Below are 227,844 nucleotides of genomic sequence, written 5' to 3'. Positions count from 1 at the left end.
AGCCCGCGGTCATCTGCCCGTACATGGTCAGGCCGAGCTGTTCGAGGCGGCGGAACTCCGGCCAGGTCGCCCAGTCACCGACCAGGTTCGAGTTGGCCAGCAGCACCCGGGGCGCCCACTCGTGGGTGCGCATGACTCCGACCGGGCGGCCCGACTGCACCAGCATCGTCTCGTCCTCGCGCAGGTCGGTCAGCGTACGGACCAACGCGTGGTACGACGGCCAGTCCCGCGCCGCCTTGCCGGTGCCGCCGTAGACGACCAGGTCGTCGGGGCGTTCGGCCACCTCCGGGTCGAGGTTGTTCATCAGCATCCGCAGGGCGGCCTCCTGCTGCCACCCGCGGGTGGTGAGCTGGCTGCCCCGTGCGGCACGGATGGGCTGGGTCATCTGCGGTCTCCTCCGGTCAACCGAGGAACAACTGTCGGCGGGCCGCGGAGGCTTCGAACGCCTCCAGACGGCGTTGGGTGTCGGCCGGCGCGGCGTCGCAGATCGCCTGCAACAGCACCATGGCCAGGGTCATCGGGGCGGTGTGCAGGTCGAAGACGAGTTGGGCGCCGACGGCGGCCGGCAGCAGCACGTCGGCGTGTTCGGCGGCGGGGCTGACCGGCGAGTCGGTGATCGCCACGACGGTCAGCCCGGCGGCACGCGCGTCGCGCAGCGCGTCCAGGGTCTCCCGGGGGTAGCGGGGCAGCACGAAGGCGAGCACCGCGGACGCCCCGGCCTCGGCGGCCTGCTCCAGGCGGTCGGTGAGCAGGCTGCCGCCGTCGTCGAGCACCCGTACGTCCGGGTGCACCTTGGCGGCGAAGTAGGCGAAGTACGCGGCCAGTGGCGCGGCGGCGCGCAGGCCGAGCACCGGTAGCGGGCGGCTGGTCGCGAGCAGCCGGCCGGTCTCGGCGATCCGGTCGGTGTCGGCGAGCTGACCGGCCAGCCGGTCGAGGTTGCCCATCTCGGCGCGTACCGCTTGCTGGAGCTCGTTGCCGGCGTCCGTCGGCCCGCCGGGTGTCGTGCTGGTGAGGTCGCGCAGCCGGCGGCGCAGCGCCGGATAGCCGTCATGGCCGAGCGCGACGGCGAACCGGGTGACCGAGGGCTGGCTGACCCCGGCCAGTTCGGCGACCTCCGCCGCGGAGAGGTACGCCACGGCCGGCGCGTGTTGCACGAGACAGTGCGCGATCCGACGCTGGGTCGGGGTGAGCCGCACGCCGTCGAACAGGTGGAACACCTGTTCGGCCGACGCCTCGACAGCTCCGTCATTCATTCCGCGACTCTATGCATGAAAACTTTCAGAGGGCAACCGTCCGGCGTCTTTCCCTTCACACCGGAAGTGAGCCGACTGGCGCGCTCTCGGTAGTATCCGCACGGCGGTTGAGCGGAGGAGTGCGGATGCAGCCGGATGGCCCGTACAGGTTCACCCACGTGCTGGGCGGATGCCAGGTGGGGAAGGCGTGGGCGGCCATCGACGGGCAGGGCCGGCTGGTGACCGTGGCCGTCCTGGACGCCGCCGTGGCGGCCACGCCCGCCTGGCGGGAGGCGTTCTCCGCCACCGCCAACGCGCTGGCGCAGACGCAGGGCGGCCAACAGTTCGTCTACGCCGACTTCGCCGCCGCCGCGCCGTGGGTCGCCTACCCGGCCGAGGTGGGACCGGGCGCGGAGAAACTCTTCCGTGCGTTGGGCATGGACTACCAACCGCTTCCGGGCGACGCCGCGCCGCCCGTCGCCGGCGTGCCGTCGACCTCCGGCCCCGTGAGCCCGGCCGCCACGGTGCCTCAGCAGGTCTCCGGACCACCCCAGCAGGTCTCCGCAGTGCCCCAGCAGGTCTCCGCGCCGCCGCAGCAGGTCTCTGGGCCGCCCCAGTCCGTCTCGGGTGTGCCGCAGGTGTCCGCGCCGCCGCACGCGCCGTGGGCGATGCACGGCGGCCCGATTCCCGTACAGCCGATCTCGGCCGCGCCACAACCGGTCTCTGGTGCCGGCGCGGAGGCGCCCACGGTGGACCCGGTGCTCCCGGATGCCGACCGGCCGTCCTCCGACGACCCGTTCGCCGGTCCGGTCCGGCGGATCAGGCCGTCGGCGCCACCGCCGCGCCGCACCGGCCTCTGGGTCGGAGTCGCCGCCGCGGCCCTGGCTGTGGCTGTGGGTGCCGGAGCCACCGTCTGGGCGCTCACCGGCGACGAGAAGCCGACCGTCCCACAGACCCTGCCGACGACGTCCGGCACCGCTGCCTTCCCCAGCGCCCCGGCGATCAACCCCGGGCTGAAGCCCTGGGCGCAGGCCGCGCCGTACAGCGTCGAGGAACGCTCCCTCGCCATCGCCGCGCCGTCCATGGTGTTCGTCGAGGCCGTCTTCACCGGCACCCTGCGGGAGGCGAAGTCCAACGTCCCGCTGAGCGTGACGCCGGTCACCTTCAAGCGGCGGTGCAGCGGCTTCGTGGTGAACGGGGACGGCCACATCATCACCAACGGTCAGTGCGTTCACCCGGCGGCGCAGGCGGCCAGGGAGCGCGCCCTCTACACGCTCGGTCGGATCCTGATCGAGCAGAAGAAACTGACCGCACCCCAGCTGGACGAGTACGTCCGAAGCAAGCTGAACAGCAGCGTGTTCACCGGGGCCGAGCCCGGCTCGGAACCCACCAGCCAGGTCTTCGCCCAGCTCAACGTGGCCCGGGGCGACCTCACCGCCAGCCCAGCCATCCCCGGCCAGATCGTCCGGGTCCTCGAGCCCGATGCCGGCAACCTCGCCCTGGTCAAGTTGACCCAACCCGGCCTCCCGGCGGTGCAGTTGGCCGACGGCGGTGTGCCCGGCCCGGGCGCCGCGCTGCTCGTGATGGGCTACCGCACCACCGACGCGGACTTCCGGGCCGCGACCTACACCGTGGAAAGCAAGCCGGCCCAGGTCGCTGGCACGGCCAACCAGGGCTCGGTCAGCATCTCCCGGCTCAACGACGACGTCGGGATCTACTCCGCCGGTGGCGTCGCACTGGACACCACCGGCCGGGTGGTCGGCGTTCTGGACACCGACCGAGCGGCCAGTGGTACGCCCAACCGCGCGCTGGTGCCGGTCTCGGTGGTCACCGGGCTGCTCGGCGCGGGTGGCACCAGTAGCAGCCTCGCCGACACCGACCGGGTGTACCGGGACGGGTTGGACGCGTTCTTCGCCGGCCGGAACGACGATGCCATCGCCAGCTTCGACCGCGTCGCGCAGGCGTCGCCGGTCAACCTCCTGGCGCAGGCGTACCGGCAGAACGCCGTGGACCGCGCCCGGCTCGCCGGCGAGTCGGACGGCCCACCCCGGCTCCTGCTGGCGTTGCTCGCCGGTCTCGGTGGTGTGCTGGTGGTCGGGCTGATCGTGCTCGTGGTGGTGTTCCTCCGCCGTCGCCCCCGGTACTGACCGGCCCCGGACCAACCGGCACTTCAGGCGGTCAGCGGGTGGAGTGGTCCCGCCCCCACCCGTCGCGCGGGTGTCGGCGGGCCCGCAGCGCGGCGGCGACCGTGATCGCCACGTAGACCGTGGCTGCCGGGACGAGCCACGGCCGGGGCAGGACCACGTCGCGCAGCCAGGAGGACGGGACCGACGGGCGGACCCCGTCGTGGCTGGCCCGCAGCATCGTGTTGCCGGCCCGCACCCGCGCCAGGGTGCGCAGCAGATCGCGGGTGCGGCGGGGTGCCTGCACATAGGACGTCGCGTCGCCGACCTCCCGCTTCTCCTCAGCCGAGAACTGCGAATCCAGGAAAAGGTCGTCGGCGATCTGCTCCGGGAATTGGTCGAAGCGCCGGCGGCCGGCCTCCGAGATGCCGATGGCACCACGACCGAACAACGCGTCCGCGAAAATCGGCAGCCTGGTGTTGATGGCGTAGTACGCGTGCACCGCCACCGGCCGGCCGCTGGTCACCATCTGCCGTCGGGGCATGACCGCCAGCGGCGGGGAGTCGTCCTCGGTCAGCGTCGCGGCCATCCGGCGCAGCGCTCCCGGGCTCAGGACGACGTCCGCGTCGAGGTAGATCCGGGGAAAGCCGCGGGCGGCAGCGTCACCCACGTTGAGCGCGTTGGCCTTTCCCGCCTCGGCCAGCTCGATGACCCGTATCTCCGGGCGCTGGGCGGCGACCACCGCCGTGTCGTCCGTGCAGCCGTTGGCCACGACCACGATGTCCAGGTCGTCCGGGCCGGCGTCGGCGAGCAGCGCGTCGAGGCAACCACCGATGACCCGCGCCTCGTTGTGGGCGGCGATCACCACAGAGATCATCGAAAGGTCCCACCATCCGCGGGTCGAGGAATCTGGTCGGGTCGTGCCGGTGGCCGGGCAGGTCGCACCTCGTGCCGCGCCGACCGGGTTGACGCACGGCGGTCCAGCTTGCCGGAGACGGCCTCGCCCTCGCAAGACGGCCGGGAAAACTGTCGAATTGGTGAATCGGAAATGTCCGCCCAACCCGGCTGAATCGCAGTTCGGCAGGTGCGTCAGACGATGGCCGGGGGGCCCTGGAATGTCGCCGGACACTGGTATCGTCCTCGTGATTCTGAGGCCGGGCGACGGTTGAGCACTGTGGATGTCCCTTTGCGACATTCAGCTCAATCGCCGCCTATCGGCAGCTGCCCTCGGCCACGGATCGACGGTCGGCGGCATCGGCCGGAGCGACGGCGCGCCCACGACGCCGCCGACGCCCACGGCGGAAACTGATGAGGAGACACACCCGCGATGGGAACCTTGACCACTCCGGCCCCAGGACCACGGCCGGAGGTGGGGCACCGGGACGGGCGGACGTCCCGCCACGAGCAGATCGCCGGCTACCTGGCCATCGGCGCCCTGGCTCTCATCGCGGTGAAGCCGCTGCTCGACATCGGTGAGAAGAAGTCCAGCGGTGGGATCGACCTGGGCGTGGTGCTCACCGCCGTCGGCGCGATGCTGATGATCGCCGCGTACGGGCTCGTCGCCCTGGGCGCCCGTCGGCTGCCGCCCAGGCCGCTGCTGCTGGTGGCGGGCGCGCTGGTGCTGCTCCTGGTCAGCTCGGCGGTCAGCTTCCTCCTCGTGGGCGCCCGCGGTGACCTGCTCGACCTCTTCGACGTGCGGCGCTACCCGATCTACGGCGCGCACCTGGAGCCCCGCTCGGCCATTCCCGCCGAAGCGCTGCGACTGGTCGTCGGCTTCGCCCCGATCGCGCTGCTCGGCCTGCTGCTGATGCGGCGGTCCCTCATCTCCTCGCGGCGACTCGTCCTGGTCACCGGGGTCGTCCTGTTGGGTGCGGTCGTCCACTGTGTATTGGCCTGGCTCCAGGTCGCCGGGGTCATTCCGTACTCGTTCTACTTCGAGCTGGCCAACTGGCAGAAGATCGGACGCGCCTCGGGTGGCTACTACCACCCGATGTCGCTCGGCCGGCTGCTCATCTTCTCGGTCTTCCTGATCTACGTCCTGGGCGATCGGCTCCGGGTGCCGGCCGCCGTGCGGTACTCGTTGATCGGCCTCTTCGTGGCCACCGGCGCCGTGTCCCTGCACCGCTTCACGATCCTCTGCCTGATCGTCATCGTGGCCGCCTTCGAGGCGCGGCGGGTCCGTGAGCTGATCGCGTCCCGGCGGGCCGGTGGCCGGGTCGACCGGCGGTCGGCGCTGCTGGTGGGCGGCGGGGTCGTGGCGGTCGCCGCCGTTGCCGGCGGACTCTGGGGCGGGGCCATCTGGGAGCGGGTCCGGGTCGCCCTCACCGAGGTGGGGTCGCTCGACGTCCGCTCCGACACCTTCATGCACGGACGGGGCGCGATCTGGAACGATGTGGCCGACATCCTCGGTCGCTCGTCCGCCGACGTGTGGTTGTTCGGTTTCGGCTACGAGCCGTGGGACATGCACAACGACCTGATCCGAATCATGGTGATCTGGGGAATCACCGGCGTCGTCCTGGTCGGTGCGATCATCGTCGGGCTGTACCGCTTCGTCCGCGCGCAGCTCGGCCCGTCCGGTCGACTGCCGATGCTGGTGCTCTTCGCCACGCTCATCATCTTCGGGCTCACCCAGAAGCCCTTGGCGTACCCGTACTTCCTCTGGCTCTTCTTCCTCGGCATGTTGGCGGTGCTCGCCGTCTACGCGGAGTCCGACGACGACACGCGGCCGGGGCCGTCGCTGTGGTCCGACGACCGCGGGTCGGTGGCGTCGGGCGGGCCGACATGACGAACCCCTCGATCCCCGCGCCCGTTCGTGCGGAGCACCCCCACCCGCCCCGACAGGCCGACCGGGCCGAGGTGGACGCGGCCACCACACCTGTCGTCCGGCCGACCTTCACGGTCTGCATCGTCGTACGGGACCGGGCCGCCCTGCTCGTCAACGCGGTCCGCAGCGTGCTGGCCAACACTTACCAGGACTTCGAACTCGTCATCGTCGACGACGGTTCCCAGGTGCCGGTCGGGCAGGTGATCGATGAGGCCGGGCTCACCACCGACCGTCGAATCAGGGTGGTGAGCCAACCTCCCACCGGCATCGCGGAAGCCCGCAACCGGGGCCTGCGTGCCGCGGTCGGCCGGTACCTGACGGTGCTCGACTCCGACGACGAACTCACCGAGGACGCGTTGGCCCGGCTGCACCAGCTGCTCACCAGCACCGGGCAGAGCTGGGTGTACGCCGACTACACCGAGATCACCCAGGGTGTGGACCGCCCGATCCGGCTGCCCGAGTACGCCTCGGCGGACCGGATGCTGCTTGGCGTCCTGACCCGTCCGCGCCTGCCGTTCAAGCACTCCGGCACCACGATCGACCGGCAGGTGCTCGACCGGATCGGCGGGTACGACGAGACCTTCCGGCTCTTCGAGGACATCGAGCTGGTGCTGCGCGCGCTGCGTTCCGGTGTGCACCCCTGCCATCTGGCCCACCCCATCGTGCGGTTCCAGCGTCATGACGGCAACGTCACCCGGGGTCGTCTCGGGGGCCTGGTCTTCTGGTTCCGACTGATCGACATGTACCGGCCGTGGCGGTTTCCCGGTGTGGGCCTGAGCTTGAAGGCCCTGCGGGCGCTGAGCGAGACGGGCAAGTGGCTTGTCACCCGCATCCGTTGACCTCCACCCCGGCAGCCCGGTGCGCCCGGCGGCGTCGCGCGGGCGGGTGAGGAGGGTCCTGGTCCATCTGGGCATGCTGGGCCTGAGCCAGGTCGGCGTCACCGTCGCGGCCTTCGCCACCCAGATCCTGCTGGCCCGCAGCCTCCCCCAGGCCGCGTTCGGGACGTTCACCGCCGCCCTCGCCGTGGTGTCGCTGACCGCGCCGTTGGCGGTCTTCGGCGTCTCCGAGCTCTGGTTGCAGCGGTTCGGGCAGGAGGGGGAGCGGGCCTATCGCTGGGTGCGCCCGTCGCTGCGTCTGGTGCTGATCGCGTGTGTGGTGCTCGTTGCCGGCACGCTGGCCTGGAGCGGCGTCGAGATGCACGATCCCGCCGAGGGTGGGGTGCGTGCGCTGCTGGCCACTGTGGTTGTCGCGCAGGCGGGGCTCGCGCTCGTGGCATCAGTGCAGCAACTGCGCGGCGCGTACGCCGGGCTGTCCGCCCTGCAGGCCGCTCCGCACCTGGGCCGTGTGCTGGTGGTGCTGACCGTGTGGCTGTTCGGGCTCTCGGTGGTGGCGGCGGCGGCCGGCTACGCAGTGGTCGCCCTGCTGACCGTGGTGGCCTGTGCCGTCGTCATGCGGCCCTTCGTCCGTGGCGACATGCCGCTGGAGGGGCACGCGGGTGCCATGGGGCCGCCCGGCCCGGCGGTGCCGGTGACCGGGGTCGCCCGGGCCGCCACCCCGTTCGTGCTGGGCAACGTGTTCTACCTGCTCGGCATGTATCTCGGCACGGTGACGGTGGCCGAGGTACGCGGTCCCGAGGCGGCCGCCGTGCTGTCCGTGCCGATGTCCGTGCTGACCGCCGTGTACCTCGTACCCCGGGTGGTCTTTCAGCAGTACTTCCTGGCCAAGCTGCACCGTTGGTCGCAGACCGACCGGGGCGCGATCCTGATGGCGTACCGCTACGGCGGCACCGGGATGTTCGCGCTGGGTGTGGTCATTGCGATGCTGGTGGCGCTCGGCGGGATGCCGGGGCTGCCGTTCCTGCTCGGTCCGGAGTATCGGGAGTCCGCCGCCGTCCTGGCGGTGCTCGCCCTGGCCATTCCGTTCCGGTTCGCCGGTGCGGCGGTGGCCTCGCTTCTCACCAGCGGTGGCCTGCTTCGGCGCAAGGTTGCCTACCAGGGGGTGGGTGCCCTCGTGTTCCTGGTGGCCCTGGCCGTCGCCACGCCGTTCTGGGGCATCATGGGTGCGGCGGCGGCTACCGTCGCGGCGGAGATCGTCCTTTGTGTTCTGCTGTGGACCGCGGTCCGCCGACGGGTCGTCGGGGACGCCGATCTGCCGTCGTGGCACGATCTGCGCCAGCGACTGACGAGGGGGGCCACGCGTGCGTCCTGAACCGAGTGCCGCCGCTCGGCGTCCCCTCGTGGTTGGGTACTACGGCATGGAGAACGTCGGGGACAACGCCTTCTGCGTCGTCCTGGACTGGGCGACCCGCACCTACTGGGGCGCCACGCACCCGGTCTTCGCCGCTCCGCCGATGGTCGACCTGCCCGAAGCCAGCGTGGGCATGAGCCCCCGGTGGTACGGCGGCCGGGGGGCCAGCGACCGGGCCGGCGCGCTGCTGAGCAAGGCGGCACTCCTGAGTCGCTCCTCGATGCTGGTCTTCGGTGGCGGCTCGGTCTTTCGAGACATGGGCCCGTTGAGCGAGAAGAAGCTGTTCAGCCTGTTCAGCCGATTCTCCGGGCACCCGATGGCGGCGGTCGGCGTCTCGATCGGGCCGTTCCTGTCCACCGCCGCGGAGCGCCGCCTGGTCGAGGTGCTGAAGCGGATCGACGTCATCGGGGTCCGCGACGCCGCGTCTGCGGAGGTCCTGCGCCGCGCCGGCTATCCCGGCCTGCTCATCCCGGCGGGTGACCTCGCCGGCCTCCTGCCCGAGGCGCTGGGAGAGCCGATCCCACCCCGCCGGCCCCGCCCGGCGCCGGGCGCGCGGGCCCGCCTCGGCGTGACCCTGCTCGGCGTGGACTACGAGGCTGCCGCGCCGGACGTGCGGCGGCGCGAGGCCGCACTGATCGAGGGTGTGCGGGCGCTGGTGCTCAAGGAGCCGGTGGACGTCACCGTTCTCGTCTTCAACACCCATGCCGAGCACGGCGACGAGCAGGTCAGCGAGCGGCTCCGCGCGGCGGTGGCCGACACCTGTGACGTGCGCGTGGTGACCGCGCGCGACGGCGTACGGGCCTGCTGGGACGAGATGAAGCGGTGCGACCTGGGGCTGCACATGCGGCTGCATGGCGCCGTCTTCGCCTACCTGGCCGGTGTGCCCTTCGCGCTGGTGCCGTACCAGCAGAAGTGCGACGACTTTCTCGACGACATCGACCAGCCGCCGTCCCTGCGGCTCGGGCGGGTCCCCGAGGATCCGGCCGAGGTGACACGGGTGCTGACCGGCATGCTCACCGACGACGCGGTGCCCGGCCTCACCCGCGAGGAGTTCGCCGAACGGGCACGGTGGAACTTCACCCGGGCGCCGTGGGCGCTCGGCGTCGCAGCGGATCCGTCCGCGGGGTGACCGGCCGGGTGTCCATGCAGGAGCGCGAGCCGACCCATCCGGCATCGGTCGCGCCCCTGCCGCCTGGCGTGGCGTCGGCGACGGCCGAGGCGAGGCGACCGCGCCGAGCGGTGCTGGGTGTGGCACTCGTACTCGTGGTCGTCGCCCTTCTGGCGACCGGGCTGGCGGTGGCGTACGGAATCGAGCGCACGTCCGGGGACCGCGCCCTCCCCGCCGTCCCGACCGTGCCGGCGCCGACGGTGTCCCGGCCGCCGGCCCTGCGCGACCTGATGCCGCCGACGGTCCGGGTCGGCTCGGCCGCGGACGGCCGGTGGATGAGCCTGGACGCCGAGTACGGCGAGCTGCTCGGCTCGGAGTTCGACGCGATCACCCCCGAGAACGCCATGAAGTGGGCCAACCTTGAGCCGTCGCCGGACGTGTACACGTGGGCCGGCGCGGATCAGCTGGTGGGCTTCGCCGAGCAACACGACCAGTCGGTCTACGGCCACACCCTGCTGGGTCGGACCGACGTGCCGCGCTGGGTGGATCCGCAGTGGTCGGCGGATCAGCTCCGGGCGGTGCTGCGGGACCACGTGACCGCTGTGGTGTCCCGCTACCGCGGTCGGGTCTGGGCGTGGGACGTGATCAACGAGGCGCTGGACGAGGACGGCTCGCTGCGCGACACGCTGTGGCTGCGCAAGCTGGGCCCCGGCTACATAGCCGAGGTGTTCCGGTGGGCGCACGCCGCCGACCCCGGCGCGCGCCTGTTCATCAACGACTATGGCGTCGAGGGCCGGACCCGCAAGGCCGACGCGCTCCTGGAGTTGGTGCGCGAGCTGCGCCGCGCCGGCGTACCGGTGGACGGGGTCGGGTTCCAGAGCCACCTGCGCTGGGACGAGCAGCCCCGGGACATGGTGGGCAATCTGCGGCGCTTCGCGCAGTTGGGTGTCTCGGTGGCGATCACCGAACTCGACGTGCGCATCGCGCTGCCGGAGACCGCCGCGAAGCGGGAACGCCAGGCGGCGCTCTACCGCCAGGTGCTTCAGGCCTGCCTCGCCGTGCCGGCTTGCGTCTCATTCACCGTCTGGGGCTTCACCGACGCCCGCAGCTGGATACCGGGGTACCACGCGGGTTACGGTGCGGCCTGCATCTTCGACGCGGCCCTGGTCCCCAAACCGGCCCACGCCGCCCTCATGGACCAACTCCGCCGGATCCCGTCCCCCACCGGAGCCGGCCCAGGCCCGGGCTGAGCCCACCCCTCGGTGGCCGCAGGCGCCGCGCCACCGACCCCCCGAGCGTTGACGACATGCGTCGGTGAAAGGAAGATCGTGTCCGCGCACACCCAGTTCCTCACGGCTGTCACCCCACCGCAAGCACCGAGGTTCGACCCCGATCTGGGGGTGATCACACCCCCCTCCAACGGCATGGCCCGGTCCGTGTTCGCGCGTCCCGCGCCGCGGGCCAACTGGCGTCGACGGTACGTGGCCTGGCTGGTGCTGCTCGACGTGCTCGCCGCCCTGGCCGCCAGCCGGACGGTGGTCGCCCTGCTCGACGAGGCCGATGCCGGATTCTGGGACCAGCGGGTCCTGGGCGACATCAGCTCCTTCACCCTGGTGGCGAACGTCGGGGTGCCCGCGGGGTGGTTGGTCCTGCTCGTCGCGGCCGGGGCGTACGACCGGCGGGCGCTCGGGCTGGGCACCGAGGAGCTGAAGCGGGTGGCCCGGGCCAACCTCGCGATGGCCGCCACGGTGTCCTTCCTGGCGCTCGGTTTCAAGAAGGACCTGTCCCGGGCGACGGTCGCCGCCATCATCATCTGCCTGCTGGTGTACACGCTGGTGGCGCGGTTCGCCGCCCGGGTGGTGCTGCGCCGGGTCCGGCGTACCGGGCGGGCGGCGCAGAAGGTGCTGTTGGTCGGTCGGCTCTCCGACGCGCTCGCCCTGCACGAGGTCGTGACCCGCAACTACGGTGCCGGGCTGCATCCGATCGCGATCCACCTGCCCCGTCACCCGAGCCCGGGTGCGCGGGTGACGGCCCCGGTGCCGGTGTACGTGGGCTGGGATCTGGTTCCGTTGGTCCAGCAGCTCGGGGCGGACACCATCGTGGTCTGCGGCCCCGCCAGCCTGGAGTCGTACGAGCTGCGCAAGCTGGCCTGGCAGCTGGAGGGCACCGGCCTCAACCTCGTCGTGGTTCCGCAGGTCACCGACGTCACCGGCCCACGTATCCACGTCCGGCCAATTGAGGGTCTGCCGCTGCTCAACGTGGACGAGCCGACCATCTCGGGCCTGTCGCTGCTGGCCAAGAACGTGCTCGACCGGGTCACCGCTGGAGTGGGACTGGTCATCCTGAGCCCGGTGCTGATCGCCATCGCGGTGGCCATCAAGGCCAGCGGCCCGGGGCCGGTGATGTTCCGCCAGACTCGGATCGGCCACGAGGGCCGGGCGTTCAAGGTCTGGAAGTTCCGGACCATGTACATCGACGCGGAGGAGCGGCTGGCGGCCCTGCGGGACCGGAACGAGAGCGACGGGCTGCTCTTCAAGATCAAGGATGATCCTCGGGTCACCCCGATCGGCCGACACCTGCGGGCGCTCTCACTGGATGAGCTGCCCCAGCTGATCAATGTGCTGCGGGGGCAGATGTCGCTGGTGGGACCGCGTCCGCTGCCCACCGAGGACGACGACTACCGCGGTGACGTACGACGGCGGCTGCTGGTGCGACCCGGCATCACCGGCCTCTGGCAGATCTCCGGTCGCTCCGACCTGACCTGGGACGACGCGGTCCGGCTGGACCTGCACTACGTGGACAACTGGTCGCTGCTGTACGACCTGGCCATCCTCTGGAAGACCGTCAGCGTCGTGCTGGCCCGCAGGGGCGCGTACTGATCCGTCGCTCCCACCTGCCCCTACGGCGACGGGCGGCGGCCTTGTGGCCACCGCCCGTCGTCCAGGCCATCAGGCCGGCGCTTACTTCTTGCTGCCGAGGCTGACGATCTCGCCGACCGAGTCCCGCCGGACCGCGTCGTAGAACGTCTTCACCCGCGCCTTGTCGGCGAACACGACGCTCTCCGAGCCGACCTGCCCGGTGCCCTTGGTGGGGCTGGTCAGGAACGTCATGTTGCCGCCCCGGACCCCGCGCAGTTGCGTGGCCATGTCCAGCAGGGACAGATCCCTGTCCACCGAGACCGAGTTCGAGGTGGCCTTGAGGAAGTCGTTGAGCTTGACGGGGTTGGTGATGATGCCACCGGACGACGCCTTGTCGATGATCGCGCGGATCACCTGCTGCTGGTGACGGATCCGGGCGAAGTCGCCGTCGGCGAACTGCTTGCGCTGACGTGAGTAGTCCAGGGCCGTCTCACCGTCCATCCGCTGCACACCCTGCTTGAACGTGCGGAACGGCTCGTGGATCGAGGTGAAGCTCTTCTCGGAGTCGATCTCGATGCCGCCCAGCGCGTCGATGATCTCCTTGAAGCCGCCAAAGTCGATCAGGGCCACATGGTCCACCCGGACCCCGGTGAACGACTCCACGGTCTGCACCATGAGCGGAATCCCACCCCAGGCGTAGGCCGCGTTGACCTTCGCGTCCCGTCCGCCGTGGTTGCCGTCCTTCGACTTGGGCACCGGCACCCAGGTGTCCCGGGGAATCGAGATCAGTTGCGCGCTCGACCGGTCCTTGGGCAGGTGGGCCAGGATGATCGTGTCGGTGCGCGACCCGGTCGTCCGCTCCGGGTCACGGGAGTCACTGCCCAGGATCATGATGTTCGTGGCCCCGGTGACGGCCGGCTGGGGGCGGGACTCCTCCGGCACCCCGCCGAAGGCGTCGACCCGCTCGATGTCCGACTCGACCGACCGCAGGTAGAGCCCGCCGGCCACCGCACCACCGGCACCCAGCACCACCAGCACCAGCAGGCTGATCAGGAGGACGCGCCGCCACCGGCGCCGCGGCCGCGGACCGCCCGGCGTTGATCCCTCGGTCGGCTCCGGAGACCCGACGGCACCGGTGGACAGTTCCGTCCCGTACTCCGAGGTCTGTTCACGATGTGGCATGGGCGCGATGCTACTGAAACCGGTTCCGCGCCGCGTACCCTCGTACAGCCGGCACCTCCTGTCATGTGGACGGTTTCTCGCCCCACCGGCAGTGCAACGCCAACCACCGGTACCCCGGCGACGGCATCGGCGTGTCATGGTGGCCGGGTGCGGCTGACCTCGATCCACACGTACCCCGTCAAGGGTTGTCACCGCCTCGACCACGACGGCGCGTTCGTGCAGCCGTGGGGCCTGGCCGGCGACCGACGCTGGATGGTGGTGGACGCCGACGGCGTCGGCGTCACCCAGCGGGAGACCACGCGGCTGGTCGGTCTGCGCGCCATCGTGCGCCCGGGCGGCCTGGTGCTGCGCGCGGACGGGCAGCCCGACCTCGACGTGCCGGAGCCGGCCGGCGGCGACCCGGTGGCGGTACGAACCTTCCGCAGCCGGACGATCCGGGTCGGGGCGGTGCCCGCCGGCGCGGCGGCCGACGCCTGGCTCGGCGCGCTGCTCGGCCGGCCCGTTCGGCTGGTCTGGTTGGCCAACCCGGCCCGGCACGTGGCCGCCGGCACGCGCGAACACGACACCGGCGACCAGGTCAGCTTCGCCGACGCCTACCCGCTGCTGCTGACGAACGCCGCCTCCCTCGACGCCCTCAACGGCTGGCTCGCCGACGCGGGAAAGGAGCCGGTGCCGATGACCCGGTTCCGGCCCAACCTGGTCGTCGACGGTGCGCCGGCCTGGGCCGAGGACGGCTGGGCCGGCCGGTCACTGCGCATCGGCGACCTGCGGCTGCGCGCCGCCGGGCCGTGCGACCGCTGCGTGGTCACCACGACCGACCAGGAGACCGGGGTACGCGCGAAGGAACCGTTGCGCACACTCGGCCGCCACCGAAACGTCCACCAGAAGCTCCTCTTCGGCCTGAACGTGGTGCCCGTCGACAGTGGCCCGTTGCGGATCGGCGACCCGGTCGTCGTCGCACCCTGACCCGCCAGCGGCCCGGCCGTCACCGTCCGTCGATGCTGTCTTAGCTTTCGCTTAGCCGGCTTGTCCCGCCGCCCGCCGGTCCGGCAGCATCGCCGACGTGACGGACGGAAGCGCTCCCGGCGGCGCCGACAGCAGGGGCATCGACGGTTCCGCCATCGGCGTCAAGGACGTCGACATCGAACTCGACCTGGACCGTGCTCCGGACGACCGGCCGGCGTCCCGGTCCGGCCCGGTGCCCTGGCTGGTCGCCACCGGCGTCACCGTGCTCGCGGCGGTGCTCGGGCTCACCCTGGCTCTGCGGTCCGGCTCCGCCCCGGCCTGTGCGGCCGGCCGCGCGCTCGCCGCCGCGCCACCCACCGGCACCGCCACCCACAGCGGCAAGGCGACCTTCTACGACTCGAAAGGCGCCGGCGGCAACTGCTCGAACCCGGCGGCGCCAGCCAACCGGCTCTACGTCGCGCTCGGCCCCAGCGAGTACGCCGCGGGCGCCGCCTGCGGCGGTTTCCTCGACGTCACCGGCCCGAAGGGCACCGTGCGCGTCCTGATCATGGACCAATGCCCGGAGTGCGAGCCGGGGCACCTCGACCTGTCCCGGGAAGCGTTCGCCCGGATCGCCGACCCGGTGCAGGGCCTCGTCCAGGTCACCTACCGCGCGGTGGTCAACCCGCCCCTGCCCGGCCCGCTGAGCTTCCGGATCAAGGAGGGCGCGTCGCAGTTCTGGTTCGCCGTCCGGGTCGGCAACCACGGCAATCCGCTGCGCGCCGTCGAGGTGCGCCAGGGTGACGACGGCCCGTGGCGCGCGACCGTCCGGCAGGACTACAACTACTGGCTGCTGGCCTCCGGCGCGGGCCCCGGCCCGTACAGCGTGCGGGTCAGTGACGTGTACGGACACCGGGTCACCGTGTCGGGCATCCGGATGGCGCCCGGTCAGGTGCAGTCCAGTGTGGTGCGGATGTACGAGCGTGGCGTCGTGGCCAGGACCTCGCGCCCGTCCGCGACGGCCCGCCCGCCCGCCGCCCGACCCAGCGGTACGCCGACATCGGCGCGCCCGCCGGCCGAGGTGGCGAAGGCGAACGCCCCGACCACCCCGGTCGCCGACCGGCCCTCCACCCGACCGGCCGGGGCAACCGCCCGCTGGTGCGGCTGAACGGCCTTGTCGGTGCCGGCCTCCGTGGTGCCGGCCTCCGTGGTGCCGGCCTTCGTGGTGCCGGCCGGCGTGGTGCGGTTGGCTGCTCAGCCGGTTGGTGTCAGGTCGAGCCACATGAGGATCTCGTCGCGGTCGTCGCCCGGCGCCACCCGCAGCGCGCCCGGCAGCCGACCGATCTCCCGGTACCCGAGGCGGCGGTAGAACGCGTCCAGCCCCAACCCGTCGCGCACCGTCACGTGCAGCGCCTCGTGGCCCAACTCCTGACCCAGCCGGGCGGCCTCGCGCATCAGCGCCGACCCGTGGCCCGCACCCTGGGTGTCCGGGTGGACCATCACCCGCTTCAGCACACACCAGTGCGCCTTGAGCCCGAACCGGTTGTCGCTGAAGACCAGCACCGCAACCAGCCGGTCGTCGTCGTACCCGACCAGCAGCCGGTCCGGCCCGTCCGCGATGCCCGCGAACGTCGGGTCGGCGATCGTACGGACATCAGTGGCGGTGACCGGCGGTACGAAGCCCACCGCGCCACCGGCGTTGCTGACGTCCACCCACAGGGCGACGATGTCGGCGCGCAGCCGTGGGGTCAGCTCGGGATCAAGGACGAAGCGCAGACTCACGGCGCCCATCCTGACCCGGCGGCCAGGCTCCCGGCCCGTGATCGTGACGCGGCCGACAATCAGTTCCCGCGCACGCCGTGTTCGTTGACTGGTGCGGGAGAGGGGATTCGAACCCCCACGCCCTTTCGGACAATAGGACCTAAACCTATCGCGGCTGCCGTTACGCCACTCCCGCCAACTCGCTGAGTCTAGAGCGTCTGGCTTCGACGGTGTTGAGCCCGGCCTCCCTCAGGATGGTGGAGATCGTGCCGTGACTCACCTTGCACTTCCCGTCGGGCAGGTTGCGCAGGATCTCCGACAGCCGCTTCGGCCTCCGGCGTGTATTTGTACCGAACCATTGACGCACGGTAACGGGACCGTGCGACAGGTTCAGTCCAGGCCGAGGTCGCGGCGGAGTTTGGCGACGTGCCCGGTGGCCTTGACGTTGTAGAGCGCCCGTTCGATCTTGCCGTCGGCATCGATGACGAAGGTCGAGCGGATCACGCCGGTGACGGTCTTGCCGTACAGCTGCTTCTCGCCGTACGCGCCGTACGCGGTGAGCACCGACCTGTCCACGTCCGACACCAGCGGGAAGGTGATGGCGTCGCGGTCGCGGAACTTCGCCAGCTTCTCCGGCTTGTCCGGGGAGATGCCGACCACCTCGTAGCCGGCCGCCTGGAGCGACGCTAGCGAGTCGCGGAAGTCGCACGCCTGCTTGGTGCAGCCGGGGGTCATCGCCGCCGGGTAGGCGTACAGGACCACCTTGCGGCCTCGCAGGTCGGTCAGGGAGAGCTGGTCGCCGGTGTCGGTGGGGAGGGTGAACTCGGGCGCGGGGTCACCGGGGGAGAGGCGGTCGGGCGCGGTCATGACCCGACCCTACCGCCGGGCGTGCCGGTGCCGGCGTCGGCGGCGCGCGCCGGCCCGTTGATCGACTCGCCTTCCGATAGTCCGGGGTGTCTTCGAGCCGTGGACACCCCGACATCAAGGAACGCGAGTCGATCAACGCCGGCCAAAGCGAACGGGAAGCGGCCGGTCCCCGACATCGGGGGCCGCCAAAGGTGATCAAGGCCATCCGTTGTTGCCAGAGTCTGGCAACAACAACTCCTACGAAATAGGCTGACCCCGCCGGTCCCGGATGGGTCCGCTGACGCGTGGGAGGTCGCGTGGAAACACTGGCGATGCACATCTCGAACGGGATCATCGACGGCCCCGTCGCGGCGGTCTTCGCGGCCCTGGCGCTCGCCGCGCTCACCGGTTGCGTCCTGCGTGGCCGGCGGGACCTGGACGATCGGCTCGCCCCGATGGCCGGCCTGGTCGCGGCGTTCATCTTCGCCGTCCAGATGCTCAACTTTCCGATCTTCACGGCCGGTGTGAGTGGTCACCTGCTCGGTGGCGCGCTCGCCGCGATGCTGGTCGGGCCGTGGGTCGGCGCGCTCTGCGTAGCCGTGGTGCTCGTCGTGCAGGCGCTGATCTTCGGCGACGGCGGTGTGGCGATGCTCGGTCTGAACATCACCAACATGGCGCTGCTCGGCACCGCCGCGGCGTACCTGCTGATCGCCGTGCTGTTGCGGGTGCTGCCCCGCACGCGGGCCGGCCTGGCCGTCACCGCGTTCGTCGCGGCGCTGGTCAGCGTGGTGGTCGCGTCCCAGGGATTCGTCGTCGAGTACTGGCTGGGCGGCACCACCGACCTGGGCGGCAACCTCGCCGGTCTGGCCGGCACGATGGCCGGCGTGCACCTGCTGATCGGCATCGGCGAGGGCCTGATCACCGCGACCACCGTGCTCACCGTCGCGAAGGTACGCCCCGACCTGGTGTACGCGCTGCGCGCGCTGCCCGCCCCCGCCACCCCCGCCACCCCCGCCGTCGGAGTCTCCGGAGGTGTCCGATGAAGAACCGTTCCTGGGCGTTCCTGGCCGGCGGTCTGCTGGTCGCCCTGCTGCTCGCCGGTGTCGTGAGCAACTACGCGTCGTCACACCCGGACGGGCTGGATTCCTCCCTGCTCAAGGGCTGCACCGTCGACGCCGACGACAACATCGTCGGTGGCAGTTGCCCGGCGCAGCAGGCCCGCGAGCACGAGCTGGGGGACAGCCCGCTCGCCGACTACGGCGTGCGGGGCATCCAGAACAGCTTCGTCTCGACCGGCCTCTCCGGGGTGCTCGGGGTGCTGGTGACCTTCGCGATCGGCGGCGGTGGCTTCTGGCTGCTGCGGCGACGAGGCGCGACGCCCAGCACGGGCGAGGGCCCGGCCACCGTGTCGACCGCCCGCGACGCGACGGCCACCGGGTCGACCACGACCGACGCGACGGGCGACGCGGTCACCGCCAGCGACGCCGGGCGTCGCGCCGGCCCGACCGGCTGAACAGCAGGTACGCGGATGGGTGCCGGTCACGGGCACGTGCTGTACCGCGAGTCGACCTCGCCGGTGCACCGGCTCCCGCCCGAGGTCAAGATCGTGGCGATGGTGGTCTTCACGATCGCCGTGGTGGCCACCCCGCGCGAGGCGTTCTGGGCCTTCGGCGCGTACGCCCTGCTGGTGGCCGGGGTGGCGGCGCTGGCCCGGGTGGGGCCGCGCTGGTTGCTCAGTCGCGCCCTGATCGAGCTGCCGTTCGTGCTGTTCGCGGTGGCGCTGCCGTTTCTGGGCACCGGCGAGCGGGTCGAGGTGCTGGGGCTGCGGCTGTCCGAGGACGGCCTGCACGGGGCGTGGAACATCCTGGCCAAGGGAACCCTCGGTGTCCTCGCCTCGCTGCTGCTCGCGGCGACCACCACCACCCGGGACCTGATCGTCGGGTTGGACCGGCTGCACTGCCCGCAGGTGCTCACCCAGATCGCCACGTTCATGCTGCGCTACCTCGACGTGCTGGTCGGCGAGGCGCGACGGATGCGGGTGGCGCGGATCTCGCGGGGTGACGACCCCCGCTTCCTGTGGCAGCTGCGCGGCTTCGCCGCCGGCATCGGTGCGCTGTTCCTGCGCGCCTTCGAGCGCGGCGAGCGGGTCTACCTGGCGATGCTGTCGCGGGGCTACACGGGGCGGATGCCCGCGGTGTGGCAGGGCGACGGCGCGGCGACCGCAGGTCAGTGGCTGGTCGCGGCGACCGTGCCGGTGGTGGCGGCCTCCATCGCCGCGACCGCCGTCGTGCTGACATGATCGGTGTCGTGCAGACCGCCCTCTCGCTGGACGTTCGTGGCGTCCGGTACGCGTACCCGGACGGGCACGTGGCCCTGCACGGGGTGGACCTGACGGTGCCGCGCGGTGACCGGGTGGCGCTGCTCGGGCCCAACGGCGCCGGCAAGACGACACTGGTGCTGCACCTCAACGGCATCCTCACCCCGACCGAGGGCAGCGTGAGCGTCGGCGGGTTGACGGTCACGCCGGACCGGGCGACCCTGGCCGAGGTGCGTCGCCGGGTGGGCATCGTCTTCCAGGACCCGGACGACCAGCTCTTCCTGCCCACGGTTGCGGAGGACGTGGCGTTCGGGCCGGCCAACCTGGGCCTGCGCGGCGCGGAGCTGGCCGCCCGGGTGGACGAGGCGCTGGCCGCCGTCGGGATGAGCGAGCATCGGGCTCGGGCGCCGCAGCACCTCTCGTTCGGGCAGCGCCGACGGGTGGCGGTGGCCACCGTGCTGGCCATGCACCCGGAGATCCTGGTGCTGGACGAGCCGTCGTCGAACCTGGACCCGGCCGCCCGCCGTGAGCTGGCCGAGATCCTGCGCGACCTGCCGGTGACCCTGCTGATGGTCACCCACGACCTGCCGTACGCGGCGGAGCTGTGCGAACGCTCGGTGATCCTGGACGCCGGCCGGATCGTCGCCGACGCCCCCACCCCCGACCTCCTGAGCAACGAACCCCTCCTGGCGAGCCACCGCCTGGAACTCCCCTACGGCTTCACCCCACGCCCGTAAGCCCTCGGGCCCGCCGCCCCGCTCTCGGCGATCTTGCACTTTCTGTCCCGACCTTTGTCGCGAAAGCCGCAAAGCTCCGACACAAAGTGCAAGATCGCGGGAGGTCAGGGGGTGGGGACCGCGGCGCGGGAGGTGGCGTGCAGGCGGAGGACTCCGGCTGCTGTCGCGCCGACGCCGGTGATCAGGACTGCGGCCACCATGGCGCGGGCGACCTCGGGCGACCACGGCACCGGGGCGACCGACCGGGTGAACACCGCGGCGTTCGCCACGCCCGCGAAGAGGGCCAGGCAGGCGCCGGCCAGCGCCACCACGAAGTCGGCCGCCGGGCGGCGGGCCAGCGCGTAACCACCGGCGGCGAGCGCGCCCAGACCGGTGAGCAGTGCCCAGACCTGACCGCCCAGCAGCCCGGCGAGCACCCCGCCGACGCCCTGGGCGCCAGCGTCCAGCTCCCGCCCCACGGGGTAGAGCACGGCGACCGCGCCGCCGACGACCAGCAGCGCGCCCACCGCCGACAGCGCCCGGGCGCCGGCCGTGGAGGCGGCGGCGAGCAGGCCGAGCGCGCCCACCGCGAGCAGGCCGACGATGGTCACCGCCCACCAGGTGTACGCGTCCGGCGGTGGCACCCAGTCCAGCGTGCCGGCTATCTGCGCGGAGTCGGCGCCGTCGCGCAGCGGAATCGTCCAGTTCCGGACCCGGTGCTCACGCTCCGGCGCGGCGCGTGCCGCGTCGGGTGGTGCCGACTCCTGCCACAGGGCCCGCTGGTCGTGCCAGCGCACGGTGGTCCCGTCGTCGACGCGCCGCCAGGACGGCGGGGCGACCGGGTCGGCGTCGGCCGGCAGCGCCGTGTCGCCGGCGAGGGTGCGGTTGAGGTAGGTGGCGGGGGACCGGGTGTTCTCGTACACGCCGTCCGGACCGACCCGCAGGTACGGCTCGCCGGAGTAGCCGATCACCTCGATCGCCCGGCCGGTGCGGTTGGTCAGTTCCAGCCGGGCGCCCGCCTCGATCACCCGTACCGTCAGGCCGGGCCGGGCCGGCGTGACGCCGGTGACGCGGGTGCGGTAGTCGGAGCCGTTCGGGGCGTCCGCGCCGTGCGCGGCGGCGGGCGCCGCAGTGAGCAGGGTCGCCGCGCAGGCGGTGGCGGCGATCAGGGTGGCGCGCGCCAGCAGGGTACGGATCACTTGCCGGCCGCCGCCACGGCCGCGGTGAGGCCCTGCGGGCTGCGGTCGGCGAGTGGCTGGCCGTTGATCAGGATGGTGGGCGTGCCGGTGACGTCGCTGCGGCTGGCCTTCTCGGTGACGTGCTCGGTCCACGTCTTGTACGTGCCCTCGGAGACGCAGCCCCCGAACGAGCCCCGGTCCAGCCCCGCGCCGACGCCGATGTCGATCAGCTCGTCGTCGCTGAGCCCGGCACTGCCCTCGGGCGGCTGCTTGGCGAAGAGCGCCTTGGCGTACTCGCGGAACTTGCCGCCGGCCGCGGCGCAGCCGGAGGCGGCCGAGGAGCGCGTGGAGTACTGGGTCGTGGAGAAGCGGTTGAGGTACGCGACCGGGTGGTAGACCACCTTCGCCTTGTTCTCGGACACCAGTTGCTCCAGCGCCGCGCCGCTGCTCTGCTCGAACTGTCTGCAGGCCGGGCAGAGGAAGTCCTCGTAGACGTCGACGGTGACCGGCCCGGCGCCGGTGACGATGCCGGTGCCGGCCTCGTTGGCGCCGGGCGGGGTGGTGAAGTTGTCCGAGCGCTGGCTGGACCAGACGCTCCAGCCGATCAGGCCGGCGATGACCAGCACGGCGACGGCGGCGGCGGAGACCCAGAGCGTGCGGCGGCGGCGTCGTTCGCGGGCCAGTTGCTCGCGGACGACCCGGGCCGCGTCCCGCTGCCTCTTGCGACTACTCATCCTCATCCTCCACGGCCGGTTCGGCGGACAACCACCCGTCCACCGAGACGGGCGTACGCGGCCAGATCACCAGAAATCCGGCCAGCACCAAGAATCCCAGGTCCCGCAGGATCTCCGGTAGGTAACTCGGGGCCTGTCCCTCGGCGAGCTGCCCGCCGCTGCCGAAGCAGCCGCAGTCGATGGCCAGGCCACGCGTCCAGGCCGAGGAGATTCCCGCGATGAAGACCAGCAGCAGCGCGACGGAGATGCCCGCGCTGAGCCGGGTGGCCAGACCGAGCAGCAGCAGCACGCCCAGGGCCAGCTCGACGAACGGCAGCGCGGCGCCGACCACTGTCGCCACGTCGTACGGCAGCACCTGGTAGGCGTTCACGGCCCGGCCGGAGGCGGCCAGGTCACCGACCTTCGACGCTCCGGCGAGCAACCACACGGCGGCGAGGCCGAGACGGGCCGCCGTGCTGAGCCAGGGGCGGACGGCCGCCCAACGGCCGGCCCGGATGGGAGGTGCTGTCACGTTCATTTGTCGTCCCGTCCGCGCAGGAAGTTCCGCGCTCAACCGGTGAGGGCGTCGCCGACGGCCTCGACCAGCTCGTCGCGCGCCCGGGCGACCCGGGAGCGGATGGTGCCCACCGGCACCCCCTCGACGTCGGCGGCCTCGGCGTACGACAGGCCGAGCAGTTGGGTGAGCACGAACGCCGCACGTCGCTCGGGGCTCAGCCGGCGCACGAGGTCGGCGGCGCCGAGCTGCCCGGCCGGGTCGGGATGCGGACGGTCGGTGTACGCGTTCGCGGCCAGCCGATCGTCGAGACGGCGACGCCGGATCACCGTCCGCAGGTGGTCGGCGCAGGCCCGCCGGGCGATGCCGAGCAGCCAGGTGCGGACACTGGATCGGCCCTCGAACGCCGGCAGGGCCCGAAACGCCCGCAGGTACGTCTCCTGGGTGAGGTCGTCGGCGTTGTCCGGGCCCACCAGGGCGGCCGCGAAGCGCCACACCTCGGCCTGGGTCAGCCGGACGAACCCGGCCTGGGCTGCGGGGTCACCGTCCCGCGCGCTCAGGGCAGACTCGGTCGCCGGGTCCCGGGCGACGTCATCTGTCGCACCGGCGGCACCGGAGTCATGCGGGACGGGGATCACGACAAACCAGGTTACGCGTCGCCGGGTGTGCCGTCAGGGTCCTTCGGCCCTTGGATGGTCTGCGCCACGTCGGGAACTTTTCTCCGCCGCCAGCCGACTACCTGCTCATGACACGCGACCTCTCGTGCGCGGCGCTGGCGGCTGGCCGCAGGTGAGCCGATCCTCCGCCTCGGGTCGCCGACATTCAGGTCCGTCGGCGACCATGGCCGGCATGACTGTCGCACCCCGCAGCTGGATCGCCCGGCTGACCGCCGCCGCCGGCCTCCTGGTCACCGTCGTCGCCCTGTTGATCGCGCCAGCCACCCCGGCCAGCGCCCACGCGGTGCTGTCGAGCAGCAGCCCGGCCGCCTCGTCGGTGGTGTCGAGCGGGCCGGCCGAGGTGGTGCTCACGTTCAGCGAGTCGGTCCGCAAGGTGCCCGACAAGATCCGGGTCATCGCGCCGGACGGCTCCCGGGCCGATCGGGGCGAGCCGTCCTTCGAGGGCGGCGTCGTCACCATTCCGGTGGACCCGGGCGGTCAGCGCGGCACCTACCTGGTGACCTTCCGGGTGATCTCCGCCGACAGCCACCCAGTCTCCGGCGCGTTCACCTACTCGGTGGGCGCCCCCTCCACGCCGCCGGTCGATTCCGGCAACGACAGCCGTGCCGACCCGGTGGTGGAGAACGCCGTGAAGGTGGCCCGTTTCCTCGGCTACGCCGGTCTGGTGCTGCTGGTCGGGCCGGCGCTGGTGCTCGCCGCGCTGTGGCCGCGCCGGCTCTCCCGGCGGGGTCCCACCCGGCTGGCCTGGGTCGGTCTCTCTCTGGTGGCCGTGGCGACCCTCGCCGACCTGTGGTTGCAGGTGCCCTACACCGCCGGTGGCGGCCTCTTCGAGGTGACCGGCGAGGGGTTCGGCAGCGTCTTGGGCAGCGCCTTCGGCGCCGCCCACCTGGTCCGGCTCGGCCTGCTGGCGGCCTCGGCGTTCCTGCTGCGGCCGCTGCTGGCCCGCCCGGCCGGCCGGGCCGACGCGATCATCCTGACCGTGCTCGGTGGGGCGGCCCTGCTGACCTGGCCGCTGGCCGGGCACCCGGCGGCCTCCCCGGCACCGGCGGTCTCCGTGGTGGTTGACGCGGTGCACCTGGGCAGCATGGCGGTCTGGCTGGGCGGCCTGCTGATGCTCGCCGTCTTCCTGCTGCGCCAGGCCGACGAGCGGGAGTTGGGCGCGATCCTGCCGATCTGGTCGCGCTGGGCGGCGCTCGCCGTCTCGGCCCTGCTGCTGGCCGGCACCGTCCAGGCGCTGATCGAGGTGGCCACCCCGGACGCTCTGTTCAACACCACGTACGGGCGTCTGCTGCTCGCCAAGATCGGGCTGTTCGCGATCGTGATCGCCGTGGCCGCGTACTCCCGGCAGTTGGTCCGTCGACGCACGGCGGCCCAGCGACCGACGCCGGTGCGGCGGGCGGTCCTGGTGGAGTTGGCCGTCACCGTGGTGGTGCTGGGGCTGTCGGCGACGCTGGTGCAGACCACGCCCGCCCGCACCGCGGTGGCCGGGCCGTCCGGCACCCAGGCCGGCTTCTTCTCTACCACCCTGACCAGCTCGCTGTTCACCCTTCAGGTCGAGCTGGACCCGGCCGAGCGGGGCAACAACTCGGTGCACCTGTACGCGTACACCAAGGACAACCAGCCGCAGCCGGTGGCGGAGTGGCGGGCGACCGCCGCGCTGCCCTCGGCCGGGATCGAGCCGATCGAGCTGCCGCTGCTGCCGCTGACCGACTACCACTCCTACGGCGACGTCAGCCTGCCGGCCGCCGGCGACTGGCAGTTGAAGATCACCGTCCGCACGTCCGACATCGACCAGGCCACGGTGACCGCCACCGTGCCCATCCGTTAGAAAGGTTCCCCAAACCCATGACCCGTCTCCGGCGTACCGCAACCGCCGCTGCCGCCCTGGCGTTCACCGCCGTCGCCACCGCCGTGCTCGGCTTCGCCGGTCCGGCGTCCGCCCACGTCACGGTGAACCCGAAGGAAGCTACCCAGGGCGGCTACGCCCGGGTGGCGTTCCGGGTGCCCAACGAGAGCGACACCGCGTCGACCACCAAGCTGGAGGTCGTGCTGCCCGAGAACGCGCCGATCGGCTCGGTGTCGACCATCCCGGTGCCCGGCTGGACGGTGGCGACGGAGAAGCGCAAGGTGGACCCGCCGATCGACGTGCACGGCAGCCAGCTCACCGAGGCCGTCTCCAAGATCACCTGGACGGCGACCGGTGACGCGGCGGTCAAGCCGGGCCAGTTCCAGGAGTTCGGCGTCTCCATGGGGCCGCTGCCGAAGGTCGAGTCGATGGTCTTCAAGACCCTCCAGACGTACTCCGACGGCAACGTCGTGCGCTGGATCGACGAGCCGCAGCCGGGCGGCGGGGAGCCGGAGAAGCCCGCGCCGGTGCTCACCCTCACCGCCGCGGGGCCGTCGGCGTCGGCGACCCCGGCCGCTACTGCCGTCGCCGCGGCCGGCGATGACGACGACGAAAGCGAGGGCACCGCGATCGGCCTCGGCATCGCCGGCCTGGTCGCCGGCCTGGCCGGCCTGGTGCTCGGCGGTCTCGCGTTCGCCCGGACCCGCCGAGGCCCGGTCGTCAAGTCCTGACCCGTCGCTCACCCGCTGGCCCGCCGGAGTTTCCGGCGGGCCAGCGTGCTTTCACCAGACCGAAGCCAGCCGTGCCGTCGATATCCCCTGATCAGCCGGTGTACGTCGGTAAGGTCGGCCGGGTATCTGGCTACGGAGGGGGACGCTGCGAATGCGGTTCGTGCGGGTGATCACCGGAATGCTGCTGTTGGTCATCGGGATTCCGGCGCTGTTCGCCGGCGGCGGGCTGTGGCTCGTCACCCGGCACGCCGACCCCGGTGGGACCTTCACCGCCCGGTTCGAGACGGTCCGCACACCCGGGCACGCGGTCGTGGTCACCGATCTCGACCGGCTGCTGCGCCGGGAGGCGCCCTTCGCGCGTGGCGCGCAGACCCGCCTCCGGCTCGACGCCCGTACGCCCGACGGCGCGGCCTTCGTGGGGCTGGCGCCCACCGCCGAGGTGCGTCGGTGGCTGGAGTCCGTGCCGTACGCCTCGGTCCGCCGGGTGGCGTTGGCCCGAGGTCCGCTGCCGGTCCGCACGGACCCGGCGGTCCCGGCGGCGGCCCCGCCTGCCGGTGCGGCCCTCACCCCGCTCGGTCGCCCGTTCTGGGTACGCGAGGGCATCGGCACCCTGAAGTGGAGCGCCGACGAGCTCAGTGGCGAGTCGATGAGCCTGGTGGTGATGCGCCCGGACGGCCGCGCCGACCTGAGCCTGGATCTGCGTGCCGAACTGAGCGCGGGTTGGGTCGGTCCGGTCACCTGGGGCCTGCTGGCGGTGGGGGTGCTGCTGGTGGCGTGCGCGGTGCTGCTCCTGCTGCGCCCGCCGCGTCCGCGCGAGGTGGTCTTCGTGGTCGAACCGGACCAGGTGCCGGTGCTCGCCGGCCGGCTCGGGGTCACGTCGCTCAGTGGCCTGAGCGCCCGGGATCCCGGTGCGGCCCCGCCGCTGCCGGCGGCGCGACAGCTCGCCCCGGTCGGCTCCGGCGCGGCCGAGTGGTCCCGGTCGGCGACCGGCGCCGAACCGATCCGACCGGTCACCCTCGCCGACCTGGACGCGCCGGCCCGGCTGCCCCGCCCGCCGGAGGTGGCGTTGAGCCTGGCGTGGCCGCCCACCGGCGGCGAACCCACGGCACGGCCGGTGCCGACGGACTGAAGCGGCGAGTGGCCCTCCGCGCTGCCGACGCGGAGGGCCACTCTCACCGGGGGATCGGTGCTACCCGAGCGACGCTTGAGGTAGATGAGTCCAGATTAGCGCCGATGGTAGCTACTGGGGGGTTGTGTCCATTTGGTGTGACTTTTCCGTCGTCCGGATCGGGCCGGCCACGCGGACCGGCAGGACCACCAGCAGCAGCAGGCTGAGCAGCACATAGCCGTTGCGCAGCACGAAGTCCACCGGGTCATCGGTGCGGACCGGCGCCACCCCCCAGTCGTGGAACGACACCACGCCGTAGATGATCAACGCGGCGGTGCCGACGGCGAGCCCGGCGAGCCACCGCCGTCGGCGGAACTCCTCCGGCCGGTTCGCGCTCAACGCCGCATCGGCGAGCAGCACCACCGCCGGCACGAACCAGTAGATGTGGTGGGTCCAGGTGATCGGGCTGACCAGAGCGCCGACCAGGCCGGTCAAGGTCAGGCCGGTCAGCGCGTCACCGGCACGCGCGGCGCGCACCGCCCGCCACAGGCCGTAACCGGCCACCACGGCGACCACCAGCAACCACAGCAGCCGGTCCGGCTTCTCCGGTGCGGTGAACCGGCTGAGCAGCCCGAAGAGCGACTGGTTGCCGGTGTAGTCGGTACGACCCACCCGGTCGCTGTCCCACAGCTCCTGCGTCCAGAACCGCCACGAGTCCCCGGGCGCGACCGCCGCCGCGAGCAGGGTCGCCGCCGCCGCCGTCGCGCTCGCCACCGCGGCGGCCCGCCACCGTCGGGTGGCCAGCAGGTACACGATGAAGATGCCCGGGAAGAGCTTGAGCGCCGTCGCCAGCCCCACGCCGACTCCGGCCCAGCGCCGCGCCTGCGGTACGGCGAACAGCAGGTCGGCCAGGATCAGCACGACCAGCAGCATGTTGATCTGCCCGAACGTGATCGTCTCGCGGGTGCTCTCCACCGCCAGCACCAGCAGGACGGCCACGGTCAGGGTGAACGTTCGTGGCAGGTGGTGCCGGGCGATCACCGGCGTCACCAGCCACCGGGTCGTCACCACCACGGCCACCACCGTGAGCACCGTGAAGATCACCACGGTGGCGCCGAGCCGGATCAGCCCGAACGGCCACAGCAGCAGCGCGCTGAACGGTGGGTACGTGAAGTACAGCTCACCCTGCACCCGGTCCGGCTGGACGTAGTCGTAGAGCGGGTGGCCCGCCGTCCACCAGTCCATCGCCGACATGTAGATCTTCAGGTCGAAGAAGTTGTGCACCAGGCCGGGCAGGTAGAGCGCCGGCAGCACGGCGGTCAGCGCCACGATCGTGACCAGCCGACGGACCGTACGGCCGCCGGGATCGTCGTCGGTGACGGCGGGCGGTGCGACGGGTTCGGCTGGCACTTGAGAAACCCTAGCGGTCCGTCCGGCCGAGAGCGCGCAGCCGTGGGGCGTGGGCTGCGCGTAGTCTGTCCCGGTGGCTGATCTCCTCGTCTGGATCGACTGTGAGATGACCGGGTTGGACCTTGGCAGTGACAAGCTGATCGAGGTCGCGGCACTGGTCACCGACCCCGACCTCAACGTGCTGGGTGATGGTGTCGACGTGGTGATCCACGCCGACGAGGCGGCGCTGGAGGCGATGCCGGAGATCGTCCAGACCATGCACGCCAAGTCCGGCCTCACCGAGGAGGTCCGCCGCTCGGCGGTCACCCTGGCCGAGGCCGAGGACCGGGTGCTGGAGTACGTCAGCACCTTCGTCAAGGACCCGCGCACCGCGCCACTGTGCGGCAACTCGATCGCCACCGACCGGGGCTTCATCGCCCGGGACATGCCCCGCCTCGACGCGCACCTGCACTACCGCATGATCGACGTCTCGTCGATCAAGGAACTCTGCCGCCGCTGGTACCCCCGGGTGTACTTTGGTCAGCCGCAGAAGGGCCTGGCGCACCGGGCGCTCGCCGACATCCGGGAGAGCATCCGGGAGCTGGAGTACTACCGGCGCACCATCTTCGTCCCGCTGCCCGGCCCCGACGTCGACACGGCGAAGGCGATCGCCGCCGACCTCTAACCCGCAACGAAGGAAGGGCACCTTATTAACGCCTGGTGTATAGGAAGGGGCCCTCCCTAACACCGGAGGTGTCTGGGGCTCTCCCTTGGCGGAGCGGGCAACCCGGTGGACGTGGGTGGTCGGGGTGTGGCTATTATTGGTCCGCACCCCGCCCGGGGCGATCGACCGGGCGTCGGAGGCGTGGTGGCTGTAGCTCAGTTGGCAGAGCACCGGGTTGTGGTCCCGGTTGTCGTGGGTTCAATTCCCATCAGTCACCCCAGTTCCAACTCAAGCCCCCTCCACGAGGGGGCTTGAGTTGTTTTCGGGTGTCGCTCAAGCCCTCCCTGTGGACGGTCGCTAACCAGCTGTCACACGTCTGGGTGATCCACTCCAGGTCGCCGATCTGGGGGTATTCGGCCGCCCGGACACCCCAACCTCGCCGACCTGGAGTGGATCAACCGCTCGGCCGCCTCGGCCGGGTCGCACGCGAAAGCCCCCTCCGTGGAGGGGGCTTTCGTCGTTCTGGCAGCTCAGCTGGTCGGCGTGGCGGACGGGGTGACGGCGCCGTCCGGGGTCGACGTGGCGTCCGGGTCGGCCGGCGGCTCGTACGGCAGGGCGCTGCCCTTGACGTACTCGTCCCAGCTCATGTTCCAGTCGGTCCAGCCGTTGCCGTTCTGGAGCTTGCGCTCGGTGCCCTTGACCGTGATCGGGTCGCCGATCTGGGTGTTCTTGAACAGCCAGTCGCCGTTGGTCATCGACACGTTCACGCAGCCGTGCGAGACGTTGACGCTGCCCTGCTGTCCCTCGGACCAGGGGGCCGCGTGGATGAACTCGCCACCCCAGGTGAGCCGCTGCGCGAAGTCAATCTTGGTGCGGTAGCCCTCCTCGGGGCCCAGCTCCTCCATCGTGTCGAACACGGTCTTGCGCAGTTTCTCGATCACGACCATCGTCCCGCTGGACGAGGGGGTGCTCTTCTTGCCCAGGCTGACCGGGATGGTCTTGATCACCGAGCCGTTGCGGGCCACCGTCATCCGCTTGGTCTTGCTGTCCACGGTCATGATCAGCGATGAGCCGATCTTGATGTCCACGGAGAGGTCCGAGCGGCCGTAGTAGCCGGCACCCATCGGCAGGCCGCCGGCCTGAACGCGGTAGGAGACCTTGCTGTTCGCCTTCCAGAACTCCTTCGGCCGGTACCGGATCTCGGTGGGGCTGACCCAGTGCCAGATGCCCTCCTGGGCCGGCGTCGAGGTCACCGTCATCCTGCGCTGCACGTCGTCGCGGTAGTCCTCCGGCACGGCACGGCTGAACTTCACGATCAGCGGCATCCCGACGCCGACCACCTGGTTGTCGCCGAGGAAGCTGCTCACCCGTACCTGCTTGTCGGGCTTGGCCATCGTGGTGAAGGTGCTGGTCGCGGTCGCCGGCCGGCCGTCGTCGCCGGTGGCGGTGACCGTGGCGGTGTAGCTGGTGCCGTACTCCAGCGCCCCGTTCGGAAGCCACGTCTTGCCATCCTTGGCAAGGGTGCCCTCGACCGCCTTGCCGGCCGCGTCCTTGAGGTCGACAGTGGTCTCCTCGGCGTCCTTTGTGCTGAAGGTGATGCCGGTGGACGCCGGCACGTCCTTGGCGTCCGCCGCCGGCTCGCTGATGGTCGCCGCCGCCTTGGGCGCCGGGCTCTCGTCGCCGCCCTGCCACGAGGACGGCTTGCCGCCGTCGCCGTCGGTGCAGGCGGAGGTGAAGGCCAGCGCCACGGCGAGCAGCCCCGCCGCGAGCACGCGGCGTCGCCCACGGGGCCGGATCAGCTGGTCCTGGCTAGCTCGCATGATGTCCTCACAGTCGTGGTCCCTGACCCATCGTCTCCTAATGACGCGCCAGAACCGGTCCGGGTTGCCGAGGGTGAACCGGAACACGCCGATCAGATGCCGGAATTTTGGTACTATCCGGCGTTTCGTGATTCAGGCTCGTCTTTGCGCGGGACTGAGGGTCGCCGCCGCCGTCGTCGCGGCGCGGGCAGTGCAAGGGTACGCGCCGGCCCGTGCCATCGGCAGGGGCCGGCGCGAAGGAGTCGAACCCTCAGAGCATCGGGCCGGAGCCACCCGTGGGCACCGGCAGAGCGCTGCCCTTCACGAACTCCGACCAGCTCAGGCTCCACGCCGTCCAGCCGTTGCCGGAGACGATCTTGCGTTCGGTGCCCTTGATCGTGATCGGATCACCGATCCGCGTCTTGTCGAACAGCCACCTGGCGTTCGCCGTCGACACGTTCACGCAGCCGTGCGAGACGTTGGACCGCCCCTGCACATGCTCCGACCAGGGCGCGGCGTGGATGTACTCGCCACCCCAGGTGAGCCGCTGAGCGAAGTCGATCTCGGTGACGTAGCGGTTGGCCGGGTCCGGGTCGTCGCGGGTGTCGAAGACCGTGGACTCCTTCTTCTCCATCACGACCATCGTCCCGCTCGACGACGGGGTGCTCTTCTTGCCCAGGCTCACCGGGATGGTCCGCGACAGCGCACCGTTCTCGTACACCGACATCTTCTTCGTGGCGTTGTCGACCTTCATCACTAACGACCGACCGATCTTGGCGGTGGCCTTGCGGTCGACATCGCCGTACCTGCCGTTGCTCAGCGGCACGCCGGCCAGCGCGATCCGCACGGTGATGGTGGTGCCCGGCTGCCAGTACTCCGGTGCGCGGTAGTAGGCCTGGGTGCCGTTGTCGACCCAGTGCCAGGCGCCCGGCTGCGGCGGGTCGGTCTTGACGAACATCCGCTTCTGGACCGCGGCCCGGTCCTTTTTCGGGATGCCCGGGTGGAACTCGGTGACCACCGGCATGGCGACCCCGTAGCTCTTGTCGTCGAAGAGGTACAGGCCGGACCCGATGGTCGACTTCGGCTTGGCCATCGTGGTGAAGGTGCTGGTGCCCTGGCTCGTCGTGCCGTCGGACCCGGTGGCCGTCACCGTCGCGGTGTAGTTGGTGCCGTACTTCAGGGGAGCGGACGGCACCCAGGCGGAGCCGTCGGTGCGCAGCTTGCCCTCCACCGAGCCCCCGCCGGCCGCGGTCAGGGTGACCGAGGCCACCTTGCCGCCGTCCGGGAGCTTGGCGCTGATCTCCGTGCTCACGGGCTTGTTCTTCGTGCCGTTGGCCGGGCTCAGCGTCAGTGCCGGCCCACTGGGCGCGCTCGACGCGCCCGATGTCGACGGCGCAGCCGATTCGGGTACGGCACTTGCATCTGTCGACGTACCGCCGACGAATTCCGGCTTCTTCTGCTCGTCGCCGCACCCGGTCAGTGCCAGCGACGCCGCCAGGGTCAGAGCGCCCACCACCGCCCCGGCTCGCGTGAACCGTGCCATCCCCACCTCTGTTCTCGCGTACCTGGCGGACATCGTGCCGTATCAGTGCCGAGACCACGCCCCTGCCCCGAAGCTGACGGCCGGTTTATGGCGGTACGCCCGTTAAGCTCGACCGAAGGGGGGAGCCGGGTAACCGGATTGGAGCCCCGGTTGGCGGGGTGCTAATGTTCTCTCCGTTGCCGACGAGCGCCGCTAGCTCAACTGGCAGAGCAGCGGACTCTTAATCCGCGGGTTCGGGGTTCGAGTCCCTGGCGGCGCACCACAACGAGCAAGGCCCCGATCTGGTGATCAATACCAGTCCGGGGCCTTTTTCGTGCGTCACTCAGGTCTGGGCCGTGGCTCGCAGCCGTGGCCACCGCTGCTCGGTCCAGGCCCGCAACAGCCACTCCACCGGTCCGTACTGGAACCGGGCCATCCACGCCGTGCTGGCGGCGAGCTGCACGCCGTAGATCGCGACCGCGATGAGAAGGACGGCCGCAGGTGCGACGGCACCGGCGAGACCCAACCCGACGCCGGTGAAGACCAGTACGCAGAGCAGTGACTGGCCCAGGTAGTTCGACAGGGACATCCGTCCGGCCGGCGCGAGTACGGCGACCACCCGCCGTCCCCGGTCGGTCTGGAAGAACTCAAGGAGGGTGGCGGCGTACGCGGCCGCGAGCAGCGGCGCGGTGAGTACGCCCACCGTCAGCCCGGTCAGGTTGGCGGTGCCCCCACCTGAGGCGAAGACCACCGCACCGGCCAGGCCGATCGGGTAGCCCAGCTGCTGCGCCCGGCGCAGGAGCCGCCGGTTCCCGACGACGTCGGTGAGGAGCCGGCGACGCCCCGCCGCGTAACCGAAGAGGAAGGCCGAGAGGGCGAGCGGGCCCTGCACGATGAGTGTGCCGACCATCGCCGGCAGTTGGCGTACGTGCTCGGCGATCACCGACCCGATCCCGCCCTGTAGTGCCTCGGTGGAGCGCTGACCTGCCGCGAGCGCCTCCGCCGGATCGGTGACCAGTTGGACCCCGCCGACGGCGGCGAGCGCGAGGACGAAACCGATTCCGCCGGTCAGCAGCACGGCGGCGTGCAGAGCGGTCCCGACGGCGACTCTTCGCATGGCGAGCAGGACCAGGCCGAGCAGTGCGTACGTGGCCAGGATGTCGCCCTGGAACAACAGCACGGCGTGCAGGATCCCGAGCACGAAGAGCCCGGCCAGCCGTCGTCGGAACCGGGGAGCGAAGTCGACGCCCCGCCGAGCGGCGGAGTCGAGCTGGAGCGTGAAGCTGTAGCCGAACAGGAAGGAGAAGAGCAGGTACGCCTTCATCGCGAGGAGCGCCTCGACCACCCACCGGACCGCCTGGTCGCCCCACGAGTCGTGGGCGGGATCGGGGACCAGATGGAAGGAATAGCCGGAGGCGAAGAAGGCGACGTTGACAACCAGGATGAGGAGCAGCGCCACGGCGCGCAGCGCGTCGACGTCGGCGATCCGGGAGAACGTCCCGGGCGACCCTTCACTCACGACTGTCGGGTCTTTGCTGGAGAACTTCACGCGACCACCCCCGGTGACGAACAGGAAATCGTTTTATGGCTCCTCTGCGACGCTACGAAGCGGCCTGTCCAGGTGACAGCCGGCGAGCGGGAATGTCGCCGGTGGGGCAGGCCCTACCGCCGGGGTGAAAGCTGGGACGAACGCTGGCGAACCGACCGGCCGGGGTGGCTACTGCCGCTTCGGGAGCAGCAGCTCCTCGTGGTCGAGTTCCCGCTCCAGGATCCGCAGCTCCTCGTCCGGCAGCCGCCCGGCGTCACGCCAGCGCAGGAGTTCCTCGCGCTGCGCGTCGAGGGCCGTGCGGCGGACCCGCAGCGCCGTCTCGTACTGCGGTGAGGTGGGCATCTCTTCTGACCCGCTCTGTTCGAGCAGGTCGAGTCGCCCGCGGTAGCGCGCCAGGCGGGCCAGCAACTGGGTCCGGGTGGTGTTGACGGCCACCGTGCTGTCCGGCTCGGCGGCGGCGACCTCGTCGAGGCGGGCCAGAGCGGCCTCCACCGCAGCCGAGCGGGCCTCGTTGCGTACGCGGGCCTGGTCTGTTTCGTTGGCGCGCAGGCCGAGCATCCGCACGAGCGGTGCGAACGTCAGGCCCTGCCCGACGAGCGTCACGAGCACGACCACGAAGGTGCAGAACAACAGGAGGTCGCGGTCGGGAAAGGGTGACCCGTCGTCGGTGGTCAGCGGCAGCGTGAAGATCGCGGCCAGGCTGATGACGCCGCGCGTGCCGGACCAGCTCAGCGCCACCACCTCCCGCGAGGTGAGGCGGCGGGCGTTGCGGTCGGCACGGGCGATCTGCCGTGCGGTGCTCGGCTCGTCGGTGTCGTCCTGCTCGGAGATGCCACCCAGGCGGGTGTGTAGGGAGCGGGGGAGCGACTGGGTCATCACCAGCCAGGCGGGGCGCAGGAGCAGCACCACGCCCACGGACACCGCGACGGCGATGATGATGGTCGACATGTCGTACTGACGCAGGCCCTTCACGACCGCGGGAAACTGCTGGCCGATCAGCAGGAAGACGAAGCCTTCGAGGAAGAAGTCGACCAGCCGCCACACCGCGTTGGTCTGCAACCGGGCGGCCCCGGACCCGACCTGCGGCGTCTGGTGACCGACGATCAGCCCGGCGATCACGACGGCGAGCACCCCGGAGACGTGCAGCGCCTCGGCCAGCAGGTACGCCACGAACGGTGTCGCCAGCGAGATCGCGTTGGACAGCAACGGGTCCGCGGTGAGGGGCCGGGTCAGCCGTTTCGCCCAGGCGACCGCCGCCCCCACGGCGACGCCACCGGCCGCCGCCAGCACGAACTGCGCGACGGCGGCGGGGAACGAGAACGTCCCGCCGACGGCGGCGGCCACCGCCACGCTGAGCATCGTCAGCGCGGTCGCGTCGTTCAGCAGCCCCTCGCCCTGGATGATCGTGACCATCTTCGGGGGCAGGTTGACGCGCCGGCCCACCGCCAGGGCGGCCACCGGGTCGGGCGGGGCGATCGCGGCGCCGACGGCGATTCCGGCGGCGAGCGTCGCCCCGGCGACGAACAGGTGGAACCCGATGCCGACGAGCACTCCGGTGAAAAGCACCAGCACGACGGACAGGCTGACCACGATGCGCAGGTTCCGCCGGATGTCCAGCAGCGAGGAGTCCAGTGCGGCGCTGTAGAGCAGCGGCGGCAGCACGACCATGAGCACCAGCTCGGGGTCGAGGCCGACGTTGGGGCCGGGGAGCAGCGCGTACACGATGCCGATGAGCGGCAGGAGCGCGGCGGCCGGCAGGCCGGTGCGCGACGCCACCCACCGCACGGCGACGATGACCGCGACGGCGGCGAGCACGAACAACACCATCGAATGGGCGCTCACCTGGTGACGTCCCCCTGGATCGGCGCGCGGGTCTCGGGTCGACCGCCGGTCGTGCCCGATCGGTGGCCGGCGCAGCGGGCGTCAAGGAGCAGCGCAGGCCGCGACAGCAGGCACGAGCCTACCCGCTGGCAACGCAACCGCTCGTCGACGACCGGGCGAGCGCGGGTCAGTCCCGTTGGCGAGAGGGTGGGCCCCGGTCGCCTCACCGGTCCACGCTGGTGAGGCGTCCGTCCCGCATCTGGACGGCGCGGTCGCAGCGGGCGGCGATACCGGCGTCGTGGGTGGCCATGACGAGGGTCGTACCCTGCTCGTCGCGCAGCTTCAGCAGGAGGTCGACGATCGCGGCGCTGTTCTGGCTGTCGAGATTGCCGGTGGGCTCGTCGGCCAGTAACAGGGCCGGTTGATTGATCAGCGCGCGGGCGATGGCGACCCGTTGCTGCTGGCCGCCGGAGAGCCGGGACGGCAGGGCGGCCGCCCGGTCGGCGAGCCCGACCAGCGCCAGCAGCTCGCGAGCACGAGCGACCTTGTCGAAATCGGTGCGGAACGGGATCAGCGGTGCCACGACGTTGTCCAGGGCGGTGAGCGTGGGCAGGAGGTGGAACCGTTGGAACACGAATCCCACCGACCGCCGGTACGCCGACAGAGCCCGGCCGGACAGGCCGGTCACCTCCTGGCCGCCGACGTCGATGGTGCCACCGTCACTGCGTTCGATGGCGCCGATCAGGTGTAGCAGTGTGGACTTGCCGGAGCCGCTCGGCCCGGTCAGTGCGACAGCGGCGCCAGCGGCGATCGAGAGGCTGACGTCGTTGACCGCGACCAGTGGCGGGCCGTCGGGCAGCGGGAAAGACTTCCGCACATCGGTGAGACGAACCAGCGCCGTGGTGGCTGGGGCCTCGGCTGACGTCCGTTCCAAGGGACCTACTCCTTTGCCGCTCACCCGTCGGCGAGCAGTTGGGCAGTGGGCAGTCGGCGGAGTATTGCGATCGGCACCACGACCGAGACGGCGGAGACGGCGACGCCGAACGCCAGCGCGGCCACGGAGCACCAGACGATGGGGGCGGTGACACCCCCGGCGAAGGCCGTCGCGGCGCCGAGGCCGGCGGCGGCGCCGAGCGTACCGCCGAGGACACCCATGCCGACGGCTTCGACGACGACCAGCCGGTTCAGCATGGCGTCGGTCCAGCCGACGGCGCCGAACAGGGCGAACTCGGCGGCGCGCTCGGAGATGTTGAGATAGAGCACGTCGGCGACGGACACGATGCCCAGCACGATGGTGACCGCTACGGCGATGTGATCGACCGCGCGGGCCTGGAGGGTGACGGCATCACCGAGCAGGGTGCCGGTGAGCGCCCCGCGGAACGCGAACGTGATCGCCAGCAGCATGGTCAGGGCGGCCACCCCGATCATGAGACTCATCGCGCCGAGCGCGGTCCGACCGGGTGTGCGGGCAAGGTTCGCCAGGGCGAGGGTCGTCAGTCGGCGCGGGGCCTGCCGGTGTACGGCGATACCGAGGACGGCAGGACGGATGATCTCGGCGGGATCGGGTCGCGCGGCTCGCCAGGCCGGCCAGCCGCCGGCGAGCAGAGCGAGGGCCACCGCCGCGGGAATCGCCAGCAGTGTGTGGCTCCAAGCGATGTTCAGCCCGAGACCGAGCGCGATCCCGAGCGCGAGCACGGTGCCCGCGATGCCGGCGGCGAGGCCGATGCCGACGATCTCGATGAACATCAGCCGGAGCAGATGCCGTCGACCCCATCCGAGGCAGGTGAGAATGCCGAACTCGGTGCGTCTGGCGCGGATCGCCGCGGTGTTGGCGTTGAGCACCGCCAGCGCGCACACCGCGAGCACCAGAACGGACAACAGCACACTCTTGCGGTCGGCCGCGCGGACGAGCACCGCGGCGACGCCCTTCTGCACCCATGGCTCGGCGACGGCAAGGTCGGGCCGGCCGTAGTTCCCCGCCGGGTAGTGCACCGTCATCGCGGTGGGTGACGACCCCAGCGTGATGTCGACCTGAAGGCCGGTGCGTTGCGCGATCTCCTCCGCGATCACGCGGACCCGCTCCCGGGAGAGGGCGTCGATGCCCACCTCCCCGGCCAGTCGGACCCGCACCACACTGATCGGCGCCCCGGTGTTGAGCTGGTATTCCGGGTAGCTGGGTTCGGTGCTGTAAGCGCCGGGGTCGAAGATGGCCGGCAGGGCCGACATGGTGGTGAGCATCAGCGGCGGCTGGCTGAGCAGGCCGGTGACGTTCGAATTGGGGGTCAGGCGGCGGCCGCCCAACGCTTGCCGTGACGCCTCGTCGGCGCCGTCGGCGCCCGGGTTGAAGTACGTGTCCATGGGTACCGCCGACAACGCGCTGCCCAGCGAGATCCTGGCGGGGTCGAAGGTGCCCACCGCGCCCAGTGCGGCATCGGGCATCTGCACGTCCCCGGGTTGCGCCTCGTATCCGTGCGACAGGTTCCGGTGGACCGCGACGCCGCTCCGTACGCTGGTGTCGGCGAACTCCATCGGCACGTGCCGCGACGACCCGCCGTCGTCGGCCCCCTGGCCCCAGATCTTCAGGTCGTACGGATCTGGCTGGGCACGCAAGCCGTCCCCGTCCCGTACCCTCCCCGGCGGTCCGACGGTCCAGAACTGGTCCAGCCACATGGTGTTCGCCGTCGCCAGGTCGTACTCGACGCCCAGTTCGCCGGGGCGGAGCATCCGGTCGACCATGTCCTGGTACGGCTTCTCAAGCGACGTCGATCTCTGCGCGATCGGGGTGCCGGGCGCGTTGCCGAGAGCCGCGCGTAGCCGCTGGTCGTCGCCGGATGTCCGGACCAGCTCGGCCGCGTCCGGATTCAGACGGTGCACGGCGACGTTCAGCGTCGTGTCGACCTGGGGCTGGTCGGCGATCAGGATCGGTAGTACCGAGTAGGGGTACGGCATTTTGTCGAGTCGCCGTGACGTCGGCGCCTCCGCCGGGGTGAAGTATCGGCCCGAGGTGACGGCGTCATCCAGCCCCGCCAACGCCGCCTCCGAGTCGGGGTCGACCGCGGCCATCAGGAACGGCACCGTCCACACCAGCGTGACGACCGGCCGCGTCGCCCTGCCCTCGCGGTCCTTCGATCCTGGGCCACCGACGCACGTCAGCGACGACCGGGCGCGCGGGTCCGTCGGTGACAGCCAGTCCTGCGCGGTGACAGCCGCTGCCGCGGGGCAGATCTTCACCCGCCGGCCCTCGGCGTCGATCTCCTCCGGCGGCGGCAGGCCCCCGCCGCTCTTCAGGTCGCTGTTCGGCATCACGTCCAGCCGGTTCCGCGTCACGTAGAGGAACGCCGGCCCGTCCGGGATCTGGCTCAGCCCCGCGTCCGTCTCCCACGTCGGCTGCACCCGCAACACCTGACGTTCGGCGGTCGGGTCGAGGTGCTCGGAGAGATCGATCGTCATGGGTACGGTGCGCATCACGTACCCGATCATCGCCACCGGCGCCGCCACCGACACCCCGCGCACCGCCTGGATGTCGTGCCACTGGTCAACGGTGATTCCACCGCGCATGCCCGCCAACTGACCCGACTGGACCAGATTGCGCTCCCGCTCCAGGGGCAGCACCGCGTCCTTCGGCCGTACCAGAAGGTCGTAGACGGGACGGTAATTGGCGGTCACCGTCCCCACAGCGTCCAGGCGTGAGGTCATCGCGGCCCCGGTGAGCAGGGTGAATCCCGCTACGGCGATGGCGATCATCGACAGCAGCGCAACCGATCGGCGCAGTCGTACCCGCCATTGCGACGCGGCTATCGCCAGCATTGACGCTCCGGGTCCCGCATCATTGCTCCTCCAACGTGCGGCCGCCGGCCGGATGGCGATTCCCGGCCGGCGGCAGCGCTTCGACGATCAGCAGCAGCCCACGGTGTAGCTCACGGAGGGCGCGTTGCAGTCTCTGCCCGTGTTGGCGTAGCAGCGAACCTGGCCCGCGACCACCTTGTTGTAGTAGTAGTAACAGAAGGGCCCACCACACCCGACATAGGCGAGAGAGCAGACGTTGCACGCGGATGCCGTGGCCTTCGGCAGCAGCGCGGCCAGTAGCTTGTCGCTCAACCTGTTGATAATCATACGATCTCTCTCCTTCTCCCGTGGTACGGCGCTTGCCGACGAGGCCACGATGTCATCGACGACTTACGATCTGCTAACGGTGTGCTAATGCCACGACGGGCTGCTGCGAGGCGACGTACTCGCTGGCCATCGCCCGTTTTCCGGCCGCCATCGACGACCCGGACGCCCTCTCGAAGGGGCCGCTGCCAGAAGAGGTGAGCGGCGCTGTTACCGCTGACTGGCCGCGCGAATGATGCCGATCAGCCGACTGATTCGTTGACCGGGTTTGACGCCGAGGTCCCCGGCCAGGATCTGGCACAGCTGGTCGTGGGTGGACAGGGCGGACGCGATGTCGCCACGCCTCATGTGTTACTCGATGAGATGCTCCCAGGCCCGTTCCCGGTACGGCCACTGCCGGACGAGAGGCTCCATCGCGTCGATGACGGAGTTGTGATCGCCGAGGACGAGTTGGGCCTGCGCCAGATCCTCCATCGCCCGCCACCGTCGCTCGTCCAACGACGCGGCCAGGACCGCCACGCCGGCGGTCCGCGCGTCGACGCAGGTGTCTCCCCGCCACAGTCGCAGCGCCGCCGAGAGGGCTGCGACCCGGCCCGCTGCCTCTTCGGGGAGTCGCGCGCCGGCAGCACGTTGGGTCAGCTCGTCGAAGCGGGCGAGGTCGGTCGACGTGCGATCGGCGCACAACACGTAGCCCGGTGGGCGGGTCTGGAGCACGTTCACGGCATCCGGGCCGCCGAGCCGCACGAGGCTCCGCCGCAGTGCCCAGACGTGGCCCTGTAGCTTCGTCGTCGCCGTCGCCGGCGGATGGTCGTCCCAGATGACTTCGACGAGACGGTTGACGCCGACCACGGTGTCCAGGTTGAAGGCGAGTGCTGCCAGCAACGCCCGTCTTCCCAGGCCGCCGATGGCCATTGGCTGGCCCCCGACAGTCGCCTCAAGGGGACCCAACAGCGACACTCGGAGCAGGGTGTTAGCGTTCACAACAAGGCCCGCGTGCTGGTCGCGTTGTCATAGCCGGACGCCTGGAGCTGGAACAGTTCGGCATAGCGTCCCTCCGCTGCCATCAGCTCATCGTGACTGCCCTGTTCGAGGATGCGGCCGTTGGACAGCACGGCGATGCTGTCCGCCTCCCGAACGGTGTTGAGGCGGTGAGAGATGAGCAGGCTGGTATGGGTGCGGCGCAGTGCCATCAGCCGTCGGTTGATCTCGTGCTCGGTCGCTACGTCGAGACCTGACGACGGCTCATCGAGGATCAACATGTCAGCGCCCTCCCTGAGCGCGGCTCGGGCGAGGGCCAGTCTCTGCCACTGTCCCCCCGAGAGCACGACACCCACTCCGGGCACGTCCCCGTCGCTGTAGGCCCGCGTCAGCATGGTGTCGTACCCGTTCGGAAGCGCGTCCAGTGTGGCGTCCATGTCGGCCGTGGCGGCTGCCGCCCGTACGCGCGTGCGGTCATCCAGTGCGCTGATGTCTCCGACCGCAATGTTGTCGTGTGCCGAGAACTCGTAGGTCATGAAGTCCTGGAACGTCGCCCCGAGACGTGCGCGCAGCGACGCCGGGTCCATGGTGGTGATGTCGATGCCGTCCCAACGGATGACGCCTCGATCCGGGACGTGAAAGCCGCAGAGGAGCTTGACCACTGTCGACTTGCCGGCGCCGTTGTCGCCCACCAGCGCGAGGGAGGAGCCGCGGGGAATGTGCAGCGTGAGGCCGCGCAGGACCCAGTCGTGGTCGGGGGCGTAGCGGAACCAGACATCGTCGAACTCCAAGCCTCGCTCCAGCGGCGGCGCGGAGGGCAGCGCGACCGCACGGCGGGCCTGGCCGATCACCGCGGTGATGTCGACGTAGTGGCCAAACACGATCAACGTCTCGCCGAGCATTGCGATCTGCCGGACCAGGCTGGATGCGGACGTCTGCAACGCGGCCAGCGCCGCGATCACGACCACGAGGTCGCCGACGGTGCCGTGTCCGTCGGCCACCCGCGCGACGAACACGGCGAGCGCGACCAGAGACACCAGGCCGGTCAGCGTCGCGAGTGCGCTGTCGACCCACAGGGCCAGACGGTCCTGGTGACGCTCCTGCGCCTGGGCCGCCCGCAACTCGCGCAGCAGGCGGCCCTGAAAGAACTCGCCCAGCCCGAACAGCCGGATCTCCTTGGCGGCACGCATGTCCAGCAGGAGTGCCGCGTAGAACGTCTGCCGGCGAAACATCGGCACGGTGCGCTCCAGCATCGCCCCCCGCATCCGGGAAAGTCGGATCTGGGCCACCAGGGTGGGCAGTACGGCCAGCATGACCAGCGCGCTCACCAGCGGAGACCAGCGCACCAGGGTCACGCCGAAGGCGACGATGGTGATCAGCTCCTGCCCGATTCCCAGGACCATGCTGTTGAGCTGGGTCGGCGCGAAGCGGCTCGCCTCGTGAGCGAGCCGAAGGCGATCATGAAACTTGCTGTCCTACAGCTCCGTCAGACGGGGGTGCGCCGACACCGCGGTGAACAGTTCCTGCTGCGTCCGTATCGTCACCCGGCGTTCGGCGTCGCGCTGCGCGTACTGCGAGACGTGCAGGATGACCGGCGACACGATGGCCAGTACGCCGAACCCGACGACACCGAGCCAGATGGTCGACTTCTCGTCGGCGGAGAGGCCATCGATGATCCCTCGGGTGAACCATGCGGTGGCCACCGCGGTCAGACCGCCCACCACCATGATCACGATGCTCACCGCCGCTGCCCAGGGCGCCGCGCCGAAGTAGATCCCGAACGCGCGACGCATCAGCGTTGACGACCGCCTCATCGGCTACCCAATACCTCGCCCAGATCATGACTGCGTGCCGCCAGCCGGCCGTCCGCGCCGAACATCACGAACGACGGGGTGCCCTGCACCTGGAAGGTCGCCATCACCGCGCTCGGGCTGTCGTCCATGACCAGGAGGCCGGCCTTTCGCAGCGTCGGACCAAGCTCGTCGGTCATGCCCTCGGCCACGGTGAGGAAGCTGATCACCTGCACGCCGTTGCTTGCGATCTCTTCCGCGCGGTCAGCCAACTTCTCCGCCTGGCCCGGACAGTGTCGGCAGCCGGCGGAGAAGAACCCGATCAAGGTCGGGCTGCCCGCGATGTCGGCAGTGGAGACCTGGCCGTCCGGCGACACGAACTCCGGCATGGCGGCGCCGAGCGGCAGCCCCGAGGCGGGGGGTGATGTCATGTCGATGAGTTTCGCCTCGGTCTCGCGCAGCCGCCTGATGACTGCGGCGCTCAACGCGAGATCGGCGAGGACGAGTGCCGCGAGTATGGCGACGGCGGTGGACAGAAACAGCACAGAGGGCTCCTTTAATCGGGTGCGCCAAAAGCGCAGCGCGCAGGGGTGCGCGTTCGATTGTGAGAGTTTCAGCGTGCGTGTGGAACTCCGCGAATGAGCCAGGTCAGGTCGTCGAGTCTGACCAGCGCCGTGGCGACGAAAACCGCTATGGCGACGGCCACCAGAAACTGCGACGGCTCCAGAATGGCGGGCGACACGGTGGGCAGGCTGATCGCGCCGGGAAGTGCGCCGGCGGCCGCGCCGGCGAGGAAGGCGCTGCGAATGACGTGCCGCCACGCGACGGGCGTGTTCGTCGGGCCGAAACAGTGACACCCCGCCGTCGACCCTCGTCGGACGGCGCGCGCCAGCACGATGGCGAACGCGGCGAAGAGCAGCACAGCAGCGGTCAGGCCCACGGTCGCGCTCGCGGGCCAGAGAACGAGAGTGAGGACGCCGATCTCGGCCGCGATCGACGCGGCCGCCACCGGGCGGGACCAGCGCGCCGAGGCGGCCTGCAGTTCCGTAATAGCCTCGGCGAACGCGTTGAAGCTCTCGCGGTTACGCACCTTGCCGATGACTGATATTGCCAGAACGCCAGACAGCGTCAATATTGTCGCGATAACAGCGACACCCACAACTTCCCCCGTTCCCCGTGGCACCCGTGTGTCCAGGGCGCGAATCACTCGGGCCCCAAGAACCTCCGATGGGAATCCCGAGGATATCGGCGAGCTCCGATGTTGTCAACGGCTTGATTCGGTGCCGGGAAGATGAGATTAATACTCGGATGGGGTGCGTATGACCGACGAATCACAATTCCTGCTCGCCGCCCTGGGCGGGTTTGCCGCGCTTGTGGTGGCCGTTGCGGGCGCCCTTGTGGCGCGTCGACGCTTTTTGGTCGTCAATGTCGCGGGTGACAGTATGGTTCCCAGTCTTGTCCACGGCGACCGCCTCCTGGTGCGCCGAACGCATCGGCTCCGAGCAGGCGACATCGTCGTCGCGCACCACCAGGAGGGTGGGCAGCGGGTCGTCGCCGCCGGCTCCCCGGCGTCCGCCTGGCTCGTCAAGCGCATCGCGGCGCTGCCGGGTGACACGGTCCCGCAGGCGGTCGTCCCGGCCGTCGGCGATCTGGTGCGACACGTGCCGGCCGGCATGGCCGTGCTGCTCGGCGATCATCCCGACAGCGTCGACTCGCGCCGGTGGGGCTTCGTTCCGTTGCGCGACATCGAGGGCGTGATGGTCAGGCGGCTGGGGCCCGGCGGCCGCTAGGGCGGGCCGGTATTGCCACGTCATTGGCGCGCATCTATAGTTGCGGATCACCACAATCATGGCCGTGGTCAACGCGGCCGGATCGTCGAAACGCTTCGACGATTCGTCGTTCAGGCCCGTCAGCCGGGTGTCGAGCCTGGCCACGCCGGTCTCGGCGCCCCCTGGCGCCTGTCGTACGACATGAGGAGAACCGCATGCGGAACAGGCGCCTTCGGCGCGGAATCACCGCGCTCGCGCTCGCACTGCTCGTCCTACCGGCAGTTCCCGGCACGGCGCACGCCGAACCCACCTACCCGTTCCGAGATCCACACCTGCCCGTGCAGGCCCGGGTCGACGACCTGCTCGGCCGGCTCACCCTGGATGAGAAGATCTCGTGGCTGCACCAGTACCAGCCGGCCGTGCCCCGGCTGGGTATCGGCCTGTTCAAGACCGGCACCGAGGCGCTGCACGGGGTCGCCTGGTCGACCGACATCGACAACAACGGCGCCGTCGTGAAGGCTCGCGGCACGTCCTTCCCGCAGCCGGTGGGCATGGCGAGCACCTGGGACACCGACCTGATCCAACGGGTCGGCTCGGCCGTGGGCGACGAGGCGCGCGGCTACCACGCGCAGAACCCCCGGGTGTGGGGTCTCAACCTCTGGGCGCCGGTGGTCAATTTGCTCCGCGACCCTCGGTGGGGCCGTAACGAGGAGGGCTACTCCGAGGACCCGCTGCTCACCGCGAAGATCTCCACCGCGTACGGCTCGGGGATGACCGGCGGGGACCCGGACCATCTGAAGAGCGCACCGACCCTCAAGCACTACCTGGCCTACAACAACGAGGTCCGGCGCGACGTCACCTCGTCGAACGTGCCCCCACGGGTGCTCAACGAGTACGACCGCGCGGCCTTCCGGCCGGCCATCGCCGCCGACGCGGCGACCGGGGTGATGGCCTCGTACAACCTGGTGAACGGCCGTCCCGCCACGGTTGACCCGGATCTGGCCACGGTGGTGCGCGGCTGGACCGACCAGCCGCTGATGAACGTCACCGATGCCTGGGCGCCGAACAACCTGGTCGCCTCGCAGGGTTACTACGCGACCCAGCCCGAGGCGAACGCCGCGATCGTCAAGGCCGGCCTCAACAGCTTCATCACCGACGACACCAACGCCCAGCCGACCGTCACCGCGATCAAGCAGGCCCTCGCCTCCGGCCTGCTCACCGAGGCGGACATCGACGCCCGGATCTCCGAGACCCTGAACGTCCGGTTCCGCCTCGGTGAGTTCGACCCGGGAGGCGGCCGCTACGGCGGCATCACCCCGGACGTCATCAACAGCCCCGAGCACCAGCGGCTGGCGCGTCAAGCCGCCGGTGAGGCGATGGTGCTGTTGAAGAACTCCCGACAGGCACTTCCGCTCAACCCGTCCCGAACCCGCAAGGTGGCCGTCCTCGGCCCGCTGGCCGACACCCTCTACTCCGACTGGTACGGCGCCGACCTGCCGTACGAGGTGACCGCGCTGGACGGCATCCGCGAGCGGCTGGGCAGCTCCGCCAGCGTCAGCGGGCTCGACGGCGCGGACCGGATCGCCCTGAAGGACCCGGCGACCGGCCGGTACGTCACGGCCACCGGCACCACCGACGCCGACCCGGTCGCCGCGACCGGCGCCACCGCCTCGCTCGCCGCCCAGTTCGACGCGGTGGACTGGGGCCAGGGTGTGGTGACGCTGCGCAACGCCGCCAACGGCCGCTACCTCGGCTACAACTGGGGGCCCTTCATCACCCGCGACGAGCAGCCGAACGGCTGGTACGTCCAGCAGCAGTTCACGCTGGAGCCGCAGGCCGACGGTACGATCGCGCTGCGCTACACCGGCTACGAGACCCAGGAGAGCTGGTTCGGCGCCAACACGTACGTCACGGTGGGTAGCGACGGGGCTCTCACGCTCGGCGCGTCCACCGCGGCGACCGCGACCCACTTCGCCCGTGAGGTGCTCAGCAGCGGAGTCGACCGGGCCGTCGCGGCGGCCAAGGCGGCCGACACCGCCGTGCTGGTCGTCGGCAGCAACCCGTTCATCAACGGGCGCGAGGCGCACGACCGAACCTCGACGGCGTTGAGCGCCGGCCAGGAAGCGCTGGTCAAGGCCGTGACCAAGGCCAACCCGCACACCGTGCTGGTGCTCCAGACCAGCTACCCGGTCACCATCGGTTGGGAGCAGGAGCACGTCCCGGCGATCGTCTGGAGCACCCACGCGGGCGCCGAGACCGGGCACGCCGTCGCCGACGTCCTGTTCGGCGACCGCAACCCGTCCGGCAAGCTCACCCAGACGTGGTACCGCTCGGACCGGCAACTACCGCCGGACCTGCTGGAGTACGACATCATCTCGTCCGGGCAGACCTACCTCTACAGCACCGCGAAGCCGCTCTATCCGTTCGGCCACGGGCTGTCGTACACCCGGTTCCGCTACGGCCAACCCCGCACCGACGCCCGCTCGGTCGCGGCCGACGGCACCATCTCGGTCAGCGTCGACGTGACCAACACCGGCAGCCGAGCCGGGTCCGAGGTCGTCCAGCTCTACACCCACCAGCGCACCTCCCGGGTGAAGACCCCGATCCGGGCGCTCAAGGCGTTCCAGCGGGTGCAGCTCGCACCCGGGCAGACCCGGGCCGTGACGCTCCGGCTGCCCGTCGCCGACCTGGCGAACTGGGACGTCACCCGCAGTCGCTGGGTGGTCGAGTCGTCCACGTACGACCTGCTGGTCGGCGCGAACGCGGAGGACATCCGGGCCCGGACGGCGGTCGCGGTGCGCGGTGCGACGATCCCGGCCCGGGACCTCTCCCGGACCACCCGAGCCGAGAACTTCGACCGGTACGCGGGGGTCCGGCTCGTCGACGAGACGAAGGCACGGGGTACGGCCGTCGGCGCCACCGCCGCCGGCCAGTGGATCTCCTTCACCGCTTCGGCGCTGCGTCCCGGCGCCCACACGTTCACGGCGAAGGTCGCCAGGGCGGCGGCGGGCGCCGGCACGATCCAGGTCCGGCTGGGCTCGCCCACCGGCCGGCTGCTCGGCACGGCCACCGTGCCCAGCACCGGCGACGACTACCGGTACGTGAGCGTCAGCGCCGAGGTGGCCCGGACCGCCGGCACCCACGACGTGTACCTGGTGTTCGACTCCGCGCTGCGGCTGGCGGACTTCTCCCTCAGGTGACGAGTCGGCTCGGACCGGGGTGCGGTTCGCCCCGGTCCGAGCCGCGTCCCTGACCGTGCTGCCCCCGCTGGAAGTGAATTCATCGGATGATCCGGTGTGGGGGCATGGGTGAGCTGGTTACCTTGCCCCATTTGGATGGTATTTGCGCATAGACGGGTTACGATCTCGTATTGCAGTCGTCACACGTGTGACTTACGCTCCCGGAGAGAGTTCGTAGCGATTGGCAAAAGAGTGCGGCCGGGCGGCAGGTGCCCCCGCCGGTCCTAAGTGGCGTCGCTGTTCCCTGCTCGTCGCTCGATACACGCCTCAGGCACCACATCGACGACCAGGAAGGACAGCACGTGAGAACAGCCGCATCCACCACCCGAACGGCATTGATCGCGGCGGCGATGCTCATCGTCGCCACGGTGCCGGCCGTGATGTCACAGCAGCGCCCGGCCGCGGCCGCTGTTCAGGAGACCTATTACGTCGCCCCGGACGGGAACGACAGCAACGCGGGGACCCTCCAATCACCGTTCAAGACGGTGCAACGCGCACGGGACGCCGTCCGCACGGTGAACGCGAACATGACCGGCGACATCAACGTGTACCTGCGCGGCGGCAGATATCCGGTCACCAGCACCGTCGAGTTCGGCGCCAGCGACTCCGGCACCAACGGGTACCGGATCAGTTACGCCGCCTATCCCGGCGAGACCCCGGTCCTCGACGGCGGCGTCCAGGTGACCGGCTGGACCCAGCACAGCGGCAACATCTGGAAGGCGCCGCTGGACCGCTCCACCAAGCTGCGCACGCTCTACGTCAACGACAAGCGGGCGTACATGGCGTCGAAGACGATCAGCTCGGGCGGGTGCTACGGCACCTACAACGTCACGGCCGGCCAGGCCGCCTGGGCGTGGGAGTCCGGCTCGCAGTGCGACGGCGCCAAGTACAACCTGAACGACTTCCCGGCCGTCGCCCGCAACCAGGACGACCTGGAGATCGAGACGGGCACGACCTGGACCACGGCCATCGTGGGAGTCCGCCAGGTGACCACGAGCTCCGATGGCGCGAACCGGGTGGCCCTGTTCCAGCAACCGGGGGCGGCCATCGCGCAGGGCGCGTTCAACGGCAACGCCCAGGTGGGTGGCAGCCACAAGGTCATGAACGCGTACGAGTTCCTGGACACGCCCGGCGAGTTCTACTTCGACAAGGGCAGCAAGACGGTCTACTACTACAAGGCCAGCGCCGAGAACATGTCGACCGCCGCGGTCTACGCGCCGAACAACGTCACCACCCTGCTGCGGGTCGCTGGCACCTCGACGAGCAGCCACGCACGCAACATCACGTTCTCCGGCCTGACCGTGCAGCACTCCGACTGGAACCTGTTCAACGTCGCCGGCTCGTCCTTCAAGCAGGCGCAGCAGGGCAACCTCGGCGCCCAGGTGTACGCCAAGGGCAACTTCCACGTCTACTACTACCGCAACGTCGACGTCACTCCCGGCATCGTCCAGGTGCAGAACGCCGACGGGATCCTCCTGCAACGCAACCGGATCCAGCACACCGGCGCCGACGGCATCAGCATGGTCAACGACGTGCAGGGCACGCAGTTGATCGGGAACTACACCAATGACATCGCGGGGTCGGCCGTCAATGTCGGCCATCCCCAGCACGTCTACATCGGAGACGGCACGTCGACCAACCGGGAGAAGTACTCTCCGCAGGTCGAGGGGCTGCCGAAGAACATCGACATCAAGAACAACTACATCTACGACAGCGCCGTCCTGTTCAACGGGCACAGCCCCATCTCGGCGTACTTCGTCGACACCCTCACTATCTCGCGCAACCGGATCGAGAAGGCCCCCTGGTCGGGCATCACGATGGGCTGGGGCTGGTGGAACTTCGACGGGTCATCGGGCTCGATCGTGCCCAACCGGCCGACCACGACGGCGCGGAACAACACCATCACGTACAACCACATCATCGACACGGTCCAGCGCCTCAGCGACACGGCGCCGATCTACACGCTGGGCAGCCAGCCCGGGACCACGATCACCAACAACTACCTCCAGGGCGTGCCCTCGGGCCACAAGTACGGCCTGCACCCGGATGAGGGATCCGCGTACATCACCTTCCGGGACAACGTTCTGAGCATCGACAAGAACGTCACCTGGATGATCAACTCGGACGACTTCGGGCGGAAGCACGATCTGAGCATCACCCAGATCTACGGCCCGATCAACAAGGTCTCGAACAAGAACCTGCCGAACAGCACGGTCGCCGACATCCTCGTCTCCTCCGACTACGTCTGGCCGGCGGCGGCCTACAGCATCGCGGCCAACTCCGGCCTGGAGGACGCCTACCGGGACATCATCCCGGCGAGCAACTTCTCCGCACCGAACTACGTGCTGCCGGCCAGCACGTTCGTCACCACTGCCACGGCGTCGATCCCGATCCGGAGCACCGGTGACGCCACCAAGTCGGTCTGGCTGGCTCCGAACGGCACGACCACCTTCACCGCCGGGCCGACGATGACCAGGGCTTCCGGCACCGCCACGTCCATCGCCGTGCCGACGAGTCAGGGCGAGTACCGGCTCTACGTCGTCGACGCACAGGGCAACCGGTCGGCCGAATCGACCTCGATCGTCCGGCAGCAGAGCGGCGGCAGCAGTCAGCAGGGCGGGCAGCTCGTGGGCGGCCAGTCCGGCCGCTGCGTCGAGGTCCCCAACTCCTCCACCACCAACGGCACCCAGGTGCAGCTGTGGGACTGCGGCGGGGGCACGAACCAGCGGTGGACCTCCACCGCCAGCAAGCAACTGATGGTGTACGGCAACAAGTGCCTGGACGCTTCCGGGGCCGGCACGGCCAACGGCACCCAGGTCATCATCTGGGACTGCCACGGCGGGCTCAACCAGCAGTGGAACGTCAACGCCAACGGCACCATCACGAACGGCCAGTCCGGGCTCTGCCTCGATGCCAACGGCGCCGCCAGCGCCAACGGCACGAAGATCATCCTTTGGTCGTGCAACGGTGGCCCGAACCAGCAGTGGAGCCTGCGGAGCTGACCGACCGACCGACCGACCGCACCGGGGCCGGGCCGATGACGGCCCGGCCCCGGGGTTCTCCGCGTCGCCGCCCACACCTCGTCCGGACCGCATGTGCTACCGGACAACAAGTGGGTAATGGTGGGTGATGAAGACAACCTGGAAGCCTCACGAGAAGCACGGCGGCCTGTCGGAGAAGGACAAGCGTGAGCTGCCGGAGAGCGTTTTCGCGTTCCCCGACAAGCGCAAGGAGCCGATGACCGACGCGAGCCACGTCCGTAATGCCGTCGCTCGCTTCGATCAGGTGCAGGGCGTCACCGACAAGGACCGCGACCTGGCGTTCCAGAACATCCTCGCCGCCGCGAAGCACTACGGCGTCGACGTCGCGGAGACGAACTGGCGCCAACTCGGCAAGCTGCCGCACACGCCGAACCCCGCGCACTGAACGCACCCTGTCCGGCCCCGGGCAGGTCCGAGGGCCGGATCGAAGGCGTGTTAGCGCGCTCGTCGTTGTCAGCGAGCGCCGCTAGCTCAACTGGCAGAGCAGCGGACTCTTAATCCGCGGGTTCGGGGTTCGAGTCCCTGGCGGCGCACCAACGAGCAAGGCCCTGACCTGGTGGTTCCCACCGGGTCGGGGCCCTTCTTCGTGTCCGCTGGCCGGTGGCGGTGGCTCGGTGGGTGCTCGGGAGCCGATGGACCGAAGCGGCGTCGGTGGGACGTGGCGGGATGATCTGGGACGCCCCTCGGGTGGCTACCGGTGGAGGATAGCCGGGCGGCCCGGGTTACGGATGCCGGTGGTCGCGCATCGGCTCACGGTGGCTATTGAGCCGGCTGCGGTGGTTTCCCCAGGCTTGCGATGTAGGGCGATGGGCAGATCTTGACGGAGTGCGGTATGCCGGTTCTACGGCTTCCGTCATCGACTCTTCGGCTGATTTGGTGAACAGTGATCATGGAAAACGTCTCGAAGGCAGCCGGACCGCAGTAAGCGAATGCTTGGAAGCCGTCATGGGTCCGGCGTCCCGAGGAGCGAGCATCGACCGTATGCAGCATCCGCTTCTGCCGATGACCGGTCGTCACTCCCACCTGTTCTTGTCGGTCCACCGGACCTCGGGATACGACGGCTTGGGGATGGTGCTGAACCCCACGGCCTTCATGAAGCGGCGCAGCGCGAGGATGCTCCCGGAGGCTGACCACTCCGCAGCGCCTTTAGACGGCGACTGGGTGCCGCCGTACAGGCAGATGCCTACGTTGTGCTGCTCAGCCAGGGAGTAGACCTCTGCGATCTCCGCGTTGGAGAGCGCGTTCGGGCTCTGCAGGTACGTCTTCATTAGCCGAGACTAGCGTCGCAACGTTCGGATCTGAGCGTGTATACGTCGCTGGTCAGGGGCGGATGCACGCGAGGTAAATCGCTCCGTGCGAGCCCGTTGACGAACGCACCAATCTGCCGCAGACTGCGCGGCTTGGTACGGCGATCTGCGAGGCCGGCGAGATGGCGTTGTGGGTTCAGGTACGCGAGCTGGCGCCGGCGGAGGGAGCGGCTGCCGATGGCGCTGATGGTGTCGGCGCTGCCTGAGTGTCCCCCGGTGGACAGAGGAGCTGTGCTGATCTGGATCGTTCGGCCTGCCCTACGCTGACGCCATGAGGGAACGGGGCATGAATCAGACTCCAGCACTTGCTCCACCTGGCGGGCGCTGATGGATCGGCAGGCTGCGGTACCGACTCGCGTGGTTCCAGACGAGATCCGGGCTGACGTGGAGATGTTGTGGAGATACCACGACATGCACCACGAGCTGCGCCCATGCGACGTCGGCATTGGGTTGGGCAGCCATGACCTCGGCGTTGCCGTGGTCGCAACGCGGCTGTTTCAGGCAGGACTGTTCCCATGGATCGTGTTCACCGGCGCGAACGCCCCGACGACCGTCGAGCGGTTCCCGCAGGGAGAGGCGGTGCACTACCGCGAGTACGCCGTCGAGCAGGGTGTGCCCCCGGAAGCGATTCTTGTGGAGCCGCGTGCCACGAACACCGCCGAGAACCTCGAATTCTCCCGTGCGCTCCTGGCCGAGCGACAGATCCCGGTGAAGTCGGTGCTGATCATGTCGCGGCCCTACCAACAGCGTCGGGCCTACGCCACCTGCAGGCTGATGTGGCCAGAGGTCGATGTGGTCTGCGCGTCGAACCCACTCGAACTGGACGACTACGTGGCCAGCATCGGTGACCCGCAGCGGGTGGTGGACATGCTGGTGGGCGACACGCAGCGGATCGAGGTGTACGCCGAGCGCGGGTTCGCGATCCCGCAGGAGATACCGGACGAGGTACGGGCGGCATTCGAGCGCCTGGTGGCGGCTGGCTACACGAGCCGGCTGATCTGAGCCCAGCTACCAGCGCGGCTCTCCCGACCGGACGCCCATCCGGTCGCTGAGTTCGACGGCCAGTCGTGGTGGCCGAGGACGGGTCAGGATGTCCCGGACAAGGTCGCGGGAGAGCTGGTGGTAGCGCACCTGGTCGGGGCCGATGACCTCGGCATCCAGAAGCGCGGCGAGCGCGTCGTCGATGCGGTTCCACCGGGCAAGGGCTCGGGCGGTTTCAATGGCGTGCCGAACCTGCCGCTCGACGGGCACGGCGCTGGTGTCGAGTGGGGCGCCGATGGCGATGGCGCGTTGCACGTCGCCGAGTTCTATCGCCACGGTCGTCTTGTGGATTGACACGTTGGTCGGCCCGAACGCGGTCCACACGTGGTTGCCGTCGGCGCCGAGTCGCTGTGCGGCGGCATCGGCCTCGGTGATGTGGGTGTCGGCGGAGGCGCGGTCGTCGTCTCGAGCTGCGGCCAGCGCGCAGACGAGGTGCAAGCTGCCGTAGACCGACAGCAGCTGCGGAGTGGGTTTGGCGAGCCGTGGTTCCAGGAACTGCGCCGCCGTGGCTGCGAGGCCACGAGCCTGCGCGTATTCGCCGATGGACGCCAGCGAGTGCGCGGCGGAGCGGCTAAGCGAGCCAATGACGACGTGGTCGTGGCTGGCGTTGGCGGCGGCCAGCCCACGGCTGGCGGCGGTCCACGCGAGGTCACCTTCGCCGAGCTTGGTGAGGAACAACGCGGCGAGCTGGTGGGCGTAGGCGGTCATCGCATGCGCGCGCTGGCCGTCGTCTCCGTCGTACGCCTCGGTGGCGGTGAGGCAGTCGTGGATGAGGTAGGGCAGCCGGCGGGCGAGGGTGCCGTAGCGGGAGTGCTGGTAGGCGGTCCAGATCTCGGCGACGTCGTTCTCGATCTGGCGCAGGGCGGGGGCCTCGACGTCCCCTGTGCTGGCCAGCGTCGGCGCGAGGTGACGATAGTCGTGAAGCGCGGCCCGTAAGGCCGGGATGGTCTCGCGCCCGGAGTCGTCCGACCACTCGAACAGGCTCGGTGCACCGATCAGGTCGCCGAGGGACACGTCGAGGGCTTTGGCGATCGCGCGTATGACTGACAGCCGGTCGAGGTCGGCCCGGTTCGTCTCGACCTTGCGTAACCACTCCTGCGTCTTGCCAACCAGACCGGCCAGCACCTCCTGGGAGAGCCCTCGTCGACGCCGGTAGAAGGCGACGCGCTGGCCGATCGTCATGTCGTCCGTCATCCCTCGCACACCATCACCCTGCCCGCTGAAGCCCGCCGGACCCGGTACGGATTTTCCCGGTCCTCCGTACGTACCGCCCCTACGTTCAGTTCACCCCAGATCACCGGCGTGTGTCGATGCCGGTTTCGGGGATGACTAACAGGGAGCTGCAGATGGAGGGATCGATGGGCGGCGCACCACACCACGGCTTGGGCCGCTGGCTCGGCCCGTCCTGGCACGAACTGTCTCGGTGTTCTCCCCGCCTGCGTACCGCCATGAGGGCTGCGTGGGTGGGTGATCGGCGGCCTGCTCCCAGCCGCTGTGATGCGGCGGCGGGCTCGCCATTCCCCCGGCGAGCCCGCCGCTCATCGATCCTGGTGGGGGTGGAGGCATGACGGTGTACGTCTCGCGTAACGCGATGGCCAGCCAGTCCCGGCGCCCCGAGCCCAGGTGGACGTCCTCACAGGGTCAGGTGCGGCGCGCTGATCCTCCGCTGCTGACCTTCGTGTGGCGTCGGCTGTTCGAGCAGCAGGCCCGCGAGGGCGGTCGCCGGTGACCGGGCAGCAGCGCCGTCTCGCGGCGAACCGGCTCGCGCCAGCCGAGGTGGAACATCTGCCGATGCGCCCGCTGTGGCTGTGCCGCCGGTGCGGGCAGCCGTGGCCCTGCGGCGCGGCGAAGCTCGCGCTCCTCGCCGAGTACCGGGAAGAGCCGGTGAGCCTGTTCCTCTACCTGGCCGGCTGCCTGCACGACGCGATCGACGACCTGCATCGGCTCAACCCGAGCGTCACGGGCAGCGCCGCCGACATGTTCGACCGGTTCCTCGGCTGGCCCGCACGCCACACCCACGCCTACCGCGTCAGTACCACCACGGCCGGCAGCATCGAAGAGGCCTCCTCGTGAACGGCATCGGCTTCATCAACGTCACCGGCCAGCCGGCGGTCGCCGGCAGCTTCCACACCCTGGTCGTGCAGCCGACGAGCTTTTGCAACCTCGACTGCACCTACTGCTACCTGCCCGACCGGAGATCCCTCCGCCTGATGAGCGGCGCGGTCGCGCAGGCTTGCGCCGAGTCGATCGCCCAGCAGAACAGCGGTCATCCGGTGAGCGTCGTGTGGCACGGGGGCGAACCCATCGCCACTCCCATCGGGTTGTTCCGTGGTTTATTGGCCCCGTTCGAGGAGCTTCGGCGCGCGGGGATGGTGCGTCACGAGATCCAAACGAACGCGACGTTGATCAACCGGCAATGGTGCGAGCTCTTCATCGCTTATGGGTTCGAGATCGGGGTCAGCCTCGACGGACCGGGCGCGTTGAACCGGAACCGCCTCGACCGGGCCGGCACGTCAACAGACGCCCGCACTCTGCGCGGCATACAGACCCTGGCCGAGGCAGGGCTGAGGTATTCGGTGATCTGTGTAGTCACCCCGGAAACCATCGACCACGCGGAAGCCCTCATCGACTTCTTCACCGGCCTGCCCGGCTGCGAGTCGGTGGGCTTCAACATCGAAGAGCAGGAGGGCGCCGACCGGGCACCGGTGTCGGAGGACGCCGCGTACCGGTTCTGGCAGCGCCTCATCGCACGTCGCGTTGGCGGCAGCCCGCTGCGGATCCGCGACGTGGACCGGTTGGCCGACTATCTCGCCGCCACCCGCGCTGGCCGCGTCGACCACGCGCCGTATGAGCCGATCCCGACCGTCTCTTGGGATGGGCAGGTGGTGCTGCTGTCACCGGAACTGCTCGGCATCACCGAGCCGCGATACGGCGACTTCATCGCCGGCAACGTCCTCCATCAGCCGATCACCGCCATGCTCGCCCGCGCCGGCGACCTGGACTACGTCGCCGAGTTCATTGCGGCTCTCAACGACTGCGCCGATCGCTGCGCCTTCTACGACTTCTGCCGCGGCGCCCAGGCCGGCAACCGCTACTTCGAGCACGCGACGTTCACCGCCCATGAAACCGCCTACTGCCGGACCACCCGACAGGCCCTCGTCCGCGCCGCCGCGGATCACCTCGCCCCTCAAGGAGAAGCACCATGACCAACGCTCTCGCGGTCCTCGTCAACGCCGCACCCGAGCAACTCGCTCGCCTCGGCGTCGACCCGGAGCGGTCGGTGGCGTCGATCGACGCGGCGAAGTTCGACAACCGCCCCGCCTGGGACAATAAGGGTAAGTTCGACAGTCGACCCGGCTGGGACAACTGGAACAAGAAGAAGTAGCCCCACCACGGGACGCGCGGGGTGGCGTGCCCACCCCGCGCCCACACAGGTTGAGGACACATGCGCACCACCACGATCGGCGACGTGAAGGTTCTGCTGCCGGACCTCGAACCGGACGACCTCGACACCACGACGGACCTGGCCGGCGACCTCACCGAGGCCCTCGTCGAGGGCGCCGCGTGGCAAGGCTCGCACCTTCAGGACGCCCACATCCGCAGCAGCCTGATCACCGGCGTGGACCTGAGCGAGAGCACCTGGGAAGCCGGCAGTCTCTACGGTTGCGAGATAACTCGCACTGACTTCTCCGGCGTGACCCTGACCGGCGTCACCATCGAACGGTGCGCGATCAGCGGCTCCCGGTTCACCGGCACCAGACTCACCGATGTCCGCCTCAAGGACGTCCTGTTCGACAGCTGCCGCTTCGACTACGCCACCTTCCACCGCGTCACCGCCGCCGGCTCGGTCGCGTTCACCGACTGCACTCTCACCAACGGCGCGTGGTCTTCCTGCCGCCTACCTCGCATCGCGCTGCGGTCATGTGACCTCGCCGGTCTGGAGTTGGACTCCTGCCACCTCGACGGCACCGACCTGCGCGGCAGCCGGCTCCAGGGCCTCAAGACGCCGCTGGACAACCTGCGCGGCGTCACCCTTGGCGAGGACCAACTTCCTGACCTCGCCCAGCTGGCCGTCGCCGCGCTCGGCCTCACCGTCCGCAACGACTGAAGCCGAGGAGGCATGGTGCTCGCTGAGCCCACTGGCAGCCCGGACACGATCCTCGTCTGCGTCCGGGGCAATTCCGGTTCGGGCAAGAGCAGCATCGCCCGCGAGCTACGACGCCGGCACGGTCGGGGCTGCGCCCTGGTGGAGCAGGACTACCTGCGCCGTATCGTGCTGCGCGAGCGGGACAAACCCGGCGGTGCGGCACCCGCGCTGATCGGGCAGACCGTTCGGTTCGCACTGGACCACGGCTACCACGTAGTGCTGGAGGGCATCATGTACGCCAGCCGCTATCGGAGCATGCTGACCGCACTGCGGGACGACCACCGGGGCCGGTCGCTGTTCTGCTATCTCGACGTGTCCCTGGCCGAGACCCTGCGCCGGCACCCCACCCGTCCGCAGGTCAGTGAGTTCACCGCCGAGCACATGAGCGGCTGGTACGCCGCCCACGACGTCCTGGGCTGGCCCGACGAACTCGTCCTCCCCGAGACCACGGTGCTGGACGAGGCCGTCGAGGTCATCGCGGCTGCTGCCGGACTGCCCCAGACCGGGCGCGACGATGACCTGCCGCCGAACGTCGCGTACCCGTAGAGCACCCGACGGTCGCGGCCACCGGGACGAATAAAACCTCACCTATCGATCTCTATCGATTGACTTAATATAGACGGGTAGTAATATGTCTGCGAGTTCAGTCCGTCCCGGGCTGATCGGCGGCGGGAGTTTCTGATGGGTGTGCAACGACGGCGCAAGCCGCGCCCGGCCACGGTGATCGGTGTGGCCGGATCTCTCGTGGCGGGGCTGCTGACCACCCAGGTCGCCGCCGGCCCGGCGGCGGCCGCCACCGGGCTCGCCCTGACCGTGGACGTGTCCGCCGCCCGGCACGCGATCAGCCCCGACATCTACGGCATGAACGGCGGCGACCCCTCGCTCGTCGCTGAACTCGGCACGCCGGTGGCGCGCTGGGGCGGTAACGCGACCAGCCGCTACAACTTCAAGAACCACACGTACAACACGGGCAGCGACTGGTACTTCGAGAACATCGTGGCCGGGCCCGACAACACCGTCGAGGCGTTCGTTAAGCGAAACCGGGACCACGGGACCAAGCAGGTGGTCGCCGTGCCGTTGATCGGGTGGGTGGCAAAGGACTCGCCCTCGTCGCACCCGTTCGCCTGCGGCTTTCCGGCCACCCGATTTCCGGAGCAGGACTCGTTCGACCAGTGGGACCCCAACTGTGGCAACGGCCGGCACGCCGACGCGAACCTGACCGGTGCGGTACCCACGGACACCTCGATCCCGGCCGACGCGTCATTCGCCGGCGAGATGGTGTCCCATCTGGTGAACCAGTTCGGCCCGGCGTCGCGTGGCGGCGTGTCAATCTACGAACTCGACAACGAGCCGGTGCTGTGGAACTCCACCCACCGCGACGTGCATCCCGACCCGGTGAGCTACGACGAGCTGGGCGGCAAGGGCACGGCGACCGCCGCGGCCATCAAGGCCGCCGACCCGCGCGCCGCGGTGCTCGGCCCGTCCGGCTGGGGCTACTGCGAATGGGTGGCGTCCGGCGTGGACGGATGTGCCCCGGGTGCCGACGCGGCGGCGCACGGAGGGCTCAACCTGTCCCAGTGGTATCTGAAGAACATGAAGGACTTCGGCGATGCCCACGGCGGGAAGCGCTTCCTCGACTACTTCGATCAGCACTACTACCCGCAGATCAGCGGTGGGAAGGACGCGGAGGCCAACGCGCTGCGGCTGCGGTCCACCCGGTCGCTGTGGGATCCGACGTACGTCGACGAGTCGTGGATCGGCCCCGGTGGGGTGAACGCGCCGCCGTTGCAGTTCATCCGCCAGATGAAGGCATGGGTCGCGCAGTACTACCCCGGCACCAAGGTCGCCATCACCGAATACAACTGGGGCGCGCTGGACGACATCAACGGCGCGCTCGCGCAGGCCGACGTCCTCGGCATCTTCGGGCGCGAGGGGCTGGACCTGGCCACCATCTGGGGCGAACCCAAACCGACCGATCCCGGCGCGTACGCGTTCCGGATGTACCGGAACTACGACGGAGCCGGCAGCAGGTTCGGCGACGTGAGCGTGTCGGCGGTCAGCAGCGACCAGGGGCAGCTCGCGGTCTACGCCGCGCAACGCTCGTCCGACAAGGCCCTCACCCTGATGGTGGTCAACAAGACGGGTGGCGATCTGACCTCACGGTTGGCGCTCGCCGGATTCCACGGCGGGGACAAGGCGCAGCGGTTCACCTACGGCCCGACCGACCTCACCTCGATCGTCCGCGGTACGGATCTCCGGGTGGCCCGGGGCGGCGTCAGCGCGACGTACCCGGCGAACTCCGTGACGCTGCTCGTCGTGCCGCAGCGCCGACGCTGAGCGTCCACCGCCCGGTCGGGATGGGTGTCGTCACTGGCAGCCCGGATACGATCCTCGTCTGCATCCGGGGAAACTCCGGCTCGGGCAAGAGCAGCATCGCCCGCGAGCTACGACGTCGGCACGGCCGGGGCTGTGCCCTGGTCGAGCAGGACTACCTGCGCCGCGTCGTCCTGCGCGAACGGGACAGGCCCGGCGGTGCGGCACCGGCGTTGATCGGGCAGACCGTTCGGTTCGCCCTCGACCACGGCTATCACGTCGTGTTGGAGGGCATCATGCACAGCAGCCGCTATCGCAGCATGCTGACCTCGCTGCGGAACGGCCACCCAGGGCGATCGCTGTTCTGCTATCTCGACGTGTCCCTGGCCGAGACCCTGCGCCGGCATCTCACCCGGCCGCAGGCCACGGAGTTCACCGCCGAGCAGATGAGCGGCTGGTATGCCGCCCGTGACGTGCTGGGCTGGCCCGACGAACTCGTCCTTCCCGAGACCACCGGACTGGACGAGGCCGTCGAGGCCATCGCGGCTGCTGCCGGGCTACCCCAGATCGGCGGTGACGACGACCTGCTCCCGAAGCTTCCGCACCCGTAGCGCAGCCCCAGCCGGCCGCTGCAGGCGAGCCGATCGGGATCATCGACGCTGAGCGGCGGGGTACGGGGGAAGTCGGGCACGTTCAGGTCAGGCCGGCCTGCGGGACGCGAGAATGTCGAGGTAGTGCGGGTTGGTCATGACGCCCAGCACGTTGCCGAAGGGGTCCACCACCGCCGCGGTGACGAACCCCGCGTCCCCGTGGGGCGTGATCGGCTGGTATTCCGTGGCACCCATGGCGAGGAGCCGTTCCACGGTGGCGTCGAGGTCGTCCACGTGCCAGTGCATGACAGCGCCACCGGGCCCGGTCGCCGCGCCGGGTGGCGCGTACCTGCGGTCGATGATGCCCAGCTCCGCCTGGTAGTCGCCGAGGCGGAATTCCGTGTAGGCGGGACGCCCGTCCGGGCCGGGCCGCGAGAAGTACGCCTCCTGGCCCAGGAATCGGGCGTACCAGTCCGTGGCCGCCGCCACGTCGTCGGCCCAGATGTTCAAGGTGGCGAATCCGCGCAGGCTCACCGGGTGTCCTCTCGTCGATGTCGTCTGGTGGTCACGCTATCGGCGAGCACCGACAGTTTCGTCTCCCGCCCGGAGACGGCCAGCCGTGTAGCGCGCGGTATCCCGGGTAGTCGCCGCCCACCGGTGAGCAGATCGGCAACTTCCCGCAGGCGTTCAGTCACCTCTCGCTGATCAGCACGGCCCATCACCTCAATGCCCTGCTCGACCGGGAGCGGTGACCGCGGGCGTACGCGTCAGAAGAGGGTCAGCGGTTCGACCGGTATCGGTTCGGGCAGTGCGTCGAGCCCCGGCACGCGCGCCCGTACCTCGTCGTGGAAGCGGCGGGCGAGTGTGAGCGCGTCGGCGTTGTCCGGCGTGTGGACGAACACGGTGGGGGAGCGGCCCTCGCGCAGCCAGTCGGCGGCGACCTCGACCCAGCGCTGCCACCCCTGCACCGTCCGGGCGCTGTCGTCGCGGCCCAGGTAACGGACGATCGGGCGGTCGGTCAGCGCGACCGACCGCAGCGGCACCCGTGGCTTCTTGGTCCAGGCGTCGCGTTCCGCGTCGCTGGTCGGCGCACTGGCGAAGAACGCGGTGGTGTCGAAGGGGATCCACTCGGCCGAGGCCGCGGTGAGGGTCTCCTCGAGCCGCCGGATCGCCTGCGGGTCGGTGAAGAACGCGGGATGGCGAACCTCCACGGCGTACCGGTGGGAGCGCGGGAGCTGGCCGAGGAACCGATCGAGGGCTGGCACGTCGGCGGGCGAGAACGACCCCGGCAGCTGGATCCAGAGAGCGTGGGCGCGGGGACCGAGGGGCTCGATCGCGTCCAGGAAGGCGCGCAGCGGGTCGCCGACGTCGGTGAGCCGGCGCTCGTGCGTGACGACCTTGGGGAGTTTGAGGACGAACCGGAAGCGGGGATCCGTCTGCGCCGCCCAGGACGCGACGGTGTCCCGGGCCGGCGTCGCGTAGAACGTGGTGTTGCCCTCGACGGCGTCGCACCAGCTCGCGTAGTGCCGCAGGCGCTCCTGGGACGTACGCGGCTGCGGCCACGACCGGTGGGTCCACATCGCGCATCCCACGTGCAGACGCATGACCGCCTCCTTGAACCGGGCCCGTGCCAGGCCGGAGCCCACCGTATACGGGTCGGTGCGTCGAGCCGGGTCGCCGTGCGGCCGGTAGCGTGCGGCGCCATGCGTGTGCTGTTCGCCAGTCTTGCCTCTGTCGGTCACACCTATCCGCTGATCCCGTTGGCCATCGCCGCCCGCGAGGCTGGCCACGAGGTCCATTTCGCCGCAGGCGAGGCGGTGCACGCGCCGCTCGCCGCGAACGGCCTACGGCCATTCCGCCCTGGCGACGTCTTCTACGAGGCGTACGCCGAGGATCTGGAACCGGAGCTGGCGCGTCTTCGACCCGACCTGGTGGTGCACGAGTGGGGGATGCCGGGAGCCGCCGTCGCCGCCCATCGGGCGGGCATTCCGGGCCTGTGGCACGGGTTCGGTCGCCTGTTTCCCGACGGCATCGGCCTCGAACTGCCCACCAGGAACGCCGAGGTCGTCGGCCGGCCGCACCTCGACATCTGGCCGCCCTCCCTGCAGGACGAGACGTTCCTCGCCACCGAGCGTCGGATCGAGCTGCGGCCGGTCGCCTTCTCGATGGCGGCCCCGCTGCCCCCGGCGGTGCGACACCGGGCCTCCCAGCCATTGATCTATCTGTCCCTCGGCACCGCGTTCGGCACGCCGGAACTGCTCCGGACGGCCATCGCCGGTCTGGCGACGCTGAATGTGCAGGTGGTGGTCGCGGCGGGCCGTGTGCCCCCGGAGGAGCTTGGCGACATTCCCGACCGGGTCACCGTGCACCGCTGGGTGCCGCAGGCGGAGTTGCTGCCGCTCGTCGACGCGGTGGTGCACCACGGCGGCAGTGGCACCACCCTCGGCGCGCTCGCGGCCGGTGTGCCGCAGGTGCTCATTCCGCAGGGCGCCAACCAGTTCGCCGATGCCGCCGCGCTCAGCGCCGTCGGTGTCGCCCTGCGGCTCCTGCCCGGTGAGGTGGACGCGGACGCGGTCGCCGAGCAGACCCGGCGCGTGCTCGCGCCGCACGGTGCGCACCGTGACGCGGTCCGTGACATCGCTGAGGAGATCGCCCGGATGCCCTCGCCAGCGTCCGTCGCCCAGCGCCTGCCGGAGTTCGTCGGGTGAACACTGAGAGATCGTCAACCCAGGGTTGACGAAGGGGGGTCGTCAACTTATGGTTGACGCATGACCGAGCCTTTCCAGATGAAGAACCACGTCAAGCTCGACGACCTGATCCAGGCGATCAAGAAGGCGCACACCGACGCGCTCGACCAGCTCACCGACGCGGTGATCGCCGCCGATCACCTCGGCGAGGTCGCCGACCATCTGATCGGGCACTTCGTCGATCAGGCCCGGCGCTCCGGCGCCTCCTGGACCGACATCGGCCGCAGCATGGGGGTCAGCAAGCAGGCCGCGCAGAAGCGCTTCGTGGCGAAGGGCTCCACCGAGGCCGCGGCGCTCGACCCCAGCGCCGGCTTCGCCCGGTTCACCCCCCGGGCCCGCAACGTGGTGATGGCCTCGCAGGAGGAGGCTCGCGCCGCCGGGAACGCCGAGATCGGCCCCGAGCACCTGGTGCTGGGCCTGCTGGCCGAGTCGGAGGGTCTTGCCGCCAGGGTGATGGCTGGTCGGGGCGCCACCTCCGAGGCGGTGCGGGAGGCGGTCGGTGCCGTCCTCCCGCCGCGGGCGGAGCAGGTTCCGGAGCTCATCCCTTACGACGCGCGCGGCAAGAAGGCGTTGGAGCTGACCTTCCGGGAGGCGCTGCGCCTCGGGCACAACTACGTCGGCACCGAGCACATCCTGCTCGCCCTGCTGGAGCAGGAGGACGGCGCCGGCGTGCTCACCAACCTCGGCCTGGACAAGGCGGCGGTCGAGGCCGACCTGTCCGCCGCCCTCGCCGCCGCCGTCGGAAAGAAGTGAGAACCCGGGGTCAGGACGCCTCGGGGAAGCCGTAGCGCAGGGCGTGCTCCGGATCGGTCGGGTCGATCTGGCGTACGCCCGCGTCGGCGAGTCGCTTGTTGACCTCGTCGAGTTGCTCGCGGACCAGTCGGGCCTCCTCCTCGGTGACCCGGCCCCGGTGCGGCCTGCCGGCGTGCTCCAGCGTGCCGTAGTCGATCTTTTCGGCGCTCTTGCGGGCCTTGGGTGGACGGACCCGCTCGGCCGTCTTCAGCAACTGCGCCATCGGGACGTCGGTGGCCATCGCGTCGAACTCGCTGGCGGTGAGGACCACCCGTCGCGGCTCGCCGCCGCCGTGCCGGTCGTGGATCTCCACCACCGCCACGTCCAGCGCGGCGTCATCGATGCTCTCCACCTCGCCCGGGGTGGCGTCGAGCTGCACGGGCCCGGCGACCAGGTCCGGGTGCTCCAGGACGACGACACGAACCACCTCGTCGTCCTGCTGCAGAACGGTGCCGGTGAAGTCGGAGACGTGGATCGTCTTCTTGCCCATGCGCGGAGCTTCTCCTGTCGTAGGCCGGGGTGCCGGACCTGGAAGAAATTACCCGACAGGTGTGCGAATGCCGCCGCTGGTCCTCCTACGGTGTGTCGTCCCCAACCACCGTCAGAGGCTCTCCCGGGCCTGGCCGGCGCGTCAGCGCGTGTTGAGGCCGTGCCGGCTGGAGCTGCCGGCCGGCAGCTTGTTCAGCTTGGCCCAGGGCAGGGCGCCCGTCATGCGGGTCACCCGGTAGCGCGGTTGAGCCGGAAGAGGTCCGGCGGCCTCCGCTGCTCGCCAGAGTCGCGTGGGGTCCTGGTGAGAGCGGTCGTTCGGCTGAATCGGCATGACCATACCGTCCCAAAGAAAGGTGTCCATGTATGGAAAAACCTATGACGGTCGATCTCGCCACCCGGTTCCCGCATCTCGGGCAGCACGGCGCCCGGCGCATTCCTGAGCCCGGGCCGCCCGGCCCCGGCGGGAAGGCCCGCCCGGTCGGGCCGCTGCGCGTACGGTGATCCACGACGTGTCCGGTGACGGGAGGTACGCATGCTCGACCGGCTGCTGCAACTGCACCTGGCCTCCTGGCTCGGCCAGTGGCCGGCCGGCCCGGGGCTGCACGTGGTCACCTCGCATCGTCGGCTCCGGCCGGCCTGGGACGGCCGGCTGCGTCCGGCCCTCGCTGTCGACACCGGTCGGAGCGCGGTGCTCTCCGTCGCGCCGGACCGGGTGGCGGCCATCCGGGCGTTGGTCGAGCGCGCTCCGGAGCGCATGCTCGCGGCGCTGCCGGAAGCCGTCGGCCTGCCCACCTTCTGCGTGCACGACGGTCCGTTCCGGTGGAGTCTGTCTCCGGCGCCGCTGCCCGACGTGGGGGAGTGGACCGAGCCGACCGCCCCCGGCCTGCCGCCCTGGCTGCGGCTGTTCGACCGGCCGGTGCTCGTGGTCCGCGACATGGACGGCGCCTACCTCGCCGGAGCCGGGATAAAACGCCACGACGCGTACGGGCACGAACTGGCCATCGGCACCGCGCCGGCGGCTCGGGGTCGGGGCCTCGCGCGTCGGCTGGTGGCGCAGGCGGCACGGCGGGTCCTGGACGAGGGGGCGGTGCCGACCTACCTGCACGAGAAGGACAATCACGCCTCCGCCCGGGTGGCGGAGGCGGCGGGCTTCCCGGACCGGGGTTGGCGGGCGTACGGGGTCTATCCGCGGTGAGACGGGACAGCCGTCGGGCACCGGTCTCAGTGCGCGGACCGTGGATCCCGGGCCGGATCCACGGTCCGCAACCTGCCCCCAGGCCCCGGTTCTCGGGCGATCGGCCGCGTCGCTGACGAGTCGATCCGATATCGATCACGCTACGTATCGAATCTGCCCGGTGCAAGGTGCCAGCTGTCGGGTCGGAGTGTCGAATAACGGACTTGACCTGCGGTGGAGCCGCGCGTTGGGTGCGAACCGGTCAGTGACGCAGCGTGCGGATGAGGTCGAGCACCTGTCGGGTCACCGGGCGGAGCACCCGCAGCCGCGACAACGCGACCAGCCGGTCGATCAGCGGCACCACGCCGTCGATCAACTGCCGGGTCTTGACCTGACCGGGCGACCGGTCGTGCACCCAGTAGAGGACGACGCCCATGTACGCCAGCCAGAGCAGCTCGGGCAGCTGAGGGCGCAATTCCGCGTCGACCTTGGCGGTCGAGCCGGTCAGCACCTCGGCGAACAGCTCGATCGCCGCCTGCCGGGGGCCGGACGACTCGGCCGAGAAGGGACTGAGCGGAGAGGTCGGCTCGGCCGCGGTCTTGAAGAAGGTCGCCGCGAACGCGTGCGACGGGGTCAGCACGTCGATGCCGGCGTGCAGCACCCCGGCCAGCCGGTCGCCGAACGCCACCTCCCGGTCGAGCACCGGTTGGGCCTTCGCCCGGTGCTCGACCTGGGACTGGGCGTAGAACTCCTGGATCAGGTGGTCCTTCGAGCCGAAGTAGTAGTAGGCATTGCCCACCGCGACGCCGGCCTCCTGCGCGATCGCCCGCATCGTGGTCTGGGCGTAGCCGCGCTCACGGAACAGCCGCATCGCGGTGTCCCGGATCAGCTGCCGGGTCTGCTCGCCCCGGGCGGTCGCAGGTTCACCCGCAGTGGTCGTCGGCGCAGGTTGCTCGGTCATCGGGGTCACGGTATCCCGCCGGTTCGTCGCTCGGCTCGGCCCACGGATCGCGAACCCGCTCCCGGATCGCGGAGGCGGTCGCCACCACCTGCCGGGCCAGCGGCAGCAGATGCGGCCGGGACAGCCGCTCGGCCGCCGACCGGTGGTCGGCCAAGGCCCAGAGGCAGGCGAACCAGGCGCCGTCGCCCGCGTACACCTCGCCGGTGTCGGCCACGACGGTCAGGTCACGCAGCGTCGCGTCGTGGTCCAGGCCGGGAAAGCGCCGCCGGGCCTCGGTCGAGCCGGCCGGCACGAACTCCAGGGGTGCGAGCTGGGCGCGGGACGCGAGCCACCGGCGGGCGGCCCGGCAGAGCGGGCAGTTCGCGTCGAACAGGACGGTGAACCCCCGGACCCCACCGCCGGAGAACGCGGTGGGATCCGGAGTCTCGGCGGGCCCGCCGACCGGTGCGGCGGTCATCGGGTCACGGGGTTGGTTCCCGGCCCGTCGGCGCCGGGCTGTGCCGCGCGGGGCTGTGCGGGGCCCGGCTGGGGTCCCGCCGGCTGTTGTCCCGCCGGCTGTGGTCCCGTCGGGTAGGGCCCGACCGGCTGTGCTCCGACCGGGTAGGGCCCGGCCGGGTGTGCCCCGTGCGGTGCGGGCGGCATGGGGAGCCGGCCGATCGGTGCGATGGGCGGGTGCGTGGCGAGCTGGCGGAGGCGGTTGCGGCGGTAGCGGCCCAGTGCGAAGACGTTGAAGAAGTGCAGCGCGCCGAGCACCAGCAGCACCAGGCCGATCTTGAGGGACAGCTCCTCCATGGCCTGACTGGTGGTGAGCACCGGGTCGGGGTGCTTCATGGCCACCGTGACGTAGCCGAGGTTGAGCAGGTAGAAGCCGACCACCAGGAGGCTGTTGACCGCTCGGGCGAGTCGTTCGTCGGCGAACACCTCCTCCAGGAAGACCTGCCCGTTGCGCGACAGCGCCCGGGCCACCCAGATGGTCAGGCCGACGCTGACCGCCAGGTAGATCACGTACATCCAGACCTTGATGTCCATGTGGACGCCTTCCTTGAACGTGTTCAACTATCGACAACGTCAGCCTAGAGCGGGTATTGAACATGTTCAAGAAGGGGCAACCAGTGACTGTGGACACTGTGGCGCGGCGTTGAGCGCCGCCCGGTCGAGCCCTGGAGCCCGACCGGGCGGCGCCGAGACTCAGTGAGCCAGACCCAGAGCCTCGGCCGCCGCGCGGCCGTTGGCGTGGCTCGCGCCGTAGGTGGTGACGAAGGCGCGTACGCCCGCTGGACGCCACTGTGCCGGCCAGCCCATCTCCACCACGGTCACCGGGTGCTGGGCCGCCAGGTCGGCGATCAGTCGCGGACCGTCGGGCAGCCGGTGCAGGTGTCGTCCGACCAGCACGATGGGACGGTCGCCGGCCAATCCGCGCAGCGTGGCCGGGTCGGTCTCGCTGGCGATCACCCGGATCTCCCGCGTGCCGTCGAGGTGCGGGCCGAGGCCCCACGGCACCCGTCCCTCGGCGATGGTGGACTCGGTGTGCACCTGCACCACCAGTGGCTCATCCAGGCCGGTGAGCACCCCCTCCACCTGCACCGCCCGGCGTGCCACCGCGTACCCCAGATCGGGGTCCGCGGCGGCCGGTGACCCGCCGGCGGCCCGGGTCCAGGCGGCGAGCGCGGCGGCGCGGCCGGCCGCCTCCTCGACCCGGGCGAGCGGCAGCCGACCGTCGGCGGTCGCCTCGGCGATCTCGGCGGCCACCCGCTCGACCAGCGCGGCGTCGACCTTCGCGCCGATGCAGAGCAGGTCGGCGCCGGCCGACAGGGCTCGGACGGCGGCCGGCCCGACACCCCCGGCGGCCACCGCGGCCCCCTTCATCTCCAGCGCGTCGGTGATCACCGTGCCGGTGAAGCCGTACTCGGTACGCAGCAGGTCGACCAGGACGGCCCGGCTGAAGGTGGCCGGATCGTCCCCGGTCAGCGCCGGCACCCGGATGTGCGCGGTCATCACGGCACGCGCCCCGGCCGCGACGATCGCGGCGAACGGCGGCAGGTCCCGCTGGCGCAGCAACTCCAGCGGTACGTCCACAGTGGGCAGCTCGTGGTGGGAGTCGGTGCTGGTGGCGCCGTGGCCGGGGAAATGCTTGGCGCAGGCCGCGACGCCGGCGGACTGCAGGCCGCTCACGGCGGCGGCCGAGTGGGCGGCCACCCGGACGGGGTCGGCGCCGAAGGAGCGGGTGCCGATCACGGGGTTGTCGTCGGCGGTGTTCACGTCGACGGTGGGTGCGAGGTTGACGGTGATGCCGAGCGCGGCCAGTTCGGCGCCGATCGACCGGTAGACCCGTCGGGTCAGCTCCACGTCGTCGACCGCGCCGAGTGCGGCGTTGCCGGGGTACGGGCTGCCGGTGGCGTGTGCCAGCCGGGTCACGTCGCCACCCTCCTCGTCGATGGCGATCAGCACGTCGGTCCGGCCGGCGCGCAGCGCTGCGATGCCCGCCGCCACCTGCGCGGGGTCGTGCACGTTCGTGCCGAACAGGGTGTGCCCGGCCAGCCCGTCGGCCACCAGGTCGACCGCCCAGTCTGGCGGGACCGGTCCCGGGTACGCGGCGAGCAACGTGCCCAGCGCGAGCCGACGCAGTCCTGGATCGAGCCCCACGTGATCTCCCCCTTCGGTCCCTCCGGGCACGGACGTCGTACCCGCGGTGGTCGTCGCCCTGCCGGGTCGGCCGAGCACTCTGCCTCCGGGTGGCCGTTACGCTACGGCTACCCGTTCGCAGGTCGGTTTACAGTTAGCAAAGTTTACTAAAACTAGAGGACGTGGCATGAGTGCGACCCGGCTGCCCGGCACCCCCCGCCTGTTGCGGGCGCTCAACGACCGCGCGGCGTTGGAACTGCTGCTGGAGCGTGGGCCGCTCACCCGGGCCCGGCTCGGCGAGCTGACCGGGCTGTCCAAGGTCACCGCCTCGCAACTCGTCGAGCGGCTGGAGGAGCGCGGCCTGGTCAGCCGGGTCGGCGAGCAGGCCGGCGGGCGAGGGCCGAACGCCCAGCTCTATGCGGTGCGTCCGAGCAGCGCCCACGTCGTCGGGGTGGACGTCGGGCCGGACCGCGTGGTGGCCGCGTGCGCCGACATCACCGGCGCGGTCATCGGCCGCGTGGAGCAGTCGACGCGGGACACCGACGATCCGGTGGGCGTGGTGCACAACGCCGTGGTGCAGGCCGCCAGCAGCGCCCAGGCGCAGCTCAGCAGCGTCCGCCGGATCGTGCTCGGCACGCCGGGCCTGGTCGACCCGCACACCGGCGACATCACCTTCGCCTTCAACCTGCCGCGCTGGCACAGCGGTCTGCTCGCCGCGCTGCGCGACGACCTGCACACGCCGGTGGTCTTCGAGAACGACGTCAACCTGGCCGCGGTGGCCGAGGCGCAGTCCGGCGCCGCGCAGGGCGTGGCCGACTTCGTCCTCGTCTGGGTGGGCGCCGGCGTCGGCCTGGCGATCATGCTGGGTGGCCGCCTGCACCACGGCAGCAGCGGCGCGGCCGGCGAGATCGGCTACCTGCCGGTGCCCGGAGCGCCGATCCCGCGCGACGTCTCGCGGCGTGCCAAGCCGGCCTTCCAGCAGGTGATCGGCGGCGACTCGGTGCGCGCGGTGGCCCGCGAGCACGGCTACCCGGACAGCGACGCCGCCGAGGCCGTCCGCGCGGCCGTCGCGGGTGGCGCCGCGGGTGGCCCGATGCTCGACGAGCTGGCCCGTCGGCTCGCGCTCGGCGTGGCCAGCACCTGCGTGGTGCTCGACCCGCCGTTGGTCGTGCTGGCCGGCGAGGTCGGCCAGGCCGGCGGGACGGCGCTCGCCGACCGGGTGCAGCGGGAGGTCGCGGCGATCACCCTGGTCCGGCCACGGGTGGTGCCCACCGGCGTCACCGAGGAGCCGATCCTGCGCGGTGCGCTGCGCACCGCCTTGGACGCCGTCCGCGACGAGGTGTTCGGCTCCACCGTCGGCTGATTCCGCCCTGGCGGTCATGTGAAGGAATATTTCACCGACGCCGGCCGTACTGCAAGCTCTTGCCGCCGGGCCGTGGCCGCCCGCCCCGGCCGCGGCGGCCTGGCGGGGCGCGGCGGCCTGGCGGGGCGGCCCGCCTCAGACCAGGTCGCGGCGGCGGAACACGGTGAACGCCGCTGCGGTCAACCCGCCGGCGAGCAGAAGCAGCACGGCCAGCGCAGGCCGCCAGGTCAGGGTGTAGAGACCGTCGCAGAAGGCACCCGTCGAGTTGTAGCAGAGCTGCGGATCCCAGAACCGTGCCTCGCCGGTGAGCCACGCCCCGATGTGGCTGGAGAGCATCAGCTGGTCCGGCCGCCGGGCGTCCACGATCTCCAGCACCACCCGGGCGCCCAACTCCCACACCACCGCGTACGCAGCGACGGCACCGAGCGCCGCCGACGTGTGCCGGCCCAGCGTCGCGATGGCGAAGCCCAGGGCGGTGGTCAGCAACACCAGCACCAGACCTCGGCCGTGGACGGCGCCCAGCGACCGCCAGAACTCCCCGTCGAGCTGGCCGGCCAGCCCTGCCGTCTGACCGATCACCCAGAACGTGGCCAGGTAGACCAGCGAGGCCACCACCGACAACGCCAGCACCACGCCGAGCAGGGTGCCGAGCTTGGCGGCGAGCACCGTGAGCCGGCGCGGTCGCCACAGCAGCAGGTTCACCACCCCGCCGGAGTTCAGGTCCGCGCCGATGTACGAGGCGCCGACCAGGAACCCGAACATCGCCAGGAACGCGATGAGGAAGTACAGCAGCGGGCGAGCCTGCTGGGCGAAGCTGAACACCCCGCGCAGATAGTCCGAAGCGATGGGCAACCGGTCCTGCCGGGCCGGGTCGATCTCCGAGCAGTCTGCGGGTTGATAGTCGCCGGTGTCGCGGGGGACCGTGCGGTCCTTCCAGGCCAGGCACTCCTGGAACGCTGCCTCCATGCCCTGCCGTGCGTCGATGGCCTGCGTCCGCGCCGAGGCCATCTCCTCGGCGCTGGGCTTGTGTGAGCCGGCCAGTGTGGTCGCCGCGGTGACGGCGAATGCCAGCGCCAGCAGGACGACCATGAGCTGCACGAAGCGGCGCGCGGCCAGCCGCTCCAACTCGGCCCGGACCAGGTTCACGAGTCCACTCCCCGTACGTCGAGATCGATCATCGCGCGGTCCTCGTCGTCCGCCGGCACCGCCGAACCGTCGACCTGCCGGGGCATCCACGTGTGCCCGGCGCCGGTCAGCTCCAGGAAGACGCTCTCCAGATCCGGCCGCAGCGGCGTCAGCTCACCCACCCACAGCCCCTGCTCGCCGAGCGCCCGACTGACCACCGTCGGATCGGTCACCCCGCTCACCACAAGCGCGTCTCCGTCCACGACCGCCGTCAGCTCCACCGCCTGCAACACCTCGGCGGCGCGCTCCGGCTCGGCCACCCGGACCAGGAACTCGTGCCGGTCGTAGCCGGCCAGCACCTCGTCCACCCGGCCCGCCGCCACCCGCCGGCCCCGCGAGATGATCGTGACGTGGTCGCAGATCAGCTGGATCTCGCCCAGGATGTGACTGGACACCAGCACTGTCACCCCGGCCGCCGCCAGCGTCCGCATCAGGTCCCGCATCTCCCGGATCCCCGCCGGGTCCAGACCGTTCGCCGGCTCGTCCAGGATCAGCAGCTGTGGATCCTTCAACAACGCCGACGCCACCGCGAGGCGCTGCTTCATCCCCAGCGAGTAGCCCTTGACCCGCTCGTCACCACGGTCACGCAGGCCCACCAACTCCAGGGCCTCGTCCACCCGGGAGACCGGCACCCCGCCCGCGCGGGCGAGCAGCCGCAGCGTGCGGTGCCCGGTGAAGTTGCCGAAGAACTGTGGGCTCTCCACGATCGCGCCGACCCGCCCGGCCACCCGGGGCAGCAGCTCCGGCGATCGCTCGCCGAACACCTTCATCACCCCGCTGTCGGCGCGTACCAGCCCGAGCAGGGCACGCAGGGTTGTCGTCTTGCCGGAGCCGTTCGGGCCGAGGAAACCGTGGACCTGACCCGCCTCGACCAGCAGGTCGAACCCGTCCACCGCCACCAGCCGACCGTTGCGCACGCTGTGGAAGGTCTTACGCAGACCCTCGATCTCGATGACCGCGCTCATCCGCGCGGCTCCGAACCTCGACCTGTCACGAGCCGTCCCCTAGCGATGGTGATCAACGACACGGCGCTCACCCTATGGCCCGGACGCCGCCCATGGGGGGCGCCCCGGCGCTGCGTGGTTGGATGGACAGGTGACTGGTGACCTGATCCCCGGCGCTGCCGGCGCCGCGCCTGCCGCCGCCCCCGTGGACCCGGATCTGGTGGTCAGCCTCGACAGCGTCGGCGTACGCCGCTCCGGCACCGCCCTGCTGCAGGACCTGACCTGGCGGGTCGAGCTGGACGAGCGCTGGGTGGTGCTCGGCCCCAACGGCGCGGGCAAGACCACCCTGCTCAACCTGGCCGCCGGCCGGCTGCACCCCACCACCGGCGTCGCGCACGTGCTCGGTGAGCGGATCGGCCGCACCGACGTCAACGAGCTGCGTACCCGCATCGGGCTCTCCACCGCCGCGCTCGCCGAGCGGGTGCCCGCCGACGAGCAGGTCAGCGACGTGGTGGTGACCGCCGCCTGGTCGGTGGTCGGGCGCTGGCGGGAGAGCTACGACCGCGGCGACGAGGCGCGGGCGCGGGCGTTGCTCAGCCAGCTCGGCGTCGGCAACCTCGCCGAGCGCCGCTACGGCACCCTCTCCGAGGGCGAACGCAAGCGCGTCCAGATCGCCCGGGCACTGATGACCGACCCGGAGCTGCTGCTGCTCGACGAGCCCACCGCCGGCCTCGACCTGGGTGGCCGCGAGGACCTGGTCACCCGGCTGGCCGAGCTGGCGTACGACCCGGACGCCCCCGCCATGGTGCTCGTCACCCACCACGTGGAGGAGATCCCACCCGGGTTCACCCACGCGCTGCTGCTGCGCGAGGGCGCCGTCGTCGCCCAGGGGCTGCTCGCCCAGACGGTGACCGGCGACAACCTCTCCAAGACCTTCGGTCTGCCGCTGGTGGTCGAGCGGTCCGGCGACCGCTACACCGCGCGCGCCGCCTGAGCGGGTGCCCGTGTCGCAGACCCGGGTGGTGGTGGTCGGCAGCGCCAACATGGACCTGGTCGCGATGGCGCCGTCGCTGCCCCGGCCGGGCGAGACCATGCTCGGCACCGACTTCGTGATGGTGCCCGGTGGCAAGGGCGCCAACCAGGCCATCGCCGCGGTCCGGGCCGGCGCCTCCTGCGCCTTCCTCGGCGCGATCGGCTCCGACGCGTTCGGCGTGACGCTCCGGGCCCGGATCACGGCGGCCGGCGTGGACACCGGCCACCTGCGGGTGGTCTACGGCACCTCCGGTGTGGCGCTCGTGATGGTCAACGCGCAGGGGGAGAACGCCATCCTGGTCACCCCCGGCGCGAACGACGCGCTGGTCGGCCTCACCGACGAGGAACTGGCGACGGTGCGCGGGGCGGACGTCCTGGTCGCCCAGCTGGAGATCCCGGTGCAGACGGTGACCGCCGCCGCGCTGGCCGCCCGAGCCGCCGGCACCCGGGTGATCCTCAACGCCGCACCGGCCCGGGACCTCCCACCGGAGCTGCTTCAGGCGGTGGACCTGCTGGTCGTCAACGAGGGCGAGGCGCAAGCGTTCACCGGTCGGGGCCGGGAGGAGCCCCGCGCGCTGCTCGACCTGGTGCCCCGCGCCGTGCTCACCCTCGGCGACGCGGGCGCCTGGTACGTCGACCGGGAGGGCGCCGAGGCGCACGTGCCCGCCGTTCAGGTCGACGTGGTCGACTCCACGGCGGCCGGCGACGCGTTCACGGCCGCGCTGGCGGTCGGCTGGGGCGAGGGGCGGGACGTCGTCGACGCCGTGCGCTGGGCGGCGGCGGCCGGCGCGGCCTGCGTACGCAAGCTCGGCGCCTCGGTGGCACTGCCGCAACGTGCCGAGATCGACGCGCTGTACGCGCCGGGCTGACCGCCGGCCGAGGCCCGCGTACGGGCTCAGCCAGCGGGTTCGTCGCTGAGCTTCTCGCCGCGTCGTCGCAGCATGCCGAGACCGGGGATGCCCGCCACGGCGAGCTTGAGATCACGGGTGACGTCCAACAGGTCGTGCAGGTCGGGCCCGACCCGGTCCAGCGTCGCCAGGATCGGCAGGATGTCGGCGGTCAGGTGCTCCTTGAGCTTGGGCAACTCGTCGATCAGGTGGATCGCCGCGGTGATCTCCTCGTGGCTCAGCTCCTCGACGAACCGCCCGGCCATCGGCGCGGCCCGTCGCAGCGCCGGCTCGTACGCCGCCAGCAGCTCGGCGGCCGTGGTCGCCGCCTGCGCGGCGGTGCCCACGGTGACCGCGGCGTTGCCGGCCACCGCCTCGGCCTCGGTGACCACCGTGCCGGCGACGTGCGCGACCCGCTCGGCCTCGGTGACCACCACGGCGGCGGCCGTCGCCACCTCGCTGGCGGTGTCGATGGCGGTGGTCGCGGCGGCGCTGATCACCGCGACCTCGCGGACCGCCGCCTCGGCGTCGGTGAGCACCTGGTCGGTCCGGTCCAGGGTCGTCTCGATCCGATCCACCACGCCGTTGATCCTGGCCAACAGCGCTTCCACCCCGTCCAGCACCGCGAACGCGCGGGCGGGCACGGCGGCGAACGAGGCCGCCGAGCCGAGCGCCTGATCGAGAGCGGAGCGGGTCAGGCCGACCACGGCGGCGGGTGTGGGGAGGGGAATCGCCATGGGACCAAGTGTGCGTCGGCCCCGCCACAACCGCTCGCGGGCGAGGACCGGTGCGGTCCGCGGCGGTAGGGTGCCGCCATGTCGGCCGCCTCGCCGCACCACCCGCCGAGCACCCGCGCGGCCGTCCTGCTCGCCGTGCTCGCGGCGATGGCCGCCGCGCTCGGCACGGCGGTGCTGGTCCGCGCGGACGCCGGCCTCTCCGTGCGGCAGGTCACCGTCGACGGCGTGCCGATGATCGAGGTACGCGCCGGCCCGCCGACACCTGACGCGCGGCGGCCCGGCGTGGTGATCGCGCACGGATTCGCCGGCTCGGCGCGGCTGATGCGCCCGATCGCCGACACCGTGGCCCGCCGAGGAGCGGTCGCGCTGCTGTTCGACTTCGCCGGGCACGGCGCCAACCCGGCCCGACTCGACCCCGACATGTCACCCGCGACGCTCGCCGCCGACCTGGACGCCGCGCTCGGGTACCTGCGCGCCCAGCCGGACGTGGACCCGGCCCAGATCATGCTGGTTGGACATTCGATGGGCGCGGGCGCGGTGGCCCGGTACGCGGCCGGGCATCCGGAGATCGCCCGGACCGTGGCGATCTCGCTGCCCGACGCCGGCGAACTGCCTCCGGGCCGCCCGGCGGAGTTGTTGCTCATCGTCGGCGGCGCGGAGTTTCCCGCGTTCCGGCGCGCGGCCGACGACGCGGTGCGGCGCGGGACGGCGGTGGGCCGGCGGCCAGCGGTGGTGGTGCCCGGTGTGGAGCACATCTCGGTGCTCTTCGCCCCGCGTACCCACGAGGAGATCGCCGACTGGCTGCCCAGCGTCGACGGGACCGCGTCGCCCCGACCGCTCGTCCGGCTCGCCGGGGCGGCGCTGCTGGTGTTCGCGTTCGCCGTCGGAGTCGTCCCGTTGGCTGCCCTGCTCCTGGGCCGGCGGGCCGGCGCGAAAACGGCGTCGGCCGGCGGCGGGCCGCCGCTGCGTGGTCTCGTCCTGCTCGGGCTGGCCGTCCTCGCGAGCGGTCTCGCGGCGGCCGCCGCCGCGGTCCTGCCGACCAACCGTCTCCCGCTCGCGGTCGGCGGTTACGTCACGGGCTTCCTGCTGGTCACCGGCGTGCTGGTGAGCGGCGGCCAACGCTGGCTGCCCGCCGCGACGCGAGCGCCAGGCGTGGCCGTGGACGAGACCGGCAGTCGTACGCCGGCACGGACCACCGTCGCGGCGCTGGCGCTGACGGCGTACGCGGCCCTCGCCGTGGGCCTGCCGGTCCACCTCGGGCTGACCTCGGCGCTGCCGGTCGGTGCCCGCTGGTGGCTGCTCCCGGTGGTGCTGGGCGCGTGCCTGCTGTTCCTGCTGGGCGTCGAGCAGGTCGCGGCCGGCCGGACCTGGCGTCGCCTGCTGGTCGTCGCGGTCACCGTGCTCGTGCTGAGCACGTCGGCGGTGGTCGGCCTGGCGCCCGGGTTCGTGCTGCTGGTGGTGCCGTTGTTCGCCGTGCTGCTCGGCTGGCACGTGCTGTGGGCGGCGGTGCTGCGCCGGTACGCGACCCCGCGCTGGCTGCCGGCGCTCATGGGCGCCGCCCTGCTGGGCTGGCCGATCGCCACCACCCTGCCCCTGAGCTGACGGCTTCGATCGGGTCGTAGAGGCCGGGGCGCAGCAGGTGGGTGACGCCGGCCGTGGCGAGCAGCCCGGCGAGTACGACGGCCTCGCCGCGACGGGTGGTCATCGATGGTCCCCCTGCTGTTCGACGGCGCGTTGCACGGCCCGGTAGATCTGCCCGAACCGTAGCGCGTCCGGCGTGCGCAGCAGCATGTGCTCCTGGCCGTGGTGCTGCACCCACAGCTCGTGCACGTGGCTGCCGCGCTCGTACGAGCGGTCCAGCCAGCCGAGGGGAATCTCCAGGAACGGGGCCAGCGCCAGCGCCCCCACCGCGCAGGCGGCCAGGATGATCAGCGCCAGCTGCCAGTTGCCCCGATCCTGTGCCGACCACGCGAGGGAGACCACGCAGACCAGCGCGACGAGGGGCGGCAGCGACAGCAGCAGGACCAGCACACCGCGGCCCAGCACCCGGCCGCGTACGGCGAGGGTCTGCTGCCCTCGTTCGTGCCAGACGAACGTCACGTCGGGCAGGGCGATCACCTGACCGCCCGCCCGGATCGACTCGGAGGTCACCTGCACCGCGTCGTCCCGGTAATAGAGGGTCATCACTAAGCCTAACCACCGGCAGGCAACTCGCGCGCCCCCGCGCGACGACGACGGCCGCGACGACGGTTTTCGTCAGCGGTCGACGGAACTGCTCCGGATTTGCGGAGGGCGGCGCGTGCGGGCTAGCGGCGGGCGGTGGGGCGGGCGGCGGGTTGGGTGTGCTCCATCGCCCGCTGCACGGCCCGGTAGATCTGCCCGAAGCGCAGCGCGTCGCCGGTGTGCAGCAACCGCACCGGCTGCCCGCGCCAGCGGGCCCAGATCTCCATCTGCCGGCTGCCCCTGGCGTACGAGCGGTCCAGGTGTTCGAAGAGGAAATCGGCGACCGGGCCGACGGCCAGCCCGACCAGCACCGAGGCGCCGACGATCGCGATCGTCACGGTGGGGGAGCGGTCCAGCCAGACGGCGAGGCCGATGCCGAGCACGGCCGCGACCAGCGGGCCGGCCAGCGCGGCGCCGAGCGCGCCTCGCCCGACCAGCACCCGCCAGGAGCGGCTGCCCCGGCGGTGCCAGACCATGGTGATCTCGGCCAGCGAGTAGCTGCGGCCGTCGACCTGGACGGCCGTGGAGGTGACCTGCACCGACCTGTCGTCGTAATACGTGATCATGGCTGGACTCCCGCCTGCGGGGCTGACACCACACTACTTACCCCAACGAGCCGGGTCGTAAGGTTGGCACGCGACTTCGACGAGGAAGTGAGGGCAGCGTGGGCGAGTTCGTTCGGCTGGAGACCAGGGACGGCATCGGCACCATCCGGCTGGAGCGGCCGCCGATGAACGCGCTCAACACCCAGGTGCAGGAGGAGTTGCGCGCCGCCGCCACGGCGGCCACCGCCGACCCCGAGGTTCGCGCCGTCATCGTGTACGGCGGGGAGAAGGTCTTCGCCGCGGGCGCGGACATCAAGCAGATGGCCGAGATGTCCTACGTGGACATGGCTGACCGGGCGGCTGCCCTGTCCAGCGCGCTCGGCGCGATCGCCCGCATCCCCAAGCCGGTGGTGGCGGCGATCACCGGGTACGCCCTGGGTGGGGGCTGCGAGCTGGCGCTGGCCTGCGACTGGCGGGTCGTGGCCGAGGACGCCAAGCTCGGCCAGCCGGAGATCAAGCTCGGCATCATTCCCGGTGCGGGCGGCACCCAGCGGCTGGCCCGCCTGGTCGGGCCGGCGCGCGCGAAGGATCTGATCATGTCCGGGCGGATGGTGGACGCTCAGGAGGCCCTGCGGATCGGCCTGGCCGACCGGGTCGCCCCGGCCGCCGAGGTGTACGACGCGGCGGTCGCGCTCGTCACGCCGTACCTCAATGGGCCTGTGCAGGCGCTGCGCGCGGCGAAGCTGGCGGTCGACGGCGGCCTGGACATGGACCTGAACTCGGGCCTGGCCTGGGAGAGCCAGCTCTTCGCGGCGCTGTTCGCGACCGACGACCGGCGCGAGGGCATGGCGGCGTTCGTCGAGAAGCGCAAGCCGGACTTCACCGGCCGCTGACGATTAGCTGAGAACGGTTCACATTGTTCCTACCGGCCAGTAGCGTGGGGCCTCGGTCATGAGGAACGAAGGGGAGCGGCGAATGACGGAGCGGATCGAGGGACACGGCGGAGAGCTGGCCCTCGCGGCACTACGCGCCCACGGCGTACGGGAGATGTTCACGCTGTCCGGCGGGCACGTCTTCCCGCTGTACGACGCCGCGCACAAGGCCGACTTCCCGATCTACGACGTCCGGCACGAGCAGTCCGCGGTCTTCGCCGCCGAGGCGGTGGCCAAGCTCCAGCGCCGTCCCGGCCTCGCCGTGCTCACCGCCGGGCCCGGTGTCACCAACGGCATCTCGGGCATGACCAGCGCCTTCTTCAACGCGTCCCCGGTGCTGGTGCTCGGTGGCCGGGCGCCCGCCTTCCGCTGGGGGTCGGGCAGCCTCCAGGAGATGGACCACCTACCGCTGGTCGCCCCGGTCACCAAGCACGCCGAGACGGTGTTCAGCACCGACGACATCCCGCGTGCGGTGGGCGCCGCCCTCACCGCCGCGCTCACCCCGCACCGGGGCCCGGTCTTCCTGGACTTCCCGCTGGAGACGGTCTTCTCGGTCGCCGACGCCGACCTGCCCGCGCCGTCCGGCGTCGACGCCGTCGAGCCGGACCCGGACGAGGTCAGCCGGGCCGCGACGCTGATCGCCGGAGCGCAGCGGCCGGTCATCATCGCCGGCTCGGACGTGTACGCGGGCGACGCGGTGGCGGCCCTGCGCGAGGCCGCCGAGACGTTGCAGGTGCCGGTCTTCACCAACGGGATGGGCCGCGGCTCCCTGCCGCCGGAGCACCCCCTCGCCTTCGCCAAGGCCCGCCGCGCCGCGCTGTCCGGCGCCGACGTCGTCGTGGTGGTCGGCACGCCGCTGGACTTCCGGCTCAGCTTCGGCGACTTCGGCGACGCCAAGGTGGTGCACATCGTCGACGCTCCCAGTCAGCGCGCCACGCACGTGCAGCCAGCCGTGGCCCCCGCCGGCGACCTGCGCCTGATCCTCTCCGCGCTGGCCGACCACGCCGGTGACCGGGCCGACCACACCGACTGGATCGCGGACCTGCGGGTCGCCGAGGACGCGGCGAAGGCCCGGGACGCCGCCGAGATGGCCGCCGAGACCGACCCGATCCGGCCGGCCCGCGTCTACGGCGAACTGCGCCGGGCGCTCGCCCCGGACGCGATCACCATCGGTGACGGCGGCGACTTCGTCTCGTACGCCGGTCGCTACCTGGAGCCGTCGCAGCCCGGCACCTGGCTGGACCCGGGCCCGTACGGCTGCCTGGGCACCGGCATGGGCTACGCGATGGGCGCCCGGGTCAGCCACCCGGACCGGCAGATCTGTGTGCTGATGGGCGACGGCGCGGCCGGCTTCTCGCTGATGGACGTCGAGTCGCTGGTCCGGCAGAAGCTGCCGGTGGTGATCGTCGTCGGCAACAACGGCATCTGGGGGCTGGAAAAGCACCCGATGCGGGCCATGTACGGCTACGACGTCGCCGCCGACCTCCAGCCCGAGCTGCGCTACGACACGGTGGTCAGCGCTTTGGGCGGCGCGGGGGAGATGGTCACGAAGGCCGCCGACCTTCAGCCCGCCCTGCAACGGGCGTTCGACGCCGGAGTGCCGTACCTGGTGAACGTGCTCACCGACCCGACCGACGCGTACCCCCGTTCGTCGAACCTGGCCTGAGTCGCACCCGCCGCCGCCGTCGCCCCTCGCGGGCGGCGGCGCGGCGTCTTCCCGCAGCTAAATAGGCGGAATGTCAGCGTCGGTCGCCGTAACGTCAGCGCGGGAACGGCGGGATGTCAGCCCTGTCGTCCATGGTGGTGTCCTCACCCGCAGACGACAGGAGTTGCGATGGACCACGCGATCCGCGCCGAGGGTCTGGTGCGGCGCTTCGGCGCCACCACCGCCCTCGCCGGAGTTGACCTGGCGGTCCCGACCGGGACGGTCTTCGGTCTGCTCGGGCCGAACGGCGCCGGCAAGACCACGGCGGTACGGGTGCTCGCCACCCTGCTGCGCGCCGACGAGGGACATGCCACGGTGGGCGGCTTCGACGTGGTCCGCGACGCCCACCGCGTGCGTCAGCTGATCGGTCTCACCGGCCAGTACGCCTCGGTCGACGAGACCCTGACCGGTGCGGAGAACCTGCTGCTGATCGGGCGGTTGCTCGGTCTCAGCCGGGCCGACGCCAGGCGGCGGGGCCGGCAACTGCTCGACGACTTCGCGCTCAGCGACGCCGCCGATCGGGCCGTGAAGACGTTCTCCGGCGGGATGCGGCGGCGACTGGACCTCGCCGCCAGCCTGGTCGGTCGGCCGCAGGTGCTGTTCCTCGACGAGCCGACCACCGGCCTGGACCCGCGCAGCCGCAACGACCTGTGGGACGTCGTCCGCACCCTGGTCGCGGACGGGGTGACAGTGCTGCTCACCACCCAGTATCTGGAGGAGGCCGACCAACTCGCCGGTGAGATCGCCGTGGTCGACCACGGTCGAGTGATCGCTCAGGGGACGCCGGAGGAGCTGAAGGCGAAGACCGGCGGGCAGACCCTCACCGTGCGCCCGGCCGACCTCAGCGACCTGGGCACTGTGGTCGCCATCGCCAGCGAGGTGGCCGGCGTGACCCCCGAGGTCGTGCAGACCGCGGTCACCGTCGCGGTGAACGACCCTCGCGTGCTGCCCGTCATGGTGAGCCGCCTCGACGCGGCCGAGATCCCGGTCGCCGAGCTGGCGCTGCGCGGCGCGAGCCTGGACGAGGTCTTCCTCTCCCTCACCGGCCACCGGGCCGAGGACGCCCCGGCCGACACCGACCTGGAAAGGACCCCGGCATGACCGCCGTGACCGCCATTCCCGCGCTCGCCCCGGCCCGTCGACTCGGCGTCGCCGCCGGGCTGCGACACACCTTCACGCTGGCCTGGCGCAGCCTGGTGCAGATCAAACACAACCCGATGGAGTTGCTCGACCTGAGCATCCAGCCGGTGATGTTCGTGCTGCTGTTCACCTACGTCTTCGGCACGGCCATCGCCGGCTCGTCCGGCGAGTACCTCACCTTCATGCTGCCCGGCATCATGGTGCAGAACGCGCTCTTCGCCACGATGACGACGGGGTTCGGGCTGAACAACGACCTCACCAAGGGCGTCTTCGACCGGCTGCGGGCGCTGCCCATCGCCCGGTGGGCGCCGCTGGCCGGCCGGATCCTCGCCGACACCGTCAAGCAGGCGTGGTCGATCGCGCTGCTGCTCGGCGTCGGGTCGATCCTCGGCTTCCGGGTCGGCAACGGCGTGCTCGGCGTGGTGGGGGCGTTCGCGCTGCTGCTGGCGTTCACGCTGGCGGCGTCCTGGATCTCGGTGCTGGTCGGGGTGCTGGTGAGCGAACCGGACAAGGTGCAGATCTTCGGCTTCATGGTGATCTTCCCGCTGACCTTCACCAGCAACATCTTCGTCCCGACCGACCGGATGCCGGGCTGGTTGCAGAACTGGGTGGAGGTCAACCCGGTGACCGTGGTGGCCGACGCGCTGCGCGGGCTGCTGGTCGGTGGCCCGGTGGCCGGGCCGGTGCTCCAGACGCTGTTGTGGGGCGCCGGCATCGCGGTGGTCTTCGCGCCGCTGGCCGTCCGTGGTCTCAGGCGTCGAGTGTGACCCGCAGCAGCTCCGGCACCCCGTCCGACCGGACGCGCCGGCCGTCCGCGTACGCCTCGGTGAACTCCGACTCGCCGAGCGCCGCGCGGGCGGCCAGCGCCACCCGGATCGCGTCCAGCGCGCCCTGGTCGTCGCCGCCGCGTACCCCGTCGGCCGCGCCGAGCACGGTGGCCGCCACGGCCGGCCGCCCGCAGCGCAGGGCGAGGTCCGCGTAACCGACAAGCGTGATCGCGACCACCGGCGCGTCGCCGGAGGCGAGCGCCAACTCCAGGGCCTGGTCCAGGTGGGTACGCGCGACCGTCAGCTGCCCCTGGGCCGCGGCGACGTGCCCGAGCGAGGTGGCCAGCATGGCACTCCACTGCGGCGCGATGCTCCGCCGTCGGACCAGCTCCGCCGCCCGGTCCGCCCAGCGAGCCGCCTGCTCCCAGTCGCCGCAGTCGCGCAGCACCTCCGCCCAGACGGCGGCGACGCCGGCCCGCGGTTCGTCGGCGCCCAGCCGTTCGGCCTCCTCCTGGGCCTGGGTGAGCAGCGTGCGGGCCCGCTCGTGCTCGCCCACCTGCCAGTACAGCTGGGCCAGCCGCGACCGCATCTGCGGCACGTCCTCCGCGGCGCCCAGCTCCTCGACGTCGCCCAGGGCCGCGCGGAGCTGGTCGATGGCGAAGCCGCGATCGCCGGTGCGACCGGCGAGGTCGGCCAGCGAGAAGCGCGTGGTGGAGAGGCCCCACCGGTCGCCGACGCCGGTGAACAGCTCCAACGCGACACGGAAGTCGTCGGCCGCGTCCTCGGCCGGGGCACCCAGGTTGAGGTGGGTGTGCCCGTGCATCAGGCGGGCCGCCCCGGCCACCCACGGATCCTCGTCGGTGAAGAGCCTCCGCAGCGCGGCCAGCCCCTGCACCTGCATGGTCGGGTCGAACATCAGGGTCATCGCTCCGGCCATCCGCAGCAGGGGCGAGTCGGCGCCGCCGTCGGCGAGCGCCACCGTCCTGCCCATCCACACCTGGGCCGTCTCGAAGTCGGCGTGGGCGCTCAGGGTGTTCAACGCCCCGGCCAGGTATGCGGTGGCCAGCGCGGTCGCGGTCGGTGCGCCGTCGTCTCCGCCCGGCCGTCCGACCTGCCGCTCGGCCAGGGCGAGCACCTCGCGGGCGAGGTCCGCGCCCTCCAGTCGGTTGCCGCGCGACCACCAGTACCACCCGAGCGCGCCTGTCAACCGGACCGCCCGGGTGACCTCGTCGGCCCCGATCGCCCAGCGCAGCGCGCCGTGCAGATTGTCGTGCTCCGCGCGCAGCCACCGGACCCAGCGCAACTGGTCCCGGCCGCGCAGCTCCGGGTCGGCCCGCTCGGCGAGCTGGAGGAACTCGTCGGCGTGTGCCCGCCGGACCCGCTGCTCCTCACCCGCCTCGCCCAGCCGGTCGAGCCCGTACTCCCGGATCGTCTCCAGCATCTGGTAGCGCGGTTCACCGGCATCGCTGGCGATGACCAGCGACTTCTCCACCAGGGCGAAGAGCCGGTCGAGGACCTCGGACGCGGCCAGTTCGCCGCCGCCGCAGACCCGCTCCACGGCGGCCGCCGTCGCGCCGCCGGTGAAGACGGCGAGTCGCCGCCACAACGCCCGGTCGGCCTCGTCGAGCAGGTCCCAGCTCCAGTCCACCACCGCGCGCAGCGTCTGGTGGCGGGGCAACGCGGTGCGGCTGCCGCCGGTGAGCAGCCGGAACCGGTCGTCCAGCCGGGTCGCGACCTGCTCGGCCGTCATGGCGCGCAGCCGGGCGGCGGCCAGCTCGATGGCGAGCGGCATGCCGTCAAGCGACCGGCAGATGCCCACCACCGGCCCGACAGTGCGGTCGTTCACCTGGAAGTCCTGTCGCACCGCGGCGGCGCGGTCGGCGAAGAGCCGCACCGACGGGTACGTCAGCGCGGCGACCGGGTCGGCCTCCGCGGGCGGCTGCTCCAGTGACTCGACGGGGTGCAGCGCCTCGCCGGTGATGCCCAGCGGCTCCCGGCTGGTGACCAGCACCCGTACGTCCGGGCAGGCGGCGAGCAGCCGGTCGGCCAACTCGGCGGCGGCGTCCAGCAGGTGTTCGCAGTTGTCCAGGACCAGCAACGCTCGACGGCTGGCCAACGCGTCGATGGCCCGGACGGTCGGCTCGGTGGCCTCCCCGGGTGGGATTCGGGACCGGCTGCCGGCGAAGAACGCCTGCTCCCGAAGGCCGAGCGGGCCCAGCAGCGCCTGCGGCACCTCGGCCGGGTCGGTCACCGGTGCCAGCTCGACGAGCCAGACCCCGTCCGGGAACCGCGCCGCCACCTCGCGGGCGGACTCGATCGCGAGTCGGGTCTTTCCGGCGCCCCCGGGCCCGGTGAGGGTGACAAGCCGAGCCCGGTCGAGCAGGGCGTCGACCCGGTCGACTGCCGCTTCCCGGCCGACGAAGCTTGTCAACGCCGTCGGCAGGGCGCCCTGGGCTCGGGCCGCCGCCGACGGCGCGGGCGCGCTGCGGGGCGCGGTGTCGGCGTCGGACGGGGCGGGGTCGACCCGTTGACCGCGCAGCACCGCCAGGTGCAGGGCGGCCAGCTCCGGCCCGGGATCGGCGCCGAGCGTGTCGACCAGGTCGGTGCGGAGCCGCTCGTACGCGGCGAGCGCCTCGGACGGGCGGCCCGCCCGGTGCAGGGTGCGGATCAGCTGGCCGGTCAGCCGCTCCCGCAGCGGGTGGACGGTGACCAGCTCCCGCAGCCAGGGCACCAGGTGCGCGGGGTCCTCCAGCGCCGAACGGGCCTCGATCAGCTCCTCGGTGGCGGTGAGCCGCAGCTCGTCCAGCCGGGCCAGCGGGGCGCGGGCGAACGGGGCGTCGGCCACGTCGGCCAGCGCTGACCCGCGCCACAGTGCGAGCGCCTCGTCGAGCAGCTTGCGGGCGGCTCCCGGGTCGGCGGGCAGCAGCGCCCGGCCGGCGAGCACAGCGGCCTCGAACCGGTGCAGGTCGACGGCCTCCGGGGCAAGGGTGAGCTGGTATCCGCCGGGACGCGCGTCGACTCCGAGCCCGGGCACGGCCCGGCGGAGCCGGGAGACCAGCGCCTGGAGCGCGTTACCCGCGGCGGCCGGCGGCTCGTCCTCCCAGAGGGCGTCGACCAGGTGCGCGACGCTTATCACCCGGCCGGGCGCCAGGGCCAGCAGGATCAGCAGCCGGCGCAGCCGAGCCCCGTGGATCTCGATCGTCGTCGTCGGATCGACAAGTACCTGCAACGGGCCGAGCAGGCTGATCTGCACTCCGCCGATTGTGCCGCCCGCCGGGCCGGACGCCGGCACCGGCGCGGCCGGGCTGGTGCTCACACCTCCGGCCGGTCACCCTCACGGGGCGGCTCACCGTCGCGGCGGCGCAGGTCGTCCTCACGCCGACGCAGGTCCTCCTCCCAGCGGCGGAAGAGTTCCTGGTCCTGCTGACGGGCGCGGTCCTGCACGGAGCGGAGGAACTCCGGGTCGTCGTCGGGAGCGAGCGGGCGGCGCGGCTGCCGGTCGGTGGAGCCGCCGCCGGCCGGCCACGCCTTTTGGGCCGCGGGACCGGGCTCCCGGCCGGCGACGAACCAGACGATCGACCCGACCAGGGGGAAGAACAGGATGATCAGCACCCAGGCGATCCGGGGAAGGGCGCGGATCTGACCCTCCTCGGCGGAGAGGCAACTGATCAGCGCGCAGACGGCGAGGACAATCTGCGCCAGGAAGAGGAGAACGTACAGCCGGGCCATGCACCCATCATGGCGCACCGCGTCGCGTCACCACAGTCCGCGAACCGTCACCAGCGCGCCGAGCAGCGCGAGCCCGACGGTGCCCAGTGCGACCAGCGGCAACGTCCGGCCGCCGGTGCGGGCCGCCCCGGTGCCGGTGCTGCGGGGCCAGCAGAGCACGAGCACGCCGCCCCAGACCAGGACGGCCACACCGGCGACCAGCGCTCCGAACGAGCCGCCGTTGGACGCCAACCGGACGACGAGCGCGGTCACCACGGTCAGCGTCAGCAGGGTGCGTCGCCAGGCCAGCCGGGTCCGCTCCGGTTGCAGCCCGGGATCGCGTCCGGCGCTCACCGTCCGCCGATCGCGCGCGCCAGCACCGCGATGACCAGCAGCACCGCGCCGCCGCCCACGGCGAGGGCGAGGACGGCGGGAAAGCGGGAGGCGGGCAGCTCCTGACCGAGCCGGATGGCCCGTTCGGTACGCGCCCAGTGGTCCACCGCGCGGATCGCGACGGCGCCGCCGAGCAGCAGCAGCGCGACCGCGATGACCTCCCGCAGGTGGCTCATCGGCAGCTGCGGCAGGAACTGCGCGGCGGCCAGCCCGCCACCGACCAGCGCCAGGCTGGTGCGCAGCCAGGCCAGGAAGGTCCGCTCGTTGGCCAGCGAGAACCGGTAGTCCGGTGTCTCACCGACGGCGCGCGCCTCGGTCGGGTCGAACCACCGCCTGATCGCTTCCCACATGCTGGGAGATTATCCGCTTCCCCGGGGCCTTAGCCTGAGGTGGTGACGGATCTTGATGTGACCACGCTGCGCACCGCCTACGACAACCAGCTCCGCCCGGAGATCCCCGACCCGGTTCCGGCCGGGGTGTCGGTGGAGCGGGACGGGCCGCTGGTCCGGATCACCGGGCTCGACGCCGGGGGGTTCCTCACCTACCGCGACCTGGGCGGGTTGACCGGCGACGCGCTGGACGAGCTGATCGCCCGGCAGGTGGCGCTGTTCCGCGAGCGCGGCCAGTCGGTCGAATGGAAGCTCAACGGGCACGACGAACCGGCGGACCTGGCGGACCGGCTGCGCGCCGCGGGCTTCGTGCCGGAGGACCGGGAGACCGTCGTGGTCGGGCCGGTCGCGCCGCTGGCCGCCGCGCTGCCCGTCGTCCCCGAGGGGGTACGCCTGCGTGAGGTGACCGCCCGCGCCGACCTGGAGCGGATCGCCGCCATGGAGGAGGAGGTCTGGCAGGAGGATCGCTCGCACCTCGTGTGGGGTCTGGCCAAGGAGATCGACGCCGACCCGCACTCGATCACCGTCGTGGTGGCGGAGGCGGACGACACGGTGGTGAGCGCCGGCTGGGTGCGCTTCCCGGCGAACACCGGCTTCGCCACCCTGTGGGGTGGCTCGACCCTGGCGCAGTGGCGGCACCGGGGCATCTACCGGGCGCTGGTCACCTACCGGGCCCGGCTGGCCGACCAGCGGGGCCGGACGCTGCTGCAGGTCGACTGTTCCGAGGACAGCCGGCCGATCCTGGAGCGACTCGGCCTCGTCCCGGTCACCACCACCACCCCGTACGTCTACACTCCGTGATCATGGAGCAGCGGTTGACGGACGAGGAGCGCCTGACTCTCAAGACGGGCGCCTTCGGCGCGATCTTCCTGGTCTCGAACGCCGACCCGGGGATGCTGGGCGTGCTCCAGGAGAGCGTCGCCGCCTCCGGCGCGTTGGCCGATGCCAGTGGGGTGGTCAAGGAGGCGTTGACCACCGGTCCGCTGCCCCGGCTGCCCCGGGACTCCCAGCTGGAGATCGAGTCGGTGGTGTTGCCGGCGCTCGGCCGGGCGGTGCGGATCCTGCGGGAGAAGTCGCCGGCCGACGTCGAGGCGTACCGCTCGGTGGTGCTGACCGCGGCGGACCGGGTGGCCCGCGCGCACGACGGGGTGGTCCCGGCGGAGGTCGCCGCCATCGACCAGATCCGGGGTGCGCTGGCCGAGCCGGCCTGACCGCGCGGCGTGTCGGTGAGCTGTGTCACTCTGAGTGCCCGGTAGCCGCAACCTACTGGCAGGTAACATTGCGCCGTGGGCAACTGCACAGCAGCCCGCGGTTGACCGGGCGTCGACCGACGCGCGAGGCTGCGGCCCAACCGGGCGAGCCAATCGCAACACCACACAGGAGGGTCGTCGAAGCGCGATGAACATCGTCGTACTCGTCAAGCAGGTGCCTGATTCGGGCGCGGACCGCAACCTGCGCAATGACGACAACACCGTCGACCGCGGTTCGGCGAACAACGTGATCAACGAGATGGACGAGTACGCCATCGAGGAGGCGCTGAAGATCAAGGAGGCGCACGGTGGCGAGGTCACCATCCTGACGATGGGCCCGGACCGGGCGACCGAGTCGATCCGCAAGGCGCTCTCCATGGGCCCGGACAAGGCCGTGCACGTGGTGGACGACGCCCTGCACGGTTCCTGCGCCGTGGCCACCTCGAAGGTGCTCGCCGCCGCCCTCGGTCAGCTGAACGCCGACCTGGTGATCTGCGGCGCCGAGTCCACCGACGGCCGGGTCCAGGTCATGCCGCACATGATCGCCGAGCGGCTCGGCGTCGCGGCGCTCACCGGCGCCCGCAAGCTCACCGTCGACGGCGCCACGCTGACCGTCGAGCGGCAGACCGAGGAGGGCTACGAGGTCGTCACCGCCTCCACCCCGGCCGTGGTCTCCGTGTGGGACACCATCAACGAGCCGCGCTACCCCTCGTTCAAGGGCATCATGGCGGCCAAGAAGAAGCCGGTGCAGACGTTCTCCCTGGCCGACCTCGGCGTCGCACCGACCGAGGTGGGCTTCGACGGTGCGACCAGCGCCGTCGTCGAGCACACCAAGCGCCCGCCGCGCTCCGGCGGCGCCAAGATCACCGATGAGGGCGAGGGCGGCGTCAAGCTGGTCGAGTTCCTCGCCACCGAGAAGTTCGTGTGAGAGGGGGGTTCTGACATGTCTGAGGTTCTCGTCGTCGTCGAAGCCACCAAGGAATTCGGCGTCAAGAAGGTCACCCTGGAGATGCTCACCCTCGCGCGTGAGCTGGGCACCCCGAGCGCCGTGGTGCTCGGTGGCGCGGGCGCGGCCGAGGCGCTGAGCGCCAAGCTGGGCGAGTACGGCGCGGAGAAGATCTACGCCGCCGAGGGTGACGAGATCGACGGCTATCTGGTCGCCCCCAAGGCGACCGTGCTGGCCGAGCTGGTCAAGCGGGTGCAGCCGGCCGCCGTGCTGCTGGCCTCGGCCCAGGAGGGCAAGGAGATCGCCGCCCGGCTCGCCGTCAAGCTCGACAACGGCATCCTGACCGACGTGGTCGGCCTGGCCGCCGACGGCACCGCCACCCAGGTCGCCTTCGCCGGCTCCACGATCGTCAAGTCCAAGGTCACCAAGGGTCTGCCGCTGGTCACCGTCCGGCCCAACTCGGTCACCCCGGCCCCGGCCGCCGCGAGCCCGGCGATCGAGCAGCTGACCGTGTCGGTCACCGACACCGACAAGCTGGCCAAGGTCGTCGAGCGGGTCGCCGAGCAGAAGGGCTCCCGCCCCGAGCTGACCGAGGCCGGCGTGGTCGTCTCCGGTGGCCGGGGTGTCGGCAACGCCGACAACTTCAAGCTGGTCGAGGAGCTGGCCGACCTGCTCGGCGGCGCCGTCGGCGCGTCCCGTGCGGCGGTCGACTCCGGCTTCTACCCGCACCAGTTCCAGGTGGGCCAAACCGGCAAGACGGTCTCCCCGCAGCTCTACGTCGCGCTCGGCATCTCCGGCGCCATCCAGCACCGGGCCGGCATGCAGACCTCGAAGACGATCGTCGCCGTCAACAAGGACGGCGAGGCCCCGATCTTCGAGTTGGCCGACTTCGGCGTGGTGGGCGACCTGTTCAAGATCGTCCCGCAGGCCGCCGAGGAGATCCGCAAGCGTAAGTGACCGTGGACCGAAAAGTGGCCGCCCGGCGCCGGGCGGCCACTTTTTCGTCGGGAGCTGATCAGCGGGCCGGGGAGCTGAGCCGGCCCGCCGATCAGCCCGTCAGGGTGCCTCTCAACAGGCTGTCGCCGGAGTGGCGGGTGTTGTTGTCGTACTGCTCGGCGGACACGTCGACCACCGAATAGCTCTTGAGGTCGACATTCGGAGGCAGGGGCAGCAGAGCGTCCGAGTCGCCCCCGAGAGTGCCGATCGAGAACATCTCCATGTTCGTCGGGTTGATGAGCCAGACCTCGTAGTACCCCGGCACGCGCGGGAGATTCGCCACATGCAGATGCAGTTGGCCGCTCTGCAGAACTCGTGCGTCACCCTGGGCCGACTTCGGCGTCGAACCGAAGGCCGTCAGGGGCGCGCTGGCCAGCACCGCGGGCGTCGGAGCGGGCGCCGGCTCGTCCGGGCGCAGCATCGAGACCGTGCCCACCACGCCGATCGCCGCCGCCGCGACGGCGGTCACCGCGGTGGCCGCCCAGCGCGACCAACCGGCACGCCGCCGGCCGCGACGCGCCGGGGTGGGGGAATCCCACCCCGGCATGTCGCGTGGACCCCACTCCGCCCTCCGGCCCCCGACAACTCGGCCGTACGCTGGACGGTGATGGCTTACCTGGATCACGCGGCGACGACTCCGATGCTCGACGAGGCACTGGAGGCGTACGTCGCTACCGCCCGCGAGGTCGGCAACGCGTCCTCCCTGCACGCGGCGGGTCGTCGGGCCCGTCGTCGGGTCGAGGAGTCGCGCGAGCGGGTGGCCGCGGTGCTGGGCGCCCGGCCGTCCGAGGTGATCTTCACCGGTGGGGGCACGGAGAGCGACAACCTCGCGGTCAAGGGCATCTTCTGGGCCCGCCGGGGCGCCGGCCCCGACCGCCGACGGGTGATCTCCAGCGCTGTCGAGCACCACGCCGTGCTGGATTCCGTCGACTGGCTGGTCGAGCACGAGAGAGCCGAGGTCGGCTGGCTGCCGGTGGACTGCGCCGGTCGTCTCGACCCGGAGGACCTGCGTGCCGAGCTGACCGCCCATGCCGACCGGGTGGCCCTGGTCACCGCCATGTGGGCCAACAACGAGGTCGGCACCGTGCAGCCGGTTGCCGAGCTGGCCGCCGTCGCCGCCGAGCACGGCGTGCCCTTCCACACCGACGCGATCCAGGCCGTCGGCCAGGTGTCCGTCGACTTCGCCGCCAGCGGGGCCGCCGCGCTGACCGTCACCGGGCACAAGCTGGGCGGCCCGATCGGGGTGGGTGCGCTGCTGCTCGGCCGGGACGTGGCGGCCGTCCCGCTGCTGCACGGCGGCGGCCAGGAACGCGACGTCCGTTCCGGCACGCTGGACACCGCCGGCATCGTCGCCTTCGCGGTCGCCGTCGAGACGGCCGTGAAGGGCCAGCAGGAGTACGCGGCCCGGGTCGCCGCGCTCCGCGACGATCTGATCGAGCGGGTCCGCCGGGCGGTGCCCGAGGTGGTCTACAACGGTGATCCGGCCGGCCGGCTGCCCGGCAACGCGCACTTCTCCTTTCCGGGTTGCGAGGGCGACGCCCTGCTGCTCCTGCTGGACGCCCAGGGCATCGCCTGCTCGACGGGTTCGGCCTGCTCGGCGGGGGTGGCCCAGCCCTCGCACGTGCTGCTGGCGATGGGCGCCGACGACGACCGCGCCCGTTCCTCGCTGCGTTTCACCCTCGGCCACACCAGCACCCAGGCCGACGTGGACGCCCTCGTCGCGGCCCTGCCGGCGGCGGTGGAACGGGCCCGCCGCGCCGCAGCCCCCCGCACCCCCCGCTGATCCCTCCGCGATCTTGCAGTTCCTGTCGGCCGTTCGTGCCTTCTGCGGCATATGTCGCCGCCGAAACTGCAAGATCGCGCAGGTGGGTGCGCGGGGCGCGGGTCCGGGGGTTTCCGGGGCTGGTGGATAGGGTTGTCGTGGGGACGGGGAAGGGAGTGGGCCGGTGAGGGTTCTGGCGGCGATGTCGGGCGGGGTGGACTCGGCCGTTGCGGCGGCACGGGCGGTGGCGGCCGGGCATGACGTGACCGGCGTGCACCTGGCGCTGGCCCGCAACCCGCAGACGTACCGGACCGGGGCGCGCGGCTGCTGCACCCTGGAGGACTCCCGGGACGCCCGCCGGGCCGCCGACGTGATCGGCATCCCGTTCTACGTGTGGGACATGGCCGACCGTTTCCACGAGGACGTGGTCGACGACTTCGTGGCCGAGTACGCCGCGGGTCGTACGCCGAATCCGTGCCTGCGCTGCAACGAGAAGATCAAGTTCGCGGCGGTGCTGGACCGGGCGGTGGCCCTGGGCTTCGACGCGGTGGTCACCGGCCACCACGCCCGGCTCGGCCCGGACGGGCTGCTGCGCCGCAGCGTCGACGTGGCCAAGGACCAGTCGTACGTGCTGGCGGTCCTCACCCGCGAGCAGCTGGACCGGTCGATGTTCCCGCTCGGCGACTCGACGAAGGCGCAGGTCCGCGCGGAGGCCGCCGAGCGTGGCCTGGCGGTGGCCGACAAGCCGGACTCCCACGACATCTGCTTCATCGCCGACGGCGACACCCGCGGCTTCCTCGCCGGCCGGCTCGGCGAGGCGCCCGGCGACGTCGTCGACGCGAGCACCGGCGCGGTGGTCGGCAGTCACACCGGCGCGTACGCCTACACGGTGGGGCAGCGTCGCGGCCTGCACCTGGACCGGCCCGCCCCCGACGGTCGGCCGCGCTACGTGCTCTCCATCACGCCCAAGACCAACACGGTGACGGTCGGTCCGGCCGAGGCGCTGGAGGTGTCGAGGGTGCGGGCCACCCGCCCGGTGTGGACCGGTGGCCCCCGTCCGGCCGCGCCGGTCGAGTGCGAGGTGCAGTTGCGCGCGCACGGTGACGTGGTGCCGGCGACCGTCGACCTCGACGGCGACACACTGCACGCCGAGCTGCGTCGGCCGGTTCGCGGTGTGGCGGCCGGTCAGGCCGTGGTGGCGTACCGGCCGGACCCGGCCGGCGACATCGTCCTCGGCTCCGCGACCATCACCGACTGACCGGGCGGTCGGCGCGTGGTCGCCGAGCGGCCGGCGCGGCCAGCGGGATAGCCTTCGGCCGTGACAGATCAGGCGTGGCCCTGGCCGGCGGGCGCGGCGACCGGTATCGGCTCGTTGCCCGGCACCGACATCGCCGAGGCCCAGCGGGTCGTCCTCGGTGAGCTTCCCGAGCTGCCGCACCTGCCCGAGCTGCCCGCACGCGGCCCCGGGGCCGACCTGATCGGCCGCAGCGCCGGGCTGCTGGTCGAGCTGCCCGTCGAGCTGTACGCCGGGCGTTGGCGGGTCGCCCCCCGCCCCGGCCGTGACCTGCGCCGGGCCCGGGACCTGATGGAACGCGACCTGGACCAGCTCGCCGAGCAGGCCGAAGGGTACGCCGGCCCGGTCAAGGTGCAGGCCGGTGGCCCACTCACCCTGGCCGCTTCCCTGGAACTGCCGATCGGCGGCCGGCTGCTGCGTGACCCCGGCGCGGTCCGCGACCTCACCGGCTCTCTCGCCGAAGGGCTGCGCGGGCACGTCGCGGCGGTCGCCCGACGGCTGCCCGGGGCATCGGTGCTGCTGCAACTGGACGAGCCGTCGCTGCCGACCGTGCTGGCCGGGCGGGTGCCCACCGAGAGCGGGCTGGGCGCGTACCGGGCGGTGGAGTCGACGGACGCGGCCGCTCTGCTGCGCACGGTCGTCGACGCGGTGGGCGTACCCACGGTGGTGCACTGCTGCGCCCCGCAGGTGCCGCTGGAGCTGATTCGTTCCACCGGCGCCGTCGCGGTCGCCCTCGACCTCGACCTGGTGACCGACCTGGACCCGCTGGGCGAGGCCATCGACGCGGGCCTCGGGCTGCTGGCCGGCGCCGCGCCGACCCGGCCGCCGTCGGCCGGTGGCGCACCGACGTCCGCGCAGGTCGCCGACCGGGTACGCCAGATCTGGGACCGCCTCGGCTTTCCCCGTCGGCAGCTCGCCGAGCAGGTGGTCGTCACCCCGGCCTGCGGCCTGGCCGGAGCCACCCCCCAGTACGCCCGGGCGGTGCTCGCGGCCTGCCGGGACGCCGGCCGCCGGTTCACCGAGGAGTGACGTTTTTCTGTCGTACCCGGTGGGCAGGATGACGGTCATGATTGGACAGCTACGTTCAGTGGTGATCGACTGCCCCGATCCGCGGGCGCTGGCCGCGTTCTACGCCGAGCTGCTCGGCATCCCCCTGGTCGAGGCCGAGGGCGAGGCCGATGACGAGTGGGTGGTGCTGGGCGGCCCGCCCGGTCACCAGCCCCGCCTGGCGTTCCAGCGGGCGCTCAACCTGCGGCCGCCGGCCTGGCCGGACCCGGAGCGCCCGCAGCAGTTCCACCTGGACGTGACGGTGGACGACATCGAGAGCGCGGAGAAGGCGGCGCTCGCTCTCGGCGCCCGGCGGCTGCCCGGCGAGGGCGAGGGTTTCCGGGTCTACGCCGATCCGGCCGGCCACCCGTTCTGCCTCTGCTGGGACTGACCATGGCGTTGGGTCGCGGCGGCCCGGCATCATGGCCGCCGTGATCCACTCCTCTCCGCTGCGCGCCTCCGGTTCGCTCTTCGGCCTCGCCTACGGCGACGCCCTGGGCAAGCCCACCGAGTTCCTGACCGTCGCCGAGATCCAACGCCGCTACGGCCCGACCGGCCCGCGTGAGCTGACCGGCGAGCCGGCTCTGGTCACCGACGACACCCAGATGGCGCTGGCGGTGGGTTGGGCGCTGCACGAGGCGCCGTCGCTGACTCCGGAGGTGGTGGAGCCGCTGCTGCGACGGCGCTTCGTGGCCTGGTCGGTCAGCCCGGACAACAACCGCGCCCCCGGGATGACCTGCCTGCGCGCCTGCGCCGACCTGGGTCGAGGGCTGCCCTGGCCGGAGGCGACGATCGCCGACTCGAAGGGCTGCGGCGCCAACATGCGCGTGACGCCGGTGGGGATGCTGGACGTCGACCTCGACACGCTGGCCGGATTGGCCCAGTTGCAGGCCGGCCTCACCCACGGCCACCCGACCGGGTTGGCCGCCAGCGAGCTCACCGCGTACGCGGTCTTCGCCCTGCGTGGGGGCGTCCCGCTGGCGGAGCTTCCCGCGATTCTCATCGAGCGGGCCCGGTCCCAGCGCCGCGTCTACCACCGGGAGTGGCTGGGCGACCTCTGGCAACGCCCCGGGGTCGACACGCCGGAGGAGTTCATCGCTCGCGGCTGGGACGAATGCCTGGTGGCGCTGCGCCGGCTGACCGCCGCCCTCGCCGAGCCGGACGACGACGGCGACCCGTGCCGGGCCACGGGGGAGGGCTGGGTGGCCGAGGAGGCGCTGGCCACCGCGCTGTTCTGCGCCGTACGCCACGCCGACGACCCGGTCGCCGCGCTGGCCCGGGGCGCGACCACCGCCGGCGACTCCGACTCGATCGCCGCCCTGGCCGGCGCCTTCGTGGGCGCGGCCACCGGGATGGCGGCCTGGCCGCCCGGATGGGCCGACCGCATCGAGTACGCCGACCAACTCGCCACCCTCGGCGCGGCCTGGGACTGACCAACCGCGCCCCGGCGCGGCGCGGCGCGGCGCGGCGCGGCGCGGCCCGGCGTGGCCTGGCGTGGCGCGGCGTGGCCTGGCCCGGCCTGTTGGGGTGATCGACTCGGGTTCCTGGAAGTCGGGGTGTTGCGGCGGCTCGGACACCCCGGATTCCTGGAACCCGAGTGGATCATGGCGCGGGGGCGGGGTGGTTTGCGGCCAGGGCGGCCTGCGGCCGGGGCGGCCTGTGGCCTGTGGCCCGGTGTCAGCTGGTGGGCAGGTGGCGCAGGCTGCGGACCTTCCGCCACAGGTCGGCGTCACAGCGGCCGGCGCGGTCGGCAAAGTCGGCCGAACTGATCCGGATCGGCTCGGTCAGGCTCAGGTAGCTGTCGTGCTCGGCGCCGGGATCCCAGTCCCGGGTGGGAATCCGGACGTGGTCGTCCCGGTCGCTCTTGTCCTGGCTGGTGATCTTCAGGACGTCGGCGCCCCGGGAGTCGGCGCGCAGCACCAGGCAGGGCCGCACCTTCGAGCCGCTGCCGTCGACGTACGGCACGTCGGCCCACCAGATCTCGCCGGCCGCCGGAGTGCCGGCCGCCCGATCGGTGTCGCGGGAGCGCGGCGTGGTGGCCGGCCGATCGGTGCCGCGTGGCTTTGGCGGCGCGGGACGACGACCACCCGTGCGGGTCGGGGCGCCGCGGCCAGGTCGGTCGGCCGAGCGTCGGCTGTTCGCCCGGTGCCGCCCACTGTTCCACGCCCAGCCGGCGGCCACCGCCAGCAGGATCGCCGCAGCCCAGAGCAACGCCTGGGTCATCGTCACCTCCGCGTCAGGGCGGCACGCCGGCCGCTTCGTTCGGCGATCCTCGCACGTCACCGACCATGTCGCCCGCCGACGACACCGCCGTTCGCGCCGCCCGGACCCTCCCGCCTGCGGACCGACGGCCCGCGCCGCCCGTGATCCACTCCGGATCGCCGATGTGGGGGCATCAGGGCGCTCGGATACCCCCGTGTCGGCGACCTGGAGTCGATCAACGGCCGGCGAGTCCGGCGTCGATCGCCGTCCGGTGGCGACGGGCGGCACGGGTACGGGCTGCGCGGGGCGTCACCGGGGGCGACGGGCGGGGGCGCCGGGTCGCGCGGGGCGTCACCGGGGGCGCAGGTGGGCGTCGGATTGTCACCCCGGACCGATACCGTGCCTTAGTAGCGTGATCAGGGAGGTCGCAGGCGTGTCCGAAGGTGGCGGGGTGTCCGAGGAGCAGATCGGTCAACAGGTCAGCCCGGCTCAGGAAGCAGCGGCCGGCGCGGAGCCGACGCCGCAGGCGCGGGAGCGGCACGCCACCCTCAGCCGTGAGCTGACCGAGCATCAATACCGCTACTACGTGCTCGACTCGCCGATCATCACCGACGCCGAGTTCGACAAGCAGTTGCGCGAGCTGGAGGCGTTGGAGACGGAGTTCCCGGCGCTGCGGACGCCGGATTCGCCGACCCAGCGGGTGGGTGGCACGTTCTCCACCGACTTCACCCCGGTGACGCACGCCGAGCGGATGCTCTCGCTCGACAACGCCTTCGCCGACGAGGAGTTGGCGGCCTGGGCCGAGCGGGTCGAGCGGGACGCGGGCGGGCCGGTGCCCTACCTCTGCGAGTTGAAGGTCGACGGTCTGGCGATCAACCTGACCTACGAGGCCGGCCGACTGGTCCGGGCGGCCACCCGTGGCGACGGTCGCACCGGTGAGGACGTCACCGCCAACGTGCGCAGCATTCGGGACGTGCCCAGCCAGCTCGCGCCGTCCGCCGAGTTCCCGACGGTGCCCGAGCTGCTGGAGGTCCGGGGCGAGATCTACTTCCCGGTCGCCGCGTTCGCCGATCTCAACGCGAGCCTGGTCGAGCAGGGGCGGGCGCCGTTCGCCAACCCGCGCAACGCCGCCGCCGGCAGCCTGCGGCAGAAGGACCCCCGGGTCACCGCCTCCCGACCGCTGCGTCTCGTCGTGCACGGCATCGGCGCCCGCCGAGGGTTCCAGCCCACCGCGCAGTCGGAGTCGTACGCGGCGCTGAAGGCGTGGGGGCTGCCGACAAGCGACCGGTGGCGGGTCGTCCCGGATATGTCCGGCGTGGCGGCGTACATCGCCTACTACGCCGAGCACCGCCACGACGTCGAGCATGAGATCGACGGTGTGGTGGTCAAGGTCGACCCGGTCTCCATCCAGGGTCGCCTGGGCTCGACCAGCCGTGCGCCACGCTGGGCGATCGCCTTCAAGTACCCGCCGGAGGAGGTCACCACCAAGCTGCTCGACATCGACGTCAACGTGGGGCGCACGGGTCGGGTCACCCCGTTCGCCGTCCTCGAACCGGTGCGGGTGGCCGGCTCCACCGTCGCGCTCGCCACCCTGCACAACGCCCGCGAGGTCGAGCGCAAGGGTGTGCTGATCGGCGACACGGTGGTGCTGCGCAAGGCCGGCGACGTGATTCCCGAGGTGCTCGGCCCGGTGGTCGATCTGCGGCCCGCCGACGCCCGTCCGTTCGTCATGCCGACCACCTGCCCGGCCTGCGGCACCCCGCTCGCGCCGTCCAAGGAGGGCGACGTCGACATCCGGTGCCCCAACACCCGCAGTTGCCCGGCCCAGCTCCGCGAGCGGGTGTTCCACCTCGCCGGTCGTGGCGCGTTCGACATCGAGGTGCTGGGCTACAAGGGCGCGGCGGCACTGCTGGACGCGGAGATCATCGCCGACGAGGGCGACCTCTTCCAGCTCGACGCCGACCAGCTGTCCCGGTCACCGTTCTTCGTCAACAAGGACGGCAGCCTCGGCAGCAACGCGGTCAAGCTGCTCGACAATCTGGCCGTCGCCCGGGAGCGTGACCTGTGGCGGGTGCTGGTGGCGCTCTCCATCCGGCACGTCGGCCCCACCGCCGCCCAGGCGCTGGCCCGGCACTTCCGCTCGATGGAGGCGATCGACGCCGCCAGCGAGGAGGAGCTGTCCTCGGTCGACGGGGTCGGGCCGACCATCGCGGCCAGCATCCGGGAGTGGTTCGCCGTGGACTGGCACCGCGAGGTGGTCCGCAAGTGGGCCGAGGCGGGCGTACGGATGGCTGAGGAGGCCGTCGACGAGGGCCCGCGCCCCCTCGAAGGGTTGACCGTCGTGGTGACCGGCACCCTCGCCGGTTTCTCGCGCGACCAGGCCGCCGAGGCCGTGCAGACCAGGGGCGGCAAGGTCAGCGGGTCGGTCTCCAAGAAGACGAGCTTCGTCGTCGTGGGGGACAACCCGGGATCCAAGGCCGACAAGGCCGCCAGCCTCAAGGTGCCGGTGCTCGACGAGGCCGGGTTCCGGGTGCTGTTGGACGCCGGTCCGGACGCCGCACGGGAGGTCGCCCGGGTGGAGGGCTGACCGCGGCGACGTGCCGACGTGGCGGCCCGTCGCGTATACCAACTTAATTACGACTACGACCGATTCGTGACTGTCATACCGGGAAACCCGGGGCTGAGGGCGTTTCATTGGGTCACGGCGTGCTCATTGGCACGTCGACCGTTCCTCGGGAGGTGTGATGGAGGTCGCCGACCCGCGCAACTCCGTCCCGCCTGGGCGGGTGACGCCGTTCGCCGCCTTCGTCGTCGGCATCCTGGTGGTCGCGGCGGTGACCGCAACGGGTCCACTCACGACGCTCCCCGACGAGCTGCCCCGCCTACCGGTGGCGTTCTGGACGATGGCCGCCCTCGCGGTGGTCTGCGACGCGCGCCCGTTCGTCCCGCCGGGGCGACGGCAGACCTCGGCGGTCTTCCCGTCCACCTGTTTCACCTTCGCGATCCTGCTCGGTTGGGGGCTCGGCCCGGCGGTGGCGGTGCAGGCCGTGGGGGTGATCGTCTCGGGTTGGCGGATGCGCCACGCCGCCTGGCGGACCGCGTTCAACGTCGCCCAGTACGCCTGCGCCCTCGCCGCCGCGTACGGCGTCATCCACCTCGGGCCGGGCACCGTCTTCGACGGCGGTCGCCTGCACCCCGCGGACGTGGCCGCCGTCGGCGGGGCGACGCTGGCCTGGTTCGTCGTGAACTACGGCCTGGTGAGCTGGGCGGTGCGACTGCGCTTCGGCGACCGCTGGTGGCCCACCGTCCGCCAGGGCGTCGGTTTCGAACTGCTTTCCACCGGCTCGCTGCTGCTGCTCGCCCCGGTGCTGGTCGCCGCCGCCCGGCTCAGCGCGGCGCTGATCCCGCTGGTGCTGGTGCCGCTCTTCGCCGTGTACCGGATGGCCCGGCTGACCGTCGAGCAGCAGCACCTCGCCGCCGCTGACCCGCTGACCGGGTTGCCCAACCGCAAGGCGCTGCTGGCCGAGGTGGCCGAGCAGGTGCACCTGCACGCCGAGCGGACCGCCCGCGGCGAGCCCGGCGGGCACCTGGCGCTGCTGCTCATCGACCTGGACCGCTTCAAGAACGTCAACGACGCGCTCGGGCACGCGGTGGGCGACCGGCTGCTGGTCGAGGTCAGCGCCCGGCTCACCGACGTGGAGCCTCGGCCGCAGATGATCGCCCGGCTGGGTGGGGACGAGTTCGCCATCGTGATGACCGGGCTGACCGACGCCAGCCAGGCGCGTGAGCTGGCCGACCGGGTGGTCGGGGCGTTGGCCGAGCCGGTGCCGTTGGACGGGCTGCCGTTGGACGTCGGCGGCTCCATCGGGATCGCTCTCTTCCCGGAGCACGGCGAGGACTTCGCCACCCTGATGCGGCACGCCGACGTGGCGATGTACGACGCCAAGCACCGCAACGACACGGTGGCCGTGTACGCCCCGGAGTCGGACCACAACTCGGCCGAGCGGCTCGGTCTCCTCGCCGACCTCCGCCGGGTGCTGGAATCCGGCCGGCCGGCCGCCGAGCCGGGTGAGCCCGAGCGGACGGCAGACGTACCCCTCGCCGTGGAGGCCGAGGTGCGCGGCGGTGACGGTGCGGCGCTGCCCACTCCGGCGGCGGCCAAGGCCACGCCGCATCCGGGCGGTGCGCCGCTGGTCGCCCCGGCGTCGCCGGCGGGCGGGCGGTGGTGGGGCCGCCGGCGGCGGGCCGGCGCCGAACTGCTGCACGACGACGAGCTGATCAATCGGATCGCCACCGCCGCCGACCCGATCCGGGGCCGCAACAGCCGCGCGACGATCCCCGGCACCCGTTCCGGCCCGTTCCGGGACCGGCATGTCGGCGGCCAGGGGCGGCGGTCGCCGAACGGCGGTGCGGTGCCGCCGCCGGGCAGAGACCGTCCGGGGCGCGAAGGCGGGTCGGTTCCCGAGGCCCAGGCGACCGAGTCGACCGGGTGGGTGCGCGACGGCGGCGAGCCGGTCGACGACGCCGGTGAGATCACCATGTACTACCAACCGCAGATCGCCATCGCGACCGGCGAGGTCGTCGGCGTCGAGGCCCTGCTGCGCTGGCGGCACCCGCGCCGGGGCATGGTCGACCCGGAGGAGCTGATCCGGGTCGCCGAGCAGAGCGCGGTGATGCGGCTGCTCACCAGGCGAGTGGTGGACGACGTGGTGGAGCAGCTCGCCAAGTGGTCGGCGGCCGGCATCGGGTTGCGTGCGGCGCTGAACGTCAGCGTGCGCGATCTGCACACCGGCGAGATCGCCGACCAGATCGCCGACCGGTTGGCCCGCTACGGGGTGCCGGCCGAACGGCTGCAACTGGAGATCACCGAGGGCGCCCTGATGGCCGATCCGCGCCGGGTGCTGGCAACCATCTCCCGGCTGCACCGCATCGGGGTGGCCATCGCGCTGGACGACTTCGGCACCGGCTACTCCTCGATGCAACATCTGCGCCGACTTCCGCTGTCCGAGGTGAAGGTGGACCGGTCGTTCGTGCTCGGCATGGCCGAGGACGCCGACGACGCGGCGATCGTCCGGTCGATGATCGAGTTGGCGGGCGCGTTGGGGCTGCGGGTGGTCGCCGAGGGCGTGGAGGACGAGCGGACCTGGCGGATGTTGTACGCCGCCGGCTGCGACGCCGCCCAGGGCTGGTTCTACGCCCGTCCGATGCCCGCCGAGGAGTTGGTCACCTGGCTGGCCCGCTACCGGCCGGTCCGCCCGACGGGTGGCCCCGAGCCGGAGGCCGGCCGCCGGTCGACCCGCTGACCCACCCGAGCAGCCGGCGGAGGGGGCGGAACAATAGACTCGCTCCGGTCACCGCGCGTCACGCCGCACGCGTCGCGCGCCGGCACACCGCCCGACCAGTAGGACATCAGAAGGGGGCACGGATGGCCGCCATCTCCCGCGAGGAGGTCGCGCACCTGGCGCGCCTGTCGCGGCTCGCCGTCACCGAGGAGGAGCTGGACACCTTCGCCGGCCAGCTCGACGTGATCCTCCAGGCGGTCGCCCAGGTCGGCGAGGTCACCGCCGCGGACATCCCGCCGACCTCGCACTCGGTGCCGCTGACCAACATCTTCCGCGAGGACGTCGTCACGCCGTGCCTGACACCGCAGGAGGCGCTGTCGGGCGCGCCGGACGCCGAGGACCAGCGGTTCCGCGTGCCGCGCATCCTGACCGAGGACGTGGCCTCATGAGCGGACGTGCACGGGCGACTGGCGTCGCGGAGCGAAGCGGAGTGACGGCATGAGCGATCTGACCAGAATGACCGCGACGGAGATCGCCGCGCTGGTCGCCAGCGGCGAAACCTCCGCCGTCGAGGTGACCCGGGCGCACCTGGACCGGATCGCCGCGGTCGACGAGCAGGTGCACGCCTTCCTGCACGTCGACACCGATGGCGCGCTCGCCGCGGCCCGCGCGGTAGACGAGCGCCGCGCCGCCGGCGAGGTGCTCGGCCCCCTCGCGGGTGTGCCGGTCGCAGTCAAGGACGTGCTCGCCACCCGTGGCGTGCCGACCACCGTCGGCTCCAAGATCCTGGAGGGTTGGCGCCCGCCGTACGACGCGACGATCGTGCAGCGGCTGCGCGAGGCCGGCACGGTGATGCTCGGCAAGACGAACATGGACGAGTTCGCCATGGGCTCCTCCACGGAATACTCGGCGTACGGCCCGACGCACAACCCGTGGGACCTGAGCCGGATCCCGGGTGGCTCGGGTGGTGGCAGCGCCGCCGCGCTGGCCGCGTACGAGGCGCCGCTGGCGATCGGCTCGGACACCGGCGGCTCGATCCGCCAGCCCGGCGCGGTCACCGGCACCGTCGGCGCGAAGCCCACCTACGGCGGCACCTCCCGGTACGGGCTGGTCGCGTTCTCGTCGTCGCTGGACACCCCCGGCCCGTGCGCCCGCAACGTGCTCGACGCGGCCCTGCTGCACCAGGTGATCGCCGGGCACGACCCGCGTGACTCCACCTCCATCCCGCAGCCCGTACCGGACGTGGTGGCGGCGGCCAAGCTGGGCGCGACCGGCGACCTGACCGGCGTACGGCTCGGCATCGTCACCGAATTCGTCGGCGAGGGCGCCGAGCCGGGCGTGATGGCCGCGTTCCGCGAGTCGGTGGACGCGCTGACCAAGATGGGCGCCGAGGTCGTGGAGATCTCCTGCCCGACGTTCGCGTACGCGCTGCCGGCGTACTACCTGATCGCCCCGAGCGAGTGCTCCTCCAACCTGGCCCGGTTCGACGGCGTCCGGTTCGGCCTGCGGGTCGGCGACGACGGAAACCGGTCGCTGGAGGAGGTCATGTCGCTGACCCGGGAGGCCGGTTTCGGCCCCGAGGTCAAGCGCCGCATCATGGTCGGCACGTATGCGCTGTCGTCGGGCTACTACGACGCGTACTACGGGCAGGCGCAGAAGGTCCGTACGCTGATCACCCGGGACTTCACGGCCGCGTTCGAGCGGGTCGACGCGCTGATTTCGCCGACCACCCCGTTCACGGCCTTCCCGATCGGCGCCCGCACCGCCGACCCGTACCAGATGTACCTGGCCGACCTGTTCACCATCCCGACCAACCTGTACGGCGGGCCAGGCATCTCGGTGCCCTGCGGCCTCTCCGAGGGGCTGCCCGTCGGCCTGCAGGTGATGGCCCCGACGATGGCCGACGACCGGATGTACCGGGTCGCCGCCGCGCTGGAGTCCGCGGTCGGCACGTTCACCCCACCGGCACTGTGAGGCAGGAGCCCAGATGACGACGACGCTTCCCGCGTACGACGAGGTCGTCGCACGCTACGAACCGGTGATCGGCCTGGAGACCCACGTCGAGCTGGGCACGAACACCAAGATGTTCTGCGGCTGCCCGACGGACTTCGGCGGCGAGCCGAACACCCGGGTCTGCCCGGTGTGCCTGGGGCTGCCCGGCTCGCTGCCGGTGGCCAACAAGGCGGCCATCGAGGCGATCATCCGGATCGGCCTGGCGTTGAACTGCTCGATCGCGCAGTGGTGCCGGTTCGCCCGCAAGAACTACTTCTACCCGGACATGCCGAAGAACTTCCAGATCAGCCAGTACGACGAGCCGATCTGCGTCGACGGCTACCTGGACGTCGAGGTGAACGGCGAGACGGTGCGCATCGAGATCGAGCGGGTGCACCTGGAGGAGGACACCGGCAAGACGCTGCACGTCGGTGGCGCGACCGGCCGCATCCACGGTGCGACCGAATCGCTTGTCGACTACAACCGGGCCGGCATCCCGCTCGTCGAGATCGTCACCAAGCCGATCCCGGGCACCGGCGCGCTCGCCCCCGAGGTCGCCAAGGCGTACGTCACCGAGCTGCGCGACGTGATCCGCACGCTCGGGGTCTCGGACGTGCGGATGGAGGAGGGTTCGCTGCGCTGTGACGTGAACACCTCGCTCAACCTGCCGGGCCAGGAGTGGGGCACCCGCACCGAGACCAAGAACGTCAACTCGCTGCGCTCGGTGGAGCGGGCGGTCCGCTCGGAGATGCTGCGGCAGGCGTCGGTGCTGGACGCGGGCGGCCGGATCACCCAGGAGACCCGGCATTTCCACGAGGACACCGGTGACACCACGCCGGGGCGCTCGAAGGAGACGGCCACCGACTACCGGTACTTCCCGGAGCCGGATCTGGTGCCGATCGCCCCGGACCCGGCCTGGGTCGCCGAGCTGAAGGCCGCCCTGCCGGAGCTGCCCCGGGTGCACCGGCGTCGGCTTCAGCAGCAGTGGGGCCTGTCCGACCTGGACATGCAGTCGGTGCTCAACGCCGGCGCGGTCGAGCTGATCGAGGCCACCGTGGCCGCCGGCACCACCCCGGCGGCGGCCCGCAAGTGGTGGCTGGGCGAGCTGTCCCGGCGGGCCAACGAGAGCGGCGTGGAGTTGGCCGACATCGGCGCCACCCCCGCGCAGGTCGCCGAGTTGCAGGGCCTGGTCGACGCGGGCAAGCTCAACGACAAGATGGCCCGTACGGTGCTGGAGGGCGTGGTCGACGGTGAGGGCTCGCCCACCGAGATCATGACCAGCCGTGGCCTGGAGGTCGTTTCGGACACCGGTGCGCTCACCGCCGCCGTGGACGAGGCGATCGCCGCCAACCCCGGCATCGCCGACAAGATTCGTAGCGGCAAGGTCGCGGCGGCCGGCGCCCTCGTCGGCGCGGTCATGAAGACCACCCGTGGGCAGGCCGACGCGAAGACCGTCCGTGAGCTGATCCTGGAGCGCCTCGGCGTCCAGGGCTGATCGGTTAGGAAGGGCCCCTTCTTATGCACCAGGCGTTAAGAAGGGGCCCTTCCTTGCACCCTCTGCACCTCTGCACCCCTTGTTGCTAGGGCGTCAACGGCGACGCCCGGATGGAGCCACCGTGAACCAGCACGACCTCGATGTCCTCGACGAGATCCAGCGGCGGGTGCTCTGGCTCGCCACCCGGATAGTGGATGCCGCCAACCACGACCGGGCCACCGGCGACGGGGTGAAGGTCGGCGGCCACCAGGCGTCCAGCGCGTCCCTTGTCACGGCGATGACCGCGCTGTGGTTCGCGCACCTGGACGCCGAGGACCGCGTCGCCGTCAAGCCGCACGCCTCGCCGGTGTTCCACGCCATCCAGTACCTGCTGGGCAACCTGGACCGCTCGTACCTGCCCCGGCTGCGGGCCCGGGGCGGCCTCCAGTCGTACCCGTCGCGCACCAAGGACCCGGACGAGGTGGACTTCTCCACCGGCTCGGTGGGTCTCGGCGCGGCGGCGCCGCTGTTCGCCGCCGCCACCCGCCGCTACGTCGACGCGCACTTCGGCACCCGGCCGCACTCCCGGTTCGTGGCGCTGATCGGCGACGCCGAGCTGGACGAGGGCAACATCTGGGAGGCCGTCGCCGACCCGGCCACCACCGGGCTGGGCAACGTGATGTGGCTTGTCGACTTCAACCGGCAGTCGCTGGACCGGGTGGTGCCCGGCATCCGGATCAAGCAGTGGCGCGGTCAGTTCGAGGCGGCCGGCTGGCACGTCGTGGAGGTCAAGTACGGCCGTCGGCTCGCCGAGGCGTACGCCCGGCCGGGTGGCGAGGCGCTGCGCGACTGGATCGACGCGATGCCGAACGAGCAGTACCAGTCGCTGTTCGGGTTGACCGGCCCGGCCCTGCGCAAGCAGTTCCTGGACGGTGCGCCGGCCGAGGTGGGCGCGTTCGTGGCGGGCATCGACGACGAGGAGTTGCGTCCGCTCGTCACCGACCTGGGTGGGCACGACCTGTCCGCGATGCTCGACGCGTACGCCCAGTGCGACGCAGTCACCGACCGGCCCAGCGTCGTCTTCGCGTACACCGTCAAGGGTTGGGGTCTGCCCATCGCCGGCAATCCGCGCAACCACTCGGCGCTGCTCAGCACCGAGCAGGTCGACGCGCTGCGGGCCGCGCAGGGCCTGACCGCGCAGACCGAGTGGGACCGCCTCGACCCGGCGTCACCGGCCGGCATCCGGGCCGGCGCCCGCCGGGAGGCGCTGTCCCGCGCGCCGCGCGAGCGCGCGCTGGGGGTCACCGTTCCGGAGAGCACGGGAGTACGCGCCAACAAGCCGATCTCCACGCAGGAGGTCTTCGGTCGGGTGCTGGTGGACCTGGCGCGGGACCGGGAGGTGGGCCGCTACCTGGTCACCACCGCCCCGGACGTGGCCACCTCCACGAACCTCGCCGGGTTCATCAACAAGACCGGGGTGTTCGCCCCCACCGAGCAGCGTTCCTGGACCGAGGACCGGATGCTGCGCTGGACCGAGAGCCCCTCCGGGCAGCACATCGAGCTGGGCATCTCGGAGATGAACCTGTTCCTGCTGCTGGGTCAGCTCGGCCTGTCGTGGGACCTGTCGGGGCAGCCGTTGCTGCCGGTGGGTACCGTCTACGACCCGTTCGTGCTGCGCGGCCTGGACGCGTTCCTGTACGGCACCTACTCGGGCTCCCGGTTCGTGGTGGCCGGCACCCCGTCGGGCATCACGCTCGCTCCCGAGGGTGGCGCCCATCAGTCCACCATCACCGCGTCCGTCGGCCTGGAGCTGCCCGGGGTGACGTTCCTCGAACCGGCGTACGCGGGCAGCCTCGACTGGTTGCTCTGCGACGCCCTCGGGCAGATCGCGGGCGGGGCGACCCCGGCCGCGACGGCGGCGCCGACCGAGGACGGGGCGTACTACTTCCGGCTGAGCACCCGACCGCTGGACCAGGCGCCGTTCGAGGCGGCCCGGGCCCGGCTCGGCGACGCGGTGCTGCGCCGGCAGGTGGTCGCCGGGGCGTACCGGCTGGTCGACGCGCACCAGGCGTACCCGCACCTGGTCGACGCCCCGGTGGTGCAGCTCGCCGCCTCCGGCGCGGTGCTGCCGGAGGTGCTGGCCGCCGCGGCGGAGCTGGCCGAGGAGGGCGTCGCCGCGCACGTGGTCGACGTGACGAGTCTCGACCGGCTCTACCGGGCCTGGCAGCGCACCCTACGTCAGGGCGTACGGACCGCGACCGTACCCAGCGTGCCGGGCGCGCTGCGGTCCGCGTTCGCCGATCGGGTGCCGGTGGTGACCGTGCACGACGCGGCGTCACACGCGATGGCCTGGCTCGGGTCGGCGCTCGGCGCCCCGGCGGTGCCGCTCGGGGTGGACGAGTTCGGCCAATCCGGCAGTGTGGCCGACCTGTACGAGCTGCACGACCTGATGCCCGGCAGCATCGTCAACGCCGCCCTGGCCGCGCTCGCCCTGCGCTGACCTCGCCCTCGATGGGTGGGCTGTGCCCGCGTGCGCCGGGCAGCGTGTGCCGGCCTTCGTGTCTCACTGCCGCCGCCACTGAGAGTGAGGAGCGTCCCCCGGTCGGTGGGGTTCTCTTTGCCCTTTGCTCTGCTTCACTATGCGCAACGCCATGCTGAGCTGCAGAAATTCGGGTGCGCGCAGCGGGAGCGGAGTAACCCGACGTAACTGTTGCGTCCGTTGAAGCAGAGCAAAGGCTGCGCAGACACCGTCGGGCCCGGCGCGGGCCCGGCTCGGGCTCGGCTCGGCTCGGGCCGGGCTCGGCTCGGCTCGGGCTCGGGCTCCGCAGGGCAGGCGGGCGGGCACCGCCGAGTCGGCGGGTGGGCAGGCGGCAGCTCGCGCTCAGCGGGTCGGGGTGGGGGTGACCGACGCGGGAGTGCCGGCGTTCGGGTCCTGCACGATGTGGCGTTCCAGGTTGACCTGGGCCTGGCCGGTGCCGCCGACGGTGATGTCGTCGTACGCCTGGAGCATCTTCTGCTGGTCGAAGTAGAGCACGGTCATCGACAGCGGGGTCGGCTTCTCACCCTCCAGCCCGCGCAGCCCGGCCCCGCCGGTCGAACCCTCCACGAACAGGGCGGTGGGCTGCTGGCCGGGTGCCTGCGGCAGCTTGGAGACCTGTCGGGCGTGGGTGTGCCCGGCCAGCACCAGCGGGCAGGTGCCGGCGAGCGGCCCGGCCGACGCCGGGTCGTGCACCAGCGCGATGTTGACCGGCCGGGGCGAGCTGCGCACCGTCGCGGCGAGCTGCGTACCGACGCCGATCACCTGGTCGGCGACCTCCTGGGTCAGCCCGCTGCCGGCCGGTGAGGTGTTCTTGTCCGGGGTGAAGCGCGGGTCGCCGATGCCGGCGATGGTCAGGCCGGCGACCGTGGTGGTCGAGTTGTTCAGCACGATCGCGTTCGGCTGGCGGGCCACTGCCGCGGCGGTCTTGCCCGAGTCATGGTTGCCGCGGATGAACACGTACGGCTTCTTGAGCAGGCTGATCGATCCGACGAAGGACGCCTCCGGCTCGCTGCCCCAGTCGGTGATGTCCCCGGTGTCGATGACCACGTCGATGCCGAACTGCTCCACCACCGTGCGGATCAGCTGCCAGCCGGTCGGGTTGAGGTGCATGTCGGAGACGTGCAGGACCCGGGTGGTGCCGGGCGCCGGCTCCAACACCGGCAGCGCCGACACCGTCGTGTAGAGCTGACTGACGTTGCCGACGATGCGTTGCAGCTGCTCGGCGTACTTGGTGTAGTCATTGGCGATGCGGCGGGCGTCGCCGACGATGGCGGGGGCGTTGACCAGCAGGCCCTCGTAGCGCGGCTCCTCGATCGCCTGGGGGCGCAGGGTCGCCGCGGCCGTGCCGAGGCTGCCGGCGGTGACCAGCAGCGCCAACCCGCCCGCCCAGGCGGTGCGCCGCACATCGCGGAAGATCAACCCGGCCAGGATGAGGGTGACCAGCACCGCCGAGGCGAGGGTTCGCAGGCCCAGCCGCATCACCCCGGAGCGGACGTCCTCCACGGCGCTCTGGCTGGCTCGGCTGATGCTCGCCGGGTCGTCGAGCAGCGCCTCGGTGCGCCCCTGGTCCAGCGCGCCCAGCCGCACGGTGAGGTGGGTCGGCCCGCTGTGGCTGTCGAGCAGCAGGGCACCGAGCGGTGGCACGTCGATGGTCGTCCCGCCCTCGCTGGACGGGGAGAGGGTGAGATTGGCCCGGAACGGCCCGATGTCGGTGTCCACCCGACCGCCGGCCAGCACCCCGAGCACCGCCCCGGCCAGGGCCACCACGAGCACGGCGAGGATCACCCCCGTGCGCCGCACCGGCCCGCCGGGCCGGCCGATCCGCCGGCGCGACGGGCGCGACGGCTCGCCGCCGGTCACCGGGTCACCCCGGCCCTCGGCGTCGTCGTGCTGCTCGTCGCGTTGCCCGTCCATGCTGAGATTCTGACCTGCCCATCGAAAGATCTTGGCAAACCTGCGCGGAAGGTGACGCAGGTCAGCTGCGACCGCCGTCGCCGCCGGCGAAGACCACCCGCAGGAGGCGGTCGTCGTCGGCCGCCGGATCACCCCGCCCGTCGTGGTTGGAGGTGCTCACCCAGAGCGAACCGTCCGGTGCGGCGGCCACCGCGCGCAGCCGACCGTACCGATTGGTGAGCAGCTCGCTGGGCTGCCCGAGCAGCGTGCCGGTGTCGGTCAGCTCCATCACCCAGAGCCGCTTGCCGCGCAGGCAGCCGGTGACCAGCAGCCGGTCCGCCGCGGCCAGCCCGGAGCAGGACGCGTCGGACGTCGCCCACTGCGTGATCGGGTCGGTGAACCGCTTGTCGCCGGCCCGCCCCTCGACCTCCGGCCACCCGTAGTTGCCGCCCTTGGTGATCTGGTTGATCTCGTCCCAGGTGTTCTGGCCGAACTCCACGGCGTACATCCGCTTGGCGTCGTCCCAGGCGAAGCCCTGCACGTTGCGGTGACCCAGCGACCAGACCGGGGAGCCGGGGTACGGGTTGCCCGGCGCGGGCTTGCCGTCGGCGGTGATCCGCAGGATCTTGCCGCCGAAGCTCTTCGTGTCCTGCGCGTTGGGGCGCTCGCCCGCGTCACCGGTGCTGACGTAGAGCTGCCCGTCCGGGCCGAAGCCCAACCCGCCACCGTTGTGCACGTTCGCCTTCGGGATGCCGGTGAGGATCGGGGTGGGTTGCCCGCCGAGTTGCAGGCGGGCGACCCGGTTGTCCTGCTCGGAGGTGTAGTAGACGAAGACCGTCCGGTCCCGGGCGTAGCCGGGGGAGACGGCGATGCCGAGCAGGCCACCCTCGCCCGCCGCCGCCACGTCGCTGATCGTCTGCACGACCCGGACCCGCAGCCCGTCCGGCCCGGACTCCGGACCGACCTGGAGGATCCGGCCGCTGTCCCGTTCGGTGACCAGCGCGCCGCCGTCGGGCAGGAACGCGATGGCCCACGGCACCCGCAGCCCCTTGGCCAGGACGGTTACCGCCGCCTGCTGGCCCGCGCCGCCAGCGCTCGCCGGCGCCGACGGGGTCGGCAGGTTGGGCGGCTCACCCGCCGGGTCGGGCTCCGGCTCGCCGAAGCTGCAACCCGTGGCGAGCAGCAGCGCCGCGCAGGACGCCGCGAGGACCACCCGGAGGCGGCGGACGCGAGGGTACGGGAGACGGGCTCTCACCCGGCCCAGGGTAGCCCGCCGGTCGGCCCGGCCGGGCCCGACAGATGGGCCTCGGCGTGTGCCGCGACCGCTCAGCGGGCCCGGACGGCCAGCAGCGCCGTGTCGTCCTCGCGGTGCTGGATCGAGGCGAGCAGCAGGTCACACAGGTCGTCGAGGGGGACGGTGTCGGTGCCGGTCAACCGGTGCGCCAGCTCGGCGAGCCCGTCGTCGATGGACCGGTCCCGACGCTCGATCAGCCCGTCGGTGTAGAGCAGCAGCGTGTCGCCGGTGGTCAGGCTGGTCGAGTGGCTGGCCCGCGGCGTGGGCCGGGCCAGGCCCAGCAACGGCTCCGGCGTCGCTGCGAGGACCTCCACCGCACCGCCGGCCCGGACCACCAAGGCCGGCGGGTGCCCGGCGTTGCACCAGGTCACCTCGCGGACGCCGGAGCGCCGGTCACAGATGCGCACCAGCGTCGCGGTGGCCGCGATGGGCAGCCGCAGGCCGCGGATGGCGCTGTCCAGGTGGCTCATCAACGCCCCGACCGAGTCCGGCCGTCCGAACGCGTTGCCACGCACCAGGTTGCGTAGTTGGCCCATGGTCGCCGCCGCCTCGATGTCGTGCCCGGCCACGTCCCCGATCGCCGCGATCAGGTCGCCGTCGGGTTGCACGAAGGCGTCGTACCAGTCGCCGCCCACCTCCACCCGGTCGGCCGCCGGCTGGTAGCGGGCCGCCAGCTCCAACTCCGTCACGACCGGCAGCCGCGGCAGCATGCTGTGTTGCAGCACCTCGGCGACGTGCCGCTGCTCGCCGTACATCGAGCTGTTGCCGACGGACTGCCCGGCCCGGCGGCCGATGTCCGCGGCGGTGAGCAGGTCGCGGTCGTCGAACTGCTGACGGTCGGGGGCGTTGACCAGCGTGATCGCGCCCAGCACGGTGCCCCCGACGGCCCGCACCGGCACGCTGAGGTAGGAGGCGATACCCAGCCGCTCGGCGATTGCCGGCATCTCCGGATCGGTGGTGCCCCGCGCCACGTCGTCCAGCGACGCGACGCCGCCGAGCCGCGGCTGGCCGGTGCGCAGCACCGCCCGGATGATGGAATCCTGGCTCAGCCCCGTCCGCAGCAGCTCGGCGAAGCGGTCGACGTCCGGCGTCCGCGCCGGATCGCGGTGCACCGCGACCACCTCCGTGGGCTGTCCGGATGGCCCGACCAGCGTGAGCAGGCACCAGTCGGCGAGCAGCGGCACCATGGTGGCGGCGAGCCGGCGCAGCGACGTGCCCACGTCCAGCGTGCCGGCGAGCGTCTCGCTCACCCCGGCCAGCAGCTCCAGCCGCTGGTGCGCCCGAACGACCCGCCGACGCGCCTCCTGCGCGCCGTCCAAAGCGATCCGCAGTCGCAGCTCCGACGAGCAGGCGGCGGCGAGGTCGGCCAGCGTCCGCAGCTGCCCGGCGGTCCACGCCCGGGGCTTGTTGTCGATGGCGCACAGCGCGCCGAGCACCCGGCCGGAGAGGTCGGTCAACGGCATACCGGCGTACGCGACGACGCCGAGGTCGTCGATGGCCAGGTTGTCGCGTACGCGGGGGTAGAGCCGGGCGTCCGGCAACACCATCGGCACCTCGATGTCCACCACGTGCTGGCAGAACGAGTGGCTCAACGGTGTCTGCCGCCGCTGTGACCACGGCTCGGGCAGACCCACCGCGCCCGGGAAGAACTGCCGGTCGGCGGAGACCAGGGAGACCAGCGCGACCGGAACCTCCAGCAGGTCACTGACCAGTCGGGCGAACCGGTCGAACGCCTCGTCCGGTACGGCGTCCAGACCGGTGTCGGCCAGCGCGCGCAGCCGCGCCGCGTCGCCGAGCGCCGGGGGCGGGGTGATCGAGCGTCGCGCGCTGGCGGGGGAGCCGTCGGTCATCGAGCACCTGTCTGCCGGGGCGGAGGCCGACCGGCCCTCCGATCCTTGGTTATACCTCGTCAGGGCCGGGACCGAACATCGGTGTGCCGAGTCTCGCCCGCGCCGCCGCCGCGCGCCATCCCCCGTGACGCCGGATCGCCGCCGTGCCCGCACCGGCCGTCGCGCCGGCGGCTATCGTCGGCGGACGTGAAGGTATGGATTCCGCATCAGGCCGGCCTGAACCTCGTCGGCGAGCTGCCCCCGGACGTGACGGTGGAGGTCGCCGAACACGCCGACCGGTTGCCGTCCGACCCGGCCGACGTCCGTTTCTGGGTACCGCCGTTCCTGAGCGGGTCGGACGCGACCGCGCTGCTGCACGAGCTCCCCGATCTGCAGGCGGTGCAGCTGCTCTCCGCCGGGGCGGACGCCTGGGTCGGCCGGATACCCGAGGGGGTCACCCTCTGCGACGCCCGGGGGGTGCACGACCCGTCCACCGCCGAGTGGGTGGTCACCGCGATCCTGGCCCAGCTGCGGGCCTTCGGAGCCTTCGCCCGCGCGCAGGCCGAGCGGCGGTGGGCGTACGACGGCAACGCGCCGACCGACGAGCTGACCGGCAAGCGGGTGCTGATCGTCGGGGCCGGCTCGATCGGCACGGCGGTGCGGGACCGGCTCGCGCCGTTCGACGTGAGCTTCACCCTGGTCGCCCGGACGGCCCGGCCCGAGCAGGGGGTGCACGCCGTCGCGGAGCTGCCCCGGCTGCTGCCCGACGCCGACGTGGTGGTCGTGCTGGTGCCGCTCACCGACCAGACCCGCGGCCTGATCGACGAGGACTTCCTGGCCGCGATGCCCGACGGGGCGCTGCTCGTCAACGCGGCCCGCGGTCCGGTGGCCCGTACCGAGGCGCTCGTCGCCGAACTGGCCACCGGTCGGATCTCGGCCGCGCTGGACGTCACCGACCCGGAGCCGCTTCCCGCCGACTCCCCGCTGTGGACGATGCCGAACGTGCTGCTCACCCCGCACGTGGGCGGCTCGGTGCGCGGGCTGCTGCCGCGCGCGTACCGGCTGGTCGGCGACCAGGTACGGCGGTTCACCGCCGGTCAGCCGCTGATCAACACGGTGGTCGACGGCTACTGATCGGGCCGCGCGGTCCGGGTCGGGCTCACGGGCCGGGTGTTTCGGCGGCCTCGTCCGGCAGTGTCTGGCCGGTGGCCGAGACCAGTCGGGGCAGGTCGGTGCCACGGACCGCCGGCAGGACGACCTGCTGGCCGTCGTCGAGGCGGGCGACGGCCCGTCCGCGCGCGTCGGTGGCCAGCTCGACGACCCGGTCCCAGCCGATCCGACGTTGCCCGAACAGCGCCCGCAGGCGCAGTTCCCGGGGGTCGGCGTCGGTGCCGGCCCGCCAGGCCCACACCCCGACGGCGAGGGGGACGAGCAGCACCGGCAGCAGGTACGCCCGGGCGTTGGCCAGCGGCAGGGCGCCGATGAAGGCGATGACGGCGGCGGCCAGGATGGCTTGGTTGTACCGGAAGCGGACCATGTCGGGCGTACTCACCCTGCGATGATCCCACCCCTGCTCGGCACGGGTCGCGGCGGGCAGCGCCACGGAGCCCCGACGCCGTACAGTGACACGGGTCACTGCTGCCTGCCGGCGACCGGCGCGTAACCAATCCGGTCGTCGGTCGTTGCTCACTGTTGAGCAGCGGACCCGCAACGTCCGCCGCCTCGCACCGCCGCACCGCCGCACCGCCCCGTGCCCCCTCACGAAGGCGACCGCCGTGCTCCTCGCGTACCCGTTCCGTGTTCTCGTCCCCCGCCGGGCGGCCCCGGAGGCCGCCGTGTCCACGGCCGTGGCGCTGCTCGTCCTCGCCGGGGCCGCCGATCTGGTCCCGACCCCGGTGGTGATCGCGTTGTCCGGTGGCGCGGGCGCCACCCTCGCCGGCGTACGACTCTCCGGGCTCGCCAGCCACCGACCCGGCGATCCGCCGTCCACCGGCCCCTCGTGGCGGACGGCAGCCGTGCTGCTCGACGCGGCGGTGGTGACGGCCGGGTGTGTCGCCGCCGCGCTGCCGCTGCTCGACGCCGGGCACCGGGCTGCCGCGCTGCTCGGATCGCTGACCGTGGCGGTCCTGTGCGTGGCCGGGCTGCGTCGGCTCCCGGTCCGGCCGCCGCGGGCGGCGCGGCTGCGAGGGCTGGTCGAGGCGACCGGCCCGACTGTCGGTCTGACCCTCGCCGGCTGGTTGCTGCTGCCTTCCGACACCCTGCCGGCACCGACCCGGTTGGTGGCGGCGCTGGCGCTCGGAGCGCTGGGCATGGCCGCGCTCAACGCGTTCACCGGGTCCGGGCGGCGCTCGGGCGACGCGATCTGCCGGGGCGGCGTCCTGCTCACCCTGGTCGGGCTTGCGCTGCTGACGATCCTGCCACCCGCGCCGACGGGCCGGGCGGCGCTGCTCGCGGTGCCGCCGCTGGTGCTCGGGATGCTGCTGACCGCGTTCGGCGCGAAGTCCGCGGTGCCGACGGCCAGCGCGCAGCCGGTCACCGGCCCACCCGTCGCGACCTGGCCACGGGTGGTGCTCCCGGCGTCGGTGCTGCTGCTCGCGGCGGGCCTGCACGTGGGGTTCGGCCGCACTCCGGACCGGACGAGTGTGCTGCTCGCCCTGGCGGCGGTGCCACCACTGGTCCTGCGGGAGTTGCTGCGCGGCGGCGACGCGGGCGCCGGGGAGCGGCACGCCGCGCACCGCCGACGCGCCGATTCCACGATCCGACGCCACCGGGCGGCGCAACCGCCCTGGCCCGGTACGACCGAGGGCGCGTCCACGCACGACCTGAGCCCCGACGCGGCGCCGTGGTCGTCCGACGTGGACGCGACCGCGGCCTCCGGCGTCGACGGCGCCTGGCTCCCCGCGTCGACCGGCGCGCTGCTGCTGGTGGAGCTGCACGGCGTGGACGGGCTCGGCCTGGTCGCGCGGGAGGACGTGCTGGCCGAGGCGGTCCGGCGGGCCCGTGCGGTCGTCGGGCCCGACGACCTGGTGACCGGCTGCACCGGCACCGGCTTCGCGGTGGTCACCGGCGCCGGGCCGGTGCTGGCGTACGCGCTGGGCACCCGGCTGCTGACCGCGCTCACTCCGCCGTACCAACCGGCCGGTTCGGTGCTGCGCGTGCAGGCGAGCATCGGGCTGGCCGAGGTCGGTGGAGCAGGGCCGGCCGACGTGCTCCGTCAGGCCGAGCTGGCTCGGCGGCGGGCGGTGCAGCTCGGCCGGGACCGGGTCGAGTGGTACGACGCGTTCCTGGAGGAGCAGTTGGTGCGCCGGCTCGACCTGGAACGTGAGCTGCCCGGCGCGGTGGCGCGGGGCGAGCTGGACCTGGTCTACCAGCCGGTGCTCGACCTGACCGACCAGCAGCCGGTGGGCGCCGAGGCTCTTCTGCGCTGGCGCAGCCCCGTGCTGGGCACGGTGCTCCCGGCCGAGTTGCTGCCGGTCGCCGAGGATCTGGATCTGGTCGGCGAGTTCGAATGGTGGGTGCTGGACCGGGCCTGCCGGCAGTTGGCCGACTGGTCGGCGGGCCCCCGTGAGCTGTGGATGGCGATCAACGTGACCACCCGGGAGTTGACCATTCCCGACTTCGTGCAGCGCACCGCCGCGGTGCTGGCCGCGTACGGGGTGTCGCCGGAGCGGCTGGTGGTGGAGGTGGCCGAGCCGAGGATCGGCGCTGACCTGTCGACCGTGGTGGCCCGGCTGGCGGGGCTCCGGTCGCTGGGCGTCCGCACCGCGCTGGACGACTTCCGGGCCGAGCACGCGTCACTGGCCCAGCTGCGCCGCCTGCCGATCGACCTGCTGAAGGTGGGCCCCGAGCTGGTGGGGGCGCAGCCGGCGGGGCAGCCGCCGCTGATCGACGTGGTGGTCAACGTGGGCGAGCGGTTGGGTGTGGAGATCGTCGCCGAGGAGCTGGAGTCACCGAGCCAGGTCGAGGGGGCGCGTCGGGCCGGCTGCCGCTACGGGCAGGGCTTCGCGCTGGCCCGTCCGGCCACCGCCGAGCGGGTCGAGGCGTACTTCGAGGAGTTCCCCTCGGCGTCTCGCTGAGCCACTGAACCGGTTCACTTCCCGCGCGGCGGTGCCGTGCTGCCGCGCGGCGTCAACTGCGGGCTCTCGTCCTGCACGCGCGTCGCCGGCTGCCCCCCGATGACGGCGAGCAGGTGACGGGCGGCATGCGCGCCGTACGCGGGGATGTCGCGGCCCAGCGCCGTCAGGGCCGGGTGCACCAACCGGCACAGTGGCGAGTCGTCCCAGGCCACGATGGACAGGTCGTTCGGCACGGTGAGGCCCATCTCCTGGGCGACCGAGAGCCCGGCGACGGCCATCACGTCGTTGTCGTAGATGACCGCCGTGGGCTGCGGGGCGGAGCTGAGCAGTCGGCGGGTGGCCCGTCCACCCTCCTCGCCGGTGTAGTCGGAGAAGACGGTGACCGCCTCGGCCAGGCCGAGGCGCTGGCACACCGCCGCGAAGGCGTCGGTACGGATCTCGGTGTGGCGCAGGTCGGGCAGGCCGCCGACCCGGGCGATGCGGCGGTGGCCGAGCGCCACCAGGTATTCCACCGCCTCAGTCAGCGCCGCCGCGTCATCGGACCAGAGGCTGGCCAGCTCCCCGGTGCCGCCCGGCCCGCCGATCACCACGGCCGGCAGTTGGAGCTGTTGCAGGGCGGAGATGCGGCGGTCGTCGGTGCGCAGATCGCAGACGAGCACCCCGTCCACCCGGCGCTCGCCCCACCAGCGCCGGTACACCGCGATCTCGGCGTCGTGGTCGGCCACCACCTGGAGGGTCAGCGCGTACGAGCGGGCCGAGAGTTCGGCCTCCACGCCACTGATCAGCGCCATGAAGAACGGCTCGACGCCCAGTGTCCGGGCGGGCCGGCACAGGGCCAGGCCGACGGCGCCGGCGGTGGCGGCGGAGAGCGCCCGCGCGGCGCTGCTCGGGCTGAACCCGATCTCGGTCGCGATGGCGAGGATGCGTGCTCGGGTGGCCGCCGAGACCCCGGGCTGCCCGTTCAGCGCGTACGACACGGCACCCTTGGACACGCCCGCGCGACGGGCGACGTCGGCGATGGTCGGCCGCTTCACCAGCGTGCTCCTCTACCGCTCGCGGCTCGTCAACCGGTCGTTGACAGCCCGAAAGTCGAATCGTACGGTGGCTGAGCTTATCCGGTTCAGCCCACGTCTCTCGACCACGAAGGTCACGAAGGTGCGGTGAAGTCTTGAGTCGACAGGCACTCCACGACGGCTGGACCCTGCGGGCCACACCCGGAGCGCAGGTGCCGGCGGAGGTCGCCGGTCGGTCCGTGCCGGCGACCGTGCCCGGGTGCGTGCACACCGACCTGCTCGACGCCGGGCTGATCGCCGATCCGTACCTCGACGACAATGAGCTGTCCCTGGCCTGGATCGGGCGTACCGACTGGCACTACCGAACGACCTTCGGAGTTCCGGCCGGCGACCACGACCGGGTCGACCTGGTCTGCGCCGGCCTGGACACCGTCGCCACCATCAGCGTCAACGGGGTCGAGGTCGGCCGTACCGAGAACATGCACCGTGGCCACCGGTTCGACGTCTCATCGCTGCTGCGGGACGGCGACAACGACCTGGCCGTCGCGTTCGAATCGGCTTACCGCTACGCCGAGGCGCAGCGTGAGCGCCTCGGCGACCGCCCCAACGCCTATCCGGAACCCTTCCAGTTCGTCCGCAAGATGGCCTGCAACTTCGGCTGGGACTGGGGGCCCACGCTGGTGACCGCCGGCATCTGGCAGGACATCGGCCTGCACGCCTGGTCCACGGCCCGGCTGGCAGGCGTCCGTCCGCTGGTCACCCTCGCCGGCGGCGACGGCCGGGTCGAGGTGCACGTCGAGGTCGAGCGGGTCGCGGACGTCCCGCTGACCGTCCGCGCCACAGTGGCCGACGTCCACGCCGAGGTGGTCGTTCCGGCCGGGCAGCGCACGGCCGTGCTGGCCCTCACCGTCCGCGAGCCCGCGCTGTGGTGGCCACGGGGGTACGGGGAACAGGCCCGTCACCTGCTGAAGGTGACCCTGCACGCGCCGGACGGGGACACCCTGGACGGCTGGTCGCGGCGGGTCGGCTTCCGCTCGGTGCGGCTGGACACCACCCCCGACGACCACGGCACCCCGTTCGTGCTGTCGGTCAACGACGTCCCGGTCTTCGTGCGGGGCGTGAACTGGATCCCCGACGACGCGTTCCCCACCCGGATCACCCGCGATCGGCTGGCCGGGCGGTTCGACCAGGCGATCGGGGCCAACGTCAACCTCTTGCGCGTCTGGGGCGGCGGCCGGTACGAGTCGGAGGACTTCTACGACCTCGCCGACGAACGCGGGCTGCTCGTCCAGCAGGACTTCCTCTTCGCCTGCGCCGCGTACCCCGAGGAGGAGCCGTTCGCCAGCGAGGTCGCCGCCGAGGCCACCGAGCAGGTGACCCGGCTGACGCCCCATCCGTCGCTGGTGCTGTGGACCGGCAACAACGAGAACATCTGGGGCTGGCACGACTGGGACTGGCAGGACCCCCTCGCGGGCCGCACCTGGGGCCGGGGCTACTACCTCGACGTCCTGCCCCGCATCGTCGGCGAGCTGGACCCGACCCGCCCGTACTGGCCGGGCAGCCCCTGGTCGGGCACCGAGACGATCCACCCCAACGACCCGGCGCACGGCACCACCCACATCTGGGACGTGTGGAACACCGACGACTACCCGAAATACCGGGAGTACGTCCCGCGCTTCGTCGCCGAGTTCGGCTACCAGGGCCCACCGGCGTACGCCACCCTGCGGCGGGCGTTGAGCGACGAACCCCTCGCCCCCGACTCGCCCGGCATGGCCCACCACCAGAAGGCCGCCAACGGCGACGCCAAGCTCCGGCGGGGCCTGGACGCGCACCTTCCCGCCCCGGCGGACTTCGACGACTGGCACTACCTGACGCAGCTCAACCAGGCGCGGGCCATCCAACTGGGGGTCGAGCACTTCCGCTCCCACCGGGGCGTCTGCGCGGGCACCATCGTCTGGCAGCTCAACGACTGCTGGCCGGTCACCTCCTGGTCAGCCGTCGACGGCGACGGTCGCCGCAAACCGCTGTGGTACGCGCTGCGCCACGCGTACGCCGACCGGCTGTTGACCGTGCAGCCCCGCGACGGCGGCCTGGCTGGTGGCGGTGGACTTGCCCTGGTCGCGGTGAACGAGACCGGCCAGCCGTGGCGGTCATCGGCCTCGGTGACCCGGCTGACCCTCGACGGGGAGCCCCGGGCGAAGACGACGATGGAACTGGACGTCCCCGCGTACTCGGCGGTCACCCTGGCGCTGCCAGCGGAGCTGGCCCGGCCGGACGACGCCCGGCGGGAACTGCTGGTCGCCGAGGCGGGGGAGACCGCCGAACGGGCGCTGTGGTTCTTCGCCGAGGACCGGGACGTCGACTGGCCGGCGGCGGCCTGGGACGCGACTGTCGAACCGGTCGACGGCGGTCAGCGGATGCGCGTCACCGCCCGCACGGTGCTGCGCGACCTGACCCTCTTCCCGGACCGCCTGGACGCCTTGGCCACCGTGGACAGCGCCCTGGTCACCCTGCTGCCCGGGGAGACGGTCACCCTCACGGTGCGGGCGGCCGCGTCACTGGACGAGGCGGCTCTGACCCGTCGGCCGGTGCTGCGCTGCGTGAACGACATCGAGCGGAGCTAGCAGACCGTTACTGTCGGCCGACCGACCCGGAGGCTGGTGTGGTGGTAGGCGTCATACCTGTGAGTCATAAATATGACTCACAGGTATGACGCTCGTCGGCGCGTGTGCTGTCCGGCCATCGCTCTGGCTGCACGTTGAAGATTTCTTCAAGTGATAAAGTCTTCGTGTCGACCGGGAGGTGTTCATGTCGGTGCCGTTGTACCAGGCGAAGGCCGAGCTTTTTCGCACTATCGGACATCCGGTGCGCATCCGGGTGCTGGAGCTTCTCCAGGACGGCCCGAAGCCGGTCCGCGACCTGCTCGCCACGATCGAGGTCGAGGCGTCGAACCTTTCCCAGCAGCTCGCCGTGCTGCGCCGCGCCGGAATGGTCACCTCACACCGCGACGGCCCCCTCGTCATGTACGCGCTCAGCACCCCCGACGTCGCCGACCTGCTGGCCGCCGGTCGACGCATCCTCGGCGCTGTCCTGACCGACCGGGACGCCCTCCTCGACGAGTTGCGCGCCACGAGCGGCGACCGGTGAGCGTCGCCATACTGGCGGCCCGCGAGCGGATCCTCGGGCTGCTGCCCGGCCGGGCCGACTGGGCAGCCGTCCACCGCTCACCGCGCCGCGACCTGCTGGCCGGGCTCACCGTGGCGGTGGTGGCGCTGCCACTGGCGCTGGCGTTCGGCGTCACCTCCGGGCTGGGCGCCCAGGCCGGGCTGATCACCGCCGTGATCGCCGGCGCGGTGGCCGCCGTCTTCGGCGGCTCCAACCTCCAGGTCTCCGGGCCGACCGGGGCGATGACCGTGGTGCTGGTGCCGGTGGTGCAGCAGTTCGGAGCCACCGGCGTGCTCATGGTCGGGGCGATGGCCGGCCTGGTGCTGATCGCGCTCGCCGTGGCCCGCCTGGGCCGGTACGTCCGCTACCTGCCCACCCCGGTGCTGGAGGGCTTCACCGCCGGCATCGCCGTGGTCATCGCCCTGCAACAGGTGCCCGCCGCGCTCGGCGTCACCGACGCGCACGGGGAGAAGGTCTGGGCCGTCGCCGCCGACGCGGTCGCCCGTTTCGTCGTACACCCGCGGCCGGCGGCGCTCGCGGTGGCCCTCGCCGTCGCGGCGCTGATGTTGCTGGGCGCCCGGTGGCGGCCCGGCCTGCCGTTCTCGCTGCTCGGCGTGGCGGCCGTCACCGTCCTCGCCGAGGTCGCCCCGCTCGACCTGGTTCGGATCGGTGCGCTGCCACAGGGCCTACCAGCGCCCTCACTCGGCTTCCTCGACCTCGGCGCGCTCGGCGTGCTGCTGCCCAGCGCGCTTGCCGTCGCCGCGCTCGCCGCCCTGGAGAGCCTGCTCTCCGCCACCGTCGCTGACGGCATGACCGTCGGCGAGCGGCACGACCCGGACCGGGAACTCTTCGGTCAGGGGCTGGCCAACCTCGCCGCCCCGCTCTTCGGCGGCATTCCGGCGACCGCCGCCATCGCCCGTACGGCGGTCAACGTCCGCGCCGGGGCGGCCTCGAAGCTGGCGGCCCTCACCCACGCCCTCGCCCTCGCCGCCATCGTGCTGGCCGCCGCGCCGTTGGTCGGCCGGATCCCGCTCGCCGCCCTGGCCGGGGTACTGCTGGCCACCACAGTCCGCATGGTGGAGGCTGGTTCGTTGTGGGCGCTGGCCCGCGCCACCCGGGGCGACGCAATCGTGTTGGTACTCACCTTCGCCGTCACGGTGATCTGGGACCTCGTCACCGCCGTGGCGGTCGGCGTCGGCGTCGCCGTGGTGCTTGCCCTGCGCGCGGTAGCCCGCAGCGCCCGGCTGGAACAGGTGCCCCTCGACCCCGGTGAACACAGCGACGAGGAGTACGCGCTGCTCACCGAACACATCGTCGCGTACCGGCTGGACGGGCCGCTCTTCTTCGCCGCGGCCCACACCTTCCTGCTCGAACTCTCCGAGGTCGCCGACGTTCGCGTGGTCATCCTGCGAATGTCCCGCGTGACCACCATGGACGCCACCGGCGCACACGTCCTCGGTGACGCGATCCGACGGCTGCGCGGACGCGGGATCACCGTCCTGCTCTCCGGCGTCACTCCCGCCCACGACCAGGTGCTCGCCACCCTCGGAGTGGCTGACGACCTACGCCGCGAGGGGCTGGTCTTTCCCGACACCCCGGCCGCGATCCGGCACGCCCGCACGGCTGCGCTCTCCGTGACCGGCGGCGCGGCTAGCCGGACGTAACGGTTGAGAAGTGCGCCCAGGGCCGGTGCGGGTAGGGCGGCCCGCCCCGCTGCGGCATGATCTACCGCCGTGGCCGTCGCTTCACAGCGCGGCCGACCGAAGAGGCGAAGACAGACGTCGAGCCCAGGCGGCACCCCGGGGAGCGCAAATGATCACCGAACATGTCCGAGACGCGGCGGCGACGGCGTTCGTCTTCGGGTTCTTCGCCACCACCTGGTTCGGCTGGGCCCAGGAAGCGCCCCCGAAGCCGTGGCGGCCGGTGCTGATCGCCGGTTCGGTTCTCTCGCTACTCACGGCGGCGGCCGGCGGCCTCCTCGCCTGGCGTCACTGGTCGGACGGTACGGCGTTCGACGCCGACACCAGCCCGACCTTCGGCATCGTCGTCGGCGTCGAGTTCGGCGCTGCCGCCGTCGGCGCCGGGCTGCTCGCCCTGCTGAAGCGCCCTGAGCTGACCGCCCCCTGGATTGCCCTTGTCGTGGGCGTGCACCTCTTCCCGGTGGCGGCGCTGATCGACTACCCACTGATTCATGTGGTCGCCGCGCTGGTCACCGTGGTGGCGGTCGCGGCGGTCCCGGTGGCCCGGGCCCGCGCCGTGGCGGTGAGTGCGGTGGTCGGGCTCGGCACCGGCGGCGTGCTCCTGATCTCCGCGGTGTCCTCGCTGCTCATCGCCCTGGTCGCCTACTGAGGCTGGCACGAGCGGCGGACCTGAACGGAGATGAAGGCCTCCTCCAGGCCCACCGCTCGTCACAGCGCGCGGCGGGTCAGGCGTGGACGGCGGCCAGCACCTGACCGACCAGGGCACCCGAGGGGCCGCGGGCGCGGATCGTTACTCCGGGACGCGACGGTAAGCGCTGTCGCTGGCTGAGGTGGCCATTGAGGTGTACGCGTGCAGGGCCGCCGACACCGGGCGGATTGGCGAAGCGGAAACTAAGCCTCGACCTCGCCAACGCTCATCGTGGTGGTCGGTGCTCAGCCGAGGACGCTGATGTAGCGACGTGCCGCCTCCGAGCTGCCCTGCACGAGGGTCATTGCTTCGGCCAGGCGCTGCTTGCTCTGTTCGCCTCGGGCGATGGCTTCGGCGATCGTCGGATGGCCGGTGCCGGCGGCAATGGCCCGCAGTCGGGCCAGCATCTGTTCGGTGTTCTCGGCGGCGGCCCGGATCTGACTGATCGTGGCATTGCCCTGCTCGGCGGCCTGCATCAACGCCGCCTTGACTTCCTCGATGCTGGCCATGCCGCCCCCGTCTTACGATCGCGCAACGAGTTCACGTTTGCGTGGTCGGACGGACACTATCGGAGATGGGGGTGGTACGCAGCCCCGCTGGCTACAGGTACTCGGCGGCCGTCCGTTCCACGTCGGCGATGAACTCTTCAAGCTGCAACTCAGTGGGATCACTGTCCTGAAGCAGCTTGCCGAGGAAGACGATCTGCATTTGGAGGGCGGTCTCGGGGCTGAGATTGTCGATCAGCCCGACCTCACCGAGGGCCGCACGGACGAGCCCTTCCATCTCCAGAGTGGGCAGCGACTCCGCGCCGGGGAACTGCGAGCGCGTCTCGTTAACGAAGCGGGCCACGTCGGTGGGGGAGTGGGCAGTGGTGAAGCGTTCGTTGATCGCGATGGCGAACGCCGCGCCGATCACCTGATTTCCGCCGTGCCATCCGGAAGCCTCCAACCCGTCCAGGAGTTGGTCCACCGTGCCCCAGTCACGCCGTGCCATCGCGCGAATCAGGTCGCCGAACTCGGTCCGTACGCTCACGATCTCGTAACCTCGCTATTCCCTTGCGGATCGACTGAACAGAACGGTGGACGGCGATGCTGGCCACCAGCCCCACCACGACGAGATGGCCCGCCGCGTCCGGTGCTTCGTTGATGAGGCGTTGACCTAACGTAGGGCCGACCGTCGGGGCTGTGGTGCCGGCTTGCTGAGCCCCGGACGGCCCCTGTGGGCCTCGGATGATCGTGAACGCTTCCCTGGCCGCCGCCACCGACTTCTGGGTGTTGTCCTGGACGTCCTCAGCCTTCCTGGTCATCGTACTCAGGAAGGAGGCGACGTTCTTCCGTGCGGATTCACGCTCGACTGTCTCGGCGAGTAGATCCTCACCGGACGGTGTGGCTGAGTCTGATGGTCGCGTGTTCAGGGCAGAGCCGGGAGCGACCGCGTTGGAATAGGCACCTACGCGGTCAGCCGCCTCGCTGATCAGGCGGGCGAGTCTGCCGGCTTTCTCAGCGGCAGTTTTGCTTTCTGCCACAGCGCCGGTGAGTTCGGGATGACCGCTGCCCTGCGCTCCCTGGGTGTAGTGCGCGTTGGCTTCTTCCGCGTCAGCCTGAGCGCGTCGCGCGACAACCGCGGCGCTGTGGAGGGTGTCGATGGCGCTACGTAGTTGGGCGACGACATCGCCGAGGCTTCCGCTCACCCGATGATGGCGAGGTAGGCGGCAGCGTGATCCTTGGCCGCCTTGATTCGGCGAAGCACCAACTCGACCTCGTCCGCAGCTTCACGGAGTGCTGTGCGGGACTCCTGCGCCTCGCCGCGTTTACTGTCATGCAGGGTGGCAATTGCCAGCGCCGACGCATCGGCGAGCCTGGCGTTGGCCTTCTCGATGCTCATCTGTGCGTCGTCGAGCGCTTGATCGCCCTTCCGGATCGTCACCTTGACATCGCCGATGGTCACTGCCGCACGTTAGCCGACCCCGGTCATCGAGCGCAGCCCCCGTGACGGGTGGGTGTCCCAGGCGACCCCGAGACACCCTCCAAAGCATCAGCGGGCGATGTGGGTCGTTCGCACGAAGGTGGCCCAGGCGTTGGGGCTAAAGATGAGAGCCGGGCCCTGCGGGTCCTTGCTGTCGCGGACGGCGACGACGTTGGGCAGGTTGTCGGCGACCTCGACACACTCGCCGCCATTGCCCGCGCTGCGGGTGCTCTTGCGCCAGGATGCGCCCGTCAGGTCAACCATGGTGAACCTCCCCGATGATCTTGTTGATCAGTTGAAACGATTGTCCCTCATCGAGGGCGAGTGACAGCAGGCTCGACCAGACCTTCTCGTAGGTCGCGAACTCGTTGGGGCGGTCGAGGTAAAGGGCACCGGTGATCGCCTCGCTGTAGACCACTGGCGGCTCGGGTGTACTCCGATTGCCAGGCGGAAAGTCGAGGAGCACGAACTCTCCAGCAACGGTGCCGTGGTGCGGCCCGGCGATGAGGGGCAGCACCCGGACAGAGATGTTCGGCATGCTGGTCGTCGTCAGTAGGTGGCGGAGTTGCCCTGCCATGGTTGCCGAGTCGCTGACCGGTCTGAGGAGCACCGACTCGCAGAGCACCACCTGCACCTGCGGGGCCTTCGGCAGGCGGCGGGTCAGCAGGGACTGTCGTTGCAGGCGAAGCTCGACCGCGCGCTCGCGGTCGTCCTCGCTCATGTCGGGCTGATCGATGCGGTAGATGCCTCGGGCGTAGTCGCGGCTCTGCAGAATGCCCGGCACGAGACTGTTCTTGAAGAACGGGATGACCTTCACGCTGGAGCCGTGCCAGTGCACCACCTACGGCGACCGGTTCCTCGCCGACGCCGACACGCTCGGGCCGCGCCGGGAGGCGTACCGGCGCTGCGAGCAGTGTCGGGGGGCGGGCAGCGTCGCGTACCCCTGCTATCGCTGCCACCGTCTCGGCCGGCGGCGGGCGCAGCTCGTGGTCACCGTCGCCAACCTGGACATCGGCGCGGTCGTGTCCCACCAGGTCGTGCCCGGCGGCCTTGATCGACACGAGATCGCTGATATCGGGGTATCCGGGTCGATGGGATACCCCGATATCGCCGAAGTCGTGTTGATCAAGCGCCGGCAGTGAACGCGGGGGCTACTCCGGGACGCGGCGGTAGGCGCCGTCGCTGGCCGAGGTGGCCATCGAGGCGTACGCGCGCAGCGCCGCCGACACCGGCCGCTGCCGGTCCACGGGCGTGTACGGCTTGTCGCGCTTCTCCTCGGCCACCCGGCGTGCCTCCAGCTCGTCCTCGGGCACGTTGAGGGAGATCGACCGGCCCGGGATGTCGATGACGATCTCGTCGCCCTCGCGGACCAGGGCGATCAGCCCGCCGGAGGCAGCCTCGGGGGAGGCGTGCCCGATGGAGAGGCCGGACGTGCCGCCGGAGAAACGGCCGTCGGTGAGCAGCGCGCAGGAGCGGCCCAGCCCGCGACCCTTGAGGAACGAGGTGGGGTAGAGCATCTCCTGCATGCCGGGGCCACCCTTCGGGCCCTCGTAGCGGATCACGACGACGTCGCCGGCGACGACCTCCTTGGCGAGGATCGCGGTGACCGCGTCGTCCTGCGACTCGTAGACCTTCGCCGGGCCGCGGAAGGTCAGACAGTCGTCCGGCACGCCGGCGGTCTTCACGACGCAGCCGTCCGGGGCCAGGTTGCCGTGCAGGATGGCGAGGCCGCCGTCGGCGGAGTACGCGTGCTCGCGGTCGCGGATGCAGCCCTCGGTCGCGTCGGTGTCCAGCGTCGACCAGCGGTTGGTGGTGGAGAAGGGCTCGACGGTGCGGACCCCGCCGGGTGCTGCGTGGAACAGCTCGACCGCCGTCGGCGTCGGCGAGCCGCCGCGCACGTCCCAGTCGGAGAGCCACTGCGCCAGCGAAGGAGAGTGCACGGCGTGCACGTTCCGGTTGAGCTGCCCGGCCCGGTCCAGCTCGCCGAGGATCGCCGGGATGCCACCGGCCCGGTGCACGTCCTCCATGTGGTACTTCGGCGAGTTCGGGGCGACCTTGGCCAGGCACGGAACCCGCCGGGAGATGGCGTCGATGTCGGCGACACCGAAGTCCAGCTCCGCCTCGCGGGCGGCGGCGAGCAGGTGCAGCACCGTGTTGGTGGAGCCGCCCATCGCCACGTCCAGGGCGACCGCGTTCTCGAAGGCGGCCTTGGAGGCGACCGTACGGGGAAGCACCGAGTCGTCGTCGCCGTCGTACCACCGCTTGGCGATGTCCACGACGGTGCGGCCGGCCTCGACGAAGAGCGACCGGCGCGCGGCGTGGGTGGCCAGCGTCGAACCGTTGCCGGGCAGGGCGAGCCCGATCGCCTCGGTGAGGCAGTTCATCGAGTTGGCGGTGAACATCCCGGAGCAGGAGCCGCAGGTGGGGCAGGCGGAGCGCTCGATCTCGCCGAGCTGGTCGTCGGTGACCGCCTCGTTCGAGGAGGCGATCATCGCGTCGATCAGGTCGATCTTGCTGTGCACGACGCCCTCGATCGCCGTCGTCTTGCCGGCCTCCATCGGGCCGCCGGAGACGAAGACGGTCGGGATGTTGAGGCGCAGCGCGGCCAGCAGCATGCCCGGGGTGATCTTGTCGCAGTTCGAGATGCAGACCAGGGCGTCCGCGCAGTGCGCGTTGACCATGTACTCCACCGCGTCGGCGATCAACTCCCGGCTGGGCAGGGAGTAGAGCATGCCGCCGTGGCCCATGGCGATGCCGTCGTCGACCGCGATCGTGTTGAACTCCCGCCCGACGCCACCGGCCTCGGCCACCGCGTCGGCGACCAGACCGCCCATGTCCTTCAGATGGACGTGACCGGGCACGAACTGGGTGAAACTGTTGGCGATGGCGACGATCGGCTTTCCGAAATCGTCGTCGGTCATCCCGGTGGCCCGCCAGAGGGCCCGGGCGCCGGCCATCGTCCGACCGTGTGTGGAAGTCCTCGATCGCAGCTCAGGCATGCGTACCAGCATGACACCGCCGCCGCGTCCGGCATCCGGAGTATCCGCCGTGTCCCAACAGATGCACATCCGGTCTCCCACGGCGTGCGCTCATCCGGCACTCTTGATGGCGTGCATCTCCCCCCGGGCATGGTCGCCGTCGCGGCGCTGAGCGGTCTGGTCGCAGCCGCGGCCACCGTGCTGCTGACCATGGTCGCGCGAAGGCGCAGCGGGCCGCGCCGGCCGGCGCACCTGCTGCTCGCGGCAGCCGCCGGGACGTCCCTGGCCAGTCTGCTGGTCGGTCTGGTGGCCGTGCTCTCCACCAACGAGCACTGGGCCCACGAGCAGAGCCAGCGCACCGGCTGGGCCACCGTGGCGGCGATCGGCACGGCGGTGAGCGGGCTGGCCTTCGCGGCCGGGCTGCTCCGGCTGCCGGGGGTCGCCGCCACCGCCGCGGGGACCGCCCGGCTCGCCCTGGACGGTCTGACCATGGCGGCGGCGCTGTGGTTCGTCGGCTGGGTGCTCTTCTCCGAGCCGACCCGGCTGCTCGGCGACGCCACACCGATGGCCTGCCCGGCGATCCTGGTGGCGACGGTGAGCGCGGCGCTCGGCGCCGGCCTCGCCGTGATCGTCGTCTTCCGGGCCGCCGCCCCGCGTCAGCGGCTGGCCGTGCTCACCGCCGGGATCAGCGCGGTGAGCTGCGGCGGGCTGGGCCTCAGCGCCGGGCTCTGCCAGGCGGGGCCGACCATGGCGCTCGCCGGCGCCGCGGTGCTGGCCGCCGGCCTGCTGACCGCCGCGCTCGCCGTCCACCAGGCCGACCGGCCCGGTCACGTCGAGCTGGACCTGATCGGTCGCGACGGCGAGTACGCCATCGCACCGATGCTGGCCATGGCGGCCTCGGCGATGTACCACCTCCTGCAGGACGGGCGGTTCACGGCGCCCGCCATCGTCGCCGGCAGCGTCGAGGGCTTCGCCCTGGTGGCCCGGCAGTACCTCACCCTCAAGGACGTCCGGGACTACGCCGGCCGGCTGGCCGAGCGGGAGGCGCACTTCCGTGAGCTGGCGCACACCGACCCGCTGACGTCGCTGGCCAACCGGCGAGGGCTGCTGCGGGCGCTGCACGACGGCGCGGCGGCCGGCACCCCGTGCGTGCTGCTCGGTCTGGATCTGGACGGCTTCAAGAACGTCAACGACATGCGGGGCCACGACGTGGGCGACGCCGTGTTGGCCGAGGTGGGCCGCCGGCTGCGCGGCAACCTGCGCCCGGGTGACGTGGCGGCCCGGCTCGGCGGCGACGAGTTCGCCGTGCTCATGCCGGCCCGCCCGACCGAGGCGGACCGGGTGGCCGAGCGGCTGCTCGGCGTGCTCAACCGGCCGTACGACCAGCCGGAAGGCCCGGTCTTTTTGTCCGTGAGCATCGGCGTGGCCGGGTGGGCCGACGAACCCGACGTGGAGCTGCTGCTGCGCCACGCCGACCTGGCGCTGCGCTACGCCAAGCAGCGCGGCAAGAACCGGATCGAGCGCTACGACGCCGCGTACGACCAGTTGCTGCGCCGCCGCACCACGCTGGAGCACGAGCTGCGGGGCGCGATCGAGCGCGACGAGCTGCGGCTGGCCTTCCAGCCGGTGGCGTCGCTGCCGTCGGTGCGGCCGGTCGGCGCCGAGGCGCTGCTGCGCTGGCACCACCCCGAGCTGGGCAACATCCGCCCGGACGAGTTCATCCCGCTCGCCGAGGAGTGCGGGATGATCGCCACCCTCGGCGCCTGGGTGCTGCACCAGGCCTGCTACCAGCTCTCCCGTTGGCTGACCGACGGGCACGACGTCTGGGTCTCGGTGAACGTCTCGCCGCGCGAGCTGCACGCCCCGGAGTACGTGGTCCAGGTCGCCGAGGCCTTGCGCGCCCACCACGTGCCGCCGCAGCGGCTGGTGCTGGAGGTCACCGAGCACGCGGTCGCCACCGACCTGGACGAGCTGATCCGGCGGCTGACCGCGCTGCGGCTGACCGGCGTACGGATCGCGCTGGACGACTTCGGCGCCGGCTACTCGTCCCTGGGGCAGCTGCGCCGGCTGCCGATCGACATCCTGAAGATCGACCACAGCCTGGTCGCCGAGCACGAGCCGGTCCGCCCGGTGGGCCAGGACGGTCCGGCGTTCGCGCCCATGGTCGACATCGTGATGCGGCTGGGCCACCAGTTGGGCCTGGAGGTCATCGCCGAGGGGGTCACCACGCCGACGGAGCTGGCCGCGGTGGTCGCCGCGGGCTGCCGGTTCGGGCAGGGCGCGCTGTTCGGCTGGGGAGTGCCCGCCGAGCACCTGGAGGCGATGCTGGAGGCGGCCACCTCGCCGGGTGCGCGGCCCGCCCCGCTGCCCGCTCCGCGCCGGGTTTCCGGTGGGTCCGGGCAGGTCATGCCGCCTGGTGACGGCGCGGCGTCGGCCGACTCGCCGCCCTCCGTCAACCAACATGTGGGATCAGTTGACTCATCGCGTGAGATGCGTCAGGCTTAGCCGCATGTCGTCGTACCGGTCGCTGCGAGTACTTACCTGAGCGCACTCTCCCTCATCGAGAGTGCGCTGGCCCCGTGCATCTGCACGAGGGCCGTTTTTATTGCCGTCGGAACCTGTCGCGACGGGCCCACGCCCGCCTCGCATCGCTGAACAAGCCCCAGCCAATCCAGCCGAAGGCCAGAACCGCCATGACGAGACCCACGCCCGAGACCCTCGCCCACACCGCCCGGCGGGCCCGCGCGACCGCCGACCCGGCCGGCACCGTCGACCCCGCCGCCGCACGCGCCGCGGCCACCCCGGCTGTCCCGGCCGTACGGACAGCCGCGCCGGCCCAGGTCTCCGGCGCCAGCTCGCTGGTGCGGTCTTTGGAGGCGCTCGGCGTCGACGTCGTCTTCGGCATCCCGGGCGGCGCGATCCTGCCGGCGTACGACCCGCTCTACGACTCCACCGTCCGGCACATCCTGGTCCGCCATGAGCAGGGCGCCGGGCACGCGGCGACCGGGTACGCGCAGGCCACCGGCAAGGTCGGCGTCTGCATCGCCACCTCCGGCCCGGGCGCGACGAACCTGGTGACGCCGATCGCCGACGCGTACATGGACTCGGTGGCGATGGTGGCGATCACCGGGCAGGTGGCCAGCCCGTTGATCGGCACCGACGGCTTCCAGGAGGCCGACATCCAGGGCATCACGCTGCCGATCACCAAGCACAACTTCCTCGTGCAGACCGCCGAGGAGATCCCGCAGGTGCTGGCCGAGGCGTTCCACCTGGCCAGCACCGGCCGGCCCGGCCCGGTGCTGGTCGACATCCCCAAGGACGTGCTCCAGGCGTCGACCACCTTCTCCTGGCCGCCCACCCTGGACCTGCCCGGCTACCGGCCCACCCTGCACCCGCACGGTAAGCAGATCCGGGAGGCGGCGCGGTTGATGGCCGCGGCCCGGCGGCCGGTGCTCTACGTCGGCGGCGGGGTGCTCAAGGCCGGTGCCACCGACGGGCTGCGCCGGCTGGCCGAGCTGACCGGCATCCCGGTGGTCACCACGCTGATGGCGCTCGGCGCGTTCCCCGACTCGCATCAGCAGCACCTGGGGATGCCCGGCATGCACGGCACGGTCGCCGCGGTCTACGGCCTGCAGAAGGCGGATCTGATCGTCGCGCTGGGCGCACGCTTCGACGACCGGGTCACCGGCAAGCTGGACTCGTTCGCCCCGGACGCGGCTGTGGTGCACGCGGACATCGACCCCGCCGAGATCGGCAAGAACCGGCACGTGGACGTGCCGATCGTCGGCGACGCCAAGCACGTCATCGACGAGCTGATCGCCGCGGTCACCGCCGAGCGGTCGGCGGGGCGCACCGCCGACCTCGGTGACTGGTGGACGCAGCTGGACGACCTGCGCACCCGCTACCCGCTGGGCTACGACGAGCCGGTCGACGGGACCCTGTCCCCGCAGTACGTGATCAAGCGGCTGGGCGAGATCGTCGGCTCGGACGCGATCTTCGTGGCCGGGGTGGGCCAGCACCAGATGTGGGCGTCGCAGTTCATCTCCTATGAGAAGCCGCACACCTGGTTGAATTCCGGCGGCCTCGGCACGATGGGCTACGCGGTTCCGGCGGCGATGGGCGCCAAGGTCGGCAAGCCGGACACGGTGGTCTGGGCGGTGGACGGCGACGGCTGCTTCCAGATGACCAACCAGGAGTTGGCCACCTGTGCGTTGGAGGGCATCCCGGTCAAGATCGCCGTCATCAACAACGGCAATCTCGGCATGGTCCGCCAGTGGCAGACGCTCTTCTACAACGAGCGCTACTCCAACACCGAGCTCGGCACCCACAAGCACCGCATCCCGGACTTCGTCAAGCTCGCCGAGGCCCTGGGCTGCGTCGGGCTGCGGTGCGAGAGCGCGGCTGACGTGGACAAGACCATCGCCGCCGCAATGGAGATCAACGACGCGCCCGTGGTGATCGACTTCGTGGTCGGCAAGGACGCGATGGTCTGGCCGATGGTCGCCGCCGGCACCAGCAACGACGAGATCATGTTCGCCCGTGGCGTCCGCCCGGTCTTCGACGAGGATGACATTTAATGACGATGCACACGCTGTCCGTGCTGGTGGAGAACAAGCCCGGCGTGCTGGCCCGGGTCTCCGGCCTGTTCTCCCGGCGCGGGTTCAACATCGACAGCCTCGCCGTCGGCGAGACCGAGAACCCGGACGTCTCCCGGATCACCATCGTGGTCAACGCGGAGTCGTCCCCGCTGGAGCAGGTCACCAAGCAGCTGAACAAGCTGGTCAACGTGCTCAAGATCGTTGAGCTGGATCCGCAGGTCTCGGTTGCCCGCGAGCTGCTGCTGGTGAAGGTTCGCGCCGACCGGTCCGCGCGGTCCCAGGTGCTGGAGACCGTCAGCCTGTTCCGCGCCCGGGTGGTCGACGTCGCACCGGACACGCTGACCATCGAGGCCACCGGCACACCGGACAAGCTCGACGCGCTGCTGCGCGACCTCGAGTCCTTCGGCATCAAGGAAATGGTCCAGTCCGGGTTGGTGGCCATCGGGCGCGGCTCGCGTTCGATCACCGCCGGCCCCGCGCTGCGCGCCGCCTGACCCATCCGCAGAGACCACGACGGGCACTCAGGCCGTCGTACGAAAGGGAAGTTTCTCATGAGCGTTGAGGTGTACTACGACGACGATGCCGACCTCGGCCTGATCCAGGCCAAGAAGGTCGCGGTGATCGGGTACGGCAGCCAGGGCCACGCCCACGCGCTGTCGCTGCGCGACTCCGGCGTCGACGTGGTGATCGGTCTGCCGGAGGGCTCGAAGAGCCGGCCGAAGGCCGAGGAGCAGGGCCTGCGGGTCGTCACGCCGGCACAGGCCGCCGCCGAGGCCGATGTGATCATGGTGCTCGCGCCGGACACCGCCCAGCGCGGGATCTACGCGGAGTCGATCGCCCCGCACCTCGCCCCGGGCAAGGCGATCTTCTTCGGCCACGGCTTCAACATCCGGTACGGCCTGATCAAGCCGCCGGCCGAGGTGGACGTGGCGATGGTCGCGCCCAAGGGCCCCGGCCACCTGGTCCGCCGCCAGTACAGCGACGGCAAGGGCGTGCCCTGTCTCGTCGCCGTCGAGCAGGACGCCAGCGGCAACGCGCTCGCGCTCGCCCTCGCGTACGCCAAGGGGATCGGTGGCACCCGGGCCGGCGCGATCAAGACCACCTTCACCGAGGAGACCGAGACCGACCTCTTCGGCGAGCAGGCGGTGCTCTGCGGCGGCGCCTCGGCGCTGGTGCAGACCGGTTTCGAGGTGCTCACCGAGGCGGGCTACGCCCCGGAGGTCGCGTACTTCGAGTGCCTGCACGAGCTGAAGCTGATCGTCGACCTCATGTACGAGGGCGGCATCGCGAAGATGCGCTACAGCATCTCCGACACCGCCGAGTACGGCGACCTGTCCCGTGGCTCGCGCATCATCGACTCCCGGGTCAAGGAAGAGATGCGCAAGATCCTGGGTGAGATCCAGTCCGGCGAGTTCGCTCGTGAGTGGGTCGCCGAGGACGAGGCCGGCCGGCCGAACTTCACCAAGTGGCAGGCCGAGGGTGCGGCGCACCCGATCGAGGAGACCGGCAAGAAGCTGCGCGGGATGATGAGCTGGGTCGACCGTCCGATCACCGAGACCGCCTGACCGCTCGCCCAGACGACAGCCCCCGACGGCCCCGGGCCGCGCTCTCCCCAGCGCGACCCGGGGCCGTCGGCAATGTGCGTGCGCCGGTAGCGGCCTCGGCACCTCCTCGGGTGGTGGTGTCGCTGGTGAGCCGTACCTGGGAGTCATATTCATTCCTCTGAGGTATGTCGCTCACCGCGGTGGTAGGCCCGACCCGTGCGCACGGCGCGCGACGGCGGTTTCGCTGTGGTGAACGGGTGATGTCCATCGCTCGACCGCGCGTGTGAGGGCACTCACCCCGAAGACCGGAACACGCCGGCCAGCGCGGCCCCTACGATCGCGGGTAGGTGCGCTGAGCCGGCACCTGACGGCCACGGCACGGATCAGCGCGGGGCGCAGCGCGGCGCCCCGCCGCCCGGGCCGATCGCAAACACGACCTCTACGAGGACCGATGAATCCTGTCGTACTGATCGCCGAAGAACTCGCCCCCGCCGCCATCGAGGTGCTCGCTCACGACTTCGACGTCCGTCACGTCGACGGCACCGACCGTCCGGCCCTGCTTTCGGCGCTCTCCGAGGCCGACGCCGTCATCGTGCGTAGCGCGACCCAGATCGACGCCGAGGCGGTCGCCGCCGCGCCGCGACTCAAGGTGGTCGCCCGGGCCGGCGTCGGGCTGGACAACGTCGAGGTGCCGGCCGCCACCGCGCGGGGCGTCATGGTCGTCAACGCGCCCACCTCCAACATCGTCTCCGCCGCCGAGCAGGCCGTCGCACTGCTGCTCGCCGTGGCCCGCAACACCGCGAGCGCCAGCTCCGCGCTCAAGGCGGGGGAGTGGAAGCGGTCGAAGTACACCGGCGTCGAGGTGCAGGGCAAGACCGTCGGCGTGGTCGGGCTCGGTCGTATCGGGGTGCTCTTCGCGCAGCGTATCGCCGCCTTCGGCACCCGGCTGATCGCGTACGACCCGTACATCCAGCCGGCCCGTGCGGCGCAGCTCGGCGTCCGCCTGGTCGGGTTGGACGAGCTGCTGCGCGAGAGCGACTTCATCTCCATCCACCTGCCGAAGACGCCCGAGACGGTCGGCCTGATCGGTGAGAAGGAGCTGGCGATCGTCAAGCCCGGCGTCCGCATCGTGAACGCCGCCCGCGGTGGCCTGGTGGACGAGCAGGCGCTCGCGAACGCCATCGCCGAGGGCCGGGTCGCCGGCGTCGGCGTCGACGTGTACTCCAAGGAGCCGTGCACCTCCTCGCCGCTGTTCGCCTTCGACAACGTGGTGGCCACCCCGCACCTGGGCGCCTCGACGCACGAGGCGCAGGACAAGGCGGGCCTCGCGGTGGCCAAGAGCGTGAAGCTGGCGTTGCAGGGCGAGTTCGTCCCGGACGCGGTCAACGTCCAGGCCGGCGGCGTGGTCGCCGAGGACGTCCGCCCGCTGCTCCCGCTGGCCGAGAAGCTGGGCCGCGCGTTCACCGCCGTCGCCGGTGGGGTCGCCGCCAGCGTCGCCGTGGAGGTGCGCGGCGAGATCGTGGGCCACGACGTGTCGGTGCTCAAGCTCGCCGCGACGAAGGGCCTGTTCAGCTCCGTCGTCGAGGAGCAGGTCACCTACGTCAACGCCCCGCACCTGGCCGCCGAGCGCGGCGTCGAGGTCACGCTGGAAAGCCTGGCCGAGACGGCCGACCAGCCCACCCTCGTGACGGTGCGCGGCGCTCTGCCGGACGGCCGGACGGTAAGCGTCTCCGGTACGGTCACCCACTCGGGCGCCCGCGACGTCCCCCGACTGACCGAGGTGGACGGTTTCGACGTGGAGATCGCCGCGGAGGGCATCCTGCTCTTCCTGCGCTACGCCGACCGGCCGGGCGTCGTCGGCATCGTCGGCACCCTGCTCGGCGAGTCGGGCATCAACATCGCCGCGATGCAGGTGGCCCGTCGTGAGGCGGGCGGCGAGACCCTGATGACGCTCACCGTCGACCAGGCGCTCGGCGCCGACCTGCTCACCTCGGCGGCCGACTCGATCGGCGCGACCGCCGCCAGCGCGGCGGACCTGCGCGACGAGTAGTCGGCGCTCACGCCACCGGCCGCGCACGATCGGCCGTGGCGGCACGGACGGCAGCACCACGGGGGGCCCGGCGACGCGCCGGGCCCCTCTGTCGTACCCCGGGGTGCGGGGGATGCCCAGCCCTCGGGGTGCCACGCGGCCGGGATGCCCGGCCCACCCCGCCTCGGGTCAGTGGGGCAGCCGGGCCGGGGGCGGGTAGACCGAGCCGTCCTGCGGGTCGAAGAGCATCAGCCCGTGCTCCCCGGCCAGTCGCTCGATGTCCAGCAGCACCTGGTCCGCGCAGGTCGGGTGCAGGTTCAGCTCGACGTGGTCGTGGGCGGCGTGCAGCGGCGCCACGGCCCACGGGCTGTCCGGGCCGGGGTGTCGGTCCGGATAGGACGCCGTGATCGCCCGGTAGAAGCCGACGACGCGCGGGTCCGGGTAACGGTCCACGTGCCGCCCCTGCCGGCAACCGTCGACAGCTGCCCGCACGTCCTCGGGCGTCGCCCCGTCCTCCAGGGCCCACACACTCAGATCGAAACTCACGGCGGACAGCGTGCCATCCGTCGTTCACCATGTCGAAACTGCCTCGCCGCAGGCCAATCGCCGGCCCGCCACGCACCGGTCGGGAGAGTCCGCTGTGGAGACTCTTGCGTCGAGTTGCGTCGATTCGCTAGCGTACGACTGCGGTTACTGGCCGCAGGTCGCGGCGCCGGCCCGTCTTCGGGTGGCGCGGCCGACGTCCGGCCCGACCGGTCCGCACCCCTCGATTGTGCGAGCCACGCGCACTCGTCGCTGACCGGCCCCCACGGCCGTTGCCGAGGCCGTGGGGGCCGATCGCAGCGGCCCGACCGGCCGACCGTGCGGGCGGCCGAGGTGCGGCGACGATCCCCGACCCGCCCGAGCGCGGGTCATGGCCGGAGTCCCGTGGGGAGCCGGGGCTCGTGCGACGGGGTTCAGCGCCGGTGGGCGAAGAGCGCGCGATAGTCGGAGCCGCCACGGAACCACACCAGGCCGGTGGGCCCGGCGGCGTAGAGCGCGGTGGCGTACGCGTCGGCGACCGTCAGGTCCGGGCCGACGACAGTCGCGGCGACGAGCTGGTTGGCCGGCTCGCCGGTGTGCGGGTCGACCACGTGCCCCTGACGCCCGGTCACCCCCGAGGTGCCGACCGCCCCGGCGGTCATCTCCAGCACCAGTGGCGCGCGCTCGGGTGCCGTCGGGTGGTGCACCGCCACCCGCCACGGCCCGCCGTGCGGCGCCCGGCCGCGGACCACCAGGTCGGCGCCGGCGAGTACGGCGTAGTCGTGGATGCCCGCGGCGCGCAGCCGGGCGGCGGCACGTTCCACGGCCCAGCCGCCGAGCAGGCCGCCCGGGTCGAAGCCGCCGGGCACCGCCCAGGCGTCGAACCAGCCGTCGGTGGCGGCCCGCATCGCCGTGCAGCGGTCCACCAGGTCGGCCAGCGGGGGGTACGACTCCGGGTTGATCTCCCCCCGCCGCAGCATGGAGACCAGGCTCTCCGGGCGGTTCGGGCCGTAGGTCAGGTCGACGGCGCGCAGCTCTGCGACGCTGTCCCGCAGCGCCTCGCCGACGCCCCGACGGCCGAGCCATTCTGGGGCGTTGAGCAGCAGGGTGTATTCGGCGGTCGCGGTGCGTACGGTGTGCTGCACGGCGATCCGGCCGTCGGTGGCGGCGGTCGGGTCGATCCGGTGCCGGCGACTGCCGAGTCGCAGGTCCGGCCGGCGGTTCCGGAACGCCGAAGGATCCGGCCAGCGGGTCCGCGGCTGCTCGTCGATGCGCATGGCACCTGCCCCCTCGCAGTTGACGTCGCGTCGTCACGACCACCGTGCGCGGGCCCCCCTGACCCGCTGCCCCCACCGTAGGCAGCGCAGATGATCGCCCCATGAGTCCCAGCTGAGAGGGTGCTGTGGATCCGCCTGTCCCAAATATTGGAAGCATTGTACCGGGTTGCGGGACACCGACGTACCGTTGCCGGGACGGGGCAGTCGAGCGTGGGGAGTACGGGCGTGGCGCGGATCGCGGTGGTGGCCGGGGACGGCATCGGGCCCGAGGTGGTCACGCAGGCTCGCAAGGTCCTCGACGCGGTGCTCCCCGGCGTGCAGGCCACCGAGTACGACCTCGGCGCCGCCCGCTGGCATCGTACCGGTGAGGTGCTGCCCGACTCGGTGCTGACCGAGCTGGCCGGGCACGACGCGATCCTGCTCGGCGCGGTGGGTGACCCCACGGTTCCGCCGGGTGTCCTGGAACGCGGCCTGCTGCTCAAGCTCCGGTTCGCCTTCGACCAGTACGTCAACCTGCGCCCGTCGCGGCTCTGGCCCGGCGTCGCCGGTCCGCTGGGCAACGTCAAGCCCGGTGAGGTCGACCTGGTGGTGGTGCGCGAGGGCACCGAGGGGCTCTACGCCGGCGCCGGCGGCGCCCTGCACCGCGACACGCCCGCCGAGGTCGCCACCGAGGAGAGCCTCAACACCCGACACGGCGTGGAGCGGGTCATCCGTGACGCGTTCGCCCGTGCCGACCGCCGGGAGCGGCGCAAGGTCACCCTGGTGCACAAGACCAACGTGCTGACCCACGCCGGGTCGCTGTGGGCGCGGGCCTTCGAGGCGGTCGCCGCCGAGCACCCGGACGTCACGACGGAATACCAGCACGTCGACGCGGCCGCGATGTTCCTGGTGACCCAGCCGCAGCGCTACGACGTGGTGGTCACCGACAACCTGTTCGGCGACATCCTCACCGACATCGCCGCCGCGGTCACCGGCGGGATCGGGCTGGCCGCCAGCGGGTGCATCAACCCCGAGGGCGCGTACCCCTCGATGTTCGAGCCGGTGCACGGCTCCGCGCCGGACATCGCCGGGCAGGGCGTCGCCGACCCGGTGGCCGCGGTGCTGTCGGTCGCGTTGCTGCTGGAGCAGCTCGGGCATGCCGAGGCGGCGACGCGGGTCAACGCGGCGGTCGCCGCCGAGCTGGCCGGCCGCACCCCGGGTGCGGCACTGCGCACCGCCGAGGTCGGCGACCGGCTCGCCACCCACGCCGTAGCCTGACCGCTCCGACCCGCCGGGGTCACCGGCGGCATCCGCCTGTCCGGGCAGTCCACCCGGTCCCGAGCGGCCCTACCTTCTGAACGACCGTTCGGGGTAAGTTTCTGGCACAAGCATGTCGGTGTGCGCTCCCGCATGCCGTTGTTCCCCAGGGAGGTCAGCGCTATGAGCGGTGGTGACAAGCTCGACTTCGAGATCCGTCCGAATCCCGCGCCGGTATCCGCCGCCGACCGGGCCGCCCTGCTGGCCAACCCGGGGTTCGGTCGCGTCTTCACCGACCACATGGTCACGGTGCGGTACGCCGACGGCAAGGGCTGGTACGACGCCCGGGTGGAGGCGCGTGGCCCGATCCCGATGGACCCGGCCAGCGCGGTGCTGCACTACGCGCAGGAGATCTTCGAGGGGCTGAAGGCGTACCGGACCGCCGACGGCGGCGTGACGATGTTCCGGCCGGACGCCAACGCGGCCCGGTTCGTCGAGTCGGCGCAGCGGATGGCGATGCCGGTGCTGCCTCCCGAGGTGTTCGTCGACTCGCTGCACAAGCTGATCGAGATCGACCGGGAGTGGATCCCCACCGGCGAGGACGGCAGCCTCTACCTGCGGCCGTTCATGTTCGCCAGCGAGGTCTTCCTCGGCGTCCGCCCGGCCAACGAATACCTCTACCTGGTGATCGCCTCGCCGGTGGGGGCGTACTTCACCGGTGGCGTCAAGCCGGTCACGGTCTGGGTCTCTCCGGACTACACCCGCGCGGCGCCCGGAGGCACGGGCGCGGCCAAGTGTGGGGGTAACTACGCGGCGTCGCTGGCGGCCCAGGCGGAGGCCATCGAGGCCGGCTGCGACCAGGTCGTCTTCCTGGACGCGGTGGAGCGCCGGTTCGTCGACGAGCTGGGCGGCATGAACGTCTTCTTCGTCTACGACGACGATTCGGTGGTCACCCCGCCGCTGAGCGGCACGATCCTTCCCGGCATCACCCGGGACGCGATCATGACGCTGGCCGGCAAGGCCGGGCACTCTGTCGAGGAGCGGCCGGTCTCGTTCGCCGACTGGCAGGCCGACGCGGCCAGCGGCCGGCTGCGCGAGGTCTTCGCCTGCGGCACCGCCGCGGTGATCACCCCGATCGGTCAGGTGCGCTTCCCCGACGGTGAGTTCCTGATCGGTGGCGGCGAGCCCGGCCGGGTCACCATGTCGCTGCGGCAGCAGCTGGTCGACATCCAGCGGGGCAAGGCCGCCGACCCGTACGGCTGGGTGCGCCAGGTCCTCTGACGTTCGGCGCTGACCGGCCCGTTCGCACGGGCCGGTCTGCGCGGCGTGCTAAATCTCGTCGAGCAGGTGGTCGCGCAGGGCCGCGAGCTGCTCGTCGGTCACCCCGGCGTGGCGCAGGTACGCCTCGATCGAGCCGTGGCCCTCGCGCAGCTCGTCCAGGAACATCTGCATGGCCTCGGCGGGCGAGGCCAGGAACGGCGCGGGCACCGCCGCCGCGTTCGGCATGGTTTCGGCCAGCCAGGCGCCGAACCGGGCCGACGCCTCCGTGCTCAGCGCGTAGTCGGCGGTGATGTCGGCGTCGTCGACGCCCAGGACGGCGAGGGTGAGGGCGCAGACGATGCCGGTGCGGTCCTTTCCGGCCACGCAGTGCACCACGACCGGGGCATTCGCGGAATCGGCGATCAGTCCGATCGCCTCGGCCAGCCCCGCGGTGCCGGTCTGGGCCAGGTCGGCGTACCGGTCGGCGAGGTAGCGGGCCAGGTCGGTGCCCTTCTCGTGCGGCGTACCCGACCAGTCCTCGTGCTCCGGGTGGATGTTGCGGTAGGCCAGCCCCTGGTACGCGGGCACCCGGCCGTCGCGCTCCACCTCGGTGGGGCGGCGCAGGTCGATGACGGTGCGGATGCCGATCGCGGCGAACGCGTCCCGGTCCTGCTCGTCGAGGCGGTGCAGGGAGTCGGAGCGGTAGAGGCGACCTCGGCGCACGGTGCGGCCGTCGTGGCCGGGGTAGCCGCCGACGTCACGGAAGTTGAAGGTGGCGGGCAGCGGGATGTGTCGTGTGTCCTCGGTGGCGTCCACGTTCACACGGTAACGGCCGGTGGGCTCGGGTCCCACCGGCCGTCGGGCCCGATCGCTCAGCGTGCGGTGCCCGGCGGGAGCGCGCCGTACGTCTCGTCGTAGTAACCGCCCAGCTGGTCCCGGTACGTCGGGTCGCTGTGGCTGGTCTCGTCGTACTCCGGGGCGGCCTTGATCTGGTCCCGGGTGCGGTCCACCGAGACGGTGCGCTGGTCGTGGTCGACCTGGTTGACGGTGCCGGCGGGCAGCATCACCTTCTTGCCGAAGATCCACGGCCCGGTGTCCACGACCAGGTAGCTGCCGCCGACCTCGTGACTGGCGCTGTCGATCTTGCCGACTCCGCCGTCGGTGGCCTCTACCTTGTAGCCGACCAGGTCGGCGTCGGCCACTCCGGCCGCGTCCCGGTAGCGCCAGGGGTCGAAGGTGCCGGTCGGTGCGCCACCCGCCACGGCGCCCTGGTCACCGCCGTGCAGCGGGTCGGGCCCGGCGTGGGCGGCGTGCGGGTCGATCCTGTCCATGCCGTTCACTCCTGACTGTCGCCGATCGTCTCGGCGTCGCTGGGTGCGTCCCCGCAGGAGCTACCCGGCGGTCGGGGCCGGGAAACGGCGACGGGCCGACGCCGTGCCACGGCGTCGGCCCGTCGGGGCGTACTGGCTCAGGCCAGTGCCGCCTCGGCGTCCAGGGTGACCGCCGCGGCGTGCACCACGGCGGAGATGCGCAGGGCCTCGTGCACCTGCTCCCGGGTGAAGCCACTGCCGCGCAGGGCCTTCTCGTGCGACTCCAGGCAGACCCCGCAGCCGGTGATCGCGGAGACGGCGAGGCACCACAGCTCGAAGTCGCCCTTGTCGACGCCGGGCCGGGCGATGATCTGCATCCGCAGCCGGGCCGGCATCGAGGCGTACTGCTCGTCGCCGAACAGGTGCTTGGCCCGGTAGTAGATGTTGTTCATCGCCATGATGGCGGCGGCGCCCTTGGCCGCCTCGACGCCCTGGGGCCCGAGGTGCCCGACCGCCTCGGCGGCGATCTCGCGCAGCACCAGCGGGTTGCGGGCGGCGACCGCACAGGCCAGCGCCGTGCCCCACACCTGTGTCGGGGTCAGCGTGGACGTGCCGACGCATGAGCCCAGGTTGAGCTTGATGTCCTTGGCGTACTCGGGCAGGGCCGCCTTGATCGCATCCAGGCCCATGATCAGACCCCGGCGCCGGCGAGCAGCGCGTTGGCGTCGAGGGTCTCGCCGCCCTTGTTCCAGTTGCACGGGCACAGCTCGTCGGTCTGCAGGGCGTCGAGCACCCGCAGCACCTCGGAGACGTTGCGGCCGACCGAGCCGGCGGTGACCATGGCGAACTGGATCTCGTTGTCGGGGTCGACGATGAACGTCGCGCGCTGGGCCACGCCGTCCGCGCCGAGGATGCCGCACGCCTCGGACAGTTCGCGCTTGATGTCGCTGAGCATCGGGAACGGCAGCTCCCGCAGGTCCGGGTGGTCCTTGCGCCACGCGTAGTGGACGAACTCGTTGTCCACCGACGCGCCGAGGACCTGCGCGTCCCGGTCGGCGAACTCGCCGTTGAGCCGGCCGAACTCGGCGATCTCCGTCGGGCAGATGAAGGTGAAGTCCTTCGGCCAGAAGAAGACCACCCGCCACTTGCCCTCGTGGGACTTGTGGTTGATCGTCTCGAACGCCTTGTCGGCGTCGAGCGACACGCAGGCGGTGAGTTCGTACTCGGGGAAGCGGTCACCGACAGTGAGCACGGGTCCTCCTTGAGAGCGGCACGAGGGCCGGTAACTGGATCGGTTCCAGATACTGCCGTACGCATGTTTCTGCCGGTCAGTGGTCGGGTGACGTGTGAAGTCGATCACCAGCGTCGTGGCCCGCGCGAACGGCCACGTTCCGTCACCATCCCGGGATGTGGATAGATTCTCCCAAAACCAGGGGGCGGTGGCAGAATGAGGCCATGACCAGCACCACCCTGATTATTGCGACCTAGCGCGCCGGCTCTCCCCTCCGCCGAGCGCGCAGACCTCCCGCATCCGCGGGAGGTCTTTTTGTTGCTCCGAGAAAGGATCCTGATGACGTTCCAGGTCTTCGACACGACATTGCGCGACGGCGCCCAGCGCGAGGGGCTCACCTACTCGGTGGTCGACAAGCTGGCGGTGGCCCGACTGCTCGACGAGTTCGGTGTCGGCTTCATCGAGGGCGGCTGGCCGGGCGCGGTGCCCAAGGACACCGAGTTCTTCCGCCGGGCGCGCACCGAACTGACCCTGCGGCACGCGGTGCTCGTCGCATTCGGCGCCACCCGCAAGGCCAACGTCGCGGTCGCCGACGACCCCCAGGTGCGTGCTCTGCTGGACGCGCAGACCCCGGCCGTCGCGCTGGTCGCCAAGGCCGACATCCGCCACGTCGAGCGTGCGCTGCGCACCACCGGCACGGAGAACCTGGCGATGATCCACGACACCGTCAGCCACCTTGTCTCCGAGGGGCGCCGGGTGTTCGTCGACGGCGAGCACTTCTTCGACGGCTACCGCCACGACCCGGCGTACGGCGCGGCCGTGGTGCAGACCGCGCTCGCCGCGGGCGCCGAGCGGATGGTCCTCTGCGACACCAACGGCGGCATGCTGCCGTCCCAGGTGACCGCCGCGATCGTCGATCTGACCAACCGGCTCGGCGTCGACCCCGCGCTGTTCGGCATACACGCGCAGAACGACACCGCGTGCGCCGTGGCCAACACGATCGCGGCCGTCGAGGCCGGCGTCCGCCACGTGCAGGGCACCGCCAACGGGTACGGCGAGCGCCCCGGCAACGCCGACATCTTCGCGGTCGTCGCCAACCTCCAGCTCAAGCTCGGCATGCCCGTCCTACCGGAGGGCTGCCTGGCGCAGATGGTGCGGGTCTCGCACGCCATCGCCGAGATCGCCAACATCGCCCCCGACACCCACCAGGCGTACGCCGGGGCCGCCGCCTTCGCCCACAAGGCCGGGCTGCACGCGAGCGCGATCAAGGTCGACCCGTTGCTCTACAACCACGTGGACCCGTCGGTGGTGGGCAACGACATGCGGATTCTGGTGACCGAGATGGCCGGTCGGGCCAGCGTCGAGCTCAAGAGCCGTGAGCTCGGCCTGGACCTGACCGACCGTCCGGATGCGCTGACCCGGGTCACCAAGCGGGTCAAGGAGCTGGAGGCCGACGGCTGGTCCTTCGAGGCGGCGGACGCCTCCTTCGAGCTGCTGGTCCGCTCCGAGCTGCCCGAGGGCGGCCCGGCCCGGCCGTTCACCCTGGAGTCGTACCGGGTGTTGGTCGAGCACCGGGAGGACGGCGCGGTCGTCTCCGAGGCGACCGTGAAGATCCGGGTACGCGGCGAGCGGGTGATCGCCACCGCGGAGGGCAACGGCCCGGTCAACGCCCTCGACGAGGCGCTGCGGGTGGGGCTGGCACGGCACTATCCGCGGCTGCGCGAGTTCGAGCTGGCCGACTACAAGGTGCGCATCCTGGAGGGCAGCCACGGCACCGGCGCCGTCACCCGGGTGCTCCTGGAGACCGCCGACGACACCGGCCACGACTGGACGACGGTGGGCGTGCACCCCAACGTCGTCGAGGCCAGCTGGCACGCCCTGGTCGACGCCCTCACCTACGGCCTGGCCCCCGCCCCCGCCCCGACGTCAACCCCCTGACCCTCGCGATCTTGCACTTTGTGTCGCCGGTTCGCGGCTTGTGCCCCGGATGTCGGGACAGAAAGTGCAAGATCGCCGGGGGAGTCAGGCCGCGGGTAGGCGGAGGGTGGCCAGGACGGGGCGGTGGTCGCTGCCGGCCAGGTTGAACACGGTCAGCTTGTCGGCGGCGATGCGGCGGTCGACCAGCACGTGGTCGATCGTGACCGGGGGGATGAGGTCACCGTCGTACGGCCCCCACGTGCCGGTCAGGCCCTTGCCGGTGGCGTCCGCGGCGTCGACGTAACCGGTGCGCAGCAGCGCGCGTAGTGGCCCGTGGTCCAGGGTGGAGTTGAAGTCCCCGGCGAGGATCCGCAGGCCACCGCCGGGGGTGGCCGGTGGCTGGGCGACCAGGTCGGCACGCCAGGCGCCGACCTGGTCCAGCGCGGACGGCGCCGCGGGGTGCGCCGACTCGACCCGGACGCCGGGCCCGTCGGGGACGGCGAGCGTGCCGTACGCCTGGGTGAACCCCCAGCCACCGCGATTGTTGCGGATGCCGCCGTCGCTGATCGGCCAGCGCGAGTAGAGCGCGGAACCGGGCGTGCCCACGTGCGCGTTGAGCTGCCGGTAGGGCAGCAGCCGGTCGAGGCCGAGGCGGTCCAGGCTGGCCTGCGCGTCCGGTGTGAACTCCTGCACGGTGAGCACGTCGACCCGGTGCTGCCGGACCAGCTCGACGAGCGCCCCCGTGTCGGCGGCCCCGGCGAGCAGGTTGGCCGTGAGCAGCCGGATCGTCGGGCCGGTCGCCGCCGGCTGTGGGGCGGCCAGCGCCCGGGGCGCCACCACGCCGAGCAGTGCCACCGCGGCCAGGGTCGCGACCGCCGCCGGCCACCAGCGCCGCAGGGCGACCGTGAGGCCGAGGGCCAGCACGCTCCATCCGGCGACGTACGGGGTGAAGGCGAGCGCCTGCACCAGCGGCCCCCGGTCCAACCCCGCCAGCCGTACGGCGGCCCAGGCGGCCGTGGGCCCGACGGCCACCCAGCAGAGCACCGTGCCGATCGGCGCCCGGCGGCGAGCCGGCGCGGGCGGAGTGTCGACGATCATGGCGGTCAGCCTAGCGGTGGCGGACACGCGCAATTTGTGAATAGGTGACGCGTTCATATTTCACAATTATCTGGCGGCTGGATTACGGGCCGATGATGCGAGATCAGCTATTGACCTCCAGCTTTTTGCGGTGCTACGTTCCATCTGGTTTAAACGACGCAACGCTGAGTAGTAACAGCAGCTCAGACCGGATGCAGATCAACGAGAAATCGGCTTTCCCGACTGCGGGCGAGCGAGCTTCAACCGGTTCTTGTGTCGTCGTCGATCCCATTATTGGCAGTCATCCGTCCCGCCCCGCGGGTCGGCCGAATTCGCACGGTCACACAAGGGGGACCTGTCATGAGAACATTCTTCCGACGTAAGGCGGCGGCGGTCACGCTCGCTGTCCTGGCGCCCACCCTGGCTGGTGGAGGGATCGCCGTCGCTCAGCCGTCGGCGAAGACGCCGCAGGCGTCCGTCCAGCCGGCGGCGCGCAGCACGGACAGCCAGCCGCCGGTCACGGCCGAGTCGGCCCGCAAGGCCAAGGCCGCGCTGAAGGCCAACACCACACTCGTCGCCTCCACCACCATCGTCGTGGTCAACTCCAACGGCACCAAGGCGCGCGGCACCGGCACCGTCATCAAGTACGGCACCGGGCAGTACGAGGTCCAGTTCGCCCAGGTCGTCACGGCAGGTATCTACGTGGCCACCGTCGGTCGCGCCGACGCCTGCTGCATCCCGCCGGCCGGCGAGATCTCGGTCGCGCCCCGGCTCAGCACGCCGAACGCGGTCTTCGTGCAGACCCGCAACTCGGCGGGCACCCCGACCGACCTGGGCTTCCACCTGGTCGTTCACCTTCCCTGACCGATTCGACGTCCGGCCCCCGCAGTCGACTGCGGGGGTCGCGTCGTGTCCGGCGCGACCCCGTGCGGCGCTCCTCGTCGCCCCCGGCCGGCTCCTGCCGCATCGGGGTGGTCATGCCCGTGCGGCCGGGTCCTCCCGGTTGGCCCCCGTCCGGGCGGCTCCTGCTCATTCGGGACACAACGGACCTGTCCGGCGCTCACAATCCGACGTTTGCCGAGGCCCCGGCCCGGGAAGCAAGCACCGTGACGGACATCTCGGACACCTTGGCCAGCCTGCCCACCCCGGTCGATCCCGAGCCGACCGGCGCCGAGCTGGAACAGACCCTCTTCGAGGTCAAACGCGTGATCGTCGGGCAGGATCGGCTCGTCGAACGTCTGCTCACCGCACTCATCGCCAACGGGCACTGCCTTCTGGAGGGCGTGCCCGGCGTGGCCAAGACCCTGGCGGCGCAGACCCTCGCCACCGTGGTCGGCGGCACCTTCTCCCGGATCCAGTTCACCCCGGACCTGGTCCCCTCCGACATCGTCGGCACCCGGATCTACCGGGCCTCCAAGGAGACCTTCGACATCGAGCTGGGCCCGATCATGGCCAACCTGGTGCTCGCCGACGAGATCAACCGGGCGCCGGCCAAGGTCCAGTCGGCGCTGCTGGAGGCGATGGCCGAACGGCAGGTCTCCATCGGCGGGCGCAGCTGGCCGGTGCCGACGCCGTTCCTGGTGCTGGCCACCCAGAACCCGATCGAGTCCGAGGGGGTCTACCAGCTCCCCGAGGCGCAGCGCGACCGGTTCCTCATGAAGGTGGTCGTCGACTATCCCAGCGACGCCGACGAGCTGGCCATCCTCTACCGGATGAGCACCGACCGGCCCCGGGCCCGCCAGGTGCTCGACCCGCAACGCCTGCAACTGCTCCAGGAGCACGCCGAGCGGGTCTTCGTCCATCACGCCCTGGCCGAGTACGTGGTCCGGCTCATCCTCGCCACCCGGGACCCGGGCCGGTTCGGGCTGGCCGAGATCGCGCCGCTGCTGGCGTATGGCGCCAGCCCACGGGCGACGCTCGGCCTGGTCGCCGCCGCCCGCGCGCAGGCGCTGCTGCGGGGACGGGAGTACGTGCTGCCCGAGGACGTCCGGGAACTGGCGGTGGACGTCCTCTCCCACCGGTTGGTGCTCTCCTTCGACGCCGTCGCCGACGGGGTCTCGGCCGAGAGCCTGGTCCGGCGGCTCGTGGAGGCGGTGCCGCCGCCCCGGGTGGCCACCGGGCACCCCCAGCACACCCCCGACCTGGCGGCGGCGTGAGAGGCGTCGGCCGCACGTCGGCCCTCACCTCGCCCGACCCGGGCCTGGCCGAGCTGACCCCCGACCAACGGCTGCGCCGACTGGAACTGACCGTCACCCGGAGACTCAACGGTCTGCTGCACGGCCAGTACCGTGGCCTGCTCCCCGGCCCGGGCAGCGAACCCGCCGGCAGCCGCGAGTACCGGCCGGGGGAGGACGAGGTCCGCCGGATGGACTGGGCGGTGACCGCCCGGACCGCCGTGCCGCACGTCCGACAGGTCGACGCCGACCGGGAACTCACCACCTGGCTGCTCGTCGACGCCAGCGCCAGCATGGAGTTCGGCACCGCCGAGCTAGACAAGCGGGAGCTGGCGGTGGCCGCCGTGGCGGCGGTGGGTTTCCTGACCGCCGGCATCGGCAACCGGCTGGGCGCCCAGGTGCTGCGCGCCGACGGGGTACGACGCTTTCCCGCCCGCAGCGGGCGTACCCATCTGCTCGGTCTGCTCCGCGCGCTGCTGACCGCGCCGCGCGCGACCGAGCCCAGCGACCGGCCCCGGTCGCGGCCGGCGACCCCGCAGCCGGTCGCGGCGGCGGAGTTGGCGGACGGGCTCGACGCGGTGCACCGGGTCGCCAACCAGCGTGGGCTGGTCGTGGTGGTCTCCGACTTCCTCGACGGACTGCCCGACGACCCCGACGAGCCGCCGCCCTGGGAGCGGACCCTGCGTCGGCTGTCCGCCCGCCACCAGGTGCTGGCGATCGAGGTGACCGACCCGCGCGAACTGGAACTGCCCGACGTCGGCCTGATCACGCTGGTCGACCCGGAGACCGGCCGCCACCGCGAGGTGTGCACATCGGACCGCCGCCTGCGGGAGCGCTACGCCGCGGCCGCCGCCGCCCAGCGTGACCAGGTCCGCCAGGCGTTGCGCCGGAGCGCGGCCACACACCTGGCGCTGCGCACCGACCGGGACTTCAGCGCCGACATCGTCCGACACGTGCACGCCCAGCGGCGGATGGCCGCCGCGCCGGCCGGAGCCGTCCGGGGAGGTGCCGCGTGACCTGGGAGTCCCCGTTGCGACTCTGGCTGCTGGTCGGCGTGCTCGCGCTGGTCGGCGCGTACCTGGTGATGCAGCGCAGACGCAGCCGGTACGCCGTCCGCTTCACCAACCTGCGGCTGCTGGACCGGGTGGCGCCCGTTCGTCCGGCCTGGCGCCGGCACGTCCCGGCCGGGCTGTTCCTGGCCATGCTGGCGCTGCTCGTGGTCGGTTTCGCCCGGCCCACCGCCGAGGTCCGGGTCCCCCGGGAACGCGCCACCGTGATGGTTGCCGTCGACGTGTCCACCTCCATGCTCGCCACCGACGTGGAGCCGGACCGGCTGGCGGCGGCCAAGCAGGCGGCCCGACGTTTCGTCGAGGGTCTGCCCGACGAGTTCAACGTGGGGCTTGTCGCGTTCGCCGGCAGCGCCGCCGTCCTGGTGCCGCCCGGCACCGACCGGGACGCCCTGGACGAGGGCATCGGTCGTCTCGCCGAGGGGGTGACCGGGGTGCAGGGCACCGCGATCGGTGAGGCCATCAACACCTCGCTCGGCGCGGTCAAGAGCCTGGACAGCGAGGCCGCCAAGGAGCCACCGCCGGCCCGGATCATCCTGCTCTCCGACGGGGCCAACACGTCGGGGATGGACCCGATGGAGGCGGCGGCGGAGGCGGTCGCGGCGAAGGTGCCGGTGCACGCGATCTCCTTCGGCACGCCGTCCGGATTCGTGGACCGGGGCGGACGGCCGATCCAGGTGCCGGTCGACGGGCAGACCCTCAAGGCCGTCGCCGACGAGACCGGCGGAATGTTCCACGAGGCCAGCACCAGCGACGAGTTGCGCGCCGTGTACGACGACATCGGCAGCTCGGTCGGCTACCGCACCGAACGCCAGGACGTCTCGGCCCGGTTCATCGGCCTCGGGCTGGTGTTCGCGATGGGCGCCGCGGCCGGCTCGATGCGCTGGTTCTCCCGACTGCCCTGATCCACCGCCGACGTCGACCGTGAGGAGTACGCATGGCAGTGCAGACCGGACTGGGCGAACCGCGCGGTCCCTGGTTCATCTCGCCGCAGCTCGACCCGGACGGGCGCGGGTGGTGGGACGCGCCCGGCTCGGGGCGGGACCCCGGCGGGCGGCGCCCCGGCCGGCTGCTCGCCGCGTTGGCGGTCATCGCGGTGTCGGCCGTCTCGGGCGGCCTGGCGGGCGGCGTGGTGGCCAGTCGGGACGGCACGGGGTCGTCCGCGGCGTCCGCCGCACCGGTGCCGGCGGAGCTGGTCACCGCCGCCGAGCGGACCGTGCCCGGTGTGGTGTCGGTGCTCGCCGGCGGCGCGAACGGCGCGTCCGCGACCGGTTCCGGGTTCGCCATCGACGACCAGCAGCACCTGGTCACCAACGACCACATCCTGGCCAAGGGCGGTGGTGGACCGGTCACTGTGGAGCTGCCCGACGGCCGCCGGTACGAGGCCGAGGTGGTCGGCCGCGAGCCGCGCAGCGACCTGGCGGTGCTGAAGGTGCCACCGTCGGCCGGCCTCGCCCCGTTGCCGCTGGCCAAGCCGGGCGCCACCCGGGTCGGTGAGCCGGTGCTGGCGGTGGGCTCACCGCTGGGGCTGTCCGGAACGGTCACCGCGGGCATCGTCAGCGCGCTGGACCGTCAGGTGCGGCTGGGCAACAGCCGGCACCGCGCGGTACAGACCGACGCGTCGATCAACCCCGGCAACTCGGGCGGGCCGTTGGTCAACGCCCGAGGCGAGGTGGTCGGGGTGAACACCGCGATCGCCACGATCGACGGCAACGGGTCGATCGGCATCGGCTTCGCCATCCCGATCGATCAGGTGCAGCAGACCGCCGACACGATCATCGGCAAGGGCGGCTGAGCTGCCCGGACGGCCCGTCGGGCCGCCTCCAGTGTCGGATATCCGGCCCCACGTCATCGGACCATGGAAATATCACGCTCGGTATGGATACTGGCGGAGGTGGAGCGTCCTCTTCTCACGGTCCTCCTGCTGGTGGGCCTGATCATCGGATGTGCGGTGGGGTCGGCGTACGCCCGGGCGCGACGCGGGTGGACCGACTACCAGACCGCGAAGAAGTCGGTGCCCGGCGCTCGCCGGGGCGCGTGGTTGCTGATCCGCGGGGTCGCGGTGAAGGCCGCCGTGATCGGGCTGCTGCTGTTCGGCGCCGTGGCGTACGCCGCGGTCGGCTCGGACGACGAGACCGCCGGTCCGGCGCCGAGCCCGACCACGACGCAGAGTGAGCCTCCGCGCCGGTGACCCGGGGCGGGCCGCGGCGGGCTAGCCTCGGGACGTGGACGACGGACTGCGGGTGACCGATCGGTGGGTCGTCCCCGCCGGGGAACTGCGGGAGCGCTTCTCCCGTTCGTCCGGCCCCGGCGGGCAGGGCGTGAACACCGCCGACTCCCGGGTCGAGCTGAGCTACGACCTGGCCAACTCTCCGTCGGTGCCCGACTGGATCCGGTCGCGGGCGCTGGAACGGCTCGCCAACCGCCTGGTGGACGGCGTGCTGACGATCGCGGCCAGCGAGCACCGGGCGCAGCTCGCCAACCGGGAGGCGGCCCGCGAGCGGATGGTCGCGCTGTTGCGCGAGGCGGCCGCCCCGCCCCCGCCGCCGCGTCGGGCGACCAGGCCGTCCCGGGGCGCCAAGGAGCGCCGGCTGGCCGAGAAGAAGCGCCAGTCGCAGCGCAAGCGCGACCGTCGCGTCGACGGCGACTAACCAGCCATCGTCACCACCTGGACGTTTTGCACCCCTGAGCCATGCCAGGCCGTCAGCGTGGATCTGAGGGCGGTCTACGCCCATGCCCGGCCATGTTGTCAGGTGTCTGGGTAGCCCTTCGGCTTATCATCGTTGGCTCGCCATGGCCAGCAGCGCGGGAAAACGACTTTGCGGCCGCCCGGACCGCCGACCAGAATGCCCCGGTGCCCGTCGACTTCTCCGTCAAACCCACGCTCACCGGCGAGCGGGTCATCCTGCGCCCGTTCGTCGACGAGGACCTCGCGGCCTTCCAGGTCGCCCTAGCCGACCCGGAGGTGGTCCGACTCACCGGCGGCCCGCCCGAGCCGTTGGACCCGAACCGGCTCCGCGCCTGGTACGGCACCCGCAACAGCCAGACCGACCGGCTCGACCTGGCCGTGGTGGACAAGGCGACCGGGGCCTGCGTCGGCGAGGTGGTCCTCAACGAGTGGGACGGCCACAACCGCAACTGCAACTTCCGGACGCTGATCGGCCCGGCCGGCCGGAACCGGGGGCTCGGCACCGAGGCGGTCCGGCTGATCGTCGGGTACGGCTTCGAGCAACTCGGCCTGCACCGGATCTCGCTGGAGGTGTTCGCGTTCAACCCGCGCGCCCGCCGGGCCTACGAGAAGGTCGGCTTCGTCGCCGAGGGCACGCTGCGGCAGGTGCTCCGCGACGGCGACCACTGGGTGGACGCCACCGTCATGTCGATGCTCGCGTCGGAGTGGGCGGCGCACCGGGGCCACCCGGAGGGCTGAGTCCGCAAGACGTCCGCCCCGGTCAGCCGACCGCGGCGAGCAGCCGGCCGCGCAGCCCGGCGGCCCGCTCGGCGAAGCCGCGCTGTCCGGCGGCGTACTCGGCCCGACCCTCTGGCGTGTCCACCCGCACCGGCGGGTACCCCAGGAACGGCGAGTTGTTGCCTGTTCCCCACGCCTGCTGGCATGGCATCTTCGCAGGTAGAGGGGGCTGACGCCCCCATCCTCGCGCCCCTGGAACCGTGGCAAGATAGGGTCTGCTATGACAAGGCGGTCCTATCGGGCTGCATGCGGGGGTCATACCCCCACCCTTGCGGGCTACTCTCCGGCAAGCAGTGCTGCGCAGACATCGATCAGCCGGGCGCGTAGATGGCCAGCACGCTGCGAGAACTCGCGTTGACGAGCCACGTACTCTGCCTTGCCCTCGGGCGTCTCGATGGCTACCGCCTGATGCCCGTACGAGGACAGGTCATACGGCGATGCCTGCATGTCGAGGAGCCGGATGTCCCTCGCCAACTCGAAGCAGTCGAGCGCCAGGTCGCCGGGGACCGCAGGGCCAAGCTTGGTTGCCCACTTGTGGCAGTCCATCGCGGCGTGCAAGCAGCCCGGCTGGTCAAGCCCGACCTGGCTTGCCCGAGTGGGTTGAAGGCGGTTGAGGCTGACGGCATCGGGAGTGAAGAACCGGAACGCATCGAAGTGCGTACACCGGATCTGGTGCGCCTCGACTACCGCGTCAGTGCTCTCCTGCCCAAGTCGCAGGGGAAGGGGGTGCCGGTGCTCACGCTGGCGGTAAACCATCGCCCACTCGTGCAAGCCGAAGCAGCCGGTGAAGGCTGGCCGAGAAGCGATCGAGGACAACAGTCGATGGATGAAGTGCACTGAGTCGGCCCGGTCGGCAAGGAACGCCGCTGCGTCGAAGCTGACTACGCCGTCTGCGTCCGTTGCGTACCAACGCCACTGCCGCTGCTGTGCGGGACCGTTCGGTCCGGGCTCCAAGGAGATGCCTACGCCGGGGTGCCAGCGTCGCAGAACAGACGGCCTGGTGCCGTAGTAGTCGTAGAGGAAGTCATCGACTGCGTGGCGTTCCCTCGCTGCCTTGCGGGCACGGTGCCGGGCGGTGAGGGAGTCAGCGCGCTCCTCGTGAGCCCGTGAGAGGGAAGCCCAGGTGGGAGCGGGCAGGCTGGTCACTGGCTCCGACCCCTGTTGTCCGCTTCGTGCCGCTTCGATACCCCCACGCTTCGGAAGTTGCCTGAGTTGCGCATACGCAGATCCATGTTGGCGTGCAGACAGCCCGGCTGCTCGTGCGCGTGCTGCGTCTCCCGGGAGGTGAACAGGAAGTCGGCCATCGGATGCCGCTCACCCCGACGTCGTCGGGCCAGGTGCGGCGTCAGCCACACGTCCACCCGCTCCTCGTGGGCCCGGCTGCGCTCACGCCAGGCCGCCACGTCGAGCACGGCGGGGGCGAGGGCGGCGGTCACGGACCCCAGGGTACGACCGCCGCCGGCTCGCCGGTCAGGGCATGTGCACCCGGACGCCGGCGGAGAACACGCCGCTGCGCAGCTCCAGCTGCTGGGGCGGGTCCCGCCCGTCGACGGTGAACACCAGCGGGAGCACCACCCGACTGCCCGCGGCCACCGGGTTGGCGAAGACGTCCCGACCCAGGTTGGCCGCCCGGGTTTCCGGCTCGTCCGTGCTCACCCACCGCCCACCCGGCAGGTAGGCGCGTTGCAGCTGGCCGTGCCAGGGCTGCTGGGTGCCGGTGACGTTGCGCACACCCACGGTGGCCTGGCAGCGCCGACCCCCGGCTGCCGGTGCCGTGCCGGTCCCGCTGGCCGCGTCCGCCGGGCCACAGGTCATCCGGTAGACGGTGAACTCGAACGCGGACTCCCGCAGCGGCACACCCACCGGCCCGGAGACCCCGGTGCCCATCCACGCGCCGCTGGTCGGCTGCTTCTGGGTGTCGATCGACGACACCTGCCGGGTCGCCGTCCAGCCGGCCGTGCCGATCACGCCCGCCAGCACCACCACCGCCGCGCCAACCAGCAGCCAGACCGGCGGCGTACGCCGCCGTCGGCGCGGGCCGGGAGTCGCCGGACGTGGGTAGATCGTCCCGCGTGCACCGTCCGGCGTCCCGTTGGCGGCCAGGGCGGCGGCGGTCACCCGCCGTCCGCGCCGTCGACGCCACACCCACGCCACGAGGGCGCTGAGCAGCAGCAGGACGCCCAACCCGGCCAGCAGCACCGGATACCGCCGCCAGGGCGGCGCCTCGGTGACCTTGGCCGCCGGAGCCGGGGCCGCCTGCCAGGTGGCGGTGGCACAGTCGTACGGCCGGGTGCCGTCACTGGTGAACGCGCAGGCCGGCGCCGTCAGCGGCTGGCCCGGCGCGACTGCGGTCAGCGCGGTGCCCAGCGTGGTGGTGCTGTGCGCGGGCAGCCGCAACCGCCAGGTCACCTCGGCCGTGGACCCGCCGGAGCGGCTGGACCGTCCGCCCCCGCTGATCGCGGTGGGCGACGACCCGGACGGCAGCTCCTGGCGCACCGTCGTGTCGAGCGGCGAGTTGCCCACATTGCGGACGTGGATGCGGTACCGCGGCGTAGGGCTGCTCTCCGACGCGACCGCCACCGTGACCGGAGGCGGGGGCGCGGACAGCGGCACCCGCGACGGCGGTGCCACCGCCGGTGGCGCCGAGGGCGGGGTGGGCTCCGCGCTCGCCGCCACGGGCAACCGCGCGGCCACCGCCACCGCCGGCGGCGCCGGGCTGACGGACGCGGGCGGCGTGACCGCCGTCGGTCCGGGCGCTGGCGCCGTCGGACGTGGCGTCGGCGCGGCTGGTCGTGGCACGGACTCGGCTGGTTGTGGCGTGGCGGCCGCTGGTCGTGGCGCGGCCGCCGCCTCCGGGGCCGCCGCGGGCAGGGCCGGCACGGCGGCGAGGATGCCGAGGCAGTGTACGAACACCGCGAGGGCTCTGTGGTGTCGTGTCGATGCAGGCATACGAACGAACCTCCGGAGCCGACGCTAGGGGTGCGCGCCCTCCGTGCGGGTACGAAATCGGGAAGCCCACCCCGACCGCCCGGACCTGCGCTAGGGTGCCGCGACGCTGACGGGTTGCGCACACCCGGCGGCCCGTTGTGGCCGGTGAACGTGTCGGCGGGGCTAGATTGGCCGGGTGCGTATCGCTCGTTTCGCTCATGCCAAGGGAATGTCGTTCGGAGCCGTCGAAGGCGAACCGGAGGCCGGGCCGCAGGGCCTGACCATCGCCGAGATCGACGGTCACCCGTTCGGCCAGCTCTCCTTCACCGGGGCCCGCTGGGCCCTCTCCGACGTCCGGCTGCTCTCGCCGATCCTGCCCAGCAAGGTGGTCTGCGTGGGCCGCAACTACGCCGACCACGCCGCCGAGCTCGGCAACGAGGTGCCCAAGGAGCCGTTGCTCTTCCTCAAACCGTCCACCTCGGTGATCGGTCCCCGCGACGCCATCCGGTTGCCGATCTTCTCCAAGCAGGTCGAGCACGAAGCGGAGCTGGCGGTCGTGATCGGCGCACCGGGTGCCCGTCGGGCCGACCGGGCCGCCGCCGAACGCGCCATCTTCGGCTACACCTGCGCCAACGACGTGACCGCCCGGGACCTGCAGCGCTCGGACGGGCAGTGGACCCGCGCCAAGGGCTTCGACTCGTTCTGCCCGATCGGTCCGTGGATCACCACCGGACTGGACGTCTCCGACCTGGAGATCCGCTGTGAGGTGGGTCGCAACCCGGACGAGATGGAGGTACGCCAGCTCGGCCGGACGAAGGACATGGTCTTCGACGTGGCCGGTCTGGTGTCGTACATCTCGCACGTGATGACCCTGCTGCCCGGCGACGTGGTGCTCACCGGCACTCCGGCGGGGGTTAGCCCTCTCGTCGAGGGGGATACGGTCACCGTGCGGATCGAGGGCATCGGCGAGCTGAGCAACCCGGTGGTCCCCGTCGCCTGATCCGTCCGATGCCCCTGTTTCCGCAGCTCACGGGTGGTTCGGGGGGATCGGATTTGGCCTGCGGGCACCGGGAGGGTAATGTTCATTCCCGGCGCCGCAAGGGGCCAATGGGGTATGGGGTAATTGGCAGCCCGACTGATTCTGGTTCAGTTAGTCTAGGTTCGAGTCCTGGTACCCCAGCGCAGCTGGGATTCGCGAGAATCCCGGACGCTGGATTCTGACGGAGTTCCTCTCCGCCCCTGCGGGGGCGGAGAGTGGCCTCTGATAGAGTGCAGCTCCTCCGCCCGCGAGGGTGGGGGAGCGAAAGTGGTTCTGGCCCCGTCGTCTAGCGGCCCAGGACGCCGCCCTCTCAAGGCGGTAGCGCCGGTTCGAATCCGGTCGGGGCTACATCTGTGCACAACCCGTCTCACTTCGGTGGGGCGGGTTGTTTCGTTGGTGCGCATGGCAGTGCACGGTGCCCAGACCCCACGCTCGCCCTCGCAGGCGGTGCCGCTAGACTACAGCGGCACCGCCTGCGAGGGCGGTGAACAGGAAGTTCTGGCCCCGTCGTCTAGCGGCCCAGGACGCCGCCCTCTCAAGGCGGTAGCGCCGGTTCGAATCCGGTCGGGGCTACAAACCAAAGGCTCACCTCGCTCCGCGAGGTGAGCCTTTCCCGTACCCCCTCCGCCCCCTACCTCCCGGCCCCTCCCGGCTCCCCACCTTCCGGTTGATCATGAAGTTATTGCCCTCCGCCGCGGCGTGTCCGGGCAATAACTTCATGATCGACGGGGGCGGGCGGGGAGGGTGGGGTTAGAGGCCGGAGAGACGTTGGCCGGCTCTTACGACCGCCATGGCGTGGCGTTCGCCGGGGCGGCGGCCCAGGCGTTCGATCGGGCCGGAGATGCTCACCGAGGCGATCACGCGGCCGGTGCGGTCGCGGATCGGGGCGGAGACGCTCGCCACACCGGCCTCCCGTTCGGCCACGCTCTGCGCCCAGCCGCGGCGGCGGACCTCGGCCAGGGTGCGGCCGGTGAACTTGCTGCGCGGCAGTAGCGGCATCACCGCCTCCGGAGGCTCCCAGGCCAGCAGGATCTGGGCCGCCGAGCCGGCGGTCATCGGCAGCACCGAGCCCACCGGAACGGTGTCCCGCAGGCCGCTGGCGCGCTCCGCCGCCGCCACGCAGATCCGCTCGTCGGCGCGGCGCAGGTAGAGCTGCGCGCTCTCGCCGGTGGCGTCGCGCAGCGCGGCCAGCAGCGGCTCGGCGGCGGTCAGCAGGACGTCCGGCGCCGCGTTGGCCAGCTCGCCCAGCCGCGGGCCGGGACGCCAGCGCCCCTGGGTGTCCCGGACCAGCATCCGATGGATCTCCAGTGCCTGTGCCAGCCGGTGCGCGGTGGCCCGGGGCAGCTTCGTGCGTTCAACGAGTTCGGCAAGGCTGGCGCCGTCGACACAGGCGGCCAGGATGACCACCGCCTTGTCGAGAACGCCGACACCGCTCATACTGTGTCCCACAAGCCGAAACTTACCTCCCAGAATTTAGGATGTCCAGATGGTGGGAGTCACTCCTGAGCCGAGGACCCTGGCCGAGAAGGTCTGGGACGCGCACGTCGTACGGTCCGCCGCCGGTGAGCCGGACCTGCTCTTCATCGACCTGCACCTGCTGCACGAGGTGACCAGCCCGCAGGCGTTCGACGGGCTGCGGCTCGCCGGGCGCCGGGTGCGTCGTACCGACCTGACCCTCGCGACCGAGGACCACAACACCCCGACCGGGTACGCCGATCCGGCGTTCCGGCTCCGCCGTGGTGACCTGCTCACCATCGCGGATCCGACCTCGCGTACGCAGATCGAGACGCTGCGCCGCAACTGCGCCGAGTTCGGCGTGCGGCTGCACCCGCTCGGCGACGAGAACCAGGGCATCGTGCACGTCATCGGCCCGCAGCTGGGGGTCACCCAGCCCGGCATGACGATCGTGTGCGGCGACTCACACACCGCCACCCACGGCGCGTTCGGCGCGCTCGCCTTCGGCATCGGCACCAGCGAGGTGGAGCACGTGCTGGCCACCCAGACGCTGCCGCAGAGCCGGCCGAAGACCATGGCCGTCAACGTCACCGGCCAGCTCGCCCCCGGCGTCACCGCCAAGGACCTGGTGCTCGCCCTGATCGCCCAGGTCGGCACCGGTGGTGGGCGCGGGCACATCGTCGAGTACCGCGGCGAGGCCATCCAGGCCCTCTCCATGGAGGGGCGGATGACCATCGCCAACATGTCGATCGAATGGGGCGCCAAGGCCGGCATGATCGCGCCGGACGAGACGACCTTCGCGTACCTCAAGGGTCGGCCGAACGCGCCGCAGGGCGCCGACTGGGACGCGGCGCTCACCTGGTGGCGGACGCTGCCCACCGACGAGGGCGCGCGCTTCGACGCCGAGGTCACCCTGGACGCCAGCCGGATCACGCCGTTCGTCACGTGGGGCACCAACCCCGGGCAGGGCGTGCCGCTGAGCGCGCCGGTGCCGGACCCGGAGGAGTTCGTCACCGACTCGGAGCGCGCTGCCGCCCGCCGTGCGCTGGAGTACATGGATCTGCGCCCCGGCACCCCGCTGCGGGAGCTGCCGATCGACGTGGTCTTCGTGGGTTCCTGCACGAACGGCCGCCTGGAGGATCTGCGGGCCGCCGCCGACGTGCTGCGCGGCCACCGGGTCGCCGACTCCGTCCGGATGCTCGTGGTGCCCGGCTCCGCCGCCGTCCGGGAGGCCGCCGAGGCCGAGGGCCTGGACAAGGTCTTCGCCGACGCCGGCGCCGAGTGGCGGTTCGCCGGCTGCTCGATGTGCCTGGGCATGAACCCCGACACGCTCAAGCCCGGTGAGCGCTCCGCGTCCACCTCCAACCGCAACTTCGAGGGCCGGCAGGGCCGGGGCGGTCGTACCCACCTGGTCTCCCCGCCGGTCGCCGCCGCCACCGCCGTGGTCGGGCGGCTGGCCGCCCCCGCCGACCTGTAGAAGGGACCGACGAGATGGACAAGTTCACCACCCACACCGGCACCGCCGTGCCGCTGCGCCGGTCCAACGTGGACACGGATCAGATCATCCCTGCCGTGTACCTCAAGAGGGTGACCCGCACCGGCTTCGCCGACGGGCTGTTCAACGCCTGGCGGGAAGACCCGGCATTCGTGCTCAACGATGAATCCTATTCTGGTGCGTCGATCCTCATCGCCGGTCCGGAGTTCGGCACCGGCTCCTCCCGGGAGCACGCCGTCTGGGCGCTGCGGGACTGGGGCTTCCGCGCCGTGGTGGCGCCGCGCTTCGGTGACATCTTCCGCGGCAACGCACTCAAGGAGGGCCTGCTGCCGGTCGAGTTGGAATTGAAAGCCGTCGAGGAGTTGTGGGATCTCGTCGAGGCCGAACCGACCACTCCGGTGACCGTCGACCTGACCGCCCGACAGCTCCGGGCCGGGGACGCGACCTGGTCGTTCCCGCTGGACGACTTCAGCCGGTGGAGGCTGTTGGAGGGCCTGGACGACATTGGACTCACCCTCCGGCACGCCGATGACATCGCCTCCTACGAGGCGTCTCGACTGCCGTTCCTGCCCTCGGTGGCATAGCCGTACGCCCACCCGCACAGCGGAATTCGCCCTCACCGGTCCAACCGGTGGGGGCGAATCCGTTACGACACAAGGGCTTTTTTCCACCGAATGTTTGTGTCCAGGCAGCACAGGGCATACGGTGCGCGCAGAATGGCTCGCGTCGAGTCAGTTGCACAATCGGGAGGAAGTCGTGAACAAGGCCGAGCTCATCGAGGCGCTCGCTGTTCGCCTGGGGGACCGGAAGACGGCGACGGCCGCGCTCGACGCGGTCCTCACTGAGGTCCAGGCGGCGGTCACCAAGGGCGAGAAGGTGGCGATCACCGGATTCGGAGCATTCGAAAAGCGTGTGCGTGGCGCACGAACAGCGCGCAACCCGCGTACCGGCGAGGCGGTGAAGGTCAAGAAGACGTCCGTCCCGACCTTCCGCCCCGGCGTCGGGTTCAAGGAGATGGTGGCCAGCGGCAAGGTGCCGAAGGCCACGGCGGCGGCGAAGAAGACCGCCACCACCACGGCCAAGACCGCCGGCACCAAGGCGGCGGGCACCAAGGCCACCGCCACCAAGGCGGCCAGTAAGAAGACCGCCCCGGCCAAGGCGAGCAAGACCACCACCACCGCCGCCACCAAGGCGGCCAGCAAGAAGACCGCCCCGGCCAAGGCGAGCAAGACCACCACGGCGACCAAGACGGCCGCCAGCAAGAAGACCGCCCCGGCGAAGAAGAGCGCCGCGGCGACCAAGTCCGCCACGGCGAAGAAGACCACCGCGGCGGCGAGCAAGAGCACGGCGGCGAAGAAGGCGCCGGCGAAGAAGGCTCCGGCCAAGAAGACGGCCAGCAAGCGCTGACCGACTGTCCGCCCGAAGGGCGTCCACCTTCTCGGTGGGCGCCCTTCGCGCATACCCGGACCGTTGACCCGGCCGGGCCGTACGCGCAGAATCGCCGTGCCGGCCCCCTTCAGGACCGGTCCGCCGACGAAATGGGGCGCCGGTGCGCTACCGCCAGATCACCACCGGATCGCTCGCGCTGGGCGTCGTTCTGCTCCTTGACGTGCTGCGCGTCTGGCTGCCCGGCATCATCACCATCTTCGGGCAGGCCGCGTCCACCCCGGCCGAGTTGATGGGCGCGTTCGCGCTCGGCTGGTTCGTTCTGGCGATGTTCGCGCCGGCTCTTCTCCGGCGGGTGGGCGCCCGCCGGGTCACCGTCGTCGCCGCCGTGCTGCTGGCCGTGGCCCGGCTCGCGCTCACCAGCGCCCCCGGCGGCCGTCCGCAGCTCTGGTTGGCCACCGCCGGTCTGTTCGCCGGTCTGGTCTGGTTGGTGGGTGTCGCCGGCGACGTCGATCGTCCGGTGCCGGGACTGGCCCTGGGGCTGGCGGTCAACGCCGCCATCCACGCGCTGCTGGACACCTACGATCTCGTCTGGCGGGGCGGCTGGGTGGCGTGGCTGCCCAGCGCCGTCGCGGTGGTGCTGTTCCTGCTCGGTACGACGCTGCCCGCCGCGCCGCCAGGCCCCGGTGGCGCCCGGTCGTGGCTGCTGGCCGGGCCGGTGCTGCTGCTGGCCGGCATGGTGGCCCTCGCGCCGGCCCTGGCCCAGGCCGGGATGTCGTACCTGGTCGCGGGTGGCGACGTCGCCCGCTCACCGCTGTTCGGCCTGGCGCCGGTGCCGGTGGCGGTCGCCGGGTTCCTGCTGGCCGCGCTGGCGGGCCCGACCCGGGGGTGGGGCCGAGCACTCGGCCCGGCGACCCTGCTGGCTGGCGTGGTGCTCTTCGCCCTCGACCGTGGCGACCTGCTCGTCGCGGCCATGCTGCTCACCGCCGTCGGACTCGGCGCCTGCCTCGCGCTCACCGACGCGCCGGGCCGCGCCGACGTCGCGGCCGGCGCCGACGCTCCAAGTCGCGCCGACAACGCCGACGTTGCGGCCGGCGCCAGCGCTCCGGGTCGCGCCGTCGCCACCGACGCCGGGGCCGGCGCCGACGGTGCCGGTGCTGAGGGCGCGACGGGCACGGACGACACCCGCCGGACGGCGGCCCGTCGGGGGTACGCGGTCGCCGCCGGCATGCTGCTCTTCGTGCTGGGCGCGGTGGGTTACTACTCCGCCTACGACCTGGGCTACCCGAACGCGGTGGTGCCGGTGGTGGTGGCCGGGGTGGTCGCCGCCGTGGCCCTGGCGGCTCGTCCGTCCGGCCACCGGCGTCCCGGTCCGCTTCCGCCGCTGCGGACCGCTGGCGGGGTCGCCGCGCTGGCGCTGCTTGCGCCGCTGCTCGCCGACGAGGTGGCGGTGGCGAGCAACCGGGAGGGTCCGCCGGAGCGGTTGACCGTGGTGGCGTACAACATCCGCATGGGCTTCGGGCTGGACGGCCGGTTCGACCTGGCCGGGCTGACCGCGGCGATCGACCGGCAGCGGCCCGATGTGGTGCTGCTCAGCGAGGTGGACCGGGGCTGGCTGCTCAACGGCGGCCACGACACGCTGGACCTGCTGTCCGACCGGCTCGGCATGCCGTACGTGTTCGGGCCGGCCGCCGACCCGGTCTGGGGTGACGCGGTGCTCAGCCGCTGGCCGGTCACCGACCCACGGTCCCGGCCGCTGCCGGCCCTCGGGGCGCCCACCGGAGCGCAGGCTCTGGCCGTCACCCTGGACCTCGGCGACGGTGTCCATGCCGCTGTGGTGAGCACCCACCTGCAACCGCCACCCGACGCGGGCCCGGTGGCGCAGGCTCGCGCGGTGGCCGACTTCGCCACCGGGTACGCGGCCGGACGGCCGCTCGTGGTGGCCGGCGACCTGAACACCGAGCCGGGCGACGAGGCGTTCGAGCAGTTCACCGCAGCCGGGCTGGTCGACGCGTTGGCGGTCGCCCGTCCGCTGGCGACGAGCCCCGCCGACGATCCGCGCCAGCAGATCGACCACGTCTTCGTCTCGCCCGGCCTGACGGCGACGGATCCGGTCGCGCCGCGCGGCGAGGCCAGCGACCACCTGCCGGTTGCGGTGACCCTCGCCCTGCCGCCCCGCTGACCGGGCGCCGGGATCGCCGCTGCCGCGGCAGCTGGCTGGCCGGAAATCGCCACGTCGGCGACCTGGAGTGGATCAGCCGCCGAAGCGCCGGGCGGGCCTCACAGGCGGTCGGCGGCGACCAGCCGCTCGCCGCTGAAGGCGAGCAGCCAACCGCCGCCCTTCGGGGTGGTGAAGTCCTCGTCGGCGCGGCCGGTCAGCTGCTCCAACGCGCCCGGCAGCACCTTGCCCTGGCTGCACACCGCCACCTGCCCACCGGCGCAGCCCAGCTCGAGCAGTTGGGCGGCGGTGGCCAGCGCCCGCTCGTCCTGTTGCTGGCCCGGCTGCGGCTCGTCCAGGTCGCCGCAGACCTCGATGGGCAGGTCGAGCAGTCCGGCCGCCGGGTCCAGGGTCTGCACGCAGCGGCGCGGCGAGGCCGACAGGAGCCGGGCCGGCCGCACCACGGCGATCAGCGCCGCCAGCGCGTACGCCTGGGCCCATCCCTCGGCGTCGAGCGGGCGGGCGGTGTCCGGGCCGGTCCACGTGGCCCGCTTGCCGGCGTGCCCGTGCCGGACCAGCGCGACCGTCGCGGTCACCGGTGGCAGCGCGGCGAACGCCGCCAGCACCTCGGCGTCGTGCGGGTAGCTGACCAGGTGGATCGCGTCGTCCACGGCCAACCATCGGATGTCGTCGACCTCGGTGCCCGGCTGGAAACCGCCCTCGGCGACCGCGAGCATCGACCAGTAGTCGACCAGCTTGGCCTGCCCCTCGCTGCGGTAGCGCACCGACGGCAGCCGCACCTGCGGTACGCCCCGCACATCGGCCTCCTCGGCCACCTCCCGGACCGCCGCGAGCAGTGCATGCTCGCCCGGTTCGAGCTTGCCCTTGGGCAGCGTCCAGTCCCCGTAGCGCGGGCGGTGCACGACGCAGACCCGTACGCCGTCGGCGGTCGGTCGCCAGCAGACCCCGCCGGCAGCCCGGATGCCCGTCACGGCAACCATCTGGTCCGCCGTCGCCGGGTCGCCCGGTGCCACGCGGCGGGGAATCGGGCCCGCATCAGGCGGACCGTGTCGCGTTCCCGCTCGGCCAGCCGCCCTGCCGTGACCGCCAGCTCGTGGTCGGCCGGTCGGTCGGCGGCGAGGGCGAGCCAGGTCTCGGCGGCCACCGCGGCGTCCTGGTGTTCGCCGAGCACATCCTGGACGCCGGCCAACGCGCGGGCCAGCCGCCGTGCGTCCCTGCCGACGGCCGGGACCACGGCGGTGACCGCGTAGCGAGCCTGCTTGCCCTCCTTGCGGACGGCGTGCCAGCGGTCGTCGGGGGCCAGCGGGTCGAGCCCGTCCACGCCGTCGGGGCCGGTGAGCTGCCGCCACGGGCGGGCCACCAGCTTCGGTAGCGTCCGCGCCGCCGGGCTGGTCGCCCGTCGGGTGAGCCGGGGCGCGCGGGCGGCCAGCACCAGGGCGTCCACCAGGGCCAGGTAACGCGGCGAGCGCAGCGCCTCGTCGATGGCGGCGAGCGCCTGCCGTTGCCGCTGCGCGAGCGCCTCGTCCAGCCGGTCCACCGCGCCCGTGTCGAGCGGGCTGAGCGGATCGGCGGTCGCGGTGCGCCGCAGTCGGTCGCGCAGCACCTCGGCGTCACGCGCCGCGCCGAGCACCCCGGCCAGCCAGCGCAACTCGTCGCGCAGGGGCCGCGCCCAGCTGCGGCGCACCAGCGGCCGGAAGGTGCGCAGGTCGCTGCGCAGCCGTCGGCAGGCCACCCGCAACTGGTGAACGGCGCTGTCGCCGCCGTCGGTCGCGGTGCGCAGCCGCACCAGCGGGTCGTGCGCCAACAGCCGACCCACCTCCTTGCGGACCGCCTCGGTGACCACCTCCCCGGCGGTCGGGTCGGCCGTCAGCCCGCCCGGGGAGACCAGGTCCGGTTCGGCCTGCGCCACCGCCCCCAACGCCCGTACGTGCTTAGGGGTGAACGAGCCGGCCCGGGCCCCGGCGTCGCGCAGCACCTCGCCGATCCGTTCCAGCAGCTTGCGGTCGCCGGCCTTGCGCTCCACCTCCACCTCACGGAACGCGCCGGTGGTGGCGCCGGCGTCGTCGAGGACGGTCACCCGGTCGTTTACCACCTCGGCGAGCACCGTGCCGGCCCTGTCGCACACCTCGTGGGCGTGCCGGACGGTGCGTACCACCGTCACCGGCGCGAGCGACGCGCCCCGGTGCAGGACGGTGACCAGCTCGACCAGCTCCGGTGGCGGCTGCCCGACCGGCCCGGGGCGGGAGATCTCCTGCCGGACGCCGGGTGTGCCGGTGGGCAGCTTCACCGTCCACGGCAGCTCGTCACCCTCGCGGTGGCGCAGGGACGCCCCGGCGCGGGCCAGCCGCAGATCGACCGTGTCGAGGTAGCGGGCGACCAGCGTCACCGGCGGCAGCGCCCGGACCCGGCCGCCGGCCGGAAACGTGGCGGACAGGTCCGGCAGCACGAAGGTGTCGTCCACCTCGTACTTCTGCTCCTCCTCGACCATCAGCTCAGCCTATGCCGCGATCGGTCAGCCGGCCGTGCCACCGACGCGGCGCAGCAGCAGTTCCTGCAGATGCATCCGGGCGGCGTCGTCACCGCCGGTACGCCGTGTCCAGGTGCCGTCGCCGGCCAGCTCGAACGCGTCCACGTCCGGGCTCATCGCGGCGGTCAGCACGTGGTCCAGCTCGGCGCGGGCGACCGGATCGCTCACCTGCACCAGCGCCTCCACCCGCCGGTCCAGGTTGCGGTGCATCAGGTCCGCCGAGCCCATCCAGAACTCGGCCTCGCCGTTGTTGCCGAAGCGGAAGACCCGGGAGTGCTCCAGGAACCGGCCGAGGATCGAGCGGACCCGGATGTTCTCCGACAGCCCCGGCACCCCCGGACGCAGCGTGCACATGCCCCGGATGAGCAGGTCGACGTGGACGCCGGCCTGGGACGCCCGGTACAGCGCGTCGGTCACGCCTTCGTCGACCAGCGAGTTGACCTTGAACTGGACCAGGCCGGGCATGCCCAACCGGACGTGCGCGATCTCCCGCTCGATGCGTTCGATGAGGCCGCTGCGGATGCCCTGCGGGGCGACCAGCAGCCGCCGGTACGCGGTCTGCCTGCTGTAGCCGGTCAGCACGTTGAACAGGTCGGTGAGGTCCGCCCCGATCTCCGGGTCGGCGGTGAGCATGCCGAAGTCCTCGTACAGGCGGGCGGTCTTCGGGTGGTAGTTGCCGGTGCCGATGTGGCAGTACCGGCGGATCTGGTTGCCCTCCTGCCGGACCACCAGGGCGGTCTTGCAGTGCGTCTTGAGCCCCACCAGGCCGTACACCACGTGGCAGCCGGCGCGTTCCAGGGTGCGGGCCCAGCCGATGTTGGCCACCTCGTCGAAGCGGGCCTTCACCTCGACCAGCACCACCACCTGCTTGCCGGCGGCGGCCGCGTCGACGAGCGCGTCCACGATCGGCGAGTCACCGCTGGTCCGGTAGAGGGTCTGCTTGATGGCCAGCACGTTGGGGTCGGCGGCGGCCTGCTCGATGAAGCGCTGCACGCTGGTGGCGAACGAGTGGTACGGGTGGTGCACCAGGATGTCCCCGTCGCGCAGGGTGGCGAAGACGCTGCGCGGCACCTCGCCCTCGGCGAGCCGGGGGTGGGTGGCCGGCACGAACGGCGGGTCCTTGAGATCGGGGCGGTCGGCCTCGCCGTACACCTGCCAGAGCGCGGAGAGGTCCAGCAGACCGGGCACCCGCAGCACGTCCTGGTCGTCCATGTCCAACTCGCGGACGAGCAGCTCCAGCATGTGGTCGGAGATCGACGCGGCGACCTCCAGGCGGACCGGCGGGCCGAACCGGCGGCGAGCCAGCTCCCGTTCGAGGGCCTGGAGCAGGTCCTCGTCGCGGTCCTCGTCGACCTCCACCTCGGCGTTGCGGGTGACTCGGAACAGGTGGCACTCGACCACGTGCATGCCGCTGAACAGCTGACTCAGGTGCACCGAGATCAGGTCCTCCACCGGCAGCATCCGCACGCCCGGCTGGTCCCGGTCGACCCGCACGAAGCGCGGGACGTTGTTGGGCACCTTCACCCGGGCGAACAGCTCGGACCCGCCGTCCGGGTCCCGGACCGCCACCGCCAGGTTCAGGGAACGCCCGGAGATGTACGGGAACGGGTGCGCCGGGTCCACCGCGAGCGGGGTGAGCACCGGGAAGATGTGCTCCCGGAAGTAGGTGCGCAGTCGCTCCCGTTCGGGGTCGCCCAGGTCACCCCAGCGCAGTATGCGGACGCCCTCCTCGGCCAGCCGGGGCAGGACGTCGTCGACGAAGCAGGCGGCGTGTCGGGCGACCAGCTCGGCGGTCCGTTCGGCGATCAGCTCCAGCTGCGTGCGCAGGGGCAGCCGGTCGCCGCCGCGCACCGGCAGACCGGCGGAGAGCCGCCGTTTCAGGCCGGCGATGCGCACCATGTAGAACTCGTCGAGGTTGCTGGCGAAGATCGCGAGGAACTTGGCCCGCTCCAGCAGGGGGGTGCGCTGGTCCTCGGCGAGGGTGAGCACCCGCGCGTTGAAGTCGAGCCAGGACAGCTCCCGGTTGAGGAAGCGGTCCTCCGGCAGCGGGGGAGCGGCCGGTGCGTCGTCGTCCCCCTCGCCGCCCGTGGAGAGGTCGGTGGAGAGGCTGCCGGAGGGACCGGGCAGGGCTGCCCCGGCCGCCGGGCCGTCCGTCTCGGTGGGCGGCACGCCGGGTTCGATGACCTCGTCGAGCCCGGAGGAGGCCGCGCCCGGGTCGTCGGCGAGCGTGTCGGCACGGGCGGCGCCGGCCCGTTCGGCCCGGGACGGGCGGAAACGGCCGTCGGTGCCGCGAACGCGGGCGCCGTTGCGGGGGTCGGTGGCTGAAGGGGTGACCGGATGCTCGCGAGGGGTGCTCACCCGCTCATAATCACCCGAAGAGAGTTAACGCAAAATGAACTTGGCCTCGCGGGCTCAGTTCATCGTCGGCAATGTCACCCGGACGACCTCGCCGTCGGGATCGGTGTCGATGCGCACCCGCTGGCCGAGCCGGAGCAACCGCAGGCCGGAGGCGTCGAACGCCCGGGCGGGAAAGCGCAGCTCGGTGCCGTCGTCGAGCAGCAGGACACCGCTGCGCGTCGCCGCGTCGTAACTGGCCACCGTGCCCTGCATGCTGGCACCGTACACCGGCGCGGTCGGCTCGTTCAGCGCGCCGGGCAGCCGGCGGTGAGCAGCGCCGCGGTGCGCGGTCCCAGCCCCAGCCGGGCGGCCACGGTCAGGTCCTCGGCGGTGTCCACGTCCCGCCGCAGGCTGGGCCAGTCGCCGGTCAGCGGCAGCGCCCCACTCGCCGCGTGCGCCGCCGCCGAGCCGACGCCGAACCGTGGGTCGAGGTCGACGCCCGACGGCGCGGCGAGCAGCACCGTCCCAGAGCCGGGGGCGTCCGCCACGAACCGGCGTACCCCCTCGGTGTCGCGCTGGGCCGCGAGCAGCGCTTCGGCCAGTTCGGCCGGGCGCAGCGCCGGCAGGTCGGCGGTCAGCCCGGCCACCCACCGCCCCGGGGTTTGTGCCGCGCCGTGCCGGAACGCGGCGTTCAGGCCGGCGTCCGGCACGTCGGGCACCGTCCGCGCCCCGGCGGCGCGCGCCGCGGCCGCCACCCGGGTGTCGTCGGTCACCACCAGAGCCTCGGCGACCGCCGGGCAGGCCAGCACCGCGCGGAGCGTGTCGGCCGCCAGCGCCAGCGCCAGCTCCTCATGCGGTACGCCGGGCAGCGCGCCCCGCAGCCGGCTCTTGGCCGCGGCCAGACGCTTCACCGGCACCACCACGGCCCACCTCGGCTGACTCACGTCCGCAATCCTGCCAGCCGGACGACGGGACCCTCGCTGGCCGTACCGGGGGCGAGCAGGCATGATTTCCGCTGCGGGTGTCGCGGGTGGGGCTCGCGGCGGGTCGGGGCGCGACGAGGAGGCACAGTGGCACGGCGGAGGCTGGGGTTCTGGCAACGGTTCGCCGTGGGGCTGGTGAAGCCGGTGATGACCGTCTGGACCCGGCGGACCTGGCGCGGCCAGGAGCACCTCGCCAAGGACGGCGGAATGATCATCGTCGCCAACCACATCTCGCACGCCGACCCGTTGGTCTCCGCGCACTTCATCTACGACTCCGGACGGTGGCCGCAGTACCTGGGCAAGGCCAGCGTGTTCCGGGTGCCGGTGATCGGCTGGATTCTGCATCGCTGCCGGCAGATCCCGGTCGAGCGCGGCAGCGTGGACGCGGTCCGCTCGCTGGACAGGTCGGTCGCCGCGCTCGACGAGGGCGGCGCGGTGGTGATCTACCCGGAGGGCACCACCACCCGACAGCCGGACCTGTGGCCGATGAAGGCCAAGACCGGCGCCGCCCGGCTGGCGCTGGCCACCGGCGCCCCGGTGGTGCCGCTGGTGATGTGGGGCCCGGAGCGGATCTTCGACCCGCGAACCAGCCGGCTCAACCCACGCCCCCGGATCCCGGTGACCGTGGTGGCCGGCGAGCCGATCGACCTGAGCCGCTGGGCGGGCGCCCCGCCGACCCGGGTCACCCTCGAGGAGATGACGGACGCCATCATGCTGCGGCTGCGGGACATGCTCGTCGAGATCCGTGGTGGCACCCCGCCGCCGCTGTGGGAACGGCCGGTCCGACCGTCCGTCGAGCGTCCCCACGGTGAAGCGGCATGAGCGGCCACGTCGCGGTGCTGGGTGCCGGCTCCTGGGGCACCGCCTTCGCCAAGATCCTGGCCGACGCGGGGCGGGACGTCACCGTGTGGGCCCGCCGGGCCCCGGTGGCCGAGAGCATCCGCGCCGAGCGTCGCAACCCGGAATACCTGCCGGACCTGCTGCTGCCGGCCCGGGTCACCGCCACCACCGACGCCGCCGAGGCGATCAGCGGCGCCGAGGTGGTGGTGCTGGCCGTGCCCTCGCAGACCCTGCGCGGCAACCTCGCCGAGTGGGCCGGGCACCTGCACCCGGACGCCACCCTGGTGTCGCTGATGAAGGGCATCGAACTCGGCACCACCAAGCGGATGAGCGAGGTCATCGTCGAGACCGCCGGGGTGGCCGCCGATCGGGTGGTGGTGGTCTCCGGCCCGAACCTCGCACCCGAGATCGCCGCCGAACAGCCGGCCGCCACGGTGGTCGCCGGCACCAACGCCGACCGCGCCACGCTCGTGCAGTCGTCGATCCGGACGCCGTACCTGCGGCCGTACACCAACGACGACGTGATCGGCTGCGAGCTGGGCGGCGCGGTCAAGAACGTGATCGCGCTGTCGTACGGCATCGCCACCGCGATGGGCTTCGGCGACAACACCCGGGCCATGTTGATGACCCGAGGGCTGGCCGAGACGGCCCGCTTGGGCGTGGCCCTCGGCGCGGACCCGATCACCTTCGCCGGCCTGGCGGGCATGGGCGACCTCGTCGCGTCCTGCTCGTCCCCGCTGGCCCGCAACCGCACCTTCGGCGAGCACCTGGGCCGGGGCGAGACGCTGGAGCAGGCCCAGGCAGCGACCCGGCAGACCGCCGAGGGCGTGAAGAGCTGCCTCGCGATCCGCGATCTGGCGCGGGCGCACGGCGTGGAGATGCCGATCACCGAGCACGTCGAACGGATCTGCCACGAGGGGATGGACCCGCGTCTCGCCGTGGACACCCTGATGAGCCGAACCGCCAAGCCCGAGTCGTACGAGTGAGGAACCGATGAGGGAACTGGGAGACGGCACCCGCTGCGTGCGGGCCGGCCTGCCCGAGCCGGCGCCGGGTGACCCGTTCCTGCCGGGGCCGGTCTTCGCCGCGCCGTACCACCTCGACCCGTGGCAGGGCCAGGGCACGTCGCCGAACGGCTACGGCCGCCCCGACAACCCGACCCGTCGGCTGTTGGAGGCTGCCGTGGGCGAGTTGGAGGGCGGCGACTGCCGGGTCTTCACCAGCGGTCAGGCCGCCATCACCGGGACGCTGCTCACCCTGCTGCGCCCCGGGGACACCGTCATGCTGCCCTCCGACGGCTACTTCTCCGTCCGGGCGTTCGCCACCGCCGTGCTGGAGACGATCGGCGTACGGGTGGTCTTCGTGCCGACCGTGGGGCCGTACCCGACCTTCGAGGGCGTCCGGCTGGTGCTGGTGGAGACCCCGGCCAACCCGGGTCTGGACGTGGTCGACGTGGCCGCCCTCGCGGAGCGGGCGCACGCCGCCGGCGCCCTGCTCGCGGTCGACAACACCACGGCCACCCCGCTCGGGCAGCGCCCGCTGGACCTCGGCGCCGACCTGGTGGTGGCCTCCGGCACGAAGGCGCTCACCGGCCACTCCGACCTGCTGCTGGGCTACCTGGCCAGCCGGTCCGCCGAGGTGATCGAGGCGGTGACGCTCTGGCGTACCGCCACCGGCTCGGTTCCGGGAGCGTTCGACGCCTGGTTGGCGCACCGGTCGCTGGCGACCCTCGACCTGCGGCTGGCCCGGCAGAGCGCGAACGCCGCAGCCGTCGCCGACCTGCTGGCGGGTCGGCCGGACGTGACCGGTCTGCGCTGGCCGGGGTTGCCGGACGACCCCGCGTACGCGGTGGCCTCGGCGCAGATGCGCCGGATGCCCGGGGTGCTCTCGTTCGACCTGGGCGACGCCGACCGGGTGGCCCGCTTCGTCGAGGCCGCCCGGCTGGTGGCGGCGGCCACCTCGTTCGGCGGTCTGCACACCACGGCGGACCGGCGGGCGCAGTGGGGGGACGACACCGCCCCCGGCTTCGTCCGGCTCTCCTGCGGTGTGGAGGACACACCCGACCTGGTGGCCGACATCGCCGCCGCCCTGGACGCCGCCGGACCGGTCTGAGTTATCGTGTCCGCGGCCCACGAGTGCGGGCCTCGACCGGAGGAGGTGAGACCGATCCGCCAGCCATTAGGACCGGCGCTTCCTCCCGTGTCCACGCCGCTCTAGCGGCCTCGGGAGCGCCGGCGAGCGTTCCCGGAGGTTTTCTCATGCCCTTTCCCGCCGACCGAACCACCCTCGTGAGCCGGCTGCGCGCCGCCGGTTGCGTCTACGCCGAGGACGAGGCCGAGCTGTTGCTGGCCGCCGCGGACTCCCCGACGACGCTGGCCGACCTGACCGCCCGGCGCGTGGCGGGCGAGCCGCTGGAGTACCTGCTCGGCTGGGCCGAGTTCTGCGGTCTGCGGATCGCCGTCGACGCGGGCGTCTTCGTGCCGCGCGGTCGGACGGCCCTGCTGGTCGACGCCGCCGTCGAGCTGACCGGCCCGGCACCGGCAGTTGTCGACCTCTGCTGCGGCTCCGGGGCCACCGCTGTCGCGCTGGCCCGCCGGCTCGCGCCCCGCTGGCTGGCTGCCGTCGACATCGACCCGGCGGCGGTGGCGTGCGCCCGCCGCAACCTCGCCGGGCTGCCCGCCGAGGTGTACGAGGGTGACCTGTTCGCTCCGCTGCCGGCGCACTGGCGGGGGCGGCTCGACCTGGTGGTGGCCAACGCCCCGTACGTGCCGACCGAGGCGGTGGCGCTGATGCCGCCGGAGGCGCGGCTGCACGAGGCCCCGGTGGCGCTCGACGGCGGGCCGGACGGGCTCACCGTGCTGCGCCGGGTGGGCGCCGACGCGGCGCGCTGGCTGGCGCCCGGCGGCCACCTGGTGGTCGAGGCCGGCGAAACGCAGACCGACGCGCTCTGCGCGGCGTTCCATGCAGCCGGACTGGTGCCGACAGTACGACACGACGAGGACCTGGACGCCACGGCGGTGACAGCCGGCCGCCCAGGCTGATCCGCCCAGCAGCGCTGCGGCGGAGGTGCCTGGTTGACCCGCCCACTTGTTCGCGTCCTTTGCTCTGCTTCAACCGGCGCAACACTCGCGGCCGATTCGTGTTGCGCGGAGTGAAGCAGAGCAAAGGACGCGCGACAGCAGTCCGGGGCACCGGGGACAGTAACTCCGGATGTCACCGGAGCTCGGCTGGTACCCCCAGCCCCAGTTTCAGTGGGCGGGCGTGGCGGGGGAGCGGGGTTGGCACTAGCCTCGGCTCACACTCATGAGGGCGGGAGGCGGTTGCGGTGGGCAGCGCAGGTGTGCCGGTGGTCGTCGGCCTGGACAACGGCGGCACCAGCAACAACGCCACCGTCCTGACGGTGGACGGCAGGTTCCTGGTGGACGGGCTGCTGGAGATCCCGAGCGAGGTGCGCGCCGGGCCGGAGGCGGCGATCGAAGCGCTCGCCCAGGCGCTGGACGGGGCTCTGGCGCAGACCGGCGTCTCTCGTGACCTGGTCCGGGCGGTCGGGTTGGACACGCCCGGCCCGGCCAGCGCCACCGGCGTCATCTCGTCGCGCGGCTCGACCAACTTCTCCCAGCCGGCCTGGCGTGGTTTCGACGTGCGGGGCGCGCTCCAGCGGCGGCTCGGCCTGCCGGTGATCTACCACAACGACGGCAACGCGGCCGCGCTCTACGCCCACCACGTGTACTTCGGCGACGAGGCGATGACTCGGTCGTCGGTCTCCGCGATCGTCGGCACGGGCCTCGGCGGCGGGGTGGTCGAGAGCGGCAGGGTGATCGCCGGCGCCGCCGGCATGGCGGGCGAGCTGGGTCACGTGCACATCCCGCTGAACGGGCTGCTCGGCCCGGGTCAGCCGGAACCCACCTGCGCCTGCGGCTTCACCGGCGATGTGGAGAGCGTCGCCTCGCTGACCGGCATCGAGAACAACCTGCTGCCGTACTGGCTGACCCGCCACCCCGACCACCCGCTGGCCGCCGAGCCGGCGGCGCGGGCGGCGAAGCTGGTGCGGGGCTACGGCGAGCGGGGTGACGCGCTGGCCCGGGACCTCTTCACCCAGCAGGCGATGGCGCTGGGCCGCCTGTTCACCGTGGCGGCCAACTTCACCGATCCCCACGCGTACTTCGTGGGGGGCGGGGTGGTGGAGGCGGCGCCGGAGTTCCGCGACTGGTTCCTGGCGACCGTCCGCGAGCACACCGTCCTCCGCGAGGAGCAGGCTGCGGTGGCCACGTTCGCGCTGGTTCCGGACCGCGACATGGCCGGTGCCAGGGGCGTGGCGATCGCCGCCCTGGAGGCGCTGCGCGCCGTGCCGGAGCCCCGCCCGCTGGTCGCCTGAGTCTTCCCCCGCTCGTCGGCCGTGCCCGCCTGCCTTGGGCGTCCCCTCCCCGCCCGCGCCCCGCTGATCGGGCGGTGCGGGCCCGGTCAGCGGGGCGCGGGGGCGGGGTGGTCGCGCTCCGGTCAGCGGCGCGGCGGGGCCTGGGCGAAGGCGGCCCAGGCCGCCGGTTGGAACAGCAGGGCCGGGCCGGCCGGGTCCTTGGAGTCGCGGACGGCCACCAGTTCAGGGATCGTGGCCACCTCCACGCAGGCGCCCTCATCGCCGCTGCGGCTGCTCTTGCGCCACGCCGCCGTGGCCAACGCCGCTGTGATCGTCGGTGTCATCGGTCCTACCGTCCCTTCAGGACTGACAGGAGCATCGCCCGGCTGTCCGCCGGGCTGAGCGCCACGCTGCGCAGATGCTCCATGATCTTGGTGCAGGTACGCGTCTCGCCCGCGCGGTCGAGGATCATCTGACCGGCGACGGTCTCCACCGACGCGATGATCGGGTCCTCCGGGTCGGCGAACTCCAGGATGTGCAGCGAGCCCCGGGTGCCCCGGTGGTAACCGGCGGAGAGCGGGATCACCTGGACGGTGATGTTCGGCAGTTCGGCCATCTTGACGAGGTGCCGTAGCTGGCCGTCCATCACCGACTGGTCACCGACCGGGCGCAGCAGCGCGCCCTCGTCGATGATCGCGTCGAGGATGGGTGGGGTGTCGGCGGTGAGCCGCACCTGGCGGTCGAGTCGGACCTTGACCCGCTGCTCCACCAGTTCGTCGCCGAGGGTGTGCGGGCCGCCGCGCATCACGCCGCGGATGTAGTCGGCGGTCTGGAGCAGGCCGGGCACCACCGAGGGCTCGAAGTTGGCGATGGCGGTCGCCTCCGCCTCCAAGGCGATGAAGTCGATGGTGCGCGGGTCGAGCAGGTACGAGTACGACACCCACCAGCCCGGTTTGCGAGCGTCCTTGGCGAGCTGTACCGCGGCGGCCACCTCCTCGGAACCGGCCCCGTACGAGGTGAGCAGGGCACGCACGGTGGCCGGGCTGATCAGCGTCTGGGCGTTCTCATAGCGGGAGAGGGTGCTGCGGGTGCTGTTGATCTCATCCGCGGCGGTCTCCAGCGTCAGCCCGGCGGCTTCCCGGTATTGGCGCAGGGCGATGCCGAGCCGGCGGGCGCGGGCGGTCTTCGGTGCCATGCATCGATGGTCGCACACATTCATGGGAACGGGTACATGAGAGATAGCCGATGAGAGTTGCATTCATGGCTGTAGACGTGTCAATCTGTCATCGCGTCCTCACCGCCGGTTGTCGTGGCGACGGTGGTGGTGAGCGACCGGAGGGGATAGGGCGCGCGGCGATCGGGTTTCTCCCCCGTACCCGATCGTCGCGTGCCGCCCGTTCCAGCCCGCCGGAAGGAGACGACGTGCTCGCCGGTCCGAAGTCTCTCGCCCCGCAGCGCGAGGGCCCGCGATGACCCGCTTCCTGGTCGTCCTCACCGACGTGCGTCCCGTCGAGGGCGTCGACCGCAACGAACGCGTCACCCCCGAGCGCCGCCGCCAGGTGGTCGGCGCCAGCAGCAGGGAGGCCGCCGACCGGATCGCCGGCGCCTTCATGGCGCTGGGCATGGTGCGGGCCGGGCGGCAGCGGGTGAAGGTGATCGCGGTCGGCCGCCGGCACGCCGGGGACTGACCAGCCTCGGACATCCCGTCACGCACCGTATATACTCTGTTGACCGATTGCCGTGTCGTTTCGGGGCTCGCCGGGTATCGCCGCGCCTGATCGCCACGCACAGTAAGGTCAACCGGGTGAGCGCCACCGGCGAGCACGACCAGCCGCAGTCGCGTACAAAGAGGTGACCGGAGTGACCACCCCAGGCAAGACCCGCGTGGCGATCGTCTTCGGCGGCCGCAGCCCGGAACACGGCATCTCCTGCGTCAGCGCCGGCAGCGTGTTCGCCGCACTCGACCCGGACGAGTACGAGGTGGTGCCGGTGGGCATCACCCGCGCCGGCCAGTGGGTGCTGACCAGCGGTAACCCCGCCCAGCTCGCCATCAACGCCCGCCAGCTCCCGGAGATCACCGCCGAATCCGGGACGGACCTCGTGCTGCGCGCCGACCCGACCGGCAACGGGCTGATGGTGCTCGACCAGACCGAGGGCCCCCGGGCGCTGGCCGACGTGGACGTGGTCTTCCCGGTCCTGCACGGCACGTACGGCGAGGACGGCACCATCCAGGGCATGCTGGAGATGGCCGGCATCCCCTATGTGGGGGCGAACGTGTTCGCCTCCGCCGCCGCCATGGACAAGGAGTTCACCAAGAAGCTCTGCGCGGTCGAGGGCATCCCGGTCGGCGCGTACGCGGTGCTGCGCAACGGAATGACGCTCAGCGAGCAGGACAAGGAGCGGCTCGGCCTGCCGGTCTTCGTCAAGCCGTCCCGCGCCGGCTCGTCGTTCGGCATCACCCGCGTCACCGACTGGGCCGAGCTGGACGCGGCGGTCGCCGCCGCCCGGCAGTTCGACCCGAAGGTCATCATCGAGGCCGCGATCGTCGGCCGCGAGATCGAGTGCGGCGTGCTGGAGGGCGAGGCAGGCGGTGCCCCCGAGGCGTCCGTGCTGGCCGAGGTGCGGGTCGTCGCCGACCACGACTTCTACGACTTCGAGGCCAAGTACCTCGACGACTCCTGCGAGTACGACATCCCGGCCGGCCTGCCGGACAAGGTGACCCGCCAGGTGCGGGAGTACGCGGTCCGCGCGTTCACCGCCCTGGACTGTGCCGGCCTGGCCCGGGCCGACTTCTTCGTCACCCCCGAGCTGGACGTCTACCTCAACGAGATCAACACGATGCCCGGGTTCACCCCGACGTCGATGTTCCCCCGGATGTGGGCGGCCTCCGGCCTGGAGTACCCCAAGCTGGTCAACCGGCTGATCCGCACCGCCCAGCGGCGCGGCGTCGGCCTGCACTGAGCCGCCGAGGCGGCCCGGGTCAGCTCTTGTTGCAGCCGGACGGGACGTCGCCGCCGGAGGGCACCGTCGCAACGATCGTGCTGGAGATCGGCGCCGCCCACTGCAGCGCCTGCTCGTAGGAGCGCGGGATGCGTACCGTGACCGGCGTCTCCCGGTCGACAGTGGTGAGCACCGTCGCGTCGCCCTGTTCGGTCGGGTGCCAGCACACCGAGTTGACCCGCCACACCTCGTCGGTGGGCGGGAAGGTCGGCTCGGTGCCGCCGCAGGCCACGGTCAGGGCCGGATCGCCGTACGCGGCGTTCTGCTCCGGGCCGGCGGTGACCGGGCGCTGGGCCAGGTCGCGGATGCTCTCTGGCAGCTGCGAGACCAGGGCTCGGCACACCGTGGCCGGGCGGGCGGCCAGCGCCGGTGCGGCCATCTCCACGGGTGCCGTGGACTGTACCCGGGGGGTCGTCGCGGACGGGCTCGGCGCGGCGGCCGGCGTATCCGGGGAGAGCTTCGTGAACGCCAGCACGGCCACCAGCAGCGTGACCGGCAGGGCGATCAACGTGGCCAGCAGGGCCGCGCCACGGATCGTCCGGTCGCGTCCGGCCGGCGCGTCGGCGGCCGGGTCGTCGGTCTCGCGGTTACCGTCAGCCGGCTCGGGCGCGTCGCGCTTGCCGTCGTCGTCCAGAGCCGGTGAGGAGGAGGTCGTCATCTCGTCCACTTACAGCCGCACCACCGAACACGTGAGGGTGCGAGTGATGCCGGGCACCATCTGCACCTTGCTGACGATCAGTTTGCCGAGCTCGTCGACGGTGTTCGCCTCGGTGAGGACGACCACGTCGTACGGCCCGGTGACGGCGTCGACGCGTACCACGCCGGCGATGTCCGCGATGAGACCCGCCACGTCACGTGCGCGGCCGACCTCGGTCTGGATGAGGATGTACGCCTGTACCACGACTCGACCTCCGTCCGTCGCCGCCCAGGGGCGGCCCGAAGGGTGAAACTACCTTACGGACCAGGTCTGATCCCTATCGGTGGTCAAGGAGCAGCGGTGAGCGAGCACGGCGGTGCCGGGCAGTACGGGCCGAACGCCGGCGGTGGCGCCAGTGTGGCCGGGATCGGCGAGTTCGGGCTGATCGGGCGGATCACCGCCCGATTGGCGATGGGCCCGACGACCCTGCTCGGCCCGGGTGACGACGCGGCAGTGGTGGCCGCGCCGGACGCCCGGGTGGTCGCCTGCACGGACGTGCTGGTCGACGGGCGGCACTTCCGGCGGGACTGGTGCTCGGCGCGCGACGTCGGTCACCGGGCCGCGGCGGCCAACCTGGCCGACGTCGCGGCGATGGGCGCCACCCCGACCGCCCTGCTGGTCGCCCTCTGCATGCCCGCCGACCTCCAGGCGAGCTGGGCGGAGGGCCTGGCCGACGGGTTGGCCGCGGAGGCCGCCACGGTCGGCGCGAGCGTGGTCGGCGGGGACATGTCGGCCAGCCCCACCCTGACCATCGCGGTCACCGCGCTGGGTGACCTCGGCGGCCGGGCGCCGGTGGTGCGCTCCGGCGCCCGCCCCGGGGACGTGCTGGCCCTGGCCGGCCGCATCGGGTACGCGGCGGCCGGGCTGACCGTGCTCAGCCGGGGCTTCCGCACCCCCCGGCTGCTGGTCGAGGCGTACCGGCGGCCGCAGGTCGCCTACCCGTCCGGGCCGCAGGCCGCCCAGCTCGGCGCGACCTCGATGATCGACGTCTCGGACGGGCTCCTCGCCGATCTCGGGCACGTGGCCCAGGCCAGCGGTGTGGCGATCGACGTGCGTCGCGACGCGTTCGAGGTGCCCCGGCAGATGGCCGACGCCGCGCGGGCACTCGGCGTCGACCCGTACACCTGGATTCTGGCCGGTGGCGAGGACCACGCGCTGGCCGCGACCTTTCCCGCGACGGTGGCGTTGCCGCCGGAGTGGCGGCCCATCGGCCTGGTCACGGAGGGTGCCGGAGTGACGGTCGACGGCAGCGTCTACGACGGGCCCCGGGGCTGGGACCACTTCCGGTGACGCCGCGCGCCGGCCGTATTCTGGACACCGTGAGTGAGATCGAGATCCGGGTGGTGCGGTTCGACGCGCCGGTGGCGCAGCAGTTGATCCGGGCCGCGCTGGCCGACCTCGGTGCCCGCTACGGGGGCACCGGCGACGACACCCCGGTCGCCGCGAGCGAGTTCGAGCCGCCGGACGGCGCGTTCCTCGTCGCCTACCTGGCCGGTGAGCCGGTCGGCTGCGGCGGCTGGCGCAGCCACGGTGCGGACACCGCCGAGCTGAAGCGGATGTACACCGCCCCGGCGGCCCGTGGTCGCGGCGTGGCGCGGACGGTCCTCGCGGCCGTCGAGCGCTCGGCCCGTGAGCAGGGCCGCAAGCGGATGGTCCTGGAGTGCGGCGACAAACAGCCCGAAGCGATCGCCATGTACGCGTCCGCCGGCTATGACCGGATCCCGAACTTCGGCTTCTATAAGGACGCGGAGGGCTGCGTCTCCTTCGGCCGCACGCTCTGAGCGGCGGCGCTCACCCGGGTGCGGACACGACAGAGCCGGCGGACCGCAGGGGGCCGCCGGCTGAGCCGAACGAGAAGAGTTGGTGCTGCCGCGTCAGGCGCGGGTGACCTTGCCGGCCTTGATGCACGAGGTGCAGACCTGCAACTTCTTGGTGTTGCCGCCACCGGCCGGGGTACGCACCGACTGGATGTTCGGGTTCCAGCGGCGGTTGGTCCGCCGGTGCGAGTGGGACACGTTGTGGCCGAAGCCCGGTCCCTTGCCACAGACGTCGCACACGCTAGCCACGGGATACTCCTGGGATTGAAACGTTCATGAGGTCGCCGGCAGGCGCTGCCCGGGCAACCTGGTCAGGTTACCCGATGACCCGCCGACCCGGCCAACCGGCCCGGTCGGGCGGTCGTGCACGGCCCGGCCCGCGCCTGCTGGTGGGCCGGGTGGGCCGGCCCGGCGGCAACCGTACCGGAGGCGTCGGCCCGGCCCGGGAGCACCGTCGGACCGGGCGCGGACGGACACGCCGGACGAGTCCGCCGCGTGTCGGTGCGCAACAGTAGGCTTCTGGCCGTGCTGGACACCCTCGACGCCGCCGCGGTCCGCCGCTGGTGCGCGAGCGGGCTGGCCGCGCTCAAGCGCCACCAGGGCGAGATCGACGCGCTCAACGTCTATCCGGTGCCCGACGGTGACACCGGCACCAACCTGGTGCTCACCCTCACCTCGGCCCAGCAGGCCCTGTCGATGGACCTGGACACCCTCCCCGACAGCGGTCCCACCGCCCACGGGCACGCGCTGCGGCTGATGGCCCAGGGCGCGCTGCTCGGCGCCCGGGGCAACTCGGGGGTCATCCTGTCGCAGATCCTGCGCGGCTTCGCCGACGCCGTCGTCGCCGTGCCTTTGGTGCGCGGGCGGGCCCTGGCCGTCGCGCTGCGGGCCGCGACGGCCGCCGCGTACACGGCGGTCGGCCGTCCCGTGGAGGGCACCCTGCTCACCGTCGTCGCCGCGGCCGCCACCGGGGCCGAGCAGGTGGGCGGCGACGACCTGCCCGCGGTGGCGCGGGGCGCGGCGCGGGCGGCGACCGAGGCCCTGGCCCGCACGCCCGAGCAGCTGCCGGCCCTGGCCCGCGCGGGGGTCGTCGACGCGGGCGGGCGAGGGCTCTGCGTCCTGCTCGACGCCCTGGTCGAGGTGCTCACCGGGGAGAGCGCCAGCGGGCTCGCGCCGCCGCCGCGCACCGCCCGCCCGGCGGCCACCGTCGCGCGGGAGACCGGTTCCGAGGAGTACGCCTACGAGGTGCAGTTCCTGCTCGACGCCCACGCCGACGCGGTGGCCGTGCTGCGCCGGACCCTGGAGGCGCTGGGTGACTCGCTGGTCGTCGTCGGCGACGGGCGCGAGCCGGGCGGCACCTGGAACGTGCACGTGCACGTCAACGACGTGGGCGCGGCGGTCGAGGCGGGGGTCGCCGCCGGCCGCCCGTACCGGATCTCGGTGACCCGCTTCGCCGACCAGCCGGAGCCGTCCGGGGGCACGACCGAGGACGGTCGGGCCGCCGTGGTGGTGGCCACCGGCAGCGGGATCGCGGAGCTGTTCGCCGCCGAGGGCGCGACGGTGGTGCCCGGCAACCCGTCCACGGGCGAGCTGCTGGACGCCGTGCGCGGCACCGGGGCGTCCCGGGTGGTGGTGCTGCCCAACGACCCCAACACGGAGGCGGTCGCGAGCGCGGCGGCCCGCGAGGCACGCCGGCACGGCATCAAGGTGAGCGTGGTGCCGACCCGGTCGCCGGTGCAGGCCCTCGCGGCCCTGGCGGTCCGCGACGGCACCCGCCGCTTCGAGGACGACGTGATCGCGATGGCGGAGGCGGCCGGCGCCTGCCGCTACGCCGAGGTCTGCCACGCCAGCCGGGAGGCGCTGACGGTCGCCGGCCCCTGCCGCCCCGGCGACGTGCTGGCGCTGGTCGAGGGGGAGGTGCACCTGATCGGCACCGATCTCACCGACACCTGCGCTGCCGTGGTCGACCGGATGCTCGGCGGTGGCGGGGAGCTGGTCACCCTGCTGGCCGGGCTGGACGCCCCCGCCGAGCTCACCGATGCCGTCCGCGCGCACGTCGCGCGGCGCTGGCCGTTCGTCGAGGTGCAGGCGTACCCGGGCGGCCAGCCGTTCTATCCGCTTCTGGTGGGGGTCGAATGAGCGAGCCGGCCACGGTGGACACCCCGTTGAAGAAGCTCGTCGGGGACAAGACGGCCAAGGCGTTGGCCGCCCACCTCGACCTGCACACCGCGGGTGACCTGATCTACCACTTCCCGCGCCGCTACGACGAGCGCGGCGAGCACACCGACATCCGGTCGCTGGACGTCGGTGAGCAGGTCACCGTGCTGGCCCAGGTGCAGCGCACCGCCGTACGGCCGATGCGCCAGCGCCGGGGCAACCTGCTGGAGGTGACCGTCGGCGACGGCTCCGGCGGCCTGCTGACGCTGACGTTCTTCGGCAACCAGGCGTGGCGCGAACGGGAGCTGCGTCCGGGCCGGTGGGGGCTGTTCGCCGGCAAGGTCACCGAGTTCCGGAGCAAACGCCAGCTCAACGGCCCGGAGTACGTCCTGCTCGGCGAGGGGGGTGAAGGCGAGGCGGCGGTCAGCGACGAGATCGAGGAGTTCGCCGGTGCGCTGATCCCCGTGTACCCGGCGGCGGCGGCCGTCCCGACCTGGGTGATCGCCCGCTGCGTACGGGTCGTGTTGGACACGTTCACCCCGCCGGACGACCCACTGCCGGCCGCCGTGCGCGCCAGCCGCAACCTCGTCGACCTGGGCGCGGCGCTGCGGGAGATCCACCGGCCGTCCACGAAGGAGGCCCTGTACCGGGCCCGGCGGCGGCTCAAGTGGGACGAGGCGTTCGCCGTCCAGGTGACGCTGGTGCAGCGCAAGCATCGGGCCGCCGACTGGCCGGCCCGGCCCCGTCCGCCGCGCACGGGTGGGCTGCTGGCCGCGTTCGACGCCCGTCTGCCGTACGAGCTGACCGCCGGCCAGCGCGAGGTGGGCGCGGAGATCGCCGCCGACCTGGCCGCCGCGCACCCGATGCACCGGTTGTTGCAGGGCGAGGTCGGCTCGGGCAAGACGGTGGTGGCGCTGCGGGCCATGCTCCAGGTGGTCGACGCGGGCGGGCAGGCCGCGCTGCTGGCCCCCACCGAGGTGCTGGCCGCCCAGCACTATCGGGGCATGCTCGACCTGCTCGGGCCCCTCGGGCGGGCCGGTGAGCTGGATTCCGCCGAGCACGCCACCCGGGTGGAGCTGGTCACCGGCTCGCTGGGCGCGGCAGCCCGCCGCCGGGCGCTCGCCGAGGTGGCCAGCGGCAACGCCGGGATCGTGCTCGGCACCCACGCGCTGCTCTACGAGGGCGTCGACTTCGCCGACCTCGGCCTCGTGGTGGTCGACGAGCAGCACCGCTTCGGCGTGGAGCAACGCGACGCGCTGCGCGCCAAGGCCGACCAGCCGCCGCACACGCTGGTGATGACGGCCACCCCGATCCCGCGCACGGTGGCGATGACCGTCTACGGCGACCTGGAGGTGTCCACTCTCTCCCAGCTGCCCCGGGGCCGGTCGCCGATCGCCTCGCACGTGGTGCCGGCCGCCGAGAAACCGGCCTTCCTCGACCGGGCGTGGCGGCGGCTGCGCGAGGAGGTGTCCGCCGGCCACCAGGCGTACGTGGTGTGCCCGCGAATCGGGGACGGCCCGACGTCCGACGAGGAGCCGCCACCCGAGGACGACAACGGTCGCCGACCGCCCCTCGCCGTGACCGAGGTGGCCCCGCTGCTGGCCGAGGGGCCGCTGCACGGGCTGCGGATCGGGGTCCTGCACGGCCGGCTGCCCGCCGACGAGAAGGACGCGGTGATGCGCTCCTTCGCGGCCGGCGACCTGGACGTGCTGGTGGCGACCACGGTGATCGAGGTCGGCGTGGACGTGCCGAACGCCACCGTGATGATCGTGCTGGACGCCGACCGGTTCGGTGTCTCCCAACTGCACCAGCTGCGTGGTCGGGTCGGCCGGGGTGCCGCCGCCGGGCTCTGCCTGCTGGTCAGCGAGGCCGCCGAGGGCTCGTCGGCGCGGGAACGGCTGGACGCGGTGGCGTCCACCAGCGACGGTTTCAAGCTCGCCGAGCTGGATCTGGAGCAGCGTCGCGAGGGTGACGTGCTGGGGGCCACCCAGTCCGGGCACCGCTCGCACCTGCGCCTGTTGTCCCTGCGACGCGACACCGACCTGATCCGCGACGCCCGCGCCGAGGCGATCACCCTCATCGAGGAGGACCCGGAGCTGACCCGCAACCCGGCGCTGGCCGCGTCGGTCGCCGCGCTCGTCGACGAGGACCGCGCGGAGTACCTGGAGAAGGGCTGAGGCCCGAGCGGTCCTAGGAGGCGGGTCGGGCGATGGCGAGTTCGTCGCGTTGCAGGATCGAGCCCTGTAGCTGCTGGAGACGCCCGGATGGCTCGATGCCGAGCGGTGGCGATGTTGGTGACCCCGCTTACCCACCGACGACCCTGCTCACCGCTCGCAGTTCCCAAGGGACGGGTCGTGCTGCCTGTGTGAACACCGCGAAGCAGTGGCGGACCGCTCAGGTCACCAGGCCGCGGCGGTACGCGTACACCACGGCCTGCACCCGGTCGCGCAGGTCGAGCTTGGTGAGGATGCGGGACACGTACTTTTTGACCGTCTCCTGGCTGATCACCAGCCCCGCTGCGATCTCGCTGTTGGACAGGCCCTCCGCGATGAGCCGGAGCACCTCCATCTCGCGCGGGGTCAGCGCGCCGCCGTCCGGGTCGCCCTCGGCCGGGCGGACGCGGGCCGCGTACCTGCCCACCAGCTGCCGGGTCACCTCCGGGGCCAGGAGCGCGGCGCCGGTCGCGACCGTGCGGATGCCGTTGAGCAGCTGCGCCGGTGGGGCGTCCTTGAGCAGGAAGCCGCTGGCGCCCGCGCGCAGCGCCTCGTAGACGTACTCGTCGAGGTTGAACGTCGTCACCACGAGGACCTTCACCGGCTCGGGGACCCCGGCGCCGGCCAGCAGGCGGGTCGCCGCGATGCCGTCGAGCACCGGCATCCGCACGTCCATCACCACCACGTCCGGCCGGAGCCGGGCGGCCAGGCCGACGGCCGCGCGCCCGTCGCCGCACTCGCCGACGATCTCCAGGTCGGGCTGGGCGTCGATGATCGTCGCAAAGCCGGCGCGGATCAGTTCCTGGTCGTCGCAGACCAGCACGCGGATCGGCGCGGTCATGACGAGTTTCCGGCCGGGATCCGGGCCCGCACGAGGAAACCGCCGCCGGTCTGCGCGCCCGCGCTGAAGTCGCCACCGAGGACGGTGACCCGCTCGCGGAGCCCGGCGAGCCCGCGCCCGCTGCCGCCCGGGGACGCGCCGCCGGATCCGGGGCCGTCGGTGCTGATCTCCACGGTCGTCTCCCCCTCCCCGTGGTGAACGTGAACCCTGGTCCGGCTGCCCTGCGCGTACTTCAGCGCGTTCGTCAGCGCCTCCTGCACCACCCGGTACGCCGCCACCTCGGCGCTGCCGGTGGCGGCCGGCGGCGTGCCCTCCCGGACGAACTCGACCGGCTGCCCGGCCTGCCGGGTCTGGTCGACCAGGGCGTCCAGGTCGCCGACGGAGGGCGTACGCGGGTCGCCGGTGCTGTGATCCGGGTTGAGCAGGTCGAGCAGCTGCCGCAGGTCGCCGACGGCCCGGCGGCCAGTGCCGGTGATCGCGGTCAGGGTCTGGTCCAGCTTGTCCGGGGCGCCCGTCAGGTAGCGCGCCGCCTCGGCCTGCACGACCATCGCCGTCACGTGGTGGGTGACGACGTCGTGCAGCTCCCGGGCGATGCGCGTGCGCTCCGCCGTACGGGTGGTGGCCTCGACATGGCGGCGGCGTTCCGCCTCGGCGGCCCGGTTCTGGCGCAGCCACGCCCCGATTCCCCACGCGAGCGCCAGCAGCAGGTAGAAGGTGGTGAACCCGGCGACGCCCTCACTGGAGCCGAGCCGGTCGAGGGAGACCGCCAGGGCCACGTACGCCGCCGAGGCGAGCCCCGCGACGACCCAGCGGCGCCGTTCCAGGTGGGCGCTGGCGCTGATGAGCGCGATGGCCAGTGCCGTACCCGCGATCGTGTGGTAGCCGCGGAGCTGGTCGATCGCGAAGCCGAGCGACACCAGCGCGAGGCAGACGACCGGCCATCGACGGCGTACGGCCAGCGGCAGGCACTCCAGGGCGACGACACCGACGGTCAGCGCGTCATACGGGCGGCCCGGGAGGTCGCCGAGCTGCGTACCGTGCCGCTCCAGGGCCGGGACCACCGCCGCGAGGGCGAGGGCGAGGGCGAACGGGAGATCCCGGACCGTGACCGGCCACTGCCGCCACAGATCCGGGAGCCTCCGGAGCGTGGTCACCGGGAGACTGTAGCGGTTGCCGGGGCCTGCGCCGTGCGGCGGCGGCGGCGCGGGACGATGTGCCCGCGGCGCTTGGCCAGCCACAGGAACACCACGGTCAGCACCACGCCGGCCAGCACCGCGTACAGGCTGCCCTCCGGCCCGAAGCTGCCACCGCTCAGCGCGACCGGCCCCGACGTCGAGGCCTCAAGCAGCCCCTTCGACTCGCCGTTACCCGAGACCACGACGCTGAAGATACCGCCGGCGGCGAAGTTCCAGCCGAAGTGCAGGCCGATCGGGAGCCACAGGTTCCGGGTGGCGGCGTAGCAGGCGGCCAGCATGAACCCGGCCTCGATCGCGATGGCGGTCGCCCCCCACAGGGTGGCGTCCGGGTTCGCCAGGTGCATCGCGCCGAACACCACGCCGGTCAGGGCGAGGGCGATCCAGGTGCCCGTACGCTCCTCGATGATCCGGAACAGCACCCCCCGGAACAGTAGCTCCTCGGTGACGGCGGCGGCCGCCATGAACCCGAGCAGACCCAGCGCTCCCGTCGGTGAGCCCCAGCTCTCGACGTGGTAACCGCCGACGAACGCGATGGTGGCGATGACGGCCGCGAACATGGCGAAGCCGATGAGCGTCCCGCGGCCCAGCTTCCCGCCCCAGCCGTCCCGGCCGAGCTCGGTCGGCTCGCGGCGCTCGGTGCGCCGCACGACCCACCGGTATACGACCACGCCCAGCACCGCCGTCAGAGCGCCGATCACCAGGGTGAGGAAGAAGCTGCCCTCGACGGCGGCGATGCTCTTCCCGCCGACGAGGGTGACGGCGGCGACGGCGAGAAGCTGTTTGACGAATCGCATGATGACTCCTTCGCAGACCGCGAACGGAGCGCCGCGGACACGAAGAAACCTATGGAGTTTCGCCGCCACAATCGTCACCGTGCGGTGGACACTTGCGGGTAGCTCGCACGAGGGACAAGACCCAGGGCCCCGGCAGAGTCGTTAGGTGATGCCGAGTAGTGCCAGGGGGCGGGTGCCGTCGCGGGCGTGGTGCCGGTTGGCGGCGGCGATCCTGCTGCCATCAACAGCGGCGCTTCTACCCCAAGCCACACAGGTCAGATACCTCACGACTTTGCCGGGGCCCTGCCCTCTGTACGCACGCAGAAGGTCTCCTGCTTTGGCGGTGTCTCTCCGAAAGTGACCGAGGGCGCGTCGACCGGGTGGTCGACGCGCCCTCGGGCTTCAGCGCAGGTCAGGTCAGGCGGTGAAGGTCACCCGACGCCGACGGGCGATGACGAAGAGCACCGCGCCCGCGATCAGCAGGGCGATGGCGCCGGCGGCGATGCCGCCCGCCGCCGCACCGGTGACCGGGAGGCCCGGCTCGTCGTCGCCGCCACCGCCACCGTTACCGCCGCAGTTGCCCTCCGGCGTATAGATGGCTTCGAGCTCCAGGTCCATGTCCGGCAGGGCGACGATCGCCGTCTTGTCCTTGCCGGCCTTGAAGGTCACCGTCTCCGACGCGCCGGCCCCGACCGTACGGGTCTCGGTCTTGTCGCCGTAGGTGAAGGTGGTCTTCACCGGCAGGCCACCCTCGGGGTTGGTGACGGTCAGGGCGAACTCCTTGCAGTCGGCCTTGGTGGTGACGGCCGGCAGCGGGCAGTCCTCGGGACGCGTCCACGAGTACGTGCCGTTCTCGATGACCTTGCCGTCGACCAGGACCTCGATCTTGCCGGCGTCGGCGGCGGGCACCACGATGCTGGTGTCGGCCTTGCCGGGGGCGACGGAGACCTTCTTGGTGAAGCCGTTCTCGCCCTTGACCTCGAACTCGACGGCGTACTTGCTGATCTTGCCGTCGTTGCTCAGCGACACGGCGACCGAACCGTCGCAGTTGGACGCGAAGGTCGAGGCCGGGGTGGTGCAGCTCTTGCTGCCGCCGTTGTACCAGCCCTGCGGACCCTTGGACCGGTTGCCCGGGGCGCCCGGCGAGCCGAGCTTCATGTTGTCGTAGCGCTTGCCGCCGTCGACCAGCTCGTCGATGACCTGGTCCTTGCCGCCCCAGATCAGGTCGACCTGGGTGTGGCAGTCCGGGATCTCGACGTTCAGCGTGATCTCGGTCTGGGTGCCACCGATCCAGTCGCTGTCCGGCGTGCCGTAGACGTACTGCGGGGTGGCGAACTGCGGCCGGGGCGCGAAGTACGACACCAGCGTGAAGTACTGCTTGCCCTCGCCGCAGAGCGGCAGGTCACCGTCGAGCTTGACGGTGGCGGTGCCCTTCGGGCCGTCGAACGTGTGGCTGTACGTGGCCTTGCTGACGTCGACGCACTTCGGGGCCGGCGCGCAGGACCTGTCGGCGGCGAGGTTGATGTCGCCGTTGGCGGTGTGGTTCGCCGTGACCTTCCCCTGCTTGATCCACTCGGCGTAGACCTGGAGGTGGGCCTTGGTGGTGTTGCCGGGCACGCGCTGGACGGCCAGCTTGGAGGAGGCCATGGGGATGATCAGCCCCTGCAGCGGCTTCGCCTCCTTCGCCCCTTCGACCAGCGAGGTCACCGGGGTGCCCGGGTCGGCGGTCACCCTCTGGATGGTCGCGTCCTTCTTGGCTTCGCTGTTCTCCACCTTCCACGTGATCACGCGCTCGCCGGTGAGCCGGTCACAGTCGGCGGTGGCGCTGATCGTGGTGTGGTGTGCGCTGGCTGGGGTGGCCACCGCGACGACCCCGGTGAGGCCGATGAGGGCGGCTCCCAGGATGGCCAGCGGTCGCCGGAGCGACAGCTTGGGACGGATCACGGGTACTCCTGGAGTGCTGAAGCGTCAGGGGTGTGGCACGGGAGTGACAGTGGACGGTCGCTGCACGTCCGATCGGAGAGGCGCCCTCCCGAGCCGTGGGCCGGCGGGTTGGCCGCCGGCACCCGGCAGACCCTAGCGATATCGCCGCGCGTGATACAGCGCTCAGGATTTGCTAAGACTGATGTTATGAACTTGAGATCATTGATATACGAGAAGTGATCACGTGGTCGTCATGGCGATACCGACCGTGTCGGCGGCGGTCCCGAGGGATCGCGTAGCGTCGGTGTCATGAGCAGGAGGAGACGGTGACCCGGATCGTGGCCGGGACGCTCGGTGGCCGGCGGATCGCCGCGCCGCCCGGCGCCGGCACCCGACCCACGTCCGACCGGGTCCGGGAGGCGCTGTTCAGCGCCGTCGAGTCCGAGGTCGACCTCGACGGCGCCCGCTTCGCCGACCTGTACGCCGGTTCCGGCGCGGTCGGGCTGGAGGCGCTGTCCCGGGGCGCCCGGCACGTCCTGCTGGTCGAGTCCGATCCGCGGGCGGCCCGGGTGATCCGGGAGAACGTGGCGACCCTGCGGGCCGGCCCGGCCGTACGGCTGGTCGCCGGCAAGGTGGCGACCGTGTTGGCCGCCGGCCCGGACGGTGGCCCGTACGACGTGGTCTTCGCCGACCCGCCCTACGCCGTGCCGGACGCGGAGATCACCGCGCTGCTGACGACGCTTGTCGACGGCGGCTGGTTGGCGCCCGACGCGCTGGTGGTGGTGGAGCGGTCCCGCCGCACCAGGCAGTTCGAGTGGGTGGAGGGGATCACCCCCGAGCGCAGTCGCCGGTACGGCGAGACCACCCTTTGGTACGGTCGCCGATCATGAGACGTGCGGTGTGTCCCGGCTCGTTCGACCCGGTCACCAACGGACACCTCGACATCATCGGCCGCGCGAGTCGGCTGTTCGATGAGGTGATCGTCGGCGTGCTGGTGAACCAGTCGAAGAGCGGCCTGTTCACCGTCGAGGAGCGGATCGAGATGCTCCGCGAGGTGACCTCCTCGTACGGCAACGTGCGGGTCGAGTCCTTCCGGGGGCTGCTCGTCGACTTCTGCCGCGCCCAGCAGGCGAGCGTGTTGATCAAGGGGCTGCGGGCGGTCAGCGACTTCGACTACGAGTTGCAGATGGCCCAGATGAACATCGGGCTGGCCGGGGTCGAGACGCTCTTCATGCCGACCAACCCGCTCTACTCGTTCCTCTCCTCCAGCCTCGTCAAGGACGTGGCCAAGTGGGGCGGCGACATCTCCGCCCACGTCCCGGACCCGGTCCGCGAGGCCCTCCAGTCCCGCCTGGGCCCCCCACCCCTGACCTAACCCGAACGCCACGCCCCTCCCTCCCCGCGCCGATCTTGCATCTACTGTTCCCGGATCGCGCCCTTTCGGGTGCTTTGCCGCGACCGAAAGTGCAAGATCGCCGCGGGGAAGGGAGTGCCGGGGGCGGGGAGTGACCATGTCGCGACTCGCCGGGTTGGGGTGAGTGGGGCAGTGGTGGGGCGGGCAGGACATGATTGGTCGAGCAGGAACCCGGCCGTGGCCCGCATCATGGAGGTCGGCCGACGAACGACAGGAGTGAGGTACCGGTGGACCCGCTCGATCGCATCGACGAACTGATCGCCATGGTGGAGCAGGCGCGCTCCGTCCCGATGTCGCGCAACAACTGCATGGTCGACCGGGGCGAGATGATCGCAGCCCTGGACGAGATGCGCGCCGACCTCCCCGCCGACCTGCGTCGGGCCGCCGCGCTCCTCGAGGAGCGCGACAAGATCATGGACGCCGGCAAGCGCGAGGCGGACCGGATCATCAGCGAGGGTGAGGCAGAACACGCCCGCCTCGTCTCGGTGAACGAGATCACCGTGTCGGCCGAGCACGAGGGCGCCCGGATCATCGCCGAGGCCCGCGCCGAGGCGCAGCGCCTGCGCGAGGAGGTCGACGACTACGTCGACACCGCGCTGGCCAACTTCGAGCAGTTCCTCACCCGGGCCCTCGCCTCGATAGAGCGTGGCCGCGACAAGATGCACGCGCTGCGGGAGATCGGCACCTTCGGTGGGGAGGAGGCGGAACGCCCGCTACCCTTCTGAGCGGCACCTCACCAGCCGACATTCTCGCCGCAGGCGTCCCCCCGGTTCGACGGTCCGGCGGTCGCCCAGGTAACCTTTTTTGTCGGCCTCTCACCGGCCGGAGTCTGACTATGCCCAAGCACTCGCCATCGACACTCGACCCCAGGGCGCCGCTGGTCCTCGACACGAGGGACCTGCCGCGTCGCCCTGGCGCGTTGCGTGAGGTCCAGCGGGTCGTGCCGGCACCGGCGGACCTCGGTGTGGAGTTGATCGGCGTGCCGGAGGGCGCGGACCTCAACCTCGATCTGAGGTTGCAGTCGGTGTCCGAGGGCGTGCTCGTCTCCGGGACCATCACCGGTCCCATCCGGGGCGAGTGCGGGCGTTGCCTGCGCGAGATCAACGAATCGAAGGCCGTGGCGATCCAGGAGCTGTACGCGTACGAGAACAGCACCACGGACGCCACGACCGACGAGGACGAGGTGGGCCGGATGCAGGGCGATCTGATCGACCTGGAGCCGGCGCTGCGGGACGCGTTGGTGCTCACGCTGCCGACCAACCCGCTCTGCCGGGAGGACTGCCCTGGACTGTGCCCCGAATGCGGGGCGCACTGGGACGATCTGCCGGCCGACCACAGTCACCAGCAGATCGACCCGCGTTGGGCGGGCCTGTCGCAACTGACCCGTACAGAGGAGTAAGAACCGTGGCCGTCCCCAAGCGCAAGATGTCGCGCAGCAACACCCGGTCCCGCCGGGCGAACTGGAAGGCGACCGTGGTCGCGACCGTCGCGTGCCCGCAGTGCAAGTCCCCGAAGCTGCCGCACGCCGCCTGCTCCGTCTGCGGCACCTACAACGGCCGCCAGGTTCTCGAGGTCTGACCTGGACGCCGAGTGACGCCCCCGACCCCAGGTCGGGCGGCGCGCGCAACCTGGCATTCGCCCGGTGCCCCGGCTCCCTCCGACGCTGGCCGGCCCAACCCGGCCGGTGTTCCGGCGGAGCCGGGCACCGCGCGGATCGCCGTTGACCTCCTCGGCGGGGACGACGCTCCCGCCGTCGTGGTTGACGGCGCTCTGCGTGCCATGCGCGCCGATCCCGATCTGCACCTGCTGCTCGTCGGTCCGACCGAGGTCGCCGACGCGCTGATCGCTGCCCTCGCCCCGGCCGATCGGACCCGGATCACGGTCCGACCGGTCCGCGCCGCCGTCGGCATGGCCGACCATCCCAGCGCCGCCCGCTCGGAGAGCACCGTCCGGGCCGCCGTCACCGCCGTCCGCGACGGCACCGCCGACGCCCTCGTCTCGGCCGGCGCGACCGGCGCCACGGTCACCGCCGCCGTGCTCGGGCTCGGGCGCTGGCCGGAGATCCGCCAACCCGCCCTGGTCGCCACTCTGCCCGCGGTCGCCGGGCCGGTGGTGCTGCTCGACGTCGGCGGTTCGCTGGAGCCCCGCCCCGCCACCCTGGCCCGACACGCCGTGCTCGGCGCCGCGTACGCCGCGGTGGCCCACTCGGTCGTCGGGCCGCGGGTCGGCCTGCTCTCGGTCGGCACCGAGGCCGGCAAGGGCGACCGGGTACGCCGTGCCACCGACCCCCTGCTCGCCGTCGAACCGCTGCCCTGCGAGGCACGCTACGTCGGCCTGGTCGAGGGGTACGACGTGGCTCTCGGCGCGCGCGCCGACGTGGTGGTCACCGACGGCTTCACCGGTAACGTGCTGCTCAAGGCGATCGAGGGCGCGTACGCGATGGCTGGCGGGCCGCCCGTCGGCGGTGGCGCCCCCCGGGCGGCCGCCCTGCTCGGCGTCGCCGGGACGGTGGTCGTCTGTCACGGCTCCGCTCGCGCCGACGACGTCACCTCCGGCATCGCCCTCGCCGCCCACCTGTGGCGACGCCGTGCCACCGAACTGGTCTCCGCGTTGCTCGACGGCGACGCCGCGACGGACCGCACCGACCGCTCCACCGACACCGAGGTACGCACATCATGAGCAACGACAAGCGGCGGCGGGCGTCCGTCGCTCACCTGGAAGCCGCGTTCGGCGTCAGCCTGGAACCGGACCTGCTGGAACGCGCGCTGACCCACCGCTCGTACGCGTACGAGAACGGTGGCCTGCCGACGAACGAGCGGCTGGAGTTCCTCGGCGACTCGGTCCTCGGCGTGGTGATCACCACGGCGCTGTTCCACAACCACCCGGACCTGCCCGAGGGGCAGTTGGCGAAGCTGCGGGCGAGCGTGGTCAACATGCGGGCGCTCGCCGACGTGGCCCGTGGCCTGGGCCCGGACGGCCTCGGCGCGTACCTGCTGCTCGGCAAGGGCGAGGAGACCACCGGTGGCCGGGACAAGGCGAGCATCCTCGCCGACACCCTGGAGGCGCTGCTGGGCGCCATCTACCTCCAGTACGGGCTGGACACCGCCGGGATCGTGATCCACCGGCTCTTCGACCCGTTGATGGCCGAGTCGGCCGGTCGGGGCGCCGCCCTGGACTGGAAGACCAGCCTCCAGGAGTTGACCGCCGCGCTCGGTCTCGGCGTGCCCGAGTACCGGATCGAGGGCACCGGACCGGACCACCTCAAGACGTTCACCGCCTGGGTCGTGGTGGCCGGCAACCGGTACGGCGGCGCGGAGGGCCGCAGCAAGAAGGAGGCCGAGCAGCGGGCCGCCGAGGCGGCCTGGCGGATGCTCACGGAGCAGCACGAGCAGAACGCCCAGCAGGACCAGCAGAACGGGGCCGACCAGGGCGAGCCGTTCGGGCCGCCCGACAGCGCCGAGCAGGCGGCCCGGGCCGAGGAGGCCGACCACCTGGCGCAGGCCATGCCGGCCGACGTGGCGGACCAGCAGACCCCGCCCGAGCGGCCGACGTCCGCCAACGGCGGCGGTCCGGCCGAGGCCCGCGACGCCGAGGCCCCGACCGGCGCCGCGGGTGTACGCCGTGCCTGAGCTGCCCGAGGTGGAGACCGTCCGGCAGGGGCTGGCCCAGTGGGTCACCGGCCGGCGGATCGCCTCGGTCGAGGTCCGACACCCGCGCGCCGTGCGGCGGCACGTCCCCGGCGGCGCGCACTTCGCCGACGTGCTCGCCGGCCGGACCATCGTGGACGTGCGCCGGCGCGGCAAGTACCTGTGGCTTCCGCTGGACAGCGGCGACGCGGTGGTCGGGCACCTGGGCATGTCGGGTCAGTTGCTGCTCCAGCCGCCCGGCACACCCGACGAGACCCACCTGCGGGTGCGGTTCCGGTTCGCCGACGACGGGCCCGAGCTGCGCTTCGTCGATCAGCGCACGTTCGGCGGGCTCGCGGTCAGCGAGGGCGGCGCGGACCTCCCCGCGGAGATCGCGCACATCGCCCGCGACCCGATGGACCCGGAGTTCTCCGACGCGGCGTTCGTCGCCGCGCTGCGTCGCCGACGGACCGAGGTGAAGCGGGCCCTGCTCGACCAGACGCTGATCTCCGGCGTGGGCAACATCTACGCCGACGAGGCGCTCTGGCGTGCCGGGCTGCACGGCGCCCGCCCCACCGACGCGCTGACCGGCCCGGCCGCGCAGCGTCTGCTCGGCCACGTCCGCGACGTGCTCGCTGAGGCGATCAAGGAGGGCGGCACCAGCTTCGACGCCCTCTACGTCAACGTCAACGGCGAGAGCGGCTACTTCGACCGGTCGCTGAACGCCTACGGCCGCGAGGGCGAGCCGTGCCGGCGGTGCGGAGCGCCGATCCGCCGCGAGTCGTTCATGAACCGCTCCTCGTTCAGCTGCCCGCGCTGCCAGCCCCGGCCTCGGGGTGTCCTTCGGGGATGACCCGGAGCCGGCTCCGGGTCGGCGCCGGCGGGTCGCGGCCGGACGCTCCGGGCCACACCCCGGCGTACGCCCGAATCGCGGTTGATGCCCGTCCGGCGGGCCCGCCGCCCCCGGCGGACCGACTCCGGGGCGGACGGGGGCCCTTCCCCGATGTGACCGCCTCGTGACGACCCTAACGTCAGCACCGTTGACAAGGGGTCGACGTGACAGGGGGACACGAGATGGGCAACAGACCGGTGACGGTGCGGATGGCGCGGTGGAGCGCCGAGCATCCGTGGCGGGCGATCGCGTTGTGGGTCGTGTTCGTGGCGGTGTGTTTCGTCGGCGGTAACGCCGCCGGCCTGACCGAGGCCACCAGCGGGGACCAGGCGATCGGCGAGGCCGGGCGGGCCAGCCTCATCGTGGACGACGGGGCCTTCGGCGACCCGGCCGTGGAGAACGTCCTGATCACCTCCCGGGGCGGCGCCCTGGACCCGGCGGCGGCGAAGGCGGCCGCCGACGACGCGGCCGCCCGGCTGCGCACGGTCACCGGGGTCGCCGAGGTCGGCCCGCCGGTCACCGCGCGGGACGGGGCAGCCCTGCTGCTGCCGATCACCATGGCCGGTGACCCGGAGACCGCGTCGGACCGGGTGCAGCCGCTGCGCGACGCCACCGCCACCGTGCAGAGCGCGCACCCGCAGCTGCGCGTCGAGCAGGTCGGCGGGCCGTCGATCGGCCAGGCGCTCGACGACACCCTGGGCAAGGACTTCGAGCGCGCCGAGCTGCTGAGCCTGCCGGTCACCCTGGCCATCCTGATCATCGCGTTCGGCGCGCTGATCGCGGCCAGCGTGCCGGTGCTGCTGGCGCTCTCCTCGGTCGCCGCCGCGATGGGCCTGTCCACCCTCGCCTCGCACCTCGTGCCGGCCACCGACACCACGTCACCGGTGATCCTGCTGATCGGCATGGCGGTGGGGGTCGACTACTCGCTGTTCTACATCCGCCGGGAGCGGGAGGAACGGGCCAAGGGCCGCTCCGGCCTGGACGCGGTGGAGATCGCCGCGGAGACCTCCGGGCACGCCGTGGTGGTCTCCGGCTTCGCCGTGATCATCGCGATGGCCGGGCTGTTCCTCGCCGGTGACGTGGTCTTCTCGTCCCTGGCCGTCGGCTCGATCCTGGTGGTCGCCGTCGCGGTGACCGGCTCGCTGACCGTGCTGCCGGCCCTGCTGGCCAGGCTGGGCCGCTGGGTCGACCGGCCCCGGGTGCCGCTGCTCTGGCGGCTGACCGCGCCGCGCACCGGCCGGCACGGCGAGCCGCGTACGCCCCGGCTCTGGCCGGCGGTGCTCCGGCCCGCGCTGCGCGCCCCGGTGGCGACGCTCGTCATCTCGGTCGGCCTGCTGCTCGCGCTGGCCGCGCCGGCGCTCGGCATGAAGCTGAAGTTCCCCGGCATGGAGGACCTGCCCCGCACCACGCCGGCCATGCAGGCGTACGACCGGCTCACCGCGGCCTTCCCGAGCACCGGCACCAACCACGTGGTGGCCGTCCGGGCGCCGGCCGAGCAGGCCGACCGGGTCAACGCGGCGCTCACCGACCTCGCCGCCCGCGCCGGCGGTGACCCGCTGTTCGCCCCCACCGAGGCGGACGGCCCGAAGATCAAGGTGTCGGCCGACCGGCGGGTGTCGGTGCTGGACGTCGCCACCCCGTACGCCAGCCGGGACGACCGGTCGGTGCAGTCGCTGGAGAAGCTGCGTTCCGACCTGGTCCCGGCCGAGCTGCGGGGGATCCCCGGGATCGAGTACGCGGTCGGCGGGAGCGTGGCCGACAGCGAGGACTACGCGGCGCACGTGCGCGACAAGCTGCCGCTGGTGATGGGCTTCGTGCTGGTGCTCACGTTCCTGGTCATGGCCTTCACCTTCCGCTCGGTGGTGGTGGCGGCCAGCTCGATCGTGCTGAATCTGCTCTCCGCCGGCGCCGCGTACGGGTTGCTGGTGCTGGTCTTCCAGGGCGAGTGGGCCGAGGGACTGCTCGGCTTCACCTCGATGGGCGCGATCGTGTCCTGGCTGCCGCTGTTCCTCTTCGTGGTGCTCTTCGGCCTCTCGATGGACTACCACGTGTTCGTGGTGAGCCGGATCCGCGAGGGGGTCCGGGCCGGCATGTCCAACCGCGACGCGGTGTCGTACGGCATCACGTCGTCGGCCGGGGTGGTGACCAGCGCGGCGGTCGTGATGGTCGGGGTGTTCTCGATCTTCGCCACGTTGAGCACGATCGACATGAAGCAGCTCGGCATCGGCCTGGCGGCGGCGATCCTGCTGGACGCCACGATCATCCGGGGAGTGGTGCTGCCCGCCCTGATGACGATGCTCGGTGACGCGAACTGGTGGGCCCCGCGGTTCCTGCGCCGAAGCCCGGCGCCCGCGCCCACCGAGCCGCCGGCGCCCGCGCCGGAGCTGGTGCCCGTCTCCTGAGTAGCCGGTCGTCTCTCGTGCCGGGCCGCGATTCGCGGCCCGGCACGTGCCGTCCGGGTGTCACGGCAACACGCAGGGTTCCCGCCAGGCGTCCAACGTCCGGTTCTTGCGGATGGACGCGAAGCCGTAGCCGACCGTGGTGACGCAGAAGTCGTCGGTCGAGCCGGAGTACTCGACGTGGAAGACCGGCTTGCCCGCGTCCACGAACGGCAGCAGTTTGGCGCACTGGTCCAGCCGGACACACTCCTCGTTGACCACGAAGTCGAAGTCCGGTGCCAGCGCCGCGAGCTGCGGCACGTCGTTGACCAGCCCGGGGGAGAGGTCCAGTGTGCGGGCCAGTTGGGCCAGCCGGCGGTTGAACAGCAGTTGGTCGTCGAAGCCGAGCGGGTAACCGCTGCGGTGGGCGTACCCGTCGGCGTCGAAGAGAGCGACCGCGCCGAAGCCCTTGCCCCGGCACAGCCGGAACCGGTCGGCCAGCACCGGCTCCAACGCGTCCCACAGCCGTACGTCCAGCCACCGGCTGCCGGGCTGTGGGCCGGCCGCGCCCTGCACGGCGGCGGGCACCCGGCTGGCGTCCGGGTCGGTCGAGCGCAGCGAGCCGACGGGAACCTGGCAGATCAGCCGCCGGTCACGGGCGCGTAGTTCGGCCGTCTGCGCGGCGGTGGTTGCCACCGGGTCGAGCAGGAAGACGTCGGCGGCCACCGTCGGGTCGAGCGGGCCGTCGAGTTGCCACTGCCACTGCCAGTGGCGGGCCTGGGTGGCCGGCCACGGGGTGGGCGCGCCCGGCGGGATCAGCTCGCGCCGACATCCGTACGCCGGCAGCACCAGGATGAGCGCGACGCCGGCCGATACGATCCGGCGCAGCGGGCGTGCGGCGGCACGTCGCCGCAGCCGGATCCGCATCGGCAGCTCCCGGGTCCCGGGCGGCTGGTCGCCGCCCACACCGGCGCGCCGCCCCCACGTCCGGTCCGGCGTGCCTCACCGGGTCCAACGAGCGCGGGGGCGCGGACGACGCGCTCTCAGCGCGGCGCCGCGAAGACCTGCGTCCAGTACGGCCCGTTACTGCTGGCGATGCCGACGCCGATCTCGGTGAACGCGCAGTTGAGGATGTTGGCCCGGTGCCCGGAGCTGTTCATCCAGGCGTCCATCACGGCCGTCGGCGTCTTCTGGTTCCACGCCACGTTCTCGCCGTAGGTGCGCCAGGCGTAGCCGACGCGGTCCAGCCGGACGCCGGTGTTGCTGCCGTCGCTGCCGGTGTGCGACATGTTCTGGTGGTCGGCCTGGTCCTGGCTGTGCCGCTGCGCGGCGGTCATCAGCTTGTCGTCGACGCTCAGCGCCTTGCAGCCGGCCTTGGCGCGCTCGGCGTTGACCAGGTCCACCACCTCCTGGGCCTGGGCGCTGAGCGTGCCGCTGGCGCCCCCGGAGCCACTGGTGGTGCTCGGGGCCTTGCTGCGCTCGGCGCTGCGCCGGGACGTGGCGGTGGTCCGCGACGCGGCCGGGGTGGGCTTGACCACCTTGCTCGGCGACGGGCTCGGCCGTGCCGGGCTGGGCGAGCTGGTCGGGGAGGGGGCGACCAGGGTGTCGCCCGCCGGCTCGCCCGTCGGGACCGCGGGCGCGGCGGCGACGGTGTCGTCGACGGCGGTCGGCTCGTCGGCCGGGCCGTTCCCGCCGGGCATCGCGAGCGCGCCGACGCCGACGCTCACCACGAGGGTGGCTGCCGCGGCCGCGCCGCCGATCATCAGCGGGCGACGCCAGCGCCGGGGCGAGCGGTGCCGACCGCTGCCGGTCCGCCCGTCGCCGGCGGCCTCCGTGTTCCCGCCGCCGGTGGTGTACGCGTCGGCCTCGGCGTGCCACCCGTCGGCGATCTCCGTGGGCCGTACGTCGCCGCGCCAGCCGTTGGTCGGTTCGTCGCCCCGTTCGTGGCCCCGCCATCCGGTGGCCGGCGCCTGCACGGGCGCGGACTGCCAGCGGGCGGTGGGCTCCGCGCGGTGCCACTCGTCGCCGGGCTGGTCGGGGTCGTCGCCGAACAGGTAGGCCGAGCGGGGCTCCGGGCGGTCGCGCAGCCAGTCCGGCTCGTCGGTCGGCCGCTCGGCGCGCCGGGGGGCGCCGTTCGGGTCCATCGGGTCGGTCCAGCCGTACACGCCTGTGCCTCCACGGGGTCGGTTGCGGGCCGGGGTGACGCTACGACTCGCCCGCGAGCTGCGGCAACGTGGCTAAGGAAGAGTTAAGAGGAAGTCGGACGCCAAGGCGCTGACTTCCCCGAATCCGGGCGTACAGTAAAGGTGTCCGGACAGAGCGTGTCCGTGCCTTGCGGCAGCCCCCCCGACAAGTGGACAGGTCGACGTGGAGATGATCTACGGCCTGCGAGAACTTGACGAAGGAGGGGTTTGCGGCTCAATATATAGGTGTCGCCAGTCGCGCCCGGTCATGCCCAGATACAGCTGGAATGACAGCCGCGTACAAAATTGGGCGCGCGTTGGCCGGCCTTTCCGGCAGCGCATATCAAGGAGTCAGCATGGCGAAGGCCCTCTACGGCCACGTAGGTGCAGCGCCCGACCGGCGTCTGCTCGACGAGGTCACCCGACTGCGTGCCAGGGTTCAGGCACTGGAGTTCGAGATCACGCGTCTGCGTGCCGACAATGATCGGCTCGCGGCGGCTGCGGCGGAAGCGGACGACCTGCTCCGTCTCGCCGAGCCGGCGCTGACCTGATCTTCGGGGCGGAAAACTGAATCGCAGCACCACCGCAAAAATGCGCGCCGACACCTCTGTGCCGGCGCGCAACGCTGTCCGGCGCCTTTCGCGTCCGACCATTTGTGATCTTGTAGCCGGCCCCGCGATAACCGCCGCACAGTTTCGTCGAAACAAGCCGAGCGGCGGGCCGATCATGAACGCTGTTTGTGTTTATCGGCCCCTGCGTCACAACAGCGCGGTCGGCCCGCGGTCACCCTCCGCGTCGCCCGGCGGGCCGGCCCGGGGCGGGTCGCGTGCCGGGTCGGTGCCGCCAGCGGGTTAGTCTGCGGGTTCACCCAGGTCCGCGCAGCCGGCGACGGTACGGCGGCCACCGGACGAGGATCGAGTAGGTGTATCTCAAGAGCCTGACGGTGAAGGGCTTCAAATCCTTCGCCTCCGCCACGACGTTGAAGCTGGAGCCCGGGATCACCTGCGTGGTGGGCCCGAACGGCTCCGGCAAGTCCAACGTCGTCGACGCCATCGCCTGGGTGCTCGGCGAGCAGGGCGCCAAGGCGCTGCGCGGCGGCAAGATGGAGGACGTCATCTTCGCCGGCACCGCCGGCCGGGCGCCGCTGGGCCGCGCCGAGGTCACCCTCACCATCGACAACACCGACGGCGCGCTGCCGATCGAGTACACCGAGGTCTCCATCACCCGCCGGATGTTCCGCTCCGGCGAGAGCGAGTACGAGATCAACGGCAACTCCTGCCGCCTGCTCGACATCCAGGAGCTGCTGTCCGACTCCGGCATCGGCCGGGAGATGCACATCATCGTCGGTCAGGGCCGGCTCGACGGCATGCTGCACGCCAAGCCGGAGGACCGCCGGTCGTTCATCGAGGAGGCGGCCGGCGTCCTCAAGCACCGCAAGCGCAAGGAAAAGGCGCTGCGCAAGCTCGACGCGATGCAGGTGAACCTCAACCGGCTCACCGACCTCACGGCCGAGCTGCGCCGCCAGCTCAAGCCGCTGGGCCGGCAGGCGGAGGTGGCCCGGCGTGCCGCCGCCATCCAGGCCAACCTGCGCGACGCGCGGTTGCGACTGCTCGCCGACGACCTGGCCACGTTGCGGACCACCCTGGACCGGGAGATCGCCGACGAGACGGCGTTGCGGGAGCGGCGCGAGCAGATCGAGGGCGAGCACACCGAGGTGCAGGGCCGCCTCGGCGAGTTGGAGGCCGCCCTCGCCGAGGACGCGCCGCTGCTCGCCGCCGCGCAGGACACCTGGTACAAGCTCTCCGCCCTGCAGGAACGCTTCCGCTCGATCGAGCAACTGGCCCGCGAGCGGCTGCGGCACCTCAGCGCCAGCGGCGACGACGAGCGGCCCGGCCGCGACCCGGACCAGCTCGAGGCCGAGGCGGAACGCGTCCGCGAGCAGGAGGAGGAGCTGCGCGCGGCGCTCACCGACGACCAGATCCGGCTGGCCGAGGCGGTCGAGCACCGCCAGGAGCTGGAACGGCAGCTCGCCGCCGCCGAGCGGGAGCTGGTGGCCGCCGCCAAGGCCATCGCCGACCGGCGCGAGGGCATGGCCCGGCTCACCGGCCAGGTCAACTCGGCCCGCGCCCGCACCACCAGCGCCGGCGAGGAGATCGAACGCCTCGCGGTCGCGCACGCCGACGCGCTGGGCCGCGCCGAGCAGGCGCAGGCCGACCTGGACGCGGTGGCGGCGCAGTCCACCGAGGCGGACCGGGACAACGCCGACCTGGACGCCCGGCACGCCGAGGCGGTCGCCGTCCAGGACCGGGCGCAGGCAACCGTCCGGTCGCTGACCGACGCTGAGCGGGCCGCCGAGAAGGACGCCGCCACCTGGAAGGCCCGCGAGGAGGCGCTCGCCCTCGGTCTGCGGCGCAAGGACGGCGCGGGAGCGCTGCTCGCCCGCGCCGGGGACGTACCCGGCCTGCTCGGCAGCCTCGCCGGGCTGCTCACCGTCGCGCCGGGGCACGAGGCAGCGCTGGCCGCCGCACTCGGTGGGCTCGCCGACGCGGTAGCCGTCAGCGGGGTGGACGAGGCCGTCGAGGCGATGCGCCTGCTGAAGATCTCCGACGCCGGCCGGGCCGGCCTGCTGGTCGGCAGCCCGGCGGGGCCCGGCATGACCGGCTCGGCCGACGCGCTGCGTCCGAAGCTGCCCGACGGCGCCCGCTGGGCCCCCGACCTCGTCGAGTGCGCCGACGAGCTGCGCCCCGCCGTGCACCGGGCGCTGCGCGACGTGGCGCTGGTCGACGATCTCGCCGCCGCGGCCGAGCTGGTCGCCGGCAACCCCGAGCTGCGGGCCGTCACCCCGGACGGGGACGTGGTCGGGGCGTACGCGGCGGCCGGCGGATCGGCCAAGGCGCCCAGCTACATCGAGGTGCAGGCCGCCGTCGAGGAGGCCCGCACCAATCGGCTCGCCGCCGAACAGGCCGGCGCCGAGTTGCGCGACCAGCTCGTCGAGGCGCGTGCCGAGGTGGCCGCCGCCAAGGAGGCCGTGCAGCACGCCGCCGCCGAGAAGCGCGAAGCGGAGAGCCACCGCAACGCCGCCGCCCGCCGGCTCGCCGAGCTGGGCGCGGCCGCCCGCTCGGCCAAGGCGGAGACCGACCGGCTGGGTGAGTCCCGGGCCCGTGCCGAGGCCGCCCGACAGCGGGACCTCGCCACGCTCGACGAGCTGGAGGAACGGCTGCGGCTGGCCGAGGAGACCCCGGTCGACGCCGAGCCCTCCACCGAGGAACGGGACCAGCTCGCCGCCATGGTGCCGCAGGCCCGACAGAACGAGATGGAGGTCCGGCTCGCCGTGCGTACCGCCGAGGAGCGGGTCTCCTCGATCGCCGGCCGGGCCGACTCGCTCGCCCGGCAGGCCACCGCGGAGCGGGCCGCGCGCGAACGGGCCGCGGCCCGGCGGGCCGCGCGCACTCGGGGCGCGGGCATCGCCCGGGCCGTGGCCGGCGGCGCCCGCGCGGCGCTCACCCGACTCACCACGTCGCTCGCGGCGGCCGAGGAACACCGCGACGCCGTCGCGCGGGAGCGCGCCGCCCGCGAGGCCGAACTCCAGGAGGTACGCGGGGCAGCCAAGCGGCTCGGCGCGGAGCTGGAGCGGCTGACCAGCCAGGTACACCGCGACGAGGTGGCCCGCGCGGAGCAGCGCCTGCGCATCGAGCAGCTGGAGGCGAAGGCCGCCGAGGACTTCGGACTGGACGTCGAGACGCTGGTCGCCGAGTACGGCCCCGCCCAGCCCGTTCCGCCGACCCAGGCGGACGTGGCGGCGGCCGAGCGCGACGGTCTGCCGGTGCCCGAGCCGGTGCGCTACGAGCGGCCGGTGCAGGAGAAGCGGGCCGCCAAGGCGGAACGCGAACTGGCCCTGCTCGGCAAGGTCAATCCGCTCGCGTTGGAGGAGTTCGCCGCGCTGGAGGAGCGCTTCAAGTTCCTCTCCGAGCAGTTGGAGGACCTCAAGGCCACCCGGCGGGACCTGCTGACCGTCGTGAAGGACGTGGACGAGCGGATCCTGGAGGTCTTCGCCAGCGCGTTCGAGGACACGGCCCGGGAGTTCGAGCAGGTGTTCACGGTGCTCTTCCCCGGCGGCGAGGGTCGGCTGATCCTCACCGACCCCGAGGACCTGCTCACCACCGGCGTCGAGGTCGAGGCCCGACCGCCGGGCAAGAAGATCAAGCGGCTGTCGCTGCTCTCCGGTGGCGAGCGGTCGCTGACCGCAGTGGCCATGCTGGTGGCGATCTTCCGCGCCCGGCCGAGCCCGTTCTACATCATGGACGAGGTGGAAGCGGCCCTGGACGACGTGAACCTGGGTCGGCTGATCACGTTGCTGGCACAGTTGCGGGAGAAGAGTCAGCTGATCGTCATCACGCACCAGAAGCGGACGATGGAGATCGCCGACGCGCTCTACGGGGTGACCATGCGCAGCGGGGTCACCCAGGTGATCAGTCAACGGCTCAACCGGGCCGACGAGGACGACCAGCGGCCCGGCCGCGGCGAGGAGAACGGGTAGTGGCTCGGGAACGCGCGACGGCGCTCCTGCTGGACTTCGACGGCGTACTGCGTCGGTGGGACCCGGCGGTGGCCGCCGGTGTCGAGCGGGAGTACGGCCTCTCCGAGGGGGTGCTCGGCGACATCGCCATGCAGTGGGGACGGCTCCAGCCGGTGCTCACCGGCCAGGTCAGTCACGCCGAGTGGGTGAGCAGCGTGGCCGACGCCCTGACCGAGTCGGTGGGCAGCCCCCAACGGGCTCGCGCCGCCGTGGAGCAGTGGCAGAGCTACCGGGGAGAGGTCGACCAGGAGGTGCTGGCGTTCGTCCGGGAGGTCCGCGCGGCGGGCGTCCGGGTTGGGCTGGGCACCAACGCCACCGACCTGCTCGACACCGACCTGGCCGCGCTCGGCCTGGTCGGCGAGCTGGACGTGGTGGTCAACTCCTCCACGCTCGGGGTGCACAAGCCGACGCCGGAGTACTTCCAGGCCGCCTGCCAGGCGCTGGCCACCCCGCCGGCCCGGGTGCTCTTCGTCGACGACGAGGACTGGGCCGTGCGGGGCGCCCGGTCCGCCGGGCTGTCGGCGCACCGCTGGGGCGGTCACGCCGACCTGCGCTACCTGCGGGCCGCGCTCGCGTACTGAGCCGGGTGGGTCACCCGAGCATCTGCTCGAGCCGGGCTCCGAGTCGCCCTTGAGCGTCGGCGTCACTACGTCGAGGTGCGCGCTTCACCGGTGACCACCCGCCTCAGCAGGTTGACGGTGGCCTGGGCCAGTCGCGGGTCGGCGAGCGCACGAGTCCAGCCCAGCGAGCCAGCGGCGAACACCCAGGCCCCGGACGTGGTCCGGTAGAGCTGGCTCTGCTGCCGCTGGGGTGCGCCGTCGCGCCGGAAGGGTGATTCGGCCAGCAGAGTGCGTTCCGCCGCCGGGGGCTCGGCGAAGCCGGGCATGCACTGGTCGGCCTCGCCCCACACGACCTCGGGAATCAGGTCGCCGTCCCGGACGCCCGTGCCCGCCCAGAACCAGTGTCGGCTGCCGCGGATCACCAGCGGGGCGTAGCCGTCCACCACGCTGACGTACTGCGCCCCGATGAACTGCTGCTCCGCGTGGCCCGCCGACCGCCACATGATGCCGAGCGGTAGCGGGCCGGACGCCGGCGTCTTCTCCTTGGCGCACCGGACCAAGCGGTCGTCGTGATCGTCCGCGCCGTAACCGATCCGCCAGTAGCAGTTGTTGGCGCCGAGGAAGACCAGGCTGGTGCCGCCGCCGCGGGCCGTGACGACCGCCTCGCGCATAGGTGTCGACCAGTACTCGTCGTGTCCCGGGAAGACGACCGCCCGGTGACGGGCCGGGTCCACCCGCCCGGTGTGCAGGTCCTCGCTGGTGGCGTATGCCACGTCGATTCCCTGAGCTTCCACCCACTGAACGAACCCGATGTCGTGGTCGGCGAGCGCCGGGACGCCGTTGCCGGCGTACGGCCGGTCGTGGCTGACCGCCCGGGCCCGGTGCTTCGTGGTGATCTGCCCCGCGCTGTCGAAGCCGTAGTAGAGGCTGGCCCCCGTCCGCCCGTCCTCCGGCCAGCAGTTGTACGCCTGCCAGGTGCTGGTGGGCAGGACGACGAGAGCACCGCGGGCGCGCCCAGGGTCGCGTACCACGAACGGGATCCACTGGTGATGGCCGGTGGCGCTGGCGAGCAGTGCCAGGTAGAGCCCGCTCGTCCAGTCCGGTGCCACGGTCGGTCGCCACTGCGTGCGCCACCCGCATCGCACCGCGCCGGTCGCTGGGTCGACCGTCGGTGCGGCCTGGGGAGACCCGTCCAGCCACGGGCTGACCGCCACCTGCCGGGCTCCGCGACCGTCGTAGTGGCCGACCCGGAAGATGGTGATCCGGTACCGCTGAGGTCGGGCGACCGAGACCTGGAACCGCAGTTCCTCGCCGGGCGCGACGCTGGTCGCGTGGACGTAGCCGGCGATCTCGCCGCCCCTGTCCGTGGCGAACCGGTGCCCGGTCAGGCGGAATCCGCTGGCGCCCGGCCGGGCGTTCTCCACGACGACTGGCGGCGACCCGGCGGCGCGCAGCAGCGGGGTGGCCGGGCCCGGGCCGGTCGGATCACCCACGTAGTTGGGGTCGACACGCGGGGCGGTGGCGGCCGGCGGGCGGACCTGACAGCCCGAGTCCAGTATCACCGCCCCGACCGCCCCGAGAATGCCCAGCGTCGCTCTCCGGGTGTGCCTGATCTCGCCTCTGCCAACCATGGTCCCGCTCCCCGTGTACGCGGCCCGGTGATCCGCGCCGCGGCCGTAGAGGGGCGCGTCGGTGGCGGGAACGGATCCGGCCACAACCCGTTCGGCAGGATGACGATTCAGGTCTGCGGCGCGTTGCAGAAGATCGTCAATGATGGAGGATCGGCGCCGGCGGGCAGCCGTTCGGTGGGCGTTGTCCGCCGAACGGGTTCACTCGCCGGTGGTGCCGTCGATGCGTTCCCGGATCAGGTCGGCGTGGCCGTTGTGCCGGGCGTACTCCTCGATCATGTGCACGTACACCCAGCGCAGGTTGAAGGTGCGCTTCTTCCCGCTGACCTCGACGAAGGTTTCGTCCAGGGAACGGCCCGCCGCGGCCTCGCGGGCCAGCGCCACCTCCCGGTGGAAGGTGGCGAAGTCCGCCTCGGCGTCCGCGGCGCTGACGTCGTGGTCGGCGTCCGGCGTCTCCGGCGTGAAGTACGGGTAGTCGACAGGCTGGCCGGCGAAGTTCTCCCGGAACCACCAGGCCTCCACCTCGGCGAGATGTCGGACCAGGCCGAGCAGGGTCAGGCCGGAGGGTTGCACGCTCGGCGTGCGCAACTGCTCCCCGGTCAGGCCGGCGCACTTGAGCAGCAGCGTCTGCCGGTGGTAGTCGAGCCAGCCGTCGAGCATGGTGCGCTCGTCGCCGACGTACGGTTCGGGTGTCCGGGTGATCTCCGGTGCGGTCCACGTCATGGCGGGCATCCTGCCCGGCACCCCTGACGGTCCGCGACGGGTTAATCAGGGCACCACGACGACGGGCCAGTGACCCTTGCGGACCAGCCGGGTGGCGACCGAGCCGACCAGCCGGTGACCGGCCTGCTCGGACGCGCCCACCACCACCATGTCGGCCTGGAACTCGTCGGCCGCCGCGCACAGCTCGGCAAACGCGTCGCCGCGCCGGCACAGGAAGGTCACCGGGATGCCCAACTGCTCGGCCCCATGCCGGCACTCCCGGCGCAGCTCGTCGGCCAGCTCGTCGTACGTGCGCTGGACCGCGCCCGCGTCCATGCCGGGCACCAGGGCGGTGAGCCCGCTCGCCGAGCTGACGAAGACCACCACCAGGGCGGCGCCCTGCCGGCGGGCCAGGCCGGCGGCGTAGGCACCGGCCCGCTCCGAGGTACGGGTGCCGTCCACGCCGACCAGGACCACCCGGGGCCCGTCCGTGCCGCGTTCGAAGGGCAGCGGGCTGATCCGAGGGCCGTACTCCTCGCGGTCCGGCGCTCCCACGCTCATGGCTCTACCTCACCTCTGCTCGCCGGTCCGGACCGCGCCGGAGACGAGTTTCGATTCCCCGTCGAGGGCAGCGGAAACCGGGCTGCCGTTGTGCTGCCGCAGCGGCACTTCCTTGATGAAGCTCACCGCGATCAGCGCGATCAGCGCGAAGGGAGCGGCGGCCAGGAAGATGTCGCCGGCGCCGTGGCCGTACGCGTTCTCCACCACCGCTCGCAGCGGACCGGGCAGGGTGTGCACGTCGGGCAGGGTGCCGCCGCTGCCGGAGCTGGAAGCCCGGATGCCGAGCTGGGACAGGCCGTCGGCGGTGTAGTCCTTGACCTTGTGGGCGAGCACCGCGCCGAGGGCCGAGACGCCGATCGCGCCGCCCAGACTGCGGAAGAACGCCACCACCGAGCTGGCGGCGCCCAGCTCGTGCGGGCCGACGGTGTTCTGCACGGCGAGGACGAGGTTCTGCATGGTCAGGCCCAGGCCGACGCCGATCAGCACCATGTAGACGCTGAGCAGGGTGAAGCTGGTGTCCGCGCGCAGCGTGCCCATGAGCGCGAAGCCGACGGTGAGCAGCGCCGAGCCGAGCACCAGAAACCGCTTCCAGCGGCCGGTCCTCGTGATGATGCGTCCACCCACCGTCGAGGCGACCAGCAGGCCGAGGATCATCGGCAGGGTCATCAGGCCGGACATGGTCGGGGTCTCGCCCCGGCTGATCTGGAAGTACTGGCCGAGGAAGATCGACGCGCCGAACATGCCCACGCCCACCGCGATGCTGGCGACGACGGCGAGGCTGATCGTGCGGCTGCGGAACAGCCGCGGCGGGATCATCGGCTCGGCGGCCCGGGTCTCCACCCGGATGGCGAGCGCGCCGAGGAGCAGCGCGCCGAGGACCATGACGGCGGTCTGCCACGAGGCCCAGGCGAACTGGTCGCCGGCGAGGGAGACCCAGATCAGCAGCATCGACACGGCCGCGGTGATCAGGGTGGCGCCCCACCAGTCGATCTGCGCCTTGCGCTTGACCACCGGCAGTTTCAGGGTCTTCTGGAGCACGACCAGCGCGGCGATGGCGAACGGCACGCCGACGTAGAAGCACCAGCGCCAGCCGAGCCACGAGGTGTCGACGATCACGCCGCCGATCAGCGGTCCGCCGATGGTGCCGACGGCCATCACGGCGCCGAGGTAGCCGCTGTAGCGACCCCGCTCGCGCGGCGCGATCATCGTCGCCATGATCACCTGCGCCAGGGCGGTGAGGCCGCCGGCGCCGACGCCCTGGAGCACGCGACACGCGATCAGCTCGCCGGTGCCCTGGGCGGCGCCGGCCAGCACCGACCCGAGGACGTAGATCGCCAGGGAGAGTTGGACCAGTGTCTTCTTGCTGGTCAGGTCGGCGAGTTTGCCCCAGATGGGGGTGGTCGCGGTGGTCGCGAGCAGAGCCGACGTGACCACCCAGGTGTACGCGGACTGGCCGCCGTGCAGCTCGGTGATGATGCGCGGCAGCGCGTTCGAGACGACCGTGGAGGAGAGGATCGCGACGAACATGCCCAGCAGCAGGCCGGAGAGAGCCTCCAGGATCTGCCGGTGGGTCATGTCGACGGCGGGCGCCCGGGACGCTGTCGCCTGGCTCATCGTGTACTGCCCCCGAATGGAGTAGAGGTGGGCGGCGGACCGCAGGGCGGGTCCCGCCTGGGAGTTGCCGGAGGCAACCGTACGGTTTGGTTGCCCCAAGCAACAACTGGGCGGGTGGCGGTCGCATTCCCCATCGTCGGAGGTCACCTCCAGGATTCGTTGAACTGGCCGAGCAGCCGGGCGAACTCCTCGACGTCCCGGGCCGGCCAACCGTCTAGAGCACGCAGGAACTCGCCCAGGCGGGCGGACCGGGCGACGTCGAACCGGCGCTGGCCCTCCTCGGTGAGGCTGATCTGCGCCGCCCGCCGGTCACTCGGGTCGGGGTCGCGGTGCACCAGACCGAGCGCCTCCAGCCCGTTGATCTGCCGGCTCAGCGTCCCCTTGCCCACCCCGAGCCGCCCCGCCAGCTCGGTCAACCGAATCGATCCACTACGCCGTAACCAGAGCAGCAGCCCGTACGTGTTCGGTTCGAGGGTCGGGTGCACCTCCCGGGCGATCTCCCACGAAACCGCACGCCCCCGGCGCAGCAACGCGGTCAGCTCGTGCTCGACGGCCCGGATCGGCTCCGGCAGGTGCTCGTCCACGGGCTAGAGAGTACGGCGAGGCCCGGTCAGTCGTCGCCGGACAGGCGGCGGCTCATCACCGGACGTAGGTGCCCGTCGCTCGTGGTGCCCTCAATGGTCACCTCGGCCCGCCGGCCCCGGTGGGTCAGGGTGGCGACGGCATTGCCGAAGTAGGGACCGGCCAGCTTGCGCCAGCGCACCCCCGGGCGTCGGACACCCGCCGAGCGGGCCAACGCCCGCGTGGCGCCCGCCGGCCCGGACGACCAGCCCAGCCGCATCAGCGGACGGATGCCGGCCGGCACCTGGTTGTGGATCGGCGAGCAGGTGAGCTGGTGCACCGGGGTGACCACCGCGGGATCGGCGAACCGGGCACGGGCCACGTACGAGTGGTGCACGTCGCCGGAGAGCACGCTGATCGACGCCGGTGGGGCGTACGCCGGCCCGGCGCCGACCCGGGCGCCGGACTGTCTCGGGGTGCCGGTGCCGATCCGGGCGAAGGTCTCCCCGAGCGCCTCGAAGGAGCGCCGGAACGCCGCCCAGTGCTCCAGGTCGAGTGCCCGGCGCAGCTTCTCGGCCCCGCTGGCCACCCACGGCCGGCGTGAGTCGGCCAGCTTCTCGTTCCACGCCTCGATGTGATGGATGCCCTGGGGTAGCAGCCAGGGCAGCGAGGCGCCCACCACCAGGTGGTCGTAGACCCCGTGCGCCTGGTCGAGGAACCAGGACCACTCACCCGGCGGCAGCATCGCCCGGCTGCCCGGCTCGAGCACCCGGCTGCACCGGTTGTCGAGCATGACCAGCCGGGTGCGCCCCAGGTCGATGGCGTAGCTCCACTGGTACTGCACCGCGCGCCAGCGCTCGGTGTCATGCGCCAGGTCGGACTCCTGGTCGACCCGGTGCCCGAACTCGCGCAGCACGCCGGTGGCGTCCTTTGCGGCGGCGACCTTGGCGAAGAGCGGGTCGGCGGCGATCTCGTCCGGGGAGAGGTTGCCCAGGTGCTGGTAGACCCAGTATGAGGCCAGCCCGCTGCCGATCCGCTCGGCCCACCACGGCTGCTCGCGCATCTCGGCACGCCACGCCGCCGAGGTGTTCCAGTCGTCGATGATCTCGTGGTCGTCGAAGATCATCACGCTCGGCACGGTGGAGAAAAGCCAGCGGATCTCCGGATCGCGCCACGACTCCAGATAGAGCTTGGTGTACTCGTCGAAGCTCACCACCTGGTCGGCCGGGGCGCCCTTGGGCCGCCGCCGGCGCCGGCGCAGCAGCCGCCGCACGGTCGGGGAGGTGACGTCGGCGTAGACCTGGTCACCGAGCAGCACCAACAGGTCGGGCAGCGCGTTCGACTCGGGGTCGGCCATCAACCGGCGGGCGTACGCGTCCAGGGCGTCCGGGGGCAGCTTGCGGGTGGTGGCGTGCTGGGTGGTCTCCCGGCACGAGCCGAAGATCAGGTTGACCGGCTGGTCCCGGTCGTCGACCGCCCGGGTGCGGATCACGCTGGGCGGAAAGCCGCTGCTCGGGACCGGCCAGACCACCTCGTCGTCGACCAGCACCTCGTAGGTCGTCGCGCTGTCCGGGGTGAGCCCCTGCACCACGACGAGGGCGTAGTGGTGGTCGTACGCCGAGAAGGTGGGTGCGGTGCCGGTGGCGCCGTGGGCGGTGCGGACGGTGACCACGGCGGGCGCGGCGGTCTCCACCCAGATCGTCGCCCGGGTGTCGACCACTCGCCGCAAAAGTGGGCCGATCAGCAGGTGTGCGGCGGGCATGCGGCGAGCCTACCGCCGGTTCGTGAGACCGGCCGGGTGCGGTGGCTGAGACTCCGGGCACCGCCCGGGGTGCGGTGGCTGGGACGCCGTCGCCGGCATCTGACAGGATTCCGGCATGGCCGAATATCTCGTCCTCGCTCTGGTCCTGCTCGGTGTGCTGATCGCCGGCACAGTCGGGCTGGTCGTGCCGCGCTTGCGGCGGCGGCCCGAGCCCCCGCTTGCGCGCACCGAGGTCGACACCCGCGCCGAGGAGGATCTCGCCGGCCCGCCGGTTGAGGCACCGGAGTCCGATCTGTCCACCGGTGTTCTGGTCGAGCCGCCACCGGTCATCGAGGCGCCCGCCCCGACCGTGGAGGTGCCCGAGCCGACCGCCGGGAGGCTGGTCCGGCTCCGTTCGCGGCTGTCGCGTTCGCAGAACGTCTTCGGCAAGGGACTGCTCGGCCTGCTCGCCCGCGACCACCTCGACGAGGATGCCTGGGAGGAGATCGAGGACAGCCTGATCACCGCCGACGTCGGCGTCGACGCGACCCGCGACATCGTCGACCGGCTACGCGAGCAGACCCGGGTGCTGGGCACCCGCTCGGCCGGTGAGCTGCGCGCGCTGCTCGCCGCCGAGCTGGTCAACGCCCTCGACCCGAGCATGGACCGTTCGCTGCGCACCGCCCCGAAGGACGGCGTGCCGGCGGTGGTGCTGGTCGTCGGCGTCAACGGCGCCGGCAAGACCACCACCTGCGGCAAGATCGCCCGGGTGCTGGTCGCCGACGGCCGGACCGTGCTGCTCGGCGCCGCCGACACCTTCCGGGCCGCAGCCGCCGACCAGTTGCAGACCTGGGGCGAACGGGTCGGTGCCGAAACCGTCCGCGGCCCGGAGGCGGCCGACCCGGCCAGCGTCGCGTTCGACGCGGTCCGCCGGGGTATCGACACCGGCGTGGACACCGTGCTCATCGACACCGCCGGCCGCCTGCAGAACAAGATCGGCTTGATGGACGAGCTGGGCAAGGTCAAGCGCGTGGTGGAGAAGCAGGGGCCCATCGACGAGACGCTGCTCATCCTCGACGCCACGACCGGCCAGAACGGTCTGGAGCAGGCCCGGGTCTTCACCGAGGTCGTCAACGTGACAGGTGTGGTGCTGACCAAGCTCGACGGCACCGCGAAGGGCGGCATCGTGATCGCGGTGCAGCGCAAGCTCGGCATCCCGGTCAAGCTCGTCGGCCTCGGTGAGGGCAAGGACGATCTCGCCCCGTTCGACCCGGCGCAGTTCGTCGACGCGCTGCTGGGCACCGAGCCGGCCGCACGGGACGCGTAGTCTCGGGTGACCACTGACGATCGCGCGTACGCGGGCTGGCGCGACCCCGGCCACCCTTCGCAGCGCCTCGGGAGACCGTACGTGACTTCGCAGGAGATCCCGCTGCACGGCGGCAACGTGAGCACCGTCGTCCGGGTCGGCGACACGGTCCGTCGTAACGCCGGGCCGTGGACCCCGTCCGTGCACGCCCTGCTGCGCCACCTGGAGTACGTCGGGTTCACCGGCGCACCCCGGGCGCTCGGGATGGACGAGCGCAACCGGGAGGTGCTGTCGTACCTGGAGGGGGAGTGCGGGGAGTACCCGCTCGCCCCGCACTGGGTGACCGACGAGGCGCTGGTCACCGTCGCCACCATGCTGCGGATGTTCCACGACGCGCAGTACGGCTTCGCCCCGCCGCCGGGAGCGGTCTGGCGCTCGTTCGGGCCCCCGCCGCCGGACACCGAGGTGATCTGCCACCACGACGCCGCGCCGCACAACGTCATCTGGCGGCCCGACGGCACGCTCGGGCTGATCGACTTCGACCTCGCCTCGCCCGGCGCCCGGATCTACGACGTGGCGTACGCCGCGTGGACGTGGGTGCCGATCTTCGCCGACCGGGACTCGATCACGCTGGGCTGGAAGCATCCCGACCGGCCGCGCCGGCTGCGCCTCTTCGCCGACGCGTACGGGTTGATTCCGCGCGACCGGCACCGGCTGATCCGCACCATCCGCAAGCGGATCGTGGACCACGTCGAGGGCATTCGCCGGATGGCCGCCGCCGGTGAGCCGGCGTTCGTCCGGATCGTGCACAAGGGCCACCTGCGGCGGCCGATGCGCGACCTGCGGCTGCTCGACTACGAGCGGCACGCTCTGGAGAACGCCCTCCGCTGAGCGCCGATCCGGCGCTGCTCGGCCGGTCCCGGTGAGCGGGCCGGTCGATGGGGCTGACCGGTCAGCCATCGACGTACGCCGTCCGGGCGATCCACCACCGTCCATGTCGCGTACCGTGCGGACTCCGTGACACGTCCGAAACAACCCGTCACGAAACGGAAACCGGCACGGGACCCTGGGTGAAACAGCCGGCCGCGAGGCTTCCGCGCAACCGGCCTACGGGCGACGCTGCCCCGGAAAGCCGCGAAGGAGGACTTCACCTTTAGGAGGCCAGCGTGCCTGAAGCACCGACGATCGACGGCGCCAATACCACGTGGCTGCTGGTTTCGACCGCGCTCGTGCTGCTCATGACCCCCGGGCTGGCGCTGTTCTACGGCGGCCTCAACCGGGCCAAGGGCGTACTCAACATGATGATGATGAGCTTCTCGGCCATCGGGCTCATCTCTGTTCTGTGGTGGTTCTACGGCTTCAGCGTCGCCTTCGGGACCGACGTGAACGGCTTCTGGGGTGACCCAGGCGCGTACCTCGGCACCAAGACGTTCCTCGCCGAGACCGACCTGTGGGGCGCCACGACGGAAAACCCCAGCGGCATCGGGATTCCGCTCTACGTGTTCATGGCCTTCCAGATGGTTTTCGCGGTGATCACCGTCGCGCTGATCAGCGGCGCCATCGCCGACCGGGCCAAATTCGCCGGCTGGCTGCTGTTCGCGTTCGGCTGGGCCACCCTGGTCTACTTCCCGGTCGCCCACTGGGTGTGGGGCGGCGGCATCATCGGCGGTGACATCCACGCACTGGACTTCGCCGGTGGCACCGCGGTGCACATCAACGCCGGTGCGGCGGCCCTGGCCGTGGCGCTGGTGCTCGGCAAGCGGCTCGGCTGGCCCCGCGAGGGCATGAAGCCGCACAACATTCCGCTGGTCGCGCTCGGCGCCGGTCTGCTGTGGTTCGGGTGGTTCGGGTTCAACGCCGGCTCGGAGCTGACCGTCGACTCGGTCGCCGCTCTCGCCTTCATCAACACCCAGCTCGCCACCGCCGCCGCGGTGCTCGGCTGGATCGCGGTCGAGTGGGTCAAGGACCGGAAGCCGACCATGGTGGGCGCGTCGTCCGGCGCGGTCGCCGGCCTGGTCGCGATCACCCCAGCCTGTGGTTTCATCGCCCCGTGGGCGTCCGTTTTGCTCGGCGTCGTCGCCGGGGTCGTGTGTGCGCTCGCGGTCAGCCTCAAGTACCGGCTCGGCTACGACGACTCCCTCGACGTGGTCGGCGTGCACTTCGTCGGTGGCTGGATCGGCTCGCTCTGGCTCGGCCTGTTCGCCACCAACTCGGTCAACGCCGCGATCAGCGACGTGGTGGGCGCCTCCGACGGCCTCTTCTACGGCGGCGGCGCGACCCAGCTCGGTCGGCAGGCCCTCGCCGGCCTGATCGTCACCGCCTGGTCGTTCGGCATCGCCTGGGTGCTCGCCTTCGTCATCGAGAAGACAATCGGCTTCCGCGTCCAGGGTGAGGCCGAGGTCGAGGGCATCGACATCGCCGAGCACGCCGAGAGCAGCTATGACCTGTCTCCGGCCGGCGGCGGCACGGGCAGCGCGTTCGCGATGGCCGGCATCGGCACCCCTGGTGGCGCAGCGCCGAGCGGTGCCTCGCCGGAGGCGGAGTCCACCGAGCCGGTCAGCGCCAAGGTCGCCGGTTAACGTTTCCTGGAATGGAGGGGTTGGACATGAAGCTGGTGACCGCGGTCATCAAGCCGTACCAGCTGGACGCGGTGAAGGAGGCTCTGCACGCCCTGGGCGTGGCCGGGCTGACCGTCAGCGAGGTTCAGGGGTACGGACGGCAGAAGGGGCACACCGAGGTCTACCGGGGTGCCGAGTACACGGTCGAGTTCCTGCCCAAGATCCGGGTCGAGGTGCTCACCGACGAGATCGACGTGGAAAAGATCGTGGACGCCATCGTCGGCGCCGCCCGCACGGGCAAGATCGGCGACGGCAAGGTGTGGGTCACCGGTGTCGAGGAGGTCGTGCGGGTGCGTACCGGCGAGCGCGGCCTCGACGCCCTCTGATCCGGGCCACGGCGACATGACCTCGTTGATCAAGAAGAACGCGTCCGGGCACGCCGGGAACGGCGACGCGAGCCTCTTGATCAACGAGGTCGTCGGCGTACCCGGGGGGATCGGGGAGGCCGCCCGCCGGGCGCGGGCGGCCGCGTACGACGAGTTTCTGCGCGGGTTGCTGCCCGCGCGCGACGGGGTCGCGCTGCTGGCCGTCGGAGGGCTGGGGCGGCGGCAGTGCGCACCCTACGGCGACCTCGACCTGGTGCTGCTGCACGCCGGGGTGCCCGGCACGGACGAACTGGCGGCCTCGGTCTGGTACCCGATCTGGGACGCCGGCCTGCGCCTGGACCACTCGGTGCGGACCGTCTCCGAGGCTCTCTCGGTGGCCCAGGACGACGTCAAGGTCGCCCTCGGGCTGCTCGACGCCCGCCTGGTGGTCGGCGACCAGGCGCTCGCCGACGCCCTGATCCGCACCGCCGCCGATCACTGGCGGCGTACCGCCGTCCGCCAGCTGCCGGGCCTGCGGGAGGTCACCGTCGCCCGCTGGCAGGCGCACGGCGAGCTGGCCTTCCTCCTCGAAGGCGACCTGAAGGAGGCCGCCGGCGGGCTGCGTGACGTGGGGCTGCTGCGCGCCATCTCCGCCGCCGGGATCACCGACGCGCTGCGCCCCGCCGTCCGCGCCGCCCACCTGCGCCTGCTGGACACCCGCGACGCCCTGCACCAGCAGGTCGGTCGCCGGGTCGACCGGCTGGTCGCCCAGGAACGCGACGGCGTCGCCGCGCTGCTCGCTCTGGAGGACGGCGACGCCCTCCTGCGTCGGGTGGCCGGGGACGCGCGCACGGTCAGCCACGCCCTCGACGACGCCTTCCGCGCCGCCGACCGGCTGCGCTCCGGCCGATCCCGGGGCGGGAACGGCAGTCCCGTCCGCCGGCCCGTGGCCCGGGACGTGGTCGAGCACGGCGGAGAGCTGGTGCTGGCCCGGACGGCGATCGGCGCGCGCCCCGACCCGAGCCTGTCGCTGCGGGTGGCCGCCGCGGCGGCCACGACCCAGTTGCCGATCGCGCGGGCCACCTGCGAGTGGCTGGCGGCGTACTGCCCCCCGCTGCCCTCGCCCTGGCCGCCCGAGGCCCGGGCCGCGCTGACCACGCTGCTGGGCGCCGGTCCCGGCCTGGTACCGGCCTGGGAGACCTGCGACCGGTACGGGCTGGTGGACGGCTGGCTGCCCGAGTGGACCAGACTGCGCAGCCTGCCCCAGCACAATCCGGTGCACCGCTACACCCTGGACCGGCATCTCGTGCAGGCCGCCCACGAGGCCAGCCGGCACGCCCGCGAGGTGGACCGGCCCGACCTGCTGCTGCTCGGCGCCCTGCTGCACGACATCGGCAAGGGCCTGCCCGGTGACCACAGCACCGTAGGGGTGCCGCTCGCCGAGACGGTGGCGACCCGGGTCGGGCTGCCCGCCCCGGAGGTCGAGCTGATCGGCACGCTGGTCCGGCTGCACCTGCTCCTGCCCGACGTGGCCACCCGCCGGGACCTCGCCGACCCGGTCACCATCGCATCGGTCGCCGAGGCCGTGGGCGACCCCGGCACGCTCGACCTGCTGCACGCGCTGGTCCGCGCGGACGCCGCAGCCACCGGCCCGGCCGCCTGGTCGGACTGGAAGGGACGACTGGTGGCCGAGCTGGTCGCCCGCGTCCGTACCGCCCTGGACACCGGCGTGCTGCCCGAGCCACCCGCGCCGGATCCGGCGCTGCTGGCCGGGCCGTTGCCGGTCGTGCACCTCACCGGAGACCGGGTGGCGGTGGCCGCCGCCGACCGGCGGGGACTGCTCGCCACGGTGGCCGGCTGTCTGGCCCTGCACCGACTGGAGGTGCTCTCCGCCGACGCCTCCGTGGTCGACGGCCGGGCCCTGGTCGAGTGCCGGGTGCAACCCCGCTACGGGCTGCCGGCCGATCCGGTCCCGCTGCGCGCCGACCTACGCCGCGCGGTCGCCGGCGACGTGTCCGTCACCCAACGGCTGCGCGGCCGCGCGCTCGCCGCCCGGGGCAGCGGTGCCGCTCCCCGGGTCGTCTGGCACCGCGAGGCCGCCACCGACGCCGTGCTGCTCGAACTTCGCGCGGCCGACGCCGCGGGGCTGCTCTACCGGGTCGCGGGCGCGCTCGACGAAGCCGGAGCCCTGGTCCGCGCCGCGCGTATCTCCACCCTCGGCGCCGACGTGGTCGACGCCTTCTACCTGGTGGGCGGCTGGCCGGACGACGCCACCCGGGCCCGCCTGGAGGCCGCCGTCCTCGCCGCCGTCTGACCGCGTGAGGCCGGTGCGCCAGGTCCGCGTGCCGGGGCCGCGTGTCAGGCCGCGTGTCAGGCCGCGTGCGGGGCTCGTGTGCGGGGGCCGCGGGCCAGCGCCGCGTGCCGGGCCGGTGCGCCAGGGCGTGCGCCACGCCGTGGGGCAGGGCCATGTCGCTCACAAGCCATATACCTCTGAGTCATATTTATGACTCAGAGGTATATCGCTCTTGGAGGTGTATGCCGCGACCCGCCAGGCGGCGGCGATGGTCGCGACCCGTCGACCGCGTGCTCCGTGGGGTCCGCGTGCCCGTCGGCCGCGTGCGTCGGGGGTGCCCCGGTGGGGGGGGGGGGGCGGTGGGTACGTCCGGGAGCGTAGTTGCGGTGCCGCTTGCGGACGCACGCATGGTGGCGTCACCGCGGGCAGAATGACGGCCATGCGATGGACCAGGTGGCAGGAGGTGGCCACCGACTCCGTGCTCGCCCTGGCGCTGCTCGTGTTCGGGGTGCTCGCCACCGAGCTGGCCGGGAACAACCAGCCGGGTTCCAGGCCGGTGGATGCCGTCTGTCGGGTACTGATCGCGCTCGCCGCGCTCGCCCTGCTGCTCCGGCGGCGAGCCCCGGTGGCGACCCTCGCCGTGGTCACCGTGGCCACCACGACGTACCTGGTGCTCGGTTATCCGTACGGGCCGATACTGCTCACCTTCCTGGTCGCGGTCTACACCGTGGCCGTGCGGCTGCCGGTGCGTCCGGCGGCGCTCGCCACCGCCGGCGCGTTCGTGGTGCTGCTGGCGCACGTCTTCTGGTCCCGGGGCCCGGCGCCGGGCTGGGCCGAAGTGCTCCCCGCGTCGGCCTGGGCGGTCGTACCCTTCGCTGCGGGCGTGGTCGTGCGGGTCAACCGCGAGGCCGCCGCCCGCAGCCGCGCCGAGCAGGCCCGAGAGCGTGTCGAGCAGGCCCGGCGGCAGGCCGACGAGGAGCGGCTGCGCATCGCTCAGGAGGTGCACGACGTGGTGGGGCACGGGCTGGCCGCGATCAGCATGCAGGCGGAGATCACCCTTCACCTGCTGCCGAAACGACCGGAGCAGGCGGAAATCGCGTTGACCGCCATCGGTCGCACCAGTCGGGAGGCGCTGGACGAGCTCCGGGTCACGCTGGGCGCGGTGCGCCGGGGCGCGGAGCGCGAACCGGTGCCGGGGCTGGCCCGGCTCCCGGCGCTGTGCGACCGGCTGGCCGGTGCCGGTCTCGCCGTCGATTTGCGCCGCGACGGCGACCCTCGGGAGCTGCCGGCGGCGGTGGACCTGGCCGCGTACCGGGTGGTGCAGGAGGCGCTGACCAACGTGCTGCGGCACGCCGGCGTGACCAGCGCCGAGGTGACCGTCGGCTATCGGGCCGACGAGGTGACGGTCGAGGTCACCGACCGGGGCGTCGGTGTCGCCGCCGGCCCGTTCGACGCGACCGACGGCCAGACCGGAGGGCACGGTCTGGCCGGTATGCGGGAGCGGGTGGCCGCGCTGGGCGGGCGGCTGACCACCGGACCACGCCCGGACGGCGGTTTTCGGGTCTGGGCCCGGCTGCCCGTGGAGCCGCCCGCGTGATCCGGGTGCTGATCGCCGATGACCAGGACCTGGTCCGCCTCGGGCTGCGCGCGCTGGTGGAGAGCGAGGACGACCTGACGCTCGTCGGTGAGGCGGCCGACGGGCTGCGGGCGGTGGAGCTGGCCCGCCAGGTTCGGCCGGACGTGGTGCTGATGGACATCCGGATGCCCGGCATCGACGGGATCGAGGCGACCCGCCGGATCGTCGCCGACCCCGAGCTGACCGGCACGCGGGTGGTGGTGCTCACCACCTTCGAGCTGGACGAGTACGTCTTCGACGCGCTGCGGCACGGCGCCAGCGGGTTCCTCACCAAGGACACCCGGCCGCCGGAGCTGCTGCGCGCCATCCGGCTGGTCGCCGAGGGGGAGGCGCTGCTGTCGCCGTCGGTGACCCGGCGGGTGGTGCGGGAGTTCGCCACCCGGCCGTCGAGGGCACCCCGTCCGCACCCGCGGCTGGACACCCTCACCGACCGGGAACGCCAGGTCGTCGGCCTGGTCGGGGAGGGCCTGAACAACGAGGAGATCGCCGCCCGGTTGGTGGTGAGCCCGGCGACCGCGCGGACCCACGTCAGCCGGGCGATGGGCAAGCTGGGCGCCCGGGACCGGGCCCAGCTCGTCGTCTTCGCGTACCAGTCGGGGTTGGTTTCGGGGTGAGGCCGGGCCGCCAGCGGCCTTGCGGCCGGGCGGCTACCCTAGCGGTGGCCGGACTCCGCAGTGCCGGCCGCGTTGTGCCCGCCGGAACACTGACAAACGGGATGTTCGCGTGTTTGACACCTTGAGTGACCGCCTGTCCGGGATCTTCACCAAGCTCCGCGGCAAGGGACGGCTCACCGACGCCGACATCGACGCCACCGCGCGCGAGATCCGCCTCGCGCTGCTGGAGGCGGACGTCGCGCTGCCGGTGGTCAAGGGCTTCATCGCGGCCGTCAAGGAGCGCGCGCGCAGCGCCGAGGTCTCCCAGGCGCTCAACCCGGCCCAGCAGATCATCAAGATCGTCAACGAAGAGCTGATCAACGTGCTCGGCGGCGAGGGTCGGCGGCTCCAGTTCGCCAAGCAGCCGCCCACCGTGATCATGCTGGCCGGCCTCCAGGGTTCCGGTAAGACCACCCTCGCCGGCAAGCTGGCCCGCTGGCTCAAGGGCCAGGGGCACCAGCCGCTGCTGGTCGCCGCCGACCTCCAGCGCCCCAACGCCGTCGGGCAGCTCCAGGTGCTCGGTGGCCGGGCCGGCGTCGAGGTGTACGCCCCGGAGCCCGGCAACGGCACCGGTGACCCGGTGCAGGTGGCCCGCGCGTCGATCGAGCACGCGAAGCGCGCCGCCCGCGACATCGTCATCGTCGACACCGCCGGCCGCCTCGGCATCGACGCCGAGATGATGCAGCAGGCCGCCGACATCCGCGACGCCGTCTCGCCGGACGAGGTCATCTTCGTCATCGACGCGATGGTCGGTCAGGACGCCGTGCGCACCGCCGAGGCGTTCCGCGACGGCGTCGGCATCACCGGCGTGGTGCTTTCCAAGCTCGACGGCGACGCCCGTGGTGGCGCCGCGCTCTCCGTGCGCGAGGTGACCGGGCAGCCGATCCTGTTCGCGTCCACCGGCGAGAAGCTGGAGGACTTCGACGTCTTCCACCCCGACCGGATGGCCAGCCGGATCCTCGGCATGGGCGACGTCCTCACTCTGATCGAGCAGGCCGAGCAGGCCTTCGACTCGGATCAGAAGGAGAAGATGACCGCCAAGCTGATGGGCGGCGAGCAGTTCACCCTGGACGACTTCCTCGACCAGCTCATCGCGGTGCGGCGGATGGGTCCGATCGCCAACGTGCTGGCCATGATGCCGGGCATGGGGCAGATGAAGGACCAGCTCGCCGAGCTGGACGACAGTCACTTCGACCGGGTCACCGCGATCATCCGGTCGATGACCCCGGGCGAGCGGACCAACCCGAAGATCATCAACGGCTCCCGCCGGGCACGTATCGCCAATGGCTCCGGCGTCACTGTGATGGACGTCAACCAGCTGCTCAACCGCTTCGCCGACGCGCAGAAGATGATGAAGCAGATGGGCGGCATGATGGGCCTGCCCGGCGGTGGCCGGCGCAAGGCGACCAAGTCCCCCAAGAACAAGCGCAAGGGCACCAAGGGCGGCGGTCGTCCGCGTACGGGCGCCGGCGCCGGGCTCCCGGGCGGCTTCCCGGGTGGCATGCCGCAGCTCCCGCCGGGGATGGACCCGAACGACCTCGCGGGCGGCCAGGGCCTGCCGCCGGGCTTCAAACTCCCGAAGATCGACTTCAACAAGCTCGGCAAGGGTGGCGACAAGGGCCCGCGCTGAGGCGTGTCGGTGACGGCGGGCGACGTCATCCTTTCCTAGGGTGATGTCGTCCCGCTGAAGGAAGATGTCATGGACACAGCCCCGGTTTTGCCCGAACGGTACGAGTGGACGGTCGACGACCTCGGTGAACTGCCGAAGGACCTTCCGTACGAATTGATCAACGGAAGGTTGATCGTGCCGTCGCCCACTGCCGTGCACCAAGAGTTCTGCGTCGAGCTGCTGCTCACGCTTCGCGTCAACTGCCCGCCGGAATACCTGGTCAGCATCGACCTGTCGATGCGGGTCGACCGGCGCAACGGGCCGCGCCCCGACGTGGTGGTCATCCGCCGCAAGCACGCCGGCCGGTCACCCGTCCCGGTCGAGGACGCCCTGCTCGCCGTGGAGGTCGTCTCGCTGCCCTTGAACTTTCGCGACATGTACGACAAGGCGAAGGTCTACGCGCACGCCGGTGTCCGGTCCTACTGGGTGGTGGACCCGTCGCAGGAGCGCGTCACGCTGACCGAGTACGCCCTCGGAGCGAACCGCGAGTACGAGCAGGTCGCGCACACCGAGGATCTGTTCGTCACCGAGTGGCCGTGGAAGGTCTCGGTGGACCTGCCGGCCCTGACCGCTCGGAAGAACGACCTGCTCGCCCCCGAGGAGCAGTGATCGGGTAGGACTGTGCGCATGGCTCTTCACGTGCGCGGTGTGCTGCTCCCCGACGACGAGGTCCGGGATCTCTGGCTGGTCGGCGACCGGGTGACCTTCACCCCGGTGCTCGGTGCGGAGACGGTCGTCGACGGCGGGTTCGTCCTCCCGGGGCTGGTCGACGCGCACTGCCACATCGGCATCGCCCGCGGTGGCGCCCCGATCACCTCCCTCGACCAGGCCCGCGAGTTGGCCCACACCGACCGGGACGCCGGGGTGCTGGCGATCCGCGACGCCGGCTCGCCGTACCCGTACCCCGAGTTGGACGACGAACCGGACCTGCCGCGATTGGCCCGCGCCGGCCGGCACGTCGCACCCCCGAAGCGCTACCTGCGCGACATCGGCGTCGAGGTCGGCGCGGCCGAGGTGGCCGCGACGGTGGCCGCCCAGGCCCGAGCCGGCAACGGCTGGGTGAAGCTGGTCGGCGACTGGATCGACCGCGGCGTGGGCGACCTCGCGCCGGCCTGGGACGCCGAGACCCTCACCGCCGCCGTACGGGCCGCGCACGACGCCGGGGTACGCGCCGCGGTGCACACCTTCTCCGAGTCGGCCGTGGAGATCATGGTGCGGGCCGGGGTGGACTCGGTGGAGCACGGCACGGGGCTGAGCCTCGACCTGATCGACGAGATGGCCCGCCAGGGCACCGCGCTGGTCCCCACGATGATCAACATCGCCACCTTCGGTGGGATCGCCGAGCAGGCGCGGGCCAAGTTCCCCGGGTACGCCGAGCACATGCTCGCACTGCGCGACCGCTTCCCGGAGGTGGTGCGCGCCGCGCACGAGGCGGGCGTGCCGATCTACGTGGGCACCGACGCCGGTGGTGGCATCGACCACGGCCTGGCCGCCGAGGAGATGCTGCTGCTGCACGAGCGCGCCGGCATGGCGCCGATCGACGTGCTCGCCGCCGCGTCCTGGGGCGCCCGCGAATGGCTCGGCTTCCCCGGCCTGGTCGAGGGCGGCCTCGCCGACCTGACCGTCTACCCCGAGGACCCCCGCCACGACCTACGCGTCGTCCGTGCCCCGTCCCGCACGATCCTGCGCGGCCGAGTCCTCCACTGACCCCCGCCGCGCCAGGCCGGGTCGCGCCGCGCCAGGCCGGGTCGCGCCGCGCCAGGCCGGGTCGCGCCGCGCCGCGTCGCGCCTGGCCGGGGCCGGCTCGCGCAGGGCCGGGGCTGCGCCGGGCCGGGCCGCGTCGGGCTGCGCTGCGCCGGGCCGGGCTGCGCCGGGCCGGGCTGCGCCGGGCCGGGCTGCGCCGGGCCGGGCTGCGCCGGGCCGGGCTGCGCCGGGCCGGGCCGCGTCGGGCCGGGCCGCGTCGGGCCGCGTCGGGCCGCGTCGGGCCGCGTCGGGCCGCGCCGCAAGATCGTGCTCGATCCAGGAAGTAGTGGCCTCGGTGTCGTGGGGATGCCACTAAAACCAGGATCGAGCACGATCGTGCCGGGCAGAGGGGTCGACAAGGGAAGATCCGCGCAACTTCCCTGATGTTGCTGCCTCACGGTCGCCGGAGGCAGCAACATCACTGATGTTGTGCGGATCTTGGCGTGGGCGTGGGCGTGGGCGTGGGCGTGGGACGTGGGCGTGGCAGGCCGGGGAGACGCAGGTGCGTGCGGGCGCGGGGGTGCGGCGTGTGACGACGCGGGGGTGCGGGGTGTGACGACGTGAGGGTGTGACGCGTGACGACGTGAGCGTGCGGCGCATAGAGGGGCCGGATGCGGCGCACGACGACAGGGTGGTGCGGTGCGGGGCGCAGGGGCGCAGGGGCGCTGGGACGCGGGTGGGAGCGTCAGCGGGGCGGGCGGGTGGCGGCGGCGGTGAAGAGGTGCACGGCCAGGTCGGCCAGGGCCGTGGCGGTCTGGTCGATCGGGGATCGGGGGAGCACGATGTGGCTCACCACCAGACGGACGATCGTGTCTGCGGCGAATGCCAACGCCGCCTGGTCCGCTCCCGGCAGGTGGTCGCCGGCCCACTCGATCAGCGCGCCGGACGCCTCGGTGAGGACCACCTCGGCCCGGGTGGTGAGGTACGGAAGCAGTTCGTCCGAGCCGCCCCGGGCGCTGGTGAGGATGGCCTTGACCAGCGGGTTGTCGGCCGCCGTGGCGAGGGTGTGGGCGATCGCGGCGTACGCGCCGGCCCGGACGTCGGCGCCGTGCGCGAGCAGCGCCTTCCGGACGTCGCCGACGAACCGGTCCACCTCGCGTCGGGCGAGCGCCTCGGCGAGGCCCGCCTTGCTGCCGAACTCGTTGTAGACGGTCTGCCGGCTGACCCCCGCCGTGGTGGCCACGCCACCCATGCGGACCGCGTCCCAGCCGGCGGCGATGGTCCGTGCGCGGGCGGCGTCCACGATCGTGTCCCGCAGTCGCTGGCGTGGTGAGTCGGTCGTCGCAGTCATGGTGGTCGAATTCTACGGGCGGCCCGCCGGCCCGCCCAGCGTCCGCCGCGGGACCCCGCCGAGTGCGGCCCGCCGGCCCGCCCGGCGTCCGCGTGGGGCCCGCTCAGCGCCTGTCCGGCGTGTGTCGCCGGCCGGCCGGCGCCCGGTCATGCCGTCGCGCGGAGGGCACGTCGCGCGGCGCGGCGCCTCCCGGGCGCGGCGGGGCCCCGCGTGGCGCATAGGATGTGCGGTCATGGCACGCGTGCTCACTCCCCGTGCGGAGGACTTCCCCCGCTGGTACCAGGACCTGATCGCCAAGGCGAAGCTGGCCGACAACGGCCCGGTCCGCGGCACCATGGTCATCCGCCCGGCCGGCTACGCCATCTGGGAGCGGATGCAGACCGAGATGGACGCCCGGATCAAGGCGGCCGGCGCGGAGAACGCGTACTTCCCGCTGTTCATCCCGGAGAGCTACCTCAAGCGCGAGGCGCAGCACGTCGAGGGCTTCTCGCCGGAGCTTGCGGTCGTCACCCACGGTGGCGGCAAGCAGCTCGCCGAGCCGGTGGTGGTGCGCCCCACCAGCGAGACGGTGATCGGCGAGTTCATGGCCAAGTGGATCGACTCGTACCGGGACCTGCCGCTGCTGCTCAACCAGTGGGCCAACGTGGTCCGGTGGGAGCTGCGCCCGCGGATCTTCCTGCGGACCAGCGAGTTCCTCTGGCAGGAGGGGCACACCGCGCACGCCACCCGCGAGGACGCCCGCGCCTACGCGCGGCGGATCCTGCACGAGGCGTACGAGGACCTGATGGTCAACGTGCTCGGCATCCCGGTGGTGGTGGGCCTGAAGACGGCCCGCGAGCGCTTCGCCGGGGCCACCGCCACGTACACCTGCGAAGGCATGATGGGTGACGGCAAGGCGTTGCAGTTGGGCACCAGCCACGAGCTGGGCCAGAACTTCGCCAAGGCGTTCGACATCAGCTACTCCGCCAAGGAGGGCGGTCGCGAGCACGCGTGGACGACCTCCTGGGGCACGTCGACACGGATGCTCGGCGGGCTGATCATGGCGCACGGCGACGACAACGGCCTGCGGGTGCCGCCGAGGCTGGCCCCCATCCAGGCGTACATCATGATCGTCAAGGATGGCGAGGGCGTCGGCGAGGCGGCGGCCAAGCTGCGCGACGGCCTGCGCGACGCCGGTGTCCGGGTCGCGCTCGACGACCGGACCGACACCGCGTTCGGCCGTCGGGCCGTCGACGCCGAGCTGCGCGGCTATCCGGTACGCGTCGAGGTCGGCCCCCGCGACCTGGCTGTCGGCAACGCGACGGTGGTCCGTCGTACCGACGGGTCGAAGTCCCCGACGCCGGTGGCCGACGTGGTCGGCGCGGTGCTGGCGGCGCTGGAGGCCGATCAGCAGGTGCTGCACGATCAGGCCCTCGCGCACCGCGAGTCGCGCACCGTCGAGGTGTCGACGCTGGCCGAGGCGATCGAGGCGGCGGCCACCGGCTGGGCCAAGGTGCCGTGGTCGGAGGTCGGCGTGGCCGGCGAGGCCGAGGCGAACGGCCAGGGCGTGACGGTTCGTTGTCTGCTGCGCGCCGACGGCTCGGTGCCGGACTCGGAGGACGAGCCCGACCTGGTCGCCATTCTCGCTCGCGCCTACTGAGGCGTAAGGAAGGGCCCCTTCCTAACGCCTGCGGTAGAGGAAGGGCCCCCTGCTAACAGCTCGGAGGTGTGCTGCCGTGCGCTTCGCGCCGGATCGGCTGATCATGCACCGCAACGTGCGGCACGGTCGGATCGGATGGGTCCGGCCGGGTCGCGTGGTCAGCGACGACGAGCGGGGTCTGCTGGTGTGGATCGCGCGGGACTCGCCGGTGGCCCACGAGGTGACCGAGGCGGGGCTCAACATGCGGGCGATGCCGTTCGCCCAGTGGATCTCGTCGTCGTACCGGCTGGCGCACGGCCGCTGGAACGGCCCGCCGCTGTTGAAGTTCCTGCCCACCGGGGCCGCGCACTCTGTGTGGTGGTTCCGGGACGCGCAGGACAAGTTCGCCCACTGGTACGTCAACCTGGAGGAGCCCGGTGTCCGTTGGGACGACGGGACGGTGGCCGGCGTCGACGTGATCGACCAGGATCTGGACGTGCTGGTGCGCCCGGACCGCACCTGGCAGTGGAAGGACGAGGACGAGTTCGTCGAGCGTCTCGCCTTCGGTGACGACTACTGGGTGACCGACGAGAAGGCGGTCCGCGCCGAGGGGGAGCGGGTGATCGCGCTCGCCGAGGCGGGTGAGTTCCCGTTCGACGGCACCTGGTGCGATTTCACCCCGCCGACGGAGTGGGACGTACCGGACGAACTTCCGCCCGGGTGGGACCGCCCGCCGGTGCGCTGAGAGGTGTTCCGGGTCACCGGTGACGCGGTGTCCGGGTCCGATGCGAGAGATCGACGTCGGATCTGGCAGAATGGGTTGCTGGTATCCGGCGCGCGTCCGGCGCCCTCTAACCCGGGCGCGTCGCCAGTCCACCGAGTAGTCTCCGGCCCAACCCCACTGTGCCGGTCGGCGCTCACCCATGCACACCGCCCACAGCGGGCTGGTGAGATCGCAACAGGAGCGAAACAACTGTGGCCGTAAAGATCCGGCTCCTGCGGATGGGCAAGATCCGCAACCCGCAGTACCGCATCGTCATCGCCGACTCGCGCACGAAGCGTGACGGCCGGGCGATCGAGTTCGTCGGGGTGTACCAGCCGAAGGAGGACCCTTCGGTCATCGAGGTCAAGTCGGAGCGGGTCCAGTACTGGCTGTCTGTCGGCGCTCAGCCGAGCGAGGCGGTGCAGCGGCTGCTGGAGCTGACCGGTGACTGGCAGAAGTACAAGGGCCTGCCGGCCCCGCCGCCGCTGAAGGTCGCCGCCGAGCGGGCCGACCGCAAGGCGGCGTACGAGGCTGAGGCGAAGGCCGCCGC

At 72.1% G+C, this 227,844-nt stretch carries 211 protein-coding genes, 7 tRNA genes and 2 pseudogenes (2 of these 220 cut by a window edge); 128 read left to right on the top strand and 92 right to left on the bottom strand.

The features are described from left to right. A protein-coding gene (gene hutU / locus OG505_RS21005; protein ID WP_405426793.1) for a urocanate hydratase crosses the window boundary here: on the bottom strand, positions 1–385 show its 5' portion. 1,265 nt of this gene lie to the left of the window's left edge; only the first 385 of its 1,650 coding nucleotides appear in the window; the start codon lies at positions 383–385; its stop codon lies beyond the left edge, outside the window. A 16-nt stretch (positions 386–401) separates the two neighbouring features. Then, a complete protein-coding gene (locus tag OG505_RS21000; protein WP_405426791.1) occupies positions 402–1,253 on the bottom strand; it encodes a MurR/RpiR family transcriptional regulator in 852 nt (283 codons plus the stop codon). A 125-nt stretch (positions 1,254–1,378) separates the two neighbouring features. Between OG505_RS21000 and OG505_RS20995 the strand changes: the two genes are divergently transcribed. Next, positions 1,379–3,379: a trypsin-like peptidase domain-containing protein gene (locus OG505_RS20995; RefSeq protein WP_405426789.1), complete on the top strand. Its 2,001-nt coding sequence runs from the start codon at positions 1,379–1,381 to the stop codon at positions 3,377–3,379. Between the two features lie 31 nt (positions 3,380–3,410). Here OG505_RS20995 and OG505_RS20990 read toward each other — a convergent pair whose 3' ends face one another. Beyond that, positions 3,411–4,232 (bottom strand): glycosyltransferase family 2 protein, encoded by an 822-nt coding sequence (locus OG505_RS20990; RefSeq protein ID WP_405426788.1) that lies wholly within the window; start codon positions 4,230–4,232, stop codon positions 3,411–3,413. A gap of 450 nt (positions 4,233–4,682) precedes the next feature. On the opposite strand from OG505_RS20990, the gene OG505_RS20985 reads away from it, so the two are divergent. From OG505_RS20985 to OG505_RS20960, 6 genes are all read left to right on the top strand, one after another. Next, positions 4,683–6,140: a hypothetical protein gene (locus tag OG505_RS20985; RefSeq protein WP_405426786.1), complete on the top strand. Its 1,458-nt coding sequence runs from the start codon at positions 4,683–4,685 to the stop codon at positions 6,138–6,140. Beyond that, positions 6,137–7,018 (top strand): glycosyltransferase family 2 protein, encoded by an 882-nt coding sequence (locus tag OG505_RS20980; protein ID WP_405426784.1) that lies wholly within the window; start codon positions 6,137–6,139, stop codon positions 7,016–7,018. The genes OG505_RS20985 and OG505_RS20980 overlap by 4 nt, the downstream gene beginning before the upstream one ends. A gap of 46 nt (positions 7,019–7,064) precedes the next feature. Beyond that, positions 7,065–8,387 carry a lipopolysaccharide biosynthesis protein gene (locus OG505_RS20975; protein WP_405426782.1) on the top strand — a complete coding sequence of 441 codons (1,323 nt, stop codon included), beginning with the start codon at positions 7,065–7,067 and terminating at the stop codon, positions 8,385–8,387. A gap of 28 nt (positions 8,388–8,415) precedes the next feature. Continuing rightward, the gene (locus OG505_RS20970; protein ID WP_405426781.1) at positions 8,416–9,555 is read left to right on the top strand and encodes a polysaccharide pyruvyl transferase family protein; all 1,140 of its coding nucleotides are present in this window, start codon (positions 8,416–8,418) and stop codon (positions 9,553–9,555) included. A 119-nt stretch (positions 9,556–9,674) separates the two neighbouring features. Next, positions 9,675–10,784: an endo-1,4-beta-xylanase gene (locus tag OG505_RS20965; protein ID WP_405426779.1), complete on the top strand. Its 1,110-nt coding sequence runs from the start codon at positions 9,675–9,677 to the stop codon at positions 10,782–10,784. A 174-nt stretch (positions 10,785–10,958) separates the two neighbouring features. After that, a complete protein-coding gene (locus tag OG505_RS20960; RefSeq protein WP_405434622.1) occupies positions 10,959–12,413 on the top strand; it encodes a sugar transferase in 1,455 nt (484 codons plus the stop codon). Positions 12,414–12,494: 81 nt separating this feature from the next. Here OG505_RS20960 and OG505_RS20955 read toward each other — a convergent pair whose 3' ends face one another. Continuing rightward, positions 12,495–13,574 (bottom strand): LCP family protein, encoded by a 1,080-nt coding sequence (locus OG505_RS20955; RefSeq protein WP_405426778.1) that lies wholly within the window; start codon positions 13,572–13,574, stop codon positions 12,495–12,497. 147 nt (positions 13,575–13,721) lie between these two features. Between OG505_RS20955 and OG505_RS20950 the strand changes: the two genes are divergently transcribed. Beyond that, positions 13,722–14,540 (top strand): MOSC domain-containing protein, encoded by an 819-nt coding sequence (locus tag OG505_RS20950; protein WP_405426776.1) that lies wholly within the window; start codon positions 13,722–13,724, stop codon positions 14,538–14,540. Between the two features lie 97 nt (positions 14,541–14,637). Then, positions 14,638–15,687 carry an expansin EXLX1 family cellulose-binding protein gene (locus OG505_RS20945; RefSeq protein ID WP_405426774.1) on the top strand — a complete coding sequence of 350 codons (1,050 nt, stop codon included), beginning with the start codon at positions 14,638–14,640 and terminating at the stop codon, positions 15,685–15,687. 86 nt (positions 15,688–15,773) lie between these two features. Here the strand turns inward: OG505_RS20945 and OG505_RS20940 are convergent, their stop codons facing one another. The 3 genes from OG505_RS20940 to bcp all read right to left on the bottom strand — a co-directional run bounded on the left by OG505_RS20940 (position 15,774) and on the right by bcp (position 17,147). Continuing rightward, on the bottom strand, positions 15,774–16,301 hold the full coding sequence (locus tag OG505_RS20940) for a GNAT family N-acetyltransferase (protein WP_405426772.1): 528 nt from the start codon (positions 16,299–16,301) through the stop codon (positions 15,774–15,776). Between the two features lie 89 nt (positions 16,302–16,390). Further along, a tRNA-Leu gene (locus tag OG505_RS20935) sits at positions 16,391–16,476 on the bottom strand. Between the two features lie 194 nt (positions 16,477–16,670). Further along, complete coding sequence (gene bcp, locus OG505_RS20930; protein WP_405426770.1) at positions 16,671–17,147, bottom strand: thioredoxin-dependent thiol peroxidase; 477 nt, start codon at positions 17,145–17,147, stop codon at positions 16,671–16,673. A gap of 296 nt (positions 17,148–17,443) precedes the next feature. Here bcp and OG505_RS20925 point away from each other — a divergent pair, with 296 nt between their 5' ends. The 4 genes from OG505_RS20925 to OG505_RS20910 are packed head-to-tail and all read left to right on the top strand — an operon-like array spanning position 17,444 to position 20,180. Continuing rightward, the gene (locus OG505_RS20925; protein ID WP_405426768.1) at positions 17,444–18,169 is read left to right on the top strand and encodes an energy-coupling factor ABC transporter permease; all 726 of its coding nucleotides are present in this window, start codon (positions 17,444–17,446) and stop codon (positions 18,167–18,169) included. Further along, on the top strand, positions 18,166–18,639 hold the full coding sequence (locus OG505_RS20920; RefSeq protein WP_405426766.1) for a PDGLE domain-containing protein: 474 nt from the start codon (positions 18,166–18,168) through the stop codon (positions 18,637–18,639). Before OG505_RS20925 ends, OG505_RS20920 begins: the two co-directional genes overlap by 4 nt. Positions 18,640–18,654: 15 nt before the next feature. Then, a complete protein-coding gene (gene cbiQ, locus OG505_RS20915) occupies positions 18,655–19,425 on the top strand; it encodes a cobalt ECF transporter T component CbiQ (RefSeq protein WP_405426764.1) in 771 nt (256 codons plus the stop codon). Continuing rightward, on the top strand, positions 19,422–20,180 hold the full coding sequence (locus OG505_RS20910; RefSeq protein ID WP_405426762.1) for an energy-coupling factor ABC transporter ATP-binding protein: 759 nt from the start codon (positions 19,422–19,424) through the stop codon (positions 20,178–20,180). Before cbiQ ends, OG505_RS20910 begins: the two co-directional genes overlap by 4 nt. Before the next feature lie 104 nt (positions 20,181–20,284). Here OG505_RS20910 and OG505_RS20905 read toward each other — a convergent pair whose 3' ends face one another. The 4 genes from OG505_RS20905 to OG505_RS20890 are packed head-to-tail and all read right to left on the bottom strand — an operon-like array spanning position 20,285 to position 23,202. Continuing rightward, entirely contained in the window at positions 20,285–21,358 is a 1,074-nt protein-coding gene (locus OG505_RS20905) for a hypothetical protein (protein ID WP_405426761.1), read from the bottom strand. Beyond that, positions 21,355–22,071, bottom strand: coding sequence for a DsbA family protein (locus OG505_RS20900; protein WP_405426759.1), 717 nt, complete (start codon positions 22,069–22,071; stop codon positions 21,355–21,357). Before OG505_RS20900 ends, OG505_RS20905 begins: the two co-directional genes overlap by 4 nt. Next, a complete protein-coding gene (locus OG505_RS20895) occupies positions 22,064–22,588 on the bottom strand; it encodes a MauE/DoxX family redox-associated membrane protein (RefSeq protein WP_405426757.1) in 525 nt (174 codons plus the stop codon). Before OG505_RS20895 ends, OG505_RS20900 begins: the two co-directional genes overlap by 8 nt. Before the next feature lie 32 nt (positions 22,589–22,620). Then, complete coding sequence (locus tag OG505_RS20890; RefSeq protein WP_405426755.1) at positions 22,621–23,202, bottom strand: sigma-70 family RNA polymerase sigma factor; 582 nt, start codon at positions 23,200–23,202, stop codon at positions 22,621–22,623. A 202-nt stretch (positions 23,203–23,404) separates the two neighbouring features. On the opposite strand from OG505_RS20890, the gene OG505_RS20885 reads away from it, so the two are divergent. The 3 genes from OG505_RS20885 to OG505_RS20875 all read left to right on the top strand — a co-directional run bounded on the left by OG505_RS20885 (position 23,405) and on the right by OG505_RS20875 (position 26,947). After that, positions 23,405–25,069 carry a copper resistance CopC/CopD family protein gene (locus OG505_RS20885; RefSeq protein WP_405426753.1) on the top strand — a complete coding sequence of 555 codons (1,665 nt, stop codon included), beginning with the start codon at positions 23,405–23,407 and terminating at the stop codon, positions 25,067–25,069. Between the two features lie 17 nt (positions 25,070–25,086). Then, positions 25,087–25,818: a YcnI family protein gene (locus tag OG505_RS20880; protein WP_405426751.1), complete on the top strand. Its 732-nt coding sequence runs from the start codon at positions 25,087–25,089 to the stop codon at positions 25,816–25,818. A 151-nt stretch (positions 25,819–25,969) separates the two neighbouring features. After that, complete coding sequence (locus OG505_RS20875) at positions 25,970–26,947, top strand: hypothetical protein (protein ID WP_405426749.1); 978 nt, start codon at positions 25,970–25,972, stop codon at positions 26,945–26,947. A gap of 111 nt (positions 26,948–27,058) precedes the next feature. On the opposite strand, the gene OG505_RS20870 is transcribed toward OG505_RS20875, so the two are convergent. Next, the gene (locus OG505_RS20870) at positions 27,059–28,336 is read right to left on the bottom strand and encodes a glycosyltransferase 87 family protein (RefSeq protein ID WP_405426747.1); all 1,278 of its coding nucleotides are present in this window, start codon (positions 28,334–28,336) and stop codon (positions 27,059–27,061) included. A 73-nt stretch (positions 28,337–28,409) separates the two neighbouring features. Here OG505_RS20870 and orn point away from each other — a divergent pair, with 73 nt between their 5' ends. Together orn and OG505_RS20860 are read left to right on the top strand one after the other, a co-directional pair. Next, positions 28,410–29,000 carry an oligoribonuclease gene (gene orn, locus OG505_RS20865; RefSeq protein WP_405426745.1) on the top strand — a complete coding sequence of 197 codons (591 nt, stop codon included), beginning with the start codon at positions 28,410–28,412 and terminating at the stop codon, positions 28,998–29,000. Positions 29,001–29,183: 183 nt separating this feature from the next. After that, positions 29,184–29,259 (top strand) — tRNA-His (locus OG505_RS20860). Positions 29,260–29,509: 250 nt separating this feature from the next. Here the strand turns inward: OG505_RS20860 and OG505_RS20855 are convergent. Together OG505_RS20855 and OG505_RS20850 are read right to left on the bottom strand one after the other, a co-directional pair. After that, entirely contained in the window at positions 29,510–30,799 is a 1,290-nt protein-coding gene (locus tag OG505_RS20855; RefSeq protein WP_405426744.1) for an Ig-like domain-containing protein, read from the bottom strand. Positions 30,800–31,049: 250 nt separating this feature from the next. Beyond that, on the bottom strand, positions 31,050–32,321 hold the full coding sequence (locus OG505_RS20850; protein ID WP_405426742.1) for an Ig-like domain-containing protein: 1,272 nt from the start codon (positions 32,319–32,321) through the stop codon (positions 31,050–31,052). Positions 32,322–32,507: 186 nt separating this feature from the next. Between OG505_RS20850 and OG505_RS20845 the strand changes: the two genes are divergently transcribed. Further along, positions 32,508–32,583 (top strand) — tRNA-Lys (locus tag OG505_RS20845). A 60-nt stretch (positions 32,584–32,643) separates the two neighbouring features. On the opposite strand, the gene OG505_RS20840 is transcribed toward OG505_RS20845, so the two are convergent. The 8 genes from OG505_RS20840 to OG505_RS20805 all read right to left on the bottom strand — a co-directional run bounded on the left by OG505_RS20840 (position 32,644) and on the right by OG505_RS20805 (position 42,086). Then, the gene (locus OG505_RS20840; RefSeq protein WP_405426740.1) at positions 32,644–33,819 is read right to left on the bottom strand and encodes a DUF418 domain-containing protein; all 1,176 of its coding nucleotides are present in this window, start codon (positions 33,817–33,819) and stop codon (positions 32,644–32,646) included. A 198-nt stretch (positions 33,820–34,017) separates the two neighbouring features. Further along, complete coding sequence (locus OG505_RS20835) at positions 34,018–35,691, bottom strand: Na+/H+ antiporter (protein ID WP_405426738.1); 1,674 nt, start codon at positions 35,689–35,691, stop codon at positions 34,018–34,020. Positions 35,692–35,893: 202 nt separating this feature from the next. Then, the gene (locus OG505_RS20830; protein WP_405426736.1) at positions 35,894–36,604 is read right to left on the bottom strand and encodes an ABC transporter ATP-binding protein; all 711 of its coding nucleotides are present in this window, start codon (positions 36,602–36,604) and stop codon (positions 35,894–35,896) included. Between the two features lie 20 nt (positions 36,605–36,624). Next, positions 36,625–39,414: an FtsX-like permease family protein gene (locus OG505_RS20825; protein WP_405426734.1), complete on the bottom strand. Its 2,790-nt coding sequence runs from the start codon at positions 39,412–39,414 to the stop codon at positions 36,625–36,627. Between the two features lie 150 nt (positions 39,415–39,564). After that, positions 39,565–39,768 (bottom strand): hypothetical protein, encoded by a 204-nt coding sequence (locus OG505_RS20820; RefSeq protein ID WP_405426732.1) that lies wholly within the window; start codon positions 39,766–39,768, stop codon positions 39,565–39,567. Between the two features lie 222 nt (positions 39,769–39,990). Next, positions 39,991–40,128 carry a hypothetical protein gene (locus OG505_RS20815; RefSeq protein ID WP_405426731.1) on the bottom strand — a complete coding sequence of 46 codons (138 nt, stop codon included), beginning with the start codon at positions 40,126–40,128 and terminating at the stop codon, positions 39,991–39,993. A 3-nt stretch (positions 40,129–40,131) separates the two neighbouring features. After that, positions 40,132–40,737 (bottom strand): BTAD domain-containing putative transcriptional regulator, encoded by a 606-nt coding sequence (locus OG505_RS20810; protein ID WP_405426729.1) that lies wholly within the window; start codon positions 40,735–40,737, stop codon positions 40,132–40,134. Positions 40,738–40,757: 20 nt separating this feature from the next. Next, positions 40,758–42,086, bottom strand: a complete 1,329-nt coding sequence (locus OG505_RS20805) for an ABC transporter ATP-binding protein (protein ID WP_405426727.1) — start codon at positions 42,084–42,086, stop codon at positions 40,758–40,760. On the opposite strand from OG505_RS20805, the gene OG505_RS20800 reads away from it, so the two are divergent. Further along, complete coding sequence (locus tag OG505_RS20800) at positions 42,070–42,201, top strand: hypothetical protein (protein WP_405426725.1); 132 nt, start codon at positions 42,070–42,072, stop codon at positions 42,199–42,201. The two genes, OG505_RS20805 and OG505_RS20800, sit on opposite strands and share 17 nt — an antisense overlap. A 32-nt stretch (positions 42,202–42,233) precedes the next feature. Here the strand turns inward: OG505_RS20800 and OG505_RS20795 are convergent, their stop codons facing one another. The 3 genes from OG505_RS20795 to OG505_RS20785 all read right to left on the bottom strand — a co-directional run bounded on the left by OG505_RS20795 (position 42,234) and on the right by OG505_RS20785 (position 43,680). Beyond that, the gene (locus OG505_RS20795) at positions 42,234–42,572 is read right to left on the bottom strand and encodes a hypothetical protein (protein ID WP_405426723.1); all 339 of its coding nucleotides are present in this window, start codon (positions 42,570–42,572) and stop codon (positions 42,234–42,236) included. Then, entirely contained in the window at positions 42,569–43,093 is a 525-nt protein-coding gene (locus OG505_RS20790; RefSeq protein WP_405426721.1) for a TlpA disulfide reductase family protein, read from the bottom strand. The genes OG505_RS20795 and OG505_RS20790 overlap by 4 nt, the downstream gene beginning before the upstream one ends. A gap of 68 nt (positions 43,094–43,161) precedes the next feature. Next, entirely contained in the window at positions 43,162–43,680 is a 519-nt protein-coding gene (locus OG505_RS20785) for a MauE/DoxX family redox-associated membrane protein (protein ID WP_405426720.1), read from the bottom strand. 187 nt (positions 43,681–43,867) lie between these two features. On the opposite strand from OG505_RS20785, the gene OG505_RS20780 reads away from it, so the two are divergent. The 5 genes from OG505_RS20780 (at position 43,868) to OG505_RS20760 (ending at position 51,133) form a co-directional block, all read left to right on the top strand. Next, positions 43,868–44,338: a S26 family signal peptidase gene (locus tag OG505_RS20780; protein WP_405426718.1), complete on the top strand. Its 471-nt coding sequence runs from the start codon at positions 43,868–43,870 to the stop codon at positions 44,336–44,338. Positions 44,339–44,532: 194 nt separating this feature from the next. After that, on the top strand, positions 44,533–47,517 hold the full coding sequence (locus OG505_RS20775) for a glycoside hydrolase family 3 C-terminal domain-containing protein (RefSeq protein WP_405426716.1): 2,985 nt from the start codon (positions 44,533–44,535) through the stop codon (positions 47,515–47,517). Positions 47,518–47,858: 341 nt separating this feature from the next. Beyond that, on the top strand, positions 47,859–50,558 hold the full coding sequence (locus OG505_RS20770) for an RICIN domain-containing protein (RefSeq protein ID WP_405426715.1): 2,700 nt from the start codon (positions 47,859–47,861) through the stop codon (positions 50,556–50,558). Positions 50,559–50,685: 127 nt separating this feature from the next. Then, positions 50,686–50,982, top strand: a complete 297-nt coding sequence (locus OG505_RS20765) for a DUF6582 domain-containing protein (RefSeq protein ID WP_405426713.1) — start codon at positions 50,686–50,688, stop codon at positions 50,980–50,982. Between the two features lie 75 nt (positions 50,983–51,057). Further along, positions 51,058–51,133: transfer RNA gene (locus OG505_RS20760), tRNA-Lys, on the top strand. A 477-nt stretch (positions 51,134–51,610) separates the two neighbouring features. Here the strand turns inward: OG505_RS20760 and OG505_RS20755 are convergent. Further along, a complete protein-coding gene (locus OG505_RS20755) occupies positions 51,611–51,865 on the bottom strand; it encodes a hypothetical protein (protein ID WP_203744929.1) in 255 nt (84 codons plus the stop codon). Between the two features lie 366 nt (positions 51,866–52,231). On the opposite strand from OG505_RS20755, the gene OG505_RS20750 reads away from it, so the two are divergent. Next, positions 52,232–52,906 (top strand): YdcF family protein, encoded by a 675-nt coding sequence (locus tag OG505_RS20750; protein ID WP_405426711.1) that lies wholly within the window; start codon positions 52,232–52,234, stop codon positions 52,904–52,906. 6 nt (positions 52,907–52,912) lie between these two features. Here OG505_RS20750 and OG505_RS20745 read toward each other — a convergent pair whose 3' ends face one another. Beyond that, positions 52,913–54,139: a helix-turn-helix domain-containing protein gene (locus OG505_RS20745; protein WP_405426709.1), complete on the bottom strand. Its 1,227-nt coding sequence runs from the start codon at positions 54,137–54,139 to the stop codon at positions 52,913–52,915. Between the two features lie 370 nt (positions 54,140–54,509). Here OG505_RS20745 and amcA (OG505_RS20740) point away from each other — a divergent pair, with 370 nt between their 5' ends. The 8 genes from amcA (OG505_RS20740) to OG505_RS20705 all read left to right on the top strand — a co-directional run bounded on the left by amcA (OG505_RS20740) (position 54,510) and on the right by OG505_RS20705 (position 60,016). Then, positions 54,510–54,674 carry a multiple cyclophane-containing RiPP AmcA gene (gene amcA, locus OG505_RS20740; protein ID WP_327031735.1) on the top strand — a complete coding sequence of 55 codons (165 nt, stop codon included), beginning with the start codon at positions 54,510–54,512 and terminating at the stop codon, positions 54,672–54,674. After that, positions 54,671–55,018, top strand: a complete 348-nt coding sequence (locus OG505_RS20735; RefSeq protein WP_405426707.1) for a hypothetical protein — start codon at positions 54,671–54,673, stop codon at positions 55,016–55,018. The genes amcA (OG505_RS20740) and OG505_RS20735 overlap by 4 nt, the downstream gene beginning before the upstream one ends. Further along, on the top strand, positions 55,015–56,151 hold the full coding sequence (amcB, locus tag OG505_RS20730) for a cyclophane-forming radical SAM peptide maturase AmcB (protein WP_405426705.1): 1,137 nt from the start codon (positions 55,015–55,017) through the stop codon (positions 56,149–56,151). The genes OG505_RS20735 and amcB overlap by 4 nt, the downstream gene beginning before the upstream one ends. Beyond that, positions 56,148–56,330 carry a multiple cyclophane-containing RiPP AmcA gene (gene amcA / locus OG505_RS20725; protein ID WP_357558568.1) on the top strand — a complete coding sequence of 61 codons (183 nt, stop codon included), beginning with the start codon at positions 56,148–56,150 and terminating at the stop codon, positions 56,328–56,330. The genes amcB and amcA (OG505_RS20725) overlap by 4 nt, the downstream gene beginning before the upstream one ends. A gap of 60 nt (positions 56,331–56,390) precedes the next feature. Continuing rightward, positions 56,391–57,053, top strand: a complete 663-nt coding sequence (locus OG505_RS20720; protein WP_405426703.1) for a pentapeptide repeat-containing protein — start codon at positions 56,391–56,393, stop codon at positions 57,051–57,053. A gap of 15 nt (positions 57,054–57,068) precedes the next feature. Beyond that, positions 57,069–57,638: a kinase gene (locus OG505_RS20715; RefSeq protein ID WP_405434621.1), complete on the top strand. Its 570-nt coding sequence runs from the start codon at positions 57,069–57,071 to the stop codon at positions 57,636–57,638. A 135-nt stretch (positions 57,639–57,773) separates the two neighbouring features. Beyond that, the gene (locus tag OG505_RS20710) at positions 57,774–59,429 is read left to right on the top strand and encodes a glycoside hydrolase family 44 protein (protein WP_405426701.1); all 1,656 of its coding nucleotides are present in this window, start codon (positions 57,774–57,776) and stop codon (positions 59,427–59,429) included. A gap of 20 nt (positions 59,430–59,449) precedes the next feature. Continuing rightward, positions 59,450–60,016, top strand: coding sequence for a kinase (locus OG505_RS20705; RefSeq protein ID WP_405426699.1), 567 nt, complete (start codon positions 59,450–59,452; stop codon positions 60,014–60,016). Positions 60,017–60,103: 87 nt separating this feature from the next. Here the strand turns inward: OG505_RS20705 and OG505_RS20700 are convergent, their stop codons facing one another. Further along, complete coding sequence (locus OG505_RS20700) at positions 60,104–60,529, bottom strand: VOC family protein (RefSeq protein WP_405426697.1); 426 nt, start codon at positions 60,527–60,529, stop codon at positions 60,104–60,106. A 233-nt stretch (positions 60,530–60,762) separates the two neighbouring features. Further along, positions 60,763–61,575, bottom strand: a complete 813-nt coding sequence (locus OG505_RS20695) for a DUF72 domain-containing protein (RefSeq protein ID WP_405434620.1) — start codon at positions 61,573–61,575, stop codon at positions 60,763–60,765. A 123-nt stretch (positions 61,576–61,698) separates the two neighbouring features. Between OG505_RS20695 and OG505_RS20690 the strand changes: the two genes are divergently transcribed. Both OG505_RS20690 and OG505_RS20685 read left to right on the top strand, forming a co-directional pair. After that, a complete protein-coding gene (locus OG505_RS20690) occupies positions 61,699–62,703 on the top strand; it encodes a glycosyltransferase (RefSeq protein ID WP_405426696.1) in 1,005 nt (334 codons plus the stop codon). Between the two features lie 60 nt (positions 62,704–62,763). Then, the gene (locus OG505_RS20685; protein ID WP_405426694.1) at positions 62,764–63,495 is read left to right on the top strand and encodes a Clp protease N-terminal domain-containing protein; all 732 of its coding nucleotides are present in this window, start codon (positions 62,764–62,766) and stop codon (positions 63,493–63,495) included. Between the two features lie 10 nt (positions 63,496–63,505). On the opposite strand, the gene OG505_RS20680 is transcribed toward OG505_RS20685, so the two are convergent. Then, positions 63,506–64,024, bottom strand: coding sequence for a hypothetical protein (locus OG505_RS20680; RefSeq protein ID WP_405426692.1), 519 nt, complete (start codon positions 64,022–64,024; stop codon positions 63,506–63,508). 374 nt (positions 64,025–64,398) lie between these two features. Here OG505_RS20680 and OG505_RS20675 point away from each other — a divergent pair, with 374 nt between their 5' ends. Beyond that, the gene (locus tag OG505_RS20675) at positions 64,399–64,524 is read left to right on the top strand and encodes a hypothetical protein (RefSeq protein WP_405426690.1); all 126 of its coding nucleotides are present in this window, start codon (positions 64,399–64,401) and stop codon (positions 64,522–64,524) included. 31 nt (positions 64,525–64,555) lie between these two features. Beyond that, entirely contained in the window at positions 64,556–65,218 is a 663-nt protein-coding gene (locus OG505_RS20670; protein ID WP_405426688.1) for a GNAT family N-acetyltransferase, read from the top strand. Positions 65,219–65,459: 241 nt separating this feature from the next. Here the strand turns inward: OG505_RS20670 and OG505_RS20665 are convergent, their stop codons facing one another. The 4 genes from OG505_RS20665 to OG505_RS20650 form a co-directional block, all read right to left on the bottom strand. Continuing rightward, entirely contained in the window at positions 65,460–66,158 is a 699-nt protein-coding gene (locus OG505_RS20665) for a TetR family transcriptional regulator (protein ID WP_405426687.1), read from the bottom strand. Beyond that, positions 66,121–66,615 carry a thiol-disulfide oxidoreductase DCC family protein gene (locus OG505_RS20660; protein ID WP_405426685.1) on the bottom strand — a complete coding sequence of 165 codons (495 nt, stop codon included), beginning with the start codon at positions 66,613–66,615 and terminating at the stop codon, positions 66,121–66,123. The genes OG505_RS20665 and OG505_RS20660 overlap by 38 nt, the downstream gene beginning before the upstream one ends. Then, complete coding sequence (locus OG505_RS20655; protein WP_405426683.1) at positions 66,612–67,187, bottom strand: hypothetical protein; 576 nt, start codon at positions 67,185–67,187, stop codon at positions 66,612–66,614. Before OG505_RS20655 ends, OG505_RS20660 begins: the two co-directional genes overlap by 4 nt. Before the next feature lie 159 nt (positions 67,188–67,346). Further along, complete coding sequence (locus OG505_RS20650) at positions 67,347–68,801, bottom strand: glycoside hydrolase family 3 N-terminal domain-containing protein (RefSeq protein WP_405426682.1); 1,455 nt, start codon at positions 68,799–68,801, stop codon at positions 67,347–67,349. A gap of 166 nt (positions 68,802–68,967) precedes the next feature. Between OG505_RS20650 and OG505_RS20645 the strand changes: the two genes are divergently transcribed. Next, the gene (locus tag OG505_RS20645) at positions 68,968–70,143 is read left to right on the top strand and encodes an ROK family protein (RefSeq protein ID WP_405426680.1); all 1,176 of its coding nucleotides are present in this window, start codon (positions 68,968–68,970) and stop codon (positions 70,141–70,143) included. A 135-nt stretch (positions 70,144–70,278) separates the two neighbouring features. Here the strand turns inward: OG505_RS20645 and OG505_RS20640 are convergent, their stop codons facing one another. Then, the gene (locus tag OG505_RS20640; RefSeq protein WP_405426679.1) at positions 70,279–71,289 is read right to left on the bottom strand and encodes an ABC transporter permease subunit; all 1,011 of its coding nucleotides are present in this window, start codon (positions 71,287–71,289) and stop codon (positions 70,279–70,281) included. Continuing rightward, positions 71,286–72,293, bottom strand: coding sequence for an ABC transporter ATP-binding protein (locus OG505_RS20635; protein WP_405426677.1), 1,008 nt, complete (start codon positions 72,291–72,293; stop codon positions 71,286–71,288). The genes OG505_RS20640 and OG505_RS20635 overlap by 4 nt, the downstream gene beginning before the upstream one ends. Positions 72,294–72,411: 118 nt before the next feature. On the opposite strand from OG505_RS20635, the gene OG505_RS20630 reads away from it, so the two are divergent. Beyond that, positions 72,412–73,266 (top strand): ABC transporter ATP-binding protein, encoded by an 855-nt coding sequence (locus OG505_RS20630; protein ID WP_405426675.1) that lies wholly within the window; start codon positions 72,412–72,414, stop codon positions 73,264–73,266. A 10-nt stretch (positions 73,267–73,276) separates the two neighbouring features. Then, positions 73,277–74,173, top strand: coding sequence for a ribokinase (locus tag OG505_RS20625; protein WP_405434619.1), 897 nt, complete (start codon positions 73,277–73,279; stop codon positions 74,171–74,173). A 26-nt stretch (positions 74,174–74,199) separates the two neighbouring features. Here OG505_RS20625 and OG505_RS20620 read toward each other — a convergent pair whose 3' ends face one another. Beyond that, the gene (locus OG505_RS20620; protein ID WP_405426673.1) at positions 74,200–74,928 is read right to left on the bottom strand and encodes a hypothetical protein; all 729 of its coding nucleotides are present in this window, start codon (positions 74,926–74,928) and stop codon (positions 74,200–74,202) included. Positions 74,929–75,006: 78 nt separating this feature from the next. Here OG505_RS20620 and OG505_RS20615 point away from each other — a divergent pair, with 78 nt between their 5' ends. Next, complete coding sequence (locus tag OG505_RS20615; protein WP_405426670.1) at positions 75,007–76,530, top strand: dienelactone hydrolase family protein; 1,524 nt, start codon at positions 75,007–75,009, stop codon at positions 76,528–76,530. A 99-nt stretch (positions 76,531–76,629) separates the two neighbouring features. Here OG505_RS20615 and OG505_RS20610 read toward each other — a convergent pair whose 3' ends face one another. After that, positions 76,630–77,112: a DUF6232 family protein gene (locus OG505_RS20610; RefSeq protein ID WP_405426668.1), complete on the bottom strand. Its 483-nt coding sequence runs from the start codon at positions 77,110–77,112 to the stop codon at positions 76,630–76,632. Between the two features lie 122 nt (positions 77,113–77,234). Beyond that, the gene (locus OG505_RS20605) at positions 77,235–77,717 is read right to left on the bottom strand and encodes a DUF6232 family protein (RefSeq protein ID WP_405426666.1); all 483 of its coding nucleotides are present in this window, start codon (positions 77,715–77,717) and stop codon (positions 77,235–77,237) included. A gap of 98 nt (positions 77,718–77,815) precedes the next feature. Here OG505_RS20605 and OG505_RS20600 point away from each other — a divergent pair, with 98 nt between their 5' ends. The 4 genes from OG505_RS20600 (at position 77,816) to OG505_RS20585 (ending at position 82,240) form a co-directional block, all read left to right on the top strand. Beyond that, positions 77,816–78,589, top strand: coding sequence for an enoyl-CoA hydratase/isomerase family protein (locus OG505_RS20600; RefSeq protein ID WP_387259210.1), 774 nt, complete (start codon positions 77,816–77,818; stop codon positions 78,587–78,589). Positions 78,590–78,671: 82 nt separating this feature from the next. Beyond that, entirely contained in the window at positions 78,672–80,294 is a 1,623-nt protein-coding gene (locus OG505_RS20595) for an acetolactate synthase (RefSeq protein WP_405426664.1), read from the top strand. 168 nt (positions 80,295–80,462) lie between these two features. Further along, on the top strand, positions 80,463–81,434 hold the full coding sequence (locus OG505_RS20590; RefSeq protein ID WP_405426662.1) for an ATP-binding cassette domain-containing protein: 972 nt from the start codon (positions 80,463–80,465) through the stop codon (positions 81,432–81,434). Continuing rightward, entirely contained in the window at positions 81,431–82,240 is an 810-nt protein-coding gene (locus tag OG505_RS20585; protein WP_405426660.1) for an ABC transporter permease, read from the top strand. Before OG505_RS20590 ends, OG505_RS20585 begins: the two co-directional genes overlap by 4 nt. Here OG505_RS20585 and OG505_RS20580 read toward each other — a convergent pair. From OG505_RS20580 to OG505_RS20565, 4 genes are read right to left on the bottom strand one after another with little or no spacing between them, the layout of a single operon-like run. Continuing rightward, on the bottom strand, positions 82,224–85,556 hold the full coding sequence (locus OG505_RS20580; protein WP_405426658.1) for a BTAD domain-containing putative transcriptional regulator: 3,333 nt from the start codon (positions 85,554–85,556) through the stop codon (positions 82,224–82,226). The genes OG505_RS20585 and OG505_RS20580 overlap by 17 nt on opposite strands. Then, positions 85,553–85,969, bottom strand: coding sequence for a PLD nuclease N-terminal domain-containing protein (locus OG505_RS20575; RefSeq protein WP_405426656.1), 417 nt, complete (start codon positions 85,967–85,969; stop codon positions 85,553–85,555). Before OG505_RS20575 ends, OG505_RS20580 begins: the two co-directional genes overlap by 4 nt. 27 nt (positions 85,970–85,996) lie before the next feature. Beyond that, complete coding sequence (locus tag OG505_RS20570; RefSeq protein WP_405426654.1) at positions 85,997–86,302, bottom strand: DUF202 domain-containing protein; 306 nt, start codon at positions 86,300–86,302, stop codon at positions 85,997–85,999. After that, the gene (locus tag OG505_RS20565) at positions 86,299–86,691 is read right to left on the bottom strand and encodes a YidH family protein (protein ID WP_405426652.1); all 393 of its coding nucleotides are present in this window, start codon (positions 86,689–86,691) and stop codon (positions 86,299–86,301) included. Before OG505_RS20565 ends, OG505_RS20570 begins: the two co-directional genes overlap by 4 nt. Before the next feature lie 42 nt (positions 86,692–86,733). Between OG505_RS20565 and OG505_RS20560 the strand changes: the two genes are divergently transcribed. The 4 genes from OG505_RS20560 to OG505_RS20545 all read left to right on the top strand — a co-directional run bounded on the left by OG505_RS20560 (position 86,734) and on the right by OG505_RS20545 (position 89,883). Continuing rightward, positions 86,734–87,531: a GNAT family N-acetyltransferase gene (locus OG505_RS20560; protein ID WP_405426650.1), complete on the top strand. Its 798-nt coding sequence runs from the start codon at positions 86,734–86,736 to the stop codon at positions 87,529–87,531. After that, complete coding sequence (locus OG505_RS20555) at positions 87,528–87,941, top strand: hypothetical protein (protein ID WP_405426648.1); 414 nt, start codon at positions 87,528–87,530, stop codon at positions 87,939–87,941. Before OG505_RS20560 ends, OG505_RS20555 begins: the two co-directional genes overlap by 4 nt. A gap of 187 nt (positions 87,942–88,128) precedes the next feature. After that, entirely contained in the window at positions 88,129–88,908 is a 780-nt protein-coding gene (locus OG505_RS20550; RefSeq protein ID WP_344357351.1) for an electron transfer flavoprotein subunit beta/FixA family protein, read from the top strand. Between the two features lie 15 nt (positions 88,909–88,923). After that, on the top strand, positions 88,924–89,883 hold the full coding sequence (locus OG505_RS20545; protein ID WP_354855214.1) for an electron transfer flavoprotein subunit alpha/FixB family protein: 960 nt from the start codon (positions 88,924–88,926) through the stop codon (positions 89,881–89,883). A gap of 91 nt (positions 89,884–89,974) precedes the next feature. On the opposite strand, the pseudogene OG505_RS20540 reads toward OG505_RS20545, so the two are convergent. After that, positions 89,975–90,436, bottom strand: a pseudogene (locus OG505_RS20540) (anti-sigma factor); the annotation flags it as partial. Positions 90,437–90,529: 93 nt separating this feature from the next. Here OG505_RS20540 and OG505_RS20535 point away from each other — a divergent pair. The 5 genes from OG505_RS20535 (at position 90,530) to OG505_RS20515 (ending at position 95,458) form a co-directional block, all read left to right on the top strand. Then, positions 90,530–91,705, top strand: a complete 1,176-nt coding sequence (locus tag OG505_RS20535) for a cysteine desulfurase family protein (protein WP_405426645.1) — start codon at positions 90,530–90,532, stop codon at positions 91,703–91,705. A gap of 163 nt (positions 91,706–91,868) precedes the next feature. Next, complete coding sequence (gene mnmA, locus OG505_RS20530; protein WP_405426644.1) at positions 91,869–92,942, top strand: tRNA 2-thiouridine(34) synthase MnmA; 1,074 nt, start codon at positions 91,869–91,871, stop codon at positions 92,940–92,942. A 60-nt stretch (positions 92,943–93,002) separates the two neighbouring features. Next, complete coding sequence (locus OG505_RS20525) at positions 93,003–94,007, top strand: methionine synthase (RefSeq protein WP_405426642.1); 1,005 nt, start codon at positions 93,003–93,005, stop codon at positions 94,005–94,007. 37 nt (positions 94,008–94,044) lie between these two features. Further along, the gene (locus tag OG505_RS20520; protein WP_405426640.1) at positions 94,045–94,416 is read left to right on the top strand and encodes a VOC family protein; all 372 of its coding nucleotides are present in this window, start codon (positions 94,045–94,047) and stop codon (positions 94,414–94,416) included. 31 nt (positions 94,417–94,447) lie between these two features. Beyond that, positions 94,448–95,458: an ADP-ribosylglycohydrolase family protein gene (locus tag OG505_RS20515; RefSeq protein WP_405426638.1), complete on the top strand. Its 1,011-nt coding sequence runs from the start codon at positions 94,448–94,450 to the stop codon at positions 95,456–95,458. Between the two features lie 244 nt (positions 95,459–95,702). On the opposite strand, the gene OG505_RS20510 is transcribed toward OG505_RS20515, so the two are convergent. Then, positions 95,703–96,248 (bottom strand): type II toxin-antitoxin system PemK/MazF family toxin, encoded by a 546-nt coding sequence (locus OG505_RS20510; protein WP_405426637.1) that lies wholly within the window; start codon positions 96,246–96,248, stop codon positions 95,703–95,705. A gap of 430 nt (positions 96,249–96,678) precedes the next feature. On the opposite strand from OG505_RS20510, the gene ligA reads away from it, so the two are divergent. The 6 genes from ligA (at position 96,679) to OG505_RS20480 (ending at position 107,475) form a co-directional block, all read left to right on the top strand. Next, a complete protein-coding gene (gene ligA, locus OG505_RS20505; protein WP_405426635.1) occupies positions 96,679–98,814 on the top strand; it encodes an NAD-dependent DNA ligase LigA in 2,136 nt (711 codons plus the stop codon). A 157-nt stretch (positions 98,815–98,971) separates the two neighbouring features. Next, positions 98,972–101,530, top strand: coding sequence for a putative bifunctional diguanylate cyclase/phosphodiesterase (locus OG505_RS20500; protein ID WP_405426633.1), 2,559 nt, complete (start codon positions 98,972–98,974; stop codon positions 101,528–101,530). A gap of 122 nt (positions 101,531–101,652) precedes the next feature. Further along, positions 101,653–101,958, top strand: a complete 306-nt coding sequence (gene gatC / locus OG505_RS20495; RefSeq protein WP_354861239.1) for an Asp-tRNA(Asn)/Glu-tRNA(Gln) amidotransferase subunit GatC — start codon at positions 101,653–101,655, stop codon at positions 101,956–101,958. Between the two features lie 49 nt (positions 101,959–102,007). Next, entirely contained in the window at positions 102,008–103,483 is a 1,476-nt protein-coding gene (gene gatA, locus OG505_RS20490; RefSeq protein WP_405426631.1) for an Asp-tRNA(Asn)/Glu-tRNA(Gln) amidotransferase subunit GatA, read from the top strand. Positions 103,484–103,496: 13 nt separating this feature from the next. Beyond that, positions 103,497–104,996, top strand: coding sequence for an Asp-tRNA(Asn)/Glu-tRNA(Gln) amidotransferase subunit GatB (gene gatB / locus OG505_RS20485; protein WP_405426629.1), 1,500 nt, complete (start codon positions 103,497–103,499; stop codon positions 104,994–104,996). A gap of 121 nt (positions 104,997–105,117) precedes the next feature. After that, complete coding sequence (locus OG505_RS20480; RefSeq protein WP_405426627.1) at positions 105,118–107,475, top strand: transketolase-like TK C-terminal-containing protein; 2,358 nt, start codon at positions 105,118–105,120, stop codon at positions 107,473–107,475. A 381-nt stretch (positions 107,476–107,856) separates the two neighbouring features. Here OG505_RS20480 and OG505_RS20475 read toward each other — a convergent pair whose 3' ends face one another. The 3 genes from OG505_RS20475 to OG505_RS20465 all read right to left on the bottom strand — a co-directional run bounded on the left by OG505_RS20475 (position 107,857) and on the right by OG505_RS20465 (position 112,551). Then, positions 107,857–109,428 (bottom strand): metallophosphoesterase, encoded by a 1,572-nt coding sequence (locus OG505_RS20475; protein WP_405426625.1) that lies wholly within the window; start codon positions 109,426–109,428, stop codon positions 107,857–107,859. A gap of 61 nt (positions 109,429–109,489) precedes the next feature. Further along, complete coding sequence (locus OG505_RS20470) at positions 109,490–110,662, bottom strand: PQQ-dependent sugar dehydrogenase (RefSeq protein ID WP_405426623.1); 1,173 nt, start codon at positions 110,660–110,662, stop codon at positions 109,490–109,492. 71 nt (positions 110,663–110,733) lie between these two features. Beyond that, a complete protein-coding gene (locus OG505_RS20465) occupies positions 110,734–112,551 on the bottom strand; it encodes a SpoIIE family protein phosphatase (protein ID WP_405426621.1) in 1,818 nt (605 codons plus the stop codon). Between the two features lie 186 nt (positions 112,552–112,737). Between OG505_RS20465 and OG505_RS20460 the strand changes: the two genes are divergently transcribed. Then, entirely contained in the window at positions 112,738–113,664 is a 927-nt protein-coding gene (locus tag OG505_RS20460) for a 2-hydroxyacid dehydrogenase (RefSeq protein WP_405426619.1), read from the top strand. Between the two features lie 25 nt (positions 113,665–113,689). Here the strand turns inward: OG505_RS20460 and OG505_RS20455 are convergent, their stop codons facing one another. Beyond that, positions 113,690–114,067 (bottom strand): PH domain-containing protein, encoded by a 378-nt coding sequence (locus OG505_RS20455; RefSeq protein ID WP_405434617.1) that lies wholly within the window; start codon positions 114,065–114,067, stop codon positions 113,690–113,692. Positions 114,068–114,305: 238 nt separating this feature from the next. Between OG505_RS20455 and OG505_RS20450 the strand changes: the two genes are divergently transcribed. Then, positions 114,306–116,606 carry an EAL domain-containing protein gene (locus OG505_RS20450; RefSeq protein ID WP_405426617.1) on the top strand — a complete coding sequence of 767 codons (2,301 nt, stop codon included), beginning with the start codon at positions 114,306–114,308 and terminating at the stop codon, positions 116,604–116,606. Between the two features lie 14 nt (positions 116,607–116,620). On the opposite strand, the gene OG505_RS20445 is transcribed toward OG505_RS20450, so the two are convergent. Beyond that, entirely contained in the window at positions 116,621–117,640 is a 1,020-nt protein-coding gene (locus OG505_RS20445; RefSeq protein ID WP_405426615.1) for a LacI family DNA-binding transcriptional regulator, read from the bottom strand. A gap of 134 nt (positions 117,641–117,774) precedes the next feature. Here OG505_RS20445 and OG505_RS20440 point away from each other — a divergent pair, with 134 nt between their 5' ends. From OG505_RS20440 to OG505_RS20425, 4 genes are all read left to right on the top strand, one after another. Then, positions 117,775–120,243, top strand: a complete 2,469-nt coding sequence (locus OG505_RS20440) for a glycoside hydrolase family 2 protein (protein ID WP_405426613.1) — start codon at positions 117,775–117,777, stop codon at positions 120,241–120,243. A gap of 184 nt (positions 120,244–120,427) precedes the next feature. Then, positions 120,428–120,766: an ArsR/SmtB family transcription factor gene (locus OG505_RS20435; protein WP_405426611.1), complete on the top strand. Its 339-nt coding sequence runs from the start codon at positions 120,428–120,430 to the stop codon at positions 120,764–120,766. After that, entirely contained in the window at positions 120,763–122,448 is a 1,686-nt protein-coding gene (locus tag OG505_RS20430; protein WP_405426609.1) for a SulP family inorganic anion transporter, read from the top strand. The genes OG505_RS20435 and OG505_RS20430 overlap by 4 nt, the downstream gene beginning before the upstream one ends. 148 nt (positions 122,449–122,596) lie before the next feature. Continuing rightward, positions 122,597–123,133, top strand: a complete 537-nt coding sequence (locus tag OG505_RS20425) for a hypothetical protein (protein WP_405426607.1) — start codon at positions 122,597–122,599, stop codon at positions 123,131–123,133. Positions 123,134–123,417: 284 nt separating this feature from the next. On the opposite strand, the gene OG505_RS20420 is transcribed toward OG505_RS20425, so the two are convergent. From OG505_RS20420 to OG505_RS20395, 6 genes are all read right to left on the bottom strand, one after another. After that, complete coding sequence (locus OG505_RS20420; RefSeq protein WP_405426605.1) at positions 123,418–123,681, bottom strand: hypothetical protein; 264 nt, start codon at positions 123,679–123,681, stop codon at positions 123,418–123,420. Positions 123,682–123,772: 91 nt separating this feature from the next. Then, the gene (locus OG505_RS20415; protein WP_405426603.1) at positions 123,773–124,204 is read right to left on the bottom strand and encodes a hypothetical protein; all 432 of its coding nucleotides are present in this window, start codon (positions 124,202–124,204) and stop codon (positions 123,773–123,775) included. After that, on the bottom strand, positions 124,152–124,862 hold the full coding sequence (locus OG505_RS20410) for a hypothetical protein (RefSeq protein WP_405426601.1): 711 nt from the start codon (positions 124,860–124,862) through the stop codon (positions 124,152–124,154). Before OG505_RS20410 ends, OG505_RS20415 begins: the two co-directional genes overlap by 53 nt. Next, on the bottom strand, positions 124,859–125,119 hold the full coding sequence (locus OG505_RS20405; RefSeq protein WP_405426599.1) for a hypothetical protein: 261 nt from the start codon (positions 125,117–125,119) through the stop codon (positions 124,859–124,861). The genes OG505_RS20410 and OG505_RS20405 overlap by 4 nt, the downstream gene beginning before the upstream one ends. A gap of 87 nt (positions 125,120–125,206) precedes the next feature. Continuing rightward, positions 125,207–125,401 (bottom strand): DUF397 domain-containing protein, encoded by a 195-nt coding sequence (locus tag OG505_RS20400; RefSeq protein WP_405426597.1) that lies wholly within the window; start codon positions 125,399–125,401, stop codon positions 125,207–125,209. After that, a complete protein-coding gene (locus tag OG505_RS20395) occupies positions 125,394–125,954 on the bottom strand; it encodes a DUF5753 domain-containing protein (RefSeq protein WP_405426596.1) in 561 nt (186 codons plus the stop codon). Before OG505_RS20395 ends, OG505_RS20400 begins: the two co-directional genes overlap by 8 nt. On the opposite strand from OG505_RS20395, the gene OG505_RS20390 reads away from it, so the two are divergent. Next, positions 125,944–126,279, top strand: a complete 336-nt coding sequence (locus OG505_RS20390) for a hypothetical protein (protein ID WP_405426594.1) — start codon at positions 125,944–125,946, stop codon at positions 126,277–126,279. The two genes, OG505_RS20395 and OG505_RS20390, sit on opposite strands and share 11 nt — an antisense overlap. Before the next feature lie 9 nt (positions 126,280–126,288). Here the strand turns inward: OG505_RS20390 and ilvD are convergent, their stop codons facing one another. Then, a complete protein-coding gene (gene ilvD / locus OG505_RS20385) occupies positions 126,289–128,136 on the bottom strand; it encodes a dihydroxy-acid dehydratase (protein ID WP_405426592.1) in 1,848 nt (615 codons plus the stop codon). A 129-nt stretch (positions 128,137–128,265) separates the two neighbouring features. Here ilvD and OG505_RS20380 point away from each other — a divergent pair, with 129 nt between their 5' ends. The 5 genes from OG505_RS20380 (at position 128,266) to serA (ending at position 136,307) form a co-directional block, all read left to right on the top strand. After that, a complete protein-coding gene (locus OG505_RS20380; protein ID WP_405434616.1) occupies positions 128,266–130,620 on the top strand; it encodes a putative bifunctional diguanylate cyclase/phosphodiesterase in 2,355 nt (784 codons plus the stop codon). A 188-nt stretch (positions 130,621–130,808) separates the two neighbouring features. After that, positions 130,809–132,692 carry an acetolactate synthase large subunit gene (locus OG505_RS20375; protein WP_405426590.1) on the top strand — a complete coding sequence of 628 codons (1,884 nt, stop codon included), beginning with the start codon at positions 130,809–130,811 and terminating at the stop codon, positions 132,690–132,692. Next, positions 132,692–133,207, top strand: a complete 516-nt coding sequence (gene ilvN / locus OG505_RS20370; protein WP_196928030.1) for an acetolactate synthase small subunit — start codon at positions 132,692–132,694, stop codon at positions 133,205–133,207. The genes OG505_RS20375 and ilvN overlap by 1 nt, the downstream gene beginning before the upstream one ends. A 57-nt stretch (positions 133,208–133,264) precedes the next feature. Then, complete coding sequence (gene ilvC / locus OG505_RS20365; RefSeq protein WP_405426588.1) at positions 133,265–134,278, top strand: ketol-acid reductoisomerase; 1,014 nt, start codon at positions 133,265–133,267, stop codon at positions 134,276–134,278. 430 nt (positions 134,279–134,708) lie between these two features. Beyond that, positions 134,709–136,307, top strand: coding sequence for a phosphoglycerate dehydrogenase (gene serA / locus OG505_RS20360; RefSeq protein WP_405426586.1), 1,599 nt, complete (start codon positions 134,709–134,711; stop codon positions 136,305–136,307). 168 nt (positions 136,308–136,475) lie between these two features. Here serA and OG505_RS20355 read toward each other — a convergent pair whose 3' ends face one another. Together OG505_RS20355 and OG505_RS20350 are read right to left on the bottom strand one after the other, a co-directional pair. Beyond that, positions 136,476–136,832 carry a hypothetical protein gene (locus OG505_RS20355; RefSeq protein WP_234581292.1) on the bottom strand — a complete coding sequence of 119 codons (357 nt, stop codon included), beginning with the start codon at positions 136,830–136,832 and terminating at the stop codon, positions 136,476–136,478. Between the two features lie 410 nt (positions 136,833–137,242). Then, positions 137,243–138,085 (bottom strand): FAD:protein FMN transferase, encoded by an 843-nt coding sequence (locus OG505_RS20350; RefSeq protein WP_405426584.1) that lies wholly within the window; start codon positions 138,083–138,085, stop codon positions 137,243–137,245. 225 nt (positions 138,086–138,310) lie between these two features. On the opposite strand from OG505_RS20350, the gene OG505_RS20345 reads away from it, so the two are divergent. Continuing rightward, the gene (locus tag OG505_RS20345; protein ID WP_405426582.1) at positions 138,311–139,342 is read left to right on the top strand and encodes a 3-isopropylmalate dehydrogenase; all 1,032 of its coding nucleotides are present in this window, start codon (positions 138,311–138,313) and stop codon (positions 139,340–139,342) included. A 162-nt stretch (positions 139,343–139,504) separates the two neighbouring features. Then, a complete protein-coding gene (locus tag OG505_RS20340; RefSeq protein WP_405426580.1) occupies positions 139,505–140,602 on the top strand; it encodes a branched-chain amino acid aminotransferase in 1,098 nt (365 codons plus the stop codon). Positions 140,603–140,650: 48 nt separating this feature from the next. Here OG505_RS20340 and OG505_RS20335 read toward each other — a convergent pair whose 3' ends face one another. The 4 genes from OG505_RS20335 to OG505_RS20320 all read right to left on the bottom strand — a co-directional run bounded on the left by OG505_RS20335 (position 140,651) and on the right by OG505_RS20320 (position 143,143). Next, positions 140,651–141,433 (bottom strand): tyrosine-protein phosphatase, encoded by a 783-nt coding sequence (locus tag OG505_RS20335; protein ID WP_405426578.1) that lies wholly within the window; start codon positions 141,431–141,433, stop codon positions 140,651–140,653. A gap of 20 nt (positions 141,434–141,453) precedes the next feature. Next, a complete protein-coding gene (locus tag OG505_RS20330) occupies positions 141,454–141,912 on the bottom strand; it encodes a PRC-barrel domain containing protein (protein WP_234581286.1) in 459 nt (152 codons plus the stop codon). Between the two features lie 137 nt (positions 141,913–142,049). Next, entirely contained in the window at positions 142,050–142,580 is a 531-nt protein-coding gene (locus OG505_RS20325; RefSeq protein WP_405426576.1) for a carboxymuconolactone decarboxylase family protein, read from the bottom strand. A 2-nt stretch (positions 142,581–142,582) separates the two neighbouring features. Next, entirely contained in the window at positions 142,583–143,143 is a 561-nt protein-coding gene (locus OG505_RS20320) for a peroxiredoxin (protein WP_355067001.1), read from the bottom strand. Positions 143,144–143,461: 318 nt separating this feature from the next. Here OG505_RS20320 and cimA point away from each other — a divergent pair, with 318 nt between their 5' ends. After that, entirely contained in the window at positions 143,462–145,060 is a 1,599-nt protein-coding gene (gene cimA, locus OG505_RS20315) for a citramalate synthase (RefSeq protein ID WP_405426574.1), read from the top strand. Between the two features lie 84 nt (positions 145,061–145,144). Here the strand turns inward: cimA and OG505_RS20310 are convergent, their stop codons facing one another. Beyond that, entirely contained in the window at positions 145,145–146,137 is a 993-nt protein-coding gene (locus OG505_RS20310) for an endonuclease/exonuclease/phosphatase family protein (RefSeq protein ID WP_405426573.1), read from the bottom strand. Between the two features lie 339 nt (positions 146,138–146,476). Here OG505_RS20310 and OG505_RS20305 point away from each other — a divergent pair, with 339 nt between their 5' ends. The 8 genes from OG505_RS20305 to OG505_RS20270 all read left to right on the top strand — a co-directional run bounded on the left by OG505_RS20305 (position 146,477) and on the right by OG505_RS20270 (position 152,784). Next, positions 146,477–146,980: a hypothetical protein gene (locus OG505_RS20305; RefSeq protein ID WP_405426571.1), complete on the top strand. Its 504-nt coding sequence runs from the start codon at positions 146,477–146,479 to the stop codon at positions 146,978–146,980. A gap of 242 nt (positions 146,981–147,222) precedes the next feature. Further along, positions 147,223–148,272, top strand: coding sequence for an AAA family ATPase (locus OG505_RS20300; protein ID WP_405426569.1), 1,050 nt, complete (start codon positions 147,223–147,225; stop codon positions 148,270–148,272). Further along, entirely contained in the window at positions 148,269–149,306 is a 1,038-nt protein-coding gene (locus OG505_RS20295; protein WP_405426567.1) for a DUF58 domain-containing protein, read from the top strand. The genes OG505_RS20300 and OG505_RS20295 overlap by 4 nt, the downstream gene beginning before the upstream one ends. Beyond that, complete coding sequence (locus OG505_RS20290; protein WP_405426565.1) at positions 149,303–150,262, top strand: VWA domain-containing protein; 960 nt, start codon at positions 149,303–149,305, stop codon at positions 150,260–150,262. Before OG505_RS20295 ends, OG505_RS20290 begins: the two co-directional genes overlap by 4 nt. Before the next feature lie 32 nt (positions 150,263–150,294). Next, the gene (locus OG505_RS20285) at positions 150,295–151,152 is read left to right on the top strand and encodes a S1C family serine protease (protein WP_405426563.1); all 858 of its coding nucleotides are present in this window, start codon (positions 150,295–150,297) and stop codon (positions 151,150–151,152) included. A gap of 99 nt (positions 151,153–151,251) precedes the next feature. Further along, complete coding sequence (locus tag OG505_RS20280; RefSeq protein WP_405426561.1) at positions 151,252–151,548, top strand: hypothetical protein; 297 nt, start codon at positions 151,252–151,254, stop codon at positions 151,546–151,548. Between the two features lie 34 nt (positions 151,549–151,582). After that, a complete protein-coding gene (arfB, locus tag OG505_RS20275; protein ID WP_405426559.1) occupies positions 151,583–152,008 on the top strand; it encodes an alternative ribosome rescue aminoacyl-tRNA hydrolase ArfB in 426 nt (141 codons plus the stop codon). Between the two features lie 203 nt (positions 152,009–152,211). Beyond that, complete coding sequence (locus tag OG505_RS20270; RefSeq protein ID WP_405426557.1) at positions 152,212–152,784, top strand: GNAT family N-acetyltransferase; 573 nt, start codon at positions 152,212–152,214, stop codon at positions 152,782–152,784. Between the two features lie 22 nt (positions 152,785–152,806). Here the strand turns inward: OG505_RS20270 and OG505_RS20265 are convergent, their stop codons facing one another. From OG505_RS20265 to OG505_RS20250, 4 genes are all read right to left on the bottom strand, one after another. Beyond that, positions 152,807–152,974 carry a hypothetical protein gene (locus OG505_RS20265; protein WP_405426556.1) on the bottom strand — a complete coding sequence of 56 codons (168 nt, stop codon included), beginning with the start codon at positions 152,972–152,974 and terminating at the stop codon, positions 152,807–152,809. Positions 152,975–153,099: 125 nt separating this feature from the next. Then, positions 153,100–153,969 (bottom strand): 3-methyladenine DNA glycosylase, encoded by an 870-nt coding sequence (locus OG505_RS20260; RefSeq protein ID WP_405426554.1) that lies wholly within the window; start codon positions 153,967–153,969, stop codon positions 153,100–153,102. Continuing rightward, positions 153,966–154,259, bottom strand: a complete 294-nt coding sequence (locus OG505_RS20255) for a hypothetical protein (protein WP_405426552.1) — start codon at positions 154,257–154,259, stop codon at positions 153,966–153,968. Before OG505_RS20255 ends, OG505_RS20260 begins: the two co-directional genes overlap by 4 nt. A gap of 34 nt (positions 154,260–154,293) precedes the next feature. Next, positions 154,294–155,772, bottom strand: a complete 1,479-nt coding sequence (locus OG505_RS20250; protein ID WP_405426551.1) for a hypothetical protein — start codon at positions 155,770–155,772, stop codon at positions 154,294–154,296. 175 nt (positions 155,773–155,947) lie between these two features. Between OG505_RS20250 and OG505_RS20245 the strand changes: the two genes are divergently transcribed. The 4 genes from OG505_RS20245 (at position 155,948) to OG505_RS20230 (ending at position 157,363) form a co-directional block, all read left to right on the top strand. After that, positions 155,948–156,751 carry a fumarylacetoacetate hydrolase family protein gene (locus tag OG505_RS20245; protein WP_405426549.1) on the top strand — a complete coding sequence of 268 codons (804 nt, stop codon included), beginning with the start codon at positions 155,948–155,950 and terminating at the stop codon, positions 156,749–156,751. A 108-nt stretch (positions 156,752–156,859) separates the two neighbouring features. Beyond that, positions 156,860–156,931, top strand: a tRNA-Gln gene (locus OG505_RS20240). A 134-nt stretch (positions 156,932–157,065) separates the two neighbouring features. Beyond that, positions 157,066–157,138, top strand: a tRNA-Glu gene (locus OG505_RS20235). 152 nt (positions 157,139–157,290) lie between these two features. After that, positions 157,291–157,363 (top strand) — tRNA-Glu (locus OG505_RS20230). A gap of 177 nt (positions 157,364–157,540) precedes the next feature. On the opposite strand, the gene OG505_RS20225 is transcribed toward OG505_RS20230, so the two are convergent. Next, complete coding sequence (locus tag OG505_RS20225) at positions 157,541–158,227, bottom strand: IclR family transcriptional regulator (protein WP_007456408.1); 687 nt, start codon at positions 158,225–158,227, stop codon at positions 157,541–157,543. Positions 158,228–158,276: 49 nt separating this feature from the next. On the opposite strand from OG505_RS20225, the gene leuC reads away from it, so the two are divergent. The 4 genes from leuC to OG505_RS20205 all read left to right on the top strand — a co-directional run bounded on the left by leuC (position 158,277) and on the right by OG505_RS20205 (position 163,308). After that, positions 158,277–159,722, top strand: a complete 1,446-nt coding sequence (leuC, locus tag OG505_RS20220) for a 3-isopropylmalate dehydratase large subunit (RefSeq protein ID WP_405426547.1) — start codon at positions 158,277–158,279, stop codon at positions 159,720–159,722. A gap of 14 nt (positions 159,723–159,736) precedes the next feature. Continuing rightward, entirely contained in the window at positions 159,737–160,324 is a 588-nt protein-coding gene (gene leuD / locus OG505_RS20215; protein ID WP_405426545.1) for a 3-isopropylmalate dehydratase small subunit, read from the top strand. A gap of 172 nt (positions 160,325–160,496) precedes the next feature. Continuing rightward, positions 160,497–161,147, top strand: coding sequence for an HU family DNA-binding protein (locus OG505_RS20210; protein WP_405426543.1), 651 nt, complete (start codon positions 160,497–160,499; stop codon positions 161,145–161,147). Between the two features lie 142 nt (positions 161,148–161,289). Beyond that, entirely contained in the window at positions 161,290–163,308 is a 2,019-nt protein-coding gene (locus tag OG505_RS20205) for an endonuclease/exonuclease/phosphatase family protein (RefSeq protein WP_405426541.1), read from the top strand. Between the two features lie 98 nt (positions 163,309–163,406). On the opposite strand, the gene OG505_RS20200 is transcribed toward OG505_RS20205, so the two are convergent. Genes OG505_RS20200 through cofC form a run of 5 tightly spaced genes read right to left on the bottom strand, consistent with a single transcriptional unit; the run spans position 163,407 to position 169,113 of the window. After that, positions 163,407–164,285, bottom strand: coding sequence for an NUDIX domain-containing protein (locus OG505_RS20200; protein WP_405426539.1), 879 nt, complete (start codon positions 164,283–164,285; stop codon positions 163,407–163,409). Beyond that, a complete protein-coding gene (locus OG505_RS20195; protein ID WP_405426537.1) occupies positions 164,273–165,793 on the bottom strand; it encodes a CHAD domain-containing protein in 1,521 nt (506 codons plus the stop codon). The genes OG505_RS20200 and OG505_RS20195 overlap by 13 nt, the downstream gene beginning before the upstream one ends. 24 nt (positions 165,794–165,817) lie before the next feature. Further along, positions 165,818–168,190, bottom strand: coding sequence for an RNA degradosome polyphosphate kinase (locus OG505_RS20190; protein ID WP_405426535.1), 2,373 nt, complete (start codon positions 168,188–168,190; stop codon positions 165,818–165,820). 54 nt (positions 168,191–168,244) lie between these two features. Next, positions 168,245–168,442, bottom strand: coding sequence for a cold-shock protein (locus OG505_RS20185; protein WP_007456426.1), 198 nt, complete (start codon positions 168,440–168,442; stop codon positions 168,245–168,247). A gap of 32 nt (positions 168,443–168,474) precedes the next feature. Beyond that, a complete protein-coding gene (cofC, locus tag OG505_RS20180) occupies positions 168,475–169,113 on the bottom strand; it encodes a 2-phospho-L-lactate guanylyltransferase (RefSeq protein WP_405426533.1) in 639 nt (212 codons plus the stop codon). Positions 169,114–169,239: 126 nt separating this feature from the next. Here cofC and OG505_RS20175 point away from each other — a divergent pair, with 126 nt between their 5' ends. The 5 genes from OG505_RS20175 to OG505_RS20155 all read left to right on the top strand — a co-directional run bounded on the left by OG505_RS20175 (position 169,240) and on the right by OG505_RS20155 (position 174,367). Continuing rightward, positions 169,240–169,974 (top strand): lysophospholipid acyltransferase family protein, encoded by a 735-nt coding sequence (locus tag OG505_RS20175; RefSeq protein WP_405426531.1) that lies wholly within the window; start codon positions 169,240–169,242, stop codon positions 169,972–169,974. After that, positions 169,971–170,978: an NAD(P)H-dependent glycerol-3-phosphate dehydrogenase gene (locus OG505_RS20170; protein ID WP_405426529.1), complete on the top strand. Its 1,008-nt coding sequence runs from the start codon at positions 169,971–169,973 to the stop codon at positions 170,976–170,978. The genes OG505_RS20175 and OG505_RS20170 overlap by 4 nt, the downstream gene beginning before the upstream one ends. Positions 170,979–170,985: 7 nt before the next feature. Beyond that, the gene (locus OG505_RS20165; protein WP_405426527.1) at positions 170,986–172,104 is read left to right on the top strand and encodes a cystathionine gamma-lyase; all 1,119 of its coding nucleotides are present in this window, start codon (positions 170,986–170,988) and stop codon (positions 172,102–172,104) included. 146 nt (positions 172,105–172,250) lie between these two features. Beyond that, positions 172,251–173,033: a putative protein N(5)-glutamine methyltransferase gene (locus OG505_RS20160; protein WP_405426525.1), complete on the top strand. Its 783-nt coding sequence runs from the start codon at positions 172,251–172,253 to the stop codon at positions 173,031–173,033. A 284-nt stretch (positions 173,034–173,317) separates the two neighbouring features. Beyond that, on the top strand, positions 173,318–174,367 hold the full coding sequence (locus OG505_RS20155; protein WP_405426523.1) for an ROK family protein: 1,050 nt from the start codon (positions 173,318–173,320) through the stop codon (positions 174,365–174,367). A gap of 122 nt (positions 174,368–174,489) precedes the next feature. Here OG505_RS20155 and OG505_RS20150 read toward each other — a convergent pair whose 3' ends face one another. Continuing rightward, positions 174,490–174,690 (bottom strand): DUF397 domain-containing protein, encoded by a 201-nt coding sequence (locus tag OG505_RS20150; protein WP_405426521.1) that lies wholly within the window; start codon positions 174,688–174,690, stop codon positions 174,490–174,492. Positions 174,691–174,695: 5 nt separating this feature from the next. Next, entirely contained in the window at positions 174,696–175,541 is an 846-nt protein-coding gene (locus OG505_RS20145; protein WP_405426519.1) for a helix-turn-helix domain-containing protein, read from the bottom strand. A gap of 274 nt (positions 175,542–175,815) precedes the next feature. Between OG505_RS20145 and OG505_RS20140 the strand changes: the two genes are divergently transcribed. Both OG505_RS20140 and OG505_RS20135 read left to right on the top strand, forming a co-directional pair. Next, positions 175,816–176,034 (top strand): hypothetical protein, encoded by a 219-nt coding sequence (locus OG505_RS20140; protein ID WP_234591403.1) that lies wholly within the window; start codon positions 175,816–175,818, stop codon positions 176,032–176,034. Between the two features lie 172 nt (positions 176,035–176,206). Further along, complete coding sequence (locus OG505_RS20135; RefSeq protein WP_405426517.1) at positions 176,207–177,307, top strand: D-alanine--D-alanine ligase family protein; 1,101 nt, start codon at positions 176,207–176,209, stop codon at positions 177,305–177,307. 19 nt (positions 177,308–177,326) lie between these two features. On the opposite strand, the gene OG505_RS20130 is transcribed toward OG505_RS20135, so the two are convergent. Beyond that, positions 177,327–178,004 carry a DUF3515 family protein gene (locus OG505_RS20130; protein ID WP_405426515.1) on the bottom strand — a complete coding sequence of 226 codons (678 nt, stop codon included), beginning with the start codon at positions 178,002–178,004 and terminating at the stop codon, positions 177,327–177,329. Positions 178,005–178,013: 9 nt separating this feature from the next. After that, positions 178,014–178,247: an Lrp/AsnC ligand binding domain-containing protein gene (locus OG505_RS20125; RefSeq protein ID WP_007456453.1), complete on the bottom strand. Its 234-nt coding sequence runs from the start codon at positions 178,245–178,247 to the stop codon at positions 178,014–178,016. A 153-nt stretch (positions 178,248–178,400) separates the two neighbouring features. Between OG505_RS20125 and OG505_RS20120 the strand changes: the two genes are divergently transcribed. Together OG505_RS20120 and OG505_RS20115 are read left to right on the top strand one after the other, a co-directional pair. Then, positions 178,401–179,333: a thiamine-phosphate kinase gene (locus OG505_RS20120; RefSeq protein WP_405434615.1), complete on the top strand. Its 933-nt coding sequence runs from the start codon at positions 178,401–178,403 to the stop codon at positions 179,331–179,333. Between the two features lie 29 nt (positions 179,334–179,362). After that, positions 179,363–179,824, top strand: a complete 462-nt coding sequence (locus tag OG505_RS20115) for a GNAT family N-acetyltransferase (protein WP_357494249.1) — start codon at positions 179,363–179,365, stop codon at positions 179,822–179,824. A 93-nt stretch (positions 179,825–179,917) separates the two neighbouring features. Here OG505_RS20115 and rpmB read toward each other — a convergent pair whose 3' ends face one another. Continuing rightward, positions 179,918–180,109 (bottom strand): 50S ribosomal protein L28, encoded by a 192-nt coding sequence (rpmB, locus tag OG505_RS20110; RefSeq protein ID WP_007456456.1) that lies wholly within the window; start codon positions 180,107–180,109, stop codon positions 179,918–179,920. A gap of 276 nt (positions 180,110–180,385) precedes the next feature. On the opposite strand from rpmB, the gene OG505_RS20105 reads away from it, so the two are divergent. Both OG505_RS20105 and recG read left to right on the top strand, forming a co-directional pair. Further along, positions 180,386–181,999 (top strand): DAK2 domain-containing protein, encoded by a 1,614-nt coding sequence (locus OG505_RS20105; protein WP_405426512.1) that lies wholly within the window; start codon positions 180,386–180,388, stop codon positions 181,997–181,999. Then, positions 181,996–184,194, top strand: coding sequence for an ATP-dependent DNA helicase RecG (gene recG / locus OG505_RS20100; RefSeq protein WP_405426510.1), 2,199 nt, complete (start codon positions 181,996–181,998; stop codon positions 184,192–184,194). The genes OG505_RS20105 and recG overlap by 4 nt, the downstream gene beginning before the upstream one ends. 217 nt (positions 184,195–184,411) lie before the next feature. Here the strand turns inward: recG and OG505_RS20095 are convergent, their stop codons facing one another. The 4 genes from OG505_RS20095 to OG505_RS20080 form a co-directional block, all read right to left on the bottom strand. After that, entirely contained in the window at positions 184,412–185,071 is a 660-nt protein-coding gene (locus OG505_RS20095; RefSeq protein ID WP_405426508.1) for a response regulator, read from the bottom strand. Next, entirely contained in the window at positions 185,068–186,225 is a 1,158-nt protein-coding gene (locus tag OG505_RS20090) for a sensor histidine kinase (RefSeq protein ID WP_405426506.1), read from the bottom strand. The genes OG505_RS20095 and OG505_RS20090 overlap by 4 nt, the downstream gene beginning before the upstream one ends. After that, a complete protein-coding gene (locus OG505_RS20085; RefSeq protein WP_405426504.1) occupies positions 186,222–187,061 on the bottom strand; it encodes a CPBP family intramembrane glutamic endopeptidase in 840 nt (279 codons plus the stop codon). The genes OG505_RS20090 and OG505_RS20085 overlap by 4 nt, the downstream gene beginning before the upstream one ends. A 396-nt stretch (positions 187,062–187,457) precedes the next feature. Further along, positions 187,458–188,984, bottom strand: coding sequence for a cell wall anchor protein (locus OG505_RS20080; RefSeq protein ID WP_405426502.1), 1,527 nt, complete (start codon positions 188,982–188,984; stop codon positions 187,458–187,460). Positions 188,985–189,289: 305 nt separating this feature from the next. Between OG505_RS20080 and rsmD the strand changes: the two genes are divergently transcribed. From rsmD to OG505_RS20035, 9 genes and pseudogenes are all read left to right on the top strand, one after another. Further along, entirely contained in the window at positions 189,290–189,853 is a 564-nt protein-coding gene (gene rsmD / locus OG505_RS20075) for a 16S rRNA (guanine(966)-N(2))-methyltransferase RsmD (protein WP_355066981.1), read from the top strand. Continuing rightward, positions 189,850–190,338 carry a pantetheine-phosphate adenylyltransferase gene (gene coaD / locus OG505_RS20070; protein WP_405426500.1) on the top strand — a complete coding sequence of 163 codons (489 nt, stop codon included), beginning with the start codon at positions 189,850–189,852 and terminating at the stop codon, positions 190,336–190,338. The genes rsmD and coaD overlap by 4 nt, the downstream gene beginning before the upstream one ends. Before the next feature lie 266 nt (positions 190,339–190,604). Beyond that, positions 190,605–191,102, top strand: coding sequence for a hypothetical protein (locus OG505_RS20065; RefSeq protein ID WP_405426498.1), 498 nt, complete (start codon positions 190,605–190,607; stop codon positions 191,100–191,102). A 110-nt stretch (positions 191,103–191,212) separates the two neighbouring features. Further along, the gene (locus OG505_RS20060; RefSeq protein ID WP_405426496.1) at positions 191,213–191,776 is read left to right on the top strand and encodes a YceD family protein; all 564 of its coding nucleotides are present in this window, start codon (positions 191,213–191,215) and stop codon (positions 191,774–191,776) included. A 5-nt stretch (positions 191,777–191,781) separates the two neighbouring features. Beyond that, complete coding sequence (gene rpmF, locus OG505_RS20055) at positions 191,782–191,955, top strand: 50S ribosomal protein L32 (protein WP_030335284.1); 174 nt, start codon at positions 191,782–191,784, stop codon at positions 191,953–191,955. A gap of 135 nt (positions 191,956–192,090) precedes the next feature. Beyond that, positions 192,091–193,056 (top strand): phosphate acyltransferase PlsX, encoded by a 966-nt coding sequence (locus OG505_RS20050; RefSeq protein ID WP_405434614.1) that lies wholly within the window; start codon positions 192,091–192,093, stop codon positions 193,054–193,056. Continuing rightward, positions 193,053–193,769: pseudogene (rnc, locus tag OG505_RS20045) on the top strand (ribonuclease III); the annotation flags it as partial. The gene OG505_RS20050 and the pseudogene rnc, both read left to right, overlap by 4 nt. Positions 193,770–193,998: 229 nt before the next feature. After that, complete coding sequence (gene mutM, locus OG505_RS20040) at positions 193,999–194,856, top strand: bifunctional DNA-formamidopyrimidine glycosylase/DNA-(apurinic or apyrimidinic site) lyase (protein ID WP_405426493.1); 858 nt, start codon at positions 193,999–194,001, stop codon at positions 194,854–194,856. Between the two features lie 221 nt (positions 194,857–195,077). After that, entirely contained in the window at positions 195,078–197,297 is a 2,220-nt protein-coding gene (locus OG505_RS20035; RefSeq protein WP_405426492.1) for an MMPL family transporter, read from the top strand. Between the two features lie 60 nt (positions 197,298–197,357). Here OG505_RS20035 and OG505_RS20030 read toward each other — a convergent pair whose 3' ends face one another. Together OG505_RS20030 and OG505_RS20025 are read right to left on the bottom strand one after the other, a co-directional pair. Then, positions 197,358–198,200, bottom strand: a complete 843-nt coding sequence (locus tag OG505_RS20030) for an endo alpha-1,4 polygalactosaminidase (RefSeq protein WP_405426490.1) — start codon at positions 198,198–198,200, stop codon at positions 197,358–197,360. Between the two features lie 116 nt (positions 198,201–198,316). Then, entirely contained in the window at positions 198,317–199,438 is a 1,122-nt protein-coding gene (locus tag OG505_RS20025; RefSeq protein WP_405426488.1) for a CAP domain-containing protein, read from the bottom strand. A 374-nt stretch (positions 199,439–199,812) separates the two neighbouring features. Here OG505_RS20025 and OG505_RS20020 point away from each other — a divergent pair, with 374 nt between their 5' ends. From OG505_RS20020 to OG505_RS20010, 3 genes are all read left to right on the top strand, one after another. Next, positions 199,813–200,007: a hypothetical protein gene (locus tag OG505_RS20020; protein ID WP_007456482.1), complete on the top strand. Its 195-nt coding sequence runs from the start codon at positions 199,813–199,815 to the stop codon at positions 200,005–200,007. A gap of 371 nt (positions 200,008–200,378) precedes the next feature. Continuing rightward, a complete protein-coding gene (smc, locus tag OG505_RS20015) occupies positions 200,379–203,993 on the top strand; it encodes a chromosome segregation protein SMC (RefSeq protein ID WP_405426486.1) in 3,615 nt (1,204 codons plus the stop codon). Next, positions 203,993–204,613 (top strand): HAD family hydrolase, encoded by a 621-nt coding sequence (locus OG505_RS20010; protein WP_405426484.1) that lies wholly within the window; start codon positions 203,993–203,995, stop codon positions 204,611–204,613. Before smc ends, OG505_RS20010 begins: the two co-directional genes overlap by 1 nt. 65 nt (positions 204,614–204,678) lie before the next feature. On the opposite strand, the gene OG505_RS20005 is transcribed toward OG505_RS20010, so the two are convergent. The 6 genes from OG505_RS20005 to OG505_RS19980 form a co-directional block, all read right to left on the bottom strand. Further along, positions 204,679–206,223 carry a N,N-dimethylformamidase beta subunit family domain-containing protein gene (locus tag OG505_RS20005; RefSeq protein ID WP_405426482.1) on the bottom strand — a complete coding sequence of 515 codons (1,545 nt, stop codon included), beginning with the start codon at positions 206,221–206,223 and terminating at the stop codon, positions 204,679–204,681. A 198-nt stretch (positions 206,224–206,421) separates the two neighbouring features. Next, positions 206,422–206,943 (bottom strand): DinB family protein, encoded by a 522-nt coding sequence (locus tag OG505_RS20000; protein ID WP_234590094.1) that lies wholly within the window; start codon positions 206,941–206,943, stop codon positions 206,422–206,424. Positions 206,944–206,988: 45 nt separating this feature from the next. Beyond that, complete coding sequence (locus OG505_RS19995) at positions 206,989–207,483, bottom strand: universal stress protein (protein ID WP_405426480.1); 495 nt, start codon at positions 207,481–207,483, stop codon at positions 206,989–206,991. A 9-nt stretch (positions 207,484–207,492) separates the two neighbouring features. Then, positions 207,493–209,097: an MDR family MFS transporter gene (locus tag OG505_RS19990; protein WP_405426478.1), complete on the bottom strand. Its 1,605-nt coding sequence runs from the start codon at positions 209,095–209,097 to the stop codon at positions 207,493–207,495. Positions 209,098–209,240: 143 nt separating this feature from the next. Further along, on the bottom strand, positions 209,241–209,681 hold the full coding sequence (locus OG505_RS19985; RefSeq protein WP_405426476.1) for a MarR family winged helix-turn-helix transcriptional regulator: 441 nt from the start codon (positions 209,679–209,681) through the stop codon (positions 209,241–209,243). A gap of 26 nt (positions 209,682–209,707) precedes the next feature. Then, a complete protein-coding gene (locus OG505_RS19980) occupies positions 209,708–211,420 on the bottom strand; it encodes an alkaline phosphatase D family protein (RefSeq protein ID WP_405426474.1) in 1,713 nt (570 codons plus the stop codon). A 115-nt stretch (positions 211,421–211,535) separates the two neighbouring features. On the opposite strand from OG505_RS19980, the gene ftsY reads away from it, so the two are divergent. From ftsY to OG505_RS19930, 10 genes are all read left to right on the top strand, one after another. Then, positions 211,536–212,726: a signal recognition particle-docking protein FtsY gene (gene ftsY, locus OG505_RS19975; protein ID WP_405426472.1), complete on the top strand. Its 1,191-nt coding sequence runs from the start codon at positions 211,536–211,538 to the stop codon at positions 212,724–212,726. A 6-nt stretch (positions 212,727–212,732) separates the two neighbouring features. Then, on the top strand, positions 212,733–213,596 hold the full coding sequence (locus OG505_RS19970; protein WP_234590129.1) for an aminoglycoside phosphotransferase family protein: 864 nt from the start codon (positions 212,733–212,735) through the stop codon (positions 213,594–213,596). A gap of 275 nt (positions 213,597–213,871) precedes the next feature. Then, positions 213,872–215,284: an ammonium transporter gene (locus OG505_RS19965; RefSeq protein WP_405426469.1), complete on the top strand. Its 1,413-nt coding sequence runs from the start codon at positions 213,872–213,874 to the stop codon at positions 215,282–215,284. 26 nt (positions 215,285–215,310) lie between these two features. Further along, positions 215,311–215,649: a P-II family nitrogen regulator gene (locus OG505_RS19960; protein ID WP_007456507.1), complete on the top strand. Its 339-nt coding sequence runs from the start codon at positions 215,311–215,313 to the stop codon at positions 215,647–215,649. 16 nt (positions 215,650–215,665) lie between these two features. After that, a complete protein-coding gene (locus OG505_RS19955) occupies positions 215,666–217,942 on the top strand; it encodes a [protein-PII] uridylyltransferase (RefSeq protein WP_405426468.1) in 2,277 nt (758 codons plus the stop codon). A 418-nt stretch (positions 217,943–218,360) separates the two neighbouring features. Further along, positions 218,361–219,518 (top strand): sensor histidine kinase, encoded by a 1,158-nt coding sequence (locus OG505_RS19950; RefSeq protein WP_405426466.1) that lies wholly within the window; start codon positions 218,361–218,363, stop codon positions 219,516–219,518. Next, positions 219,515–220,171: a response regulator gene (locus OG505_RS19945; protein WP_405426464.1), complete on the top strand. Its 657-nt coding sequence runs from the start codon at positions 219,515–219,517 to the stop codon at positions 220,169–220,171. The genes OG505_RS19950 and OG505_RS19945 overlap by 4 nt, the downstream gene beginning before the upstream one ends. 109 nt (positions 220,172–220,280) lie before the next feature. Next, the gene (ffh, locus tag OG505_RS19940) at positions 220,281–221,840 is read left to right on the top strand and encodes a signal recognition particle protein (protein WP_234590138.1); all 1,560 of its coding nucleotides are present in this window, start codon (positions 220,281–220,283) and stop codon (positions 221,838–221,840) included. 69 nt (positions 221,841–221,909) lie between these two features. Continuing rightward, entirely contained in the window at positions 221,910–222,488 is a 579-nt protein-coding gene (locus tag OG505_RS19935; protein ID WP_405426462.1) for a Uma2 family endonuclease, read from the top strand. 18 nt (positions 222,489–222,506) lie between these two features. Then, a complete protein-coding gene (locus OG505_RS19930) occupies positions 222,507–223,586 on the top strand; it encodes an amidohydrolase family protein (protein WP_405426460.1) in 1,080 nt (359 codons plus the stop codon). A gap of 721 nt (positions 223,587–224,307) precedes the next feature. Here OG505_RS19930 and OG505_RS19925 read toward each other — a convergent pair. Further along, on the bottom strand, positions 224,308–224,913 hold the full coding sequence (locus OG505_RS19925; RefSeq protein WP_405426458.1) for a TetR family transcriptional regulator: 606 nt from the start codon (positions 224,911–224,913) through the stop codon (positions 224,308–224,310). 232 nt (positions 224,914–225,145) lie between these two features. Between OG505_RS19925 and proS the strand changes: the two genes are divergently transcribed. The 3 genes from proS to rpsP form a co-directional block, all read left to right on the top strand. Further along, on the top strand, positions 225,146–226,552 hold the full coding sequence (gene proS, locus OG505_RS19920; protein ID WP_405426456.1) for a proline--tRNA ligase: 1,407 nt from the start codon (positions 225,146–225,148) through the stop codon (positions 226,550–226,552). Between the two features lie 76 nt (positions 226,553–226,628). Continuing rightward, positions 226,629–227,276, top strand: coding sequence for a DUF402 domain-containing protein (locus OG505_RS19915; protein WP_405426454.1), 648 nt, complete (start codon positions 226,629–226,631; stop codon positions 227,274–227,276). A gap of 230 nt (positions 227,277–227,506) precedes the next feature. Further along, positions 227,507–227,844: the 5' portion of a 30S ribosomal protein S16 gene (rpsP, locus tag OG505_RS19910; RefSeq protein ID WP_405426452.1), read on the top strand. 166 nt of this gene lie beyond the right edge of the window; the window shows 338 of its 504 coding nt (coding positions 1–338); it begins with the start codon at positions 227,507–227,509; its stop codon lies off the right edge, out of view.

Source organism: Micromonospora sp. NBC_00617, from assembly GCF_045161355.1.
In the GTDB taxonomy this organism is placed as follows: Bacteria; Actinomycetota; Actinomycetes; order Mycobacteriales; family Micromonosporaceae; genus Micromonospora.
Note: the sequence above shows the minus strand (reverse complement) of the source record. Positions and strands in the feature narration are given on the sequence as shown.

Coding starts and splice junctions, on each gene's coding strand:
- OG505_RS20645 (WP_405426680.1), top strand. CDS start 68,968: ATGAGTGCGACCCGGCTGCCCGGCACCCCCCGCCTGTTGCGGGCGCTC.
- OG505_RS20595 (WP_405426664.1), top strand. CDS start 78,672: ATGACGGAGCGGATCGAGGGACACGGCGGAGAGCTGGCCCTCGCGGCA.
- OG505_RS20455 (WP_405434617.1), bottom strand. CDS start 114,067: ATGGTCCGCTTCCGGTACAACCAAGCCATCCTGGCCGCCGCCGTCATC.
- OG505_RS20550 (WP_344357351.1), top strand. CDS start 88,129: ATGAACATCGTCGTACTCGTCAAGCAGGTGCCTGATTCGGGCGCGGAC.
- OG505_RS20000 (WP_234590094.1), bottom strand. CDS start 206,943: ATGACGTGGACCGCACCGGAGATCACCCGGACACCCGAACCGTACGTC.
- OG505_RS20620 (WP_405426673.1), bottom strand. CDS start 74,928: ATGGCGATTCCCCTCCCCACACCCGCCGCCGTGGTCGGCCTGACCCGC.
- OG505_RS20795 (WP_405426723.1), bottom strand. CDS start 42,572: ATGAGGCGGTCGTCAACGCTGATGCGTCGCGCGTTCGGGATCTACTTC.
- OG505_RS20005 (WP_405426482.1), bottom strand. CDS start 206,223: ATGGTTGGCAGAGGCGAGATCAGGCACACCCGGAGAGCGACGCTGGGC.
- leuC (WP_405426547.1), top strand. CDS start 158,277: ATGGTGGGAGTCACTCCTGAGCCGAGGACCCTGGCCGAGAAGGTCTGG.
- recG (WP_405426510.1), top strand. CDS start 181,996: ATGAGCGAGCCGGCCACGGTGGACACCCCGTTGAAGAAGCTCGTCGGG.
- OG505_RS20035 (WP_405426492.1), top strand. CDS start 195,078: ATGGGCAACAGACCGGTGACGGTGCGGATGGCGCGGTGGAGCGCCGAG.
- OG505_RS20705 (WP_405426699.1), top strand. CDS start 59,450: ATGGGTGTCGTCACTGGCAGCCCGGATACGATCCTCGTCTGCATCCGG.
- OG505_RS20095 (WP_405426508.1), bottom strand. CDS start 185,071: ATGACCGCGCCGATCCGCGTGCTGGTCTGCGACGACCAGGAACTGATC.
- OG505_RS19950 (WP_405426466.1), top strand. CDS start 218,361: ATGCGATGGACCAGGTGGCAGGAGGTGGCCACCGACTCCGTGCTCGCC.
- OG505_RS19955 (WP_405426468.1), top strand. CDS start 215,666: ATGACCTCGTTGATCAAGAAGAACGCGTCCGGGCACGCCGGGAACGGC.
- OG505_RS20990 (WP_405426788.1), bottom strand. CDS start 4,232: ATGATCTCTGTGGTGATCGCCGCCCACAACGAGGCGCGGGTCATCGGT.
- OG505_RS20225 (WP_007456408.1), bottom strand. CDS start 158,227: ATGAGCGGTGTCGGCGTTCTCGACAAGGCGGTGGTCATCCTGGCCGCC.
- OG505_RS20380 (WP_405434616.1), top strand. CDS start 128,266: ATGGTCGCCGTCGCGGCGCTGAGCGGTCTGGTCGCAGCCGCGGCCACC.
- OG505_RS20815 (WP_405426731.1), bottom strand. CDS start 40,128: ATGAGGCGTGGCGACATCGCGTCCGCCCTGTCCACCCACGACCAGCTG.
- OG505_RS20685 (WP_405426694.1), top strand. CDS start 62,764: ATGACCGAGCCTTTCCAGATGAAGAACCACGTCAAGCTCGACGACCTG.
- gatA (WP_405426631.1), top strand. CDS start 102,008: ATGAGCGATCTGACCAGAATGACCGCGACGGAGATCGCCGCGCTGGTC.
- OG505_RS20690 (WP_405426696.1), top strand. CDS start 61,699: ATGCGTGTGCTGTTCGCCAGTCTTGCCTCTGTCGGTCACACCTATCCG.
- OG505_RS20305 (WP_405426571.1), top strand. CDS start 146,477: ATGAGAACATTCTTCCGACGTAAGGCGGCGGCGGTCACGCTCGCTGTC.
- serA (WP_405426586.1), top strand. CDS start 134,709: ATGAATCCTGTCGTACTGATCGCCGAAGAACTCGCCCCCGCCGCCATC.
- OG505_RS20165 (WP_405426527.1), top strand. CDS start 170,986: ATGAGGGAACTGGGAGACGGCACCCGCTGCGTGCGGGCCGGCCTGCCC.
- OG505_RS19925 (WP_405426458.1), bottom strand. CDS start 224,913: ATGACTGCGACGACCGACTCACCACGCCAGCGACTGCGGGACACGATC.
- OG505_RS20680 (WP_405426692.1), bottom strand. CDS start 64,024: ATGGGCAAGAAGACGATCCACGTCTCCGACTTCACCGGCACCGTTCTG.
- OG505_RS20745 (WP_405426709.1), bottom strand. CDS start 54,139: ATGACGGACGACATGACGATCGGCCAGCGCGTCGCCTTCTACCGGCGT.
- OG505_RS20980 (WP_405426784.1), top strand. CDS start 6,137: ATGACGAACCCCTCGATCCCCGCGCCCGTTCGTGCGGAGCACCCCCAC.
- OG505_RS20720 (WP_405426703.1), top strand. CDS start 56,391: ATGCGCACCACCACGATCGGCGACGTGAAGGTTCTGCTGCCGGACCTC.
- OG505_RS20710 (WP_405426701.1), top strand. CDS start 57,774: ATGGGTGTGCAACGACGGCGCAAGCCGCGCCCGGCCACGGTGATCGGT.
- OG505_RS20955 (WP_405426778.1), bottom strand. CDS start 13,574: ATGCCACATCGTGAACAGACCTCGGAGTACGGGACGGAACTGTCCACC.
- OG505_RS20250 (WP_405426551.1), bottom strand. CDS start 155,772: ATGCCTGCATCGACACGACACCACAGAGCCCTCGCGGTGTTCGTACAC.
- OG505_RS20310 (WP_405426573.1), bottom strand. CDS start 146,137: ATGATCGTCGACACTCCGCCCGCGCCGGCTCGCCGCCGGGCGCCGATC.
- OG505_RS20615 (WP_405426670.1), top strand. CDS start 75,007: ATGTCGGCCGCCTCGCCGCACCACCCGCCGAGCACCCGCGCGGCCGTC.
- leuD (WP_405426545.1), top strand. CDS start 159,737: ATGGACAAGTTCACCACCCACACCGGCACCGCCGTGCCGCTGCGCCGG.
- OG505_RS20900 (WP_405426759.1), bottom strand. CDS start 22,071: ATGAGTAGTCGCAAGAGGCAGCGGGACGCGGCCCGGGTCGTCCGCGAG.
- OG505_RS20330 (WP_234581286.1), bottom strand. CDS start 141,912: ATGGACAGGATCGACCCGCACGCCGCCCACGCCGGGCCCGACCCGCTG.
- OG505_RS20610 (WP_405426668.1), bottom strand. CDS start 77,112: ATGACCCTCTATTACCGGGACGACGCGGTGCAGGTGACCTCCGAGTCG.
- OG505_RS20375 (WP_405426590.1), top strand. CDS start 130,809: ATGACGAGACCCACGCCCGAGACCCTCGCCCACACCGCCCGGCGGGCC.
- proS (WP_405426456.1), top strand. CDS start 225,146: ATGGCACGCGTGCTCACTCCCCGTGCGGAGGACTTCCCCCGCTGGTAC.
- OG505_RS20675 (WP_405426690.1), top strand. CDS start 64,399: ATGACGGTCGATCTCGCCACCCGGTTCCCGCATCTCGGGCAGCACGGC.
- OG505_RS20695 (WP_405434620.1), bottom strand. CDS start 61,575: ATGTGGACCCACCGGTCGTGGCCGCAGCCGCGTACGTCCCAGGAGCGC.
- OG505_RS19995 (WP_405426480.1), bottom strand. CDS start 207,483: ATGAGCGTGGGAGCGCCGGACCGCGAGGAGTACGGCCCTCGGATCAGC.
- OG505_RS20780 (WP_405426718.1), top strand. CDS start 43,868: ATGACCGACGAATCACAATTCCTGCTCGCCGCCCTGGGCGGGTTTGCC.
- amcA (WP_327031735.1), top strand. CDS start 54,510: ATGACGGTGTACGTCTCGCGTAACGCGATGGCCAGCCAGTCCCGGCGC.
- OG505_RS20670 (WP_405426688.1), top strand. CDS start 64,556: ATGCTCGACCGGCTGCTGCAACTGCACCTGGCCTCCTGGCTCGGCCAG.
- OG505_RS20425 (WP_405426607.1), top strand. CDS start 122,597: ATGATCACCGAACATGTCCGAGACGCGGCGGCGACGGCGTTCGTCTTC.
- OG505_RS20515 (WP_405426638.1), top strand. CDS start 94,448: ATGGCCGCCGTGATCCACTCCTCTCCGCTGCGCGCCTCCGGTTCGCTC.
- OG505_RS20895 (WP_405426757.1), bottom strand. CDS start 22,588: ATGAACGTGACAGCACCTCCCATCCGGGCCGGCCGTTGGGCGGCCGTC.
- ilvC (WP_405426588.1), top strand. CDS start 133,265: ATGAGCGTTGAGGTGTACTACGACGACGATGCCGACCTCGGCCTGATC.
- OG505_RS20750 (WP_405426711.1), top strand. CDS start 52,232: ATGGATCGGCAGGCTGCGGTACCGACTCGCGTGGTTCCAGACGAGATC.
- OG505_RS19980 (WP_405426474.1), bottom strand. CDS start 211,420: ATGCCCGCCGCACACCTGCTGATCGGCCCACTTTTGCGGCGAGTGGTC.
- OG505_RS20340 (WP_405426580.1), top strand. CDS start 139,505: ATGAGCGGTGGTGACAAGCTCGACTTCGAGATCCGTCCGAATCCCGCG.
- OG505_RS21000 (WP_405426791.1), bottom strand. CDS start 1,253: ATGAATGACGGAGCTGTCGAGGCGTCGGCCGAACAGGTGTTCCACCTG.
- OG505_RS20635 (WP_405426677.1), bottom strand. CDS start 72,293: ATGAGCGCGGTCATCGAGATCGAGGGTCTGCGTAAGACCTTCCACAGC.
- OG505_RS20855 (WP_405426744.1), bottom strand. CDS start 30,799: ATGCGAGCTAGCCAGGACCAGCTGATCCGGCCCCGTGGGCGACGCCGC.
- OG505_RS20195 (WP_405426537.1), bottom strand. CDS start 165,793: ATGGTCGAGGAGGAGCAGAAGTACGAGGTGGACGACACCTTCGTGCTG.
- OG505_RS20130 (WP_405426515.1), bottom strand. CDS start 178,004: ATGACGACCTCCTCCTCACCGGCTCTGGACGACGACGGCAAGCGCGAC.
- OG505_RS20200 (WP_405426539.1), bottom strand. CDS start 164,285: ATGGTTGCCGTGACGGGCATCCGGGCTGCCGGCGGGGTCTGCTGGCGA.
- cbiQ (WP_405426764.1), top strand. CDS start 18,655: ATGGGTGCCGGTCACGGGCACGTGCTGTACCGCGAGTCGACCTCGCCG.
- OG505_RS20850 (WP_405426742.1), bottom strand. CDS start 32,321: ATGGCACGGTTCACGCGAGCCGGGGCGGTGGTGGGCGCTCTGACCCTG.
- gatC (WP_354861239.1), top strand. CDS start 101,653: ATGGCCGCCATCTCCCGCGAGGAGGTCGCGCACCTGGCGCGCCTGTCG.
- ftsY (WP_405426472.1), top strand. CDS start 211,536: ATGGCCGAATATCTCGTCCTCGCTCTGGTCCTGCTCGGTGTGCTGATC.
- cimA (WP_405426574.1), top strand. CDS start 143,462: ATGACGTTCCAGGTCTTCGACACGACATTGCGCGACGGCGCCCAGCGC.
- OG505_RS20185 (WP_007456426.1), bottom strand. CDS start 168,442: ATGCAGGGCACGGTGGCCAGTTACGACGCGGCGACGCGCAGCGGTGTC.
- OG505_RS19990 (WP_405426478.1), bottom strand. CDS start 209,097: ATGAGCCAGGCGACAGCGTCCCGGGCGCCCGCCGTCGACATGACCCAC.
- OG505_RS20390 (WP_405426594.1), top strand. CDS start 125,944: ATGACCTTCACGCTGGAGCCGTGCCAGTGCACCACCTACGGCGACCGG.
- OG505_RS20545 (WP_354855214.1), top strand. CDS start 88,924: ATGTCTGAGGTTCTCGTCGTCGTCGAAGCCACCAAGGAATTCGGCGTC.
- OG505_RS20520 (WP_405426640.1), top strand. CDS start 94,045: ATGATTGGACAGCTACGTTCAGTGGTGATCGACTGCCCCGATCCGCGG.
- OG505_RS20085 (WP_405426504.1), bottom strand. CDS start 187,061: ATGCGATTCGTCAAACAGCTTCTCGCCGTCGCCGCCGTCACCCTCGTC.
- OG505_RS20350 (WP_405426584.1), bottom strand. CDS start 138,085: ATGCGCATCGACGAGCAGCCGCGGACCCGCTGGCCGGATCCTTCGGCG.
- OG505_RS20145 (WP_405426519.1), bottom strand. CDS start 175,541: ATGGCACCGAAGACCGCCCGCGCCCGCCGGCTCGGCATCGCCCTGCGC.
- OG505_RS20435 (WP_405426611.1), top strand. CDS start 120,428: ATGTCGGTGCCGTTGTACCAGGCGAAGGCCGAGCTTTTTCGCACTATC.
- OG505_RS20020 (WP_007456482.1), top strand. CDS start 199,813: ATGGCGAAGGCCCTCTACGGCCACGTAGGTGCAGCGCCCGACCGGCGT.
- amcA (WP_357558568.1), top strand. CDS start 56,148: ATGACCAACGCTCTCGCGGTCCTCGTCAACGCCGCACCCGAGCAACTC.
- OG505_RS20880 (WP_405426751.1), top strand. CDS start 25,087: ATGACCCGTCTCCGGCGTACCGCAACCGCCGCTGCCGCCCTGGCGTTC.
- OG505_RS20160 (WP_405426525.1), top strand. CDS start 172,251: ATGCCCTTTCCCGCCGACCGAACCACCCTCGTGAGCCGGCTGCGCGCC.
- OG505_RS20800 (WP_405426725.1), top strand. CDS start 42,070: ATGACCAGCGCGCTCACCAGCGGAGACCAGCGCACCAGGGTCACGCCG.
- OG505_RS20465 (WP_405426621.1), bottom strand. CDS start 112,551: ATGACCGACGGCTCCCCCGCCAGCGCGCGACGCTCGATCACCCCGCCC.
- OG505_RS20510 (WP_405426637.1), bottom strand. CDS start 96,248: ATGACCCAGGCGTTGCTCTGGGCTGCGGCGATCCTGCTGGCGGTGGCC.
- OG505_RS20265 (WP_405426556.1), bottom strand. CDS start 152,974: ATGCCATGCCAGCAGGCGTGGGGAACAGGCAACAACTCGCCGTTCCTG.
- OG505_RS20500 (WP_405426633.1), top strand. CDS start 98,972: ATGGAGGTCGCCGACCCGCGCAACTCCGTCCCGCCTGGGCGGGTGACG.
- OG505_RS20565 (WP_405426652.1), bottom strand. CDS start 86,691: ATGTGGGAAGCGATCAGGCGGTGGTTCGACCCGACCGAGGCGCGCGCC.
- OG505_RS19960 (WP_007456507.1), top strand. CDS start 215,311: ATGAAGCTGGTGACCGCGGTCATCAAGCCGTACCAGCTGGACGCGGTG.
- ilvN (WP_196928030.1), top strand. CDS start 132,692: ATGACGATGCACACGCTGTCCGTGCTGGTGGAGAACAAGCCCGGCGTG.
- OG505_RS20150 (WP_405426521.1), bottom strand. CDS start 174,690: ATGACACCGACGATCACAGCGGCGTTGGCCACGGCGGCGTGGCGCAAG.
- OG505_RS19930 (WP_405426460.1), top strand. CDS start 222,507: ATGGCTCTTCACGTGCGCGGTGTGCTGCTCCCCGACGACGAGGTCCGG.
- ilvD (WP_405426592.1), bottom strand. CDS start 128,136: ATGCCTGAGCTGCGATCGAGGACTTCCACACACGGTCGGACGATGGCC.
- OG505_RS20140 (WP_234591403.1), top strand. CDS start 175,816: ATGACCCGCTTCCTGGTCGTCCTCACCGACGTGCGTCCCGTCGAGGGC.
- OG505_RS20825 (WP_405426734.1), bottom strand. CDS start 39,414: ATGATCGCCATCGCCGTAGCGGGATTCACCCTGCTCACCGGGGCCGCG.
- OG505_RS20590 (WP_405426662.1), top strand. CDS start 80,463: ATGGACCACGCGATCCGCGCCGAGGGTCTGGTGCGGCGCTTCGGCGCC.
- bcp (WP_405426770.1), bottom strand. CDS start 17,147: ATGACCGCGCCCGACCGCCTCTCCCCCGGTGACCCCGCGCCCGAGTTC.
- OG505_RS20655 (WP_405426683.1), bottom strand. CDS start 67,187: ATGGACATCAAGGTCTGGATGTACGTGATCTACCTGGCGGTCAGCGTC.
- OG505_RS20985 (WP_405426786.1), top strand. CDS start 4,683: ATGGGAACCTTGACCACTCCGGCCCCAGGACCACGGCCGGAGGTGGGG.
- OG505_RS20420 (WP_405426605.1), bottom strand. CDS start 123,681: ATGGCCAGCATCGAGGAAGTCAAGGCGGCGTTGATGCAGGCCGCCGAG.
- OG505_RS20575 (WP_405426656.1), bottom strand. CDS start 85,969: ATGGCCCGGCTGTACGTTCTCCTCTTCCTGGCGCAGATTGTCCTCGCC.
- OG505_RS20060 (WP_405426496.1), top strand. CDS start 191,213: ATGCCCAAGCACTCGCCATCGACACTCGACCCCAGGGCGCCGCTGGTC.
- OG505_RS20775 (WP_405426716.1), top strand. CDS start 44,533: ATGCGGAACAGGCGCCTTCGGCGCGGAATCACCGCGCTCGCGCTCGCA.
- OG505_RS20535 (WP_405426645.1), top strand. CDS start 90,530: ATGGCTTACCTGGATCACGCGGCGACGACTCCGATGCTCGACGAGGCA.
- OG505_RS20170 (WP_405426529.1), top strand. CDS start 169,971: ATGAGCGGCCACGTCGCGGTGCTGGGTGCCGGCTCCTGGGGCACCGCC.
- gatB (WP_405426629.1), top strand. CDS start 103,497: ATGACGACGACGCTTCCCGCGTACGACGAGGTCGTCGCACGCTACGAA.
- OG505_RS20475 (WP_405426625.1), bottom strand. CDS start 109,428: ATGGACGGGCAACGCGACGAGCAGCACGACGACGCCGAGGGCCGGGGT.
- OG505_RS20765 (WP_405426713.1), top strand. CDS start 50,686: ATGAAGACAACCTGGAAGCCTCACGAGAAGCACGGCGGCCTGTCGGAG.
- OG505_RS20400 (WP_405426597.1), bottom strand. CDS start 125,401: ATGGTTGACCTGACGGGCGCATCCTGGCGCAAGAGCACCCGCAGCGCG.
- OG505_RS20755 (WP_203744929.1), bottom strand. CDS start 51,865: ATGAAGACGTACCTGCAGAGCCCGAACGCGCTCTCCAACGCGGAGATC.
- OG505_RS20325 (WP_405426576.1), bottom strand. CDS start 142,580: ATGGGCCTGGATGCGATCAAGGCGGCCCTGCCCGAGTACGCCAAGGAC.
- OG505_RS20960 (WP_405434622.1), top strand. CDS start 10,959: ATGGCCCGGTCCGTGTTCGCGCGTCCCGCGCCGCGGGCCAACTGGCGT.
- OG505_RS20660 (WP_405426685.1), bottom strand. CDS start 66,615: ATGACCGCCGCACCGGTCGGCGGGCCCGCCGAGACTCCGGATCCCACC.
- OG505_RS20885 (WP_405426753.1), top strand. CDS start 23,405: ATGGCCGGCATGACTGTCGCACCCCGCAGCTGGATCGCCCGGCTGACC.
- OG505_RS19935 (WP_405426462.1), top strand. CDS start 221,910: ATGGACACAGCCCCGGTTTTGCCCGAACGGTACGAGTGGACGGTCGAC.
- OG505_RS20585 (WP_405426660.1), top strand. CDS start 81,431: ATGACCGCCGTGACCGCCATTCCCGCGCTCGCCCCGGCCCGTCGACTC.
- OG505_RS20995 (WP_405426789.1), top strand. CDS start 1,379: ATGCAGCCGGATGGCCCGTACAGGTTCACCCACGTGCTGGGCGGATGC.
- coaD (WP_405426500.1), top strand. CDS start 189,850: ATGAGACGTGCGGTGTGTCCCGGCTCGTTCGACCCGGTCACCAACGGA.
- OG505_RS20920 (WP_405426766.1), top strand. CDS start 18,166: ATGAAGAACCGTTCCTGGGCGTTCCTGGCCGGCGGTCTGCTGGTCGCC.
- OG505_RS20910 (WP_405426762.1), top strand. CDS start 19,422: ATGATCGGTGTCGTGCAGACCGCCCTCTCGCTGGACGTTCGTGGCGTC.
- OG505_RS20285 (WP_405426563.1), top strand. CDS start 150,295: ATGGCAGTGCAGACCGGACTGGGCGAACCGCGCGGTCCCTGGTTCATC.
- OG505_RS20605 (WP_405426666.1), bottom strand. CDS start 77,717: ATGATCACGTATTACGACGACAGGTCGGTGCAGGTCACCTCCACGGCC.
- OG505_RS20030 (WP_405426490.1), bottom strand. CDS start 198,200: ATGCGGATCCGGCTGCGGCGACGTGCCGCCGCACGCCCGCTGCGCCGG.
- OG505_RS20875 (WP_405426749.1), top strand. CDS start 25,970: ATGCGGTTCGTGCGGGTGATCACCGGAATGCTGCTGTTGGTCATCGGG.
- OG505_RS20665 (WP_405426687.1), bottom strand. CDS start 66,158: ATGACCGAGCAACCTGCGCCGACGACCACTGCGGGTGAACCTGCGACC.